General features: G+C 69.6%; 229 protein-coding genes (2 of these 229 only partly in view). 129 read left to right on the forward strand and 100 right to left on the reverse strand.

Features of this window, described 5'->3' with window-relative positions; genetic code table 11:
• Both AC07OY_RS11550 and AC07OY_RS11555 read left to right on the forward strand, forming a co-directional pair.
• A protein-coding gene (locus tag AC07OY_RS11550; protein ID WP_495042718.1) for a Dps family protein crosses the window boundary here: on the forward strand, window positions 1–169 show its 3' portion. It extends 326 nt beyond the left edge of the window; 169 of the gene's 495 nt are visible here — the last part of the coding sequence; its start codon lies off the left edge, out of view; the stop codon is at window positions 167–169.
• Window positions 169–774 carry a DJ-1/PfpI family protein gene (locus AC07OY_RS11555; RefSeq protein WP_495042719.1) on the forward strand — a complete coding sequence of 202 codons (606 nt, stop codon included), beginning with the start codon at window positions 169–171 and terminating at the stop codon, window positions 772–774. Before AC07OY_RS11550 ends, AC07OY_RS11555 begins: the two co-directional genes overlap by 1 nt.
• Here AC07OY_RS11555 and AC07OY_RS11560 read toward each other — a convergent pair.
• Window positions 749–1,777, reverse strand: a complete 1,029-nt coding sequence (locus AC07OY_RS11560) for a fatty acid desaturase family protein (protein ID WP_495042720.1) — start codon at window positions 1,775–1,777, stop codon at window positions 749–751. The two genes, AC07OY_RS11555 and AC07OY_RS11560, sit on opposite strands and share 26 nt — an antisense overlap.
• Before the next feature lie 190 nt (window positions 1,778–1,967).
• Here AC07OY_RS11560 and AC07OY_RS11565 point away from each other — a divergent pair, with 190 nt between their 5' ends.
• Both AC07OY_RS11565 and AC07OY_RS11570 read left to right on the forward strand, forming a co-directional pair.
• A complete protein-coding gene (locus tag AC07OY_RS11565; protein WP_495042721.1) occupies window positions 1,968–3,596 on the forward strand; it encodes a peptide chain release factor 3 in 1,629 nt (542 codons plus the stop codon).
• A gap of 116 nt (window positions 3,597–3,712) precedes the next feature.
• Window positions 3,713–4,627, forward strand: a complete 915-nt coding sequence (locus AC07OY_RS11570; protein WP_495042722.1) for a PEP-CTERM sorting domain-containing protein — start codon at window positions 3,713–3,715, stop codon at window positions 4,625–4,627.
• 13 nt (window positions 4,628–4,640) lie between these two features.
• Here the strand turns inward: AC07OY_RS11570 and AC07OY_RS11575 are convergent, their stop codons facing one another.
• Window positions 4,641–5,195, reverse strand: coding sequence for a DUF3617 domain-containing protein (locus AC07OY_RS11575; RefSeq protein ID WP_495042723.1), 555 nt, complete (start codon window positions 5,193–5,195; stop codon window positions 4,641–4,643).
• A 104-nt stretch (window positions 5,196–5,299) separates the two neighbouring features.
• Between AC07OY_RS11575 and AC07OY_RS11580 the strand changes: the two genes are divergently transcribed.
• Complete coding sequence (locus AC07OY_RS11580; protein ID WP_495042724.1) at window positions 5,300–6,025, forward strand: zf-TFIIB domain-containing protein; 726 nt, start codon at window positions 5,300–5,302, stop codon at window positions 6,023–6,025.
• Window positions 6,025–7,203, forward strand: coding sequence for a tetratricopeptide repeat protein (locus AC07OY_RS11585; protein WP_495042725.1), 1,179 nt, complete (start codon window positions 6,025–6,027; stop codon window positions 7,201–7,203). The genes AC07OY_RS11580 and AC07OY_RS11585 overlap by 1 nt, the downstream gene beginning before the upstream one ends.
• Here AC07OY_RS11585 and AC07OY_RS11590 read toward each other — a convergent pair.
• A complete protein-coding gene (locus tag AC07OY_RS11590) occupies window positions 7,200–7,427 on the reverse strand; it encodes a hypothetical protein (protein ID WP_495042726.1) in 228 nt (75 codons plus the stop codon). The genes AC07OY_RS11585 and AC07OY_RS11590 overlap by 4 nt on opposite strands.
• A gap of 83 nt (window positions 7,428–7,510) precedes the next feature.
• On the opposite strand from AC07OY_RS11590, the gene AC07OY_RS11595 reads away from it, so the two are divergent.
• Window positions 7,511–8,602 (forward strand): PQQ-dependent sugar dehydrogenase, encoded by a 1,092-nt coding sequence (locus AC07OY_RS11595; protein ID WP_495042727.1) that lies wholly within the window; start codon window positions 7,511–7,513, stop codon window positions 8,600–8,602.
• Between the two features lie 19 nt (window positions 8,603–8,621).
• Here AC07OY_RS11595 and AC07OY_RS11600 read toward each other — a convergent pair whose 3' ends face one another.
• From AC07OY_RS11600 to AC07OY_RS11655, 12 genes are all read right to left on the reverse strand, one after another.
• The gene (locus AC07OY_RS11600; RefSeq protein ID WP_495042728.1) at window positions 8,622–9,176 is read right to left on the reverse strand and encodes a hypothetical protein; all 555 of its coding nucleotides are present in this window, start codon (window positions 9,174–9,176) and stop codon (window positions 8,622–8,624) included.
• 4,039 nt (window positions 9,177–13,215) lie between these two features.
• On the reverse strand, window positions 13,216–13,605 hold the full coding sequence (locus AC07OY_RS11605) for a DUF971 domain-containing protein (protein WP_495042729.1): 390 nt from the start codon (window positions 13,603–13,605) through the stop codon (window positions 13,216–13,218).
• Entirely contained in the window at window positions 13,602–14,579 is a 978-nt protein-coding gene (locus AC07OY_RS11610) for a HEAT repeat domain-containing protein (protein WP_495042730.1), read from the reverse strand. The genes AC07OY_RS11605 and AC07OY_RS11610 overlap by 4 nt, the downstream gene beginning before the upstream one ends.
• Window positions 14,576–15,400, reverse strand: a complete 825-nt coding sequence (locus AC07OY_RS11615) for an ABC transporter ATP-binding protein (protein WP_495042731.1) — start codon at window positions 15,398–15,400, stop codon at window positions 14,576–14,578. Before AC07OY_RS11615 ends, AC07OY_RS11610 begins: the two co-directional genes overlap by 4 nt.
• Complete coding sequence (locus AC07OY_RS11620) at window positions 15,397–16,221, reverse strand: ABC transporter permease (RefSeq protein WP_495042732.1); 825 nt, start codon at window positions 16,219–16,221, stop codon at window positions 15,397–15,399. Before AC07OY_RS11620 ends, AC07OY_RS11615 begins: the two co-directional genes overlap by 4 nt.
• A gap of 4 nt (window positions 16,222–16,225) precedes the next feature.
• Window positions 16,226–17,620, reverse strand: a complete 1,395-nt coding sequence (locus AC07OY_RS11625) for an ABC transporter substrate-binding protein (protein ID WP_495042733.1) — start codon at window positions 17,618–17,620, stop codon at window positions 16,226–16,228.
• Between the two features lie 14 nt (window positions 17,621–17,634).
• Window positions 17,635–17,892 (reverse strand): 4Fe-4S dicluster domain-containing protein, encoded by a 258-nt coding sequence (locus tag AC07OY_RS11630; RefSeq protein ID WP_495042734.1) that lies wholly within the window; start codon window positions 17,890–17,892, stop codon window positions 17,635–17,637.
• Window positions 17,893–17,902: 10 nt separating this feature from the next.
• A complete protein-coding gene (locus AC07OY_RS11635; RefSeq protein ID WP_495042735.1) occupies window positions 17,903–19,630 on the reverse strand; it encodes a fumarate reductase/succinate dehydrogenase flavoprotein subunit in 1,728 nt (575 codons plus the stop codon).
• A complete protein-coding gene (locus AC07OY_RS11640) occupies window positions 19,627–20,400 on the reverse strand; it encodes a GntR family transcriptional regulator (RefSeq protein ID WP_495042736.1) in 774 nt (257 codons plus the stop codon). The genes AC07OY_RS11635 and AC07OY_RS11640 overlap by 4 nt, the downstream gene beginning before the upstream one ends.
• A gap of 197 nt (window positions 20,401–20,597) precedes the next feature.
• Window positions 20,598–21,368, reverse strand: a complete 771-nt coding sequence (locus AC07OY_RS11645) for a hypothetical protein (RefSeq protein WP_495042737.1) — start codon at window positions 21,366–21,368, stop codon at window positions 20,598–20,600.
• A 3-nt stretch (window positions 21,369–21,371) separates the two neighbouring features.
• Window positions 21,372–23,417 carry a hypothetical protein gene (locus AC07OY_RS11650; RefSeq protein WP_495042738.1) on the reverse strand — a complete coding sequence of 682 codons (2,046 nt, stop codon included), beginning with the start codon at window positions 23,415–23,417 and terminating at the stop codon, window positions 21,372–21,374.
• A 10-nt stretch (window positions 23,418–23,427) separates the two neighbouring features.
• Entirely contained in the window at window positions 23,428–24,066 is a 639-nt protein-coding gene (locus tag AC07OY_RS11655) for a PEP-CTERM sorting domain-containing protein (protein WP_495042739.1), read from the reverse strand.
• Between the two features lie 228 nt (window positions 24,067–24,294).
• Here AC07OY_RS11655 and AC07OY_RS11660 point away from each other — a divergent pair, with 228 nt between their 5' ends.
• Window positions 24,295–24,816 carry a YgjV family protein gene (locus AC07OY_RS11660; protein ID WP_495042740.1) on the forward strand — a complete coding sequence of 174 codons (522 nt, stop codon included), beginning with the start codon at window positions 24,295–24,297 and terminating at the stop codon, window positions 24,814–24,816.
• Here AC07OY_RS11660 and AC07OY_RS11665 read toward each other — a convergent pair.
• Entirely contained in the window at window positions 24,782–25,657 is an 876-nt protein-coding gene (locus AC07OY_RS11665; protein WP_495042741.1) for a YihY/virulence factor BrkB family protein, read from the reverse strand. The genes AC07OY_RS11660 and AC07OY_RS11665 overlap by 35 nt on opposite strands.
• A gap of 124 nt (window positions 25,658–25,781) precedes the next feature.
• Between AC07OY_RS11665 and AC07OY_RS11670 the strand changes: the two genes are divergently transcribed.
• Window positions 25,782–26,930, forward strand: coding sequence for an AI-2E family transporter (locus AC07OY_RS11670; protein WP_495042742.1), 1,149 nt, complete (start codon window positions 25,782–25,784; stop codon window positions 26,928–26,930).
• Window positions 26,931–27,148: 218 nt separating this feature from the next.
• On the opposite strand, the gene AC07OY_RS11675 is transcribed toward AC07OY_RS11670, so the two are convergent.
• The gene (locus AC07OY_RS11675) at window positions 27,149–28,078 is read right to left on the reverse strand and encodes an MBL fold metallo-hydrolase (protein WP_495042743.1); all 930 of its coding nucleotides are present in this window, start codon (window positions 28,076–28,078) and stop codon (window positions 27,149–27,151) included.
• 258 nt (window positions 28,079–28,336) lie between these two features.
• Between AC07OY_RS11675 and AC07OY_RS11680 the strand changes: the two genes are divergently transcribed.
• The 15 genes from AC07OY_RS11680 to AC07OY_RS11750 all read left to right on the forward strand — a co-directional run bounded on the left by AC07OY_RS11680 (window position 28,337) and on the right by AC07OY_RS11750 (window position 44,219).
• On the forward strand, window positions 28,337–30,529 hold the full coding sequence (locus AC07OY_RS11680) for a TonB-dependent receptor (RefSeq protein ID WP_495042744.1): 2,193 nt from the start codon (window positions 28,337–28,339) through the stop codon (window positions 30,527–30,529).
• A gap of 381 nt (window positions 30,530–30,910) precedes the next feature.
• On the forward strand, window positions 30,911–31,126 hold the full coding sequence (locus AC07OY_RS11685; protein WP_495042745.1) for a hypothetical protein: 216 nt from the start codon (window positions 30,911–30,913) through the stop codon (window positions 31,124–31,126).
• Window positions 31,127–31,239: 113 nt separating this feature from the next.
• Window positions 31,240–32,736 carry a sigma-54 interaction domain-containing protein gene (locus tag AC07OY_RS11690; protein ID WP_495043523.1) on the forward strand — a complete coding sequence of 499 codons (1,497 nt, stop codon included), beginning with the start codon at window positions 31,240–31,242 and terminating at the stop codon, window positions 32,734–32,736.
• Window positions 32,729–33,361 (forward strand): hypothetical protein, encoded by a 633-nt coding sequence (locus tag AC07OY_RS11695; protein WP_495042746.1) that lies wholly within the window; start codon window positions 32,729–32,731, stop codon window positions 33,359–33,361. Before AC07OY_RS11690 ends, AC07OY_RS11695 begins: the two co-directional genes overlap by 8 nt.
• Window positions 33,362–33,551: 190 nt before the next feature.
• The gene (locus tag AC07OY_RS11700; protein WP_495042747.1) at window positions 33,552–34,751 is read left to right on the forward strand and encodes a substrate-binding domain-containing protein; all 1,200 of its coding nucleotides are present in this window, start codon (window positions 33,552–33,554) and stop codon (window positions 34,749–34,751) included.
• A 109-nt stretch (window positions 34,752–34,860) separates the two neighbouring features.
• The gene (locus tag AC07OY_RS11705) at window positions 34,861–35,604 is read left to right on the forward strand and encodes an ABC transporter ATP-binding protein (RefSeq protein ID WP_495042748.1); all 744 of its coding nucleotides are present in this window, start codon (window positions 34,861–34,863) and stop codon (window positions 35,602–35,604) included.
• Window positions 35,601–36,335 (forward strand): ABC transporter ATP-binding protein, encoded by a 735-nt coding sequence (locus AC07OY_RS11710; RefSeq protein WP_495042749.1) that lies wholly within the window; start codon window positions 35,601–35,603, stop codon window positions 36,333–36,335. The genes AC07OY_RS11705 and AC07OY_RS11710 overlap by 4 nt, the downstream gene beginning before the upstream one ends.
• Window positions 36,336–36,656: 321 nt before the next feature.
• On the forward strand, window positions 36,657–37,631 hold the full coding sequence (locus tag AC07OY_RS11715; RefSeq protein ID WP_495042750.1) for a branched-chain amino acid ABC transporter permease: 975 nt from the start codon (window positions 36,657–36,659) through the stop codon (window positions 37,629–37,631).
• Window positions 37,628–38,713 (forward strand): branched-chain amino acid ABC transporter permease, encoded by a 1,086-nt coding sequence (locus AC07OY_RS11720; protein ID WP_495042751.1) that lies wholly within the window; start codon window positions 37,628–37,630, stop codon window positions 38,711–38,713. Before AC07OY_RS11715 ends, AC07OY_RS11720 begins: the two co-directional genes overlap by 4 nt.
• Window positions 38,710–39,552: an alpha/beta fold hydrolase gene (locus AC07OY_RS11725; protein WP_495042752.1), complete on the forward strand. Its 843-nt coding sequence runs from the start codon at window positions 38,710–38,712 to the stop codon at window positions 39,550–39,552. The genes AC07OY_RS11720 and AC07OY_RS11725 overlap by 4 nt, the downstream gene beginning before the upstream one ends.
• A 60-nt stretch (window positions 39,553–39,612) precedes the next feature.
• A complete protein-coding gene (locus AC07OY_RS11730; protein WP_495042753.1) occupies window positions 39,613–40,383 on the forward strand; it encodes an ABC transporter ATP-binding protein in 771 nt (256 codons plus the stop codon).
• Window positions 40,383–41,099: an ABC transporter ATP-binding protein gene (locus tag AC07OY_RS11735; RefSeq protein WP_495042754.1), complete on the forward strand. Its 717-nt coding sequence runs from the start codon at window positions 40,383–40,385 to the stop codon at window positions 41,097–41,099. Before AC07OY_RS11730 ends, AC07OY_RS11735 begins: the two co-directional genes overlap by 1 nt.
• Before the next feature lie 24 nt (window positions 41,100–41,123).
• Entirely contained in the window at window positions 41,124–42,332 is a 1,209-nt protein-coding gene (locus AC07OY_RS11740) for an ABC transporter substrate-binding protein (protein WP_495042755.1), read from the forward strand.
• 19 nt (window positions 42,333–42,351) lie between these two features.
• Window positions 42,352–43,239, forward strand: coding sequence for a branched-chain amino acid ABC transporter permease (locus tag AC07OY_RS11745; protein WP_495042756.1), 888 nt, complete (start codon window positions 42,352–42,354; stop codon window positions 43,237–43,239).
• Window positions 43,239–44,219: a branched-chain amino acid ABC transporter permease gene (locus tag AC07OY_RS11750; protein WP_495042757.1), complete on the forward strand. Its 981-nt coding sequence runs from the start codon at window positions 43,239–43,241 to the stop codon at window positions 44,217–44,219. Before AC07OY_RS11745 ends, AC07OY_RS11750 begins: the two co-directional genes overlap by 1 nt.
• On the opposite strand, the gene AC07OY_RS11755 is transcribed toward AC07OY_RS11750, so the two are convergent.
• Window positions 44,155–45,072 carry a DMT family transporter gene (locus AC07OY_RS11755; RefSeq protein WP_495042758.1) on the reverse strand — a complete coding sequence of 306 codons (918 nt, stop codon included), beginning with the start codon at window positions 45,070–45,072 and terminating at the stop codon, window positions 44,155–44,157. The genes AC07OY_RS11750 and AC07OY_RS11755 overlap by 65 nt on opposite strands.
• Window positions 45,073–45,173: 101 nt before the next feature.
• On the opposite strand from AC07OY_RS11755, the gene AC07OY_RS11760 reads away from it, so the two are divergent.
• The 3 genes from AC07OY_RS11760 to AC07OY_RS11770 all read left to right on the forward strand — a co-directional run bounded on the left by AC07OY_RS11760 (window position 45,174) and on the right by AC07OY_RS11770 (window position 47,623).
• The gene (locus tag AC07OY_RS11760) at window positions 45,174–46,085 is read left to right on the forward strand and encodes an AraC family transcriptional regulator (RefSeq protein WP_495042759.1); all 912 of its coding nucleotides are present in this window, start codon (window positions 45,174–45,176) and stop codon (window positions 46,083–46,085) included.
• Window positions 46,086–46,162: 77 nt separating this feature from the next.
• Entirely contained in the window at window positions 46,163–46,309 is a 147-nt protein-coding gene (locus AC07OY_RS11765; protein WP_495042760.1) for a hypothetical protein, read from the forward strand.
• Window positions 46,310–46,432: 123 nt separating this feature from the next.
• Window positions 46,433–47,623, forward strand: coding sequence for a response regulator (locus AC07OY_RS11770; protein WP_495042761.1), 1,191 nt, complete (start codon window positions 46,433–46,435; stop codon window positions 47,621–47,623).
• A gap of 7 nt (window positions 47,624–47,630) precedes the next feature.
• Here AC07OY_RS11770 and AC07OY_RS11775 read toward each other — a convergent pair whose 3' ends face one another.
• Both AC07OY_RS11775 and AC07OY_RS11780 read right to left on the reverse strand, forming a co-directional pair.
• Entirely contained in the window at window positions 47,631–48,455 is an 825-nt protein-coding gene (locus AC07OY_RS11775; protein ID WP_495042762.1) for a hypothetical protein, read from the reverse strand.
• The gene (locus tag AC07OY_RS11780) at window positions 48,445–48,819 is read right to left on the reverse strand and encodes a winged helix-turn-helix transcriptional regulator (protein ID WP_495042763.1); all 375 of its coding nucleotides are present in this window, start codon (window positions 48,817–48,819) and stop codon (window positions 48,445–48,447) included. Before AC07OY_RS11780 ends, AC07OY_RS11775 begins: the two co-directional genes overlap by 11 nt.
• Window positions 48,820–48,882: 63 nt before the next feature.
• Between AC07OY_RS11780 and AC07OY_RS11785 the strand changes: the two genes are divergently transcribed.
• The 3 genes from AC07OY_RS11785 to AC07OY_RS11795 are packed head-to-tail and all read left to right on the forward strand — an operon-like array spanning window position 48,883 to window position 50,389.
• On the forward strand, window positions 48,883–49,443 hold the full coding sequence (locus AC07OY_RS11785; protein WP_495042764.1) for a carboxymuconolactone decarboxylase family protein: 561 nt from the start codon (window positions 48,883–48,885) through the stop codon (window positions 49,441–49,443).
• Window positions 49,444–49,481: 38 nt separating this feature from the next.
• Complete coding sequence (locus AC07OY_RS11790) at window positions 49,482–50,006, forward strand: hypothetical protein (protein ID WP_495042765.1); 525 nt, start codon at window positions 49,482–49,484, stop codon at window positions 50,004–50,006.
• A complete protein-coding gene (locus AC07OY_RS11795; protein WP_495042766.1) occupies window positions 50,003–50,389 on the forward strand; it encodes a GFA family protein in 387 nt (128 codons plus the stop codon). Before AC07OY_RS11790 ends, AC07OY_RS11795 begins: the two co-directional genes overlap by 4 nt.
• 18 nt (window positions 50,390–50,407) lie before the next feature.
• Here the strand turns inward: AC07OY_RS11795 and AC07OY_RS11800 are convergent, their stop codons facing one another.
• Window positions 50,408–51,574 carry a serine hydrolase domain-containing protein gene (locus AC07OY_RS11800; RefSeq protein WP_495042767.1) on the reverse strand — a complete coding sequence of 389 codons (1,167 nt, stop codon included), beginning with the start codon at window positions 51,572–51,574 and terminating at the stop codon, window positions 50,408–50,410.
• A 121-nt stretch (window positions 51,575–51,695) separates the two neighbouring features.
• Here AC07OY_RS11800 and AC07OY_RS11805 point away from each other — a divergent pair, with 121 nt between their 5' ends.
• The 6 genes from AC07OY_RS11805 to AC07OY_RS11830 all read left to right on the forward strand — a co-directional run bounded on the left by AC07OY_RS11805 (window position 51,696) and on the right by AC07OY_RS11830 (window position 59,733).
• Window positions 51,696–53,222, forward strand: coding sequence for a peroxidase family protein (locus tag AC07OY_RS11805; protein WP_495042768.1), 1,527 nt, complete (start codon window positions 51,696–51,698; stop codon window positions 53,220–53,222).
• Complete coding sequence (locus AC07OY_RS11810; RefSeq protein ID WP_495042769.1) at window positions 53,219–53,728, forward strand: hypothetical protein; 510 nt, start codon at window positions 53,219–53,221, stop codon at window positions 53,726–53,728. Before AC07OY_RS11805 ends, AC07OY_RS11810 begins: the two co-directional genes overlap by 4 nt.
• Window positions 53,729–53,826: 98 nt before the next feature.
• The gene (gene pdxR / locus AC07OY_RS11815) at window positions 53,827–55,284 is read left to right on the forward strand and encodes a MocR-like pyridoxine biosynthesis transcription factor PdxR (protein WP_495042770.1); all 1,458 of its coding nucleotides are present in this window, start codon (window positions 53,827–53,829) and stop codon (window positions 55,282–55,284) included.
• A 168-nt stretch (window positions 55,285–55,452) separates the two neighbouring features.
• Window positions 55,453–58,233, forward strand: coding sequence for a TonB-dependent receptor (locus AC07OY_RS11820; RefSeq protein ID WP_495042771.1), 2,781 nt, complete (start codon window positions 55,453–55,455; stop codon window positions 58,231–58,233).
• On the forward strand, window positions 58,208–58,945 hold the full coding sequence (locus tag AC07OY_RS11825) for a DUF1223 domain-containing protein (RefSeq protein WP_495042772.1): 738 nt from the start codon (window positions 58,208–58,210) through the stop codon (window positions 58,943–58,945). The genes AC07OY_RS11820 and AC07OY_RS11825 overlap by 26 nt, the downstream gene beginning before the upstream one ends.
• Entirely contained in the window at window positions 58,945–59,733 is a 789-nt protein-coding gene (locus AC07OY_RS11830; protein WP_495042773.1) for a hypothetical protein, read from the forward strand. The genes AC07OY_RS11825 and AC07OY_RS11830 overlap by 1 nt, the downstream gene beginning before the upstream one ends.
• 1,008 nt (window positions 59,734–60,741) lie before the next feature.
• Here the strand turns inward: AC07OY_RS11830 and AC07OY_RS11835 are convergent.
• Window positions 60,742–61,401, reverse strand: a complete 660-nt coding sequence (locus tag AC07OY_RS11835) for a glutathione S-transferase family protein (protein WP_495042774.1) — start codon at window positions 61,399–61,401, stop codon at window positions 60,742–60,744.
• Window positions 61,398–61,811, reverse strand: coding sequence for a DoxX family protein (locus AC07OY_RS11840; protein ID WP_495042775.1), 414 nt, complete (start codon window positions 61,809–61,811; stop codon window positions 61,398–61,400). Before AC07OY_RS11840 ends, AC07OY_RS11835 begins: the two co-directional genes overlap by 4 nt.
• Window positions 61,812–61,904: 93 nt before the next feature.
• Between AC07OY_RS11840 and AC07OY_RS11845 the strand changes: the two genes are divergently transcribed.
• On the forward strand, window positions 61,905–62,777 hold the full coding sequence (locus tag AC07OY_RS11845) for a LysR family transcriptional regulator (RefSeq protein WP_495042776.1): 873 nt from the start codon (window positions 61,905–61,907) through the stop codon (window positions 62,775–62,777).
• On the opposite strand, the gene AC07OY_RS11850 is transcribed toward AC07OY_RS11845, so the two are convergent.
• Entirely contained in the window at window positions 62,770–63,678 is a 909-nt protein-coding gene (locus AC07OY_RS11850; RefSeq protein ID WP_495042777.1) for a LysR family transcriptional regulator, read from the reverse strand. The genes AC07OY_RS11845 and AC07OY_RS11850 overlap by 8 nt on opposite strands.
• Window positions 63,679–63,783: 105 nt before the next feature.
• Here AC07OY_RS11850 and AC07OY_RS11855 point away from each other — a divergent pair, with 105 nt between their 5' ends.
• The 5 genes from AC07OY_RS11855 (at window position 63,784) to AC07OY_RS11875 (ending at window position 68,721) form a co-directional block, all read left to right on the forward strand.
• Window positions 63,784–64,677 (forward strand): MBL fold metallo-hydrolase, encoded by an 894-nt coding sequence (locus AC07OY_RS11855; RefSeq protein ID WP_495042778.1) that lies wholly within the window; start codon window positions 63,784–63,786, stop codon window positions 64,675–64,677.
• A 102-nt stretch (window positions 64,678–64,779) separates the two neighbouring features.
• The gene (locus tag AC07OY_RS11860) at window positions 64,780–66,957 is read left to right on the forward strand and encodes a heavy metal translocating P-type ATPase (protein WP_495042779.1); all 2,178 of its coding nucleotides are present in this window, start codon (window positions 64,780–64,782) and stop codon (window positions 66,955–66,957) included.
• Window positions 66,954–67,349 (forward strand): Cu(I)-responsive transcriptional regulator, encoded by a 396-nt coding sequence (cueR, locus tag AC07OY_RS11865; protein WP_119039637.1) that lies wholly within the window; start codon window positions 66,954–66,956, stop codon window positions 67,347–67,349. The genes AC07OY_RS11860 and cueR overlap by 4 nt, the downstream gene beginning before the upstream one ends.
• 59 nt (window positions 67,350–67,408) lie before the next feature.
• The gene (locus tag AC07OY_RS11870; protein ID WP_495042780.1) at window positions 67,409–67,843 is read left to right on the forward strand and encodes a hypothetical protein; all 435 of its coding nucleotides are present in this window, start codon (window positions 67,409–67,411) and stop codon (window positions 67,841–67,843) included.
• Window positions 67,843–68,721, forward strand: coding sequence for a DUF2145 domain-containing protein (locus AC07OY_RS11875; protein ID WP_495042781.1), 879 nt, complete (start codon window positions 67,843–67,845; stop codon window positions 68,719–68,721). Before AC07OY_RS11870 ends, AC07OY_RS11875 begins: the two co-directional genes overlap by 1 nt.
• A 5-nt stretch (window positions 68,722–68,726) precedes the next feature.
• On the opposite strand, the gene AC07OY_RS11880 is transcribed toward AC07OY_RS11875, so the two are convergent.
• Complete coding sequence (locus AC07OY_RS11880) at window positions 68,727–70,004, reverse strand: hypothetical protein (RefSeq protein ID WP_495042782.1); 1,278 nt, start codon at window positions 70,002–70,004, stop codon at window positions 68,727–68,729.
• Window positions 70,005–70,234: 230 nt separating this feature from the next.
• Between AC07OY_RS11880 and AC07OY_RS11885 the strand changes: the two genes are divergently transcribed.
• Entirely contained in the window at window positions 70,235–70,876 is a 642-nt protein-coding gene (locus AC07OY_RS11885; RefSeq protein WP_495042783.1) for a helix-turn-helix transcriptional regulator, read from the forward strand.
• A 291-nt stretch (window positions 70,877–71,167) separates the two neighbouring features.
• Entirely contained in the window at window positions 71,168–72,535 is a 1,368-nt protein-coding gene (locus tag AC07OY_RS11890; RefSeq protein ID WP_495042784.1) for an aminotransferase class I/II-fold pyridoxal phosphate-dependent enzyme, read from the forward strand.
• A gap of 114 nt (window positions 72,536–72,649) precedes the next feature.
• Here AC07OY_RS11890 and AC07OY_RS11895 read toward each other — a convergent pair whose 3' ends face one another.
• From AC07OY_RS11895 to AC07OY_RS11905, 3 genes are all read right to left on the reverse strand, one after another.
• On the reverse strand, window positions 72,650–73,354 hold the full coding sequence (locus AC07OY_RS11895) for a glutathione S-transferase N-terminal domain-containing protein (RefSeq protein WP_495042785.1): 705 nt from the start codon (window positions 73,352–73,354) through the stop codon (window positions 72,650–72,652).
• Between the two features lie 96 nt (window positions 73,355–73,450).
• Entirely contained in the window at window positions 73,451–73,807 is a 357-nt protein-coding gene (locus AC07OY_RS11900; RefSeq protein ID WP_495042786.1) for a hypothetical protein, read from the reverse strand.
• A gap of 5 nt (window positions 73,808–73,812) precedes the next feature.
• Window positions 73,813–74,187, reverse strand: coding sequence for a nuclear transport factor 2 family protein (locus AC07OY_RS11905; protein WP_495042787.1), 375 nt, complete (start codon window positions 74,185–74,187; stop codon window positions 73,813–73,815).
• 74 nt (window positions 74,188–74,261) lie between these two features.
• Between AC07OY_RS11905 and ubiA the strand changes: the two genes are divergently transcribed.
• From ubiA to AC07OY_RS11920, 3 genes are all read left to right on the forward strand, one after another.
• Window positions 74,262–75,176 (forward strand): 4-hydroxybenzoate octaprenyltransferase, encoded by a 915-nt coding sequence (gene ubiA, locus AC07OY_RS11910; RefSeq protein ID WP_495042788.1) that lies wholly within the window; start codon window positions 74,262–74,264, stop codon window positions 75,174–75,176.
• A gap of 2 nt (window positions 75,177–75,178) precedes the next feature.
• Window positions 75,179–75,955, forward strand: a complete 777-nt coding sequence (locus tag AC07OY_RS11915; RefSeq protein WP_495042789.1) for a substrate-binding periplasmic protein — start codon at window positions 75,179–75,181, stop codon at window positions 75,953–75,955.
• A 69-nt stretch (window positions 75,956–76,024) separates the two neighbouring features.
• Complete coding sequence (locus tag AC07OY_RS11920) at window positions 76,025–77,638, forward strand: S41 family peptidase (RefSeq protein WP_495042790.1); 1,614 nt, start codon at window positions 76,025–76,027, stop codon at window positions 77,636–77,638.
• Here the strand turns inward: AC07OY_RS11920 and AC07OY_RS11925 are convergent.
• From AC07OY_RS11925 to proC, 6 genes are all read right to left on the reverse strand, one after another.
• Window positions 77,635–78,642, reverse strand: a complete 1,008-nt coding sequence (locus AC07OY_RS11925; RefSeq protein ID WP_495042791.1) for a Gfo/Idh/MocA family protein — start codon at window positions 78,640–78,642, stop codon at window positions 77,635–77,637. The genes AC07OY_RS11920 and AC07OY_RS11925 overlap by 4 nt on opposite strands.
• Window positions 78,643–78,658: 16 nt before the next feature.
• Window positions 78,659–79,690 (reverse strand): Gfo/Idh/MocA family protein, encoded by a 1,032-nt coding sequence (locus AC07OY_RS11930; RefSeq protein ID WP_495042792.1) that lies wholly within the window; start codon window positions 79,688–79,690, stop codon window positions 78,659–78,661.
• Entirely contained in the window at window positions 79,680–80,831 is a 1,152-nt protein-coding gene (locus tag AC07OY_RS11935; RefSeq protein ID WP_495042793.1) for an HPP family protein, read from the reverse strand. The genes AC07OY_RS11930 and AC07OY_RS11935 overlap by 11 nt, the downstream gene beginning before the upstream one ends.
• An 87-nt stretch (window positions 80,832–80,918) precedes the next feature.
• Window positions 80,919–81,467 carry a hypothetical protein gene (locus AC07OY_RS11940; protein ID WP_495042794.1) on the reverse strand — a complete coding sequence of 183 codons (549 nt, stop codon included), beginning with the start codon at window positions 81,465–81,467 and terminating at the stop codon, window positions 80,919–80,921.
• Window positions 81,468–81,648: 181 nt separating this feature from the next.
• The gene (locus AC07OY_RS11945) at window positions 81,649–82,179 is read right to left on the reverse strand and encodes a chorismate--pyruvate lyase family protein (RefSeq protein ID WP_495042795.1); all 531 of its coding nucleotides are present in this window, start codon (window positions 82,177–82,179) and stop codon (window positions 81,649–81,651) included.
• The gene (proC, locus tag AC07OY_RS11950; RefSeq protein WP_495042796.1) at window positions 82,180–82,995 is read right to left on the reverse strand and encodes a pyrroline-5-carboxylate reductase; all 816 of its coding nucleotides are present in this window, start codon (window positions 82,993–82,995) and stop codon (window positions 82,180–82,182) included.
• 67 nt (window positions 82,996–83,062) lie between these two features.
• Here proC and AC07OY_RS11955 point away from each other — a divergent pair, with 67 nt between their 5' ends.
• Window positions 83,063–84,091 carry a hypothetical protein gene (locus AC07OY_RS11955; protein WP_495042797.1) on the forward strand — a complete coding sequence of 343 codons (1,029 nt, stop codon included), beginning with the start codon at window positions 83,063–83,065 and terminating at the stop codon, window positions 84,089–84,091.
• A gap of 9 nt (window positions 84,092–84,100) precedes the next feature.
• Here AC07OY_RS11955 and AC07OY_RS11960 read toward each other — a convergent pair whose 3' ends face one another.
• The gene (locus AC07OY_RS11960) at window positions 84,101–84,973 is read right to left on the reverse strand and encodes an NmrA family NAD(P)-binding protein (protein ID WP_495042798.1); all 873 of its coding nucleotides are present in this window, start codon (window positions 84,971–84,973) and stop codon (window positions 84,101–84,103) included.
• 124 nt (window positions 84,974–85,097) lie between these two features.
• Here AC07OY_RS11960 and AC07OY_RS11965 point away from each other — a divergent pair, with 124 nt between their 5' ends.
• A complete protein-coding gene (locus tag AC07OY_RS11965; RefSeq protein ID WP_495043524.1) occupies window positions 85,098–85,976 on the forward strand; it encodes a LysR family transcriptional regulator in 879 nt (292 codons plus the stop codon).
• Between the two features lie 2 nt (window positions 85,977–85,978).
• Here AC07OY_RS11965 and AC07OY_RS11970 read toward each other — a convergent pair whose 3' ends face one another.
• The 4 genes from AC07OY_RS11970 to AC07OY_RS11985 form a co-directional block, all read right to left on the reverse strand.
• Window positions 85,979–87,823 (reverse strand): ABC transporter ATP-binding protein, encoded by a 1,845-nt coding sequence (locus AC07OY_RS11970; RefSeq protein ID WP_495043525.1) that lies wholly within the window; start codon window positions 87,821–87,823, stop codon window positions 85,979–85,981.
• Between the two features lie 78 nt (window positions 87,824–87,901).
• Entirely contained in the window at window positions 87,902–88,327 is a 426-nt protein-coding gene (locus AC07OY_RS11975) for a hypothetical protein (RefSeq protein WP_495042799.1), read from the reverse strand.
• A gap of 37 nt (window positions 88,328–88,364) precedes the next feature.
• Complete coding sequence (locus AC07OY_RS11980; RefSeq protein ID WP_495042800.1) at window positions 88,365–88,643, reverse strand: DUF2277 domain-containing protein; 279 nt, start codon at window positions 88,641–88,643, stop codon at window positions 88,365–88,367.
• A 10-nt stretch (window positions 88,644–88,653) separates the two neighbouring features.
• On the reverse strand, window positions 88,654–88,833 hold the full coding sequence (locus AC07OY_RS11985; protein ID WP_495042801.1) for an oxidoreductase-like domain-containing protein: 180 nt from the start codon (window positions 88,831–88,833) through the stop codon (window positions 88,654–88,656).
• Between the two features lie 322 nt (window positions 88,834–89,155).
• On the opposite strand from AC07OY_RS11985, the gene AC07OY_RS11990 reads away from it, so the two are divergent.
• Both AC07OY_RS11990 and AC07OY_RS11995 read left to right on the forward strand, forming a co-directional pair.
• Window positions 89,156–89,575: a YfbO family protein gene (locus tag AC07OY_RS11990; RefSeq protein ID WP_495042802.1), complete on the forward strand. Its 420-nt coding sequence runs from the start codon at window positions 89,156–89,158 to the stop codon at window positions 89,573–89,575.
• A 7-nt stretch (window positions 89,576–89,582) separates the two neighbouring features.
• Complete coding sequence (locus AC07OY_RS11995) at window positions 89,583–89,996, forward strand: hypothetical protein (protein ID WP_495042803.1); 414 nt, start codon at window positions 89,583–89,585, stop codon at window positions 89,994–89,996.
• On the opposite strand, the gene AC07OY_RS12000 is transcribed toward AC07OY_RS11995, so the two are convergent.
• Complete coding sequence (locus tag AC07OY_RS12000) at window positions 89,987–90,349, reverse strand: hypothetical protein (protein WP_495042804.1); 363 nt, start codon at window positions 90,347–90,349, stop codon at window positions 89,987–89,989. The genes AC07OY_RS11995 and AC07OY_RS12000 overlap by 10 nt on opposite strands.
• Before the next feature lie 102 nt (window positions 90,350–90,451).
• On the opposite strand from AC07OY_RS12000, the gene AC07OY_RS12005 reads away from it, so the two are divergent.
• Together AC07OY_RS12005 and AC07OY_RS12010 are read left to right on the forward strand one after the other, a co-directional pair.
• Window positions 90,452–90,844 (forward strand): hypothetical protein, encoded by a 393-nt coding sequence (locus AC07OY_RS12005; protein WP_495042805.1) that lies wholly within the window; start codon window positions 90,452–90,454, stop codon window positions 90,842–90,844.
• Window positions 90,845–90,859: 15 nt separating this feature from the next.
• Window positions 90,860–91,573, forward strand: coding sequence for a hypothetical protein (locus tag AC07OY_RS12010; protein ID WP_495042806.1), 714 nt, complete (start codon window positions 90,860–90,862; stop codon window positions 91,571–91,573).
• Window positions 91,574–91,579: 6 nt separating this feature from the next.
• On the opposite strand, the gene AC07OY_RS12015 is transcribed toward AC07OY_RS12010, so the two are convergent.
• Window positions 91,580–92,419, reverse strand: a complete 840-nt coding sequence (locus tag AC07OY_RS12015) for a hypothetical protein (RefSeq protein WP_495042807.1) — start codon at window positions 92,417–92,419, stop codon at window positions 91,580–91,582.
• Window positions 92,420–92,544: 125 nt separating this feature from the next.
• Entirely contained in the window at window positions 92,545–96,102 is a 3,558-nt protein-coding gene (locus tag AC07OY_RS12020; RefSeq protein ID WP_495042808.1) for an L-glutamate gamma-semialdehyde dehydrogenase, read from the reverse strand.
• A gap of 88 nt (window positions 96,103–96,190) precedes the next feature.
• On the opposite strand from AC07OY_RS12020, the gene AC07OY_RS12025 reads away from it, so the two are divergent.
• Window positions 96,191–96,664 (forward strand): Lrp/AsnC ligand binding domain-containing protein, encoded by a 474-nt coding sequence (locus AC07OY_RS12025; RefSeq protein WP_495042809.1) that lies wholly within the window; start codon window positions 96,191–96,193, stop codon window positions 96,662–96,664.
• Window positions 96,665–96,828: 164 nt separating this feature from the next.
• The gene (locus AC07OY_RS12030; RefSeq protein WP_495042810.1) at window positions 96,829–97,689 is read left to right on the forward strand and encodes a hypothetical protein; all 861 of its coding nucleotides are present in this window, start codon (window positions 96,829–96,831) and stop codon (window positions 97,687–97,689) included.
• 37 nt (window positions 97,690–97,726) lie between these two features.
• Here the strand turns inward: AC07OY_RS12030 and AC07OY_RS12035 are convergent, their stop codons facing one another.
• Window positions 97,727–98,503 (reverse strand): tRNA-uridine aminocarboxypropyltransferase, encoded by a 777-nt coding sequence (locus AC07OY_RS12035; protein WP_495042811.1) that lies wholly within the window; start codon window positions 98,501–98,503, stop codon window positions 97,727–97,729.
• 63 nt (window positions 98,504–98,566) lie between these two features.
• Between AC07OY_RS12035 and AC07OY_RS12040 the strand changes: the two genes are divergently transcribed.
• Window positions 98,567–101,671 carry a diguanylate cyclase gene (locus tag AC07OY_RS12040; protein ID WP_495042812.1) on the forward strand — a complete coding sequence of 1,035 codons (3,105 nt, stop codon included), beginning with the start codon at window positions 98,567–98,569 and terminating at the stop codon, window positions 101,669–101,671.
• A 15-nt stretch (window positions 101,672–101,686) separates the two neighbouring features.
• Window positions 101,687–102,277 (forward strand): PAS domain-containing protein, encoded by a 591-nt coding sequence (locus tag AC07OY_RS12045; protein WP_495042813.1) that lies wholly within the window; start codon window positions 101,687–101,689, stop codon window positions 102,275–102,277.
• A gap of 7 nt (window positions 102,278–102,284) precedes the next feature.
• Here the strand turns inward: AC07OY_RS12045 and AC07OY_RS12050 are convergent, their stop codons facing one another.
• Complete coding sequence (locus AC07OY_RS12050; protein ID WP_495042814.1) at window positions 102,285–102,980, reverse strand: dienelactone hydrolase family protein; 696 nt, start codon at window positions 102,978–102,980, stop codon at window positions 102,285–102,287.
• 82 nt (window positions 102,981–103,062) lie between these two features.
• On the opposite strand from AC07OY_RS12050, the gene ribA reads away from it, so the two are divergent.
• Complete coding sequence (gene ribA, locus AC07OY_RS12055) at window positions 103,063–103,668, forward strand: GTP cyclohydrolase II (RefSeq protein WP_495042815.1); 606 nt, start codon at window positions 103,063–103,065, stop codon at window positions 103,666–103,668.
• Between the two features lie 94 nt (window positions 103,669–103,762).
• Here the strand turns inward: ribA and AC07OY_RS12060 are convergent, their stop codons facing one another.
• The 3 genes from AC07OY_RS12060 to AC07OY_RS12070 form a co-directional block, all read right to left on the reverse strand.
• Window positions 103,763–103,972: a hypothetical protein gene (locus AC07OY_RS12060; RefSeq protein ID WP_495042816.1), complete on the reverse strand. Its 210-nt coding sequence runs from the start codon at window positions 103,970–103,972 to the stop codon at window positions 103,763–103,765.
• 203 nt (window positions 103,973–104,175) lie between these two features.
• Complete coding sequence (locus tag AC07OY_RS12065; RefSeq protein ID WP_495042817.1) at window positions 104,176–104,460, reverse strand: hypothetical protein; 285 nt, start codon at window positions 104,458–104,460, stop codon at window positions 104,176–104,178.
• Between the two features lie 110 nt (window positions 104,461–104,570).
• A complete protein-coding gene (locus AC07OY_RS12070) occupies window positions 104,571–105,092 on the reverse strand; it encodes a DUF1697 domain-containing protein (RefSeq protein WP_495042818.1) in 522 nt (173 codons plus the stop codon).
• A gap of 135 nt (window positions 105,093–105,227) precedes the next feature.
• Between AC07OY_RS12070 and AC07OY_RS12075 the strand changes: the two genes are divergently transcribed.
• The 4 genes from AC07OY_RS12075 to AC07OY_RS12090 all read left to right on the forward strand — a co-directional run bounded on the left by AC07OY_RS12075 (window position 105,228) and on the right by AC07OY_RS12090 (window position 108,955).
• Window positions 105,228–105,998: a DUF1521 domain-containing protein gene (locus AC07OY_RS12075; RefSeq protein WP_495042819.1), complete on the forward strand. Its 771-nt coding sequence runs from the start codon at window positions 105,228–105,230 to the stop codon at window positions 105,996–105,998.
• 154 nt (window positions 105,999–106,152) lie between these two features.
• On the forward strand, window positions 106,153–107,823 hold the full coding sequence (locus AC07OY_RS12080) for a LysM peptidoglycan-binding domain-containing protein (protein WP_495042820.1): 1,671 nt from the start codon (window positions 106,153–106,155) through the stop codon (window positions 107,821–107,823).
• Window positions 107,824–107,834: 11 nt separating this feature from the next.
• Entirely contained in the window at window positions 107,835–108,374 is a 540-nt protein-coding gene (locus tag AC07OY_RS12085; protein ID WP_495042821.1) for a hypothetical protein, read from the forward strand.
• 11 nt (window positions 108,375–108,385) lie between these two features.
• Complete coding sequence (locus AC07OY_RS12090) at window positions 108,386–108,955, forward strand: hypothetical protein (RefSeq protein WP_495042822.1); 570 nt, start codon at window positions 108,386–108,388, stop codon at window positions 108,953–108,955.
• On the opposite strand, the gene AC07OY_RS12095 is transcribed toward AC07OY_RS12090, so the two are convergent.
• The 11 genes from AC07OY_RS12095 to AC07OY_RS12145 form a co-directional block, all read right to left on the reverse strand.
• A complete protein-coding gene (locus tag AC07OY_RS12095; RefSeq protein ID WP_495042823.1) occupies window positions 108,952–109,677 on the reverse strand; it encodes a DUF6683 family protein in 726 nt (241 codons plus the stop codon). The two genes, AC07OY_RS12090 and AC07OY_RS12095, sit on opposite strands and share 4 nt — an antisense overlap.
• A gap of 26 nt (window positions 109,678–109,703) precedes the next feature.
• Window positions 109,704–111,341, reverse strand: a complete 1,638-nt coding sequence (locus tag AC07OY_RS12100) for a hypothetical protein (protein ID WP_495042824.1) — start codon at window positions 111,339–111,341, stop codon at window positions 109,704–109,706.
• 4 nt (window positions 111,342–111,345) lie between these two features.
• On the reverse strand, window positions 111,346–112,329 hold the full coding sequence (locus AC07OY_RS12105; RefSeq protein ID WP_495042825.1) for a TolB family protein: 984 nt from the start codon (window positions 112,327–112,329) through the stop codon (window positions 111,346–111,348).
• A gap of 122 nt (window positions 112,330–112,451) precedes the next feature.
• Entirely contained in the window at window positions 112,452–113,399 is a 948-nt protein-coding gene (locus tag AC07OY_RS12110) for a TolB family protein (RefSeq protein WP_495042826.1), read from the reverse strand.
• A gap of 13 nt (window positions 113,400–113,412) precedes the next feature.
• Window positions 113,413–114,378 (reverse strand): TolB family protein, encoded by a 966-nt coding sequence (locus AC07OY_RS12115; RefSeq protein WP_495042827.1) that lies wholly within the window; start codon window positions 114,376–114,378, stop codon window positions 113,413–113,415.
• A 97-nt stretch (window positions 114,379–114,475) separates the two neighbouring features.
• Complete coding sequence (locus AC07OY_RS12120) at window positions 114,476–115,513, reverse strand: TolB family protein (protein ID WP_495042828.1); 1,038 nt, start codon at window positions 115,511–115,513, stop codon at window positions 114,476–114,478.
• 88 nt (window positions 115,514–115,601) lie between these two features.
• The gene (locus AC07OY_RS12125) at window positions 115,602–116,309 is read right to left on the reverse strand and encodes a hypothetical protein (protein ID WP_495042829.1); all 708 of its coding nucleotides are present in this window, start codon (window positions 116,307–116,309) and stop codon (window positions 115,602–115,604) included.
• A 158-nt stretch (window positions 116,310–116,467) separates the two neighbouring features.
• Window positions 116,468–117,163 carry a DUF6683 family protein gene (locus tag AC07OY_RS12130; RefSeq protein WP_495042830.1) on the reverse strand — a complete coding sequence of 232 codons (696 nt, stop codon included), beginning with the start codon at window positions 117,161–117,163 and terminating at the stop codon, window positions 116,468–116,470.
• Window positions 117,160–117,798 (reverse strand): GNAT family N-acetyltransferase, encoded by a 639-nt coding sequence (locus AC07OY_RS12135; protein WP_495042831.1) that lies wholly within the window; start codon window positions 117,796–117,798, stop codon window positions 117,160–117,162. The genes AC07OY_RS12130 and AC07OY_RS12135 overlap by 4 nt, the downstream gene beginning before the upstream one ends.
• The gene (locus AC07OY_RS12140; RefSeq protein WP_495042832.1) at window positions 117,795–118,088 is read right to left on the reverse strand and encodes a FliO/MopB family protein; all 294 of its coding nucleotides are present in this window, start codon (window positions 118,086–118,088) and stop codon (window positions 117,795–117,797) included. Before AC07OY_RS12140 ends, AC07OY_RS12135 begins: the two co-directional genes overlap by 4 nt.
• Before the next feature lie 3 nt (window positions 118,089–118,091).
• A complete protein-coding gene (locus AC07OY_RS12145) occupies window positions 118,092–119,300 on the reverse strand; it encodes an EscU/YscU/HrcU family type III secretion system export apparatus switch protein (RefSeq protein ID WP_495042833.1) in 1,209 nt (402 codons plus the stop codon).
• 312 nt (window positions 119,301–119,612) lie between these two features.
• Here AC07OY_RS12145 and AC07OY_RS12150 point away from each other — a divergent pair, with 312 nt between their 5' ends.
• From AC07OY_RS12150 to AC07OY_RS12260, 23 genes are all read left to right on the forward strand, one after another.
• Window positions 119,613–120,365 (forward strand): lytic transglycosylase domain-containing protein, encoded by a 753-nt coding sequence (locus AC07OY_RS12150; RefSeq protein WP_495042834.1) that lies wholly within the window; start codon window positions 119,613–119,615, stop codon window positions 120,363–120,365.
• The gene (locus tag AC07OY_RS12155) at window positions 120,362–122,338 is read left to right on the forward strand and encodes an FHIPEP family type III secretion protein (protein ID WP_495042835.1); all 1,977 of its coding nucleotides are present in this window, start codon (window positions 120,362–120,364) and stop codon (window positions 122,336–122,338) included. Before AC07OY_RS12150 ends, AC07OY_RS12155 begins: the two co-directional genes overlap by 4 nt.
• On the forward strand, window positions 122,335–124,152 hold the full coding sequence (sctC, locus tag AC07OY_RS12160; RefSeq protein WP_495042836.1) for a type III secretion system outer membrane ring subunit SctC: 1,818 nt from the start codon (window positions 122,335–122,337) through the stop codon (window positions 124,150–124,152). The genes AC07OY_RS12155 and sctC overlap by 4 nt, the downstream gene beginning before the upstream one ends.
• Complete coding sequence (locus AC07OY_RS12165) at window positions 124,149–125,135, forward strand: SctD/MshK family protein (RefSeq protein WP_495042837.1); 987 nt, start codon at window positions 124,149–124,151, stop codon at window positions 125,133–125,135. Before sctC ends, AC07OY_RS12165 begins: the two co-directional genes overlap by 4 nt.
• A 35-nt stretch (window positions 125,136–125,170) precedes the next feature.
• The gene (locus AC07OY_RS12170) at window positions 125,171–125,473 is read left to right on the forward strand and encodes a hypothetical protein (protein WP_495042838.1); all 303 of its coding nucleotides are present in this window, start codon (window positions 125,171–125,173) and stop codon (window positions 125,471–125,473) included.
• Window positions 125,470–125,862: a hypothetical protein gene (locus AC07OY_RS12175; protein ID WP_495042839.1), complete on the forward strand. Its 393-nt coding sequence runs from the start codon at window positions 125,470–125,472 to the stop codon at window positions 125,860–125,862. The genes AC07OY_RS12170 and AC07OY_RS12175 overlap by 4 nt, the downstream gene beginning before the upstream one ends.
• 181 nt (window positions 125,863–126,043) lie before the next feature.
• Window positions 126,044–126,775 (forward strand): type III secretion system inner membrane ring lipoprotein SctJ, encoded by a 732-nt coding sequence (gene sctJ, locus AC07OY_RS12180; RefSeq protein ID WP_495042840.1) that lies wholly within the window; start codon window positions 126,044–126,046, stop codon window positions 126,773–126,775.
• Window positions 126,768–127,283 carry a hypothetical protein gene (locus AC07OY_RS12185; RefSeq protein WP_495042841.1) on the forward strand — a complete coding sequence of 172 codons (516 nt, stop codon included), beginning with the start codon at window positions 126,768–126,770 and terminating at the stop codon, window positions 127,281–127,283. Before sctJ ends, AC07OY_RS12185 begins: the two co-directional genes overlap by 8 nt.
• A 73-nt stretch (window positions 127,284–127,356) precedes the next feature.
• Window positions 127,357–127,995, forward strand: a complete 639-nt coding sequence (locus AC07OY_RS12190) for a FliH/SctL family protein (protein ID WP_495042842.1) — start codon at window positions 127,357–127,359, stop codon at window positions 127,993–127,995.
• A complete protein-coding gene (locus AC07OY_RS12195; RefSeq protein ID WP_495042843.1) occupies window positions 127,992–129,320 on the forward strand; it encodes a FliI/YscN family ATPase in 1,329 nt (442 codons plus the stop codon). Before AC07OY_RS12190 ends, AC07OY_RS12195 begins: the two co-directional genes overlap by 4 nt.
• 145 nt (window positions 129,321–129,465) lie before the next feature.
• Window positions 129,466–129,936, forward strand: coding sequence for a hypothetical protein (locus AC07OY_RS12200; protein ID WP_495042844.1), 471 nt, complete (start codon window positions 129,466–129,468; stop codon window positions 129,934–129,936).
• 7 nt (window positions 129,937–129,943) lie between these two features.
• The gene (locus tag AC07OY_RS12205) at window positions 129,944–130,528 is read left to right on the forward strand and encodes a hypothetical protein (RefSeq protein WP_495042845.1); all 585 of its coding nucleotides are present in this window, start codon (window positions 129,944–129,946) and stop codon (window positions 130,526–130,528) included.
• Complete coding sequence (locus AC07OY_RS12210; RefSeq protein WP_495042846.1) at window positions 130,525–131,412, forward strand: hypothetical protein; 888 nt, start codon at window positions 130,525–130,527, stop codon at window positions 131,410–131,412. The genes AC07OY_RS12205 and AC07OY_RS12210 overlap by 4 nt, the downstream gene beginning before the upstream one ends.
• A 71-nt stretch (window positions 131,413–131,483) precedes the next feature.
• The gene (locus tag AC07OY_RS12215; RefSeq protein WP_495042847.1) at window positions 131,484–132,548 is read left to right on the forward strand and encodes a sensor histidine kinase; all 1,065 of its coding nucleotides are present in this window, start codon (window positions 131,484–131,486) and stop codon (window positions 132,546–132,548) included.
• Window positions 132,545–133,186, forward strand: coding sequence for a response regulator transcription factor (locus AC07OY_RS12220; protein ID WP_495042848.1), 642 nt, complete (start codon window positions 132,545–132,547; stop codon window positions 133,184–133,186). Before AC07OY_RS12215 ends, AC07OY_RS12220 begins: the two co-directional genes overlap by 4 nt.
• Window positions 133,183–133,860: a hypothetical protein gene (locus AC07OY_RS12225; protein ID WP_495042849.1), complete on the forward strand. Its 678-nt coding sequence runs from the start codon at window positions 133,183–133,185 to the stop codon at window positions 133,858–133,860. The genes AC07OY_RS12220 and AC07OY_RS12225 overlap by 4 nt, the downstream gene beginning before the upstream one ends.
• Before the next feature lie 3 nt (window positions 133,861–133,863).
• Window positions 133,864–134,526 carry a type III secretion system export apparatus subunit SctR gene (gene sctR, locus AC07OY_RS12230; protein WP_495042850.1) on the forward strand — a complete coding sequence of 221 codons (663 nt, stop codon included), beginning with the start codon at window positions 133,864–133,866 and terminating at the stop codon, window positions 134,524–134,526.
• A gap of 154 nt (window positions 134,527–134,680) precedes the next feature.
• Window positions 134,681–134,956, forward strand: coding sequence for a type III secretion system export apparatus subunit SctS (gene sctS / locus AC07OY_RS12235; RefSeq protein ID WP_495042851.1), 276 nt, complete (start codon window positions 134,681–134,683; stop codon window positions 134,954–134,956).
• 155 nt (window positions 134,957–135,111) lie between these two features.
• Window positions 135,112–135,900 (forward strand): type III secretion system export apparatus subunit SctT, encoded by a 789-nt coding sequence (gene sctT, locus AC07OY_RS12240; protein WP_495042852.1) that lies wholly within the window; start codon window positions 135,112–135,114, stop codon window positions 135,898–135,900.
• A 151-nt stretch (window positions 135,901–136,051) separates the two neighbouring features.
• Window positions 136,052–137,770, forward strand: coding sequence for a TIGR02594 family protein (locus tag AC07OY_RS12245; RefSeq protein ID WP_495042853.1), 1,719 nt, complete (start codon window positions 136,052–136,054; stop codon window positions 137,768–137,770).
• 62 nt (window positions 137,771–137,832) lie between these two features.
• The gene (locus AC07OY_RS12250; RefSeq protein ID WP_495042854.1) at window positions 137,833–138,639 is read left to right on the forward strand and encodes a hypothetical protein; all 807 of its coding nucleotides are present in this window, start codon (window positions 137,833–137,835) and stop codon (window positions 138,637–138,639) included.
• A gap of 98 nt (window positions 138,640–138,737) precedes the next feature.
• Entirely contained in the window at window positions 138,738–138,959 is a 222-nt protein-coding gene (locus AC07OY_RS12255; protein WP_495042855.1) for a hypothetical protein, read from the forward strand.
• Window positions 138,952–139,554 carry a hypothetical protein gene (locus AC07OY_RS12260; protein WP_495042856.1) on the forward strand — a complete coding sequence of 201 codons (603 nt, stop codon included), beginning with the start codon at window positions 138,952–138,954 and terminating at the stop codon, window positions 139,552–139,554. The genes AC07OY_RS12255 and AC07OY_RS12260 overlap by 8 nt, the downstream gene beginning before the upstream one ends.
• Before the next feature lie 70 nt (window positions 139,555–139,624).
• Here AC07OY_RS12260 and AC07OY_RS12265 read toward each other — a convergent pair whose 3' ends face one another.
• A complete protein-coding gene (locus AC07OY_RS12265; protein ID WP_495042857.1) occupies window positions 139,625–140,188 on the reverse strand; it encodes a helix-turn-helix domain-containing protein in 564 nt (187 codons plus the stop codon).
• Window positions 140,189–140,199: 11 nt separating this feature from the next.
• On the opposite strand from AC07OY_RS12265, the gene AC07OY_RS12270 reads away from it, so the two are divergent.
• The 4 genes from AC07OY_RS12270 (at window position 140,200) to AC07OY_RS12285 (ending at window position 143,763) form a co-directional block, all read left to right on the forward strand.
• Window positions 140,200–141,378 carry an MFS transporter gene (locus tag AC07OY_RS12270; RefSeq protein ID WP_495042858.1) on the forward strand — a complete coding sequence of 393 codons (1,179 nt, stop codon included), beginning with the start codon at window positions 140,200–140,202 and terminating at the stop codon, window positions 141,376–141,378.
• Window positions 141,379–141,441: 63 nt separating this feature from the next.
• Window positions 141,442–142,332, forward strand: a complete 891-nt coding sequence (locus AC07OY_RS12275) for a hypothetical protein (protein ID WP_495042859.1) — start codon at window positions 141,442–141,444, stop codon at window positions 142,330–142,332.
• A 159-nt stretch (window positions 142,333–142,491) separates the two neighbouring features.
• A complete protein-coding gene (locus tag AC07OY_RS12280; protein WP_495042860.1) occupies window positions 142,492–143,025 on the forward strand; it encodes a hypothetical protein in 534 nt (177 codons plus the stop codon).
• Between the two features lie 375 nt (window positions 143,026–143,400).
• On the forward strand, window positions 143,401–143,763 hold the full coding sequence (locus AC07OY_RS12285; RefSeq protein WP_495042861.1) for a hypothetical protein: 363 nt from the start codon (window positions 143,401–143,403) through the stop codon (window positions 143,761–143,763).
• A gap of 43 nt (window positions 143,764–143,806) precedes the next feature.
• Here the strand turns inward: AC07OY_RS12285 and AC07OY_RS12290 are convergent, their stop codons facing one another.
• Window positions 143,807–144,889, reverse strand: coding sequence for a hypothetical protein (locus AC07OY_RS12290; protein ID WP_495042862.1), 1,083 nt, complete (start codon window positions 144,887–144,889; stop codon window positions 143,807–143,809).
• Between the two features lie 182 nt (window positions 144,890–145,071).
• Here AC07OY_RS12290 and AC07OY_RS12295 point away from each other — a divergent pair, with 182 nt between their 5' ends.
• The 3 genes from AC07OY_RS12295 to AC07OY_RS12305 all read left to right on the forward strand — a co-directional run bounded on the left by AC07OY_RS12295 (window position 145,072) and on the right by AC07OY_RS12305 (window position 147,009).
• The gene (locus tag AC07OY_RS12295; protein WP_495042863.1) at window positions 145,072–146,076 is read left to right on the forward strand and encodes an alpha/beta hydrolase; all 1,005 of its coding nucleotides are present in this window, start codon (window positions 145,072–145,074) and stop codon (window positions 146,074–146,076) included.
• 264 nt (window positions 146,077–146,340) lie between these two features.
• A complete protein-coding gene (locus tag AC07OY_RS12300; RefSeq protein WP_495042864.1) occupies window positions 146,341–146,496 on the forward strand; it encodes a hypothetical protein in 156 nt (51 codons plus the stop codon).
• Between the two features lie 120 nt (window positions 146,497–146,616).
• Entirely contained in the window at window positions 146,617–147,009 is a 393-nt protein-coding gene (locus AC07OY_RS12305) for a hypothetical protein (RefSeq protein ID WP_495042865.1), read from the forward strand.
• A gap of 16 nt (window positions 147,010–147,025) precedes the next feature.
• Here AC07OY_RS12305 and AC07OY_RS12310 read toward each other — a convergent pair whose 3' ends face one another.
• The 3 genes from AC07OY_RS12310 to AC07OY_RS12320 form a co-directional block, all read right to left on the reverse strand.
• On the reverse strand, window positions 147,026–147,889 hold the full coding sequence (locus AC07OY_RS12310; RefSeq protein WP_495042866.1) for a hypothetical protein: 864 nt from the start codon (window positions 147,887–147,889) through the stop codon (window positions 147,026–147,028).
• 107 nt (window positions 147,890–147,996) lie between these two features.
• On the reverse strand, window positions 147,997–148,467 hold the full coding sequence (locus tag AC07OY_RS12315; protein WP_495042867.1) for a hypothetical protein: 471 nt from the start codon (window positions 148,465–148,467) through the stop codon (window positions 147,997–147,999).
• 55 nt (window positions 148,468–148,522) lie between these two features.
• A complete protein-coding gene (locus AC07OY_RS12320) occupies window positions 148,523–149,665 on the reverse strand; it encodes an SRPBCC family protein (protein WP_495042868.1) in 1,143 nt (380 codons plus the stop codon).
• Window positions 149,666–149,742: 77 nt separating this feature from the next.
• On the opposite strand from AC07OY_RS12320, the gene AC07OY_RS12325 reads away from it, so the two are divergent.
• Window positions 149,743–150,672 carry a LysR substrate-binding domain-containing protein gene (locus AC07OY_RS12325; RefSeq protein WP_495042869.1) on the forward strand — a complete coding sequence of 310 codons (930 nt, stop codon included), beginning with the start codon at window positions 149,743–149,745 and terminating at the stop codon, window positions 150,670–150,672.
• 5 nt (window positions 150,673–150,677) lie between these two features.
• On the opposite strand, the gene AC07OY_RS12330 is transcribed toward AC07OY_RS12325, so the two are convergent.
• The 3 genes from AC07OY_RS12330 to AC07OY_RS12340 all read right to left on the reverse strand — a co-directional run bounded on the left by AC07OY_RS12330 (window position 150,678) and on the right by AC07OY_RS12340 (window position 153,425).
• Window positions 150,678–151,961, reverse strand: coding sequence for a hypothetical protein (locus tag AC07OY_RS12330; protein ID WP_495042870.1), 1,284 nt, complete (start codon window positions 151,959–151,961; stop codon window positions 150,678–150,680).
• Between the two features lie 107 nt (window positions 151,962–152,068).
• Window positions 152,069–152,860, reverse strand: a complete 792-nt coding sequence (locus tag AC07OY_RS12335) for a hypothetical protein (protein ID WP_495042871.1) — start codon at window positions 152,858–152,860, stop codon at window positions 152,069–152,071.
• A gap of 4 nt (window positions 152,861–152,864) precedes the next feature.
• Window positions 152,865–153,425, reverse strand: a complete 561-nt coding sequence (locus AC07OY_RS12340; protein ID WP_495042872.1) for a neutral zinc metallopeptidase — start codon at window positions 153,423–153,425, stop codon at window positions 152,865–152,867.
• A gap of 296 nt (window positions 153,426–153,721) precedes the next feature.
• Here AC07OY_RS12340 and AC07OY_RS12345 point away from each other — a divergent pair, with 296 nt between their 5' ends.
• A complete protein-coding gene (locus AC07OY_RS12345; RefSeq protein WP_495042873.1) occupies window positions 153,722–154,333 on the forward strand; it encodes an OmpA family protein in 612 nt (203 codons plus the stop codon).
• A gap of 13 nt (window positions 154,334–154,346) precedes the next feature.
• On the opposite strand, the gene AC07OY_RS12350 is transcribed toward AC07OY_RS12345, so the two are convergent.
• Both AC07OY_RS12350 and AC07OY_RS12355 read right to left on the reverse strand, forming a co-directional pair.
• On the reverse strand, window positions 154,347–155,117 hold the full coding sequence (locus AC07OY_RS12350; protein WP_495042874.1) for a helix-turn-helix domain-containing protein: 771 nt from the start codon (window positions 155,115–155,117) through the stop codon (window positions 154,347–154,349).
• Complete coding sequence (locus AC07OY_RS12355) at window positions 155,114–155,494, reverse strand: phosphopantetheine adenylyltransferase (RefSeq protein WP_495042875.1); 381 nt, start codon at window positions 155,492–155,494, stop codon at window positions 155,114–155,116. Before AC07OY_RS12355 ends, AC07OY_RS12350 begins: the two co-directional genes overlap by 4 nt.
• 122 nt (window positions 155,495–155,616) lie before the next feature.
• Between AC07OY_RS12355 and AC07OY_RS12360 the strand changes: the two genes are divergently transcribed.
• Window positions 155,617–155,919, forward strand: a complete 303-nt coding sequence (locus tag AC07OY_RS12360) for a DUF2834 domain-containing protein (RefSeq protein WP_495042876.1) — start codon at window positions 155,617–155,619, stop codon at window positions 155,917–155,919.
• Here AC07OY_RS12360 and AC07OY_RS12365 read toward each other — a convergent pair.
• Genes AC07OY_RS12365 through AC07OY_RS12375 form a run of 3 tightly spaced genes read right to left on the reverse strand, consistent with a single transcriptional unit; the run spans window position 155,868 to window position 157,785 of the window.
• Window positions 155,868–156,488 (reverse strand): HD domain-containing protein, encoded by a 621-nt coding sequence (locus tag AC07OY_RS12365; RefSeq protein ID WP_495042877.1) that lies wholly within the window; start codon window positions 156,486–156,488, stop codon window positions 155,868–155,870. The genes AC07OY_RS12360 and AC07OY_RS12365 overlap by 52 nt on opposite strands.
• Window positions 156,485–156,847: a VOC family protein gene (locus AC07OY_RS12370; protein WP_495042878.1), complete on the reverse strand. Its 363-nt coding sequence runs from the start codon at window positions 156,845–156,847 to the stop codon at window positions 156,485–156,487. Before AC07OY_RS12370 ends, AC07OY_RS12365 begins: the two co-directional genes overlap by 4 nt.
• A gap of 44 nt (window positions 156,848–156,891) precedes the next feature.
• Entirely contained in the window at window positions 156,892–157,785 is an 894-nt protein-coding gene (locus AC07OY_RS12375) for an AraC family transcriptional regulator (RefSeq protein ID WP_495042879.1), read from the reverse strand.
• 234 nt (window positions 157,786–158,019) lie between these two features.
• Between AC07OY_RS12375 and AC07OY_RS12380 the strand changes: the two genes are divergently transcribed.
• Both AC07OY_RS12380 and rsgA read left to right on the forward strand, forming a co-directional pair.
• Window positions 158,020–158,766: an SDR family NAD(P)-dependent oxidoreductase gene (locus AC07OY_RS12380; RefSeq protein WP_495042881.1), complete on the forward strand. Its 747-nt coding sequence runs from the start codon at window positions 158,020–158,022 to the stop codon at window positions 158,764–158,766.
• Window positions 158,767–159,052: 286 nt separating this feature from the next.
• Window positions 159,053–160,117 carry a ribosome small subunit-dependent GTPase A gene (rsgA, locus tag AC07OY_RS12385; RefSeq protein WP_495042882.1) on the forward strand — a complete coding sequence of 355 codons (1,065 nt, stop codon included), beginning with the start codon at window positions 159,053–159,055 and terminating at the stop codon, window positions 160,115–160,117.
• A gap of 14 nt (window positions 160,118–160,131) precedes the next feature.
• On the opposite strand, the gene AC07OY_RS12390 is transcribed toward rsgA, so the two are convergent.
• Genes AC07OY_RS12390 through AC07OY_RS12400 form a run of 3 tightly spaced genes read right to left on the reverse strand, consistent with a single transcriptional unit; the run spans window position 160,132 to window position 163,400 of the window.
• Complete coding sequence (locus AC07OY_RS12390; protein ID WP_495042883.1) at window positions 160,132–161,799, reverse strand: long-chain-fatty-acid--CoA ligase; 1,668 nt, start codon at window positions 161,797–161,799, stop codon at window positions 160,132–160,134.
• Window positions 161,796–162,671 carry a DMT family transporter gene (locus tag AC07OY_RS12395; protein WP_495042884.1) on the reverse strand — a complete coding sequence of 292 codons (876 nt, stop codon included), beginning with the start codon at window positions 162,669–162,671 and terminating at the stop codon, window positions 161,796–161,798. Before AC07OY_RS12395 ends, AC07OY_RS12390 begins: the two co-directional genes overlap by 4 nt.
• A gap of 15 nt (window positions 162,672–162,686) precedes the next feature.
• Window positions 162,687–163,400, reverse strand: a complete 714-nt coding sequence (locus AC07OY_RS12400) for a TetR/AcrR family transcriptional regulator (protein WP_495042885.1) — start codon at window positions 163,398–163,400, stop codon at window positions 162,687–162,689.
• A gap of 111 nt (window positions 163,401–163,511) precedes the next feature.
• Between AC07OY_RS12400 and AC07OY_RS12405 the strand changes: the two genes are divergently transcribed.
• Window positions 163,512–163,964, forward strand: coding sequence for a nuclear transport factor 2 family protein (locus AC07OY_RS12405; protein ID WP_495042886.1), 453 nt, complete (start codon window positions 163,512–163,514; stop codon window positions 163,962–163,964).
• Here the strand turns inward: AC07OY_RS12405 and AC07OY_RS12410 are convergent.
• The 4 genes from AC07OY_RS12410 to AC07OY_RS12425 all read right to left on the reverse strand — a co-directional run bounded on the left by AC07OY_RS12410 (window position 163,928) and on the right by AC07OY_RS12425 (window position 166,726).
• Window positions 163,928–164,155, reverse strand: coding sequence for a cysteine-rich CWC family protein (locus AC07OY_RS12410; protein ID WP_495042887.1), 228 nt, complete (start codon window positions 164,153–164,155; stop codon window positions 163,928–163,930). The two genes, AC07OY_RS12405 and AC07OY_RS12410, sit on opposite strands and share 37 nt — an antisense overlap.
• Window positions 164,152–164,565 (reverse strand): DUF1801 domain-containing protein, encoded by a 414-nt coding sequence (locus AC07OY_RS12415; protein ID WP_495042888.1) that lies wholly within the window; start codon window positions 164,563–164,565, stop codon window positions 164,152–164,154. Before AC07OY_RS12415 ends, AC07OY_RS12410 begins: the two co-directional genes overlap by 4 nt.
• Before the next feature lie 77 nt (window positions 164,566–164,642).
• A complete protein-coding gene (locus AC07OY_RS12420) occupies window positions 164,643–165,344 on the reverse strand; it encodes a hypothetical protein (protein WP_495042889.1) in 702 nt (233 codons plus the stop codon).
• 80 nt (window positions 165,345–165,424) lie between these two features.
• Window positions 165,425–166,726, reverse strand: coding sequence for a DUF4397 domain-containing protein (locus tag AC07OY_RS12425; RefSeq protein WP_495042890.1), 1,302 nt, complete (start codon window positions 166,724–166,726; stop codon window positions 165,425–165,427).
• Between the two features lie 202 nt (window positions 166,727–166,928).
• Here AC07OY_RS12425 and AC07OY_RS12430 point away from each other — a divergent pair, with 202 nt between their 5' ends.
• Window positions 166,929–168,989: an oxidoreductase gene (locus AC07OY_RS12430; RefSeq protein ID WP_495042891.1), complete on the forward strand. Its 2,061-nt coding sequence runs from the start codon at window positions 166,929–166,931 to the stop codon at window positions 168,987–168,989.
• Here the strand turns inward: AC07OY_RS12430 and AC07OY_RS12435 are convergent.
• The gene (locus AC07OY_RS12435; RefSeq protein ID WP_495042892.1) at window positions 168,986–169,189 is read right to left on the reverse strand and encodes a hypothetical protein; all 204 of its coding nucleotides are present in this window, start codon (window positions 169,187–169,189) and stop codon (window positions 168,986–168,988) included. The two genes, AC07OY_RS12430 and AC07OY_RS12435, sit on opposite strands and share 4 nt — an antisense overlap.
• 241 nt (window positions 169,190–169,430) lie before the next feature.
• Between AC07OY_RS12435 and AC07OY_RS12440 the strand changes: the two genes are divergently transcribed.
• On the forward strand, window positions 169,431–169,814 hold the full coding sequence (locus AC07OY_RS12440; protein ID WP_495042893.1) for a cupin domain-containing protein: 384 nt from the start codon (window positions 169,431–169,433) through the stop codon (window positions 169,812–169,814).
• On the opposite strand, the gene AC07OY_RS12445 is transcribed toward AC07OY_RS12440, so the two are convergent.
• Both AC07OY_RS12445 and AC07OY_RS12450 read right to left on the reverse strand, forming a co-directional pair.
• Entirely contained in the window at window positions 169,811–170,473 is a 663-nt protein-coding gene (locus tag AC07OY_RS12445) for a DNA alkylation repair protein (protein ID WP_495042894.1), read from the reverse strand. The genes AC07OY_RS12440 and AC07OY_RS12445 overlap by 4 nt on opposite strands.
• Window positions 170,474–170,480: 7 nt before the next feature.
• The gene (locus tag AC07OY_RS12450; protein ID WP_495042895.1) at window positions 170,481–171,833 is read right to left on the reverse strand and encodes a DUF2314 domain-containing protein; all 1,353 of its coding nucleotides are present in this window, start codon (window positions 171,831–171,833) and stop codon (window positions 170,481–170,483) included.
• A gap of 87 nt (window positions 171,834–171,920) precedes the next feature.
• Between AC07OY_RS12450 and AC07OY_RS12455 the strand changes: the two genes are divergently transcribed.
• The 3 genes from AC07OY_RS12455 to AC07OY_RS12465 all read left to right on the forward strand — a co-directional run bounded on the left by AC07OY_RS12455 (window position 171,921) and on the right by AC07OY_RS12465 (window position 174,417).
• Window positions 171,921–172,352, forward strand: coding sequence for a MerR family transcriptional regulator (locus tag AC07OY_RS12455; protein WP_495042896.1), 432 nt, complete (start codon window positions 171,921–171,923; stop codon window positions 172,350–172,352).
• The gene (locus tag AC07OY_RS12460; protein WP_495042897.1) at window positions 172,349–172,759 is read left to right on the forward strand and encodes a nuclear transport factor 2 family protein; all 411 of its coding nucleotides are present in this window, start codon (window positions 172,349–172,351) and stop codon (window positions 172,757–172,759) included. The genes AC07OY_RS12455 and AC07OY_RS12460 overlap by 4 nt, the downstream gene beginning before the upstream one ends.
• 101 nt (window positions 172,760–172,860) lie before the next feature.
• A complete protein-coding gene (locus AC07OY_RS12465; protein WP_495042898.1) occupies window positions 172,861–174,417 on the forward strand; it encodes a thioredoxin family protein in 1,557 nt (518 codons plus the stop codon).
• On the opposite strand, the gene gstA is transcribed toward AC07OY_RS12465, so the two are convergent.
• A complete protein-coding gene (gstA, locus tag AC07OY_RS12470; RefSeq protein ID WP_495042899.1) occupies window positions 174,418–175,032 on the reverse strand; it encodes a glutathione transferase GstA in 615 nt (204 codons plus the stop codon).
• Window positions 175,033–175,160: 128 nt separating this feature from the next.
• Here gstA and AC07OY_RS12475 point away from each other — a divergent pair, with 128 nt between their 5' ends.
• A complete protein-coding gene (locus AC07OY_RS12475; protein ID WP_495042900.1) occupies window positions 175,161–176,174 on the forward strand; it encodes a DUF3667 domain-containing protein in 1,014 nt (337 codons plus the stop codon).
• On the opposite strand, the gene AC07OY_RS12480 is transcribed toward AC07OY_RS12475, so the two are convergent.
• Window positions 176,171–176,371 carry a hypothetical protein gene (locus tag AC07OY_RS12480; RefSeq protein WP_495042901.1) on the reverse strand — a complete coding sequence of 67 codons (201 nt, stop codon included), beginning with the start codon at window positions 176,369–176,371 and terminating at the stop codon, window positions 176,171–176,173. The genes AC07OY_RS12475 and AC07OY_RS12480 overlap by 4 nt on opposite strands.
• A gap of 172 nt (window positions 176,372–176,543) precedes the next feature.
• On the opposite strand from AC07OY_RS12480, the gene AC07OY_RS12485 reads away from it, so the two are divergent.
• The 3 genes from AC07OY_RS12485 to AC07OY_RS12495 are packed head-to-tail and all read left to right on the forward strand — an operon-like array spanning window position 176,544 to window position 179,964.
• Entirely contained in the window at window positions 176,544–178,025 is a 1,482-nt protein-coding gene (locus tag AC07OY_RS12485; RefSeq protein WP_495042902.1) for an alpha/beta fold hydrolase, read from the forward strand.
• On the forward strand, window positions 178,022–178,804 hold the full coding sequence (locus tag AC07OY_RS12490; protein ID WP_495042903.1) for an ABC transporter ATP-binding protein: 783 nt from the start codon (window positions 178,022–178,024) through the stop codon (window positions 178,802–178,804). Before AC07OY_RS12485 ends, AC07OY_RS12490 begins: the two co-directional genes overlap by 4 nt.
• On the forward strand, window positions 178,801–179,964 hold the full coding sequence (locus AC07OY_RS12495) for an ABC transporter permease (protein WP_495042904.1): 1,164 nt from the start codon (window positions 178,801–178,803) through the stop codon (window positions 179,962–179,964). Before AC07OY_RS12490 ends, AC07OY_RS12495 begins: the two co-directional genes overlap by 4 nt.
• On the opposite strand, the gene AC07OY_RS12500 is transcribed toward AC07OY_RS12495, so the two are convergent.
• Window positions 179,925–180,659, reverse strand: a complete 735-nt coding sequence (locus AC07OY_RS12500; protein WP_495042906.1) for a PEP-CTERM sorting domain-containing protein — start codon at window positions 180,657–180,659, stop codon at window positions 179,925–179,927. The genes AC07OY_RS12495 and AC07OY_RS12500 overlap by 40 nt on opposite strands.
• Window positions 180,660–180,784: 125 nt before the next feature.
• On the opposite strand from AC07OY_RS12500, the gene AC07OY_RS12505 reads away from it, so the two are divergent.
• Window positions 180,785–181,294, forward strand: coding sequence for a hypothetical protein (locus AC07OY_RS12505; protein ID WP_495042907.1), 510 nt, complete (start codon window positions 180,785–180,787; stop codon window positions 181,292–181,294).
• Here AC07OY_RS12505 and AC07OY_RS12510 read toward each other — a convergent pair.
• Window positions 181,291–181,788, reverse strand: coding sequence for a hypothetical protein (locus AC07OY_RS12510; RefSeq protein WP_495042908.1), 498 nt, complete (start codon window positions 181,786–181,788; stop codon window positions 181,291–181,293). The two genes, AC07OY_RS12505 and AC07OY_RS12510, sit on opposite strands and share 4 nt — an antisense overlap.
• A gap of 106 nt (window positions 181,789–181,894) precedes the next feature.
• Here AC07OY_RS12510 and AC07OY_RS12515 point away from each other — a divergent pair, with 106 nt between their 5' ends.
• Window positions 181,895–182,134, forward strand: coding sequence for a DUF2061 domain-containing protein (locus AC07OY_RS12515; RefSeq protein ID WP_495042909.1), 240 nt, complete (start codon window positions 181,895–181,897; stop codon window positions 182,132–182,134).
• On the opposite strand, the gene AC07OY_RS12520 is transcribed toward AC07OY_RS12515, so the two are convergent.
• Entirely contained in the window at window positions 182,121–183,089 is a 969-nt protein-coding gene (locus AC07OY_RS12520; RefSeq protein WP_495042910.1) for a Bug family tripartite tricarboxylate transporter substrate binding protein, read from the reverse strand. The genes AC07OY_RS12515 and AC07OY_RS12520 overlap by 14 nt on opposite strands.
• 32 nt (window positions 183,090–183,121) lie before the next feature.
• Window positions 183,122–183,379 (reverse strand): YkgJ family cysteine cluster protein, encoded by a 258-nt coding sequence (locus AC07OY_RS12525; protein WP_495042911.1) that lies wholly within the window; start codon window positions 183,377–183,379, stop codon window positions 183,122–183,124.
• A gap of 231 nt (window positions 183,380–183,610) precedes the next feature.
• Here AC07OY_RS12525 and mnmG point away from each other — a divergent pair, with 231 nt between their 5' ends.
• From mnmG to AC07OY_RS12575, 10 genes are all read left to right on the forward strand, one after another.
• Complete coding sequence (gene mnmG, locus AC07OY_RS12530; protein WP_495042912.1) at window positions 183,611–185,560, forward strand: tRNA uridine-5-carboxymethylaminomethyl(34) synthesis enzyme MnmG; 1,950 nt, start codon at window positions 183,611–183,613, stop codon at window positions 185,558–185,560.
• The gene (gene rsmG / locus AC07OY_RS12535; protein ID WP_495042913.1) at window positions 185,557–186,183 is read left to right on the forward strand and encodes a 16S rRNA (guanine(527)-N(7))-methyltransferase RsmG; all 627 of its coding nucleotides are present in this window, start codon (window positions 185,557–185,559) and stop codon (window positions 186,181–186,183) included. The genes mnmG and rsmG overlap by 4 nt, the downstream gene beginning before the upstream one ends.
• Before the next feature lie 210 nt (window positions 186,184–186,393).
• Complete coding sequence (locus AC07OY_RS12540) at window positions 186,394–187,167, forward strand: ParA family protein (RefSeq protein WP_495042914.1); 774 nt, start codon at window positions 186,394–186,396, stop codon at window positions 187,165–187,167.
• A gap of 22 nt (window positions 187,168–187,189) precedes the next feature.
• Window positions 187,190–187,648 carry a hypothetical protein gene (locus AC07OY_RS12545; protein ID WP_495042915.1) on the forward strand — a complete coding sequence of 153 codons (459 nt, stop codon included), beginning with the start codon at window positions 187,190–187,192 and terminating at the stop codon, window positions 187,646–187,648.
• Window positions 187,645–188,199, forward strand: coding sequence for a GNAT family N-acetyltransferase (locus tag AC07OY_RS12550; RefSeq protein WP_495042916.1), 555 nt, complete (start codon window positions 187,645–187,647; stop codon window positions 188,197–188,199). The genes AC07OY_RS12545 and AC07OY_RS12550 overlap by 4 nt, the downstream gene beginning before the upstream one ends.
• Window positions 188,196–188,795, forward strand: coding sequence for a hypothetical protein (locus AC07OY_RS12555; RefSeq protein ID WP_495042917.1), 600 nt, complete (start codon window positions 188,196–188,198; stop codon window positions 188,793–188,795). Before AC07OY_RS12550 ends, AC07OY_RS12555 begins: the two co-directional genes overlap by 4 nt.
• Window positions 188,792–189,559, forward strand: coding sequence for a GNAT family N-acetyltransferase (locus tag AC07OY_RS12560; RefSeq protein ID WP_495042918.1), 768 nt, complete (start codon window positions 188,792–188,794; stop codon window positions 189,557–189,559). Before AC07OY_RS12555 ends, AC07OY_RS12560 begins: the two co-directional genes overlap by 4 nt.
• Window positions 189,556–190,050, forward strand: coding sequence for a GNAT family N-acetyltransferase (locus AC07OY_RS12565; RefSeq protein ID WP_495043526.1), 495 nt, complete (start codon window positions 189,556–189,558; stop codon window positions 190,048–190,050). Before AC07OY_RS12560 ends, AC07OY_RS12565 begins: the two co-directional genes overlap by 4 nt.
• 91 nt (window positions 190,051–190,141) lie before the next feature.
• Window positions 190,142–191,179, forward strand: coding sequence for a DUF4892 domain-containing protein (locus tag AC07OY_RS12570; RefSeq protein ID WP_495042919.1), 1,038 nt, complete (start codon window positions 190,142–190,144; stop codon window positions 191,177–191,179).
• 19 nt (window positions 191,180–191,198) lie between these two features.
• Window positions 191,199–192,227, forward strand: a complete 1,029-nt coding sequence (locus AC07OY_RS12575; RefSeq protein WP_495042920.1) for an OmpA family protein — start codon at window positions 191,199–191,201, stop codon at window positions 192,225–192,227.
• A 4-nt stretch (window positions 192,228–192,231) separates the two neighbouring features.
• Here the strand turns inward: AC07OY_RS12575 and AC07OY_RS12580 are convergent, their stop codons facing one another.
• Window positions 192,232–192,669 carry an Lrp/AsnC family transcriptional regulator gene (locus tag AC07OY_RS12580; RefSeq protein WP_495043527.1) on the reverse strand — a complete coding sequence of 146 codons (438 nt, stop codon included), beginning with the start codon at window positions 192,667–192,669 and terminating at the stop codon, window positions 192,232–192,234.
• A 97-nt stretch (window positions 192,670–192,766) separates the two neighbouring features.
• Between AC07OY_RS12580 and AC07OY_RS12585 the strand changes: the two genes are divergently transcribed.
• Together AC07OY_RS12585 and AC07OY_RS12590 are read left to right on the forward strand one after the other, a co-directional pair.
• The gene (locus AC07OY_RS12585) at window positions 192,767–193,390 is read left to right on the forward strand and encodes a LysE family translocator (protein WP_495042921.1); all 624 of its coding nucleotides are present in this window, start codon (window positions 192,767–192,769) and stop codon (window positions 193,388–193,390) included.
• Between the two features lie 42 nt (window positions 193,391–193,432).
• Window positions 193,433–195,223, forward strand: coding sequence for a hypothetical protein (locus AC07OY_RS12590; RefSeq protein ID WP_495042922.1), 1,791 nt, complete (start codon window positions 193,433–193,435; stop codon window positions 195,221–195,223).
• On the opposite strand, the gene AC07OY_RS12595 is transcribed toward AC07OY_RS12590, so the two are convergent.
• From AC07OY_RS12595 to argC, 3 genes are all read right to left on the reverse strand, one after another.
• Window positions 195,198–196,478: an esterase/lipase family protein gene (locus AC07OY_RS12595; protein ID WP_495042923.1), complete on the reverse strand. Its 1,281-nt coding sequence runs from the start codon at window positions 196,476–196,478 to the stop codon at window positions 195,198–195,200. The two genes, AC07OY_RS12590 and AC07OY_RS12595, sit on opposite strands and share 26 nt — an antisense overlap.
• Complete coding sequence (locus AC07OY_RS12600; RefSeq protein WP_495042924.1) at window positions 196,475–198,643, reverse strand: hypothetical protein; 2,169 nt, start codon at window positions 198,641–198,643, stop codon at window positions 196,475–196,477. Before AC07OY_RS12600 ends, AC07OY_RS12595 begins: the two co-directional genes overlap by 4 nt.
• Window positions 198,644–198,836: 193 nt before the next feature.
• On the reverse strand, window positions 198,837–199,784 hold the full coding sequence (argC, locus tag AC07OY_RS12605; protein ID WP_495042925.1) for an N-acetyl-gamma-glutamyl-phosphate reductase: 948 nt from the start codon (window positions 199,782–199,784) through the stop codon (window positions 198,837–198,839).
• Between the two features lie 51 nt (window positions 199,785–199,835).
• Here argC and AC07OY_RS12610 point away from each other — a divergent pair, with 51 nt between their 5' ends.
• From AC07OY_RS12610 to AC07OY_RS12635, 6 genes are all read left to right on the forward strand, one after another.
• Window positions 199,836–200,375 carry an RBBP9/YdeN family alpha/beta hydrolase gene (locus AC07OY_RS12610; RefSeq protein ID WP_495042926.1) on the forward strand — a complete coding sequence of 180 codons (540 nt, stop codon included), beginning with the start codon at window positions 199,836–199,838 and terminating at the stop codon, window positions 200,373–200,375.
• A 16-nt stretch (window positions 200,376–200,391) separates the two neighbouring features.
• Window positions 200,392–201,291 (forward strand): ParB/RepB/Spo0J family partition protein, encoded by a 900-nt coding sequence (locus AC07OY_RS12615; protein ID WP_495042927.1) that lies wholly within the window; start codon window positions 200,392–200,394, stop codon window positions 201,289–201,291.
• Window positions 201,292–201,741: 450 nt separating this feature from the next.
• Window positions 201,742–203,664, forward strand: a complete 1,923-nt coding sequence (locus tag AC07OY_RS12620; protein ID WP_495042928.1) for a PrkA family serine protein kinase — start codon at window positions 201,742–201,744, stop codon at window positions 203,662–203,664.
• Window positions 203,665–203,680: 16 nt separating this feature from the next.
• Window positions 203,681–204,961 carry a YeaH/YhbH family protein gene (locus tag AC07OY_RS12625; protein ID WP_495042929.1) on the forward strand — a complete coding sequence of 427 codons (1,281 nt, stop codon included), beginning with the start codon at window positions 203,681–203,683 and terminating at the stop codon, window positions 204,959–204,961.
• A 70-nt stretch (window positions 204,962–205,031) separates the two neighbouring features.
• Window positions 205,032–206,726 (forward strand): SpoVR family protein, encoded by a 1,695-nt coding sequence (locus AC07OY_RS12630; protein WP_495043528.1) that lies wholly within the window; start codon window positions 205,032–205,034, stop codon window positions 206,724–206,726.
• Between the two features lie 10 nt (window positions 206,727–206,736).
• Window positions 206,737–207,078: a hypothetical protein gene (locus AC07OY_RS12635; RefSeq protein ID WP_495042930.1), complete on the forward strand. Its 342-nt coding sequence runs from the start codon at window positions 206,737–206,739 to the stop codon at window positions 207,076–207,078.
• On the opposite strand, the gene AC07OY_RS12640 is transcribed toward AC07OY_RS12635, so the two are convergent.
• The 6 genes from AC07OY_RS12640 to AC07OY_RS12665 all read right to left on the reverse strand — a co-directional run bounded on the left by AC07OY_RS12640 (window position 207,075) and on the right by AC07OY_RS12665 (window position 210,073).
• Window positions 207,075–207,497: a hypothetical protein gene (locus AC07OY_RS12640; RefSeq protein WP_495042931.1), complete on the reverse strand. Its 423-nt coding sequence runs from the start codon at window positions 207,495–207,497 to the stop codon at window positions 207,075–207,077. The genes AC07OY_RS12635 and AC07OY_RS12640 overlap by 4 nt on opposite strands.
• Entirely contained in the window at window positions 207,494–208,006 is a 513-nt protein-coding gene (locus AC07OY_RS12645) for a YegJ family protein (protein WP_495042932.1), read from the reverse strand. Before AC07OY_RS12645 ends, AC07OY_RS12640 begins: the two co-directional genes overlap by 4 nt.
• 157 nt (window positions 208,007–208,163) lie before the next feature.
• Window positions 208,164–208,622 carry a GNAT family N-acetyltransferase gene (locus tag AC07OY_RS12650; RefSeq protein ID WP_495042933.1) on the reverse strand — a complete coding sequence of 153 codons (459 nt, stop codon included), beginning with the start codon at window positions 208,620–208,622 and terminating at the stop codon, window positions 208,164–208,166.
• Window positions 208,623–208,749: 127 nt separating this feature from the next.
• The gene (locus AC07OY_RS12655) at window positions 208,750–209,448 is read right to left on the reverse strand and encodes an ArsR/SmtB family transcription factor (protein WP_495042934.1); all 699 of its coding nucleotides are present in this window, start codon (window positions 209,446–209,448) and stop codon (window positions 208,750–208,752) included.
• Window positions 209,445–209,768 carry an antibiotic biosynthesis monooxygenase family protein gene (locus tag AC07OY_RS12660; RefSeq protein WP_495042935.1) on the reverse strand — a complete coding sequence of 108 codons (324 nt, stop codon included), beginning with the start codon at window positions 209,766–209,768 and terminating at the stop codon, window positions 209,445–209,447. The genes AC07OY_RS12655 and AC07OY_RS12660 overlap by 4 nt, the downstream gene beginning before the upstream one ends.
• Window positions 209,765–210,073, reverse strand: a complete 309-nt coding sequence (locus tag AC07OY_RS12665; protein WP_495042936.1) for an NIPSNAP family protein — start codon at window positions 210,071–210,073, stop codon at window positions 209,765–209,767. Before AC07OY_RS12665 ends, AC07OY_RS12660 begins: the two co-directional genes overlap by 4 nt.
• Window positions 210,074–210,218: 145 nt before the next feature.
• Here AC07OY_RS12665 and AC07OY_RS12670 point away from each other — a divergent pair, with 145 nt between their 5' ends.
• Window positions 210,219–211,361: a GGDEF domain-containing protein gene (locus AC07OY_RS12670; RefSeq protein WP_495042937.1), complete on the forward strand. Its 1,143-nt coding sequence runs from the start codon at window positions 210,219–210,221 to the stop codon at window positions 211,359–211,361.
• 220 nt (window positions 211,362–211,581) lie between these two features.
• On the opposite strand, the gene AC07OY_RS12675 is transcribed toward AC07OY_RS12670, so the two are convergent.
• Window positions 211,582–212,487 carry an AraC family transcriptional regulator gene (locus tag AC07OY_RS12675; protein WP_495042938.1) on the reverse strand — a complete coding sequence of 302 codons (906 nt, stop codon included), beginning with the start codon at window positions 212,485–212,487 and terminating at the stop codon, window positions 211,582–211,584.
• Window positions 212,484–213,353: a class A beta-lactamase gene (bla, locus tag AC07OY_RS12680; protein ID WP_495042939.1), complete on the reverse strand. Its 870-nt coding sequence runs from the start codon at window positions 213,351–213,353 to the stop codon at window positions 212,484–212,486. The genes AC07OY_RS12675 and bla overlap by 4 nt, the downstream gene beginning before the upstream one ends.
• A gap of 159 nt (window positions 213,354–213,512) precedes the next feature.
• Between bla and AC07OY_RS12685 the strand changes: the two genes are divergently transcribed.
• Window positions 213,513–214,100 carry an outer membrane beta-barrel protein gene (locus AC07OY_RS12685; protein ID WP_495042940.1) on the forward strand — a complete coding sequence of 196 codons (588 nt, stop codon included), beginning with the start codon at window positions 213,513–213,515 and terminating at the stop codon, window positions 214,098–214,100.
• Between the two features lie 204 nt (window positions 214,101–214,304).
• On the opposite strand, the gene AC07OY_RS12690 is transcribed toward AC07OY_RS12685, so the two are convergent.
• A protein-coding gene (locus tag AC07OY_RS12690; protein ID WP_495042941.1) for a cytochrome P450 crosses the window boundary here: on the reverse strand, window positions 214,305–214,605 show its end. The gene runs 1,160 nt beyond the window's last position; the window shows 301 of its 1,461 coding nt (coding positions 1,161–1,461); its start codon lies off the right edge, out of view — the gene reads right to left on this strand; it ends in the stop codon at window positions 214,305–214,307.

Raw genomic sequence — 214,605 nt, forward strand, 5'->3', positions numbered from 1 at the left:
GATGGTCGAGGTGCTGATGCAGGGCCACGAGGCCGTCGCGCGCACGGCACGCGCGCTGTTCCCGCTGGTCGACAAGGCCGGCGACGAGCCGAGTGCCGACCTGCTGACCCAGCGCCTGACGGTGCATGAGCAGACGGCATGGATGCTCAGGAGCCTGCTGGAAGAGTGATGAAGGTCGCCGTCCTCACCTTCGACGGCTTCAACGAGCTCGACAGCTTCATCGCGCTGGGGCTGATCAACCGGCTGTTCGCCCAGGGCTGGTCGGCAGCCATCACCAGCCCGAGCGCCCAGGTGACGTCGATGAACGGCGTCACCGTGATGGCCCAGCAGCCGCTGGAGTTCGCCAACGAGGCCGATGTCGTGCTGTTCGGCAGCGGCATCCACACCCGCGCCATCGCCAACGACCGCGTACTGCTGGACCGCCTGCAGCTCGACCCGGTGCGCCAGCTCATTGGCGGCCAGTGCTCGGGCACCCTGCTGATGGCACGCCTCGGCCTGCTGGCCGACATGCCGGCCTGTACCGACTCGACCACCAAGCCCTGGGTGGTGGAGGCCGGCGTGCGCGTCGTCGAGGAGCCCTTCTTCGCCCGCGGCCCCATCGCCACGGCCGGCGGCTGCCTGGCCTCGCAATACCTGGCCGCCTGGGTCATGGCCTCGCGGGCCGGCCTGGACGCCGCCCGCAGCGCGCTGACCTATGCGGCGCCGGTGGGCGAGAAAGAGGCCTACGTCGAGCGGGTGCTCGGCGTCATCAAGCCTTTCCTGCCGCCGGCCTGACCGCGCGGGTGGCCTGGCGCAGCCGGCTGATGCCCTCGGCCACCGAACCCACCGTCACCTGGTGGTATTCAGAGCCGGCCGGCAATTGCTCCATCAGCCGGCGGTGGGCCGTCGGCATGGCGTGATAGGGCAGATAGGGCGCCACATGGTGCAGCGCATGGAAGCGCAGGCCCACCGGGCAGAGCAGCACCGAGATCGGGCCGTTGGAGTCCACGTTCAGCGAGTCCAGCAGCTGGCCGCGTGCGTCGCGCCCCTCCAGCTCCTCGACATAGAGGTGCGTCCCACCCATGGCGCGGATGGTGTTCAGCGTGGCGATGGCGATGACGAGCAGGGCCCAGGCGCCCACCCAGACCCAGCCGGCGAAGACGCCGATGGCCACCAGCGTCCAGGCCCAGGCGCAGCACCACCATTCGATCTTCAGCGCCTCGGCGCGGGCGCTCTCCTTGATGGCCGGGGCCCGGAAGGGCATGCGCAGGGCCATGTGGACGAACTCCGGGATCATCTTTTCGCGGATGGGCGGCAGCACCATGGCCAGCGGCGTCAGGATGGCGAAGCGCACCCACAGGGCCAGCGGCAGCGCCAGGTTCAGCGCGAACAGCTTGGCGCTGGCCAGGCCGGCGCGGCCATGGAACTGGTCGTATTCGCCGTCTTCCTTGGTGCCGTAGGTGGCCTTGTTGTGGTGGCCCTGGTGGATGGGCAGGTAGAGCATGAAGGGAATCAGCAGCGGCACGCCCGACAACGCATGCCAGGTGTGGCGGAAGGCCTTCATACCCTGCTGGTGGAAGATCTCGTGGATGAAGGCCAGGCTGCGGTAGAGCAGCAGCACGGCGGCCACGAAGGCGAGCGCGCGCACCAGGCCCTGCCCGGGCAGCACGGCCACCGCGAAGCAGGCCCAGCCCAGGCCGGCGCTGAGCAGCAGATCCGTGTAGAAGATGTGCGGCTTGGGCTCGCGCAGGTCCGCCACCAGCTCCTGCACCCGCTTCATGTCGACCTGCTTGTCCATTGCCGTCCCGTCTTGCCAAACCCGACAACCATAATCCAGCGGCCCTCCGCGCTCCAGCGCTTTCGGCACCCGCCGCCGCCGGGGATGCCGACTTTTGCCCTTTTGCCGCGCCCGAGAGTCCCTTCCCGCCGCTTCAGGGCGGCGTGGGGCGGCCACGGATAATCGCGGGTTAGCCCGCCAGAAGAACTCCATGTCCGAACCCATCGCCAGCCGCATCGAGACGGAAGTCCGCCGCCGCCGCACCTTCGCCATCATCAGCCACCCCGACGCCGGCAAGACCACGCTGACGGAGAAGCTGCTGCTGTTCTCGGGCGCAATCCAGATCGCCGGCTCGGTCAAGGCGCGCAAGGCCAGCCGCCATGCGACCTCGGACTGGATGGAGATCGAAAAGCAGCGCGGCATCTCGGTGGCCTCGTCCGTCATGCAGATGGAGTACCGCGACTGCGTCATCAACCTGCTGGACACACCTGGACACCAGGACTTCTCGGAAGACACCTACCGCGTGCTGACCGCCGTCGACGCGGCGCTGATGGTCATCGACGCGGCCAACGGCGTCGAGCCGCAGACGCGCCGCCTGCTGCAGGTCTGCCGCGCCCGCAACACGCCCATCCTGACCTTCGTCAACAAAATGGACCGCGAGGTGCAGGAGCCGCTGGCGCTGATGGACGAGATCGAGCGCGAGCTGGGCATGACGGTCGTGCCCTTCACCTGGCCGGTCGGCATGGGCAAGCAGTTCCACGGCGTGATGGACCTGCGCCAGCAGCGCATGCGCGTCTTCGCTCCCGGCGAGGACCGCGCCGCCGGCACCGAGGAAGTTCTGGAAGGCCTGGACAACCCGGCCTATGCCGAGCGCTTCGGCATGCAGTACGAGAACGCCCAGGGCGAGATCGAGCTGGTGCGCGAGGCCGCGCCGGAGTTCAACCGCGAAGATTTCCTGACCGGCAAGCAGACGCCGATGTTCTTCGGCTCGGCCGTCAACAACTTCGGCGTGCAGGAAGTGCTGGACGCCCTCGTCGAGCTGGCCCCGCCGCCCGATTCGCGCCAGGCCATGCAGCGCACCGTGCAGCCGGAGGAGCCCAAGTTCACCGGCGTCGTCTTCAAGATCCAGGCCAACATGGACCCGGCCCACCGCGACCGCATCGCCTTCCTGCGCGTGGCCTCGGGCCGCTTCGAACGCGGCATGAACCTGAAGGTGGTGCGCTCGGGAAAAAGCCTGCGCCCCAACAGCGTCGTGACCTTCATGAGCCAGAAGCGCGAGCTGCTGGACGAGGCCTTTGCCGGCGACATCATCGGCATCCCCAACCACGGCGTGCTGCAGCTGGGCGACACCATCACCGAAGGCGAGGCCCTGCAGTACACCGGCCTGCCCTTCTTCGCGCCGGAAATGTTCCGCGCCGTCGAGGTGGCCGACCCGCTGAAGACCAAGCAGCTCAAGGCCGGCCTGCAGCAGCTCGGAGAAGAGGGCGCCATCCAGGTGTTCCGCCCCATCGCCGGCAGCGTGCTGCTGCTGGGCGCCGTCGGCCAGCTGCAGTTCGAGGTCGTCGCCCACCGCCTGGAGCACGAGTACGGCTGCAAGGCCCGCATCATGCCCAGCCGCTTCCAGGTGGCGCGCTGGGTGACCTGCGACGAGCCCGCCGAGCTGAAGCGCTTCATCGACGCCAACGACCACCGCATGGCCTATGACGCGGTGGACGCGCCGACCGTGCTGGTCGAGTACGCCCCCGAGCTGCGCGCCATCGAGGCCAACTGGCCCAAGATCAAGTTCCACGCGCTGCGCGAGCACGCGGGCCTGGTGTTCCAGCAGCGCCTGGACGGCTGAAGCCCCCTCGCTGGGGGGCGCAACTTCCTACGCCTTGAGGGAGCCCGGCAGGCGTCGGGATTGTGGGCCGGCAGCGGCTGTGGTTTGCTTGCGCGTCCTGAATCCAGGAGGCGCCCATGCCCGGCACTGCATTCCCCCTCGCCTGGACCGCCGTGGCGGCTGCCATGGCCCTCGCCAGCGCCGCCCAGGCCCAGCCCGCGCTGCCGGCTGCCCAGGCCTACGCGCAGGCCACCAGCACGGACTTTGCCGGCAATGCCTGTGACAGCGGCCTGCAGATCGGCACCAGCACTGCGTCGGCGGGTTGTGCCTCGGTATCGAACGGCGTGAACGCCGGGAGCATGGCCAGCGCCGGCTTTGGCAAGGCCAGCCTCACCTCCAACGCCGACACCCACAGCACCGGCACCGCCAGCCACACCGGCATTGGCTGGTCGAGCGCGAGCTTCGTGGACTGGGTCGCGATACAAGGCCCGGCCGGCAAAACCGGGATGTTGACCGGCACCCTCTTCTTCTCCGGCGGCATCGGCGCGTCGGCCAGCGGGTCGCCGAACAGCGCGACGAATGCGGGTGCCAGCTACAACTTCAGCGCCAGCTTCTTCGGCCAGAACGTGGGCCTCAGCGGCAGCGTGCTGGAGGCCAGCAACGGCATCTCGAACAGCAGCAACGCGGCGGGCGGCGCTTTCGCGGTCACGGCGGCCATCAGCTTCGGCAGCGACGGCTGGGCCCTGGGCTCGATGACGATGACGGCCATCACCCAGGCCGAGTCCTCGGCCCGGCCCTACCAAGCCACCTCGGTCTCACCCATCATCGGCGCCAATGCCAATGCCGCCGCTGCCTTCGGCCACACCCTGTACTGGGGCGGCATCACCAGCCTGACCGTCGAGGGCGTCGAACTCAGCGGCTATGCGCTGACCTCGGCTTCCGGCGCCGACTACCGCTTCTCGACCGCGCCGGTGCCCGAGCCCGGCACGCTCGCGATGCTCCTCGCCGGCCTGGCCGCCATCGGCTGGCGCCAGGGCCGCCGCAGCCGCTGAGGCGCCAGCGCCGTCAGCAGGACGATCCGAGCCAGCGGCCGGTGGACAGCATGCGCTGGTCCATCTCCTGGGCGCCGATGGCGTTGCCGGTGCGTCCGTCCACGGCATTGCCGCGTCCGTTGAGTTCGATGCGGTAGCTGCTGGGCCCGTAGGTGGCGTTGAACTTGCCCTGGGTCAGGCCGCCGCCGCCGGTGCGGCAGGCATAGCTGCCGACCGCCTCGCTGCTGGTGAGCTTGACGCCGGTCGTCTCGCACTTCCAGGGACCGGAGCCGCTGAGGGCCGACTCCAGATAGGCGGCCAGGTCGATCTTGGATTGCTGCGGCGTCAGGCAGGCCTGCTTCTCCGCGGCCTGCTGCTTGTCCATCTCGGCCTTCTGCTCATCGGTGAGGCGGCTGCGCAGCTTGGCTCGCAAGGCCGTGACTCCGGGCTTGATCGACTGGCCGTTGATCCAGATCTCACTGTCGGAGGTCCAGAGGCCGGGGTTGACCTCGAGGACGGGAGCGGCAGCGGCCGACAAGGCGGACAGGGACAGGGCCGTGACAAGGCAGAAGGAAGACAGGCGAGGCATGTTGAAGTGAAGAGCTCGGGACGGCGCGCATTGCAGCAGCCGCAGCGCGCAGGCGGCAATCCCTCGATCACTGGCCGCATGTAACGGCTCGCTACCATCACGCCATGCCCACGCCTGCGTCCCGCCCTTGCCCGTCCTGCAGCAACCCCATGGAAGTGCACGAGCTGCCCGGCCAGTACGACAGCCGGGTCGAGATCGACTTCTGCTTCGGCTGCCAAGGCATCTGGTTCGACAGCATGGAGAACCTCAAGCTGGCCCCTGCTGCGGTGGCGACGATGTTCAAGCAGATGCACAGGCACAACGACGAGCCGCATGCGCCGCTGGCCGGCCGGCTGCGCTGCGCGCAATGCCGTGGCGGCCTGGTGCAGGGCTTCGACATCGTGCGCAGCGGGCGCTACATCACCCATCGCTGCCCCGCCCAGCATGGCCGCTTCAGCAGCTTCTCGTCCTTCATGATCGAGAAGGGCTTCGTGCGCCAGCTCACCAAGCCCGAGATCGCCGACATCGCGAAGAAGGTCGGCGTCATCAATTGCAGCAACTGCGGCGCGCCGGTGGACCTGCGCAAGGAGGACGCCTGTTCGCATTGCCGCTCGGCCCTGTCGCTGCTGGACCCGGCCGCGGTGCAGAAGGCGCTGGAGCACTATGCCCGGCCCGCGGCCCCCGTCCCCGCGACGGCAGTCGCAGATGCCATGCTGGCGATGGCGCGCCAGCGTTCGCACGCCGGCCGCATGGAGGTCTGGCCCTCCGACGCCCGGCTCACCGGTGGCGGCCTGGCGGTGGACCTGTTCGCGGTCGGGCTCAGCCTGGTCAGCAGCCTGTGGGACGACTGATGCCGACGGACTTCGACAAGGGCCTGGCCCTGCACCAGCAGGGCCGTCTGGCCGAGGCCGAGCCGCTCTACCGCCGCGTGCTGCGCACGGCGCCCACGCACTTCGACGCCCTGCACCTGCTGGGCGTCCTCTGCGGCCAGACCGACCGCTTCGACGAGGCCCTGACCCTGCTGAACCGCGCCCTGGCCCAGCGCCCCGACAGCGCCCCGGCCCTGAACAACCTCGGCAACACCCTGGGCAGCCTGGGCCGCCACCAGGAGTCCGTGCAGGCCTTCGAGCGCGCCCTGGCCGTGCGGCCAGAGGACGCCAAGGCCCTGCGCAACCGCGGCACCAGCCTGCGCGCACTGGAGAGGCCCGACGAGGCCCTGGCCAGCTTCGATGCGGCCCTGGCCTTGCAGCCCGCCTACTCCGAGGCGCTGATCGGCCGCGCCGAATGCCTGCTGGCCCTGCACCGGCGCGGCCAGGCCATCGAAGCCTTCCAGCAGGCGCTGGCCCTGGGCAAGGACGTCGACCAGATCCAGTACGCGCTGGCGGCCCTGGGCGTGGGCAGCGCCCCGACGACGGCACCAGCCGGCTATGTCGAGGCCCTGTTCGACATGTATGCCCACAACTTCGACAGCCACCTCGTCAAGACCCTGGGCTATCGCACGCCCGAGCTGCTGGTGGCCGAGTTGCAGCGCGCCCAGCCGGCAGGGGGCGGGCAAGTCATCGACCTCGGCTGCGGCACCGGCCTGTGCGGGCCGCTGCTGCGGCCGCTGGCTGCACGGCTGACCGGCGTGGACCTGTCGGGCCTGATGCTGGCCAAGGCGCGCGAGCTGGACCTGTACGACGAGCTGGTGCAGGGCGACATCGCCGCGGCGCTGGAGGGCCAGCCGGGTCGTTTCGACATCGCTGTGGCCGCCGACGTCTTCGTCTACATCGGCGACCTGGAGGCCGTCTTCGCCGCCACCGCGGCCGCGCTGCGCACCGGCGGTTTGTTCGCCTTCTCCGTCGAGGCCTGCGAGGACGAGACCGATTTCCGCCTTGGCGCCAAGCGCCGCTATGCCCATTCTCAGCGCTATCTGCAGCGTCTGGCGGACACACACGGTCTCTGCCTCGAATCGTCGACGCGCTGCGCCATCCGCAAGGAAAGCGACGAGGCCGTCGACGGGCTGCTCGTCGTGATGCGCCGCGCCTAGCGCAGTTTCCTGGCGTAGTTCTGCTGCACGAAGCGGCTGATATAGCTGCTCAAGCCCCGCCCGGCCTGGGCGAGTCGTTTCATCTCGTCGACCGGCTCCGCACCCGGCCGCTCCGCGTCGTAGACATAGACCGAACCGTCGATGAAACGCACCGCGATGCTGGCCGGGCCCAGCTCATAGCCGACGACGCCGGATTCACCGCTGCGGTTGAGATAGCGCTGCATGGCGGCTCCGTGGGCAAACGGCGTGCCGGCTTCCTGCTGCGATGATGCGCGTCCCCCCGCGCCTCGCCCCCCACTCCACTCCGATGAGCAAGCGTCTCCTCCTCTCCGTTCTCGCCCTGGGCTGCAGCCTCGCCCAGGCCGCCCCCGAACTCGAAACCGTCGTCGACGGCCTGAAGACCCCCTGGGCGGTCGCCTTTCTGCCCGACGGCCAGTTCCTCATCACCGAACGTGACGGCACGATGCGCACGGCCAAGCCCGGCGGCAAGCCCAGCGCGCCCATCGCGGGCGTGCCGGCCGTCGATGCCGTGGGCCAGGGCGGCCTGCTGGACGTCATCACCGACAGCGATTTCGCCAGGAACCGCACCGTCTACTTCTGCTACGCCGAGCCCGGCGCGGACAAGACCAACGGCACGGCCCTGGCCCGCGCCAGGCTGAGCGCCGACAACAAGCGCCTGACCGACGTCAAGGTCCTCTTCAGCCAGCAGCCCAAGATGGAGAGCCGGCTGCACTTCGGCTGCCGCATCGTCGAGGCGCCGGACGGCAAGCTCTTCCTCAGCCTGGGCGAGCGCTACAAGGGCATGGACCGCGCCCAGACGCTGGACAACCACTTCGGCAAGATCATCCGCATCGACAAGGACGGCAGCGTGCCGGCCGACAACCCCTATGCCAAGACAGCCGGCGCCCTGCCCGAGATCTGGAGCTACGGCCACCGCAATTCGCAAGGCCTGGTGCTGGACGAGAAGGGGCGGCTGTGGGAGCACGAGCACGGGCCCCAGGGCGGCGACGAGCTCAACCTCATCAGCCCGAAGCTGAACTACGGCTGGCCCGTCATCACCTACGGCGAGAACTACGGCGGCGGCAGGATCGGCGAGGGCATCGCGGCCAAGGCCGGCATGGAGCAGCCCGTCGTCAAGTGGGTGCCCTCCATCGCGCCGGCAGGCATGGCCAAGCTCAGGAGCGCCAAATACGGTCCGGCCTGGCAGGGCAGCTTCTTCATCGGCTCGCTGAAGTTCGGCCACCTGGAGCGCGTCAAGCTCGGCGCTGACGATCGCCTGGCGGAACAGGAGCGCCTCTTCCCGGACGCCGGCCGCATGCGCGATGTGCGCGAAGGCCCGGATGGCCTGCTCTACCTGGTGCTGGAGGCCCACGGCCGCATCGTGCGCGTGAAGCCCTGAACGTGCGCTGGCCTGACCCTCAGGCCAGCAGCAGTACCAGGCTCATCACCGTCAGGTTGATCAGCAAATGCGGCACGGCTGCGACGGCGAAGGCACGCATCCAGCCCAGCGGCCGCCAGGCCAGGTAGCCGCAGCTGAAGACATAGAAGCTCCAGAAGGTGCCGAAGAACCAGAGCAGGCCCTGCGCGCCGTGCAAGCCGCCCCACAGCACGCCGGCGGCCATGGCGATTAACAGGGGCCGGCTCGACAGGCGACCCAGCAGCCACAGCAGGCCTCCAAGCAACAGCGTCTCGGCCAGCGGCGCAAAGACCACCACGCCGAAAAACTCCTTGAACGATGCCTCGCGATCGGGTGGCGCGACGGCGGTCACGTCCACGCCCAACATCAGAGCCAGGCCATAGGCCAGGCCGATGAAGGCCAGGCTGGGCAACATGGCCACCGGCCACGCCAGCAGGCAGTGCAGGGCCAGCGACGGCGCGCGCCTGGCGGTCAGCAGCGTCAGCACCAGCTCAGGCCATGACTCTCGCGGCTCTGCTTCGGAGGGGGCAGCGGACACGGGGGCGAGGGCGGTCATGAAAGCGTCGTGCAAGGCTGGGCTTCGGTCGCCGCACTATCGCATCCACCCGGCCGGAGTCGCATCTCGCGGCACCGCCAGCCGCATCCGGCGCACCCGCGACAAGCGCGGTTGAACGGCTGCTTCGCTGTGTTGGAATCCCGCGCACTGGGAGAGACAACATGAAGCGATTCGCGACGACGCTGCTGTGCCTGCTGGCTAGCCTGGCCGCCCAGGCTGCACCGCTGACACCCGCCGAACTGCCTGCCGCCACGCGCGACTGGCTGCCCTGGGCAGCCCAAGGCCAGCCACCGCTGGGCTGCCCCGCGGGCGCGGCCGAAGGGGAGACGCCGGTGTGCGTCTGGCCGGGCCGCCTGCAGCTGAATGCCGGGCCGCGCGACGCGAGCTTCAAGCTGGAGGTGCAGGTCTTCGGCGCACCGGGCCGCGTGGCCCTGCCCGGCGAGGCCGGCGCCTGGCCGCAGGACGTCAAGGCGGGTGGCAAGGCGCTGGCCGTCGTCGAGGTGGACGGCCACCCGGCCGTCTGGCTCGCGCCGGGTGCACACGTCATCGAAGGGCACATCGGCTGGGCCGGTGGCATGCCGCAGAACCTGGCCGTGCCGGCCCATCTCGCGGCCATCGTCGTCAGCAGCGACGGCGCCAGCCAGGCGCGCGCGCCCGATGGCGATGGCCGCATCTGGCTGCGTGCCGTCGCCAGCCCGGCCGAGGCCAGCGACAGCGTCAGCATCCAGACCGTGCGCCTCGTCGACGACGAGCTGCCGCTGACCGTGACGACGGCCTTCGACCTGCGCGTGGCCGGCCGCGCCCGCGCGGTGGAACTGCCGCTGGCGCTGCTGCCGGGCCTGCGCGCCATGCAGCTCGACAGCCCCTTGCCCACACGACTCGCCGAAGACGGCCGCCTCATCGTGCAGGCCCGCCCCGGCAACTGGCATATCGAGCTGCGGGCGCGTCTCAGTGCGCCGGTGCAGGCGCTCAAGCTGCCCGAGGGGGCGCCGGACGAAGAGGTCTGGGTCGTCAAGGCCGCGCCCGAGCTGCGCCTGATCCGCCCCGAAGGACCGGCCAGCGTCGACCCGCGCCAGGTGGAGATGCCCGAAGCCTGGCGCGCGCTGCCGGCCTTCCGGCTCAAGCCCGGCGAGACGCTGAAGCTGACCGAGCTGCAGCGCGGCAATGCCAAGCCCGCGCCCGACGCGCTGACCCTTGAGCGCCGGTTGTGGCTGGACTTCGACGGCCGCGGGTTGACGGCCAACGACAAGTTCATCGGTCAGCTGTCGGCCAGCTCGCGCCTGGCCATGCCCGCACCCGGCCAGCTCGGCCGCGCGGCGTTGAACACGCAGGACCAACCCATCACCCGCCTGGCCGCCGACGGCCTCGCCGGCTTCGAGGTGCGCGAGCGCAACACCGCCATCGAAGCCGACAGCCGCTGGCCCACCGACACCCTGCTGCCCGCCAGCGGCTGGAGCGTCAGCGTCGACAAGCTGCGCGCCCAGTTGCAGCTGCCACCCGGCTGGCGACTGCTGCATGCCCAAGGCCCCAGCAGCGCCAGCGGCGCCTGGGTCGGCATGTGGACGCTGTGGGACTTCTTCTTCGTGCTGCTGGCCGCCCTGGCCGCCTACCGGCTGCTCGGCTGGCGCGTCGGCGTGCTGCTCGGCCTGGCCCTGGTGCTGACCTGGCACACGCCCGGCAGCCCGCCGGCCTCGCTGTGGTTCGGCCTGCTGGCGCTGACGGCCCTGGCCCGCTTGCTGCCCGCGGGCCGCGCCCAGACGGCGTTTGCGCGCGGCCGCTTCGCGGTGGCCGGCATGCTGGCCCTGCTGCTGCTGCCCTTCGCGGTGCAGCAGGTTCGGGAGTCCCTCTATCCCAGCCTGGAACCGCAAGCGTGGGCCATGAATGCCGCAAGGGAAATCAGGGCGCCGGACGGGGTGCGCATCGTGGAAGAAAAGATGTTGCCGCCGCCCGAATTCCAGGTTTCCGCCTCACCGGCGCCACCGGCCAAGTACGAGCCGATGCAAAAGCGTGTGCCCATGGAACGCGTCGACCCCAATGCCCGCGTGCAGACCGGCCCCGGCCTGCCGACCTGGAGCTGGCGCGGCCACATGCTGAGCTGGAGCGGCCCGGTCACTCCCGAGCAGACGCTGAAACTGTGGCTGCTGCCACCCTGGGCCACCGCGCTGCTGAAGCTCGTCGGCCTGACCCTGCTGGCCCTGGCCCTCATCGTCGTCACCGGCCTGAGGCCGCCCCAGCTGCGCGCGCCCCGCATGGGTGCCGGCGCGGCAGCCGCCGCTCTGCTGTTGCTGCTGGGCCTGACGCCCCCACCGAGCGAAGCCCAGGCGGCCTGGCCGAGCGAGGAGCAGCTCAAGGCCATGCGCGACAAGCTCGCAGCGCCGCCCGACTGCCTGCCGCGCTGCGCCGAACTGTCGCGGCTGATCGTCAGCGCGGCGGGCTCGACGGTGCAGCTGCGCGCCGAGATCCATGCCCAGGCCCTGGTGGCGGTGCCGCTGCCCGGCCAGGGCACCGGCTGGCAGCCGGCCAGCATCACGCTGGACGGGCAACCCGCCGCGACGCGCCGCGATGACGAAGGCCGGCTGCTGATCGCCGTGCCGGCCGGCGTGCACCAGGTCGTGCTGAGTGCCGACGTGGGTGGCGCCAGTGGCCTGGACATCACGCTGCCGCTGCCGCCGCGCGCGCTGCAGAGCGAGCTGAAGGGCTGGGCCCTGGCCGGCCTGGACCCGCGCGGCCAGAGCACCGGCGCCATCACGCTGAGCCGCGAGGCCGGTGGCGGCACGAGCCGCAGCGAAGACGCGGGCACGCAGCGCGACGCCCTGCCGCCGCTGGTGCGCGTGGACCGGCTGCTGCAGCTCGGCCTGCGCTGGCAGGTGCAGACCCACATCCAGCGCCTGGCGCCCAGCCGCGCGCCGCTGCGCGTGCGCTGGGCCCTGCTGCCGGGCGAGGCCGTCAGCGATGCACGCGTGACGGTGGAGGGTGGCGTGGCCAGCCTGCAGCTCGGCGGCGAGGAGCAGGCCGAGATCGCCAGCACGCTCAAGCCCGGCGAGTCGCTGACGCTGGTGGCCGGCAAGGAGCCGCACCAGGTCGAACGCTGGACGCTGGACGCCTCCGCCCAATGGCATGTGGACGCCAGCGGCCTGGCCGCGACGGCGCTGCAGCAAAGCGGCCAGTGGCAGCCCGAATGGCGACCCTGGCCCGGCGAGACCTTGAAGCTGGCCATCACCAAGCCCGCCGGCATTCCCGGCCAGACGCTGACGCTGGACAGCGCCCGCACCACCCTCGATCCCGGCGAGCGCAGCACCGAAGTGCAGCTGAACCTGAAGCTGCGGGCCAGCCTTGGCGGACCGCACGCCATCAAGCTGCCCGCCGGCGCCGAGCTGCTGGAAGTGAAGCTGCGCGGCGACACCTTGCCGCTGCAGCTGCGCGAGGGCGCCGTGACCCTGCCGCTGACACCGGGCGCCCAGGAGGTGCAGATCCGCTGGCGCACCCCCGAGGGCATGGGGACCTGGTGGCGCCACGAGGGCCTGCGCCTGAGCCTGCCGGGCGTCAACGACGCGCTGACGCTGAACGTGCCGCAGGACCGCATCGTGCTCGCCGTCGGCGGGCCGCTGATGGGGCCGGCCGTGCTGATCTGGGGCGTGCTGGTCGTCGTGCTCGTGCTGGCCTGGTTCGCGCCGCGCGGCCTGCCCGGCATCATGACGCGGCCGGCCTGGCTGATCCTGGCCCTGGGCGTGGCGCCGGTGTCGCTGTGGGCTCTCGGCCTGCTGGCCGGCTGGTTCGCCCTGCTGGAGGCGCGCCGACGCTGGATGCTGGCGATGCCGGACGCGGCACGCTGGCAACGCATCCTCGTGCAGCTGCTGCTGGTGGGCTGGACGCTGTTCGCCATCGGCGCCCTGCTGGACGTGCTGCGCACCGGCCTGCTCGGCCATCCCGACCTGATGATCGCGGGCCCGGGCTCCAGCAGCCATGAGCTGAGCTGGCTGTCCGACCGCTTCACCGAGCACACGGCCGGCGCCTGGGTACTCAGCGCGCCGATGTGGCTCTACCGCGTGCTGATGCTGGCCTGGGCGCTGTGGCTGGCAACATCGCTGCTGCGCTGGGTGAGCTGGGCCTGGGCGGCCTTCAGCGCGGGAGGGGCCTGGCCGGCCAAGCCCTCCGTGGTCGAGGTGGCCGACGACAGCTCGCGCAACCAGACCCAGGGATAGATGCCGCGGTCGTGGCCGTCGCTGAAGATCAGCTGCAACGCGTAGCTGCCGACGGGCTGCGCATCGACGAGCAGGACCGGCACCGCCAGCTCGGGCGCCCGTGCCCGGCAGCCACCGCAGCGGCAGACGGCACGCAGCCGGGAAGCGGCCAGCTGAGAGATGCCGTCGGCCCACTGCAGGCGCAGCGCGTCGGGTGTCAGCTCGACGGCCTCGGGCAGCCCGCTCATCGGTCGACTCCCGCTCGCGCGCCCAGGCGCTGCAGTGACAGCCGCACGGCCTTGCGGACCTCGGGATCGGGATCGGCAGCGGCGGCTTGCAGCGCGGCAACGGCGCTGGCGTCGCCGATGTCGCCCAGGGCGATGGCCGCCTCCTTGCGCAGGTTGCCGGCCGGGTGGATGAGGGCGGCGCTCAGCACGGGCAGGGCCTGGGTGTCGGCAATGCGGCCGAGGGCCCGGGCGGCACGCAGGCGCACCTGCCAGTAACCGTCGTCCATTGCCGCCCGCAGCGCGGTGGCGGCAGCCGTGGCGCGCAGCTTGCCCAGCGTGGAGGCTGCTTCCTCGCGCACGGTCCAGGCGGCGTCCCGCAAGGATTCGCACAGTGCAGCCTGCACCGTGGCCACCTGCTCGGGCGCCGCCAGGCCCAGGGCGCCGGCGGCGGCGCGGCGCACTTCGGTGTCGGCATCGGCGATGACGACGCGGGTCAGCAGCGGCAAGGCGGCGGCGTGCTTGAGCCAGCCCAGCACGGCGACGGCCTCGCGGCGCACGCCGGCGTCGGCATGTTGCAAGGCGGCGAGCGCGGGCGCCGCGGCGGCAGGCACACGCAGCTCGCGCAGGGCGCGCAAGGCAGAGGCGCTGATGAAGGCGTCCGGCGAAGCGGCATGGGCCAGCAGGCGTTCGCCGGAGCGCGGGTCTTTCAGCTCGGTCAGGGCCTGGGCGGCGGCGCCTGAGACTTCGGCGGTGTCGCTCAGCGCGGCGGCGAGGGCGTCGACAACGGCGGGTTCGTCCCAGCCGGCCAGCGCGCGGGCAGCCTCGGCGCGCAGCGTGGCATCGGGGTCGTCCCGCAGCAGTTGCGCGAGGGCAGGCAGCACCGCGGCGTCCTCGATGTCGGTGAAGTCCAGCACGGCAACGCGGCGCACGCCGGGGTCGGCATCGGCCAGGCGCTCCAGCAGGGCCTGCACTTCGGGGTCCAGCAGATCGGTCATGTGGCAAAGCGCCATTGCGGCGCACCCAAGGGTGAAAGGCGTTCGAGCGGCGGCGCATGGCCGTCCTCGCGCAGCAGCGCCAGGCAGCGGCGCTTGAGCTGGACGAACTCGGGGTCGGTCAGCAGGGCGGCGCTGCGCGGACGGGTGAAGTCCAGCTTCAGCTCCTCGACGATGCGCCCCGGCCGCGGGCCGATGACGAGGACGCGGTCGGCCAGGAACAGGGCTTCGTCGATGTCGTGAGTGACGAAGACGACGGTGGTGCGCATGCGTGCCCACAGCTCCAGCAGCAGCTCCTGCATGCGGCTGCGCGTCAGTGCATCGAGCGCGCCAAACGGCTCGTCCATCAGCAGCACGCGGGGGTGGTTGATGAGGACGCGGGCGATCTCGACGCGCTGTTGCATGCCGCCCGACAGCTCGCGCGGATAGCGGCGCTCGAAGCCTTGCAGGCCGACGAGCTGCAGCAGCTCGGCCGCCCGCTGCTCGCGCTCGGCTCGCGGCACGCCCTTCATCTTCAGGCCATAGCCGACGTTGTCGAGCACGGTCTTCCACGGGAACAGCGTGTGCTGCTGGAACACGAGGCCGCGGTCGGGGTCGGGGCCGCTGATGGCCTCGCCATCCAGCGTCACACGGCCGTGCGACGGCGACAGATGGCCGGCCAGTGCGCCCAGCAGCGTGGACTTGCCGCAGCCCGAGGGACCGAGCAGGCAGACAAACTCGCCCGGTTCTATCGTGACCGACAGGTCGCGCAGCACTTCGAAGCGGGCCGGGCCTTCGCCCAGTGCAATGGACAGGTGCTCGACGTGGATGCGTCCTGCGCTCATCGCTTGCCTCTCTGCCAGGGCATGAGCCTGGCGCCTGCCCATTGGATGAGGGCGCTGCTGCCCATGCCCAGGGCGCCGATGACCAGCATGCCGACGACGATGTTGGGATAGGCCTGCACCGTGTAGCTCTCCCAGGTGTAGTAGCCGATGCCGTACTGGCCGGCGATCATTTCGGCGGTGACGAGGCAGAACCAGCAGGTGCCCATGCCGATGGACAGGCCCGTGACGATGCTTGGCGCCGCGCCGGGCGCGACCACCTCGGTGAAGAGCCGCCAGCCGCGCGTGCCCAGGCCTCGCGCCGAAGCGACGAGTCGGGCGTCCACGCCTTCGACGCCATGGATGGTGTTGAGCAGGATGGGGAAGAGGGCGCCGACGAAGGTGATGTAGATCATGCTGCCCTCGGACGAGGGAAACATCAGGATGGAAAGCGGGATCCACGCGACGGCGGGGATGGGGCGCAGCACCTCCAGCGGCGGCAGCAGCAGGCGGCGCGCGAGCTGCACGCGGCCGATCAGCAGGCCCAGGCCGACACCCAGCAGGGCCGCGAGTCCAAACCCCGCGCCGACGCGCATCAGGCTGCTGGACAGATGCGGCCACAGCTTGGGCGACTGCGCCAGCTGCCAGGCCGCCTCCAGCACCTCGGCCGGCCGCGGCGTGTTGGCGAAGGTGACGAAACCGAGGTTGATGCGGTAAGCACACGCCAGCTGCCAGGCCAGCAGGCAGCCGGCGATGGACAGCAATTGCAGCGCGAGCCGTGTCAACGACGGCTGCCAGACCGGGCGAGGAGCGACCTGGGCGGGCGCGGGGAGGACGGCACTCATGGCATCACCGCGCCTTGGCAGTCGCCTGCGCGCCGGCGAAGTCCAGCGCCTTGCCCTTCACCGCTGCCGCGTACGCGTTGGCTGCGTCCTTCTGCAGGAAGGCGCTCAGCTGGCCGTTGGCGTCGGCCACGAAGGAGGCGTTGGCCGCCAGCAGCTTGATGCGATGCACGAGGTCATGCACATAGACGCCCCGGGGCTTCTTGCCCTCGGCTTCCAGCTTGCGCAGGTCGGCCAGGGCGCCCTCGATGGTGGCGTAGTGGCGCACCCTGGGCTCGCCCACCAGCCAGATGCCGGCGACGCGCTGGAAGTCGGTGATGGGCTTGCCGGTGACGGCGTCATTGGCCTTCAGCGCCAGCTTGTCGTAGTTCTTCAGCTTGGCTTCGTAGTCTTGCCCCGACGCCTTGAAAGCGGCGCGGATGTACTGGTCGTCGACAAAGGTCTCGGCCTTCAGCGGCGACTCACGACCCATCAGCTTCAGCGTCTCGATGGACGTGGCCAGGGCCTTGCGGTATTCAGGCTTCCAGGTGTTGTCGCGGGTCTGCAGGCCCAAAGGCCCGTGATAGAGATAGTTCACCGCGGCCTCGATGCCGGTGACCTTCTCGATCAGCTCGCTGTACTTCTCGGGCTCGGCGGTGATCAGCTTGTCGGCCTCCAGCGCGGCGCGCAGGAAGGCGACGACGATCTCGGGGTACTTCTTCGCGTAGTCGGCGGCCACCAGCGAGCCGTGATACGTCGGCGCATTGGCCTGGGCACCGTCGTAGATCTTGCGCGCGATGCCGCGGTGCTCGAAGAGTTCGACGAAGGGCACGAAGTCGGCGTGCGCCTCGATCTTGTTGGCCTGCAGCGCGGGGCCTGCCACTTCGGGGGCCTGCGTGATGATGTTGACGTCCTTCTGCGGATCCCAGCCCTGCGACGCGACGGCGCGCAGCAGCATGCCGTGGGCGGTCGACGCGAAGGGGACGGAGATGGTGCGGCCCTTCAGCTCGGACAGCGACGTGATGGTGGACTGCTTGGGCACGACGACGCCGTTGCCGCTGCCCAGCGTGCTGCCCGACAGCACGGTCAGGAAGAGGCTGGCCTTGCCGGCCTTCAAAAAGGCGGCACCGTTGTTGGAGCCGGGGAAATCGGCCATGGAGCCGATGTCCAGCTTGTCGGCCACCATCTCGTTGGTCAGCGGCGCGCCGGAGGTGAAGTTCTTCCACTGGATGTCGTAGGTGACGCCCTTGTACTTGCCGTCCTTGGGCAGGTATTTCTCCAGCAGCTTGAGTTCGCGGATCAACAGGCCGCCGGTGGCGCAGTTGATCGTCGTGTCCTGGGTGCCGATGGCGACGCGGATGGTCTCGGCATTGACGATGCCGGTGAAGGCCAGGGACAGGGCAAGGAGGGTCAGTTTTTTCATGAGGGTGGTGGAGGTCAGCGCAGCAGATAGGGGATCTCGACGTGGACGGCGCCCGTGGGGCAGTCCTTCTCGCAGGGCATGCAGTACCAGCACTCGTCGAATTTCATGTAGGCCGCGCCCTTGCTGAGGTCGATGGCCAGCACGTCCAGCGGGCAGACATCCACGCAGACGGTGCAGCCCTTGTGGGCGATGCATTTGTCGGCGTCGACGGTGACCGGCACCTGGGTGGGCGTCAGCGCCTGAGGGCGGATGGGAATGGTCATGGTGGTCATGGAAGTCCTCTCAGGCCGCGACGGCTTCGGCCGGGATGCGCAGCCGGGCGTAGGCCGAGCTGTCGGCCTGGGCGATGGGCACGATGTAGGGCTCGATGGCGCGCTTGAAGCAGGCCATGCGACCGTCCGCGCCCTTGTGCAACTGCGCGTGGACCATCCAGTCGGCGTCGTTGCGCTCCGGGTAATCGACCCGTGCGTGGTACAGGCCCCAGCGGCTCTCGGTGCGGAAGAGGGAGGCGCGCGCCGCCATCTCGGCGCAGTCGCGGATGAAGTGCACTTCCATGGCCCGCATGAGCTCGTGCGGATCGCGCGCCTGCAGCAGGTTCAGGTCTTCGCGGATGCCCTCGAAGCGCTCCAGGCCCAGCTCCATCTTCTTGGTGACCTTGGGCGGCTGCAGGTAGTCGTTGACCATGCGGCGCAGCTTGAACTCGACCTGGTTGGGCGGCAGGCCGTTCTCACGCAGCAGCGGGGCCTGAACACGGGCACGCTCGGCCTCGACCTGGCCGGCATCCACCGGCGCGAAGTCGTGCTCGGCGCAGAACCTGGCGCTGCTCTCTCCCGCCAGCTTGCCGTAGACGAAGGCGCCCAGCATGTAGTTGTGCGGCACGCTGGCCATGTCGCCGGCGGCGTGCAGGCCGGCCACCGTCGTCTGCGCGTGCTCGTTGACCCACACGCCCGAGGCCGAGTGGCCGCTGCACAGGCCGATCTCGGAGATGTGCATCTCCACCATGCGCTCGCGGTAGTCCGTGCCGCGACCGGCATGGAAGCGCCCGCGGCTGGGCCTCTCGTTGGTGTGCAGGATGGTCTCGATCTGGCTGATCGTTTCCTCGGCCAGATGGTCCAGCTTCAGGAACACCGGGCCGTTGCCCCCCTGCAGCTCGCGGTAGAACTCCCACATCATCTGGCCCGACCAGTAGTCGCACTCGATGAAGCGCTGGCCCTGGGCGTTGGTGGTGTAGCCGCCGAAGGGGCCGGTCACATACGCACAGGCGGGGCCGTTGTAGTCCTTGATCAACGGATTGATCTGGAAGCACTCGATGCCCGACAGCTCGGCCCCTGCGTGATAGGCCATGGAGTAGCCATCGCCCGCATTGGTGGGGTTCTCGTAGGTGCCGAACAGATAGCCACTGGCCGGCAGACCCAGGCGCCCGGCGGCGCCGCAGCTCAGCACGACAGACTTGGCGCGGATGACATGGAAGTCGGCCGTGCGGCAGTCAAAGGCCATCGCACCGGCGATGCGACCTTCGTGCGTCAGCAGGCGCGTGGCGACAAGGCGGTTGGTGATCTCGACGCGCGTGCGCTTGAGCTGGCGGTAGAGCACCTTCTTGATGTCGTGGCCTTCCGGCATCGGCAGCACGTAGCTGCCCATGTGGTGGACCTTCTTGACGGCGTAGTCACCGGTCTCGTCCTTCTCGAACTTGACGCCCCAGCGGTCCAGCTCCTCCACCATGGCGTGGCTGTTGGCCGCATAGGCCATGACGGCCTTCTGGTTGACGATGCCGTCGTTGGCAACGGTGATCTCGCGGACGTACTGCTCGGGTGTGGCGTGGCCGGGCAGCACGGCGTTGTTGAGGCCGTCCATGCCCATGCTGATGGCGCCGCTGCGCTTGACGTTGGCCTTCTCCAGCAGCAGCACGCGCAGATGGGGGTTGGCCTGCTTGGCCTTGACGGCCGCCATCGGGCCGGCGGTGCCGCCGCCGATGACGAGGACGTCGACTTCGGTTTCTATGGTGTTCATTTGAGATGCGGGCTGCGTTGCAGGCGCAGCCGGTACTGGAAGTTGTCGGCGCGGCAGTACAGGTGCTCGTAGTCGAGCGGCCGGCCGTCGGCGCCATGGGTCAGGCGTTCGATATGCAGCAGCGGCGTGCCGCGCTCCACGCCCAGGAGCGCGGCCTGTTCGGCATCGGCCAGCAACGCATCGATGACGAGATCGGCATGGCCGAGTGGCGCGGCGCAGTCGGCTTCGAGGATGCCGAAGATGTCGCGCACAGCGAGGTCCTCGCGGGCGACGCGCTGGCCCAGGGCGAGGGGCAGCCAGGTCAGGTCCAGCGACACGGGCTGGGCCTCGACATGGCGCACACGGCGGATCTCGGTGACGAGCTCGCCGGCCGTGAGCAGGAGGCGCTGGGCGACTTCTTCAGTCGCGGGCACCGTGCTCACGGCCAGCACGCGGTTGTAGGTGTCGTGGCCCAGCGCGCCCATGGCCTCGGCGAAGCCCTGCAGGCGGCCCAGCTCCTGGAAGGGCTTGGTGGGCGACACGAAGCTGCCCTTGCCCGCCACCTTGAAGATGACGCGCTCCTTCTGCAGGTCGGAGAGCGCCTGGCGCACGGTGATGCGGCTGACGCCATACAGGCCCATCAGCTCGCTCTCGGACGGCAGGCGGTCGTGCGGCTGCCAGGCGCCGCTGACGATGCGGGCGCGGATGTCCTCGCGGATGCGGCTGTACAGCCGCACGGCGGCGGGGCCGTGGTGCAGCGGTACGTCGGCGCGGGTAGGAGAAACAAGCATGGGAGAGAGGGCCTGACCTGTCATGTCAGGTGCTCTCATCGCAAGCGCCGTGCCGGGCTCGTCCAAGGTCCCGGCGCGGGAGCATTTCTCCTATGAAGACGGCACCGATCCTGTCGCGTTTCTGGCGCCCGGGCGAGGTGTTGAGTTCTCAGCAGCCTGTTGCGCGGCCAACAGCACACTGTTGATTTGTCAACAGTTCAACCGCCGCGGCGCTGCAGCTCGTAGTCGCGCAGCGCCCGCTGCAGCGACTGCTGGCGGGCGCCAGGCTGCAACTGGGCAGCCACCTGCTCGAAGCGGGCCACATTGCCCGCATTCAGGAAAGGCCGGATGTGGTCGGCCACCGACTGCGCAGCCTGCCAGCCGCCGGTGTGCACCAGGCCGACGAACATGTCGTCAAAGCCGCTGCTCAGCCCCAGCTGCTGCCACTGCTGCAGCACCGGATAGGCCTTGCCCAGCAGCACCGCGTCATAGCTCTTGCCGAGGGCCGACACGGCGGCGGCGACGGTCTCGGCCGAGGGCGGCAGCCGGGCCGCGAGGGCCAGCGCCGCGGCCTGCACATGGCCGTCGGGGAAGGCCAGCAGCTCACGCGCCCAGGAGGCCTGCTCGGCCGGACTGCCATGGGCGGCCAGGCGCTCCAGCTGTTCGAGCAGCAGGCGCACCACCTCGAAATGCTCGTCCATGCCTTCGCCACGCGTCAGACGACAGCTGTCGGCGGCATGGCACTGCGTCAGCGTGCGCAGGGCCTGGGCAGGCGGCGCGATGTTCAGCGAAGCCACGGCGGCGGGTTGGACAGCGGTCACGGCCACAGGCGCGGCGGTGGGCGCGGCTGTGGCGGCGGCCACGGGCTGCAAGGACCGCGGTGCCACCGGGGTTGTGGCAGCGGCGGGCAAGGCTTCGCTGCCCTCCAACCACCACAGGCCTCCGCCAACGGCGGCCAGTGCAGCGATCAGCAAGACCCTGGGCTTCATGGCTCAGGGCTGCAAGGCGAGGAAGGCGCTGGCGGGCCAGCGGTTGGTGCGGCAGTAGGCCGCGTTGCCGGCGCGTGCCAGGCAGGCATTGACCAGGCCCGTGCCGAAAGGCCCGTAGACATCGGTCTCGGCCACGCCATTGCGCGCGACCGCCTCCGTGCAATGGAAGCGATGCGCCATCGAGCGCGCCGCGCCGCGTGGGCAGTCGCCGTTGCCGGTGGCGGCCGCCGCGAGGGCCTTGCTCCAGATCGGCAGGGCCAGGGCCACGCCGTCGACGACGGTCGCGCGGTTGGCCGTGCAGACGGCGCCACCGCCACCGTCCACGCAGGCCTGCGCCGAGGCCATCGTGAAGGGGCCATAGGCCTGGCTGTTGCTCATGCACTGGCGCGAGTGGTGGTCATAGCGCGTGCCATTGGGGCAGTGCGCGTGCCTTTGCGCTGAGGGTGCAACGGTGGGCACCGCCCAGCTCGCCAGCGTCGACGCGGGATAGAGGTTGCCGGCAAAGATCCAGCCCTCGCGCAGCACGTTGTCGTTGTGCAGGTACTCGACGCGGTAGTAGAGGTTGTTGGCCGAGGCCGTGCCAAACACCTCCTTGACCTGCACGGCGGTGTTGGCCGGGATGGCGATCAGCAGGGTGCCGCCCGGCGTGGCCCGCATGTTGAGGTTGGGCACGACCTTGACCCAGTCGCCCGCGTAGGCGATGGCCCCCGCGCCCGTGGGCGCCGCGCCGACGGCGATGCCGGCATGCGTGGCCGCGTCCCCGGCGTCGATCCAGCCGTCGGTCAGCACGCCGCCGATGTCGGCACGGATGCGGTACAGGCGCTTCTGCTGCTGCGCACCGCTGACCATGAAGTCCAGCACCTGGTAGCTGCCCGCTGCCGCCTGGCCCAGCACCATGCCGCCCGGCGCCGAGCGCAGCGCCAGCGGCTGCAGCGTCGCGATGGCGCTGGCCAGGGACTGCAGGCCGGGCACCTGGGCGCGGCAGAGCTGGTGGCGGTTGTGGTCGATGCGGGCGAAGCTCGCCGTCTGCGCCACATAGACCTGCACGATGCTGCTCTCGTCAAAGGCGGCGCGGCCGGCCAGGCAGGCGGCGTCGCGCACATCGTCCACGCATTCCAGCGTGCCGCCATTGAGCACGCAGGCCGCGTTGCCCACCTGCAGCAGCTTGCCGGCCTCGACGCTGCCGCCCACCGGCACGGGGCATTGCGGGCCATCGTCCATCAGGCAGGCCACGTCGATGCCGGCGGCCTTGCCGAGGTCGGCCACGTCGGACAGCCACAGCCGCGCGTCGTAGTTGTCGCGGTAGCCGTTGTCCTTGGCGACATTGACGTCGGCCGTGTTCTGCCAGCGGCAGACCTTGGTCGGGCCGCCGTTGTAGGCCGACCAGGCCGAGCGCGCGCGGCTGCGCCAGTACTCGTCGATCTGGGCCGGGGTGCCGGTCGGCGCCGTGACGCCGCCCAGGCAGGAGGCGGGCGCGCTCTCCCACGCCGCGTAATAGATGTCGATGGCGTAGGTGAAGTTCTGCATCATGTTCCAGCCCTTGCCCTGCTGGAGCTGCACGAAGTGATAGCGGTCGTCGACCTGCATCATGCCGTGGCCATGGCCGCTGTCGCCGCGCATCATCTTCAGCATCCAGGGCTGGCCGGCAGCGGTCTGCGCATCGCGGTAATGGGACCAGAAGGTCTCCTGGCGCAGCGTCGCGTAGGTGCCGCGCTGGAAGGCCTCCAGCTCGCGCGCCGAGACGCCCGGCTTGCGCGAGCGCAGGTAGCGGTCGCTGGCGTCGCGGATGACCGGGTACATGGCCTGCATATAGCGCTTGCGCTCGTCGACGAGGCTGGCCGAGGCGTCGCTGAAGATGACGCCGGCATAGTTGCCGCGCACGAAGCTGTCGGGGCCGAAGGCATTGGCGTCGCAGCCCGAGGGCGCACGGCCATGGGTCCAGGTACCGCCGACCTTGTTGGTGCAGGCCCAGTCGTTGGCCGTCGGCGTGTAGGCGGCCTGGGCGGCGCCGGCGAGAGCGAGGCAGACGGTGATGAGGAGTCGCTTCATATCCGTCTCCTCAGGCAGAGCGGCGGCGAACCGCGATGGCCAGCAGACCGGCCAGCATCAGCGCGACGCTGCCGGGTTCGGGCACGGCGGCCACGTCGCCCACGCGCACGGCCCAGGCCTGGGCCAGGGTGTCGGTGGCGAGCTGGTCCTGCAGCCCCATGCCCATGAAGAAGGCCAGGCCCCAGCCAGGCTCGCTGGCAGTGGCTGTCCAGAACACCGGACCGACGGCGTTGTTCGGGTCGGCCAGGCCGGTGAAGGGGCCGGTCTGCGCCAGGCCCGAGGCCGTGTTGCCCAGGCTGGCGTAGTAGAGGTGGCCGAGCTGGGAATTGAGGCCGGCGTTGTTGATGCCGACATCGGTGCTGCCGTCGTCGGCATAGTCCAGCTGCAGCGCCAGGCCGTTGACCGGCACGACGCGAGGCAGATGCCAGTCGTCGGCGCCGCCGAAGCTCAGGGACTCGGCCCAGGAGACCGCATCGGCCTGGGTGCGCAGGCCGCCCAGGCCGGCATCGGTGATCCAGGTCAGGTTGGTGACGGTGTCGTAGACCATCGTGCCGTTGGCGCGCGGCTGCAGCGCGGCGCCGGCCGGGGCTGCGATCAGACAGGCCGTCAGGGCCAAGGCGGCGGTCAGCTTGTTGTTTGGCAGTTTCATGGCGGTGGCGACACGGTCGCGGAGCTGGGGCGGGCGCATGGTCCGCAACACCGCTGTGCACGCGTCAGCGGGTTAGTCCTGGAGGCCGCTGCCAATTCGAGCGGGCCGCATAACCGGGCGGAATGCGCCTCGCCGCCGCGCGAAGGGCGGCTTCTCCAGCGTCGGCGGGACAATCGCGGGCCTCACGCCCAGCCCCCCTAGTTCTCGGGAGCGCCCGCCTCCACCCGCATGTTCGCCACCGACTGGTTCTCGCCCGCCCAATTGCTGGGCTATCTCGCCTTCGTGCTCGGCGTCGCCTGCTTCCTGCAGACCGACGACCGCCGCTTCAAGTGGTTCATGACGGGCGAGTGCGTGGCCTACATCGCCCATTTCGCGCTGCTCGGCAACCCGACGGCCGTGGCGAGCTCGTCGCTGTCCATGCTGCGCTCGCTGCTGTCGCTGGTCACGCGCTCCCGCTGGGTGGCGGTTGGCGTCATCGCCGCCAACATCGGCTTCGGCTGGGGCCTGGCCGAGAAGCCGAGCGACTGGCTGCCGCTGGGCGCCTCCTGCCTGGGCACCATCGCCCTGTTCACGCTGGAGGGCATCGCCATGCGGCTGCTGATGCTGTGCGGCACGGGGCTGTGGATCGCCAACAACCTCATCGTCGGCTCCATCGGCGGCACGGCGCTGGAGATCGTCATCGCGGTGATCAACCTGAGCACGATCGCCAGGATGATCAGGAGTCGTCCAGCCGCTCGAACTCCGCAATGACCTGGGCGCCCAGCAGCAGCAGCGTGGCGCCGATCTCCAGGCTCAGCAGCACGGCGATGGCCGTTGTCAGCGAGCCGTAGACCGTGCCGATCTGCGACAGCGTGCCGAAATACCAGACCAGCACGCGGCGCGACAGCTCCCACAGCAGCGCCGCGGCCAGCGCTCCCACCAGGGCCAGCGGCAGGGACAGCCGGCCCACGGGCATGACCATGTAGACCGAAGCCAGCACGAAGACCTCGCCGGCAAAGCCGAGCAGGTAGAGCATGACGCCCGACACGCCGTCCAGCGACCAGCTCAGGCCCAGGAACTCCACCTCGCGCTCACCCAGCGCCTGGAAGCGGCCGGCCACCAGGGTCACCAGCAGCAGGCCCAGACTCAGGCAGAGGATGTAGACATAGGGGATCAAGGCCGACATCAGCGCGTGGCGGCGCCGCAGCTTGTGGCGGTGGTGGAAGATCACCCGCATCGCGCTCTCCAGCACCGAGAAGGCGAGCGAGCTGAAGAACAGCATGCTGACCAGCAGAACCCAGCCCATCACCTCGCGATGTGCCAGGAAGCGCGCCAGCTCGGCCACCACGGCGGCCGACTGCCCCGGCACCAGCCACTCCAGGTAGCGGCCCACGGTCTGCAGCAGCTGGGCCTGCTCGACCCAGTGCGACAGCGCGATGACGCTCAGGATGAGCAGCGGCACGATGGAAAGCAGCGCGTAATAGGCCACCGCGCCGGCCAGCAGCAGGCCCTGGTTGGCGCGGAAGGCCTTCAGCGTCTGCCATGCAAAACCCCAGGGGCTGTGCAGCACACGGGCAGTCTGGCGCGCGAACTGGTGGGTGAAAAGGCGCATGCCCCAGCGTCGACCCGGGGCGACCGGGCGGCTTGTCGGCGGCCACAACCCTCCCCTGTCGGACGGCGCCGTGACGCGCTCAAGGCGCCGTGCCGCCGGGTGTAACAGCGCGTACGCTGCTGTCATGAGCGCCAATCCCCCCAGCCTCGACCCGGTTCTGCCCGTCAGCGAGCCGCTGCACCTGCACATGCCGGTGGACGTGCGCAGCCTGTCCCTGGCGGTGCTCTCGGTGGTGGCGGTGCTGTTCGCCCTGCATGCCGCCGGTGCCCTGGTCGTGCCAGTGCTGCTGGGCCTGATGCTGAGCTATGCGCTGGCCCCGCTGGTCGGCTGCCTGCAGCGCTTGCGCCTGCCGCGGGCCCTGGCCGCCGGCATGGTGCTGGCCGGCCTGGTGGGCAGCGTCGGCTGGACGGCCTATGCCCTCTCCGACGACGCCAGCAAGCTGCTGGAGTCGCTGCCGGCCGCCACGGAGAAGGTCAAGGCCGCCATCGCCGCCAACCGGCCTGGCGCCAGCGGCGCCCTGGCCCAGGTTCAGAAGGCCGCCCTGCAGCTGGAGCAGGCCGCGGAAGCAGGAGCGCCGACCGCAGCGCCGCGCGGCGTCACCCGCGTCATCGTCGAGAGGCCGCGCTTCAACCTGCACGACTATCTGTGGACGGGCACGGTGGGCCTGCTGGCCACGCTGGGCCAGGCCACGGTGGTGGTCTTCGTCGCCTTCTTCCTGCTGGCGGCGGGCGACACCTTCCGGCGCAAGCTGGTGCACCTGGCCGGTCCCAATTTCGCCAAGCGGCGCCTGACGGTCCAGACCCTGGACGAGATCGGCGACCAGATCCAGCGCTATCTGCTGGTGCAGGTCTTCACCAGCGCCGTGGTGGGCCTGACCATCTGGCTGGCCTTCCTGGCCGTGGGCATGGAACACGCGGCCGTCTGGGGCGTGGTGGCCTTCGTCGGCGACTTCATCCCCTATATCGGCGCGGCCGTGCTGACGGCCAGCGCCGGCCTGATGAGCTTCGTGCAGTTCGGCAGCGTCGACATGGCCGTGCTGGTGGCGGGCATCTCGCTGGGTGTGCACACCTTGTCCGGCAACCTGCTGATGCCCTACCTGAGCAGCCGCAGCAGCCGCATGAACCCGGTCGTCGTCTTCATCGGCGTGCTGGCCTTCGGCTGGCTGTGGGGGCTGTGGGGCCTGCTGCTGGGCGTGCCCATCCTGGCCAGCGTCAAGGCGGTGTGCGACCGGGTCGACGGCCTGCAGCCGATTGGCGAACTGCTGGGGGCCTGAACACGGTTTTCGGGCCGAGCGCCGGGCCTGCCATGAGCCAGAGGCTCATGGCCTTCCGTAGGCACAAACAGTCCGCAGGGTCTGTTTGTGTCCGACTTCAGTTCGCCAAGCCGGCCCGCTCTGGCGATGTGCATGCGGCTCAACGCCGCATGCATCGCCGCCCCCTCGGGGGACCGACCAAGCCCGCCGCGTTCAGCGTGCGGGATTGGGCGAGGGGCTCAACGATTCGCCGAATAGTTGACCGGCAGCCAGTCATAGCCCTTGCCGTCGGCGCGCAGCTTGCCAATGCCGGGGAAGCTCACATGCGTCACGGCGACGTAGTAGCCGTCCTTGGCGGCGGCGGCATAGGCCTTCTCGCGGGCGGGCGCGGCGGCCTTGGGGTCGCTGTCGAACTGGATGGTCACGCCGGGCTCGGCGAACTGCACGGCGGCAACGTGCATCAGGTCGCCCCAGAACATCATCTTCTGGCCCTTGCTTTCGGCGACGTAGTTGCTGTGGCCGGGGGTGTGGCCATAGGCCGGGAAGGCCTTGAAGCCCGGCACGATCTCGACACCGCCCGTGCTGCCCTCGAAGGGCTTGAAGCGCCCGCCGTCGGCGAAGCCCTTGACCAGGGCCGCGATGGCCTTGCCGCCCTCGCCCTTGTTGACCTGCTCGGGTGCCAGCCAGTGGTCGCTGTCGCGCTTGTCGATGCGCAGCGTCGCGTTCGGGAAGGTGGCGCTGGAGGCGCCGCCGATGTGGTCGCCGTGCATGTGGGTGATGACGATCTCGTCGACCTGCTCCGGCGTGTAGCCCGAGGCCTTCAGGCTGATCAGCAGGCGGCCCAGCGTCGGGCCGAACAGGCTGGCGGCACCCGTGTCCACCAGCACGATCTTGGAGCCGGTGTTGACGAGATAGGCATTGACCGAGGTCTCCAGCGGCACGCCGAGATAGGCGTGCTGCAGGGCGCGGGCGGTGTTCGGCGCCGGCTGCTGCAGCAGCTTGTCGACCGTCAGGTCCAGGGTGCCGTCGTTCAGCGCGGTGACCTCGAAGTCGCCGAGCTGCAGGCGGTACCAGCCGGGCGCCTGGCCCTTGAGCTGCGGGCCGGCGGCGAGGGCCGTGGTGGCACTGAAGGCGAGCGCGAGGGCGGCGGGAAGCAGGCGTTTGAACATCGGTCGTCTCCGGGGGAAGGGGGAAGCGGCGCAGCATATCGGCGGCTCGGCGGCCTTGCAGCCCCCAGGGGTGTTGTCTGTTTTCAAGACAGACACCGCAGCGCCGAATGACTGGCTTCCAGACAGCGTCGCACCAGCAGACGGCAAAACCGCGGGTTAGCTCGCAAGGGTTTGCCTGTGACTTGCCCCGAGTTGGCGCGGGCATGGCTTTTGCGCTTTGGCACCTGGCTCAAACACACGACAACCAGGAGACAAGCCATGCCCCGACGCCACCTCGCGCGTTCGCCTTTGCATTTCGCCATCCTCGCCGCCCTCGGTGGCGCCGTGCTTCCCGCCGGCGCGCAGACCGCGCCGGCCGCCGAACCCACGGTGACGACGCTGGACGTCGTCAAGGTCACGGCGCGCAAGCGCGAGGAGTCGCTGCAGGACGTGCCGGTGGCCGTCACGGCGCTGACGGCCGAGCAGCTGGACAAGCTGGCCATCAAGGATCTCGGCGACCTGCAGGGCCAGGTGCCCAACCTGACCATCTATGCCGCCCGCGGCAGCAACACCACTATCACCACCTTCATCCGCGGCGTCGGCCAGGCCGACCCGCTGTGGGGCGTGGACCCGGGCGTCGGCATCTACTTCGACGACGTCTACATCGCCCGGCCCCAGGGCGCCCTGCTCGATGTGTACGACGTGCAGCGCGTCGAAGTGCTGCGCGGCCCCCAGGGCACGCTCTACGGCAAGAACACCATCGGCGGCGCGGTGAAGTACGTCTCCAAGCCCCTGCCTCAAGCGACCGAGGGCTCGGTGACGCTGGCCGTCGGCAACTACGGCCAGGTGACGGCCAAGGGCGGCGTCGGCACGGCGGTGAACGATGGCCAGTTCCGCTTTCGCGTCGCTGGCGCCAGCCTGAACCGCGACGGCTACGGCAAGAACCTGACCGATGGCAGCCCCGTCAGCGACCAGTCGACGATCAGCGGCCGCGTGTCCATGGGCTGGTTCCCGACCGGCTCGAGCTTCAACGCCCAAGTCTCGGTGGACCGCACCCACGACGCCTCGCACATGCGCGGCTTCCAGCGCCTCATCGTCAACCCGTCCGACCCCGCCAAGACACCGCCCACCACGGGCCGCTACGACATCGCCTCGGGCATGCCCAATGCCAACGGCACCAAGAGCGAGGGCGAATCGCTGACGCTGAACTGGGGCGTCAGCGACGCCTGGAGCCTGAAGTACATCGGCGCCCATCGCGCGTCTGACACCAACACCTCCATCGACTTCGACGGCCTGCCCAACAAGATCGCCGACGTGCGGGCCGAATACCACGACAGCTCGACCAGCCACGAGCTGCAGGCCATCTACGAAGGCCAGAACCACTCCGGCGTTGTCGGTGTCTACTGGTTCGACGGCCGCGCCGGCGGCACGGTGCGCAACAACTTCTTCAACCTGAGCTTCGGCACCACCAACGGCCTGGTCTACACCGAAGGCAAGGCCGTCTTCGGCGACTGGAGCTGGCGCCTGAGCCCGGCCTTCAGCGTCAGCACCGGCCTGCGCTACACCCAGGAGACCAAGCGCGCCGTCGTGCTGAACCAGGCCTTCGCCAACGACCAGTTCAGCGGCACCCCCATCGCCGTGCCGGCCAATTTCGACAACAGCCTGAAGGTCAGCAACACCTCGCCGCGTCTGTCGCTGGAGTACAGGGCCAGCAAGGAAATCAAGCTCTACACGACGGCCTCGCGCGGCTTCAAGAGCGGCGGCTACAACATCCGCGCCAACACCGTGGCCTTCCCTTCCTCGGGCCGGCCCTTCGCCGACGAGAAGCTCGACTCGCTGGAGCTGGGCGCCAAGATGATCCTGGACGATGGCCGCCTGGAGCTGAACACCGCCCTCTTCCACAACAAGTACAAGAACGTGCAGCTGTCGGTGTTCACCAGCTACACCCAGGCCAATGGCCAGCCCGGCTTCTTCGGCGACTTCACCAACGCCGGCAAGGCGACAGTGCAGGGCGCCGAGCTCGAGGTCCTGTGGATGCCGACGACCGCCTGGCGCATCAGCGGCAACCTGGCCGCGCTGGACGCCAAGTACGACGAGTACATCGACCGCGGCGTCAACGTGGCCGACCAGAAGAAGTTCACCAACACGCCCAAGTTCCAGGCCGGCCTCAACATCGAGCACAACATGAAGCTGGCCGGCGGGACCCTGCGTTCGCGCCTGGGGCTGACCCACCGCAGCAAGGTCTATCCGACGACGGATCTGTCCGAGGCCCTGGCCCAGGACGCCTACACGCTGGTCAACGCCGGCCTGATCTGGGAGCGGGACGCCAAGCTGAGCTTCTTCCTGCAGGGCAGCAACCTGACCAACAAGGCCTACAAGACGGACGGCTACAACATCGCGGCCTTGGGTGTGCTGGATGCGTTCTATGGGCCGCCGAGGACGTTCACGATCGGGGGGACGTTGAAGTTCTGATGCTGGCTTCGCGGGTTGCTTTCGGGGAGAGCGCGGCTGCTCGATGCATTGCCGGGAGTCCGTCCCGGCGGCCGGGTAACTTTCTTCTGCGGCGCCAGAAGAAAGTCACCAAAGAAGAGGCGCTGAACCGCACACGAGTGCGGCGCCGCGATGAACGGCGCGGGAAAACGTTCGCCTGTGTTCCGGGAAGACGCGACCCGCTGCGCTCTCGCTGCTGTCCCTATGACGAGCACCATCCATCGCCCCTTCACGCCGCTTAACGCCGGCTGCACGCCGGGCTCATCAGGAAATACCGAACAGCAGCGTCGCCCGAGCGACGCTGCATTGGTCTTTGCTCGTGAGCACGGCGTGCAGCCGCGCGTTAACAGGTGAGATGCAGCAATGAGCGCTGCTGATGACAAGTCAGACGCGAGAGCGCAGCGGGTCGCTTCGGCCCAGCATGACGCTGAGTGTTTTCGCGCGCCGCTGTTGGCGTCATCTCGCCAGAGTGCAGTTCAGGGCCTCTTCTTTGGTGACTTTCTTCTGGCCCCGCAGAAGAAAGTTACCGCGCCGCCGGGCGCGCATCCCGGCACCACATTCGGCAAGACGCAGGAGTAGCGAGGCGTGTCTGCCTCACGCCGGCGACCTCCCGGCAACCACACTCACCACCAAGCAGCATCACCCGCATGACCGCCCAAATCCGCGCCCTGCCGCGCTACATTCCCGCCGTCATGCCCCTGTCCAAAAACCAGACACCCGCGGCCGTCGACATCCCCCAGGACGTCGACGGCCTGCTGCGCCTGGCCGCCCAGTCCATGTTCGACGTGCTGGCCCGGTCGACGGAAGGGATGATGGTCATCGACCGCAACCACCGCGTCGTCTGGATCAGCGAGGGCTACAAGCGCTTCCTGCCGGCCCTGGGCTTCAACGACGAACACGAGTTCGTCGGCAAGCGGGTGGAGGATGTCGTCCCCAACACCCAGATGCTGCAGGTGCTGGAGAACGGCAAGCCGGTCCTCGTCGACCTGCTGACCAACAAGGCCGGCACCTTCCTGGTCAGCCGGCTGCCCTTGCGCAACGACGACGGCGAAGTCATCGGAGCGCTCGGACTCGTGCTTCTCGACCACCCCGAGACCACGATGCAGCCGCTGATACAAAAGTTCGCGCGCCTGCAGCAGGAGCTGGAAGACACGCGCCGCCAGCTGGCCGCCCAGCGCCGGCCCAAGTACACGATCGCCAGCTTCATCGGCGCCAGCCCGGCCGCCCTGGAGGTGAAGCGCCAGGCCCGCCGCGTGGCGCAGACCGACTCCACCGTGCTGCTGCTCGGCGAGACTGGCACAGGCAAGGAGCTGATGGCCCATGCCATCCACTCCGCCTCGCGCCGCGCGCACCGGCCGCTGGTGGGCGTCAACATCGCCGCCGTGCCCGAGACCCTGCTGGAGGCGGAGTTCTTCGGCGTCGCGCCCGGCGCCTACACCGGCGCCGATCGCAAGGGCCGCGATGGCAAGTTCAAGCTGGCCGATGGCGGCACGCTGTTCCTCGACGAGATCGGCGACATGCCGCTGGCCCTCCAAAGCAAGCTGCTGCGCGTGCTGCAGGAGCAGGAGGTCGAGCCGCTGGGGTCCAACACGGTCATGCGCGTGGATGTGCGCGTGATTGCCGCCACCAGCCGCGACCTGGCCGCCATGGTTGCCGCCGGGCAGTTCCGCGCCGACCTCTACTACCGACTCAATGTCTTGCCCATCCGCGTGCCCGCCCTGCGCGAGCGCCTGGACGACATCGAGGCCCTGGCCGAGGCCCTGGGCGAAGACATCGCCCGCCGCAGCGGCATGCCGCAGAAGCTGCTGAGCCCCGACGCTATCGAATGGCTGATGCAGCAGCCCTGGCCCGGCAATATCCGCGAGCTGCGCAACACGCTCGAGCAGGTCAGCCTGATGAGCGACGACATGCAGCTGACGGCGGCGCATTTCCAGGGCGGGGCGGTGGCGCCGGCGGCCGCTGCGGTGGCGCCGGCTCCTCAGCCTGTGGCGCCAAGCGTCACGACATCGCAAGCCGTCGCGCCGCTGCCCGAACTGATCGAGGCGCTGGAGCGCGATGCGATTGCCCGTGCGCTGCAGGCCACGGGTGGCAACCGCATGGCCGCCGCCCGGCTGCTGCAGATCTCGCGGGCGTCGCTGTATGAGAGGCTGGCCAGGTGGCCTGAGCTTGAGAAGGCCAGCGATGCTTGAAAGCGTCCTGGTGCGGCTGGCGGCGAGCGCCAGTGCCTTGGCACTGGCCTTGCCGGCTCAAGCCGGCTGCCCGGACAAGGGGGGAGCGCTGGTCTTTGACACCAAGGACCGCAGCGGTTATCACCTGTATCAGTTGATCGGCGACCTGTCGTTCAGGCTCTTCATCCCGGGCAAATCCTTCCAGATGGACAAGCAGCGCATCCCGGGGCATGCGCTCTACATCGTCGACGGCAACGAGTTCCAGTTGCAAAGAGTCGACCGCAAGAATTTCGCTGCTTTCGTCCGCGGCCCGGGCGAAGAGCAGACGCTGGATGCGCAGGCGCGCTACGAGCAGGACTATGTGCGCACCCTGGTCACGAAGGCCCAGATCACCGACTTCGGATTCCGTGATCTCAAGGCCGACGACGATCGCCACCTTCGGACCGTCCGCCTGTGGAGATACACGGTGCCTGACGCGAACGCATCGATGTATCTGATGTCGGCACTGCTCGGCGCCGACACCGTCGGGATGGTGGTCGCGCGCTTCACCGGCCCCGAAGAAGAGGCGATGGAGGTGATGCGCCGGGTCGCCTTTTCGATCAAGCCGATCACGGCCGCCGAGTGCGCCAAACTCCCCATCGATTGAGCATCATCCGTCCAGCGTTCGGACAGCGCCTGAATTTCGGACACTCCCACGGTTCCTAACGGCCCGAAACCTCGGGACAACCCGGACGAAAAACCGCCCCGGCGCCCCTTCCCCGCCGGGCACGGCCCTTGCAAAAAGGGAAGACACCGTCTGCCGACAGAGCAGGCCCGAACTTCAGGAGACAAGCCCCATGCGCCTCACCACGCGCCGCTTCGCCCTCGCCGCCGCCACCTTTGCGGTCGCCCTGCCCGGCCTGACCCTGGCCGCCGGCAACGAAATCCGCATCGCCCACGTCTACAGCAAGACCGGCCCGCTGGAGGCCTATGGCAAGCAGACGCAGACCGGCTTCATGATGGGCCTGGACTACGCCACCGGCGGCACCATGACCGTCGCCGGCAAGAAGCTGGTCGTCATCGAGAAGGACGACCAGGGCAAGCCCGACGTGGGCAAGAGCCTGCTGGCCGCGGCCTATGGCGACGACAAGGCCGACATCGCCGTCGGCCCCTCGTCCAGCGGCGTGGCCCTGGCCATGCTGCCGGTGGCCGAGGAGTACAAGAAGATCCTGCTGGTGGAGCCCGCCGTGGCCGACTCCATCACCGGCGACAAGTGGAACAAATACATCTTCCGCACCGGCCGCAACTCTTCTCAAGACGCCATCGGCAACGCCGTCGCCTCCGACATCGCCGGCCTGAACATCGGCATCCTGGCCCAGGACTACGCCTTCGGCCGCGACGCCGTGAAGGCCTACAAGGAAGCGCTGAAGAAGGCCAAGATCGTCCACGAGGAATACCTGCCCACGGCGACGACCGACTTCACCGCCGGCATCCAGCGCCTGGTGGACGCGCTGAAGGACAAGCCAGGTCCCAAGGTCATCGCCGTCGTGTGGGCCGGCGCCACGCCGCCCTTCGGTGCGCTGGCCGCGCTGGACCTGCAAAAGCGCTACGGCATCGCCGTCGGCTCGGGCGGCAACATCCTGCCGGCCATGACGGCCTACAAGCAGTTCCCCGGCATGGAAGGCGCGACCTACTACTACTTCGGCATCCCGAAGAACCCGGTCAACGAGTGGCTGGTGGCCAACCACTACAAGCAGTTCAAGAACCCGCCCGACTTCTTCACGGCCGGCGGGATGAGCGCCGCCATCGCCCTCGTCGAGGCGCTGAAGAAGACCAATGGCGACACGGCCACCAACAAGCTCATCAAGACCATGGAAGGCATGAGCTTCGAGACGCCCAAGGGCAAGATGACCTTCCGCGCCGAAGACCACCAGGCCATGCAGTCCATGTACCACTTCCGCATCAAGGTCGACCCCGCCTTCCCCTGGGGCGTGCCTGAGTTGGTGCGCGAGATCAAGCCGGAAGAGATGCAGGTGCCGATCCGCAACAAGCGCTGAGGACGGCCCACCCCCTACCGACTTCGTCGGCCCCCTCAAGGGGGCGCCGCCAGTGGCCCGGCAAAGCCGGTTCCACGGCAGCCGCTGAGCAATTCACTACGGCCCCGCAGTGCTCGAAACCAAGAACCTCACCATCCGCTTCGGCGGCCATGTGGCCGTCGACAGCGTGTCCTGCGCCTTCCAGCCCGGCACGCTGACAGCCATCGTCGGCCCCAATGGCGCCGGCAAGACGACCTACTTCAACCTGATCTCGGGCCAGTTGCCCGCAAGCAGCGGCGAGGTCTGGCTGGATGGTGAGAACCTGACCGGCCAGCCCGCGCCCGTGCGTACGCGCCGCGGCCTGGGCCGGGCCTTCCAGCTGACCCAGCTCTTCGCCCATCTGACCGTGCTGGAGAACGTGCGCCTGGCCGTGCAGGCCCGGCATCGCAAGGGGCTCAAGCTGTTGTCGGTGTGGCTGTCGCACAAGGAGCTGATAGCCGAGGCGCGAGCCATCCTCGAACGCGTGCGCCTGGCCTCGCGCGCCGACGACCTCGCGGCCAGCCTGCCGCATGGCGATCAGCGCAAGCTCGAGGTCGCGATGCTGATCGCGCTGGATCCCAAGGTCTATCTCTTCGATGAGCCGACGGCCGGCATGAGCGTGGACGAGGTGCCCGTGGTGCTGGACCTGATCCGCGCGCTGAAGGCCGAGAAGAAGCACACCTTGCTGCTGGTCGAACACAAGATGGACGTCGTGCGCGAACTGGCCGACCGCATCATCGTGCTGCACCAGGGCAAGCTGGTGGCCGACGGCGACCCGGCAACGGTCATCGCCTCGCCCATCGTGCAAGAGGCTTACCTCGGAGTCGCAGCATGAACCTGCTCGAACTCAAGGGTGTCCACACCCACGTCGGGGCGTATCACATCCTGCACGGCGTCGACCTCGAGGTACCCGCCGGCCAGGTCACCATGCTGCTGGGCCGCAATGGCGCCGGCAAGACCAGCACGCTGCGCACGCTGATGGGGCTGTGGACGGCGAGTTCCGGCACGGTGAACTTCAAGGGCCAGGACATCACCAAGCTGGCCACACCCGATATCGCGTCGAAAGGCATCGCCTATGTGCCCGAGACCATGGGTATCTTCGGCGAGCTGAGCGTGGCGGAGAACCTGCTGCTCGCGGCGCGCTCGGCCAAGCGGCTGGCGGACCTGGATGCGGCGCGGCTCGATTGGCTGTTCAGGCTCTTCCCCGCGCTGAAGACGTTCTGGACGCATCCGGCGGGCAAGCTCTCGGGTGGCCAGAAGCAAATGCTGGCGATTGCCCGCGCCATGATCGAGCCGCGTGAGTTGCTGGTCATCGACGAGCCGAGCAAGGGGCTGGCGCCGGCCATCGTTCAGAACCTCATCACGGCGCTGCGCGAGCTGAAGAACACTTCACAGACGACGGTGCTGCTCGTCGAGCAGAACTTCCGCGTCGCCGCCGAGCTGGGCGACCAGGTGGCGGTGATGGATGACGGAAAGATCGTGCATCGCGGGGCGATGCGAGAGTTGATCGAGGACGCGGCGCTGCAGCAAAGCTTGCTGGGGTTGTCGTTGGGGGCGCATCAATGAAGCGCGCCATCGGCTCGACGAGTCGCCCGAGCGACTCTGCATTGGGCTGTTTTGATGAGCACGGCGTGCAGCCGCGCGTCGGACGGGCAGGTGATGCGATCGCGCGGTCTCGTGACAAGTCAGACGCGGGAGCGCAGCGGTTCGCTTCTGGTCGAAATGCCGGTGGACGCTTTCGCGCGCCGTTGATGGAGTCAACCCGCTCGTGTGCGGTTCAGGGCCTCTTCTTTGGTGACTTTCTTCTGGCCCCGCAGAAGAAATTACCCCGCCGCCGGGCGGGACTCCCGGCACCGCACTTGCCGCAAACGCAGAAGTAGCGAGCACATGAAACTCGATCCACGACCCCTGGCATTGCTGGCGGCAATCATGCTTCTAGCCCTGCCCCTCACCGGCAGCCTCAGCACCTGGCTCAACCTCACCCTGGCCGGCATCGCCATGGGCCTGATCATCTTTGTCATCGCCTCCGGCCTGACCCTGGTCTTCGGCCTGATGGACGTCCTCAACTTCGGCCACGGCGTCTTCATCGCTCTCGGCGCCTTCATGGCCACCACCGTGCTCGCCGCTATGGCCCCTTGGGCCAGCAGCCCCGATGTCCTCCCCAACCTGACGGCTCTCGCAGCCGCCTGCCTCGCCGGCATGGCCATCGCCGCTGCCGTCGGCGTCGTCTTCGAGCGCGTGCTCGTCAGGCCGGTCTACGGCCAGCACCTGAAGCAGATCCTCATCACCATGGGCGGCATGATCATTGGCGAGGAGCTGATCAAGGCCAGCTGGGGCGCGCAGCTGATCCCGCTGCCCCTGCCCGATGCGCTGCGCGGCATCTTCCTGTTCGGCGACGTCGCGGTCGAGAAGTTCCGCGTGCTGTCCATGCTCATCGGCCTGGTGGTCCTCGTCGGCCTGCTGCTGGTGCTGAACCGCACCAAGATCGGCCTGCTGATCCGCGCCGGCGTGCAGGACCGCGAGATGGTCGAAGCCCTGGGCTATCGCGTGCGCCGTCTCTTCGTCGGCGTCTTCGTCGCGGGTGCCGCGCTGGCGGGCCTGGGCGGCGTGCTCTGGGGCCTGGTGCAGCAGGGCGTCACGCCGCAGATCGGCGCCCAGGTCAACCTGCTGCTCTTCATCGTCATCATCATCGGCGGCCTGGGCTCGACGGTGGGCTGCCTCATCGGCGCGCTGCTCGTCGGCCTGGTCGCCAACTATGTCGGCTTCATCGCTCCGAAAGCGGCGCTGTTCTCCAACATCGGGCTGATGGTCGCCATTCTTCTCTGGCGCCCGCAGGGCCTGTATCCGGTGGGCGCGAAATGATCCGCACGCTGCTCTCCCACGACCTGCCGCGCAGCCGCATCCTCGGCGCGCTGCTGATTGCCTGCTTCCTCGGCCTGCTCGGCGCGCCCTTCATCTTCCCGGGCACGCAGGCGCTGAACGTCGCGGCCAAGATCCTGGTCTTCATCCTGCTGGTGGCCAGCTACGACCTGCTGCTGGGCTATACCGGCATCGTCAGCTTTGCGCACACGATGTTCGTTGGCATCGGCGCCTATGGCATCGCCATCGCATCAACAAGGCTGGGGTCGGACTGGACGTCGCTGGGCATCGGCTTCATCGCCGCCCTGGCGCTCAGCGCCGTGCTGGCCCTGGCCATGGGCCTGGCCAGCCTGCGCGTGAAGGCCATCTTCTTCGCCATGATCACGCTGGCCGTGGCCTCGGCCTTCATGACGCTGTGCTCGCAGATGAGCGACCTGACCGGCGGCGAGGACGGCCTGAACTTCCAGCTGCCTTCAGCGCTGCGGCCCTCGACGGAGTTCATGGAAGAGCCCGTCCTCGGCGTCATGCTGGACGGCCGGCTGCTGACCTATTACCTGCTCTTCGTCGCCGTCGCGCTTCTCATCGCCCTGCTGCTGCGCATCGTCAACTCGCCCTTCGGCCGCGTGCTGCAGGCCATCCGCGAGAACGAGTTCAGGGCCGAGGCCATCGGCTACCGCACCGTCGTCTACCGCACCGGCGCCAATGTCATCGCGGCCCTGCTGGCCTGCTGCGGCGGCGCCCTGCTGGCCCTGTGGCTGCGCTACACCGGACCCGAGACGGCCATGAGCATGGAGATCATGCTGGACCTGCTGCTCATCGTCGTCATCGGCGGCATGGGCTCCATCTACGGCGCCGTCATCGGCAGCGTCCTCTTCATCGTCGCGCAGAACTATCTGCAGGCCCTGCTCAAGGGCGCCGGCTCGCTGGTGGAAGGCGTGCCCGTGCTCAGCACCCTCGTGTCTCCCGACCGCTGGCTGCTGTGGCTGGGCCTGCTCTTCGTGCTGGCGGTCTACCACTTCCCCGGCGGCATCGTCGGGCGGCTGAGGCTGGCGGCATGGACACGCGCGAGGGGAGCAAAAAGATGAGATCGCGCTACCTGAACTGCCTGGGTCGCGAGATCCACATCACCGAATGGGGTGACCCGCGCACGCCCACTGTCGTCGCCTGGCATGGCCTGGCTCGCAGCGGCCGCGACTTCGACGACTTCGCCGCGGCCCTGAGCCCGCGCTGGCATGTGGTTTGCCCCGACACCCTGGGCCGCGGCCTGTCGCAATGGGCCGTCGACCCGGCGCGCGAGTACTGCCTGGCCTTCTATGTCGAGCAGGCCGAGGCGCTGATGGACCAGCTCGGCCTGACCAAGGTGCATTGGGTGGGCACCTCCATGGGCGGCGCCATCGGCACCCTGGGTGCGGCCACCCGCCTGCGCGGACGCATCAAGCGCCTGGTGCTGAACGACAACGGCCCCGAGCTGGCGGCGCCGGCCCTGGCACGCATCAAGAGCTATGCCGGCCAGCCGCCGAGCTTTGCCACCGTCAGCGAGCTGGAGACCTATTTCCGCGAGATCTATGCGAGCTTCGGCCACCTGGCCGATGCGCAGTGGCGCCACCTGACCGAGACCTCGCTGCGCCGCCTGCCCGACGGCCGCGTGACGACCCACTACGACCCCGCCATGGCCGACCAGTTCGACCACCATCCCGACGACTACGGGCTGTGGAGCGCCTGGGACCAGCTCGACCTGCCCGTGCTCTGCCTGCGCGGCGAAGACTCGACGCTGCTGACCGCCGAGACCGCCCAGGCCATGCGCGAGCGCGGCCCGCGTGCGGCCGTCGCACTCATCCCCGGCTGCGGCCATGCACCGGCGCTGAACACGCCCGAGCAGATCGGCCTCATCGAACGTTTTCTCTCAGCGGACCAGACCCCGTGAATGCCCGTAAGCATGCGTGCAGTCTCCCGGCCTAGAGTCGCGCATCCACTCCGAGACGCCATGAGCGATTTCATCCTCGAGACCCAGGACCTGACCAAGGAGTTCAAAGGCTTCACCGCCGTGGACTCGGTCAATCTGCAGGTGCAGCGCGGCCATATCCACGCCCTGCTCGGCCCCAATGGGGCCGGCAAGACCACCTGCTTCAACCTGCTGACCAAGTTCCTGACGCCGACGCGAGGCCGCATCGTGTTTGCCGGCCACGACATCACCGGCGAGACCTCGGCCCAGATCGCCCGCCGCGGTGTCATCCGCAGCTTCCAGATCTCGGCCGTCTTTCCGCACCTGACCGTGCTCGAGAACGTGCGCATCGGCCTGCAGCGCTTCACCGGCACGAGCTTTCATTTCTGGAAGGGCCTGTCCGGCCTGAAGAAGCTGGACGCCAAGGTGCTGGACCTGCTGGAGCTCGTCGACCTGCGCGACATGGCGAACGTGAAAGCCGCCGACCTGCCCTATGGCCGCAAGCGTGCGCTGGAGATCGCCACCACCATGGCCATGGAGCCCCAGCTGATGCTGCTGGACGAGCCCACGCAGGGTATGGGCCATGAAGACGTCGACCGCGTGACGGCATTGATCAAGCGCGTGGCCGAGGGCCGCACCGTGCTGATGGTGGAGCACAACATGAAGGTGGTGGCCAGCATCGCCGACCGCATCACCGTGCTGGCCCGCGGCGCCGTGCTGGCCGAGGGCGACTACGCGACGGTGTCCAAGCATCCGGCGGTGCTGGAGGCGTATATGGGCACCGAGGCGACTGAATTGGTGGGGGCGCATTGATGACGGCCACCCCCGCCCTCGAAATCCAGAACCTCCACGCCTGGTACGGCGAAAGCCACATCCTGCACGGCATCAACCTGAGCGTGCAGCCTGGCCAGGTCGTCACCCTGCTCGGCCGCAACGGCGCCGGCCGCACCACCACGCTGCGCGCCATCCTCGGCCTGACGGGCGCCAGAAAAGGCTCCATCAAGATCCACGGCGAAGAGGCCATCAACCTCCAGACCCACCGCATCGCCCAGCTCGGCATCGGCTACTGCCCCGAAGAGCGCGGCATCTTCGCGAGCCTCACCGCCGAAGAGAACCTGCGCCTGCCGCCACCGCTGAAATCCAAGCGCGGCAAGGTGATGTCCGAGCAAGACATCTACGCCATGTTCCCCAACCTCGCCGAGCGCAGGAACAGCCCCGGCACGCGCCTCTCCGGCGGCGAGCAGCAGATGCTGGCCGTGGCGCGCATCCTGCGCACGGGGGCCGACATCCTGCTGCTGGACGAGATCTCCGAAGGCCTGGCCCCCGTCATCGTCCAGGCCCTGGCGCGCATGATCCGCGCGCTGAAGGCCCAGGGCTTCACCATCGTCATGGTGGAGCAGAACTTCCGCTTCGCCGCGCCCCTGGCCGACCATTTCATCGTCATCGAGCACGGCGAGGTCGTGCTGTCCTTCCCTGCAGCCGACTTGGCCGTACACCAGGCCAGGATGGATGAGCTGCTCAGCGTCTAACCCGACCTTTCACTGGAGACAACCATGAAGAAGACCCTCACCGCCGTCGCCCTCGCCAGCTGCGGCCTGGCCACATCCATGCACGTTCAGGCCCAGATCTCGGGCGACACCATCAAGATCGGCATCATCACGGACATGTCCGGCCTGTATGCCGACATCGACGGCCAGGGCGGTGTCGAGGCCATCAAGATGGCCATCGCCGACCTCAAGGGCATGGCCGCCGGCAAAAAGGTCGAACTGCTGTTCGCCGACCACCAGAACAAGGCCGACGTCGCCTCCGCCAAGGCGCGCGAGTGGATGGACACCCAGGGCCTGGACCTGCTGATCGGCGGCACCAACTCCGGCGCCAACCTGGCCATGGCCAAGGTCGCGGCCGAGAAGAAGCGCCTCTTCATCTCCATCGGCGCGGCCTCGGCCCGCCTGACGAATGAAGACTGCACGCCCTACACCGTGCACTACGCCTACGACACCGTGGCCCTGGCCAACGGCACCGGCAATGCGGTGGTGAAGAGCGGCGGCAAGAACTGGTACTTCCTGACCGCCGACTACGCCTTCGGTGCCAGCCTGCAGGCCGACACGACGGCCGTCGTGCAGAAGGCCGGCGGCAAGGTCGTCGGCTCGGTCAAGCACCCGCTGTCGGCCAATGACTTCTCCAGCTTCCTGCTGCAGGCGCAAGGCTCGGGCGCCCAGATCCTGGGCCTGGCCAATGCCGGCGGCGACACCATCAACTCGATCAAGGCGGCCAACGAGTTCGGCATCACCAAGACGATGAAGCTGGCCGGCCTGCTGATGTTCATCAACGACGTGCACTCCCTAGGCCTGAAGGCCACCGAGGGCATGTACCTGACCGACGGCTGGTACTGGAACCAGAGCCCCGAGTCGCGCGCCTGGAGCCGCAAGTTCTTCGAGAAGATGAAGCGCATGCCGTCCATGCTGCAGGCCGCCGACTACTCGGCCGTGACCCACTACCTGAAGGCCGTCGACGCCGCCAAGACCGACGACTCCGACAAGGTCATCGCCAAGATGAAGGCGACCAAGGTCAATGACTTCTTCGCCAAGAACGGCGAGATCGGCCCCGACGGCCGCATGCGCTATGACATGTACCTGATGCAGGTCAAGAAGCAGTCCGAGTCCAAGGAACCCTGGGACTACTACAACGTGGTGCAGACCATCCCGGCCAACGATGCTTACACCAAGCTGGCCGACAGCAAGTGCCCCTTGGTGAAGAAGTAAACCGCCCGCTGGCCCAGACATGACGGAACTGTTCGGTATCCCGCTGCCCGCCCTGCTGGGGCAGCTGCTGCTCGGCCTGGTGAACGGCTCGTTCTACGCGATGCTGTCGCTGGGCCTGGCGGTCATCTTCGGCATGCTCAACATCATCAACTTCGCCCATGGGGCGCTGTACATGATGGGCGCCTTCCTGGCGTGGATGGGCATGGACCTGCTGGGGCTGAACTACTGGGTCATGCTGGGCCTGGCGCCGCTGCTCGTCGGCCTGCTGGGCATCGTCATCGAGCGCACCATGCTGCAGTGGCTCTACAAGCTGGACCACCTCTACGGCCTGCTGCTGACCTTCGGCATCACCCTGGTCATCGAGGGCGTGTTCCGCAGCTTCTACGGCGTGTCGGGCCAGCCCTATTCGGTGCCTGACCAGCTCACGGGCGCCACCAACCTCGGCTTCATGATCCTGCCCAACTACCGGGCCTGGGTCGTCGTCGCGTCGCTGGTGGTCTGCTTCGCCGTCTGGGCCCTGATCGAGAAGACCTCGCTGGGCGCCAAGCTGCGCGCCGGCACCGAGAACCCCAAGCTCGTGCAGGCCTTCGGCATCAACGTCCCCTCCATGGTGACGCTGACCTATGCCGGCGGCGTGGCGCTGGCGGCGTTCGCCGGCGTGCTGGCGGCGCCCATCCTGCAGGTGTCGGCCCTGATGGGGTCCAACCTCATCATCGTGGTGTTCGCCGTCGTCGTCATCGGCGGCATGGGCTCCATCCTCGGCTCCATCGTCACGGGTCTGGGCCTGGGGCTGATCGAAGGCCTGACCAAGGTCTTCTATCCCGAGGCCTCCAACACCGTCGTCTTCGTCGTCATGGCCATCGTGCTGCTTGTCCGCCCGGCCGGTTTGTTCGGGAAAGAGAAGTGATGGACAAGAAGCTCCTCGGCTACGTGGCCCTCTTCATCGGCATCGCGCTGCTGCCGGCGCTGGGCGTGTACCCCATCTTCGTCATGAAGGTGCTGTGCTACGCCATGTTCGCCTGTGCCTTCAACCTGCTGGTGGGCTTCACGGGCCTGCTGTCCTTCGGCCACGCGGCCTTCCTCGGCACGGCGGCCTATGTCTGCGGCCATGCGCTCAAGGTCTGGGGCCTGCCGACGCCGGTCGGCCTCATCGTCGGCGCCCTCGCGGCGGCCGGCGTGGGCCTGGTGTTCGGCCTGCTGGCCATCCGCCGCTCGGGCATCTATTTCTCGATGATCACGCTGGCCCTGGCCCAGATGCTGTACTTCTTCTTCCTGCAGGCGCCCTTCACCGGCGGGGAGGACGGGCTGCAGTCGGTGCCGCGCGGCAGCTTCCTGGGGCTGGACCTCACCAACGACCTGACGCTGTACTACGTCGTGCTCGGCATCTTCATCGCCGCCTTCTGGCTGATCTACCGCGTCGTCCACTCGCCCTTCGGCCAGGTGCTGACCTCCATCCGCGAGAACGAGGCCCGCGCCACGTCCCTGGGCTACGACACCGCCCACTTCAAGCTGCTGGCCTTCGTGCTGTCGGCCGGCCTGGCCGGCCTGGCCGGCGCCACCAAGACCCTGATGCTGGGCTTCGCGACGCTGACCGACGCGATCTGGACCACCTCCGGCCTCGTCATCCTGATGACCCTGGTGGGCGGCATGGGCACGCTGGTCGGGCCCATGGTCGGCGCCCTGGTCATCATCGCGCTGGAGAACAAGATCGGCGACTTCGGCAAGCTGCTGGCCGACACCACCGGCGTGGCCTGGTTCAACGGCCTGGGCGAATCCGTCAGCCTCGTCACCGGGCTGATCTTCATCGTCTGCGTGCTGGCATTCAGGCGCGGGCTGGTGGGCGAGGCGATGGCGCTGCTGGAGAAGCGGCGGCCGTCTTCTTCCTGAAGACCAGCACATTGCCGGCCATCACGAAGGCCAGGCCCGCCAGGGCCGGCGCCGTCCACTGGTAGCCCTCCACCCAGGCCGACACGTTCAACGCGACGACCGGGAACAGCACCGTGCTGTAGGCGGCCCGCTCCGGGCCAAGCCTGCCGACCAGGGTCAGATAGGCCGTGAAGCCGATGACCGAACCCGGGATGGCGAGATAGAGCAGGGCACCGACATAGCGGGCGCTGGTGTCGAAGGCGAATGGCACGCCGGCCAACAGCGCATAGCCCATCAGCAAGGACGTGCCGACGGCCATGCCCCAGGCATTGGTCTGCACCGGCTTCAACCCCTGGCCTTGCAGGGCCGCCGACAGCAGATTGCCGGTCGAGAAGCACAGGGTCCCGCCCAGGGCCCAGGCCAGGCCGGTCAGCGTGCCGGCGCTGGCCTGCTGGCTGGCGATCTCAGGCCAGAACAGCAGCACCAGCCCGGTCAGGCCCAGGGCCCCGCCGGCCAGCACCTGGGGCGCGATGGCGCGGCCATGCACCAGACGCGCCAGCAGCGCATTCCACAGCGCCGCACTGGAGAACACCACGGCCACCAGGCCGCTGGCCAGGGTCTGGCTGGCGTTCAGGAAGCAGACGAAGTTCAGGCAGAACAGGCACAGCCCTTGGGCCAGCACCCAGGTGAGCGCTCGCCCACGTGGCAGGACGAGCTGGCGCCGCCAGGCCAGCCAGGCGAACAGCAGCAGGGCCGCCATGCCGAAGCGGTAGGCGATGGACAGGGCGATGGGCACCGGGCCCAGTTGCCATTTCAGGGCGATCCAGGTCGTCCCCCAGATCAGCACGACGAGCACATACAGCAGGGCATTCATGCCGCCAGCATGGCCGAACCGACGGCGGCGCGATTGCAGATTCCTGCGCATCGTCAACCCCATCACGGCACGGAAAAGGGCTGCCGCACTAGCATCACCGCATGGTTTCCCTGACCGCCGGCGCCACCGCTGACCAGCCCGTCTTCGACGTGCTGGGCCGCTCCAATGCGCGCCGGGAACGCGAGGTCGCACTGACGGACGGCCTGCGCCTGGTGCAGTGGCACAACGACGGCGGCCGCATGGACTACCAGCGCCCGGGCCATCACACGCTGTCGGTCTATCTGCAGGGCGGCCATGCCACCCACCTCATCGAGACGCCGCGCGAGACCGGCTCGCCGGGCTGCCACTGCATCCTGCCAGCCGAGCACGAATCGCACTGGAACGTGGCCGGGCCGCTGCGCTTCGTCCACCTCTACCTGTCCGCCGATGCCTGGGCCGACCGCGCCGTGCGGCTGCTGGATGCCGAGCCCCGCGCCATCACGCTGGAGCAGCGCATCTTCGGCGCCGACACCACCCTGGCCGCCTGGGGCCAGCAGGTCGCGGCCCTGGACTGGCAGGACCCGGCCGAGCGCCTGCGCATCGATGCGCTCAGCCAGGCCGCCCTCGACCACCTCACGCTGCAGGCCGCCCAGCCCCGGCAGCGCCAACGGGCCGAGCGCGAGGGACGCTCCGTGGGCGGCCTGTCAGGCCCGGCACGGCGGCGCGTGCTGGGCTTCATCGACGCCCATCTCGACAGCGCGTCGCTGAGCCTGCCCCGGCTGGCCGCCCTGGCCCATCTGTCCGAGTTCCACTTCGCCCGCATGTTCCGCGCGTCCATGGGCTGCACCGTGCACGACTGGGTGGCCGCCCGCCGGCTGGACCGCGCCCGTGCGCAGCTGCGCGAGACGGCCCTGCCCCTGGCCGACATCGCCGCCGCCTGCGGCTATGCCGGGGCGAGTCATCTGAGCCAGCGCTTCAAGGCGGCCACCGGCACCACGCCGGGGCAGTACCGGCGCGCCTTCGGCCAGCGCTGACTGCTGCCAATACGTCGTCAGCATTTACCAGCGAGTTAGGGGGAGCGCGGCCGGGCGACATGGCCGACCATGCAGCCATGGCCACGTCACCCCGCTTCAAGTTCACCGTCACCCTCGTCGTGTCGGTACTGGCTTGCGTGCTGACGCTTTTCGTGCCCGGTGAGGACGATGCGGCCGACAGCGCGACCCGGACGGCCAGCGTCCTGCCGCCGCCACAGCGCTGAGAACTGCCGCCGCGGCGTGACAAACGACGCCGCCTGGCCCACCATCGAAAAGGCCCGTTCGCGAAGCGGACACTCACTGGCCCGATGATGTGAGACTTTGTAGTCCCGCACGCCCCCCGAAAGATGAATGAGCTGTTGACCTGGACCCTGGCCGCCGCGGCCGTTGCCGTCGTGCTGTTCCTGATCTGGCTCGGCTGGCGCCGCCAGCACAAGGCCCGCGCCGACGCCCAGCGCCGCGAAGCCGAGCACATGCTGGCGGAGCAGGCCGCCCACGCGGCCCGGGCCCAGCATGTCTCGGCCGAGATGGCCGCGCGCCAGGAAGCCGACGCCCAGGCCCTGCGCGAAGTGGAGGTGGCCGTGGCCCAGCGCCTGGGCCGGCAGCGCGCCGAGGAAGAGCAGCTGGAGGCCGAGCGGGCCCGCGTCGAGCGCGAGGAAGCGGCCCGCCGGGAAGCCCAGGCTCAGGCAGCGCGCGAGGCCGCCGAGGCGCGCCGCCTGGCCGAAGAACGCGCCGAGGCCGAGCGCCTTGAAGCCGAACGCCTGGCCCGCGAAGCCGAGGAGAGGGCCGCCCGGGAAGCGGCCGAGGCCGCCGAAGCCGAGCGCCTCGCCCAGGAACGCGCCGAAGCCCAGCGCCTGGCCGAGGAGGCCGCCGCTCGCGAGGCTGAAGTCCGCCGCCTGGCCGAGCTGGAAGCCCGGCGGAAAGCCGAGGCCGAGCGCCTGGCCCGCGAACAGGCCGCCGAGCTGGAACGCCAGGAAGCCGAGCGCGTCGCCCGCGAAGCCGAGGCCCAGCGCCTGGCCGCCGAGCAGGCCGAAGCCGAGCGCGCGGCTGTCGCCCGGCGCCAGGCCGAGGAGCTGGAGGCGCGCGAAGCAGCGCAGCGAGCCGCTGCCGAGGCGGCCGCCATCGCTGCCGCGGCCCAATCCACCCGCGAGCTGCGTGCCGACGAGACCCTGGTCCTGGTCGCCGACGACTCCAAGATCGTGCGCGTCAAGATCAGCCGGCTGCTGACCGGCCAGACCTACCGCGTCGCCCTGGCCGAGAGCGGCGAACAGGCCCTGGAGCTGATGGCCGCCGAGCGCCCCCATGTGCTCATCACCGACGTCGAGATGCCCGGCATCGACGGCTTCGAGCTGACCCGCCAGGTGCGCGCCGCCGCGGTCACGGCCGAACTGCCCGTGCTGATGATCACCTCGTCGGACGACAAGCAGGCCGAAGCCCAGGCCGCCGGCGTGACCCAGCTGCTGGGCAAGCCCTATTCGGAAGAGGCGCTGATCGCGGCCATCGAAAAGGCGCGACTGGCCGTGCGAGTGCCCGCCTGAAGCACGTTCAGCTCCGCAGCAGGTAGGCCAAGGGCTGACGCGACATGCCGAACACCGCTTCACCGCTGTTCAGTGTCAGCTCGAACTGGTCGATCACGTCCTGAACGGCCAGAACACCGCCCCAACTGCCCGGTGAGTAGCGCTCGGTTGCCAGATCCAGCCGACCGACAACGTTGAAGGGGTTGAGCTCCCTGAGCAACATGGCGTGATCCAGGCGGATCACCGCCGGGCCAGCTTGGTCCCCCACCTCGAACAACGGGACATGCTGCCCGAAATACTTGCCGAGTCGAAACGACGCCAGTGTCGAGTCGCACATGTCGGCCATCACGATCACGACGTATTCGCACCGCCCGCGGTATTGACTAATTTCGCCCACGATCGCGCGATAGGTTCGGGCCGCCGTCGGTAGCTCCAGGCAGTCGCCCAACTCGAACAGCCGTTTCCTGACAACCGGATACCGGCGACGTGACCGGGGCTTTGCCTTCGGTTTGCCAACCTGCCGCAGCAGGCGCCCAAGCACCCGATGTCGCTCGCCCGCCAGAGCGCCCGAAGGATCTTCCTCCAGCCATATCGCCCGGCTTTCCCCGCCCTCCACAACCGCCTCCAGCCGCTGGACGAGAGCATTGTCGAGATGCCCGATCTCCCAGAGCGCCTTGACGATCGCGGCCAGCATGCACTCCAGATCCAGCGCATCCACTGCGCCTTCTGCCCTCTCTGCCATCTCCCGCCGGATGAGGTCTACGGGCGTATTGGCGTCATACAGGTCCAGCACGCGGTGATAGAGGTCATGTGCCACATCACCATTCAGAAGGCCTGCGCCGTCAATGGCCATGCTGGCTCTCTTTGCTCGCATGCTGCACCTCGCGCGCCCAGCGCGGCGCCCATTGCAGCAGGGGCTCGATGGCCACCAACAGCGAGCGCCCCTGGGTCGCCAAGCGGTAGCCGCTGCCCGCGTCATGCTCGATGAGCAGGGCCTCGCGCAATTCCGCCAGGCGCTGGTTCAGCACCGAGGCCGACAGGTCGCCGCAGGCTGACTGCAGGGCGCGGAAGTTCAGGCTCGCGTCCGCGCCGCGCAGCTCCCACAGGATGCGCAGCGTCCAGCGGCGGTTGAAGAGCTCCAGCGCCGCATTGATCGCGTCCTTGCCCGAGGCCGGCTGCCCGGCCGCCACCAGCTTCTCGAGGCGTTTGGTCGTCATGCTTTGATTTTAGAAGCAACTGCGGCTAGAGTCCGTCCATCGCAACGCTTCTGATTTCGAAGCATGAACACTTCCACGGCTCCTCGCATCGCTCCACAAACCCTGCCACTGGCGCCCGATCTGGCCGAGCGCATGGGCCGCCTGCTGCCCGCCGGCATGCCGCCGCCGCAGATCTTCCTGACCGTGGCCCGCCATGGCGAGCTGTTCAAGGAGATGGTGGACAGCGGCCTGCTCGGCCCCACGGGCCTGGCCGATCGCCGGCGCCTGGCGCCTCTGCTGCGCGAGGCCGTCATCCTGCGCACCTGCGCCATGGCCCGCTGCGACTACGAGTTCCATCTGCACGAGCAGACGATCTCGCGGCGCATGGGCCTCAGCGACGCGCAGATCGCCGACCTGCGCGCAGCCGCGCCCGACGCGGCGCTGTGGACGCCCGAGCTGCTGGCCGTGCTGCAACTCGTCGACGGCCTCGTGCAGCGCCTGGACGTCGACGACGCGACCTGGGCCGGCCTGCGCCAGCACTTCGACGAGGCCGCACTGATCGAGATCACGCAGCTGGTCGGCCACTACACCGGCGTGGCCATGCTGGCCGCCCTGGCTCGCCCGGCTTTCGACAGTTACCGCTAACGGCTATCGTCGGGTCACAGGGACAAATCGATGCCGCCATGGAATTCCAAAGATTCACCGCGCCCGACGCCACGGCCCTCGAGGCTGGCATCGCCGAAAAGCAGGCCCGGCTGACGCAGGCCCTGCAGGCCGGCGGCGACGAGCTGGCCATCGTCGACCTCACCGGCGACCTGGCCGGCCTGTTGACGACGGCCCGCCGCGAGGCCGAGGCCCTGCCCCTGCTGCAGGCCCAGCTGGAGCGCGCCGAGCAGTTTTCCTCCTCGGAGGAATCAGGCTGGTTCTGGAATACCTATGCCACGGCCCTGCAGTACAACGGCCGGCGCTCCGAAGCCGAATCCGTTTTCGCCAAGGCCCTGGCGCTGTCGCGCGCGGGTGGCTGGGTCCGCCTGCAGTCCTTCGTGCTGCAGCACTGGGGCCGCAGCCTGGTGGAGCAGGGTGAGATGGATGAGGCCCAGCTGAAGTTCGAGGAAGCGCTCGTCATTCGCCGCCGGCTGAACGACCCGTTGACGGCATCGACGGAGCGCGCCCTGGCCGGCCTGGCCCAACTGCGGGAGCAGGCATGAGCGCCGCGGACGACCGTTCAGCCCTGCTGCAGGGCAGTTGCCACTGCGGCGCCGTGCGCCTCACCCTGCCCTTCGCGCCGGAGAAGGCGACCCAGTGCAACTGCTCCCTCTGCCGCCGCCTGGGCGGACGTTGGGCCTACTACGAGTTCGGCACCGTGAAGGTCGAGGGCCATCCCGAGCACACGGCCGAGTACATCTGGGGCGACAAGACGCTGCGCAATATCCGCTGCGCCCATTGCGGCTGCTCGACGCACTGGGAGCCCCTCGGCCCCGAGGCCGGCACCCGGCACGGCGTCAACCTGAACAACTTCGATCCCCGGCTGCTGGAGGGCGTGCAGGTGCGGCGCTTCGATGGGGCGGACACCTGGACCTTCCTGGATTGAGGTCCGCAGCCGCGCCGCCTAGCGCTTCACCGCCGCCAGCAGCTTCCCGATGAACTCGTTCAGCGCCGGCCCGTTGTCGATCCAGCGCACCACCACGACGACATCGTTCTCCCAGTCGATGTAGATGATGTTCTGGCCATTGCCGCGGAAGGTCACGCTGCTCTCGGGCGCGGCGGGCAGGGCCTTGCGGCCGGTGTTCAGGAACCAGTTGCAGTAGCCGTACTCGTCGTTGGCCGGCCCGGGCGCGCGGGCCTTGGCGATCCAGTCGCGCGAGACGATCTGGCGGCCGGCCCATTCGCCCTGGCGCAGATGCAGATAGCCGAAGCGCGCCATGTCCCAGGCGTCGATGAACATGCCGCCGCCCCAGTGGCCGCCGCCCGAGACCGACTGCATGCGCTGGCCATCCAGCTCCACCCACGAGTTGTCATAGCCATGCCAGCGCCAGCGGCTGGACGCGCCAATGGGGTCCATGACGCGCTCGCGCAGCACCTCGGGCAGCGGCCGGCGCCAGACCTGCAGGGCGGCCAGGGCCAGCACGTTGACGCGCACATCGTTGTACTTGTAGTGCGTGCCCGGCGCGTACTGCGGGCGGTTGGGCCAGTCCTCAGGCGTCTTGCCGACGGGGCGGTCGGCCCAGTCGGGCTTGCCCCAGAGCGTGCCCTGCCAGTCGCTGGTCTGGCGCAGCAGATGCTCCCAGGTGATGGGGGCGTTCTTGGCCGACGTGAACAGGTCGACGCCGGGCGGCATGGCCTCGGCCGCGCGCTCGTCCGTGCTCTTGATGAGCCCCTGCTGCCAGGCCAGGCCGACGACGGTCGACAGAAAGGTCTTGGTGATGCTGTGCGACATGTCCACGCGCCGCGTGTCGCCCCATTCGGCCACCACCTTGCCGCGCCGGATGACGAGGCCGTTGATGGCCGCGCGCTCGCGCGTCGGGCCGATCTGGCCACCGTAGAAGGGCTCGTTCCTGCCGAAGCTCTGCGCCAGCGCCAGGCCCTGGTCGCGCGGCGCCGGGTTGTCGTGAGCCTGCGCGTAGGCGATGGCCTCGGCGAGCTTGCCGGCGTCCAGGCCCGCGGCGGCCGGCTCGGCACGCGCCCAGTCGCCGCGCGGCGGGAAATAGGCGGGCTGGGCCGCGGCCAGCGTCGAAACGAGGGCGGCGGCAAGGAAGAGGCGGCGGGGGAGGCTCATGACGCCATTGTGGCCAGCGGCGCCGGCACCTCGCAAAGACTGCTGAGACCTCCACAGAATTGATGCAGCGCCCTGGCTGAAGCCGGCTTACCGTGACGCTTCAGTTCAGCGGAGGTGAGTCATGACGATGGAAAGACGCGGCCACGGCAATGTAGGCAACCCCAGGGCGGCTCGCCTGCGCAAGGGCATGGCCGAGGCGACCAAGCGCGACAAGGCGGCCGCCAAGGCCGATGCGACCAGCGAGCGCTTCGGCTATCTGTTCGCCTATGACGACGCCGAGCGGCTGCCGGTCGGCCCCGACACCCTCAGGCAGCTGACCGAGCTCGCCGAAACGATGCAAAGCGACACGGCTGGCGACAGCGGCATCCCCGCCGTCTACACCTACTTCGGCCAGTTCCTGGACCACGACATCACGCTGGACGAGGGCTCGGGCGCCGTCGCCCTGCTGGAGCGGGACGACTTTCCCGTCATCGACGCCGCCTCCCTGCCCAACAGCCGCACGGCCGCGACCGAGCTGGACAGCGTCTATTTCCTCGGCGTGCCCCGCGACCAGGACAACAAGGACCGCCTGCGCGTGGGCCCGGTGACGCCCACCGGCCAGAACGGACACCCCTTCCGGCGCCCCCCTGGCAAGGGCGACCTGAACGATCTGCCCCGGCAGGCGCGGGACGACGACCCGAACAACGCCAAGGAAGACCGGGCGGCCATCATCGGCGACCCTCGCAACGACGAGAACACCATCATTGCGCAGCTGCACACGGCCTTCCTGAAGGCCCACAACGCACTGGTGAAAAAGGGCAGCAACTTCGACCAGGCGCGCGACGAGATGATCCTGCGCTACCAGTCCGTCGTGCTGGACGACTTCGCCAGCCGCATCTGCGATCCCGCCATCCATCAGGATGTCATGACGAACGGCCCGAAGTGGCAGGTGGGCGCTGCCACCCAGCTCTTCATGCCGGCCGAGTTCGCTTTCGCGGCCTATCGCTTCGGCCACTCCATGGTCCGCACGAGCTATGACTTCAACCTCAACTTCAACACCCAGCCGGGCGGCATCCCGGCGAGCCTGGACCTGCTGTTCACCTTCACCGCCTTGAGCGGCGGGCTGGGCGGCAATTTCGACACCCTGCCCGACAACTGGATCGTGGAATGGGAGCGCATTGCTCCGATGGGCGGTGGTGCCGCACCGCAGAACGCCCACCCCATCGATCCCCGGCTGACCAGCTTCCTGTTCAAGCTCAGGCGCGAGGACGGCACCGTGCTGGAGGGCAATCTGGCGCCCAAGCTCGCGGCCCGCAACCTCAAGCGCGGCTACCGCGTCGGCCTGCCCACCGGCCAGGCGCTGGCCCGGCGGCTGGGCGAGGCGCCGCTGCAGGGCAACGCCCTGCTTGCGGCCCTGCCCGACGACAACATGCGCGCCAAGGCCCTGCCCTTTGCCGACAGCACGCCGCTGTGGTTCTACGTGCTGGTCGAAGCCTTGGCCCAGCACCAGGGCCGCCATCTCGGCCGCGTCGGCAGCCGGGTCGTCATGGACACGCTGTGGAACCTGGTGCGCTGGTCCAGCGTGTCGCTGCTGGAAGGCAACCGGCGCAATGCGTTCAGGACCACGCTGGCGGAGCTGCTGCAACTCGCCGGCACGCAGGACCAATGAGCACCATCCTCTATGCCCGCCTGACCGCGCTGCGGGTGGCTGCCCCCGCAAACCGGAGCACCACCACGGACCCACCGGGTCTCAGCGCCGTGCTGGACGCCCTGGCGGCTCTCGTTCCAGCCGAGATCCTTGCGGCACACGCCATCGTCATCGGCTACGCCACAAAGGTGGAGAACGGGCAGACCTCCATCACGGAACCCGGCGCGCTGAAGATTGCGTTCTGTGTCTTGATCCTCTTCAGCATGGCCCTCTACGCCTTGGCAAGAAACGCCAGCAGTCAGGCACCCTGGGTAAAGGCCGACTACTTGCGCATGTTCATCCCGCCGCTGGCCTTTTTTGTGTGGACCATGCTGCAGCGGGTCACCGCCTTCGATGCGGTGGCATCGGCCAGCATGACGGGGGGCGTTCGCGGCGTGCTCGGCACGCTGCTTGCGTTGATCGTGACATCCGCAGCCACTGCCTTGGCCGCCAAGGCGAACTCGGCACCTCCAGTGACAAAGCCCTAGGCCCCAAGGCCCGGTCTCGCACCACCCACCCTGCTACCCTCTCCCGACACGGCGATGCCCCTCGTGCGGCAGCGCCAGGCCGGCTGGAGTAAAGCAGGATGTTTCTCGCGTTGGACGGGGTGGGCGATCTGCAGGCGCAAGTGCTGCGGGCCCTGAAGCAGGGCATACAGGACGGCCGCCTGGCGGTCGGCTCCCGCCTGCCGTCGACGCGCGAACTGGCCGCCAAGCTGGGCGTCTCGCGCAACACCGTCATGGCGGCCTATGAGGCCTTGTGCGCCGAGCAGCTGGCCGTGGCGAGATCGGGGTCGGGCACCCAGGTCACGGCCCGCCCGGCCCGGCAGCAGATGCTGCCCGCGCCCCTGCCCGTGGAGGCCCAAAGCCGCTATGCCGGCCGCGTGAGGCAGCTGCCGCCCATCACGCTGGAGAAGCGCGAGGACGGGCTGCGCTGGAATCTGCAGTACGGCGAGCCCATGGTGGACGTCGCCATCTTCACCATCTGGAAGCGGGCGCTGATCTACGCCGCCCAGCGCACCGGCGTGCATGGCGCACCGGCCCAGGGCCTGCTGGAGCTGCGCACTCAGATCGCCGACCACCTGGGCAAGTACCGCGGCATCCGCTGCACGGCGGCCGACGTCGTCATCGTCAACGGCACCCAGCAGGCCATCTCCCTGGCCGCCCGCATCCTGCTCGACGAGGGCGACCGCGTGGTGCTGGAGGAGCCTCACTACCAGCTGGCGACCCAGGCCTTCACGGCCCATGGCGCCGTCGTGCAGCATGTGCCGGTCGACGATGAAGGCATGGCCGTGGACGCCATGCCGGCCGATGCCGTCAAGCTGGCCTATGTGACGCCCTCGCACCAGTTCCCGTCCGGGCGCGTGATGTCGCTGCAGCGCCGCGTCGCCCTGCTGGAGCGCGCCGCCGCCCAGGGCTTCTGGATCATGGAGGACGACTACGACGGCGAGTTCAAGTTCGACGGCCGCCCGCCGCCTGCGCTGCACTCGCTGGACAGCAACGCCCGGGTGCTCTACGTCGGCACGTTCACCAAGACGCTGCTGCCGTCGATCCGCCTGGGCTTTGTCATCGCCCCCGAGCCGCTGCGCCGCGACTTCATCAAGTCCAAGATGCTGGCGGACATGCGCTGCAGCGCCATCGAACAGGCGGCGGTGGCCCGGCTCATCGCCAGTGGCGCCTATGTGCGCCATCTCAAGCGCGCCAGCGTCGAGCTCAAGAAGCGCCGGCGCGCGCTGCTGGCCGGCCTGCAGGCCCATTGCGGCAGCCTCGTCCAGATCGACGACAGCGGCGGCGGCATGCATCTGATCTGCTGGTTCCCCCGCCTCGGCGACGGCCAGTTGGCCGCCCTCATCGACCTCGCCACGTCGCGCGGCCTGGGCCTGCATCCGGTCGAGCATCACTACACGCGCAAGCCCCGCCATCCGGGGCTGCTGATGGGCTTTGCCTCGCTGTCCGTGGCCCAGATCAATGCGGCCACCGCGATGCTGGGCGAGTGCCTGGCCGAGGTGGTGGGCGGCGCCACGCTGAAGCGCGCCCGCGCCTGAGGCAGGCCGCAGCGTCCCGCTGGCGCCTTAGGCGATGCGGGCGGTTGGCGTGAGGCTGCTATCGGCTTCAATTGGTTCCAAGTGAGTGCTTGGGAAGTGGCTCTGTCCGCTGTGCGGGTGGCGTCTGAGACTGGCTGCGTCATCACTGTTCGAGAAGACGCAACAGCCATGAAATACCAACTCCAACCCATCGCCCTGCTCGTGCGGGGCCTGTTCACCTTCACGGCCTGTGCCAGCGCGCTGGCGCAGACGGCGGAGCCGCCAGGGCAGCAGCTCGAGCGGGTGCTCATCACCGGCTCCTCCATCAAGCGCGTGGATTCCGAGACCGCCCTGCCCGTGCAGGTCATCACCAAGGCCGACATCTCGCGCACCGGCGCCACCAGCACGGAGCAGCTGCTGTCGGCCATCTCGGCCGCCTCCGGCATGGGCTCCACCACCAATGCCATGGGCGCCGGCTCGTCGACCGGCGGCCTGTCCTCAGTCTCGCTGCGCGGCCTCAGCGCCGACCGCACCCTGGTGCTGGTCAACGGCCGGCGCCTGGCGCCCTTCCCGGGCGGCGCCCAGGCCTCGGTCAACGTCAACACCATCCCGCTGGCCGCCATCGAGCGCGTCGAGATCCTGAAGGACGGCGCCTCGGGCGTCTATGGCAGCGACGCCGTCGCCGGTGTCGTCAACTTCATCCTGACCAAGTCCTTCGACGGCGTGCAGGTCGGTCTGTCGGCCGGCGCGCCGACGCGCGACGGCGGCGGCAAGAACAGGAAGGCCTCCGTCGTCGCCGGCATCGGCGACCTGGAGGCGGACCGCTACAGCATCGTCGTCTCGGCGGCCTACGAGAAGGAGGACGCGCTGTTCGGCCGCGACCGCGAGTTCTCGCGCAGCGGCAACGTGCCGCCCCTCTACGCCAACGGCGCCACGGGCCAGGGCAATATCGAAGGCGCCTGGATCCCGGGCAAGACGCTGCTGGAGGTCGAGGCCACGCCCGGCCCGCGCTTCTTCCGCTCGCCCAACAGCGGCTACGGCAGCCCGGTCGAATGCGCGAGCATCGGCATGATCAAGCGCAGCGCAGGCGGCTTCCAGGGCGCCCCGGTCTGCTCCTTCGACAGCGCCCCCTATGTAGGCCTCATCCCCACCCGCGAGCTGAAGAACCTCACCGCCAACCTGGCCTGGAAGGCGAGCGACAACCTCGAGGTGTTCGCCGATGTGCTGTGGGGCGAGAGCAAGGTCACGCAGAGCTTCCAGGCCAGCCCCATCCGCGCCTCCTTCCTGGAGACCGACAACCTGTTCGGCCAGCGCCACGTGGACCCGGCCCTGCTGATGCTGCCCGGCAACCCCAACTACCCGACCGCCTATCTGCAGGCCCGCGGCCTCACCGACCTGATCGGCAAGCCGCTGGCCGTCACGGTGCGCGAATCGGCCCTGGGCAACCGCATCAACAACGACACCAGCACCCAGACCCGCTTGACCGTCGGCGCCAACGGCCATGTCGGCGAGCACGACTACGAGCTGGCCGCCTCGCACAACGAGAGCAAGCTCAAGGGCCAGGCGGTCAACGGCTATTTCTCGCAGGTCGGCTATGCGGCGGTCATCAACGATCCCGCCAACAACAACCTGTGGAACCCCTGGGCGGCGGGAGGCCAGCAGTCGCAGCAGCTGGTCGACAAGCTCAAGGCCACCGCCTACACCGGCCAGACCCTGAACGGCCTGGCCAAGACCGATGTGGTGGACGGCAAGGTCACCGGCCCGGCCTTCAAGCTGCCCGCCGGCGCGGTGCAGTACGCCCTCGGCTTCCAGGTCCGCAAGGAGGCCTACAAGACCGACCCGTCCGAGGCCCTCTTCAGCGGCGACATCGCCGGCCTGGGCGGCTCGGTCGCCCCCATCGACCGCAAGCGCACCGTGAAGGCCCTGTTCGGCGAACTCAACGTGCCCGTGTTCAAGTCGCTGGAGGCGTCAATCGAGGCGCGCAGCGACCGCTACAACGATGTCGGCTCGTCCACCAACCACAAGGGCAGCCTGCGCTGGCGGGCGGCGGACGGCCTGATGCTGCGCGCCTCGGCCGGCACGGGCTTCCGGGCACCCACGCTGGTGGACCTGTGGACGCCGCAGACCCTGGGCTCCTCCGAGCAGTTCGACGACCCCGCCACGGGCCAGACCGACCTGCAGGTGAATGCGCTGTCGGGTGGCAATCCCGGCCTGAAGCCGGAGAAGTCGCGCCAGCGCCAGATCGGCTTCGTGCTGTCGCCCCTGCGCGAGTTCTCCGCCACGGTGGACTTCTTCCAGATCCGCCTCAAGGACATCATCAACATCCCCTCGGCGCAGGAGGTGGTGTCGGGCTTCCGGCGCGGCGACCCGGCCTATGCCGGCCTGGTCAAGGTGAGCCCGGCCAACGAGATCCAGCAGATCACCACGGCCCTGGCCAATGCCGGCGACGCGCGGCTGTCGGGCGTCGACGTCGACCTGCTGTGGCGCGACACCTATGCCTTCGGCCGCCTGGACGTGAACCTCGTCGGCACCTACATGAGCAAGTTCGACGAGGCCAGCGCCGGCGGCTTCCTGTCGCACAAGGTGGGCACGACGGTGGAGAGCGACGGCTCGCCCGTGCTCGGGGCCAACGGCGGCGGCGTGGTGCTGCGCTGGAAGCACACGCTGAGCGCGACCTGGACGCAGGGACCGTGGTCGGCCACGCTGGTGCAGAACTACTACCGCGGCTACCGCGACGGCGACGACCTGAATGGCAATGCCCACCGCGTGCCGAGCCGGGCCATCTACGACGCGCAAGTCAGCTGGAAGGGCTGGCGCGGCCTGCAGCTGGCGGTGGGCGTGAAGAACCTGCTCGACAGCGACCCGCCGCCCTATATCTTCGTCAGCAACCAGTTCCAGTACGGCTACGACGTGTCGCTGTACGACCCGCGCGGAAGGCTGGCCTATGTCAACGCGACCTACCGTTTCTGAAGGCCGGTTGGCGATCGCGCTGGTGCTCGCCCTGGCCGCCGTGCCGGCCGTGGCGGCGCCGGCGTCCTGCGCTGTCAAGGCCAGCGGCACGCCGCCCACGGTCGTCGAGACCTACACCTCGGAGAAGTGCAGCTCCTGCCCGCCCATCGAGGCCTGGCTGTCGACGCTGGCGGGCGATGCCTCCGTGCTGCCGCTCGCCTTCCACGTCGACTACTTCGACGACAAGCGCTGGAAGGACCGCTATTCCAGCGCGGCCTACACGCGGCGGCAGAGGGAGGTGCTGGCGCAAAGCGGGGCCTCCGCCATCTACACGCCCCAGGTGCTGGTCAACGGCCGCGACCGCACGCGGCCGCCCGTCCCGGCCACCGCGGATGCCGGCGTCGAGATGGAGCTGCAGGCGGAGGGCCCGCGGCTCTTCGCGCGCATCGCCTCGCAGGCCGCCGCGCCGCTGGAGCTGGCGGGCTACTGGGCGGCCAGCGAGAACGGCCTGAGCAGCTATGTGGGGGCCGGCGAGAACGCCGGCCTGACGCTCAAGCACGATTTCGTCGTGCGCGACTACCGCAAGCTCAAGCCCTTCAGGCTGCCGCCGGGCATGTCCCTGCGGCTGGACTATGAAGGCGAGCTGGAGGGCGCCCGCGAGGTCGCCCTGGTGCTGACGGAAGCTTCGAGCGGCAGGCCGGTCCAGGCCCTGCGCTGGAAGCCGCGCTGCTGATGAACGCCCCCGACCTCTTCCTGGCCGCCGTTTCGGGCGCCGCCCGCGCAGTCCTCAGCCACCGCCTGCCCTATCTGGTCGATGCCACCGGCGAGGACCTGCGGGCGAGCCGCGGCTCCCTGCCGCTGGAATTGCTGCGGGCCGGCTTTGTCGAATGGGCCGGCATGAAGCCGAGATCCGACGCCTATGCCCGCCAGGGCGCCGCGGCGCTGGACGGGCTCTACAACCACCTGCCCATCGTGCTGTGCCGGGAGCGCGAGTCGCTGCGCCGGGCCCTGGCCTGCGACATGCCCTCGGGGCTGCTGATCCTGGGCACGCCGGCCTGCGCCGCGGGTCCGCGGGTGCAGTGGCCCGTTGACGCGCCCGACAACATCGAGATGTCGGCCACGGCCTGGTTCGGCGCGCCCGAGCATGTGGCCGAGGGCCAGGACCTCTGGCAGCTGCCGCTGGCCTGCGACGGGCGCAGCCTGTCCGTGGACACCATCGCGAGCCGCCTGCGCGAGGTGGAGAACCTGTGGCTGCGACGTGGTGTCGGCCAGGGTTTCGTGCTGCTGAACCTGGAGGGCATGGCCTCCCTCACCGAGAGGCGCGACGGCGTCGCCGACGAGGTCTTCGCCGCGGCCCTGGCCTGGGCGCAAGGCGGCCTGCACGACGCGACGGTCATCCTCTACGGCGAGGGCATGGCCTGCGCCAAGGGCCAGCAGGCCATGGGGCAGGTGGCGCGGCATCTGGGAAGGGCCTTGTTCAGGCCCGCGCAGAGGTGGGGCGTTCGCGCTGCACGTCCGTAACCTCGTCAGCGAGTCAACGCATCTCGGGAGGCTGAGCAGAGGCACCGGACTGTGCGGCGTCCTCTATGCAGAGAAAGCGCCCACTGCGTCGCATTGAGCCGGCGCGCGCTGCGAACACCCGAGTCAGGGGGGTGCGTGGGATGCCCTGGCTCGACTGCCTCGTATCCTGCGTGCCTCAAAAAAAATCGCAGGGAGAAATGCAATGAACGGGTTTGCGGTCAAGAGCTGTGGTGCGCTGGCCTTGCTACTCAGTTTTGCCGGCGCCGCGAACGCGGTGTACGTCGTGGACACGGGTCAACCGGCTAACACGGGCGTTGGATCCACGTCTTCGCCCCTTGGATCCGTGTTAGGCGGAACCGTGAGTACTGGCGGGTCGTTCACGGTCAGTGCATCGACGACTATCTCGGCAATCGAAGGCTTCATGGTCGTGTTCGGAGGTGGCACTTTGGAGGTGTCGTTGCACGCGGGTTCGCCCACCGGTCAGGTCCTCTTCAGTGCGCAGAAAGCCGTTCCCTGGCCCACGGCCTTCCCCTTCGAGTGGGTAGGCATTGATGGCTTGAACTGGACAATCCCTGCGGGCACGTACGGTTTCACAATTGGCTCACCTGACTGGTTCTCGGCAAACATGCCATGGGGCGCCCCAATGCCACTCGGCGAAGAATGGCAAGGATCCAACGACACCTGGAATCGATTTGACGAGATGGACCTTGGCTTCAGGGTGAGCGCAGTTCCTGAGGTTGCGCCCCAAGCCCTGCTCTGCGCCGGCTTGGGTCTGATGTTTGCTATGAGGAATCGTCGGAGGAGCTGACGGGGCTGACGGGCAGCGATTCAGCCGAAACGGAAGTCTGCAACGGGTCGGTAGCTGGCGGCGGTCAGGCCCGCCGCGCATGGCAGCTCACAGCCTGAAGCACACATCTGCCGATGGCTGCACCTACGCAGCCACTTTGGTGCCGGCCTTGGCAGTCGGCTCGTCGTCTTCGGCCTGGCGTTGTGGCGCATGCGTCGCGCTCAGTCCAAGTCGACCAGGCGCCGCGTCAACGCGCTGCCGCGCTCGAGCAGAAAGCCCCGCAGCCTCTGCGCATAACCCGCCGCCACCGCCTCGCGCACCGAAGGCCGGCCGGCCAGGGCTTCACGCCAGGCCTGCACGCGCGGCAGGCCGTCGAACAGGCTTTCGGGCGGAATGACCTCGAAGTAGCGGAACACCGGGCCGAAGACGGCATCGACGAGGCCGAAGCGGCGGCCGGCAAACCAAGGCCCCTCGCCCAACACAGCTTCCAGCTGTTCGAAGCGCAAACGCAGTGCGCCATAGGCCTTGCCCAGCGCCTCGTCATCACCCGCGCTGTAGAGCACCGCGATGCCGCTCAGCACGGCCGAGCCGAACTCCATCCAGGCCCGCTCGCGGCCCCGCGCCAGCGGCTCGGCCGGGTGCAGGCGCGGCGCCTCGGTCTCGTCGAGGTACTCGCAAATGACGGCGGACTCGAACAAGGCCTCGCCGCCGACGCTCAGCACCGGCGTCTTGCCCAGCGGCGACAGGCGCTGGAACCAGGCGGGCTTGTTGGACAGGTCCACATCCAGGCGTTCAAAGGCCACGCCCTTCTCCTTCAGCACGATGGCAGCGCGTTGGACATAAGGGCAGAGGGCATGGCTGATCAGGGTCAGCGAGCTCATGCGGCGACTCCCGGCGTGAAGCGCTCGCTGCGCTTGAGGGTCGCGGCGCCATCGCCGGCGAGCCACAGCACGACCGACATCGCGGCCAGGAAGACCGGGTACTCCCAGCCGCCACCCGGTGCATTGAAGACCCAGCCATTGGGCAGATGCACCCAGGCCGCGCCGAGCAGGATGGGCACCCCGGCCAGCGCGATCTGGCGCGGGTAGATGCCGAGCAGCAGCAGCGCGCCGCCAATGGCTTCAGCCGCGACAACGGCATAGGCCAGCTCGCCCGGCAGACCCTGGCCGGCAAAGAACTGAGCCGTGCCGGGCAGGGTGAAGACGAACAGCTTGAGGCTGGCGTGCGCCAGGTACATCAGGCCCAGGGACAGGCGCAGCAGCAGCAGGCCGAGTGAGGTCGAGGAAGCCATGAGGGATCTCCAGAAAGGGTGTTGCGATGGAGCCAATGTAGGTAGGCAATCGACGCATGAAAATACGCAATCAAGCCAACTCAGATTGCAGCCATGCAATACGAACTCGCCCCCGCCGACCTCGCCCTGGTGCTGGCCCTGCACCGCGCTGGCACGCTGGCCGCGGCCGGCGAGCGTCTGGGCGTCAACGCGTCCACCGTCTTCCGCATGCTGCAGCGCCTGGAGCGGGGCCTGGGCCAGGCCCTGTTCGATCGCGGCCGCCAGGGCTACAAGGCCCTGGAGCTCGCACGAGCACTGGCGTCCCAGGCCGAGCAGGTCGAGGCCGCCCTTGAAGCCGCCCGCGCCGCGGCCCAGGCGCAACCTGGCCAGGCGGCGGGCACGGTGCGCATCACGACAACGGACACGCTGCTGCATGGCCTGCTCGCGCCGGCGCTGTCAGCGCTTCATCGCGAGCAGCCGCGGCTGCAGTTCGATCTGCACACCGGCAACGAGCTGGCCAGCCTGACGCGGCGCGACGCCGACATCGCCCTGCGCGCGACAGCGAAGCCGCCCTCGCACCTGATCGGCCGGCGTGTCGGCCCGATTCGCGTGGCCCTCTATGCTGCCAAGGCGAGCGCCATCAAGCACTGGGAGCAGGTCGAAGCCGGCGACGCGGCCTGGGTGGCGCCCGACGACGGCCTGCCCGAGCACCCCTCGGTGCGCTGGCGGCAGAAGCACTTCCCGACGCTGCAGCCGGCTTTTCGCACCGGCAGCGTGCAGAGCGTGGCCGAGCTGGTGGCCCTGGGCCTGGGCGTGGGCGTGCTGCCCCTCTTCCTGGCCGAACCGCGCCGCGAGCTGCGTCGGCTGACCGAACCGCTGGACGAGGCCGAGACCGATCTCTGGCTGCTGACCCATCCCGAGACCCGCCATCTGCAGCGCGTGCAGGCGGTGTGGAGCCATCTGGCCCAAACCCTGCAGCTCAGCTGACGCGATCCCATGGCGGTGTGTCGCCGCCAAAACGCTCGGCCAGAAAATCCACCAGCAGACGCAGGGCCAGCGGCTGGTGCTGGCGCGACAGGAAGACGGCGTGCACGCCCAGCGGCTGGGGCTCGTAGTCGGGCAGCAGGCCCACCAGCCGGCCGGCGCGCAGATCGTCGGCGACGAAGTAGGTCGGCAGGATGGCCAGGCCGCCGCCGGCCAGCACGGCACGGCGCAGCACCGCGGCGTCGTTGGTGGAGAGCACCTCGGCGATGGGCAGCTCGACGACCTGGCCCGCGTGGTGGAAGCGGTACTGGGCCGCGCTGACAAAGGCATGGGCCATGCAGCGGTGGGCGGCCAGAGCCTCCAGCGTCTCGGGCCGTCCATGCGCGGCCAGGTAGGCCGGCGACGCGCACAGCACCGAGCGGCACAGGGCGAGCGGCCGCGTGATCAGCGTGGGCTCCAGCGAGTTGGTGATGCGCACAGCCAGGTCCATGCCCTCGGCGGCCAGGTCCACGCTGCGGTCGGCGACGGTCAACGCAAAGCTCACCTGCGGATGCAGGCGCTGGAAGTCGACCAGGGCCGGCGTGAGCTGGGCCTCGGCGAACGAGGGCGAGGAGGTGATGCGCAGCCGGCCTGAAGGCTCGCGGCGCGCGGCACCGGCCTGGTGGGCGACGTCTTCGCTCAGGTCCAACAGTTGGCGGCAGGACGCGAGCGCCGCTTGCCCCGCCTCGGTCAGGCTGAGGCGCCTTGTCGTGCGGTGCAGCAGGCGGGCGCCCAGCCAGGCCTCCATGGCGGCCAGGTAGCGGCTGACCATGGCGGTGGACATGTCCAGCCGGTCGGCGGTCTGGGTCAGGCTGCCCTGCTCGACGACGGTGACAAAGACGCGGGTGGCGGTCAGGCGGTCCATTGCGTCGATCTGTGCAATAAATATTAGATTGAATCGGACTTTATCGACTGAACCGCGATAAATACAGTGAACCCGGTCGAATCAACCTTCCCCGGAAACACCGCCATGTCCTTCTTCCACCCCCGTCGTTTCGCCCGCCTGCTGCTGCCCACCCTGGCCGCCGTCGCCAGCTCCGCCGCTTTGGCCCAGGCGCCCGCCACCCCGCTGGCCATCAAGGTCTACAACGCCGATGCCGGCAGCTTCCACGTCAATGCCGTCGTCGTCAGCGGCAAGACCGAGGCCGTCGTCATCGACAGCGGCTTCACCCGCGCCGACGCCCTGCGCGTGGCCGCCCAGGTGCTGGACAGCGGCAAGGCGCTGAAGGCCATCTTCATCAGCCAGGCCGACCCCGATTACTACTTCGGCGCCGAGGTGCTGAAGAGCCTCTTCCCCGACGCCCAGCTGCTGACCACGCAGGCCGTGCGCGACAAGATCCAGGCCAAGCTGGCCGGCAAGGTCTCGTTCTGGGGCCCCAAGATGGGCGCCAATGCGCCGCGCCAGCCCCTCGTGCCCACGGCCATGACGGGCCAGACGCTGACCGTCGACGGCGAGGCCATCGAGGTGCGCGGCAGCACCGGCACGCTCGCCCACCGGCCCTGGCTGTGGATCCCGTCCAGCCGCGCCATCGTCGGCAATATCGCCGTCTTCGGCGGCCTGCATGTGTGGACGGCCGACACGCAAAAGCCCGCCGAGCGCGCCGCCTGGGGCGCCCAGCTCAATGAGATGCTGGCGCTCAAGCCCGCCCTCGTCGTGCCCGGCCACATGGCCGCCGGCACGGCCCTGGACGACAGCGCCATCCGCTACACGCAAACCTATCTGCAGCGCTTCGAGGCCGAGCTGCCCAAGGCCGCCAATGCCGCCGCCCTGATCGCGACGATGCAGCAGGCCTACCCGCAGGCCGGCCTCGGCATCGCGCTGGACATCGGCGCCAAGGTCAACAAGGGCGAGATGGCCTGGTAAGTCCCGGCCCATGCCGGGGTGGGGGCATTTGGCGGAGACTGTTGACCTTCCCATCATGGGAAGGCTGAGGATGGCGACATCCATCCCACCGACAGGTCCCCGATGAACACCCCCACCGCCCTGAACGACGTCACGCTGCAGGTCAGCGGCATGAGCTGCGCGTCCTGCGTGCGCCGCGTCGAGAAGGCCCTGCAGGCCGTGCCAGGCGTGCAGCAGGCCAGCGTCAACCTGGCCACCGAGAAGGCCTCGGTCCAGGCCCTGCCCAACGTGCCGGTGGCCGCGCTGACGGCCGCCCTGGACAAGGCCGGCTACCCGGCCACGGCCCTGGAGGCCGCCGCGCCGCCGGCGCCCGAAGCCAGCGGCGGCCTGCCCGCCTGGTGGCCGGTCGCGGCCGGCGCCGTGCTGACCCTGCCGCTGATGCTGCCCATGCTGCTGGGCGTGATGCTGCCCGGCTGGCTGCAGCTGCTGCTGGCCACGCCGGTGCAGTTCATCCTCGGCGCGCGCTTCTATCGCGCCGGCTGGAGCGCCCTGCGCGCCGGCAGCGGCAATATGGACCTGCTCGTCGCCCTCGGCACGTCGGCGGCCTATGGGCTGTCGGTCTATCTGCTGGCCCGCCATCCCGGCCATGGCCATCTCTATTTCGAAGCCTCCGCCGCCGTCATCACGCTGGTGCTGCTCGGCAAGTTCCTCGAGCAGCGCGCCAAGCGCCAGACGACCGACGCCATCCGCGCGCTGAATGCGCTGCGGCCGGCCACGGCGCGGGTGCTGCGCGCCAATGGGGACGTTCAGGTCGAGACGGAAGTGCCGGTGGCCGAGGTGCGCATGGGCGACCTCGTCGCCGTGCGGCCCGGCGACCGCATCCCCGTCGACGGCGAGATCGTCAGCGGCCGCAGCCATGTGGACGAGTCGCTGATCACCGGCGAGAGCCTGCCCGTCGCCAAGAGCGAAGGACAGCGCGTGACCGGCGGCGCCATCAATGCCGAGGGCGCGCTGACCGTGCGCACCGTGGCCATCGGCGCCGAGACGGCGCTGGCCCGCATCATCCGCATGGTCGAGTCGGCCCAGGCCGCCAAGGCCCCCATCCAGCGCATCGTCGACCGCGTCAGCGCCATCTTCGTGCCCGTCGTGCTCGTCATCGCCGCGCTGACCTTTGCCGGCTGGTGGCTGCATGCCGGCGACGCCGAACAGGCCCTCATCAATGCCGTGGCCGTCCTCGTCATCGCCTGCCCCTGCGCCCTCGGCCTGGCCACGCCGACGACGCTGATGGCCGGCACCGGCGTCGCGGCGCGGCAGGGCATCCTCATCAAGGACGCCGAGGCGCTGGAGCTGGCCCATGCGGTGACGGTCGTCGCCTTCGACAAGACCGGCACGCTGACCGTCGGCCAGCCCACGCTGAGCGCCGTGCTGCCCGCTGACGGCCTGGGCCGTGACGAGGTGCTGCAGCTCGCCGCCGCCCTGCAGCGCAGCAGCAGCCACCCGCTGGCCCTCGCCGTGCTGGCCGAGGCCCAGGGCCTGCCCATCCTGCCCGTCGAGCAGGCGCGCGCCCTGCCGGGCCGTGGCGTGGAGGGCCTCGTGCAAGGCCGCCAGCTGGCGCTGGGCAGCGCCCGCCTGGCGCAGGAGCGGGGCGTTGCAGTCCATGCCGAGGCGCAGCGCCTGGAGGCCGAGGGCCACACCGTCTCCTGGCTGATCGAAGGCAGCCGCCTGCTCGGCCTGCTGGCCTTTGGCGATCGCATCAAGGACACAGCCGCGTCGGCCGTCGCTGAACTCCAGTCGCGCGGCATCCGCACCGTCATGCTGACCGGCGACAGCCACGGCGCGGCGGCCGGCGTGGCGCGCCAGCTCGGCATCAGCGAGGTGCATGCCGAGGTGCTGCCCGGCGACAAGGCCGCCCAAGTGCAAGCCCTGCGCGACAGCGGTGCCGTCGTCGCCTTTGTCGGCGATGGCCTGAACGACGGGCCCGCGCTGGCCGCGGCCTCGGTGGGCTTTGCGATGGCCGGCGGCGCCGATGTGGCGACGGAAGCGGCCGGCGTCACGTTGATGCGCGGCGACACGCGGCTGGTGGCCGATGCCCTCGACATCTCGCATCGGACCTACGCCAAGATTCGCCAGGGCCTGTTCTGGGCCTTTGCCTACAACGTCGTCGGCATCCCGCTGGCGGCCTTCGGCCTGCTCAGCCCCGTCATCGCCGGCGCGGCCATGGCCTTCAGCAGCGTCAGCGTCGTTGCCAATGCGCTGACGCTGAAGCGCTGGCGCGGTACGGCCTCGGAGGCGGCGCGATGAACATCGGCGAAGCGGCCCGCGCCTCGGGCGTCTCGGCCAAGATGATCCGGCACTACGAAAGCATTGGCCTGCTGCCGCCGCCGGCCCGCAGCGAGGCCGACTACCGCGTCTATGGCGAGCGCGAGCTGCACCTGCTGCGCTTCATCCGCCACTCGCGCGACCTGGGCTTCTCGCTGGAGCAGATCCGCGCCCTGCTCGGCCTGTGGCAGGACCGCGAGCGCCCCAGCCGCGAGGTGCGGGCCCTGGCGCAAACCCATCTGGCCGAACTGGAGGCCAAGCTCGCCGAATTGCAGGCCATGAAGGCGACGCTGCAGCAGCTGGTGCACAGCTGCCACGGCGACGAGAGGCCCGACTGCCCCATCCTCGACTCGCTCGGCGACGACCGGCGGTAACCGGGCGCCGACGCATCCGCGCTATCGTTGGCGCTCTTCTCATCTTTCGCGAGCCCACGATGCGCCTCGTCCTTCTCGCCAGCCTGGCCCTGGCCGCCAACGCCGCCCTGGCCTCGTCCACCACCACCTCCTCCGCCGCCGAGGCCGGCTCGTCTGCCTCGGGCAGCGTGTCGGAATCCTTCAAGGGCTCGTCCAACAGCAGCAGCGGCGGCGAGCATCGCGCCGAAGGCCGCTACCGCGTCACCGAGGTCGCGAAGGCGCAGACGCCGGGCAAGCTGCGCCTGAAGCTGGAGCGCGAGGGCGCCGCCGCCGTCGAGCTGACCCTGCCCCAGCAGGCCCTGGCCGCACGCGCCGTCAACGTCGGCGACGAGGTCCAGGCCACGCCCCAGGCCTATGGCGTCGCCTTCGCCCATGCCGATACCGGCCAGGCCTTCTTCCTGGTGCTGGAAGACGCCTGGCATCGCGAGCTGGCCGCACGCGTCGTCAAGCCTTGATGCGCACCGCCTGCGCGGCCGCGCTGCTGCTGACGGCGGCCGCGGCCCAAGCGGGCGCCCTCCCCAGGGGCTGCGACCCCGGCCGTGAGGTCACGGCCGCGCAGCAGGACCGGCTGCTGCGCTTCACGGCCGTCATCCGCCAGGCCCTGGCCGAATCCGGCAGCCCGGCCGCACTGATTGCGCGCTCGGGCACCGATCTGTCGCGCTTCGGCCTGCGCTACTCGCACGCCGCCGTCGCGCTGGCCCAGGGCCTGGACACGCCCTGGGCCGTGCGCCAGCTCTACTACGCCTGCGCCGAGGGCCAGCCCCGCCTCTTCGACCAGGGCCTGGCCGGCTTTGTCGCCGGCAGCGACGCCGTCGACGTCGGCTATGTCAGCCTGCTGCTGCTGCCGCCCGAGGCCGCCGCGCCGCTGGCCGCCGCGGCCCTGGACAAGCCCGTCGCGCTGGGCCTGCTGAATGCCCGCTACAGCGCCAACGCCTACCCCTTCAGCACGCAGTACCAGAACTGCAACCAGTGGGTCGCCGAGCTGTTGGCGGGCGCCACTGGCGGCAGCCGCACGCGCGAGGACGCCCAGGGCTGGCTGCGGCGCGAGGGCTATGCGCCCGAGCCGGTGCAGGTGCCCGGCTGGCTGCTGCTGGCCGGCCACTTCATGCCCTGGCTGCATTTCGACGACCAGCCCCCCGAGCAACTGCGTGCCAGCGCCGTGCAGACCAGCCTGCCGGACAGCCTGGAGGCCTTTGCGCTGAAGCGCTGGCCGGCGGCACGGCGCATCGAGCTCTGCCACGGCCCTCGGGGTGTCGTGCAGCGCGAGAACGGAGAGCCGCTGGCGACGGGCTGCGTGCCGCGCGACGGCGACCGGGTGACGGCGCTGAACTGAGCGGCTCAGCGCACCAGCTGCCAGCCCGCTTCGGTCCAGCGCAGCAGCACATCGCTGAGCTGGCCGGGCGAGCGCCGCGACACATCGCGCGCCATCGCCCGCAGCGCTTCCAGACCGCCGGCCGAATCATCGGCGCCATAGAGCAGCGCATCCTTGGCCGGCAAGGCGACGATGAGCACGCCTCGCTGGGCTTTCGCCAGCGGCGCCCAGTCGGCATGCAGCAGCACGCGGCCCGATTCGTAGAAATCGCCCTGCATGCTGCCGATGGCGCCCGGCTTGACCGGCCTGGCCACGGCGGCCATCGGCTGCAGGGCCTGCCGCAGATTGGCCAGGCCCAGCTCCCAGGCCTGGTCTGGCGACAGGCCCAGGTCCTTGCAGTCCGCTTCATTGAGCAGGCGCGCGCTGCGCGGCGAATCGACGAAGGGCAAGGCGACCAGGCCGTCGACCAGGGGCCGGCGGATCACCACGGCCTTGCCGGCCACGGTACGGCCGACGCTGTCGGCAAACTCGCTCGTCCGGATGGCCAGGCGCACGGACTCCCGGGTCACCGGCGCCACGGCGTTCTTCTGCAGGTCGACGACGGCCTGCACATAGCGCTGCAGCTCGTCGTCGCAGCCCTGGGCGTTGGACCGGCAGAAGCCGTAGACCCGGTCCAGGTTGGCCTGCATCTCGCCCAGCTTCAGCGTCAGGGGCTCGGCGATGGTGACGGCCTCGGCGCCGAGCTGGGTGCGCAACAGCGCCGCGACACGATCGGTGAAGGCGGCCCGCTCCGCGGACGTGCCTTCGCCGGCCTCCCATCTCACGCTGTTGAACAGGCCCTTCAAGCCGGCATGCTCGGCCACGGCATCACCCTTGCCCTCGAAGGTGAGGAGGGCGATGGGGCCGCTGCGCGCCAGCAGTGCGTACTGCAGGAAATAGCCGCTCTTGAACATGCCGGATGACTCGCTGGCGATGGAGCGCAGCACCGTGCCGTCGGCGAGCGTCTCCGCCGCCAGGGGCACGACAACCTTGCCGGCCTTCTGGGCCTGGTCGGACAGCATGCGCTCGATCGTCGCGTTGAGCTTGGCCAGCGCCTCGGCGCTGCCCGCCGCCGACGGCCCCGGGCGCAGCACCGTCACGAGGACCTTGGCGCCCCGCGGGCCCGCCAGCTCGAAGGGCGGCTGCATGGACTTGACGGTGTAGCCGGCCGGCCAGTCCAGCGACAGGGAGCCGAGGCGGATCTCGGCGGCTTGGGCGAGGGAGGTCGTCAGGGCCAGGCCGGCCAGCAGCATTGCGATGCGCATGAGGGAATCCGCTCCGGGGCAGCACGGTGGGCCGCGAGTATGCCAAGCGTCCCTGGCCATGCTGCCCGGCAGCCGTGCTTCATCAGAACTGGGGTTCCGCATCGGCAGTGCGCTGCCTAGGATGCGGCCGCCCAGGGGGAGGGCGCCAGGGGGGCGCATGCCGGCGAACCGTTCTTGACGATCGGGCGACCGGCCTGTCCTGGCAAACCGCTCAAGAACGATCCACTTCGATGATCGATACCGGTTCGACCGGCCCGGCGCCGGCGAGCTTCGACGGCACGCCGGGCCTTCTGCAGCTGCTGGCCGGCAGCCTCGATGTGCTGGCCATGCCGACGCTGCTGTTCGATGCGTCCGGCCGCCTGGCCCACAGCAACCGCAGCGCCGGCGCCCTGCTGGCGGGCCGGCAGTCGCTGTGGGTCGAGCGCGAGCACCTGGTGACGCGGCATGCCGAGACCACGCGCAAGCTCCATCTCGAACTGGGCAAAGCCCTGCGGGCCAGCGAGGGCCAGGCGTCGACGCCGAACGCCGTCGTGTCGCTGCCGCGGCGCGGCCGCATGCCGCTCCTGCTGATGCTGGTGCCGATGCGGCTCCAGGGCGCGGCCCTGCTCTTCGTCTTCGACCCCGAGGCCACGCCCAGCATCACGGCGGACACGGCGCGCCAGCTGTTCGGCCTCAGCCTGCGCGAGGCCGAGGTGGCCGCGGCCCTGTGCTCGGGCCGCACGCTGGACGAACTGGCCGCCGAGCGCGGCACCTCCATCAACACCGTCAGGACGCAGCTGAAGAGCGTCTTCAACAAGACCGGCACCAGCCGCCAGGCCGATCTGGTCTCGCTGCTGCTGGCCAGTCCGGCCTGCTTCCTGGCGCAGGATTGAAGGCCGCGGGGCCAGGCCTTGCCAACTACCCCCTCTCCGGGGGGCATCGCGCGCGAATCATCCAAATGGATGAGGCCACGGGAAAACCTTCTCCCTAGAGTCGCGCGGCACTCGGGGAAGAAAAGAATGAAGACAACGTCCATGCCAACGACGACGGCCGGCGCGCGCGAGCCGCTTCCCACCTGAGCGGCGATCCGCGCGGCGGATTCGACAGAAGTGCGGATGGCAAACACAGCCACCGTGCGCACAGTCCGCCACACAACACAACCAAGCTTTTTTCTGGGGGCCGCAATGGACGAATTGATGGAAAGGGTCGTGGAAGACACGACCAAGGTGGAAGAACCGGGCACCGGCGCCGAGCTGCGCGGCTCGTCCTTCGACTACCTGACGCAGCCGGGGACCGACCTGACCGCCAAGGCCCACGCCTTCCACGCCTGGGCGCAGAAACGGGTGTCGCACGGCGTCTTCCCGTACGCCAAGCGCCTGGGCGGCCGGCCTGGCGCCACGGCCGAGCTGACCCTGCTGGACGGCCAGCGCCACGCGGGGCTGAACTTCTCGTCGCAGGAGTACCTGTCGCTGGCCCGCCATCCCAGGATCTGCGCGGCCGCGCAGGTGGCCATGGAGCGCTACGGCGTGCACAGCGCGGGCTCGACGGCCCTGGCCGGCAATGTCGAGGAGACCGTGGCCCTGGAGGCCGAACTCGGCGAGCTGCTGCGCATGCCCGAGGTGCTGCTGTTCCCGACGGGCTGGGCCGCGGGCTTCGGCGCCATCAAGGGCCTGGTGCGCGAGGCGGACCACATCATCATCGACCAGCTGGCCCACAACTGCCTGCACGAGGGCGCGCGTGCGGCGACGCCCAACATCCATCTGCACCGCCACCTGGATGTCGACCATGTCGAGCGCCTGCTCAAGCGCGTGCGCCAGCGCGACCCGCACAACGGCATCCTCGTCGTCACCGAGGGCTGCTTCTCGATGGATGCCGATTCGCCCGACATCCGCCGCCTGCAGTCGCTGGCGCGCGAGCACGGCGCCCTGCTGATGGTGGACGTGGCCCACGACCTGGGCTGCATGGGCCCGGGCGGCGGCGGCCAGCTGGAGCTGCAGGGCGTGCTGGGCGAGGTGGACCTGGTGATGGGCTCCTTCTCCAAGACCTTCGCGTCCAACGGCGGCTTCGTCGCCAGCCATGACCGCGCGATCAAGGAATACCTGCGCTTCTACGCGGCCCCCAACACCTTCTCCAATGCGCTGTCACCGGTGCAGGTGGCCATCATCCGTGCCTGCGTGGCCATCGTGCGCTCGGAGGAAGGCGTGGACCGGCGCGACCGGCTGATGCGGGCCATCCTCGGCCTGCGCGGCGCGCTGACCGAGCAGGGCATCACGGTGCTGGGCCATCCCTCGCCCATCGTGCCCGTCATGCTCGGCCACGACGCCCTGGCCCGCGTGGCCAGCCGCGAGATGAGCCATGCGGGCCTGCTCGCCAATCTCGTCGAGTACCCGGCCGTGTCGCTGAACAGCGCGAGGCTGCGCATGCAGGTCATGGCCGACCACACGCCGGCCCTGGCGCAGACAGCGGCGCGCATCGTGGCGGACTCTCTGCAGCGCGCGCGGGATCTGACGCCCCTCGTCCAGCCTTGCTCGGCTGAACGCGAGCAAGTCTGACCGGTCCCCCGAGGGGACGGCGATGCTCGCGGCATTGAGCCGCAAGCACATCGCCATACGCGGGCCGGCCAGGGAGCGGCCCGGCGCTCGGCCCACAAGCCTGGTTCCCAGGCTTCAGCCCCGGGTTGGGATGTGCATGCCCCGCTGCACGGCGGGGCGCTCGTAGAACGCGGCTCGCACGCGCTCGACCTCCTTGAAGTCGTCGTAGCCGACCAGGTCGCGCGCGCCGTAGAAGCCGATCAGGTTGTTGACCCAGGGGAAGGTGGCGATGTCGGCGATGCCGTAGTCGTCGCCCATGATCCAGGCCTTGCCCTGCAGATGGCCGTCCAGCACCTTGAGCAGGCGCCTGGCTTCGGCGAGGTAGCGGTCGCGCGGGCGCTTGTCCTCATAGTCCTTGCCGGCGAACTTGTGGAAGAACCCGACCTGGCCAAACATCGGCCCGATGCCGCCCATCTGGAACATCAGCCACTGGATGGCCTCGTAGCGGCGCGCCGGATCGGCGGGCAGCAGCTGGCCGGTCTTGTCGGCCAGGTAGATCAGGATGGCGCCGCTCTCGAACAGCGGCAGCGGCCGGCCGCCCGGGCCGTTCGGATCGATGATGGCCGGGATCTTGTTGTTCGGGTTCAGCGACAGGAACTCGGGGCTGAGCTGGTCGTTGGTGTCGAACTTCACCAGATGCGGCTCATAGGGCAGGCCGACCTCTTCCAGCGCAATCGCCACCTTGACGCCATTGGGCGTGGGCAGGGAATAGAGCTGCAGGCGCTCCGGATGAGCGGCGGGCCATTTCTGGGTGATGGGGAAGCGGCTGAGATCGGTCATGGGGCGTCGGGGCTGGCGAAGGCTGGCGACTGTAGGCGCGCCGGCCAAGACCTCGGGCGGGCGAGGATTTCGCCGCGGGCTTAGGAGGCGGCGCGGTCAGCGCACGCCGGCCGGCTTGCGCGTGGCCTGGCAGAACCTGGCCTGCGCGGCCTTGTCCGCGGGCTCGACACGCACCTCGTAGCCGGCCAGGGCTTCCGTCACGCGGGTGTTGCCCTTGTACTTCTGCTTCAGCCGGGCCAGCTCGGCATCGGTACCGGGGCAGCTCTGGCAGACCAGCCAGTCGATGTCCTTCTGGCGTTCCGCATCGGCGCCGCGCTGGTCGCGCCAGTGTTCGCAGGCATCGCGAAGGTCGACCAAGGTCTGGACTTCCTTGGGCAGCGGCGCCGGCGCCGCCCGCGCTACCAGCGAGACCAGCGAGACCAGGAGCAACAGTGCTGCGGCCAGGCGTGCCATGGGTGTCAATACCTCTCCACATGCCGGGACATGCGCGGCCCCGGCTCGTAGGGATCGGGCCAGTAGTCGGTCACCCGCGCGATGAGGCCGTCCTTCACGTCGAAGAGGCTCAGCCCCATCATCGGCGGTGCACTGCTGATGAAGCTGATCTGCGTCATCGCGCTGCTGTCGTCGGCGATGCAGCGCAGCACCTCGGCCCGCCAGGGCTGGGGCCAGGTGGCGAAGAAGTCCACATAGCCCAGGGCGCTGCGGATGCGCTCGCGGCTCTGCGGCGCCTCGTAGAGCAGATCGGGCTGCAGCAATTTGCCCAGGCCATCCCAGTCCTGGGCGTTGGCGAGCTGCCAGTGCAGCAGCACGAGTTCGCGGGTTGTCAGGCCCATGGCACAAGCCTCCGCATGCAATGCATGCACTATGCAGCAAACCGCCCGGCCCCGGGCGCGTGAAAATGCGGCCCATGTCCACCACCGCTCCCGCCGCCCCAGGCCCATCACAGCCCTCGCGGCTCGCGCTCTATCTGCAGCTGATCCGCTGGGACCGCCCCGCCGGCTGGCTGCTGCTGCTGTGGCCGACGCTGTCGGCGCTGTGGATCGCGGCCGACGGCTGGCCGGGCTGGCATCTGCTGGCCGTCTTCAGCTTCGGCACCATCCTCATGCGCTCGGCCGGCTGCTGCGTCAACGACGTGGCCGACCGCGATTTCGACCGCCATGTGCAGCGCACGGCCGGCAGGCCGGTGACGACGGGCGCCGTGTCGGTCAAGGAGGCCCTGGTGCTGGGCGCCGTGCTGTCCCTGGTGTCCTTCGGCCTGGTGCTGACGACCAACCCGCCGGCCATCCTGCTGAGCTTCGCGGCCCTGGCCGTGGCCATCGCCTACCCGTTCGCCAAGCGCGTGCTGGCCATGCCCCAGGCCGTGCTGGGCGTGGCCTTCTCCTTCGGCATCCCGATGGCCTTCGCCGCGGCCCTGGGCGGCATGGAATGGCATCTGCACGCCGTGCCGCTGTCGGCCTGGGCCCTGCTGGTGGCCAACCTTTTCTGGGTGCTGGCCTATGACACCGAGTACGCCATGGTGGACCGCGACGACGACCTGAAGATCGGCGTGCGCTCCTCGGCCATCGCCCTGGGCCGCTGGGACGTGCCCGGCATCATGATCTTCTACGCCACCTATCTGGCGATGTGGGCCGGCCTGGGCCTGCGCCTGGGCCTGGGCAACTGGTTCCTGGCCGGCATCGCGGTGGCCGCGGCCCAGGCCGCCTGGCACTGGACGCTGATCCGCCGGCGCAGCCGCGCGGGCTGCTTCACGGCCTTCCGCGCCAATCACTGGCTGGGCTTCGCCGTCTTTGTCGGCACCGCCGTCGACCTGGCGCTGCGCTGAGCATGGACACGCGCCGCCGCCTCCTCGCCCTCGGCGCCGCCGCGCTGGCACCGGGCTGGGCGCGCCCCGAAACCGCTGCTTCGGCAGCGACGGGCGGCACCCTGGTGCTGGCCAACACCCTCTACCCGCCGCTGGTGAATCCGCGCGGCCACGCCAGCGGCGAGGGCATAGACATCGAGATCGCCCGCGAGGCGCTGCGGCGCGGCGGCTATGGCGGCAGCGTCGAGCTGGAATGGGTGCCGTGGAAGCGCGTGCTCTTCATGCTGGAGCGCGGGCTGGCGGACTTCACGACGACGGTCAACTACAGCACCGAGCGCGACCGCTTCCTGCGCTGGAGCGTCAGCTACCGGGCCGGCAAGAACTACCACTTCTACACGCGCCAGGGCTCGGGGCTGAAGCTGGAGCGCCTGCAGGACCTGAAGGGCCTGCGGCTGGCGCTCGGCGCCGGTTACATCTATCCGAAGCCGGTGCTGGAGCAGGTGACCGGCAAGATCGAGTACGCCCGCGACGTCAGCGCCGCGGTGCAGCTGGTGGAGCGCCAGCGCGCGGACGCCGTCATCGTGACGGCCCTGGTCGGGCTGTGGGAGGTGCACAACCTCGGCCTGGCCGGCCGGCTGGAGCGCCAGCCCCTGCAGTATTTCAACCCCGAGCCGACCTTCATGGGCTTTTCCAAGAACAGCCCGCGCAGCGCGGCGGCCCTGGCCGCCATGGACATCGGTCTGGCCAGCATGCAGCGTGACGGAAGCATCACGCGCATCGAGAAGCGCTACGTCCGCTGAGGCTTCCTGGCCCTAGACTGCGCGCCCGAGGCGGCCGAGACCGCCTGCGCTCAATCAGGGAGTTCGTTCATGTCTTTTCCGTTCCGCGGCGCGGCCGCGCTCGCCGTTCTCTTGCCGCTGCTGCTCGCAGGCTGCGGCGGCGGTGGCGGCCCGGCAGGCACGCCGATCTTCCGCGCGGGCGACACGCCGACGTCTCCCGGCTCGTCGGGCGGGTCCACCAGCGGCGGCAGCGGCAGCAGCCACACCTCCCCTGATCCGGCCGGCCCTTCGTCCAGCTTCGCCCAGCAATGCGCGGCGAACAACTCGCTGGCCGCCGCGAACCAGCGCACGTCCACGCTGGACACCGAGAAGAAATGGCTGCGCGCCTATGTCGACGAGGCCTATCTCTGGCGCGACGAGGTGCCAAGCGTGGACCCCTCGGCCTATGTCGCCATGGATGCCTATTTCGAGGCGCTGAAGACGCCCCAGACCACCGACACCGGCCAGAAGCGCGACCGCTTCAGCTTCACCTACCCGACCGAGCAGTGGCGGGCACTGACCGAGAACGCCGTCGAGGCCGGCTACGGCATCGAATGGAAGCTGACCAGCCCGCTGCCGCCGCGGCAGATCCAGGTCGCCTATGTCGAGCCCGGCAGCCCCGCCGACCAGGCCGGCCTGAAACGCGGCGACCAGCTGGTCAGCGTGGACAGCGTCAGCGCCGACGTCGGCGACCGCTTCGGCGTCGACGCGCTGAACGCCGCCCTGTTTCCCGACTTCGCCAACGCGCGCCACCAGTTCACCTTCAGCCGCGCCGGGGCCACGCTCAGGCTGAACCTCACCAGCGCGAGCCTCACCAAGACGCCGGTGCCCATCGCCCGCGTCGTGACGACGCCGCAAGGCCAGCGCGCCGGCTATCTGCTGTTCAACGACCACATCGCGCCGGCCGAGGGCCAGCTGATCGCCGCGGTGCAGGGCTTCCAGGCCCAGGGCCTGCGCGAGCTGGTGCTGGACCTGCGCTACAACGGCGGCGGCTATCTCTACATCGCCAGCGAACTCGCGACCATGATCGCCGGCACCGCGCGCACCGGCAGCCAGGCCTTCGAGACGCTGAAGTACAGCGCGAAACGCAGCGCCGAGAACGAGGTCACGCCCTTCTTCGACACCTCCTGCCTGCTGGTCGGCAACCGCTGCACCCAGGAGCAGCCGCTGCCGGTGCTGAACCTGGCGCGCATCTATGTGCTGGCGCAGTCGGGCACCTGTTCGGCCAGCGAGGCCATCATCAACGGCTTGCGCGGCATCGGCGTGGAGGTGGTGCTGGTCGGCGGCAAGACCTGCGGCAAGCCCTATGGCTTCACGGCCCGGGACAACTGCGGCCTCAGCTATTTCCCCATCGAGTTCGCCGGCGTCAACGCGCAGGGCTTCGGCGACTATGCCGACGGCTTCGAGCCCACCGCCGCGGGCACGGCCGGCACCCGCTTCGTCAAGGGCTGCAGCGTGGCCGACGACACCACGCGTGCGCTGGGCGACCCCGCCGAAGCCATGCTGGCCACGGCCCTGGGCCATATCGACAAGGGCAGCTGCCCGGTGCTGGCGAGCGCCGCGGCCGGCGTGCGCGCGCAAGCCTCGGCCACGGGCGAAGGCGGCGTGGCCATGGCGCTGAAGCGCCACCCGGCGCGCAGCAACCGCGTGCTGGTGGGGCGCTAGGCCGCCCGCGGGAAGCGGGCACGGATGGCATCCATCCAGCCCAGCAGGGCCAGCGTCTCGGCGTGCGGCATGCGGGGGCTCTCGACGAGGCCGGCGCGGATGCAAGCCTGGGCCTCGGCGATCTCGCCTTCCAGGCCGTTGAGGACGAAGGGCGCGTCGACGCGCTGGTCGTCGAGTTCGACGACCTCGGCCAAGGAGAAGCCGCGCGGAAAGCGCAGCGTGCCCGCACTGCCCTGCACCTCGAAGGCATTCGCCGAGGCGGCGTCGAAGCCGCAGCGGAACTGCGACGTGACGCCGCCGGGGAAGTGCAGGCTCACGCTGACGGCCGCATCCACGCCGGTCGGCGCCATGCGGGCCTGCACGTCCATCGCGACGGGCTCGGGGCAGACGCCGCCATGCATCTGCTGCAGCACCCAGCGCGTCACGGCGAGGTTGTAGATGCCGATGTCCCACAGCGCACCGCCGGCCAGCGCCGGGTTCCACAGCCTGTGCCCCGGGTCGTAGGCGGCGGGGAAGCAGAAGCTGGACTGCATGGCGCGCAGCTCGCCGATGGCACCCTCGCGCAGCCAGCGGCCGGCGAGCTCATAGGCGGGCAGGAAGCGCGTGCACAGCGCCTCCATCAGGAAGACACCTCTCTCGTTCGCGAGATCCACCAGGGCCTGGCCTTGCGCGCGCGTCGTCACCAGCGGCTTCTCGCACAGCACGGCCTTGCCCGCCGACAACGCGGCGCGGACGTAGTCGCCGTGGTGGGAATGGGGTGTGGCGATGTAGAGGGCGTCGATGCCGGGATCGGCCAGCAGCTCCGCCAGCGCCGTCGTCACCCGCGCCGGCGCCTCGCCTTCGCGCCGCCATCGCTCGGCAAAGGCCGCACCCTTGGCCGCATCGCGCGCCAGCACGGCGTGCAGGCGGGCACCCGGCACGGCCGCGAGGGCGGCGGCAAAGTTGTTGGCGATGCCGCCGGGGCCGATCACGGCCCAGCGAAAAAGCTCGTCGTCTCGGGCCATGGCCAGCAGCGCGGACTCAGGCCGGGTCGGCGGCGCTGGGGAAGCGGGCCCGGATCGCGTCCATCCAGCCCAGCAGGGCCAGGGTCTCGGCATGCGGCATGCGCGGGCTCTCCACCAGGCCCTGGCGGATGCAGGCCTGGGCCTCGGCGATCTCGCCCTCGAAGCCGTTGATGGCGAAGGGCGTTTCGACGCGCTCGGCCGGCGCCTTGCGCGTGACCATCTCGACCGCTTCGGCCTGCCAGAAGTCCAGCGGGAAGCGCAGGCCGGCCTTGGAGCCGATGGCCTCGAAGGCATTGACCGAGGCGGCATCGAAACCGCAGCGGAACTGCGAGGTCACGCCGCCGGGGAAATGCAGGGTCACGTTGACGGCCGCGTCGACGCCGGTCGGCGCCATCTTGGCGTGCACGGCGATGGATTCCGGCTCGGGGCAGACACCGCCATTCGTCTGCTGCAGCACCCAGCGCGTCACGGCCAGGTTGTAGATGCCGATGTCCCACAGCGCGCCCCCGGCCAGCGCCGGGTTCCACTGGCGGTGCAGGGGGTCGTAGTTGGCGGCGAAGCAGAAGCTGGACTGCATGGCGCGCAACTCGCCGATGGCGCCGTCGCGCAGCCAGCGGCCGGCCAGGTCATACGCCGGCAGGAAGCGCGTCCACAGCGCCTCCATCAGGAAGACGCCCCTGGCGCGCGCCAGCTCGACCAGGGCCTGGCCCTCGGCGCGCGTCGTCACCAGCGGCTTCTCGCACAGCACCGGCTTGCCCGCCTCCAGCGCCGCGCGGATGTACTCCCCGTGGTTGGAATGGGGCGTGGCGATGTAGACGGCATCGATGGACGGATCGGCCAGCAGCTCTGTCAGCGTTGTCGTCACGCGCGCGGGCTCGCCGTCGCGCTTCCACTGCTCGGCATAGGCCTGGCCCTTGGCGGCATCGCGCGCGAACACGGCGGCCAGGCGGGCCCCCGGCACGGCCGCGAGGGCGCCGGCAAAGCGGTTGGCGATGCCGCCGGGGCCGATCACGCCCCAGCGGAAGTTTTCATCGTTGTCATGGGCCATGGCTGAGGGCTTTCACAAGGTCGGATTGGGTGAGGATGCCGACGAGCCGCGCCTGCTCGCCGACGATGGGAATGTGGTGGTGGCCGGTGGCCGAGAACAGCGGCACCAGCTCGGCAATGGCGCGCTCGGCGCTGGCCACGCGCACCTGGCGGCTCATGATCTGGCCGACGACTTCGGGCTTGGTCGAATGCGTGGCGGGCGAGGCTTTCAGCAGGCTCTGCAGCCGGCCGGCCAGGCCCTCGCGCTGCTGGCCTTCAGCCGCCCGCATGAAGTCGGCCCGCGTGACGATGCCAACGATGCGCTGCACGCGGTCGACCACCGGCAGGGCCTTGATGCGGTGCTGCTGCAGCAGGGCCCAGGCCTCGGCCAGCGGCGTGCCGAACTCGACCGTGATGACGGGCGTGGACATGATGTCGACGCAGCGCAGGCGCCCCAAGCGCTTGCGGTAGCTCAGCAGCTCGGCCTCGTGCAGCAGGCCGGCGAGGTCGTCGCGCGGCACGTCCAGCACCTGGTTGTAGCGGGCCAGCACGGCATCGAGTTCGGCGTCGCCGAAGCGCGGCGGAGCGACGGTGGCGCCCGCGGCCGGCGCAGGCGGCGCGGCATGCTGGGCATGCGGATAGCGGCGCCCGGTCAGCGTGTTGTAGGCCATGCCGGCCAGCACCAGCAGCAGGGAGTTCAGCGCCACCGGCTGAGCCGCGAAATGCCAGTCCTGCGTGGCCGTCAGCACCATCAGCAGGCTGGCCGCGCCGCCCGGCGGATGCAGGCAGCGCAGCAGGAACATGGCGCCTATGGCCAGGGCCACCGCGATCGCCGCGACAGCAACCGGCGGCAGCGGCAGCCAGGCCATGCAGGCGATGCCGACCAGGGCCGACAGCGTGTTGCCGCCGACGACGGCCCAGGGCTGGGCCAGCGGGCTGGCCGGCACGCCGAAGACGAGGACGGCGCTGGCCCCCAGCGGCGCGACCAGCCAGGGCAGGCCGGGTGCCATCGCCGCCTGGCTGAGCAGGCCGGCCAGCAGCAGGCCGAGGCCGGCCCCGAGCACGACGCGCAGGCGCTCGCGCGCATTGACGGCCTGCGGCGCGGGCCGCAGCGCGTTCAGCAGGGCGCGAAAACGATCGGGCAGGGAAGCGGCAGCGGACATCGGCGGCGGCAGGGCTCAGTAGCCAGGGCCGCCGATTGTGTCCGCCGGCGCCTCGGTCGCCGGTTCAATCGGGTTTCAGATGACCCGTCAGGCCTTGCCGAGCAGGCCGCTCATCGCGGTCTTCAACACCTGGGCCTGGGCACGGCGCTCCTTGGTCGCGGCGCGCTGGTAGGCGGCCTCGGCCTTCTCGCGCAGGGCGACGGCGCGCTCCAGCGCCTCCTGGTAGCGCTCGACGGTGTAGGTGTTCTCGGTGCCGATGTAGACGCTGCGGGCCAGCGGCGTCTCGCCGAAGCGCGGCAGGGTCACGGCGAAGCTGCAGTCACGCACGCGGCTGCCGGCACGCTGGCGCACGATGGGGCCGGAGATGCCGGAAGGCAGGTCGCTCTGCTTCTTGCGGCTGGGCGTGCGGCGCAGGCGGGACGGCGCCGGCAGCGTCGCGATGCGCTTGAGCAGTTCCTTGGTGGCCATGGCCAGGGCGCGGCGCGCGCCGCTGCCGTCCTGGCTGTGGTCGGAGAAGAGCTTGGTGCCGCCGTAGCGCAGCTGCCAGCCATGGGTCGACAGATGGTCGATTCTTTGAATGCATTGCGGCACGACAAAGTGTTCGCCGCTGAAGATCACCACATCACGCGTATTCATAACTGCCCCCAGTCATCCAGCCCGCCTGTTGCGTCGTTGCGCGGCGGGTCTACTAACGCCCCTCTGATACGGACTGAGTTTATGGGGGTTTATGGGCGCGACGCGAATTTATGACTTCATGGAAACAGTTTCATCATCAACACGTCAGCTCAGCGACAGCTAAATGCTTGGTCGTACGGGTTCACCCGGATCGCTGACGGGCCAAGGCCGGGTCGAACAGCTCCATGACCCGCAGCTGGGCCCCCCCGCGGCTGAACACGGAGTTGCGCGACCACAGCATCTGCGGCGAGGGCGGCTCGCCGGTGGCGGCCAGCCATTGCCGCCCGGCATGGCGGCGCGTGTGGCCGTGGCGAGAGAGGCGGCGCGGCTGCAGTTCGCTGCGATGGATGCGGTAGTCGTCGTAGAGCAGATGCGCCAGGGGCTTGGCGCCCAGGCCCTTCAACGCCCGCCAGGGCCCGGTGGTGGCGCGCTGGTGCACGGCCGAGCGGGCCCAGACCAGGGGCTGGCCGTCCACGCGCAGGATGACCTCGCGCACCACCGTCAGCCCGCGCGGCGGCAGGCCCAGGGCGGCGCGCTCCAGGGCGCGGAAGGGCGCCACGCCCTGGCGCAGCACCTGCACCTCGAAGCGCTCGCCCAGGCGGGCCAGGCGGCGGCTCAATGAGCCCGGCGCCCGCAGCCAGTCGCGCAGGCTGTCTCTGGTCGCAATACCCACTTAGGCGCCGAATTCCTTGCCGAGTTCGGCGGCGCGTTTCTGCGCGGCCAGCACGGCCCGCTGAATGGCCGCATCGACGCCATCGCCCTGCATGGACGTGATGGCCGCATGCGTGGTGCCGCCCTTGCTCGTCACGCGTTCGCGCAGCGTCGTCGGCGACTCGTCCGAAGCCAGGCCCAGTCCGGCCGCGCCGGCGCAGGTGGCCAGGGCCAGGCGCCGGCCCTGCTCGGGCGTCAGCCCCATGTCGACCGCCGCGGCCATCATGGCCTCGACGAAGAAGAAGAAATAGGCCGGGCCCGAGCCCGACAGCGCCGTCACGGCGTCGAGGTCGTCCTCGCGCTCGACCCACAGCGTCTGGCCCGTCGGCGCCAGCAGGCGCTCGATGGTGGCGCGCTCCCCGCCCGACACGGCGGGCCGCGCGTACAGGCCGGCGATGCCCTGGCCGATCAGGGCCGGCGTGTTGGGCATGGAGCGCACGACGCGCTCGCTGCCGGTGGCGGCGACGATGGATTCGGAGCGGATGCCGGCCATGACCGACAGATGCAGGGCCCCGCCCAGCCAGGCCTTGACGGGCTCGGCCGCGGCGCCGAAGAGCTGGGGCTTGACGGCCCAGACGATGGTGCCGGCCGCAGCCAGGCCGGCGTCGCCGGCGGCCAGGGCCGCGATGCCGAACTCGCCGACCAGCTTCTCGCGCTGCGGCGCATGGGGCTCGACGACGATGAACTGCGCGGGCGTCATGCCGGCGCGCAGCAGGCCGCCGATGATGGCGCTGGCCATGTTGCCGCCGCCGATGAAGGCGATCATTTCTGCACTCATGGGGCGGAAGTCTAGGGGAGAGGGTGAGAAACAAAGCGGCGACGTGGCGCGGCTATCGTTGCGGCCCATGAGCTCCCGCCGCCCCACCCGCCGCCTGCTGCTGTTGCTGTCCGCCCTCGGGCTCGCCGCCTGCGCCAGCGGGCCGCCGACGCCCAAGCCCTGGGCCGAGACGGCCGCGCGGGAGCTGAACCTGGCACTGGGCAGCTTCGAGCTGCAGGGCCGGCGCGTGACGCTGACGCGCAGCCAGGCGGCCGGCGGGCCGCTGCCGGTGGTGGTCTATCTGCCCGGCATCGGTCAGGGCAGCGAGGCCGGCCAGCGCTGGGCGGCCGCCTGGGCCCAGGCCGGCTACGCGGTGCTGGCCGTGCAGCCGCTGGAAGAAGACGGCGCCGCCTGGCGCTCGGCCCTGGCCCGCAGCGGCGAATTCCGCGAACTCGGCCAGCTCCACTATGGCGAGGCGATGCGGGCCGACCGCGTCGCCGCGCTGCGCCGCCTGCTCGCGGCACTGCGCGCCCAGCCGGTGGCCGGCGTGACGCTGGACTGGCAGCGCAGCGCCGTGGCCGGCTACGAGATCGGCGCCCAGGCCGCGCTGGACCTGGGCCGCGACGGCGGCGACTGGCTGCCCCGCGCCGTCATTGCCATCAGCCCGCCGCCCATGGAGGCGGCCGCCGCCACGCCGGCGGCCCTGCTGATCACCAGCGACAGCGACGGCGATGCCCTCGGCCTGGTCCTGCGGCCGGCCGAACGCCGCCGCGCCTTCGACACGCTGCGGCCCGGCGCCGGCTGGCTGCTCAACCCGCCCGGGCTGACGCATGCGGCCCTGTCCGGCACGCTGGCGCCCGAGGGCTGGCATGTGCAGGACCACCACCGCGGTGGCGGCGCTCCCGTGGGAGGCGCGCAACGCGGCATGGGCGACGGCCAGGGCCGGCCCGGCCCCCAGGGCCCGGCCGGTGGCGCGCCCCGCGGCCCGCGCAGCGGCAGCGCGACGGAAGCCGCCCAGGCCGACTTGAGCGAGGCGATGCGCCTGAGCACTGGCTTCCTGGACGCCCGGCTGCGCGGTCTGCCCATGCCCGCCAGCCCCTGGCTGTCGGCGCGTTAGGCGCGGTCTTCAGTTCGCCCGCACGCGCTCCGCGACGAAGGCCTGGTAGGTGCGCAGCGGGCGGCCGAGCAGTTGCTCCAGCCGCTGGGCGGCGCCAGGCGCGGCGAGCTGGCCGATCTGCTGGATGCCGCTCATCATCAGGCGCAGGTCGTAGGCCATCCAAGCGGGCGTTCCCTGCTGCAGCAGCTGCGCCTCGAAGGCCTGCACGTCGTCGCCGCCATAGTGGATCTCGCGGCCCAGCGCCCGGCTCCAGACGGCCGCTGCCGCGGGGCCGTTGATGACTTCGGGACCGACCACCTCCAGCATCAGCCGGGGCAGCGGCAGCGGCGCCCGGTCACGGCGCAGCAGCTCGGCGACGGCAAGGTCGGCGATGTCGCGTGCATCCACCATGGCGCAGCCCTTGGCCCCGATGGGCATGGGAAAGACGCCATAGCCTTCGACGACGGGCTGGATGGCGATGTCGTTCTGCATGAAATAGGCCGGGCGCAGGATGGTGGCGGGCAGGTCGAGTGTCTCGATCATGCGTTCGACGCTGTGCTTGCCAGTGAAGTGGGGCACTTGCGTGTAGAGGTCCGCGTTGATGACCGACAGGTAGACGATGCGCTGGATGCCGGCCTCGCGGGCGACATTGAGGGCCTGCAGCGATTGCGTCACTTCGTCGGGCGCCAGCGCATTCAGCAGGAACAGCGTGCGCGCACCGGCCATGGCCAGGCGCAGGGTGTCGACCTGGCCGAGGTCGCCGACGACTTCGCGCACGCCGGCCGGCATGGCGCGTCCGCCGGGCCGGCGGACCAGGGCCGTGACTTCGGCGCCTTGCTGGGCCAGGCCTTGGACGACGAGGGAACCGATGGTGCCGGTGGCACCGATGACGAGGATGCTCATGGGAATACTCTCTGGTGAAGTAGGGAGGAGGAAGGGATCCGCTTGCGGTGAACGAAAGATAGGTCGTTGCACGTCGTAAACACAGTCGCCAAAATCAAGACTCACCGTCTTGCATCTGGAACACATGGATCTGAACGCGCTGCTGGACTTCAACCTGGTCGCCACCCACGGCGGCTTCGGGCGCGCGAGCCGCGCCAGCCACCGCTCCAAGGCGACGCTGTCCCGGCGCGTGGCGGATCTGGAACAGCAGCTGGGCGTGCGCCTCATCGAGCGCGGTACCAAGGGGCTGGAGCTGACCGAGGCCGGCCAGCTGCTGCTGAGCCGCACCGAAGGCCCGCTGCAGGAGGTGGCCGACGCCGTGGCCGACGCCCGCGAAGGCACCGGCAAGGTCAGCGGACGGCTGCGCATCGCCGCCCCCCTGCTGTTTGCGCAGCTGGCGATGGGGCGGCTGTCGGCCGAGTTCCGGGCGCGCCATCCCGACGTCACCCTCGAGGTCGTCGCCGAGGACCGGCTGGTGGACCTCGTCGACGAACAGTTCGACATCGCCATCCGCCCCAACCCGCGCGCGGACACGGCCCTGGTCGGCCGCTGTTTCGCCCGGGATCGGCAGGTGGTGGTCGCCGCACCGTCGGTTGCGATGCCGCCGGCCGGCCCGGCGCCGGTGCGCGTGCCGGCCAGCGTCTACGCTTTCCGCGACGGGGACACCTGGGCGCTGGACGGCGGCCGCCTGACGATAGAGCCGGTGCCCGTGCTGCGGCTGTCGTCGCTGCTGATGCTGCGCGACGCGGTCCTCGCCGGCGCAGGCGTGGCCCTGCTGCCTCAGTCCATCGTGGGGAAGCAGCTCGCCAGCGGCGAACTCGTCCGCTGGGGCGCGCAGGACGGCAGGGAAGTGGCGCTGTGGGTGCTGCACACCTCGCGCCGCCTGGCCAGCCCCAAGGTCAGGGCCTTCGTGGACTTCATCTGCACCTGCTACCCCGACGGCGATCTGGTGCTGAGCGGCTGACCCTAGTCGTCCAACCCCAGGAAGCCGCCGCTCTGGTGGGCCCAGAGCCGTGCATAGATGCCGTTCTGGGCCAGCAGCTCGGCATGCGTGCCCTGCTCGACGATGCGGCCGGCGTCCATGACGACGAGCCGGTCCAGGGCCGCGATGGTGGACAGGCGGTGAGCGATGGCGACCACGGTCTTGCCTTCCATCAGCGAGTACAGCGACTGCTGGATGGCGGCCTCGACCTCGCTGTCCAGCGCGCTGGTGGCTTCGTCCAGCAGCAGGATGGGCGCATCTTTCAGCATCACGCGGGCGATGGCGATGCGCTGGCGCTGGCCGCCCGACAGCTTGACGCCGCGCTCGCCGACATGGGCCTCGAAGCCGGTGCGCCCCTTGGGGTCGGACAGCGTCGCGATGAACTCCTCGGCATGGGCCCGCACGGCGGCGCGCTGCATGTCGTCGGCGCCGGCGTCGGGCCGGCCGTAGAGGATGTTGTCGGCCACCGAGCGGTGCAGCAGCGAGGTGTCCTGCGTGACCATGCCGATGTGGCGGCGCAGCGAGTCCTGCGTGACGCCGGCGATGTCCTGGCCGTCGATGAGGATGCGGCCGCCGTTCTCGGGCAGGTCATACAGGCGCAGCAGCAGGTTCACCAGCGTGCTCTTGCCCGCACCGCTGCGGCCGACCAGGCCGATCTTCTCGCCCGGCTGGATGGTCAGATCCAGGCCGTCGACGACGACCTTGCCATTCGGATAGTGGAAGCGCAGCTGGTCGAAGCGCACCTCGCCGTGGCTGACGACCAGCTCCTTCGCGGCCGGCGCGTCCAGCACCGTCTGCGGCTTGGCCAGCGTGGCCAGGCCGTCCTGCACCGTGCCCACGTGCTCGAACAGCGAGGCCATCTCCCACATGATCCAGTGCGAGATGCCGTTCAGCCGCATGGCCATGGCGGTGGCCGCCGCGACGGCGCCGACGCCGATGGCCGACACGCCCCACAGCCACAGCGACAGCAGGGCCGTGCTGCCGACCAGCAGGGCCGACAGCACCGTGTTGACGACCTCGAAGCCCGTCACCAGCCGCATCTGGCCATAGGCCGTGACCATGAAGTCCTGCATGGCCGACTTGGCATACGAAGCCTCGCGGCGGCCGTGGGCGAACAGCTTGACGGTGGCGATATTGGTATAGGCGTCGGTGATGCGGCCCGTCATCAGGCTGCGCGCGTCGGCCTGGGCCTGGCCGATCTTGCCCAGGCGCGGCACGAAATAGCGCAGGGCCAGCAGGTACAGGGCCAGCCAGGCCGCGAAGGGCGCGATCAGCCAGGCGTCGAAGCTGGCGACGATGGCGACCAGGGTGCCGAAGTAGACGGCCACGTAGACGAGGATGTCGACAACGATGAGCCAGGTGTCGCGCACGGCCAGGGCCGTCTGCATGACCTTGGTGGCGATGCGGCCGGCGAACTCGTCGCCGAAGAAGGCCAGGCTCTGGGCCAGCATGCGGCGGTGGAAGACCCAGCGCAGCCGCATCGGGAAGTTGCCGAACACGCCCTGGTATTTGGTCAGGGCCTGCACGGCGGCCAGCACGATGGACACGGCCAGCACGCCCAGCAGCAGCATCACGACGGGCTGGGGCTGGTTCCACAACTCGGCGGGTTTCTGCGTGGCCAGCCAGTCGATGAGCTTGGCCATCAGGCTGAACAGCAGGGCCTCGGCCGCGGCGATGCCGGCCGTGAACAGCGTGACGACGAAGAGCTGGCGGCGCACGCCATCGGCACAGCGCCACAGGAAGGCGAAGAAGCGCGTCGGCAGCGCGTCGGCGCGGGCAACGGGCGCTTCGGGATAGGGGTCGACGAGGCGCTCGAAGCGGGAGATCAGCGGTTGGAACAGCGACATCCGGCTAGTTTCGCCTGACAACGCTGACAAGGCATGGCATCAGCCATGCCGGTCCATCGCTCAGCGGCTGGCGGCCGAGGTCGGAGAGGGCGGCGGTACAGGCACGACGACGCCGGGCGACAGCGAGATCTCGTCCACCAGCGTGACGCCGGTGACGAAGTAGCGCGTCTCGCCGAAGCAGGAGCCCGGCAGGCCGACCTTCTCCTCGTAATGCAGGTTGACGCGCCGGCCCATGACCTTGTTGATGGCCTGGGCCGTGGCTTCGTCGTGCACGGTGAACTGGAATTTCTCGACGGAGCTGGTGCCCGGCAGGGAGACCAGGGCCTGCTCGCCCTCCCAGGTCTTGCAGATCCAGCCCTTGCGCGAGAGCTTCTGCACCCAGCCGGCGCGCTCGCCATCGGAATAGCTCCAATGCCAGGCGAAGGCGAACCAGGCCGTGATGAGCAGCAGCAGGGCGACGACGGCGAGGGCGAGCTTCAGGCGCATGGCGATGGGAGGGAGCCGGGGGCGCGGCGATTGTGCTTCAGGCCGATGACCGTCCGAAGCGCTCGGCCGAGCGCTCGCGCGCCTTGGCCGCCTCGACCTCGCGGTTCTTGGGCTCGGCGCTCGTGACCAGCGAAGCGATCAGCGTGCGCGCCTCCGCCGCGATGGCGGCCACGGCGTGGTCAAAGGCTGCTTCATTGGCTTTCGACGGCACATTGAAGCCGCTCAGCTTGCGCACGAACTGCAGCGCCGCGTCGCGGATCTCGACCTCGGTGGCCGGGGGCTCGAAGTTGAAGAGGGTGCGGATGTTGCGGCACATGGCGGTGTCCTCAGGAGGCCTCGGGATGCCGCTCGCGCCAGGCGCGCAGCTTCTGGCGGTAGTCGTCCATCGCCAGGTCATGCAGGTCAAAGATGCAGGGCGAGCAGCCATTGCCGCAGCAGGCGTCGAAGTCGGGCTCGGGCGGCTTCTCTGGCATGGGGTCCACGCTGGGCACGGGGGGTGGTGTCATCGGCAGCATCGCCATGCATTGTGCGGGTGAGCAGATGCCTCCATGCAGTTCACCGCCCTGCCCGAGTCCAGCCATCCCCGCGTGATGCTGCGGCCCATTGAAGCCGCCGACCTGCCAGTCTGGTTCGGCTACCTGTCGCTGCGCGTCGTCCACGAGCACACGAGTTGGCGGCCAGGGCATTGCCAGCCAGACGGCGCGCAAGCCCCTGGTGCGGGGCCGGCCCGGCGACTTCTGGATGCATGCCCACGTCGTGGCCGCGAAAGCGGCAGCGGATGGCACGGACGCCGCAGAATGAAGCCCTCACCTTGGAAGGCACCCTCGCATGACCCCGCTGGAACGCATCACCGAAAGAGTCACGCGGCTCGGCCACCCGGAAGACGCCGACACGCCGCGCCCGCTCGTGACGATCGCGGAGTTCTTTGAAGGCAACACCGTGGCGGGCAGCATCGGCTGCAACCTGCCGGACATGCCGGAGCCGGAAGTGTTCCACCAGCTCTTCAAAGCGATCGCGCAACGCCCCGAAGTGAAGGATGTCCGGGTGCAGATCACCTGCTTCGATGTGCCGGAATGGCCGTTCTCGGACACCGTCTACGTGATGACGACCGCGTCGCCGGCACAGGTGGCGAGCTGGTTCCCCGACGCCCTGCGGCCGGACGACACCTGGGTGGGTTTTGCCGACCAGGACTGCGAGCCCTACACCGTGCCCGCGGGCACGCGCGCCGTTGCCTGCTGGTGGGACTGACACGGCCGTGGCTGTCTTCGCGATCAAGACCGAGATCGCCGACCCGGGGGCAAGTGCCTGGGCCTTTGCCGCGCAAAAGACCATGTACGACGGCAAGCGCATCGCCGTCGACGATGTGATCTATCTCTTCGCCAGCGAGAACGAGGGCGGGACGGGCCTGGTCGCCAGAGGCGTGGTCACATCGTCCGCAGCCACGCCGCGTTTGCCGGATGTGGAGCGACAGACCCCACGCGTCAGCATCACCGTCAAACGCACGGCCTCCGCCAAACGCCACCTCGGCCGCACCGAACTCAAGCCTTTCAAGGACTGGGACGACGGCCGACCGGAGACCGAACTGAACTTCAAGTTCTACCGCCAGGCGACGAACAAGATCGTCGGGCTCAGTGACGAGGCGGCTGACTTTCTGGATCGCTATTTCTGACGCTCTCGCAGGCGCTTCACCCGCGCCTCCAGCATCGCCAACTCGCGTTCGCATTCCTCATCCTTGATCGCCTCGATGCGTTCGTGGATGGCGCGCAGTTCCTCCAAAGGCTTTGAAGCTGCCTGCACCTCGGCCGATTGGCGCTCGGCCATTTCGATCAGCAGCTTGGTGATCACGCCGAGCTGGTCGCCATAGGTGGCGACGTCGAAGGCGCGGGCCTCGATGCGCGCGTTGCCGGCCTGGGGCTTGATGCCCGCAAAGAACCAGTCGAGGCGCGGCTCGATGTCCTGCGCCACGTCACCGCTGAAAGGCAGGCGCAACTGGGGCGCCCAGAGCCAGAACCAAGGAAACATCGGTCTTCTCCCTGCACGCCGGGACAGCGGGCGTGTGGGGCGATGGTGGCTCAGGGTTGTTGCAGCGGCAAGTGCGGACTGGCGAAGGCCCAGAATGCATCCGTGCCCCGTTTCATGCTCGACCGCCAAGTCCTTGTTCCCGACGGATATGCCGAGCGCGCATGCGTGGTGGTGAAGTACCGCTTGCCGGGCTTGCGGCATTGCTTCGTGCTTTGCCATCAGCAGGCAGGGCATCCGGCGTCTTCGACAGATTTGATGAACTTCTTCGTCAGTGAAGCAGAACGCTTGGCGCTGGCTGCGGTTGGCGACGATCAAGCCTTCATGCTGATCCACAGCGGCCGCTCCATCCGGAAAAGGCCGAACTGGCATCTGCATGTCTTCGTGGTTCAGCACCGCTGGCAGAAGGCCTGGGTCTATACCGTGTTGGGGGTCAAGAACTTCGCGCTTGCCGCGTACAACTGCGCCACGCGGCTGACAGCGAGACGCGGCCGGTAGCATCTCTGCGCAGCCATGCCAAACCACACGATTCAGCGCAGCGCGACAGCCGAGGAACAAGCCTTCCTGCAGACTCTCCTCAGCAAAGCGACCACCACGATGGGTCGCTGGCGCCAAGGGCTTGAGAGTGCGTTGGTCCTGTGGGCGGTCAGCCTGCTGGGATGCGTCATCGTGTGGTTGATCTGCGCTGGGTTGACTCGCTGGTTGTTCAGCGTTGACTACGGCTTCCGCAGCCCCATGGCCCCATGGATTCTGGGCATCGCAACGCCCCTTTGTGGCGCCTATGCGGCTTTCAGCAGCGTCCGATGGGTGAGGCGCTCGAAGGATATGCGGCCCTCATTGAACGCCGACCTTGTGGCGGCCCAGGTCGTCGAAGAGCACTACGTCTTCAATGCCACCAAGCGCTTCCAGGAACCGGAGCATGGCGGGCTCATCTACTTTTTGCGCACGCCTGATGATCGAGTGCTGACGCTGTATGACCCCGAAAGCCAGGACCTGGGTGTGCAGGACGAGGATCCCGTCACGAGCAGCTTCAAGCCGATGTCCAGGCTGGTCATGGTGCGTGCACCTGAGGCGGGTTTTGTGATCAGCATGACCTTCAGTGGCGATCCACTTGATGCGGGCGAGCCCATCGAGCTGTCGCTCCCTCCAGAGCAATGGCCCGAGACGGAGCAGTACTGCGACATTCCCTGGCCTGAACTGGAGACCGTGCTTGGCCCGCGGGCTTGACCAAGCCTAGAGCCTCGTCCACCCCGCCACCCTGGCATTGAAGAAACCGCTCTGCTCATAGGCCCGCTTCACCAGCCCCTGCTGGCGCAGCCGGGCCAGGCCGGCGTTGAGCTGCTCGAGCAGGCGCGGCCCGAGGGCGTGGGTGGCGGAGACGAGGAAATGGCGCGTACCGCGCATGCTGACCTTGAGCCCCGGGACGGGCACGAGGCGCACGCCTTCCACCACCAGGGCCAGGTCGGGCGTGGGTTGGAAGGGGGCCAGCAGCAGGTCGGCGCGGCCCTGCTGCAGCATGCGCGGCATCAGGTTCCAGCTGGCCACATGCTGCAGATTCGCCATGCCCAGCTGCTCCAGCGTCTGCCAGTCGACCCGCCAGGTGTTGTTGCTCAGGATGCGCAGCTGCTGCACATCGGCCAGCTGGCGCGCCGCCAGCGCGCGGGCGTTGCCGGGCGTCGTGTAGAGGCCAGCCTCAAACTCGCCGTCCTGCAGCAGGGCGTCGCTGAACAGCAGGCCGTCGGGCTTGGGGAAGTCCTCGCGCCAGTAGGTGGTGGCGCTGCAGGCGGCGTGGCCGATGCGCAGCTCGGCCTGCAGGCGCTGGCTGGTGGGCATGGGCGCCATGCTCAGGCGCAGGCTGCGGTCCTGGCGGGCCAGGGCCTGGTGGATGAGCACCACCTCCACCACATCGCGCCGCGACAGCGGGCCGCCGTAGTCGGTGATGGCGGCCGGGTCGCGGCCGGCCAGGAAGCGCTGGTAGTCCAGCAGCACATCGTCGGGGATCAGGGCCGGCAGCAGGGGCTCGGCGGCCGCCCAGTCCGGCAGCAACAGACCACCGGCAGCCAGACCCAGCAAGCCGCGGCGCCCAAGGCGGGCCGCGTCAGACGGGGAAATCGCGGGGGCGGACGGGACGCTCAAGGGCGGGCCTCTCTCGGGGCAGGTTTGCCGCCGAGGATAAGCCCGCCGACGTTAGCGCTGCCTCAATGAACACCCGCGAGCAGGGCAGCATTGCCCCCCGCCGCTGCGGTATTGACGGTCAGCGTCTGCTCGGCCGTGAACCGGTAGAGCTGGCGCACATGGCCGGCCGCCGTCACCAGCGGCAGGATGGCACCGCTGCGGGCGGCCAGGGCCTGGGCCAGCACATGGGCGGCCGCCGTGTCCGACGAGGCCAGGGCGACGCCGGCGAGCTGGGTCGCGGCCAGCAGGCCGGGCAGGGTGGCGTCGGGCAGCAGCGTCAGGGCGCTGGTGGGCAGGCCGGCGCGCAGCAGGGCCTGGCGGGCGCGCTCGTCGCCACCCAGCCAGATGGCGCTGTTGCCGGCCAGCAGGGCGCTGACGACGGCGGCCAGGCCGGCCTCGCCACGGCCCAGCACGGCGAAGACGCCGCGCGCATGGTGGCGCAGCGTGTTGCTCTCGCCCGTGGGGCCGGGCAGCGCGACGTCGGCGAACTGGGTCTGGGCGGCGGCGAACAGGCCGCGCAGGGCCAGGGCAGCGGGGGCGTCCAGCGTGTCGGCGGCGCGGCGCAGCGTGGCGATGCGCTCGGCCAGCGGCGTGTCGCGCCAGCCGGCGTCGGCGCCGACGGCCAGGGCTTCGGCGCGGCCGTCCATGGCCAGCGTGGGCAGCGGCGCCTCGAGAAGGGGCTCGGCGCAGAAGCGGCGCAGATAGTCGGGGCCGCCGGCCTTGGGACCGGTGCCGGACAGGCCTTCGCCGCCAAAGGGCTGCACGCCCACCACCGCGCCGATGATGTTGCGGTTGACGTAGACGTTGCCGATGCGCGCCTCGTCGGCCAGGCGCTGGGCGCGGCTGTCGATGCGGGTCTGGATGCCCAGCGTCAGGCCATAGCCCAGGGCGTTGATCTCCTGGATGACGTCGTCCACTGAATCCTCGAAGCGCACCACGTGCAGCACCGGGCCGAAGATCTCCTCGCCGAGGTGGGCGATGCGCGGCAGCTCGAAGGCGACCGGGCGGATCTGGCGCGGCATGGCCTCGGCCACCGGCGCCTCGGCCAGCAGCTTGGCTTCGCGCTTCAGGCGCTCGACATGCTGGCTGATGTTGGCGTGGGCCTCGTCGTCGATGACGGGGCCGACATCGGTGGCGAGGTGGGCCGGCTGTCCGACGTGCAACTGCGACAGCGCGCCCTTCAGCATCTCGATGACGCCCTCGGCGATGCTGGACTGCACGCAGAGCAGGCGCAGCGCCGAGCAGCGCTGGCCGGCGGAACGGAAGGCCGACTGCACGACGGCGTCGATGACCTGCTCGGGCAGGGCCGTCGAGTCCACCACCATGGCGTTCAGGCCGCCCGTTTCAGCAATGAGGGGAATCGGCGAATTGGGCTTCCTGGCCAGGGCCTTGTTGATGATCTGGGCGACCATCGTCGAGCCGGTGAAGCAGACACCCGCCGTGTGGGCATGGGCCACCAGGCCGGCGCCGACGGTTTCGCCCGGGCCATGCAGCAGGGCCAGCGCATCGGCCGGCACGCCGGCAGCGTGCAGCAGCTCGACCATCTTCAATGCGACGTACGGCGTCTGCTCGGCGGGCTTGGCGGCAACGCTGTTGCCGGCGACCAGGGCCGCGACGACCTGGCCGGCAAAGATGGCCAGCGGGAAGTTCCAGGGGCTGATGCAGACGAAGACGCCGCGGCCCTGCATCAGCGCGGGTTCGGCTTCGGCCTGGTCGGCGTAGTAGCGCAGGAAGTCGACGGCCTCGCGCACTTCGGCCACGCAGTCGGCCTGCGTCTTGAAGGCTTCCTTGACGAGCAGGGCGCAGAACTCGGCCAGGCGGGCGTCGAGGTCGTCGGCGGCGCGGCGCAGGATGGCGGCGCGCTGGCCGACCGGCGTGGCATTCCAGGCCGGGAAGCCGGCGTGCAGGCGCTGCATGGCGGCGTCGACTTCCGATCCCGAAGCCTCGGGCACGGCGTGGACCGGTGTCGTTTCGAGCGCGGCCTGCAGAGGCGCGCGCTGGGCCGGGGCGGTCAGGTCGGCGCCGGTGGAATTGGCGCGGCCACGGCCTTCGGCATCGCGGTAGAGGTCGGGCGGCAGCGGCAGGGCGCTGCGGGCGCGCACCTCGGCCAGCGGCGAGCCCAGCAGCTCGGGCACCTGCACGGCCGGGTCGGCCAGCTGGTGCACGAAGGAGGAGTTGGCGCCGTTCTCGAGCAGGCGGCGCACGAGGTAGGCCAGCAAGTCGCGGTGTTCGCCGACCGGCGCGTAGACGCGGCAGGGGATGGAGCCGTCCTTCAGCACCTCACGGTAGACGCCCTCGCCCATGCCGTGCAGGCGCTGCATCTCGAAGGGAGCGCCGGTGGCGCGGGCCATCTGCACGATGGCGGCAATGGTGCCGGCGTTGTGGCTGGCGAACTGCGGGTAGATGACGTCGGCATGCTGGATCAGCGCGCGGGCGCAGGCCAGGTAGCTCACATCGGTGTGCTGCTTGTGCGTGAACACCGGGTAGGCGCACAGGCCCAGCTCCTGGGCACGCTTGATCTCGCCGTCCCAGTAGGCACCCTTCACGAGACGCACCATGAAGCGCAGCCCATGCTTGCGGGCGATGGCGGCCACTTCATCGACGACGGCCAGCGCGCGGGTCTGGTAGGCCTGCACGGCCAGGCCGAAGCCGCGCCACTGCGGGTAGTGGGCGGCGATGCGGGCGGCCAGCACGTCCAGAACGTCCAGCGACAGCTCCAGGCGATCGACTTCTTCCGCATCGATGGTCAGGTTGATATTGGCCGCGGCGGCCAGCTCGATGAGCTCCCAGACGCGCGGCAGCAGCTCGGCAAAGACGCGCTCGCGCTGCAGCACCTCGTAGCGGCTGAACAGGGCGCTGAGCTTGATGGAGATGCCGTCCGAGGCCTCGGGCGAGGACGCCCGCTGGCCGGCGGCGATGGCCTTGATGGCGCCCACATAGGCGGCCTGGTAGCGGCGTGCGTCGTCCTCGGTGCGGGCGCCTTCGCCCAGCATGTCGTAGCTGAAGCGCAGCTGCTTTTGCTGCTTGCGGGCGGCGTCGGCCTCCTTCATCGCCTCGCCGATATTGCGGCCCAGCACGAACTGGCGGCCCAGCAGCTGGATGGCACGCACCGTGGCCGCCACGACCGTCTGCGAACCCAGGCGCTTGAACAGGCCGTTGTCGTCTTCAGCGCCCGGCAGGAAGCGCTTGGACATGGAGATGGCCGAGGCCGACAGCGCGGCCAGCATCTTGTGCGGGCTGCCTTCGCTGGCACCGTCGAAGTCGGCGCGGCCCAGCTGGTCGGCCGTCAGCGCTATTGCCGTGGGCGCATCCGGCACGCGCAGCAGGGCCTCGGCCAGGCGCATCAGGGCCAGGCCCTCGGCGCTGGTGATGGGGTATTCGCGCAGCAGCGATTCCATGGCCCAGAAGGGCGCCGGGTTCCTGCGCACCTGCTCCACCCAGGGGCCGGCCGTGCGGATGACGCCGGGCCAGTCCAGCGCAGCGCCCACGCGGTCGGCCAGGGCCTGCACGACGCCATGCTCGGCCCGGTAGGGGTCGGGCAGACGGGGCTGTTCGGTCGGGGCGACGAAGGGCGTGGGCATGCGGGTCTCCTGGTGAGGTTTCGCACTTTATCGGCGTGTCACTTGGATTAAATTCCAAGGATTGACGCTGACGCAGAGAAAAATCCAGATGAACGATGAGACAGCCAAACTCGACAAGATCGACGAGCGCATCTTGCGCGTCCTGCAGGCCGATGGGCGGATTTCCAACCTGAAGCTGGCGGAAACGGTGCATCTCTCGCCCACGGCCGTGCTCGAGCGCGTCAAGCGCCTGACCCGCGAGGGCTACATCCTCGGCTACGAGGCGCGGCTGAACCCGGCCAAGCTGGGCGCGGCCATGCTGGTCTTCATCGAGGTGCACCTGGACCGCACGGTGATGGACGTGATGGACAACTTCAAGGCCGCCGTCCAGGCCCGCGCCGAGATCCTGGAATGCCATCTGGTGGCCGGCGGCTTCGACTACCTGCTCAAGACCCGGGTGCGCGACATGGGCGCCTACCGCGAGTTCATCGGCAGCGTCATCTGGACCCTGCCGGGCGTGCGGGAGACGCGCACCTATGCGGTCATGGAGGAGGTCAAGTCGACGAATGCGTTGCCGATTTGAGGGCGGCCTCGGCTAAGTTACAGCACTGCAGCTGGTAAGGACGCGCTGGACTCGATCTGCAAAGGAGTGGCGCCGGGTCCGCGCAGCGAATCTCCCAACTGCCTTCATAGACCTTGATGCCGCTCCCGTTTGACAGGGGCAGAGACTGCACGGAGAGTTTGAAGATGCGATCCAAGACGCTCAGCCCATGGGTACGTGGGAATTTTCCTTCTATGGCCTTCGCGAAAGGAATCCTTTTGTCTGGTGTTCTCGCCAGTGCAGTCGGATGCGCCGGTGGAGCGAGTTCAACGGGAAGTCTTCGTCAGCAGCAAGAGGCTTCCAAAGCCTTGTTTAAAGAACGATGCAAGACAGCTGGCATCTCAATCAAGCGAACTGTCCTGGATGTTGAAGGAATAGAGCTGACAAAGATCAGGAACCCTTTTCCCATGGGCGGAAAAGAGTACTCTGATCCGATGTTTCCAGATGCGGCGCTAGCCGCCGAGCATCAGGGTGAAAACTATATAAAGCAATTCTTAATGTACGAGCGGAAGTACGCACCATGGCCAGATCGACGAGGGGGACTTGGACCGCTGACATCAGAAGTGCCACAGAAAGATATAACTCTTTTTGCTGGCTACAAATTTGTTGAGGTTATCAATGATGCCGGCCAACGGTTGCGGTGCACGCCGAACTGGTCTCGCAATCACCCCAATTGGGTAGATGGTCAGCATCGGTGCACTCCGGTGGAAACTTCGAATACACGATACGCGCTCGATTTTGAAAATATCGTTGATCCTCAAGATCGTGCGCTGTGGATTGCTGGCACCAAGCTGAAGGTTGTTGACAAACAAACCGGTGAAGTAATCGCAACGCTGACGCGATTTGTCTGGGAGCCTGGATTTGGGGCCAACAGTTCCGGCCGATCGCCATGGGTGCACGCGAACATGGTCGGCTCCGATAGAGAGTGCCCAAGCCCCGCCGAGCCGACAAGCGGAACCAGCCGCTATTTTGTTGATACCGTTCTAATTCCAAAATCGGTAGAATAATTATGCCAAATGCGCAATTAAACTTTCGCCTCAGGCGCTACAGACTATGTTCTATTGCAAATAGCCGACTCCCCACCTGCTGCTCCACCGCCTCCCGCAGCCGCCGATGCGCCGCCCCCTCCCAGACCACCGGCAACTGGTTCCTGGCCTGCAGATAGTGATGCGTGAAGACGCCCAGATAGGCCTGCAGCGTCCTCTCGGCCGCCGCGTCGCCCGCCAGGCTCAGGCAGCGCGCGGCCACCTCGCTGGTGCAGAAATGGTGGCTGCAGCGTGAGCGGCGCAGCTGGTACTGCGAGGCCCCGGCGGGTTCCAGGCTGAGCACGGGCATGCGGTCCAGATAGGGGCTGCGGCTGAACATCTTGCGCGCCTCGGACCAGGTGCCGTCCAGCAGGATGAAGAGCGGGCGTTTCACCGCAGCGCCCTGGCCCGGCGCGTGCGGCTGGACGGCGTGCACCACACGTTCCGGTGCGGCGTACTGGCCCGGGAACACGACATAGCAGTCCCAGGCCGGATCGCTCAACAGCGCCAGCATGGCGGGATCGGGTTGGGTGCGGGACCAGCCGAAGGCGAAGGTGTCGGGGACCGTGTCCGCGATCAGCCAGCCGGTATTGGTCGGCTTGAGCGGTTCGATGTCGGCCATCAGCAGGCACACCGCCGCCCGCGTGGGCAGCGAGGTGCGCAGGGCGCACATGCAATGCGTCGGCACCAGCCGGCAACCCTCGCAGCGCTCGCGCTTGAAGCCCCCGCGTGCCATGAAGGGCTTGGTGGCATTCGCCAAACGGGCGGCGCGCAGCAGGGAGACGGCATGAGACATGGGCCGATTGTCCGGGCGCCCGAAGCGGCCGGCAGCGCCCTGGCCTTGTGTTCTGATTCGCGCATGACAGCACGCCTGCCCCCGCCCAGGCGCGGCATGGCCGCGCTGCTGCCGGCCATGCTGGCCATGCTGGCCGGTGTGGCCGGGGCTCAGGCGACGCCGCCGTCAGCCACGGCGGCGAGTGCGCTGGAGCCCCAGTTCGCCACCGTCGCCGTGCCGCGCGACGTGGTCGGCAGCCTGGCCCAGGACCGCCAGGGCCTGATCTGGATCGGCACCAGCGACGGCCTGGCGCGCTTCGACGGCTACCGCCTGCGCCCCATCGAGCGCGAGGGCGCCACGCCGGTGCAGCGCAACCTCGGCTGGGTGCGCTCGCTGGCACCCGCCGCCGATGGCGGCATGTGGATTGGCACCGAGGTCAACGGCCTGGCCCGCTACGAGCCCGCCTTCGACCGCGTGCAGATGCTGGGCAGCGGCAGCGAGCGCGCCACGCCCATCCGCGCCCTCGCCGAGGACGGCCAGGGCCAGGTCTGGGTGGGCACGCTGGGCCAGGGCCTGCTGCGCTATGACCCGCGCGCCCAGCGCTTCGACGCCGAACCCCTGAAGATCGACGGCGAGACCGAGAGGCGCGTGCTGGCCCTGGCGGTGGGTGGCAACGGCTCGCTGTGGGCCGGCCACTGGCGCGGCCTCGCGCGGCGCGCGGCCGACGGCCAATGGACATCGCTGACCTTGCCTGGCACTGAGAGCGAGGGACCCATCGGCATCAGCACGCTGCTGGAAGACCGCGAGGGCCGGCTCTGGTTCGGCAGCGTGGACGGACGCATCGGCCGCCTCGAGGCCGGCGGCGAGCCGCGCTGGCTGGCCCCCCGCTTCAAGGGCGGCGTGCAGGCCCTGGCCCAGGGCATGGACGGCAGCGTCTGGGCCGGCCTGACCGATGGCATCGCCTGGCTGGACGGCGCCAGCGGCAGCCTGCTGCGCCAGCTGCGCCACAACCCCCACCTGCCCGGCGGCCTGGCCGGCAATGACGTCAATGTGCTGCTGCGCGACCAGACCGGCGCGATGTGGGTGGGCGGCTATGGCGTGGGCCTGCAGCGACACCAGCAGCACCCGGCCCTGGCCGTGCGCGGGCCCGATGCCGATCCCGACAGCCCGCTGGCCAGCAGCGACCTGCGCGGCCTGCTGCCCCGCCGCGACGGCCTGCTGATGGTGGCCACCCACAGCGGGCCGGTGGCCCTGCTGGACGCGCAGCTGCACACCGTCGGCCGCTGGCCGCGCGAGGCCGACACGCCGGTCGACAACCTCGCCGAGGGCCCGGACGGCAGCGTCTGGCTGGTGGCCAATGGCCGCCTGGAGCGGCGCGAGCCGCGCAGCGCCCGACTGCTCGCCAGCTGGGCGCTGGAGGGCGGCCGCGCCCATCGCGTGCTGGCCTTGCCGAATGGCGAGGTCTGGGTCGGCATGCAGGATGGTCTCTACCGCCTGGCCTCGCCCAAGGCCCCGCGCGCCGAGCGCGTGCGCCGCGCCGACGGCGAGCCGCTGCGCGGCGGCGTGCATGCGCTGCGCATGGATCCCGCCAAGGGCCAGCTCTGGGTGGGTGCCCTGGCCGGCCTGTTCCGCTGGGACGGCCAGCGCCTGGCCGAGGTGCAGGGCGCCCCCGGCGAGACCCTGGGCTTCCCGGCCGTGCTCGGCCTGCTGCACACGCGCGACGGCAGCCTCTATGTGGACACCGCCGTCAGCGGCCTGCACCGCCTCAAGGGCTATGACGAGCAGGGCCGCGCGCGCTTCGAGCGCATCAGCGAACGCATGGGCGCGCCCGGCCGGCCCTTCGGCGTCAACCTGCACGAGGACGGCCGGGGCCGGGTGTGGAGCCAGCAGTCGGTCTACGACCCCATTGCCAAGCGCCTGGACGAACTCAGCGGCGCCGAAGGGCCGCCCATGGGCACGCCGCGCTTCTTCGCCGACGCCGCCCTGCCGGACGGCCGCCTGCTGTTCAGCGGCAGCCGCGGCCTGCTCGTCGTCGAGCCGCTGGCCTTCATGCCCTCGCGCTATGCGCCGCCGGTCGTCATCAGCAGCCTGCGCCGCAACGGCCAGCCCTTCCAGCCGGAACAGGACCTGACGCAGGGGCTCAGGCTGCCGGCAGGCACGCGCAGCTTCGCCGTCGAGTTCGCCGCCCTGGACTACATCGACCCGGCCAAGCTGCGCTACATGATGCGGCTGGAGGGCGTCGATGCCGAATGGACCTTCCTCGACGCCAGCGCCCGCTTCGCCTCCTACGGCGGCCTGCAGCCGGGCCGCTACCGGCTGGAGGTCTATGCCACCAACCACCATGGCATGTGGGGCGACCGGCCGCTGCTGCTGAACATCGAGCTGCTGCCGGCCTGGTGGCAGACGCGCTGGGCCCAGGCCGCTGCCCTGCTCGCCTTGCTGGCCCTGGCCTGGGCGCTGCTGCGCTGGGCGGTGGCGCGGCGCACCGTGCAGCTGGCCCGCCGCGAGACGGCGCTGCAGGCCCTGGTGGAGCAGCGCACTGCCGAGCTGCGCGAGGCCAGCACCACCGACCCGCTGACCGGCCTGCGCAACCGCCGCTACCTGGACTCGCGGGTCACCTCGGACCTGCAACTCTGCCTGCGCCACTACACCGAGCCGCGCCACAACAGCCGCGACGACGAGGCCGACCTGCTCGTCATGCTGATGGACCTCGACCATTTCAAGCGCATCAACGACCGCCACGGCCATGCCGCCGGCGACCAGGTGCTGGTCGAGTTCGCCCGCCGCCTGCGCACCATCTTCCGCGAGAGCGATGTGCTGGTGCGCTGGGGCGGCGAGGAGTTCCTGGCCCTGGCCCGGGGCGGCGCGCGCGATGGCGCGGCCGATCTGGCGGCGCGCTTCTGCGCGACCGTGCGCGACCAGCCCTTCACGCTGCCGGACGGCAGCGGCCTGAACGTCACCGTATCCATCGGCTTTGCCGTCTTCCCGCTGGACCCCGAGGCGCCCCGCGCCTGGGACTGGGACGCCACGCTGAGCCTGGCCGACGCCGCCCTCTACGCCGCCAAGGCCCAGGGCCGCGACGGCTATGTGGGCGCCCTGCGCGCCGACGGCCTGCGTCCCGGCGCCCTGGGCCCCGACAGCGAGACCTGGATGGCCGAACCCCGCCTGCAGGTCAGGCGCAGCGCCTGACCCACAATCGCCGGCATGGAATTGCGGCATCAACCGGCCTGGATGCGTTGGCGGCAGGCGATCGAGGCGGGTGAACTCGGCGTCTGGGACCTGCGCTTCGAGCTCGAGACCGTCCACTACTCACCGCAGTGGAAGCTGAGGCTGGGCTTCCCCGAGCCGCATCGCGCCGACAGCACGCATTTCTGGCGCTGCCGCGTCCACCCGCAGGACCTCGAACCCATGCTGGCCGCGATGCGCGAACATGCGCGCGGCGCGCAAGCCTTCTACGAGGCGAGCTTTCGCCTGCGCAGCAACGGGTCGGGCTATCGCCTGATGCATTCCCGCGGCCGCATCATCGAACGCAGCCCCGAGGGACGCGCGCTGCGCATGGTCGGCACCATGCTCGACCTGACCGAACGCGCCTCCAGCCCCCAGGGCGGCCTGCCGGAGGGGCCGCGCGGCCCGATGGCGGGGGCGGCGCTGGCGCGGCCCTTCCACCAGCTGCTCGCCGACACCGACACGGCGCAGATCGCTGCCGAGCGGGACCGGGTGCTCGGCCTGGTGGACGACTTGTTGCAAGCCTCGCTGGCGCAACTGCAGGGCCTGCAGGGCGCATCCCAGGCCTGAAGGCCGATCAGCCGAGGTTCTGCCCCAGGAAGCGCATCGCCCGATCCCAGGCCTGCTGGGCCCAGGCGGCGTCGTACTGGGTCTTGGCGATGCGCCCCGGCCCTTGCGCCTCTTCATTGGCAAAGCCGTGGTGGGCCAGGTAGCGGTGGCCCTCGTAGCGCACGCCGGCTTCGGACAGCCTGGCTTCCAGCGCGTCCACGCCGGCAATCGGGAAGAACTCGTCCTGGGTGGCCCAGTGGGCCTGGACCGGCATCTTGATCTTGCCGGCGTCCACATACTCGACCGGCGGCATGCCGTACCAGACGACGGCAGCGTCCGCCTCGGGCACCAGGGTGGAGGACAGCACGGTCAGCGCACCACCCATGCAATAGCCGGTGATGCCGACCTTGCCGCCGCCGATCTGCAGGCCCTTGAGGTAGGCCACGGCGCCGCGCACGTCCTGGGAAGCCGCATCGCCGAAATCCAGGCCCGTCATCAGGTGATGGGCCTCTTCCTCCTCGACGGTGCTCTTGCCGCGGTAGAGGTCGGGCACCAGGGCCGTGAAGCCGGCGCTGGCCCAGCGCCGGGCCACGCCGCGGATCTGCTCGTTCAGTCCCCACCACTCCTGGATGACGACGACGGCACCGAGCGGGCGCTCGGCCTCGGCAAGATAGCCGGACACGCGAGCGCCGTCGGGGCGCTGGAACTGAAGGGTCTGGGCCATGGCGTATTCCCGGGAAGTTAGAGGCCGCAGTCTGCCCTGTTCGCCACGGGTTTTCCCGTGCGGGGGGAGAATGGCGCTTCCCATGAAGATCGAACGCATCGTTTCCACCCGCCTGCCCACGCCCTATGGCGAGTTCGCCATCCACGGCTTCCGTGAGAGTGATACCGGGCAGGAGCACGTCGTGCTGAGCCTCGGCGAACTGGGCGGCGGCGAGCCGCCACTGGTGCGCGTGCACTCCGAATGCATGACGGGCGAGGTCTTCGGGTCGCTGCGCTGCGACTGCCGGCCCCAGCTCGAAGCTGCCATGCAGCGCATCGCCGCCCAGGGCCGCGGCGCCATCGTCTACATGCGAGGCCACGAGGGCCGCGGCATCGGCCTGGTGCAGAAGCTGCGGGCCTATGCCCAGCAGGACGGCGGCGCCGACACCATCGAAGCCAATGCCCAGCTCGGCCTGCCCATCGACGCACGCCGCTACGACGCCGCCGCCTGCATGCTGCGCGCCCTCGGCGTGCAGCGCATCCGGCTGCTGACCAACAACCCGCTGAAGATGGCCGCCCTGGCCGAGTTCGGCATCGAGGTGGTCGAGCGCGAGGCCTCGCTGACGGCGCCTGGGCCGGAGAACGAGAAGTACCTGCGCACCAAGGCCGAGTCCATGGGCCACCACGACCTGGGCCATCTCTTCGAATAGAAAACAGGCCAGGACTGTTGCAAGGCCCTGGCCTGATGCTCGGTTAATTCAGGGTCGGCGCCTCACGGCGCTTGACCCGCAACCCCTTGCGCAGTCAGCGGTTCCTGGAACCCTGCTGGCCGGACTTGCTGCCCTGCTGCTGATCGCGACCGGCCTGGCCGCCACCCTGCTGGGGCGTCTGGCTGCCTGAACCCTGCTGGCTTTGCTGGCCGGGGCTCTGGTCGCGCTGCTGACCGCCCTGCTGGATGTTCTGGCCGCTGTCGGGCTGTTGCTGCTTGCCGGATTGACGTTGCTGGTTGGACATGATGGCTGTTCCTTCACGGTGAATCCCGGACGGCACCCGATTGCGCCGCCACGACCACAACCTTAGGCCGATGGTGGGCGATGCCTGTAGGAGAAGGCGCCGCATGCACGCCCGAATCGCAAGCCCGGGCGACGATTTGTGCCCTCAGGCGACGAGGTCGCCGCAAGCCACAAGAGCTGCAACCAATCGTGCGCTTGGAGCCCTCAGTGCTGGGTCAGCAGGTGGCTGACGCCCGCCCGGGCGTAGACGGCCAGCACGGCATCGCTGACCCGACGGGCGCCGCCGGGCGCGCTGCCGAGCACTCGCCCGCCCCGCTCGACGATCTCGCGCAGCTCATGGGCACGGGCGATCTGCTCGGCGCGCGCGTGCGCGGGGTCGGCGAAGGCATCCAGCAGCGGGAATGCTTCGGCCCACCACGGCGCCGGATACCAGCTCTCATCGCCGGCCTGCAGCCAGAACCTGGGCTTGAAACGGATGGCGCTCGTCATGGTCCTGCTCCCTTCGACTTCTCTGGCAGCCATTCTGGCCAGCCGGCCGCATCCCGCCAGGTGAAGAAGACCATTGCGGCCCCCGCGAATGGGGAGTCAAGCTGGGCGCTTCAGGCCGCGGCGCACTTCGTCACCGTCTCCCAGGTGCGCGTCGTGATGGCCTTGCCGTAGGTCTTCTCCAGCAGATGCATGAAGACCGGCCCCTTGGCCTCGGGCAAATAGCTGCAGAAGACCTCGCCGCCGTCCAGGCCGTGGATGCAGGCCTCGCCATGGGTCACCGGCAGCTTGACGGGACTCTCGGCCAGCGGTTCGGGCAGGAAGGTCACGACGCGCTTGGCGCCGGGCTTGAGCTTGAAGGCCGCAAACGGGTCGGCCTCTATCAGCGCCTGCAGATGCGCCTGGGGCCGCACCAGCGTCATGAAGCTGTGGCCCTGGCCGTCCTGCATGGCCTTCTCGACGCGCTTTTGCAGCGCCGCGATGGACGCGGAGCGGGCCGTGGAGAAGGCGACGTTGCCGCTGCTGAGCAGCGTCTTCACGTCGGTGAAGCCGGCCTCCTCGAAGCAGCGCTTGAGTTCCGGCATCTTGGCGTTCATCGGGCTGACGCCGCGCAGCAAAGCGACATAACGGGGCATGGGTGCGGAGTATGGCGCCCTTGCGGCCGACCCTAGCTGCGGCTGCCCCGAATTGCGGGCGGCCGCAGCTAGCGGCCCGAGGCGAGTCCGCATGCAATGGCCCCGCGACTGAAAACACCCTCAGAGGAGAAACCCATGACCACCATCCAGTCGGCCAGCAGCACCTCGCTGACCGCCACTTCCTGCGTGCCCAACACCAACCCCACCCACGCCAGCACCTCGATGCAGGGCGGCAAGGCGGTGTTCGAGAACGACAACTACCGCATCACCGCGGGCGACAACAACGAAGTCCTCATCTTCAACAAGAAGACCGGCGAGCAGTACCAGATCTGGGGCGACCCCCACGTCAACATCGACGGCAAGCATGCCTTCGACTTCTGGGGCACCACGACCTTCAAGCTCGAGGACGGCACCAAGGTCACCATCGAGACCACGCCGTGGAACGCCGGCAACGGCATGACGGTCGCCAGCACGGTCAACATCACCAACGGCGACTACGGCGTGCAGATCAGCGGCGTGGACACCAACAAGGTCGGCGACCTGAAGATCAACGAGGCCGCCGGCTGGGGCCAGGTGCTGGACTGGACGCATGACGACGGCAATGTGCTTCAGGAAAACCCGGCCGGCGCCGGCTTCCTGGGCGTCGATGCCCAAGGCAATATCCAGAAGGTCGACCAGGCCTATATCAACAAGACCGACCTGAAGCTGAACGCCAGCGTCGAACCCGCCACGCAGCAGCGCGCCACCGACTTCCTGCGCAACGCGCTGGAGCTGTTCAGCGGCCTGCTGTCGGCCTCGCTCAGCGGCGCCTTCCTGGGTGCGCTGGGCGACGGCGGCGAGGGCCGCTCGACCTCGACGCGCGACGCCAACCGCTTCTCGCTGACGGTGATGCGCCTGGACTTCTGACCGTCCCTGCGTCCCGAAGGCGGCCCTCGTGGCCGCCTTTTTCTTGCGGCCGACCCTAGCTGCGGCTGCCCCGAATTGCGGCCAGCCGCAGCTAGCGCGCCAGGGCCGGCCCGCGTGCAATGGCCTCACGACCCATCACCTCTGAGGACAGCCCGTGCTTCCAGCCCTCGATGCCGCCTCGCGGCGCCCCGCCGCGGCTCCCGCTCCCGCGCCAGCCACCGACACCACCGTCTACGCCCAGCGCGGCGATCGCCTCAGCGACGTCGCGCAGCGCCATGGCGTCGACGAGACCACGCTGCGCGAGGCCAACCCCGGCCTGGCTCAGGCCCAGTCCCTGCCGCTCGGACAGCCCGTCAGGCTGCCGGCGCCGCGCGACACCGAGCTGTCGCCGGCCGTCGCCGGCATCTCGGCCGCCGGTGGCCGCGAAGGCCTGGTGCAGGCGCTGCAGTCCCGCGCCTACGAGGCCGGCCGCGTGGCGCCGCAGCAGGGCTTCGACGGCACGCTGTACCGCGCCGTGCCGACGCGCTTCGAGGCCGGCATGCTGGACCACAACTTCGGCTCGCCGGGCCGCTACAACGCCGGCGGCCAGGGCATGCTCTACACCTCGCCCGATGCGGCGAGCATGCTGCATGAGAACGCCGCCTATGCCTCGGGCGGCAGCCACCCGCTGGCCAGCAAGACCGTGCTGGAGGTGGACCTGAAGGCGGCGCCGGATGCGAATGGCCGCGGCGGCGTGAGCGATCTCGCCGCAGGTGCGCGCCAGGTCGGCCTGCCGACCGAGGCCTTCACCGAAGCCAAGGGCGGCAAGTCGCCCAGCCTGCTGCACCAGCTGACGGGCGAGCATCCCTACAGCCTGCCGCAGCAGGCGTCCAAGGGCGCCTCGGACGCCGGCGCCGCCGCGCTGCGCGCGCCCTCCGCGACGGGGGGCGAACAGATCGACATCGTGCCGCGCAATGCCCAGCCGGGCCAGATCACGCCGCAGCGCATCACGCGCTACGACGCCGCCGGCAACGCGTCGCCGACCCAGAGCGCGGCCGGCGTCATCAAGCCCATGCCGGCTGATGCCCGCCCCTATGTGGACGGCGCACTCAACAAGGCGGCGGGCGTGCGGCCGGCCATGCAGCCGGGCACGCCGGCCAGGCTGGCCACGGCCGACGCGCCGGGCCGGCCGCTGGGCGCCGTCAGCCAAGGGCCCGAGGCCGCCGCGACCACGCGCACCGGCCAGCTGCGCCAGGGCCTGACCGGCGCTCAGGAAGGCTACCCACGCGCCGCATCGACCCGCTACGGCGCGGCCGGCGGCGCCGCGGCGACCCTCATCGACGCGGGCGTGCGCGCGGCGCGCGGCGAGCAGGTCTCGGCCGGCCAGGTCGCCACGGCGACGGCCACCAACGCCGTCGTTGGTGGCGGGGCCGCCAAGGCCGTCGACCTGCTGGCACCGCGCATCGGCCTGGTGAAGGCCGGCGGCGCGGTCGGCGCCCTGGTGCAGGCCGGCGTCAGCGGCTACAGCAATGTGCAGGCCTATCGCGCCGGCGAGATCAACGGCTCACGCGCCGTGGCCAACACCGTGGTGGACACCGGCACGGCCCTGGCGGCCGGCGCGGCCGGTGCCTGGGTCGGCGGCGCCGTCGGCTCGGTCGTGCCGGTGGCCGGCACGGCTGTCGGTGCCGTGGTCGGCTTCGGCGTCGGCGTCGGCGTGCACTACGCCATCGGCGCCCTCGACAAGGCCACCGGCTTCACCAGCGCCGCCAAGGACGCCCTCGCTTCCGGCCTCGAGTCGGTCAGCAGCAGCGCCTCCAAGGCCTGGGACGCCATCACGCCCTGGTAAGGTCGGGGCCCATGCCCGACCTCGACCTGCAAGCCCTGCCGCCGGAGCTGCAAGCCGCCCTGGAGCAGGCCTGGCCCGGCTGCCCCGAGGCCCAGCGCCGCGCGCTGCTGGGCCCGCGCAGCCGCCACGGCTGGAGCGCCATCTGGCCCGACGGCCTGTGGGCCTGGCAGCCCACCAGCCGCTGGTGGCGGCCCGGCCTCGCCCGCCGTGAGCGGGAGAGCGCCGCCGCCTTCCTCGGCGCGCGCGTCAGCGACGTGCTCGGCGCCAAGGAGGCGCGGCTGTTCGACCCCGAGCAGCCCTTCTTCGAGACGCGCTGGACCCAGGCGCGCGTGCTGCTGCGCAGCCCCGTGCCGGCGGTGTTCAGCGATGCGGCCTTCTGGGCCATCACCCAGCAGCTCTTCGGCGGCGACGTCGATGCCGCCCGTGACGAGACCCTGGCCTGGGCCCGCGGCATGCAGAGCGACAACGCCCTGCACGGCGCGCGGCGCTCGCAGTGGCTCGTCGACGCGGTCTACCGCCTGGAGATGTCCGCCACCGGCACCTTCCTCTAGGCAGGCATCAGGTGCCGGCCCTGCCCGAACTCGACCTGCAAGCCCTGCCGCTTGAGCTGCAGGCCGCCCTGGAGCGGGTCTGGCCCGGCTGCCCCGAGGCGCAGCGGCGGGCGCTGCTGGCGCCCGCCCGGCTCGGCGGCGCGCCGATCTGGCCCCGCCACCTGTGGCCCTGGCAACCCGCCCGCCGCTGGTGGCGCGCAGCCTGGGCGCGCGACTGCCGCGAGGGCGGCGAGATCTTCTTCGCCGCGCATCTGTGCGATGCGCGCGGCGAGCCGAACTGCGACGTCCCTCCGGCCTATGACGAGAAGCTGTTCGATCCCGAGCAGCCTTTTTTTGCGACCCCCTGGACCCACGCCAAGCGGCTGCTGCGCAGCCCCGTGCCCGAGGTCTTCAGTGATGCGGACTTCTGGTTCTACACGCAGCGCCTGGCCGGCGGCGATGCCGACGAAGCCAGCCGCGAGCTGCAGGACTGGGCCCGCCGCATGCAGGCAGAAGGCGCAGTGCACGGCGCACGCCGCGAGCGCTGGCTCGCCGATGCGCTTTGGCGGCAGGAGAAGTCGGCCAACGGCGTCTACCTCTAGCGCGCCACCAGCCCCTGCTTGCCGATCTGGATGCGTTCCACGCCCAGGCCGAGCGCGGCCTCCAGATTGGCCTTGGCGGCGTTGCGGAAGTTGGCTTCCTCGTTGGGGTTGGGCTTCTGGTTCAGGTGCTCGCGGTAGACCACCATGAAGGTGCCCACCATGGCCAGTTGCTCGAACATCGCGCGCTTGGCGGCCGGGGGGCTCTGCGTGAAGCCGGCGTTCTGCTTCAGCATGCCCTGCATCTGCAGCACCAGGGACTTGAAGTCCTCGTCCGGCACGGGCTGTTGCATGAAGGCCGTGTAGTTGCCGGCGATGAAGGCGGCGACGCCAGCGGCGACGTCGTTGGGCGTCAGGCCGAGCTGGGTCTCGAGCTTCTGCCAGAAGATGAAGGCCTCCTCGTAGGCCTTGGTCATCGCGCCGCGATGCGCGGCCGGGAAGCGTTGCGCGAGCTCGGTCGCGGACTGGCGCACCTGAGACGGGCCATTGACGAGGATGGGCGAGTTCAGCGCGGCCAAAGCGCTGGCCGAGGTGACCGCCGGCGCGGGGCTGAACACCGGCGCGGCGGGCGCCGCCGCACCGCCGGCCGCCGCCGGCTTGGCCAGCATGCCGCGCATCTGCTCGGCCAGGCTGACCGAGGGTGCGACCTGGGCGCTCGCCAGGCCGGCCGCGCAGCACAGTGCCGTCACGACAAGACGGAAGGAGAGGTTGAGCGGTCGGGACATGGGAACTCCGTGAAGATGAAAAAAGATTACTTGTCGAGGCTGTAGCTGGCGCTGCCGACGTAGACGGTCTTGCTGTCGTCATGGACCGGGAAGCTCAGCAGGCGCTCCTGGCGTCCGTCGTCGTAGTCCAGCGTCAGCACGAAGCCGCTGAGCTGGTAGCGGCCGCGGCGGCTGGCGCCGTCGTCCTGCTTGCGCGAACTGACGGCGCCCACGTTGCCGAAGGCCGTGCCCACGTTGCCGCCGCCGGTGCTGCTGCTGCCCTTGCCATCGCCATGCGACGAGCCGGCGATGACGGTGTTGTTCAGCGTGGCGGCCAGGGTGCCCGTGCTGGACAGCGAGCTGTAGCTGCGCTCGAAGCGGCCATCGCGCGTGAAGCTGATGCCGCGCCTGGACGAGGTGCCGCCCAAGACCAGGCTGCCGCTGAAGCTGCCCTGGCTGTAGCTGCCCTGCAGCCGCGTGTCCTTGGGCCAGGGCTTCACGGCGCGGTGCTTCTCGGCCTTCCAGTCGCCATCGGGGCGGCCATCGTCGCCCTGGCCCTGCATCTGATAGCTGCTGCCGCTGGCGCGCCAGCGGCCCCATTGCTGCGGCTCCAGCTGTCGCGATGCCGTGACGTTGAGCTGGTCGGGCGGCATCTCGGTGCGGCGGTAGGCGCTGCCATCGCGCAGCAGGAAGCGCACGTCTTCCTCCCAGCGTGTGCCGTTGTTGTAGTTGGCCTCGCCGTGGATAACGATGGCGGCCAGGTCCTTGTCCGCCAGGCCGCGGCCTGGCGCGCTGGTCACGCGCTTCAGGATCACGGGCTTGCGCGCCAGCGGCGCCTGCGGCAGCGGCGACGGCACCAGGCCCGCGGGGTTGGCGACGAAGGCAGCGTCGGCCAGGTCCAGCGAGTCGCCATTCAGGGAGGTGGCCACGCCGCGCAGCACGACCTCGCGGCCCATCCAGGCTTCGGCATCGAACTTCAGGTAGATGCGCTGCTCGGCCTGCCGGTCGCCCTGGTCCTGCACCAGGAAGAAGTTCAGCGGGCGGCTGAGCTCGCGCGCCACGCGGCCCTTGACGTGGATCGCACCCAGGCGGCGCTGCGCGGCTTCCTCGGAGATCACCAGCCAGCGGCCGCGCTGCGCCGACAGCGCCGGGATCTGGCTGGGCAGCAGCAGCTGCCCGCGCGCGGCCTCCGGCAGCGTGGCCGGCATCGTGGGCGGCGACACCAGCTTGTCCTTCAGCAGCGCCAGTGCCACGCCGCGGGCCTGCGGATACAGCGTGCTCACATCCATGCCGGGTCCCTGCCAATCGCGGATCAGGGCGGCGCAGGCCTGCTCGGGCGCTGGGTCGTCCAGCACCCGCTGGCGCATGGGCTCGGTCAGTCGCTCGAACGACGGGATGCTGCTCGTGCGCTGCTGCATGCGCGCCACCACCATGCGCAGCGGCGCGATCTGGTGGCGCTCGCGCCAGGCCACCCAGGCTTCGCGCATGGGTGCGGCCGACGTCGCGCCCATGTCCTCGCAGGCGCCCAGCGTCGCCTCCGACATCACGTCCAGGCTGACGGCCTCGACAAGCTGGCCGACGGCGACGGGGTCGGCGGCAGGTGAACCCGGCGCGGCGTGAGCGCCGCTGCCGATCAGTGCGGCGGCGACAGCGGCCAGCGCGAGTCTCGAGATCATCCGGGGCATGCCGTCAGCGCGTCCAGCTGAGGGCCGGGCAGCCCACCGTGGTCATGGAGCCATTGGGCCGCCTGAGCGGGAAGCGCTGGGCGTCGCCCGAGGCCTTCACCGCCACCACGTTGGACGCGCTGGCCTCGGCGACCCACAGCGTGCAGCTGCCCCGGCAGGTGGCGTCGCTACAGGACACGCCGGTGTCCTTGACGAAGGCCACATGCCGGCTGTCGGGCGACCAGAAGGCCTGGGCGATCAGCTCGTTCTTCGTGAAGCGGCGCAGCTGGGAACCGTCGACATTCATCATCCACAGGTCCACGCCCTGGACCGAACCGGTGTCGCGCAGGCTTGCCAGCTGCACCAGCGCCATGCTGCCGTCGGGGCTGACATGCAGGGCCTGGGGAATGCGGTTCTCGGGCCAGCGCAGGACCGCAAGGGCTTGCTCGGCCCCGCCCAGCACCACCCGGCTGACCTGGCCGGATGGCTGCACCCGCAGCAGGGAGCCGTCGGGCATCCAGGCCAGCGCATCGGGCGTCCTGCTTGGCCGCGTGACGTAGACCAGGCGGCGCGATTCCAGGTCGTAGACGACCGGAGCGCGCGGCTCGAAGATGGTCTCGCCCCACATGACGAGGATCTGGTTGCCGCCGCGCGGCGAAGGCCGCACGCCATCGCCGACATAGCCGTCGACGATCTGGTCCATCAGCACGGCCTGGTCGCTGATGCGGCGCACGACCAGACGGGTCTCGTCGCCGACTGAGCCCTGCGAGCTGTAGTCGCGCGTCAGGTAGCGGCTGCCATCGGGCCAGGGCGTGCCCGACTTGTCCGCCGCGATGCGGCGCGACTGGCCGGTGTTGGGATCGCTGGCGAACGTGCCCTCCGGGTTGTCGAGGTCGCTGTAGCCATGCCAGAGCGTGCCGGACAGTGCGCCATCGGCATGCCCCGTGCCCAGGGCGGCCAGGCAGAGGACAGCGGCGGCAAGGCGGGCGAAGTTCAGGTGGGCTGGCAATCTCAGGCGTTCCGATGAAGAGGCGATTCCTGGAATGGCCTGTCCGCGTGGTTCGTGCGCCGGATTGGAGCGCGGGGCTCAGCGATTCCAAATCCCTAACGAAGCATCGACAGGGAGATGCCTCACGGCGTCCACGCCAGCAGCTGGCAGCCCAGCGGCATGGCGCTGCCGCGCGTGTCCCTGACGATGAAGGACGAGGCATCGTGCGACGCGTCGACGGCCACGATGTTTCTCGATGTGACCGGCGCATGCCAGATCCTGCAGCTGCCGCGGCAGGCGGCCTCGCTGCAGCTCGCGCCGGTGTCCTTGTTGAAGGCCAGGCGCCTGCCGTCGGGAGACCACACCGCATAGGTCGACATCAGCGTGGCCGTGAAGCGCGCCAGGCCCTGGCCGTCGAGCTTCATCAGCCAGAGGTCGTGGTCCTTGCCGGCCGGGCGGTCCAGGCGCAGTGCCAGGTGCTGGCCGTCGGGGCTGGCGAACACCGCGCCCAGTTCCCAGCCCTGCGGCCACTGCACCGCGCCGAGAGCGGTTTCGCGGCCGTCCAGGCCCAGGGTGCCGATGCCGCCGTTGGCGCGCACGCGCAACAGCCGGCCATCCGGCAGCCAGGCGAAGCCGTCGTTGGCATCGGCGGCCGAGGTCGCGAACAGCAGCTTGCCGACGCCATAGTCGTAGAGGACGGTGTGGCGCTTGCCGAGGTAGTTCTCGCTCCAGCGGCCCAGCAGCAGGGCACCCGCCCCGGGCGACAGCTGGATGCCGCTCAGGTGGCCATCGACGACAAACCTGGCCAGCAGGGACTTGCCGTCGGGACCGGTGATGCGCACCTCGGTCTTCTCCGTGCCGGCGTCGTAGTCGCTGCGCAGCAGGCGGGTGCCCTGGCGGTCGACGACGCTGAACTTGTAGTCGGTCACGAAGGCCGAGTTGCCGCCGTCCAGCGGCGACACATAGGTGCCGCTGTCGTAGGAGCCGACGCGGGCGGAGGAATGCCACAGCCGCCCCGAGGGCGCGTCTGCGGCCTGCGCGCCGCCGAGGAGGCACAGGCAGGTCCATGCGGCAGCGACGCTCAGGCGCATGACGCCGCCCTCCTCAGCGCGTCCAGGCCGCCATCGGGCAGCCCACCGTCGTCATCGAGCCGTCGGGGCGCTTCAGCGGGAACTGCCGGGCATCGCCGGAAGGGCCCACGGCCACCACGTTGGAGGCGCTGGCTTCCGCGTACCAGACCGTGCAGCTGCCCTGGCAGGTGGCCGCGGTGCAGGACACGCCGGTGTCCTTGGTGAACGCGACGTAGCGGCTGTCCGGCGACCAGAACGCGGCGGAGATCAGGTCGTTCCGGGTGAAGCGGCGCAGCTTGGAGCCGTCGACATTCATCATCCACAGGTCCACGCCGGCGACCGAGCCCGTGTCACGCATCGCCGCGAGCTGCAGCAGCACCTTGCTGCCGTCGGGGCTCACATGGACCGCCTCGGGCACGCGCGACTCGGGCCAGCGCAGCGTCGCGACGGGCTGTTCGCCTTGGCCCGGCGAGATCCGGCTGATCGCGCCCGAAGGCTGCACGCGCAGCAGCGAGCCATCGGGCATCCAGGACAGCACATCCGGCGTCTTGCTCGGCTGCAGCGCGTAGAGCAGCTTGCGCGTGTTGAGGTCGTAGACGATGGCGCCGCGCGGCGCAAACACCTTCGGCCCCCAGGACGCCAGGATCTGGTGGGACGCCACCGGCGAGGCCCGCACGTCGCCCGCCAGATAGCCATCGACGACCTGGTCGACCAGCACGCTGCGGTCGCGGGTGCTGCGCACGGTCAGGCGGGTTTCATCGCCGCCCTGCGAGGTGTGCTCGCGCTGCAGGAAGCGGCTGCCATCCGGCCAGGGCGAGCGCCACTTCTCGTCGTCGACCCGGACGGCGGCTCCGGAATTGGGGTTCAGCGCAAACGTGCCCTGCGGATTGCCGAGGTCGCTGAAGGAATGCCAGATGGTGCCCGGAAGCGCCGCCTGCGCCGCCAGGGCAAAGCCCATGCAGGCCAGCGCGGCGGCGAAGCGACGGAAGTTCTGCGGCATCGGGTCGGGCTCTCCAAATGAAACAGGCGACTCCAAGAATCGCCTGTTGCCGTGATCGAGGCCGCATTGGAGCCGCAGGCCCCTGCGCCACCAATCCCTAACGCGTCCAGGCCAGGACGGGGCAGCTCAGATCGGTCGTCGAGCCATCGGGCCGCTTCACGGGGAACTGCCGGGCATCGCCCGACGCCGCCACGGCGACCACATCGGTGGCCGACGCTGCCGCATACCAGACCGTGCAGCTGCCCTGGCAGGTGGTCTCGGTGCAACTCACGCCGGTGTCCTTGGTGAAGGCCACGAACTTGCTGTCGGGGGACCAGTAGGCGTCGGCGATGAGGCCATTGTTCGTGAAGCGCTTCAGGTTGGCGCCGTTGGCATCCATCATCCACAGGTCGACGCCGCTGACCGAGCCCGTGCTGCGCAGCGCCGCGAGCTGCACCAGCACCTTGCTGCCGTCGGGGCTGACATAGACCGCCTGCGGCAGGCGCGACTCCGGCCAGCTGACGCTGGCGAGCGGCTGCTCGGCGCCGCCCACGACGATCTTGGTCAAGATGCCCGCCGGCTGGGCGCGCAGCAGGCTGCCGTCCGGCATCCAGCCGACAGCGTCCGGCGTGCGGCTGGGCGGCGTCGCGTACAGCACCTTCTTCGTGCCGAAGTCCCACACCACCGCCGAGCGGGGCGCCGTCGTCGTCTCGCCCCAGTAGGCCAGCATCTGGTTGCCCGACTGCGGCGACGGCGCGATGCCGGTGACGAAGCCCTCAACGACCTGGTCGAACACCACGGCCTTGTCGTCGGTCTTGCGCACCGTCAGGCGGCTCTCGCCGCTGGAGCCCTGCGACTCGTAGGCATTGCTGACGAAGCGGCTGCCATCGGGCCAGGGCCGACCCCATTTCTCTGACTGCACCGACGTCGAGGCGCCGGTGTTGGGGTTCATGACAAAGGTTCCCGCCGGATTGCCGAGGTCGCTGAAGGAGTGCCAGATGCTGCCCGCCAGCGTGCTCGGCGGCTCGGGCTGGGGGGTGACGGGGGGCGTCGTCGGCGTGGTGTCGCTGCCGCCGCCGCCACCTCCACCGCCGCATCCGCTGAGCGCGCCGATGCAGGCCAGAACCGTCAGGGCAAGGCGACCGAGGTTTTTCATCTTGGGCAGGAACTGAAAGTTGAAATGCAAAAGGGAGGGGCGAACGCCCCTCCTTTCGTAGCCGCGAGTTGTGGTCGCGACGATGGGCTTACTGCTTGCGGGCCATCGTGCCCAGCGCTTCGCCCAGACCCTTCAGCGCCGTCGTGAAGACGCTGTTCAGGTAGTTGTATTCCTGGCTCGTGGCCTGGAATTGCGTCATCAGCTTGTTGAACTCGTCGGCCTGCTTGGCCTGCTCTTCGGAGCCGTTCTTGGCCTTGGCCTTGGCGGCGGAGGCGTCATTGATCTGTTGCGACAGATTGACCATCTCCTTGGCCTTGTTGCCCAGGGCTTGGCCCATCACCGAGGCGATGGCCTGCAGCCAGCCGCCGCCGCTGGGCTTGCTGCCCTTGGTGCTGCCGCCGCCTTGCGAGCGCAGCTGGTCCAGCACGCCTTGCACGATCTGGTTGGCGAAGTCGTTTTCCCACTGCTTGATGGCGCCGCCGAAGTTCTGCTGGGCTGCGCCCTGCGCTTCGTGCGAGACGCCTTGCTGGCTTTGCTGCAGCAGGCCGGCGATGGCCTTGCTGATGGTGCCCTTGACTTCCTCGCCCAGGAACTTGGGCATGCCGTGTTCCTTGACCAGGGTGTCGACGGCGCTGTTGGCGCCGTTGCCGATGGCTTGCTGCAGCATGCCGCCGATGGCCTGGCCGATCATGGCGCCCAGCGGGCCGCCGAAGATGCCGCCGACGATGCCACCGATGGCGCCCAGGATGCCACCCGAGCCACCGCCGCCGAAAACGCTGCTAACTGCTGATCCCATGTCGATCTCCAAAAGTTTGGGTTTCGCGGCAGACCCTGCCGCGTTGATGTGTGAATTTCGGAGCATCTGAATCCGGTGGCGACTGAAGAAACACCGGCTTCGCTGCGTGTCTTGTCGACAAGGTTTGGGACCAAACTCTGCGGCGCTGACGGATGTGATTAAACGGGGCCGGGCCCTGGCTGCCTATATGCGGCTGCTCCTATTTCGGCGCCAACCACGCTAGGGTTGGCCGCAGTCGAGGCATCCAGGTTGCGCAGCACGGCGCACAGCGCCGCCAGGTCCAGGCCCAGCTGCGCACGCAGGCTGTTGCGGGCCATCCAGGTGGCCGATTCCTGCTGCGCCTTGCCCTGGCGGCTGGCCTGCACCGTCCATTCGCCCAGGGCCACCGTCAGCACGGCGAAGCGCTCGAAGGCATCCTGGCGCTGCGCCAGCGGCACGTCGTCCCAGGGCAGCTCGTCGATGACCCAGGCCTTGACCCATTGCGTGATGGCCTGCCAGCGCTGCGGCGTCAGGGCCTCGTGGTCGAAGGCCTGGCGGCATGCGCCCAGATAGGCCGCCAGGGCCGCGCCCAGGTCGTCCTCGGCGCGCCCCGAAGCCAGCTGGTTGCGGTAGTGCTGCAGGCAGTGCGTCACCAGGCCGGACTGCGCCGCGCTGCCCAGCATCTCGCGCAGTGCCGCGCCCGCCGCGGCGGGTTCGGCGACACGCGAGGGCAGGCGCCAGCGCGTGGCGCCGGCCTCGCGCGCCGAGTCCGTATCGGCCAGCGGGGCGTGCGCGAGCCGGGACTGCTCCAGCGCTTGCGCCAGGCGCTGGCCGAGGGCGGTTTGCCAGGAGTTGGAAGTTGCGGTGTGGGTCATGGCGGGGCGGGGGTTGAAGGCCGCGTGGCGCGCCGCGTCTGGCGCAGGCGTTCACGGCGGCCGAGGGTCCGGACGGCCGACCAGGTCGGCGCGTCCAGGGCGTGGTAGTCGGAGGGCTGTCCCTCGTAGAGCGCGCGGGCCCGGCGCGTGAAGCCGAGGGCCTCCAGGCAGACGCGGGCGCCGCGGTTGTCGGGGTGGCAGATGCCCCAGACGGTCGGCAGGGCCAGCGTCTCGAAGGCATGGCGCAGCAGCACCTCGCCGCCGCTGAGGCTCAGGCCGCTGCCCCAGTGCTCGGGCTTCAGGCGGCTGCCGAGCTCGGCGTCGCCCGCCCGCATGCCGAAGGCCGCGGTGTCGGGACCTGGCTGCACCGGCATCAGGCTGAACCAGCCGGCAAACGCCGCGCCACCTTGCAGCGGCACGTCGCAGCGCCAGATGCCCAGGCCGGGATGAAGCCGATAGAAGCTCTCCAGGCAGCGCGCGAAGTCCCAGGCCCAGACGGCCTCGTGCAGGGGCTGCTCGTCGGGCAGCAGGGCGCGCACGCGCGCATCGGCATGCAGGCCCTGGATGTCGGCCGCATCGGCGGCGACGAACTCGCGCAGCAGCAGCCGCTCGCAGCGGTGGGCGAAGACCGTCATGGCGCGTTCTCCGGCGGGTGGCCGTCGCGCGGCCAGCGCGCCAGCACGCTGATGCCGCCCGCCGTGACGCCCAGCATCCAGCGCTCGCCGGCATGGTCCAGCAGCACGACGCGCTCGCGCGCGCCGACCGGCAGGGCGCGCACGAAGCGCAGGGCGTCGGCATCGGCCACCGGGCCTCGGCCGCCGAGGTTCTGCAGGCGGTGCCAGCCGCGGATCAGCACCCAGGCCAGCAGCAGCACGAAGGCCAGGGCGACGACGGTGCTGGCGAGGTTGAGCAACAGGTCTTGCATGCGTCAGGCGGACACCACGCGGGGGTCCAGGTCAGGATGTCGGGTCAGGTCTTCACCGGGCGCCGGCCGCGCGCGCGGCGGCTCGGCGGGCACCTCGTCGCGGCGATGCGGGTCGGCGCGGGCGGCCTCCCACTTCAGCTGCTCGCGCACGCCCTCGGCCCAGACGATGACCTCGGCCAGCACGTCGAAGAGGTCGGGCGGGATGACCTCGCCCTCCTCGCAGCGCGCCAGCAGCTCGCGGGCCAGCGGCACATTGCGCACGATGGGCACGCCGGCTTCCTCGGCGGCCTCGCGCATGGCGCGGGCGACATGGTCCTCGCCCTTGGCGCTGACGGTGGGCACCGGGCAGCGGCCGGGCTCGAAATCGATGGCGATGGCGACGTGCGTCGGGTTGACCACCAGGGCATTGGCACCGCGCGCCGCGGCCTGCTGGTTGCGCTGGCTCCACTCGGCATGGGCCTGCTTGCGCTGCTGCTTGAGCAGCGGGTCGCCCTCGCTCTCCTTCATCTCCTGCTTGATGTCGCGCATGCTCATGCGCAGCTTCTTGCTGAAGCGGTGCTTGGTCCACACCGTGTCGAGGAAGGCCACGCCGAAGAACACCCCCGCCGTCCAGGCCAGCACCTTGACCGTGCCCTCCCAGACCAGGCCGCCGAGGTGCTGGGCCGGCCTGTCGACATCCAGGGCCAGCCGCATCGCATCCGGCAGCAGCGTGCGCGCGACGGCCCAGCCAATGGCGAGCAGCAGGGCCGTCTTCAGGATGCCCTTGATCAGCTCGACCAGGTTGTCCAGCGAGAACATGCGCTTGAGGCCGTCCGCCGGGTTGAGGTGCTCCAGCTTGGGCGCGACCTTCTCGAAGGCCAGCACCGGGCCGGCCTGCAGGAACTCCACCAGCGTGCCCAGCACCGCCACCGGGATGACGAGCAGGGCCACCAGCAGCAGGGCCAGCTCGACGCTCTGCCAGCCCAGCAGGGCCGCCACATGGCCGAAGCCCTCCGCACGCCAGCCGGCTGACACGCGCGCGAACAGCGCCTCGCACAGGGCCGCGACGCGCTCGCAACCCAGGCGCAGGCACAGGGCGCCCATGACCAGCCAGACCAGCAGCGTCGCCGTGCTGGTCAGCTCCTTGCCCTTGGCGATGTCGCCCTTCTTGCGGGCGTCCTGCAGGCGCTTCTGCGTGGGTTGTTCGGTCTTGTCGCCGCTGTCGTCGGCCATGGGTCCCTAACACCTATTTCTAGGGGGTGCAAACGGGGTTTGTGAAAACTTGTTTTCAGGCCAGACCTACTTTTAGGGGGCCCCCTAACCCTGTTGTCCACAGGGGGACTGTCAGGGCGGGACCGAACGATGCCCGGTCTCAGATTGCGGCGGTGCACCAGATGTTTCCACGCGTAAACGTGGGGGGCACCCAACTCCATACAAAGGAGCAATGTCTACGGGTCAGTCAGTTACGTCTGCTTGCAAGGGTCAACAAGGCGCCAGGCCTTGCCCCCATAGTCCGCCCGGTCCGAAAACCAGGGAAGACAAAACGTGTCCGCAATCCGAGGGCTATGTCAGGTCATTGCGACGGCGTCGTTAGGCGCCGGCGTGGTGGTCGCGCAGGCCGCGCCCGGCTGCCGGACCCAGGGCGCCGAAACCCTGCTGGACGCCGCGCCGGCCGCCAGTGCCAGCGGCTTCGCCCTCACCGAGAAGCTCTGCCTGGCCACGCTGGTCAGGAGCCGCCAGGCGCCGGCGAACCTGCCCGAGCCGGTGCGGATCGAGACCCCGCCCGTCCTGGCGCCGCCACGGCCGGAACCGGCGCCGCTGCCGCGGACCGCGCCCGCCGCCTCGCCATCGCGCGCCGACGGTGCCGGCCAGGCGCGCATCCGGGCGCTGGCGCCGCTGATGGCCGAGGTGGCCCAGCGCCATGACATCGACCCGCTGCTGCTGCATGCCCTGGCCCATATCGAGTCGCGCCACCAGGCCCAGGCCATCTCGCCGGCCGGCGCGCGTGGCCTGATGCAGGTCATGCCCGCCACGGGCCGCGGTCTCGGCGTGGCCGATGCGGAGCGCCAGCTGCTGACGCCGCAGGCCAATCTCGAGGCCTCGGCCAGGTATCTGAAGCAGCTGCAGGCCCGCTTCGGCAACGACTTGGCGCTGGTGCTGGCGGCCTACAACGCCGGCGAGGGCGCCGTCGAGCGGCATGGCCGGCGCGTGCCGCCCTTCGCCGAGACCCAGGCCTATGTGCGCAATGTGATGGCCGTCTATGCCGAACTGCGCCGCCGCTTTGGAGTGATTGCATGAGCACCCGCGACGGCCTCTCCGGCTACTTCGCCGCCAGCGACCGGCCGCGCGAAGGCCTGATCGCCCGCTTCAGCGACCTCTTCCTGGTCGCCGGCATCGTCGCCATCGTGGCCCTGATGGTGCTGCCGCTGCCGCTGTGGCTGATCGACCTGCTGGTGGCCGTCAACATCGCCTCCGGCCTGGTGCTGATTCTGATCGCCATCTACGTGACCGGGCCGCTGGAGTTCTCGGTCTTCCCCAGCGTGCTGCTGATGACGACGCTGTTCCGCCTGGCCCTGTCCATCGCGACGACGCGCATGATCCTGCTGCATGCCGACGGCGGCCACATCATCGCCACCTTCGGCAAGATGGTGGCGGGCGGCAACCTGGTGGTGGGCCTGGTGGTCTTCCTCATCATCACGGTGGTGCAGTTCATCGTCATCGCCAAGGGCGCCGAGCGCGTGGCCGAGGTGGCGGCGCGCTTCTCGCTGGACGCGATGCCGGGCAAGCAGCTCTCCATCGATTCCGACCTGCGCTCCGGCCTCATCGACAAGGACGAGGCCAAGCGCCGCCGCCGCACGCTGGAGCTGGAAAGCAAGCTGCACGGCAGCCTCGACGGCGCGATGAAGTTCGTCAAGGGCGACGCCATCGCCGGCATCGTCATCATCCTCATCAACCTGCTCGGCGGCCTGGCCATCGGCGTGCTGCAGCAGGACCTGAGCATGGGCGACGCGGTGCACCGCTACTCCATCCTGACCATCGGCGAGGGCATGGTGGCGCAGATCCCGGCCCTGCTCGGCGCGATGGCCGCCGGCCTGCTGGTGACGCGCACCAACGACGACGAGAACGACCGCCACCTCGGCGACGCCATCCGCAAGCAGCTCGGCGCCAAGCCGCGCGTGCACCTGATGGCCGCCGGCATCTGCCTGCTGCTGGCCACGGTGCCGGGCTTTCCGCCGCTGGTGTTCGGCCTGCTGGCCCTCGTCTTCGGCGCGGCCGGCGTGCTGCTGCTGCCCAAGGGCCGCGACTGGCTGACCCAGCACATGCCGCAGTTCGGTGCCAGGCGCAGCAAGCCCGAGCCCGCGGCGTTCAAGACCGCCCAGCCGCGCGTGCGGCCCTCGGTGCCGCTGCTGCTGGAGCTGCCCCAGCCCCTGCTGGCCGACGGCGGCCTGGCCGTCACGCGGGCCGTCGAGTCCATGCTGGACGAGCTGCAGCTCGACCAGGGCCTGCCGCTGCCGCGCGTGGCCCTGCATGGCCGGCTGGGCCGCAACGGCTGGCGCCTGCTGGCCCACGAGGTGCCGCTGGCCGAGGGCGATCAGGCCGTTGATGCGCAGGCGCTCGCCGCGCAGGTGCACCAGGCCCTGCGCCGCAATGCCAGCCTCTTCATCGGCATCCAGGAGACCAGCGAACTGCTGACCCGCGCCCAGGCCGAGCTGGCCGACGTGGTGAAGGAAGTGCTGCGCGCCCTGCCGGTGCAGAAGGTCACCGAGGTGCTGCGCCGCCTCGCCGCCGAGGAGGTCTCCATCCGCAATCTGCGCGACATCCTCGAAGCCCTGGCCGATGCCAGCCAGCGCGAGAAGGATGTGCAGGCCCTGACGGAGATGACGCGCATCGCGCTGCGCCGCCAGACCCACCACCGCATCTGCCCCAGCGGCGAACTGCAGGCCCTGCTGCTGTCGCCCGAGCTCGAGGCGCTGCTGCGCCAGAACCTGCATGTCAGCGGCGGCGTGACCCAGCTCGCCATCGCGCCCGACGCGGCCCGCCAGTTCGCCGCCGAGGTGCAGGCCCAGGTCGAGGCGCTGCGCCCGCAGGCCCTGGTCTGCGCCGTCGACCTGCGCTGGCATCTGCGCAAGCTCATCGAGAACGAGTGCTTCGACACGCCGGTGCTGTCCTTCCACGAACTGCTGCCCACGCTGCGGCTGACGCCGCTGCACCACCTGCCTCCCCCACGAATCGACGCACCTGCTCCGCAGGCCGCCCTGCTCGCCGCATGACCTCCCACCTCAAGATCGCGGCAGCCACCACGCTGCTGCTGGCCCAAGCTCTGCCTCTTTCGGCCGCACCGCTGCCGGAAGGCCTGCGCGCCGTGAAGCTGGAAGCCCGCGACCAGCCCATCGAGCAGTTCCTGCAGGGCCTGTTCTCGGGCAGCGACATCCCCGTCGTCACCAGCGGCGTGCAGGGCCAGGTCAACGGCCGCTTCGAGGGCACGCCCCCGAAGCTGCTGCGCGACCTGAGCCGCGCCTACAACCTGCTGAGCTATTACGACGGCGGCGTGCTCTACATCGCGCCGGCCGGCGAGACGCAGACGCGCAGCTATCTGCTGACGCCCGCCGTGGCCTCGCAGGTGCAGCGCGCCGCCCAGGCCCTGCAGCTGCCCGATGCGCGCAACACGCTGAAGTTCAGCGACGACGGCGCCCTGCTGGCCGTAGGCGCCAAGCGCTTCGTGCAGCAGGTGGACGAGCTGGTGCGCCAGGTGCGGCCCGGCACGGCCGCCGCGGCCATGCGCGCCTGGGCGCCCCAGCAGCAGCAGCCCCTGCCCGACTACCGCATCTTCTACCTGCGCTATGCCTGGGCCCAGGACGTGCCGATGAGCTTCGGCGGCCAGCAGACAACGCTGCCCGGCGTGGCCAGCATCCTGCGCTCGCTGGTGGGCCAGCCGAACAAGGCCCGCGCCGTGGTCGCCAGCGACCCCGCGCGCGCCCAGGGCAGCCAGCGCGTGCGAGGCAGCGCCGCCGCGCGCAACACCACCACGCTGGGCCTGGTCGACGAAGCGGCGCCGCGCGGCACCGACACCCTGGTCGCCGCGCTCACGCAGGTCGGCTACGGCCAGGCCGGCGTTGAAGCTATGGAACCGCCGGCACCGCCCGACTTCGCGCCGCGCATCGAGGCCGACCCGCGCCTGAACGCCATCATCGTGCGCGACCTGCCCGAGCGGCTGGACCGCTATGCCGCGCTGATCAAGTCGCTGGACGTCGAGCCCCAGTCGCTGGAGATCGAGGCCACCATCATCGACATCAACACCGACCGCATGCGCGAGCTCGGCATCAACTGGCGCTACAACCACGGCCTCAACAGCCTGATGTTCGGCAACGGCACGGCCAGCGACAACCGCCTCAACGGCAAGGTCGACCCGACGCCCGTCAACAAGGGCGGCGTCATCTCCGCCGTCATCGGCGACCGCTTCCCCTTCGTGGCTCGCATCACCGCTCTGCAGAGCGACGGCGCGGCCAAGGTCGTCAGCAGCCCGCAGGTCGTGACGCTGTCCAACGTCGAGGCGGTGTTCGACAACAGCTCGACCTATTACGTGCGCGTCGCCGGACGCGAGGACGTCGACCTCTTCAACGTCACCGCCGGCACGCGGCTGCGCGTCACGCCCCATGTGTTCAAGGAAGGCAACGACGCTGACGGCGCGGCGCGCATCAAGCTGCTGGTGCAGATCGAGGACGGCGGCCTGACCGGCCAGACGGTGGACCAGCTGCCCATCGTCGAGCGCTCGGGCATCAACACCCAGGCCCTGATCTCCGAGGGCGAGAGCCTGCTGATCGGCGGCATGGTGCGCGACAGCTCGACGGCCGGCGTCGACAAGGTGCCGGTGCTGGGCGACATCCCGCTGCTGGGCAATCTCTTCAAGACCCAGCGCAAGGGCGGCCAGCGCATCGAACGCATGTTCCTCATCACGCCGCGCCTGGCCAGCAGCCGGGCCGCCGCCGACGTGATGGAGAAGGCCCGCCAACCTCTCGTGAATCCCGCCAATCCCGCTGCTCCGGCCGGCTCGGCGGGCGGCGACAGCGCAGGAGCCGCCCCATGAAGTCCCATCTTCCCGCCGTCCTGCTGGAGCTGCGCGTGCTGTCGGGCCGCCAGGCCGGCGCGCGCGCCCGGCTGGACCCGCAGCACGACCTGCTGGTCTGCGGCGTGAATGCCGCCAACCAGGCCGACACCCAGTTCGCCGACATCCTGCTGGCCAGCGATGTGGACTTCCAGCTGCGCATCGTCCCCCTCGACGCGGGCCGCGTCGGCCTGCAGCTGGTGGCGGGCGTGGCGGTGCTGGCGGAGCAGCCGCTGATGCCGGGCACCACCGTGCACGCCTGGGCACCGGGCCAGTCCCTGCAGCTGGGCGACACCCTGGTGGCCTATGGCCCGGCCGACCAGGACTACTGGCCCGAGCCCGTGATGCATGACGATCCCGAGGTGGCCACGGCCCCGCGCCCCACGATGGCTGCGCCCACGCCGCGTCCCGTGCTCGAAGGCGTGCTGACGGCCCTGGGCCTGGTCATGGTCATCGGCGGCGCGGCCGTCGCCTGGAACGGCGGCACGCTGCGCGAAGCCGGCCAGGTGGTGGCCAAGGTCGTGCCGCCCGCCCAGGCGGCAGCACCCACGGCGGCGCCCGATCCGCTGGCCAGCGCCGTCGAGGTCTTCCGCCTCTACGGCATCGCCGCCCAGGCCAGCTGGTCGCCCGAGGGCGAGCTGGTGATGCGCACCCAGGAACGCGACGCCGCCAAGGTGCAGGCCGCCGCCGCCGCGGCCAAGCGCGACATCGCCCGGCTGCCAGCCCTGCGCCTGGACAACCGGCCACCCGTGGCCACGGCGGCGGCGCCCGCCCCGGCGCCGGACGACCCGGCCAAGCGCCTGGTCGCCGTCGTCGACAACGCCGACAGCCCCTACTTCATCACCGCCGATGGCAGCCGCTACTTCAGCGGCGCCCTGCTGCCCAGCGGACACCGCGTCGTGCAGATCGCCGAGCGCGCCGTCATCGTCGAACGCGACGGCGAGCGCACGCGGCTGACGCTCTGAACCCTCTTCACCAACCCTCCACCAAGGAGACTCCCATGTCCAACACCCTTCTCAACACCCTGGCCGCAGCCCCCGTCACCGGCAGCACGGGTGGCAAGACCAATGGCAGCGGTGGTTCCTGGTTCGAAGCCATGGCCGACGCCTGGGGCAAGGCCCTGGACAAGCAGGCCGGCGACATCGAGACCGCCTCCAACGCGATGAACAACGGCGGCGACACGCCCAGCGCCGTGACCGAGCTGACCGCCATGTCGCTGAAGATGAGCTTCCTGGCCAGCAGCTCGCACACCGCCGTGTCGACGGTGGGTTCCGCCCTCGAAACCATGGCGCGCAAGCAGTGACACCCGGCCTCGCCAGTGCCGCCCCGGTGGCGGACATCCAGCTCGGCGCCGGCGCCTCGCTGTCCAGCCTCGGCACGCTCGCGCCGACGGCCGACGTGGCGGGCTTCGAGCGCGCCATGGCCGGCGCGGTGCAGCGCCTGGGCGCCACCGAGTCGCCCGCCCAGGCCATGCAGCGCCTCGTCCAGCCGCTGGAGCACATCAACGCCGAGGCCGCCTCGCTGGGCCGCGACGCCCGCACGGCGGCCGCCTCGGGCCAGGAACTGACGCCGGGCGAACTCGTCAACCTGACGGTGCGCTGCCAGGAGTTCATGTTCCATTGCCAGCTGACGTCCAACATCGCCAACCGGACGTCGGACGGCCTGCAACAGCTCTTCAGGCAACAGTCATGACGAGCCCCTCGCCCGGTCCCGCACTGCTGAACGCAGGCGCGCCCCGTCGGTCCCCCGAGGGGACGGCGATGCACGCGGCATCAAGCCGCGCGCACATCGCCATGACGGGCCGGCTTGGGAGCGGCCCGGCGCTCGGCCCGCGAAGGCACCACGGCAGCCACGAAAGCTGAATGGACAACCCATGAGAGTCACCCAGCGCCTTATGCCTCTCGCCCTGGCCGCCTTGCTCGCCGCCTGCGGCGAACAGACCCTCTATGCCAAGCTCGACGAGCGCCAGGCCAACGACATGGTCTCGGCGCTGCGCCTGGCCGGCGTGCCGGCACAGAAGCATGCGAAGGAGGACGGCTTCGAGGTGCTGACCGCCGAGGCCGACTTCGCCCGCGCCGTGCAGATCCTCAAGGCCCAGGGCCTGCCACGCGAGGACTACGACAGCCTGGGCAAGGTCTTCAAGCGCGAGGGCTTCGTGTCCACGCCCGTCGAGGAGCGCGCCCGCCTCATGCATGCACTGTCGCAGGAGCTGTCGCACACGCTGACCAGCATCGACGGCGTGCTGCAGGCCCGCGTGACTCTGGTCGTGCCCGAGCGCCATCCGCTGTCCGACAAGGTCCAGCCCTCGTCGGCCTCGGTCATGATCAAGCACCGCCCGGGCTTCGACGTCGAGGCCGTGCTGCCCAAGGTGCGCGCCCTGGTCGTCAACAGCGTCGAGGGCCTGCCCTACGAGAGCGTCTCGGTCGTCGCCTTCGCGGCCGAACCCACGCCGGCCGTCACACCACCGCCGGTGGCCCAGGCCAGCGTGCCGCTGGTACTGGCCATCACGCTGGGCTCAGCCAGCCTCGGCGCCGCGGGCCTGCTCGCCTGGCGCCGGCGCCGCGCCACCGCCCAGCTCGCGCTGGAAGGAGGCGGCCATGGCTGAGCGCGCCCTGCGCGCCCATGTGGCGCGGCGCCTGCTCGAGGACGCGCCGGCCGAGGCCCGCTCGCTGAGCTGGACCCAGCTCGACGCCGCCCCGGCCTGGCTGGCCCTGGAGCGGGATGAACTGCTGGCCCTGGCCCGGCGCTGCGGCTCCGTGCTGGCCGCGCCGGCGCTGCGGCTGTGGATTGCCGGGCCGATGCGCGAGCTGGCGCGTGCCGCCCTGGGCGTGTCCTGGTGGCGGGCCCTGCGCAGCGCCCCCGACTGGCCCAGCCTGCCCGCGGGCCTGCCGGCGTCCTTGAGCGACTGGCCCGAGGTCACGACGCCCGAGGCCCTGAGCCAGCGCTTCACCGAGGCCGGCGCCGCCGTGCTGCTGGCCGGCCTGCCGCATGGCTCGCTGCGCCATGCCGCCAGCCGCCGCCTCGGCCCCGTCGCCGCCTGGGTCATGCCGCAGGCCACCGCCCTGGCCGTGCTGCGCGAGACCCTGGCCCTGCAGGACAAGGTGGCCGCATGAGCGCAGCGCCGGGCCGTCCCAAACAAGCTCGCTCCCCCTTGGGGGGACAGGCCGCAGGCCGAAGGGGGCTGACATGACCAACGGCTTCATGCTCTGGCATCGCGATCCCGCTGCACAGCTGGGCATCGCCTCGGACCGCCGCGTGCTGCGCGCCTCCGAGGTGCCGGCCCTGAAGGAGGCCGACCAGCTGCTGGCCGATCTGCGCGCGCTGTTCGAGCAGGAACAGGTGCGCGTCGACGCCGCCTGCGCCCGGGCGCGTGAGGAGGGCCTGCGGCAAGGCCTGGCCGATGCCGTGGACCAGTCGCGCGAGCAGCTGGCCCAGGGCCTGGCCCGGCTGACCCAGGCGCATGAGACGCAATGCCAGCGCCAGCAGCGCGACGTGGCGCGGCTGGCGCTGGAGGTGTTCCAGAAGCTGCTGGGTGCCGTACCGGCGGACGAAGGCCTGGCCCGCCTGGCCACGCAGGCGGCGCGCGAGCTGCTGCCGGCCCGCACCTGGCGGCTGCATGTGCATCCCGAGCGCATGGCCGCGCTGCGCGCCGCCCTGCTGGCCGTCGACCCCGAGGACAAGGCCGGCTTGGGGCAAGCCGAGATCGTGGCCGATGCCGAGCTGGCCGAGGGCGACTGCCGCCTGGTGACGGAGTTCGGCAGCGCCGATGCCAGCCTGGCCACGCAGGTCGATCGCCTCGCCCGGACCTGGGGGCTCAAGCCATGACCCTGAGCCTGGACGCCGAGACCGACACGCTGCGCCGCAGCCTGCAGCGCGCCCGCACGGTGGCCACGCTGGGCCGCATCGTGCAGGCGGGTGGCACGCTGATGCGCGCCACCGGCGTGCAGGCCCGCGTCGGCCAGAGCTGCCGCGTCTTCGATGCGTCGCGGCCCCAGGACGCCGGCCTGCTGGCCGAGGTCATCGGCTTCCAGGGCCATGAGGCGGTGCTGGCGCCGCTGGGCTCGCTGCAGGGCCTGCCCGTCGGCGCCGCCGTCGAGGTGCTGAACGAAGCCGCCAACCTGCCGAGCGGCAACGGCCTGCTGGGCCGCGTCATCGACGCCTTCGGCCAGCCGCTGGACGGCGGCCCACCGCTGGACCACCTGCCCCGCGTGCCCCTCTACCGCGACGCGCCGCCGCCCCTGCAGCGCCGCCCGGTGCATGAGCCACTCGTCTGCGGCGTGCGCGCCATCGACAGCCTGCTGACCGTCGGCGAGGGCCAGCGCGTCGGCATCTTCGCGATGGCCGGCGGCGGCAAGTCGACGCTGCTGGGCATGCTGGCGCGCAGCACGCGGGCGGAGGTCAATGTCATCGGCCTGATCGGCGAACGCGGCCGCGAGGTGCGCGAGTTCCTGGAGGACAGCCTCGGCCCCGAGGGCCTGGCGCGCTCCGTCGTCGTCGTCTCCACCTCGGACCGGCCGGCCCTGGAGCGCGTGCGCGCCGCCTATGCCGCCACGGCCATCGCCGAGGGCTTCCGGGCCCAGGGTGCGCGCGTCGTGCTGATGATGGACTCGGTGACCCGCTTCGCGCGCGGCCTGCGCGAAATCGGCCTGGCCGCCAACGAGCCGGCCGTGCGGCGCGGCTATCCGCCGTCGGTGTTTGCCGAGCTGCCGCGCCTGTTCGAGCGCGCCGGCAACGACGCCCATGGCTCCATCACCGGCTTCTACACGGTGCTGGCCGAGGACGAGGAGGGCAGCGATCCGGTCGCCGAGGAGGTGCGCTCCATCCTCGACGGCCATTTCGTGCTGTCGCGCGCCCTGGCCCAGGCCCAGCACTACCCGGCCATCGACGTGCTGGCCAGCGCCAGCCGCGTCTTCACGCGCGTCACGAGCCCCGAGCAGCAGCGCGATGCCGCCCATGTGCGCGCGCTGATGGCCCGGCACAAGGAGGTCGAGTTCCTGCTGCGCGTCGGCGAATACCAGGCCGGCAGCGACCCGCTGGCCGACCAGGCCATCGAACGCATGCCGCAGATCAAGGCCCTGCTGCAGCAGGCCACGCACGAGCCCAGCGACTGGGACGGCTGCCTCCAGCATCTGCGGGAGATCGTGGCATGAGCGCCGCGCCGGGCCGCCCCAAGCAAGCTCGCTCCCGCGCGGCGGGAGTGAGCCCGGACACGGGATGCCCAGTGGGCATCCCGTGCCTGGCGAACGCCTGGCCGCACTGTCGGCCAGGCAAGGCCGAAGGCCGAGGGGTGCACCCATGAACCTCAACCCCTCGGAAGGCCGCCAGTGGCTGCGGCTGCGACAGCTGCGCGTGCAGCGCGCGCGCCAGGCCCTGGCACTGGCCCAGGCCGCCGAGCACCAGGCCGCCGCCGCCGTCCAGGCCCGCGAGGCCTCTATCGCCGCCCACCGCGGCGCCATCGTCGAGCTGGCCCTGCATTGGGGCGGCCCCGGCAGCGTCCACATGCCACGCTGGTCCCACCAGGTGCGGGCCCATGGCGAAGCCCTGGCCGAGAAGCTGGAGCGCGACGAGTACGCCCTGCTCGACGAGCGCGAAACCCTGGAACAGGCCCGCGCCCAGCTCAGCCAGCGCCGTGCCGAACTCGGCCGCGCCCAGGCTCGCGAGGACGCCGTCGAAGCGACGCTCAAGGACGAGCGGGGGCGCCTGCTGCAGGCGCGCGAGCAGCAGGCCGAACTGGAAACCGAAGACGCCTGCCGTGCCCTGCATTGAGACCGCGATGAAGCTGCCGCCCCTCCTCCTGCCCCTGCTCGCGTCGCCACTGCGCGCACGCGCCCTCGCCGCGGCGTCGCTCGAGAACGAGCTGCCCGTGCCGACCCATCGCGATGCGGGCGAGCCCGACTGGCGCAGCGCCTACCAGCGCCTGCGCGAGCAGGACCTCGCCGAGCCCGAAGGCCTGCCGCCCGTCATCCCCGTGCTGGCGCGGGCCGCGCGCGAGCCGGCCCCCGAGACCGCCGAGGTTCGCGGCGTGTCCGCCACGCCCACCGTGGAGCGCCTCGAGGCGCTGCGCCAGCTCGCCGAGCCCAGCCCCTTGGCCGTTGAATCGCCGCGCGCCTGGCAGGTCGAGCTGCCGGCCAGCACCGGAGCCGCCTGGCAGCTGCGGGTCGAACAGGCCCAGCCGCAGGCGCCGCTGCATCTCGAGCTGCGTGCACCGGCCGTGCTGCAGACCCAGGCCCGCCAGCAGCTGGCCGACCTGGACAAGCGCCTGCGTGATGCCGGCCACGACGTGCTGCGCTCGCGGCTGCGGGATTCGCCGGCGCGCGCGGACAGGCGGCAGCGTCCCATCGACGAGGTGCAGCCATGAGCGGCATCAGCGCCATCCAGGCCGTGAACCCGACCGAGACCTGGCAGGCCTGGCTGCAGGCCACGAGCGAGGCCGAGGCCCAGGCCCCGGCGGAGACCCAGGCCGCACCCGAGCAGGCGCCCGTCGCCGCCCCGTCGGCCATGCCGGCGATGTCACCGCTGCGCACCGCTGCCGACACGCCGGTCGCCGTCTCGCATCAGGTGGACGCGACGTCGGCCCTGCTGCCGATGGCGCCGGTGCTGATGCAGCCGCTGCAACTGCAGCATGGGCCAGAGCTGCGCTGGCGCGTGCAGGACGCCAAGCCTTGGCGGCTGCTGTTCGACGACGCCGGCGATGAGGCGCCGACCGAGCAGGAGGCCCCACCCGATGCAGCCGCCGCCGTGTCGCCCGAGCCCATGCCGCCCTGGGCCCAGGCGCTGCTGGACCGCCTGCGCGAGGCGGCTGCCGCACCGGTCTCGGCCGCTGCCATGCGCCCCGCGCTGCAGGCCTGGCGCCTGGGCCTGCCGGTGCTGCTGGCCAGCCCCATCGGCCTGGCCAGCCTGCAGGCCAGCTCAGATGCCACGACCTGGCAATGGCGGCGCTGGACGGCGCGCTGGCGCGCCTCCCGCCCCGCGAGCACCGAGCGCTGGTGGGCCGTGCGCGTGGGCCTGGGCTCGCAAGGCCGCCCACGCACGCTGCGCGAGTTGACCGGTGCCGCCGCGCTGCCGCCCGGCCAGGTCAGCTGCGAGCTGCGCCTGGATGGCGTGGCACCGGGCATCGCGCATTGGGTCGACGTGCTGGTGCAGGCGCCGGCCAGCCCCAGCCTGCGCGCCCTGCTGGCCGCGCGACCCTCCATGACCTGGCTGTCGTGCAACCAGCCGCTGTGGCCGCGGGAGGAGACATGAGCGCCGCCCGGCCGCCCGTAGGCGCTCAGCTCCCGCTCGGCGGGACAGCGCGTAGCGCGAAGGGTGCATCAATGCGCCGCGTCGACGCCGACCTGCTGCACGCCCTGGGTGAGCTGGGCGAGGCCCTGGCCATCCTCGACGGCGACTTCCTCGTCGCGCTGAACGCGCCCATGCAGGCCCTGCTGCCCGGCGACGTCGGCGGCCTGGCCGAGGACTGGGCCCAGCCCCTGCACGGCCTGGCCAGCGCGCTGGTGGCGCCGCTGGGCGTGCGCACGCGCTGCGGTGTCAGCGGCGAATACACGGCCCAGCGCGTGGCCCTGGATGCCCGTCATGTGCTGCTGCGCCTGGATGACGACCGCGAGCGCCTGCACCATCTGCAGCGCCAGCTCGACGACCGCGAGGGCCTGCTGTTCACGTCGCGCTCGCTGACCGTCAGCGAGATGGGCAGCGTGCTGGCGCACGAGCTCAACCAGCCCATAGGCGCGACGGCCAATCTGCTGCGCGGCCTGAAGCTGCGCCTGGCGCGCCGCCATCCGGACGACACCGACGAGCTCGCCGCGCTGGACAAGGCGGTGCAGCAGGTGACCTATGCCAGCCAGATCATCGGCCGGGTGCGCGAGTACACGCAGTCGCGCCAGCCCAAGACCGAGGCCCTGGACCTCGTCGCCCTGGTGCACCAGAGCCTGGGCCTGCTGGACTGGGACCTGCAGCGCGAGGCCGTGCACCTCGCGCTGCGCCTGCCGCAGCGGGCCGTGCCGGTGCAGGGCGACGCCGTCATGCTGCAGCAGGTGCTGATCAACCTGCTGCGCAATGCGCTGGACGCGCTGCGCCTGGACCGGCCGGCCGAGCCCCTGATCGACATCGAGCTCATCGTCGACGGCAACCGCGCCGAACTGCGCGTCGGCGACAACGGCCCGGGCATCACGCCGCAGACCGAGGCCCGCCTCTTCCTGCCCTTCAGCTCCACCAAGCCCAATGGCATGGGCCTGGGGCTGTCCATCTGCCGCTCGCTGATCGAGATGCACCAGGGCCGGCTCTGGTTCACGCGCCGCGACGCCGGCGGCTGCTGCTTCCACTTCGCGCTGCCCGTGATGACGGCGGCGACACAAGCACCCACTCTGGAGAGGACGACATGACCCCTCGGCAAATCTACGTGGTGGACGACAACCACGAGTTCCGCGACTCGCTGCGCTTCTGGCTCGAAGGCTTCGGCTGCCAGGTGCGCGACTGGGGCGACCCGCGCGACGCCCTGCAGTCCCTGGCCCGCGTGGCCGTGGGCACGACCTGGCCCGAGTCCACCTGCCTGATGCTGGACGTGCGCATGCCCGAGCTGTCCGGCCTGGACCTGCACGACGCGCTGCGCGAGCGCGGCATCCACCTGCCCGTCATCTACATGAGCGGCCATGCCGACGTGCCGCTGGCCGTGGCCGCCATGCAAAAGCGCGGCGCCGTCTCGCTGCTGGAGAAACCGCTGGACGATGCGGCGCTGAGCGCCGCCCTGGACCGCGCCTTCGCGCCGACCGACGTCGACACCGGCATCGATGCCGAGGTGGAAGGCTCGCGCGAGGAGTTCGAGCGCCGCTCGCAGACCCTGTCGCCGCGCGAACGCCAAGTGCTGTCCCTGGTCGTCAAGGGCCTGATGAACAAGAACATCGCCGACGAGATCAAGCTGTCGCTGAAGAGCGTGGAGCTCTACCGCTCGCGCGGCATGCGCAAGATGAAGGCGAGGTCCGTGACCGAGCTGACTCGCATCATGGTGAGCCGCAGAGCATGAGCTTCATTCCCCAGCCTCTCACGCAGGCGCTGAGCTGGCACTATCTGTGCGGCCAGGCCCGGCTGAGCCTCAGCGCCGACGACTTCGAGCTCGGCGAGCTGACGCCCTGCGCGGCCGAGGCCGCCGTCGTGCTGGACCTGGCCGGCGAGCTGCTGGACAGCCTCGCCGCGGCGGGCCTGGTGGCCACGGCCGACTGGCAATGGGCCGCCCCCTCCGGCGGCATCAGCGCCGGCGGCGCCCAGGCCCTCTGGCGCGGCGCCGACGTGCAGGCGCGGCTGTCCCTGCCCTGGCCCGCCCTGCGCGCCCTGGCCGAGGCCCCCGATGTGCCGGGGCTGCAATGGCTGCCCACCGCGGCCGAATGCCTGCTGGCGCAATGGCGCCTGGACGAGGCGGAGCTGGCGGCCCTGGAGCCGGGCGGCCTGCTGCTGCTGGAAGGGCCCGCCACCCGCCACATCCGCGCCCGGGCCGAGAACGCGGCCGAGCATCCCTGGCAGCTGGTCGCTCGCTGGGAGCCTGCGCTCGCCGTCGAAGCCGTGATGGGCTGGAGCGCCCTGCCACCCGTGGTGCCGGTTCGATGCCAGCTCATCGACGTCTCCCGGCCCGACGTGGCGCGCGCCCACGGCCGCCTCATCCCCTGGGGCACGGGCCAGGCCTTTCGCATCGACACCGTCTAGCCGATGGATCTCAGCAGCTTCACGCCGGCCTCGGCCCTCATCACCGTCATCCTGCTGGCCCTGGCCCCCTTCGTGGCGGTCATGGTCACGTCCTTCACCAAGCTCGTCGTCGTGCTCAGCCTGCTGCGCAATGCCATGGGCCTGCAGCAGGTGCCGCCCAATGTCGTCATGAACGGCCTGGCCCTGGTGCTGAGCATCTACGTCATGTACCCCGTCGGCGTGGAGATGCAGGAGCGGCTGAGCGCCGCGCCCACCGTGACGGCGAAGGCATCGACCAGCCAGATGCTGGCCGCGGCCGACACCGCCAAGGAGCCGCTGCGCGACTTCCTGATCAAGCACAGCCGGCCGATGGAACGCGCCTTCTTCCTGAAGACGGCCCAGCGCAGCCTCAAGCCCGAACAGGCCAAGGAGCTGAACGAGCGCGACTTCCTCGTCATCGTGCCGGCCTTCACCGTCAGCGAGCTCACCGTCGCCTTCGAGATCGGCTTCCTGATCTTCCTGCCCTTCCTCGTCATCGACCTCGTCATCTCCAACATCCTGATGGCCATGGGCATGCAGATGCTGTCACCGACCACGGTGTCCCTGCCCTTCAAGCTGCTGCTCTTCGTGCTCATCGACGGCTGGGTCAAGCTCACCCACGGCCTCGTGCTGACCTATCAGACATGACGCCCCTCGTCCAAGGCAAGCCTTGGCCGGCCCCCCGAGGGGACGGCGATGTGCGCGGCATCGAGCCCCGCACACGTCACCAACGCGGGCCGGCTAGGGAGCGGCCCGGCGCTCGGCCCGCCACCCCCACCCGCAATATGGATAGGCCACTGACGTGAACAGCGAAGTCATCCAACTCACCCAGCAGGCGCTGTGGCTGGTGCTGCTGCTGTCGGCACCGCCCATCATCGTGGCGGCCGTGGTCGGCCTGCTGATCGCCTTCATCCAGGCCGCCACCCAGCTGCAGGAGCAGACGGTGCAGTACGTGGCCAAGTTCTTCGCCATCGTCGTCACCATCTTCATCACCGCCTCGCTGCTGGGCGGCAGCCTGTACCGGCTCGGCGACAAGGTCTTCAGCGAGTTCCCCGGCCTCGTGAAGATCCAGCGCTGAAATGATGGAGCCCCTCGTCCAAGGCTTACCTTGGCCGGTCCCTCGAGGGGACGGCGATGCTTGCCGGCGCGACCGGCAAGCACATCGCCAGAGCGGGCCGGCCAGGGAGCGGCCCGTCGCTCGGCCCGCAGGCAGTCACGAGCCAGGCGGTGCGCATGATGTATGACAGCTGGGTCGGCCAGCCGACCGACGCGGTCCTGCTGCTCGGCCTGTCCATGATGCGGGTGGCGGTGGCCTTCCTGCTGGTGCCGCTGTTCACCCAGGACCTGATCCCCGCCCTGATCCGCAACGCCCTCTTCCTGGCCCTGGCCCTGCTCGGCCTTCTGGTGCAGGAGGTCCAGCCCATGCAGCGCAGCGGCTGGGAATGGGCCATGCTCTACGGCCGCGAGGCCATGCTGGGCGCGGCGATGGGCTTCCTGTTTGCCGGGCTGATGTGGTCCTTCGAGATGGCGGGCCAGCTCATCGACACCAAGGTCGGCTCCTCCCAGGCCCAGGTGCTGGACCCGCTGTCGGGCCACCAGACCTCGCTGACCGGCGCCTTCCTGGCGCGGCTGGCGAGCTGGGTCTTCATGGCCTCGGGCGGCTTCATGCTGTTCGCCGCCCTGCTGCTGGACAGCTTCGCGCTGTGGCCCATCCACGGCAGCTGGCAGCTGCTGCCGGCGGGCGCGCTGGCCTTCGAAGCCGAGTTCGGCCGCATGCTGCGCCTGGCCCTGATGGTGGCGGCGCCTTCGCTGGTGCTGCTGTACCTGGTGGACGGCGTGCTCGGGCTGGTCAACCGCTACGCCCAGCAGCTCAACGTCTTCAGCCTGTCCATGTCCATCAAGGCCGTGGTGGGCCATCTGGTGCTGCTGCTGCAGCTGGGCAGCCTGGTGGCGCTGATGAACCAGGAGATGCTGGTGCGGGCCAGCGTGGTCAAGGACGTCATGAAGCGCTTGTTCGGCTGATTGCGGCCAACCCTAGCGCGGCCCGCTGCGGCTTACGTTCTGAAATAGCGACGCCCGCAATTGCCCGCAAGGCGCTGCTGCCCTGAAATGGTCTGACCGACGCGATGCGCGATTCGCTTATCGCCCGCCAGGACAACGCCAAGGGCACCCCATGAGCACCGTTACCCGAACCACGTCGACCTCCCTGGCCTTGAACGACACGCCGCCGCCCGCCGGCCGCAGCTACGAGGTGCAGCACGGCGACAGCCTGAGCCTCATCGCCAAGGCCAACGGCGTGTCGGTGCAGGCGCTGCTGGCAGCCAACCCGCAGGTGCACAACCCGGACGTCATCTACCCGGGCAGCCAGCTGACGATCCCGGCGACGCGCTACACCGTGCAGCGCGGTGACACGATGCGGCACGTCGCGGCCGACCACGGCCTGACGCTGCAGGCGCTGGTGGCCGCGAATCCGCAGGTGCGCAACGCCGACCTGATCCACGTCGGCGACACGCTGAACCTGCCGTCGGTGGGCCATCTGGTGGACGGCCTGCCCGTCGTCGGCTCCATCGGCCTGGTACACGACACGCTGCTGCCGGTCTACATGACGGACCGGGGCTACCGCAGCGACATCGGCAAGGCCGCCATCGCCAGCGGCTCGGCGCAGTCCACCGTGGAACTGGGCATGAACCGGGCGCTCAACGCCGACCCCACCGAGAAGCGCGAGGTGACGCAGCGTCAGATCGCCGAGCCCGCACTGACGCGCACCGACGGCACGCGCAACGCGCCGACGCTGGACCTGCAGCGCTTCACCAACCCGGCCCTGGGCTCGAACGCTCTCGCCGCCATCGTCATCGGCAATGCCGAAGGCACGCGCCGCCCCGACGGCGGCTTCACCGCGGCCTATGGCGGCCACACCGACCCGGGCAATGCGGCCCACAACCGCGGCTCCTTCTCCTACCAGCACGCCGCCTCCAGCCCCGCCGATGCAGACCGCCGCCAGCTGCAGACCCTGCAGGGCCGCCTGCCCGCCTACGAGGCCGCCGCACGGCAGGCCGGCCTGAACCCCAATGATGCGCGCCTGGCCTCGGCCTATCTCGACCTCTACAACCAGTCGCCCAGCGCTGCCCAGCGCTTCCTCAACCAGCTCGGCACGCTGCGCGGCCAGCCCCTGGACGCGGCCCACATCACCCAGCTGCGCGTGAACAGCTTTGTGGACGCCAGCACCGGCGAGCGCTTCCGCCTCGCCAGCGGCGGCCAGGCCGGCAGTGGCTTTGCCAACATCGCCCGCCAGCAGCACGGCCGCACACCCACCGAGGCCGAGGTGCAGGCCGTCATCCGCGCCGACCAGCAGCGCCGCACCAATGCCGTCGAGACCGCGCTGAGCCGCCAGGGCCTGCTGGCGCCGGCCGCCGCCGCGGCTCCGGCGGCACCCGCTGCCGGCGCTGCGCCGCGAGCGCTGCAGATCGCCCGCGGCGAGCTCGGCACCAACGAGATCCGCGGCGGCCGCGACAGTGCCCGCGTCCTCGAGTACCACCAGGCCACGTCGCTGCGGGCCGGCAATGACGAGACGGCCTGGTGCTCGTCCTTCGTGAACTGGACCATGCAGCAGGCCGGCGTGCGCGGCACCAACAGCGCGGCGGCCCGCAGCTGGCTGAACTGGGGCCAGGCCGTGCCGCGCGACAGCGCCCATGTGCGGCCCGGCGACGTCATCGTCTTCCCGCGCGGCAACAACCCGGCGCAAGGCCATGTGGCCATCGTCGACGAGGTGCTGGCCAACGGCCGCGTCCGCGTCATCGGCGGCAACCAGTCCAACGGCCCCGGCCAGCCGGACGGCGTCACCGAATCCATCCGCACGCTGTCCAGCGCCATCGGCGTGCGGCGCGCGCCGTGAGCGGGCGACCGCCGACACAACAAGTCACGTCGACGGGCGGACACGGCATCCAGAATGCCGCGATGACTTTCAATCCGATACCGCGGGCCCGGCTGCTGATGCTGGGCCTGCTGGCGATTGCGGGCAGCGCCGGGGCCCAGGTCTCCAAGGAGGCGCCGCCCACCCAGCTGGTCTGCCAGCCGAGCGAGAACCTGACGGTCAGCGTCAGCCGCGACAGCAGCGGCGCGCCGCTGGGCGCTGGCCTCTACGCCACCTCAGGCACGCATGAATGCGATGTGCACACCCAGGGCCCGGCACGCGCTCAAGCCGATGGCAGCTGGCAATTCGAGTGGCTGGACAAGGTCGAGGGCAACACCAGCTACCGCGCCACCGTGCGCCGCGCCGGCGACGCCTATGCGCTGGGCGTCGAGCCGGCGCGCTGCGGCACCCTGGTGCTGCCGGCCACGGCGAAGCTGTCGCCCAGCGACCCGGCCTGCAAGTCGCGCGTCGACCGCGACGCCGCCTTCGTGCTGTTCTGGCGCCAGCTGCGCGACGCCGTGGCGCGCCGCGATGGCGAGCTGCTGCAGCGCCTGTCCCTGCCCCAGCTGCTGTTCTCCGAAGGGCCCGACATGCCCAAGGCCCCCGCCGCCATCCTGCGCAAGGCCGCCACCTGCCTGCCCACCGTGACGACGACGGACGGCCGCAGCGACATCGGCCGCCTGCTGCAGGCCACCGACACGCCGCGCCTGGACATGCCGCCGCTGTCGCGCCGCGGCGATGCCCGGGTCAGCGCCGGCGACGCCATGACCGCGCTGTGGACGCCCCAGGGCTGGCGCCTCGAGTGGGTCAACGCCGACCGCGCGAGCTTCGCCAGCTGCAAGGGCGGCTGAGTGGCTCACGAGGCCCACGAATTAGGGGCAGCCGCAGTCGCCTCGGCCCGGCGTCCTCGCTAAGCTGAAGGCCAGTCTCCAACCTTGGGTCCACGGCCATGATCGGCTCTCCCCTGTCACCGTCCGCTTCGCTGTTCCCGGCCGCCTCGCTGCGCCCGCTGGACGCGCCGTCGGCCCAGCGCCCCGCCGGCGGCCCGGCCTGGCTGGACGGCCTGGGCACGGGCGGCGCGGCCAGCCTGCGGGCCGACGTGGCCGCCGACCAGCGCGGCCTGTCCGTGCAGCAGCACGCCGAGCGCGTGCTGTCCGCCCTGATTGGCTGAACTGCTCGCCCAGCCGCGCTGGGTCGATGCGGCCCAGGCGCTGATTGGCGGCTGCGTCGATCTCGGCCCGCGCCAGGACGGCGCCATCGCGCTGATGGAGACCGTCTGCACGGGTCTCGGCGACCAGCTCTATCCGGCCTTTCTGCGCGTGCTGGCCGAGGTCAATCTGCGCGGCGAATATGCGGCCCGCGCCGCCGTCGCCCAGACCCTGGCCCAGGCCCTCAGCCAGGGCCGCCTGCCCAGCGGCTCGCGCGCCGCCTGGGGCGCGCAGCAGCCCCGCGCGCAGCGGCGCAGCCTGGGCCCCATCGAATACCTCTGCCTGGCGGCCTGGCCGCAACAGCGGCCCGCCGAGCTGTCGCCCGAACAGTTCCAGACCCTGGCCAGCGCGGTCATGGAGCTGCTGGACTGCGACGCCGAGGCCCGCCTGCTCTATGCGGACCATTTGTCCGCCGTGGCCGATGACCCCCTGGACGGCACCATGCCGCGCGAGATGCGCGCGGCCCTGCGCGGCCTGGCCCAGAGCTGGCGCAGCCAGCCTGACGCCAGCCGGGCCTGCGCGGCCTTCGTGGCCAGCCTGGGCCGGGCGGCGCGTTGAGTCCCGCTGAATAAATCATTCCTTGTGAGGCCGGCGGCGGCTGGCTAGATTCGCCGCCGTGAATGCAACCTCAACCGGCCACGGTCTCCGTCAGCCGCACAAAGCTGCCATCCGACAGCTGCATGCGTATCCAGCGCATGCGGCTGCGCTCGATGGGCATGACCGGATCGCTGGAGCCTTCGGTGTCGAACTCGACCGCCTCAGGCCCCGGCTCGTACCAGCCCAGCTCATCCAGGCGCGCCTCCTGCGCGACGATCTGCGGCGTCGCATAACGCCACAGCGCGCTGCCCATCAGCTCGCTGCCCGGCACGCGGCAATGCAGCTCGCGCGGCCGCGACAGGGCCAGCAGGCGATGGCTGAAGTCGCAGACCAGGTGCATGGGCGTGTGGGCCGTGCGCACCAGGCGGCCCAGCGCAAAGTCGGCGGCGCTGTCCAGCCGCGCCGCCATCAGCGTCCTGAGTTGCTGCTGCTCCAGCAGCGTGGGCGCGGCTTGGCCGCTTTCCCAGCGCGACACCGTGGTCTGCGACACGCCCATCATCTCGGCCACCGCCGCCTGCTTCAGGCGCCGCAGCGAACGCCACAGGCGCAGGCTGCGGCCGATCTGGCGGGTGTCGGGGATCAGGGCTTGGTTCATGGGAGCGACGCATGAGGGCGCGGACGCGGATTTTCGTCTACTACCTGTGCGGCGTCTTCGCGGCCGCCCAGCTCGGCAAGCTGGCCGCTCTGGCCCCGCTGATCTCGCGCGACCTGCACCTGGGCCTGGCCACGATGGCGGCTCTGACCTCGCTGCTGGAGGTCAGCGGTGCCTTGCTCGGCGGTGCGGCCGGCCATCACCTGCCACGCTTCGGCCTGCAGCGCAGCTTGGTGGTCGCCATGCTCTGCCTGGCCCTGGGTTCGGCAGGCGCAGCACTGGCGCAGGACCTGCCCCTTGCTGCTGTGGCGCGCCTGGTCGAGAGCCTGGGCTATCTGATCACCGTGGTGGCCGCGCCGGTGCTGATCGCGCTGGCCGCGCCTGCCCATCGACAGGCCGCGGCCATGACGCTATGGGGCACCTTCGTGCCCGTGGGCATGGCCGTCGGCGCTTCGGCCTATGCCCATGCGGCCGGCCTCAGCGACTGGCGCTGGGCCCAGGGCCTGAGCCTGCTGGCCGGCCTGGCACTGGCCGCCAGCCTGCTCCGCATGCACATCCGCGACGACCACGCTGTCGCCTCGCACGATCACGCCACGCGGCAGCGCACCGGGGCCACGCTGTGGGCCCTGGTCGCGGCCTTCGGCGCCTATGTCATCTCCGAGGTGGGCCAGCTGGCCCTGATGCCCAGCCTGCTGAAGGAGGCGGGCCTGTCGTTGTCGCAAGCGGGCAGCTGGACGGCGCTGGCGGCCCTGGCCAATGTGCCGGCGGGCGTCATCGCGGCCCGGCTGATGCGCCATCCCGCCGTCGTCGGCCGCGTGCTGGTGATCTGCCTGCTGGCCACCGGTGCGCTGTTCCCGCTGGTCTACCAGCTGGGCGCAGCGCCGCTGCAGCTGGTGGTGGCGGCCATCGCCGTCAACCTCGTGTCCGGCATCTTCGCCAGCCTGGTCTTCGCGCTGCTGCCGCGCGTGGCGGGCAGCCCCGAGCGGCTCAGCCTGGCCAGCGGGCGCCTGACGCAGTTCGGCGCCTCGGGCGCTCTGATCGGGCCGCCGCTGATGGGCAGCATCGTCGAGCAGTGGGGCTGGCAGGCGGCGGGGTGGGCGAGCCTGGGGCTGTCGCTTGTCGCAGCGGGTTTGGCGTGGCGGGCGGTGGCGAGCGGGGCTGCGCGTGCAACAGCGGCGACGGGGCCAGGCTAGGGCTGGCTTGCAGCGACAGCAGTCATCTGCCAGCGTGCCGGTCTGACGAGCTAGAGTCGTTCCATGCAGAGATCGATGCTCACGATGGTGTGGTTAGTTGCGTCCATCGCATTGGCTGCCTGCAGCCAGTCAGTCCCCACTGACGCAAGGCTGTTCGAAGCTGCTGACTTTGTGCCTGTCGCCAGTGAAGCGAGCCTGCTTTCCAGTCAGGAGAGGGAGTCGATCCGCCTTCGTCGAGAAGACCGATTCATCAAGCGGGTGATGGTCGTCGGCTTCAACTCGGAAGCTCTCAAGTCATCAATGATCTCTGTCGAGATGCCCGACCATGGTGTCTACAGCTTCCATGGCGTTCTTGCACCCGCCATGGGTGTGCCAGGCTATACCTGGAGAGCATCGTCGCCATTGATTGCTTTCGCTGAAGCCGCAGCATCAATAGCAGCAGCATCGGACAGCAACCGTTCGCAGGCGAAGTCGCTGGAACTCTACTTTGATGGCGGCCGAAAGCACGTCGTCGGCCAGCTGGTTGTCGCGAATCGAAGCTTCCAACTGACGTCGCTGAACGGACGGTACCTGGCTTTGGCGGAGAACGGCTTGAACCCATCATCGCTTCCAGTTGACGCCGAGCCGTCCGCTCCCATGCCAGGTCGTCAGCCGAACGTCGACTGGCCTCGAGGTCTCCTTACTGAAAAGCTCAGGGAGTCGTTGACCAGCTCATCGATCGGCACATGGCTTCCTCCGGACTACTGCAACCGGGTTGCCCACTGCGATGAGGTGACGATGATCAGTTGCCATTCCACGACGGACGGTCCGGTGATGTACTTCAATAACATTTCGGGCAAATTGATCATGGCTTGTGGCGGCGCATGCATGAGAGGCCCTGGACTGCCAAACTCCAAGCTTTGCACCGCTTGTCCTCCGCCCGAATGGAGCGCTTGCCGCGGCGCTGGCCGTTAGCACGCGGGTCCGCCATCAGCCTGTAGGCGGCGGACGCTCGAAAGGCAGCTCGCTGACTACAGCCGAACGTGCACAAATGCATGTAGGTCAGATGCGTTCAGCCTGCGTCCAGCCCGAACGCAAGTACCGTCATGCCATTTCAAGCGCTCCTCTCCGCCCATGATCTGCACGCGGCTGCAACGCCTTTTCCTTGCCTTCGCGGCGGTCTCGCTCACGTCCTGCGCGGTGACCCAGGCCGAGCGCCTGGAGCAGCACGCCCGGAACATGGATGGCGTCAAGCCGACGCACTTCTATGAGGGCCCCAGGCGCAATAACGCGGAGCTCGCCGAAATCGTCTGCGCCGGTGAGCAAGGGAGGGTCTACGTCGACTACATCGATGGGCGCAACCGCGCGTCAGCCGGCTGGTTCGACGGCTTTCTTTATGTGCTTCCAGGCAAGCACACCATGAAGGTTCGCTGGGTCTCGCATGGGGCGGTTTGGGTCAATGTCGCGGGAGACCAGGTCGAGATCGACGTCAAGCCGGGGCACACCTATGCCCCGCGCTTCACGCACACCGACAAGGGCGTCCACTTCTATTTCGTTGAATTTGGCCCCGACGTCCCGCGACGCTGCGTCTTTTTCGGCGTGAACGGTCTCGGCAAGGACGGCCCGGAGTTCGCAAACTGCATGCAGCAGTCGAAGCGCCCTCAGTGACAAAGCTGTTCTCTGTGATCGGGTGATCTCAGATACCCTGAACAACCATGCACTACAGCAGAGTCGAAACTTTCCTATCGGCCAGTCGGATCACCGGCCCCAAGCACAACATACTGCAGCTCGAGCTCGGCGCGGAGGGAGCCAGACTTCGTGCGGTTGAATTACTTGGCGAGTCAGACGCAGGGTCCCTCTCAGAACATGCTGTCGTATCCGCCGTAATGGAAGGTTTGGTTGCTGCGAACCAGCGCTTTGCGCGGAACTGGACGATCTCGCGCTTGCGCTATGCACCCGCTGACAGTGGGCCGGAGGCAATCTATACCCACCTCACAAACTCAATCTTCGCTACGTTGGTGGCTGGAGGCTACGGAAACCTCCGTGAGCGCTGATCAGCTCGACATTGAAGCCTACGCAAGGGCAGGCGTATGCGAGGTCGTTGCGGCGCTATCCAAGGTCATTGGTCCATTAACGTCAGCAGACTCCACCGACGAGGAGCCGATAGTCTTTCAACTCGGCGGCACGTCCGTCGTCTTGTGGTCGAGCGAGGACGAATTCCTAAGCGTCTGGGTGCGCGGAGTTGCTGCTTGGACGTCATGCGCCTCGCTGGGTCGGTTTCTCGCGAAGGAACTGCACTGCACTGTTCGATGTGATCCAGGGCGCGAGTTCTCAGAGGTCGGTCCTCATTCGAATCTATTCCTCGAGATCGAAGGTGACCGCGAGCGCCTGATTGCGTGGGGCTGATTCGCAGCGTCCGCTTTCAGCCCGAAGCTGACGCCCTCGAGCGTCAGGCAGCAGGCGCCCTCTGCACAGTTGCGGATCGCGTACCCGAAGACAAGGCATCGATCTGGTCGTGCGGATAGGGCGCGCGTCTGTCCTCACTGTGCAGCTTGACGTAGAAGTCGTTGACGAGCGTGGCGATGGGCGCGTGCCGGTGGACGATCTCGGCCACGTTGGGAGGAAAGCCGGGTAGCAGTTGATCCAGTGCCCGGCCCCGCGCGGCGGCACGGACCAGCTCGAAACGATCGGGCGGGCTGTCTACCGCTGGCGCGAACGCCTTGACCAACCAGTTCACCCATTTGGCCCGTGCGTAGCTGCGGTCCAGGCTCGCGTTGTGGCGCAGGTAGCTCAGTTCATCCGCAGCAAGCGCGAAGCGCTCAGACATCGCCAGGCCGAGATCGGCAAAGTACAGCCGCTGCCCATCGGTCAGGATGTTCCCAAAGTGGGCATCGCCATGAAGCAGGCCCAATGAGTTCATCAAGGCAATGTCGACCGACAGGGCGCGCTCGACCATCGCCAGGGCCGACTCCATGGCCCCATGCTGAGCAGCCAACTGGCGCGCCAGCCAGGCATCCAGCGTCCAGGGCACATGCTCCATGAAGATCAGGAGACTGGACTTGGCCTCGGCGAGCGCACCGAGTCGCGCACGCATGGCGTCGGAGCCTCCCCAATAGCTCGTCATGCGCTCCACGTCGGTCCATTCGACCGGGGGCGGTGCGGCCCCTGGAGAAGCCGCGCCGTCCAGCACGCGCCAGTGATACATCAGCGGAAAGCTCTCCGCCTGCTGCGACAGCACCCAGCCCGTCGTCATCACATGGGCGGCCAGTTCGCGCCAGGCACCGAAACCGGCAGAGCCCACGTTGCGCTGGCAATACGTCGGAAGCCCGAAGAGGTTGGCCGTCGACATCTGGTGTGCAGGTTGCAGCTCCAGGTCGGTCAACCGCAGGCGTTTTGCGAACACCCGGTGTCCGGCGAGCTCAAAGGTCAGTGTGCTTCCACCGATGCCCGAAGCCAATTGCTCGGCGCCGTCCACCAGTTGAGCCAGCTGCTGGTTGCTTTGCAGGGCCAGCGCAGTCGAGAGTTGCGCCAAACGTGCGATGCGCTCACGGTGGGTCGTCGAAGCGGTGATGGCAGTCTCGAGGTGATGCGAACGGCGCGCAGCCTAGCAGGGCGACCCGGTACGCAGGCTGAGCGCGACTGCCGTCCGCTCTGAGTTAGGCTGGCCGCCAACGCGCGACCGTCCCCGGTTGCCAACAGGCAGGAAGCATTGACATGCGCACAAGCTTGAACATGAGCGCCGGCACGGTCCATCGCCTGGCCATCGACAGCCAGGTGCTCGCCGGCAACCTGCTCGGCGATCCCACGCGGCGCGTGATCGATGTCTACGTCCCCGCGGGGCACGATGGCCGTGGCCTGCCGCTGCTGGTCGATATCGTGGGCTTCACCGCCGGTGGACCGGCGCACACCAACTGGAAGAACTTTGGCGAGAACGTGCCCGAGCGGCTGGATCGCCTGATCGCGACCGGCGCGATGCCGCCCGTCGTCGTGGCCTTCCCCGACTGCTTTACCCGCCTCGGCGGCAACCAGTATGTGAACTCGGCCGCCGTCGGGCGCTGGGACGACTTCCTGCGCAGCGAGGCGGTGCCGCTCGTCGAAGCCCGCTTTGGCTGCGGCGGCCCGGGCCGGCGGGGTATCTTCGGCAAGTCCAGCGGCGGCTACGGCGCGATGGTGCATGCGCTGCTGCATCCGGACTTCTGGAGTGCCGCGGCCGTGCATTCCGGCGACATGGGTTTCGAGCTGCTGTACCGGCACGAGTTCGTCCCCGTGTTGCGGGCTCTTGCCAAGGAGCCCGACATCGGCCGCTGGGTCGATGCCTTCTGGCAAGCCAGGAAGCCCAAGGACAGCGATTGGCACATCATCATGATGCTGGCGCAGGCCGCGAGCTTCGACCCCGACCCCTCCGCGCCCTATGGTGTGCGGCTGCCGGTGACGCTGGACACCTGCGAGCTCATCCCCGAGCGCTGGGCCCACTGGATGGCCTGGGACCCGTTGACCCTGGTCGAAGCCCATGGGCGCGGCCTGGCGGCGCTGAAGGCCCTGTACATCGACTGCGGCAATGTCGACCAATACAACCTCGTCTATGGCGCCAGGCGAATGCACAAACGGCTGCTCGCCATGGACGTGGCTCACGTCTACGAGGAATTCGACGACGACCACACCGCGGTGGACTACCGCATGGATGTGAGCCTGCCCATTCTGGCCAAGGCGCTGGGCTGAGACTCACGTCCAGCCGCAGAAGCGCCGCATGGGGACTGGTCATCCGTTCCGCAGCGAAAGCGGGCACCCTGGCTCTCTAAATGCGAGACTTGTAGCGTGGAGAAGCAAGAAATAGTTCGGCGATTGGTTGCCGCGGGGCGTGCGCTCGAGCTCTGCGACTTGTTGCGTGGCTTGTCTCCGCACTGCGACCCCGAATCAGACGATGGGATTTCCACGCCACCAACTACAGCCGAGATACGGTTAGTCTCAATGGCGAAGGGGCATTTGGCCTTCGTTGCCAAATATGGTTTCGAGATATCCCATGTCATTGACAGCGATGGAATGCATCACTCCGCCTTCCCAAAAAGGTATGAGGACTGGCTGCAAGCCGGGGCACCGGGCGTGGCGCTGAAAGAGTTGATGGCGCTTGAACGTAGCTAGCGCGAGAACGTCAGCTTCCAGCCTGAAGCAGCCATCGGCCCTGGAGCGGCGGCGGCCCTCAGACCGCTATCCTCCGCGCTCAATTCACCGCGACGCCGCATGCCTGCCGACAAGAACCCCATGCAACTGCCTCGCCTCGACGTGAGGGCCATCGCGGTCGGGCTTGTCACCACGCTGGCCTTGGACCTGGTGTCGGGCCTCGTCGTGCTGATGCTCTGGCCTGGCACCTACAGTACGGCGGCGGATATCGAAGCGATGGCCGCGCAGCCTGCCTATCTGGCGATCGCCTTTGCGTTGGGCACCCTGACCACGGTGGTGGGCGGCGGGGTCTGTGCTCGCCTGGCCCCGGTGCTGCCCTACTGGAACGCGGCCGCCTACGGTGTGCTGGGCATCGTCGTGGGCCTGCTGCTGTCTGGTTCGATGCAGCCCGGGTGGCTCACGGCGATGGGGATCCTGGCCACGATGCCGGCGGCCCTCTATGGCGCTCACATGGGCTTGAAACGAAGCCGGTAGCCCACGGGCAACACGCCTACCTGTCCGCTTCCTTTGACACCGGCCTGGCCGGTCCGACTTCCACCGCGCCGCGCACCGAGCGGTAGGCGGCCTGTTCCACGAGCTGGTTGAGCTGGGCCACGATCTCGGCCGGCGAGACCTGCTCGATGACGTCGATGGACCTGGACTTGGGGTCGCTGAACTTGGTGTGCGTGAACTGCGGCTTGCGCGCGACGACGGCCAGGGTCTTGGCGTCCAGGGTCACCCGCTCGAAGGAGATGAAGGGCGCCACATAGGCCTTGTCCTTGTGCTGCTCGCCGGTGCGCGGGTTGATGGTGGTCTGGTCCCGGTCCGCGTGCTCCTGCTTGCGATCGATGCCATCCTCGTCGAGCAGCTCCCACTGGTTGCCGGTGGGCTTGACGTAGATGCCGATGCCGCCGAGACGGTTGGGCATGCCCTCGCGCGACTCCCAGGCGTAGCGCGGCAGGATGGCCTCGATGCGGTCCCACTCGGCGCGCTGCGGTATCTGGGCCAGGCGTTCGCGCAGCGCCTCAAGCACCAGCGCATCGCGGGCCTCGAAGGAAGCGTCCTTGAGCTGCTCCGCGAGGCCGGGGTTGGCACTCCAGCGCAGCATGACGCGGCGCGAGCCGGGCTCCTCGGCGGCCAGGGCGCTGTCCAGGCCGCGCAGCACGGCCATGTTGAGCAGCTGCGGGTCCACCTGCAGCGTGCGCCGCGAGAAGTCGTCCACGCTGCTGGCGCGCCGGCCGCGCTGCTTGACGATGCTGAGCTGGTCGCCGAGCGTGGAAATCAGCGCGATGGTCTGCGCAGGCTGGGCGGCCTCCTGGGCCGGCGCGGCCAGGGGCAGCGCGATCATGGCCGCGGCCAGCAGTCTCTTGAGCATCGGCTCACCTCCCTGTTATCCGGGGCGGATGCTAACGCCAGGACCCAGGTGGCTGGGCGAGGCTAGCGCTTGCCGACGGCCTCTCGTGCCACGGCTTCGCCGGGAAGCTACTGCTGGTAGGTGTCGAGGAACTTGCCGACGAAATTGCCCTCCTCGGAGCCGTCCGGCTTGGTGATGAGCCAGTCCAGCAGGCGATCCTCGGGGAAGGCATAGGGCTCCTTGAACTTGTAGCCCTTGACGACGTGCAGCTGGCTCCAGATCCGGCCCGTGACCTGGCCGTCGCGGATGGATCGCACCGCGATGAAGACCTGCTCGAAGCTGCCGTCGGGATCATGCAGCCGCGTCGTGATGAAGAAGGACTCGCCCTTGGGGAGGCCCTGGAGGAAGCGCTCCTTCGCCTGCGGGTAGCTCGCCTTGGCGCGCGCGACATGCGGCGCGATGGCACGCTCGAACTTCTCCCTGGACTCGATGGCCGTGGGCTTGTCCTGGGGCGCATGGGGCGACAGCACCGGTTCCTGCGCCTGCGCGCCGGCGCACAGCAGCGCGAGGATGGCAAGCTTGGCGAGGCTTCGCCGCATGGTGGTCTCCCTGTTGATGTCGTTGGCGACAGTGTCCACCAAGCGCCGCGAAGCTTCAGCCGGCCGCGCGCGCCTCGAAGGCCCGCTTCAGCCGCGCCATCGACTGCACCGATTCCTGCTCCACGCGGCGCCGCCCGATCAGCAGGTTGTAGAGGCCCCAGACCGGCCCTGGCAGCGTGTAGACCAGCCGGCGCTCGAAGCGCGTGCCGGCGGCGCAGGCCTCGACCCGGTAGTCCACCCGCAGCCACAGCCGGTGCGGGCCCTGGGCCTCGGCCTGCCAATGCACGCCGGGCTGGTAGGCCGTGACCTGCCAGCGCAGATGGCCGGGCCGGCCGCCGGCGTGGATGTCTTCCTCGAAGCGCACGCCGGGGGCCTGCGGGCCGGCCGCCACCTGCACGCCGCGCGAGGAGGGGTGCCAGTCGGGCCAGTGGCTGGGCGCGGCGGCATAGGCCAGCACGGCCTCGGGGCTGCCGCTGATCTCGACCGCATGGATCTGCACGGTCTGCCCCTCACCCTGGGCATGCGGTTCCCAATGCAGCGTCCCGCACAGCCAGTCCATCAGCGGCATGACGATGTTGAGATTGCGCTCAGCCATCAGGCTGCGGCGGTGGTGCAGCTGGTGCAGGCGGCGCATCTGGCGTATCCAGGGCAGGGCGGCCAGCGGATGGCCGTCGGGCAGGTGCTCGCAGGCATGCATCACCTCGTAGAGCAGATAGCCCGCGATGACGGTGCCGCCGAACAGCGCGGCGGCGTTGGGGCTCCAGTGCCCGAGCAGCCACCAGGCCGGCAAGGCCAGCGCCAGCGTGAACACGACGATGAGCCAGGGTGGGAACAGGATGACGCGCCAGTCCCGCGCGCCCTCCCAATGCATATTCCCCTCGGCGAAGAAGCTGTGGTGGTCGCCCGTGTGGCGCTGGTAGAAGAGCTTGCCCAGGCGCGTCTTGGTGTGGCCCAGGCCCTGGTGGATGCGGTACTCGCCCCAGTTGCAGAAGAGCAGGGCCGCCGGCACGGCCAGCCACTCCAGTGCGCTGGGGTCGGCCACCTGGCGCCAGAAGAACCACAGCGTGGCCAGGCCCCAGGCCGCCACGAAGCCGCCATGCAGCCAGGCGTTGTAGCGCGGCGAGATGGCGGCGCGGTAGCGGGCGCGGAAAGGGGCGACGTCGTGGACGGGGGCCGCTGGCTGGCTGGTCGAAATCATGGGGATGTCTCCTGATGGCGCCAGCTTAGGAAGAGCACCATCATCTTTCCAATGGATATTGATGGGGCTCATCATTCATGAATCCGATATGGCACCGGCTGGACCTCAACCTGCTGCGCGTGTTCGACGCGCTGATGCAGGAGGGCCACCTGACCCGCGCCGCCGAGCGCCTGCACCTGAGCCAGCCGGCGGTCAGCAACGCGCTGGCGCGGCTGCGCGAGCAGCTCGGCGCACCGCTGTTCGTGCGCAACGCCCGCGGCATGACGCCCACCGCCCAGGCCCAGGCCCTGCACGGCCCCGTGCGCGCCGCGCTGCGCCTGCTGCAGGACGGCCTGGCCCCCGAAGCGGCCTTCGACCCCGGGCAGGCCGAGCAGCGCTTTCATCTGTCCATGAACGACTACGCGCAGTTCGCGCTGCTGCCCGCGCTGCTGGCGCGGGTGCGCGAGCAGGCGCCGCGGCTGCTGCTGCAGGTCGAACCCGATGCCGCCGACACACTGCCCACACGCCTGGCCGCCGGCACCCTGGACCTGGCGCTGGACTATCTGCACTTCGAAGCGCCCGAGCTCTGCTACCAGCCCCTGCACCAGGAGGAGCTCGTCGTCATTGCCCGCCGGGGACATCCCGCCCTGTCGCGCAACGGGCGCAGCATCGGCCTGGCCCGCTATGAGGCCGCCCAGCACGTCACCATCCCGCCGCGCGCCGGCCGCGGCTCGCCGCTGGAGATCGTGCTCGGCTCCGCCAAGCTGCGCCGCCACATCGGCCTCTTCGTGCCCGGCTATATGGCCATCCCCGGTGTCGTCGCCGCGTCCGACTTGCTGGGCACGGTCCCGCGCCGCCTGGCCGATGCCTGCGCCGCGTCCCTGCCCTTGGCGCGGCTGCCCTTGCCCTTCGACATGCCACCGGTGCAGGTCAGCCTGATCTGGCACCGCCAGCAGGAGGGCAATCGCGGCCTGCAGTGGCTGCGCCAGCAGATCGTGGAGGCGGTCGCTGGCCTGACGGGCGGATAGGCGCGTCAGCCGCGCGCGGCCAGCGCCTGCATGGCGGCCTCGGCGTGCTCGCGCTCCACCTCCAGCCGCGCCGCCAGCGCCTGGGTGCGTGCATCGGCCTGCGACTTCAGCAGGGCCTCGCGGATCTCCGTGCAGCGCTTGTGGCTGTCCAGGGCGGCGCGCCAATGCTGCTGGGCCTCCTGCAGCAGGCTGTTCTCCAGATGCACGCGCGCCAGCTGTTCGGGCGAATGGCCATCGCCCAGCAGCTCCAGCGCCAGCGCGACATGGCCGGCCGCGGAGCGGTACTGGCCCGCCAGCCTCTCCACGCAGGCCAGCCGCCGCTCCAGCATGCCGAGGTCGGGACCGGCGCCAGTGATGCGCGCCGACTTCACGCCACGCCACAGCCACTCGCGCGCCTCTTCCATGCGACCGAGGGCGATCAGCGCATCCGCGGCGCTGTTCACGCCCTCCGGCACGAAGTGGTGGCGCTCATCCGCGATCAGCGCGTCGATGTGCAGCTGGATGCCGTCCAGCGCTTCCCGCAGTTCGCGGTTGTGCGCAGAGGCATCCCGCGCCAGCGCGTGGTCCAACCGGTAGATCAGCAGGTTGCCATGGCACACCGCGCGCAGGTTCGGTTCGTCGAAGCCATGCAGCAGGCCCATGGCCCGCGTGGCGGCGTCCACCGCTTCGGGCACGCGGCCGAGTGCGTGATAGGCGGCACCGGCGTTGTTCCACCAGATGCACTGCTCGCCCGGCAGGTCGTTCACCTCGGGCAGCAGGCGCAGCGCGCGGCTCAGCAGGCCGAGAGCCTCGGCCGCGTCGCCCATGCGCGCCATGCCGATGGCCTGCAGGCCCAGCACGCGCAGCAGCCGGCCCGGCGCATGCGCACGGTCCAGCAGGTCGATGGCGCGATAGCCGGCCAGCGTGGATTCCTTCATGCGGCCGGCGTACTGCTGGCTGAGCGACACCATGTGTTCGCAGATCCCTTGCGACAGCAGGTCGCCGGCCGCCACCAGCCGCGGCTTGAGCGCCTGGCACAGGGCCAGGGCCTCGTCGATGCGGCCGCCGCGGGCGCTGCGCTCGGCGCGCGCCAGCATGTCGTGGATAGGCTCCTCGATGTCGGCAACGGCCGGCGCCGGAGCGGCCTTGCGACGCTTGCGGCCCGCGTCGGCCGGCACCGTGATGGGCTCCGGCGCCTGCAGCGCGCTCACCAGCTGCGCAAAGCCGATCTCGCCAGCCGACGACAAGGACGCCCGGCCCGGCTCATCGCCTGGGGGCGATGCGGAAGAAGGGGTTGCCGGGTGGGGCATGGTCGCGGGCCTGGAGAACGGGCTCGCCATGCTACGGGCAGGCCCCGCTGCGGTGCCCCGAGAGATTCCCGCCCTTCGCATCACACCCCTTGTCGGCAGCGCCAGGGTCATGTGCCGGCGGGCTTCCTGGCCTGCAGTGCCGCCCAGAGCCGGTTGGCTGCCACGGCGGCCTGGTGGCGCTGGGCCTCGGTGAGGCGCCGGTAGTCCTCCGTGGCGAGGAACCAGTCCGCGCTCAGCTTGTCACCGGAGCGCTGGGCCACCAGGTTCCAGGCCGCGGCATCCACCGTCTGGCCCTCCATCAGATAGCTTTCGGACAGCATGGCCGCCGCGTGGCGGTTGCCCTGCGCATAGGCCGACTGCAGCGCCTCGCGGGCGGCCTGCAGATAGGGGAAGCCGGGCTCGTAGCCCTGTGCCTGGGGATGGCCGTTGAACTCGAACAGATAGCGCTCGGCCAGGTGGGTCAGGGCCTGCACGTCCTGGGCCGCGGCGGCCTTGCGCAGCGCGTCCAGGCCCATCTTGTAGTAGCGCTCGTCGATGAAATAGCCCAGCTGGCGCAAGGCGTCGTTGGCCGCCGCGTCGGCCGCCGACAAGGGCGGTGGCGCGGCATCGTCCGCTGCGGAGGCGGCCAGCGCCGGGTGGGCGGCCGAAGCCAGGCCTGCAGCCGCGATCGCGGAGGAGGCCGCCGACGCGGGCGGCATGGACGCGCCGCCGCCAAAGGACAGCACCGAGGGGACGAGCGAGGTCTTGGGGATCTCGCTTGCCCCCGTGCCGGCGACGCTGGCCGCGGCCGCCGCACTCGTCGCCTGCGGCCCCGCCGACGGTGCATCGTCACGCAGCCACACGGCGTATGCGCCCCAGGCAGCAATGCAGGCGACGCCCGTCAGAAGCGCGGAACGCACGGGCTTACAGGCTGTTGAGGCAGGTGTTGGTGCTCGTGGCGTAGCCGCGCCGCGCGTAGTAGTCGCGCTGCGACGGCGTGCCGTGCGTGCCGTAGTCGGCCGCGGCGCGCGCGGACCGCACCGATGCCTCGATGAAGGACGGATAGCGCAGGCTGGTCTCGGCGTACTTGGCGAAGCTGCCGGCCACGCAATCGGCCTGCAGCTCCTGGTAGGGCGAACGCAGGCGGATGCCGTAGTTGAACTGGATGGCGTGGCCCCATTCATGGGCCAGCACGAACTTGGCCGCGTAGTTGCCATAGCCTTCCTGCTGCTGCAGGAAGCTGGTGCCCACGCTGATGACGTAGGGGCTGCACGCGAAGGCGCTGAGCTGCTGCTCGCCGCAGGCATAGCTGTTCACATAGACACGGGGCTGGGCATAGCCGCCGAGCAGGCGGGAGATTTCGGAGGCGCTGCTCTGGATGTAGCTGCTGGTGACGGTGACGGCGTTGGCGGATGCACAGGCCGCCAGGGCAAGCGCGGCCGCGACGCGCAGGCGGCGCCGCGCGATGGATGAAGGCTGGCTCATGAGGACGGGTTCGCTGTTGATGCCGCGCAGAGGGCGCGGCGCCTGGCGCGTCGCGGAGGGACACGCCTTTTTCAGTGTGTTGAACCCGCACCCTGCACGGTCAAGGGTTTCGCCGAGGCTCGCAACTACCGACTGACGCCCCGGCGCTTCTGCGCTTGCCCGTCACACCCAGGCGCCGAACGGTAAGGCTTTGTTTGGCCCGGTTAACGGCGCAAGGATTGCTCACAGCTCGGTACGTTTGTCCGTGAAGGACTGCCTAGAGTCGCGCCTCTTTCTCCTCCACGAGCCCACCACCGATGTCGAGACTCTCGCCCCTGATCATCGCCAGCAGCGTCCTGTTGCTGAGCGCTTGCGCCACCAAGGAATTCGTCAAGGAGACCGTCGCGCCGGTGCAGACCAGCGTGGACGGCCTCGGTACCCGCGTGCAGGCGCATGACGACGGCCTCAAGTCCCTGGACGGCCGGCTGCAGGGCAGCGAGACGCGCATCCAGGCCCTGGAAAAGGACGCCGTGGCGCGTGCCCAGGCCATTGCCAATCTGCCCAAGCCGCCGGGCTTGCTGATGAGCACCCTGCTGACCGATGACAAGATCAAGTTCAGCTCGGGCCGCGCCCAGCTCACCGAGCAGGCCGGCCAGGAACTCGATCAACTCGTCGCCAAGCTCAAGGCCGACAACCAGCCCGTGTTCGTCGAGATCCAGGGCCACACCGACGCCACGGGCAGCGACGCGGTCAACCGGCAGCTGGGCCTGCAGCGCGCCGAAGCCGTGCGCCTGCACCTGTCCCGCGCCGGCCTGCCGCTGGCACGCATGTCCACCATCAGCTATGGCGAGACCGCGCCCCTGGCCGACAACAACAGCCGCGAAGGCCGCAGCACGAACCGGCGGGTCCAGCTGATCGTGATGCGCTGAGTCTCAGGCAGCATCAGCGTTGGGCCTGGGCGTCCGCCAGGGCCTGACGCGTCACCTCGTCCGTCGGGAAGAGGTGCTCCACCTTCAGCGACGCCAGCGTGATGTCCAGCGGCGTGCCGAAGCTCGTGATGGTGGAGAAGAAGCTCAGCACGCGGCCGTCGGCCGCGCGCAGCCGGAAGGCCAGCACGGGCAGGTTGCCGGTCTCGACCGCGGTCCAGGGCGACAGCGTCGGCCGCAATTCGTCCAGCAGGGCGCGCAGCCTGGGCAGATGCTCGGCTTCGCGGCAGGCGCGGGCCCACATCTCGCCGCACAGCCAGGCCTCGTCCTCGCACATCGAGCGCAGGCCGCCGGGCGCAAAGACGGCGCGCAGCAGGTTCAGCGGCTGGCCGAGCATGGCCTCGGCCGGCAGGCCCAGCAGGCCTATCAGCCGTGCCAGTCCGGCATTGGCCATGACGACGTTGTACTCGCCGTCCAGCACCAGGGCCGGCGCCGCGCCGTTGGCGTGGATCAGCTGTTCCAGCGCGGCGCGCACCGGCGCCATCTCGGGCGCGTCCAGTGCGCGTTCCGCGTGGGCGGGCGCATAGCCGGCAGCGAGCAGGGCCTGGTTGCGCTCCTGCAGCGTGGCGCCGAGGGCGTCGAGCAGGGCGATCAGCGTCTCGCGGCCGGCACGCGAGCGGCCCGTCTCGATGCAGCTGAGATGGCGTTGCGAGACGCCGGTGCGCAGCGACAGCTCGAGCTGGCTGACGCGGCGGGACTTGCGCAGGATGGCGAGGGTGGCGGTCATGGCTTGGCTGTGGGCAGCAGGTGGACGATGCCGGCGGCGAGCAGCAGTATCAGCGCCGCCACGTCCAGCTTGACGACGGTGGCCAGCGGCGCTGGCAGCGTGCCGGTCGGGATGGCGAACAGCAGGAAGGACGCGACGCTGACGAGCCCCGCGACCAGTGCCGGGCCCCGCAAAGCGGGCTGCCACGCGGCCCAGGCGAGGAAGGCGGCGAGCAGGCCGAAGAGCACGGCGCGGTGGCGCAGCAGCAGTTCGAGGCCGGGTTCGCGGGCATCGACGCCGTAGAGGGCGGACAGCTTGGTGGCGCCCAGCACGCCGGCCAGCGGCAGGGCATGCAGCAGGGCGACGAGGGCGAGGGTGGCGGGGACGAGCAGCTTCATGGGGCGGACCTTAGGCCACGCGCCGCCGCTCGGCGATGACCTCCGAGGTCATTGCGGCGATGCACCCGGCGGCCGAGCATGAGGCCATCAACCACCGTCAACCGTCCCTCAAGGAGATCGTCATGAGAGCCGTCCTGATCCTCGTCCTCGCCGCCTTCGGCGCCTACTCGACCTATGTGATGTGGCAGGTCGGCTACCTCGGCATCTGGCAGGCCGGCATGAGCAGCCTCGGCGCCTGGCAGGTGCTGCTGGACCTCATCATCATGTCCTGGATCGCGCTGGGCTTCATCTGGCGCGATGCGCGGCAGACGGACCGCACGGTCTGGCCCTTCGCGCTGATCACGCTGGCCGCCGGCTCCTTCGGCCCGCTGCTCTATCTGCTGCTCAAGCCGTCGGGCCGCGGCAGCGCGCTGAGCGCCGCCTGAAGATTGGCGCGCGCGGCCGCCTCGAAGCGCGCGCGCAGGGCCTGAGTGCCGTACAGCGCCGGCCGGGCCAGAAAGCCTGCCAGGATGGCACCGCGCTTCTCGTTGAAGAGCGCCTGCGGCACGTGGGCGTACTCGCGGCGGATCTGCGTCTCGTACTCGGCAAAGCGCGCCGGCGCGGCGCCGAGGATGGCGAGGTCGATGTCGACGAGGAGCTGCTCGTCGGGCGTGGCCGCTGCCACGCTGTGACGCGTGGCCAGCACCAGGGCCGCGACGCGCCCGGCCACGTCGGCAGGCGCGCCGGCATCCAGCAGCGCGGCGCGCGCCCAGTCGGCGCTCAAGGCCTCGTTGTCATGCCGGTGCACGTCGTAGATCGCGTCATGGAACCACAGCGCGATCTCGATCTCGGCGGGCCGCTGGGCCAGATGGGCGAACTCGCCGCACAGGGCCACGCATTCGTCCAGATGCTGGCGCGTGTGATAGCCGCGGTGCGGCTCCGCATAACGGGCCAGCAGCTCGGCTTGCAGGGCCTCGCCGCCGCGCGCGCCCAGGGCTGCCCAGGCCTGCTTCATGGCAGCGGCTGGCCGAACATCAGGCGATGCCCATCGACGCTGCGCACACCGAACTCGCGCATGCCCCAGGGCTCGTCACGCAGCGGCTTGATGAGCTCGGCACCCCTGCCTTTGATCTCGGCGTACAACGTGTCGATATCGCTGACCTGCACATAGGCGAAATAGCTGTGGTCGCCGAGCTGGGCCGGCGGGATGGCGTCGGGACACTCGCCGGCCATGATGACGCAGGCATCGCGCTCCAACCAGCACCAGCCGGGGTCGCCCATGTCGTGGACGGCGAAGCCGAGCACGTCGCGATACCAGGCGGCGGAGCGCGCCAGATCGGGCACGGCGACGACGTAGCGAGGTTGGGCCAGCATCTGGCCATGTTAGGCCGGCACCGCGGCGGGATGGCCGCGGGCCCTCAGACGGCCGCCGCAACCCCGGCTGCCCGCGCCCCCAGCCGCACTTTGTCCCGCCCCGGCGGCGCGCCGAACAGGCGGCTGTACTCGCGGCTGAACTGCGAGGGGCTGTCGTAGCCGACGCTGTAGCCGATGGCCGCCACGTCGCCGGCGTCGGCCAGGATGCGCGCCCGCGCCTCCTGCAGCCGGATCAGCTTCTGGTACTGCAGCGGGCTCATGGTCGTCGCGCCGCGGAAGTGGCGGTGGAAGGACGACTCGCTCATGGCCACCATGTCGGCCAGCATGGGAATGGAGATGGCCTCGGCATGATGGGCGCGGATGAAGCGGATGGCCCGGCCGATCTGCGACAGCCGGCTGTCCGCCAGGCCGATCTGTCTCATCATGGCGCCTTGCGGGCCGTGCAGCAGACGCCACACCAGCTCACGCTCCACCAGCGGCCCCAGCACGGCGGCGTCGCGCGGCGAGTCCTTCAGCCTCAGCATGCGCACCACGGTGTCGATGAGGTCTTCCGAAGCATTGCTGACGGCATAGCCCGCGGGTTCCGATGCCGCCGCCGCGGGGCCCATCTCCAGCAGCAGGGAGGAGATGGTGGAGGCGCGCAGCGTCATGCCGGCGCCGAGATAGGGCTTGTCGGGGCTGGCCTCGATGACGCAGCCGGCAATCGGCAGCTCCACGCCCACGACGAGGAACTGGCCCTGGCCGTACTCGAACACCTCATCGCCCAGCATGGCGCGCTTGGCGCCCTGGGCGACGATGACGAAGGTCGGCTCCATCACATGGTGGACCATCTCGGTAGGAGCCTCCACCGAGCCCGCGAAAACGTCCCCCGGGCGGCGCTCGCCCATGGGGGCGGCGTGGCGCTGGATGAGCTGCCGCAATGCTTCGAGTGAACCCATGCCGACACCGTAACCGCTGCTCCCGGCGCGCTCAAGGGGCGGCTGGACGATAGGGCCTGGATTGAGCGAATCGTGCAAGAGCTTGGTGGTTTTGGGCTACCGCCCCTGGGCCGATCGGCGCGCCCAGCGGGCGCCCCGCGCACGATGGGCGAATCGTGCAATCACATGACCGGATTTGGCTGCTCCAAACGGCGGTCAGCCGATTCAATGCGGGCCTTCATCCAGGAGGTCGCAATGATGATGCAAGGCAACACCATCCTCGTCGCCGGCGGCGCCCGCGGCATCGGGCGCGGCGTGGCGGAGCTGCTGTGCCGGCTGGGCAACGAGGTCATCGTCTTCGATGCCGAGCCGGGCGCGGCGCAGGCGGTGGCGCGCAGCGTTCCCGGCATGCGGGCCGTCGACCTGGACCTGGCCGATCCCTGGAGCGTCGCCGGCTTCACCGAGCAGGTCACGGCGGCCTGTCCGGGCCTGAACATGCTGGTCAACATCGCCATCGCCTTCCCGGTGAGATCCCTGCCCGGCATGCAAGCCCTGCTCGAAGACGACGGCAGCCTCGAGAGGCTGGAGGCGCAGCGGCTGGGCATGCAGCACCTGACCGGCGCGCTGCTGCCGCACTTCCGCAAGCGCAGCCACAGCGCGGTGCTGAATGTGTCCGCCGGGCCGATGCCGGCTTCGCTGCGGCCGGCCATGGACGGCGGCATGCCGGGCTGCAGCCTGTCGGTCAGGAAGCGCTGGGTCAGGGCCTGCATCGACGTGATCGACGTCGCCCTGCCATCCCGTGCGCAGCGCATGAGCCCGGCGCCGGCTGCCCGGCCGCCCGGCGTCGCGCGGGCCGAGTTCATCTCCAGCGTGGCCCATCTGCTCGCCGAGGGCCTGCACGAAGCGACTGCGCTGACGCGGCTGCGGGCGCTGTGGCCCGCGGCACCCGCGGCGGCGACGCGACAGACCCGGGACGACGATCTGGTCTCCGAGGTCCATTGAGAGGCCGCGCCATTGACCTGCACCGCATAACGCTGCAGACTCGCGGCCTTCATCCATCCAGCCGAACAGGAGAAAGCCATGGAACAAGCAGATCGTGTCGCCCTCCTCGAGTCGGCTGCGCTGAGCGCCCCAGGCCACTGAACCTGCGCTCGACCCTGCGTTCATCGCGGGTCCATTGATCGCCGCGCAATCCGCGGCCGGCTTCCCATCCCTTCACCTTCGTGCGCCGACGCGTACGAAGCGGGTCCGCGCCAGCGCGCGGACGAAGCCCAATCAATGGACTCCCATGATCGAATTCGATTTCGAAACCCTGCACGCTTTCGGGCTGACACCCGCCCTCGCGAGCCGTGCCACTCAACTCACCGCTCCCGAACCCGGCCTGCGCCTGGCGCGCGTCACCGAGGTGCAGCGCAACTGCTTCACCCTGCATGACGGCCGCTGCGAGCTGCTGGCCCGCGAGCTGCCGCGGCTGGTGCAGCAGCTGCAGACCACGGCCCAGCTGCTGACCATCGGCGACTGGGTCGCCGCCCACATCGACGCCCATGGCGAGGCCTGGATCGTCGAGCGGGTCGAGCCCGTCACGCAGATCGCGCGCCGCGCCAACGACGGGCGCCGCCAGCCGCTCGCCAGCAATGTCGATGCGGCCCTGCTGGTGATGGGACTGGACACCGACTTCAACGCCCGCCGCATGGAGCGCTATATCGCGATGGTGCGGGCCTGCGGCGTGGTGCCGGTCGTCGTGCTGACCAAGCTGGACATCGCGCCGGACGCGCAGGCGCGCATCGCCGAGATGTACGCCCGCCTGCCGGCGACCGTGCCGGTGCTGCCGGTCAATGCCTTGACGCGCCAGGCCGCCAACGAGATCGCCCCCTGGCTGCATGCCGGCCAGACCCTGGTGCTGCTCGGGTCCTCGGGCGCCGGCAAGTCGACGCTGATCAACACCCTGGCCCATGCCGACCAGGCGACGGGCGGCGTGCGCAAGGGCGACGGCTGCGGCCGCCACACGACGACGGCTCGCACCCTGCACCTGTGCCCGCTGGGCGGCTGCATCATCGACACGCCGGGCCTGCGCACCTTCCGGCCGGATGCGGACGCGAAGACGCTGGCGGCGACCTTCGAGGACGTGCAGTCGCTCGCGCAGCAATGCCGCTTCCGCGACTGCCGACACGAGGGCGAGCCCGGCTGCGCGGTCCAGGCCCATGTCGACGCGGACCGCCTCGAGAACTACCAGAAGCTGCTGCGCGACGCCCAGCGCGGCGAGATGACGCCGCTGCAGCGCATCGAGCAGCGCGGCAAGTGGAAGGCCATCGGCAAGGCCGGCAGCCAGCGCGCGCGGGACAAGCGGGTGTGAGCCCGCCAGTCCGCTCAGCCCGCCCGTGCCTTCTCCCTCTCCTGCAGCGCCCGCCACATGACCTTGCCGGCACCGCTCTTGGGCAGGCTGTCGACGAACTCGATGAGGGCGGGCACCTTGTAGGCGGCCATGTTGGCGCGACACCAGTCGCGCAGCTGCTCTTCGGTCAGCGCCTCATGGCCGGCGCGCCGCACGACGACGGCCTTGACGGTCTCGCCGCGGTAGGCGTCGGGCGCCGAGATGATGCAGGCCTCGGCAATGCCGGGGTGGGCATGCATCAGGTTCTCGACCTCGCTGGGCCAGACCTTGAAGCCGCTGGCGTTGATCATGCGCTTCAAGCGGTCGGTCATGAAGAAGTAGCCGTCGGCGTCGACGAAGCCGATGTCGCCGGTGCGGAAAAAGCGCTTGCCGTCGAACTCGATGAAGGCAGCGGCCGTCGCATCCAGGCGCCGCCAGTAACCGTCAAACACCATGGGGCCGTGCACGATGATCTCGCCGGCCTCGCCGACGGGCAGTTCCTGCAGCGTGTCGGGGTCGACGACGCGCGAGTCGCAGCTCATATAGGGCACGCCCAGGCATTGCTGCTTGGGAGCGTCGTAGGGGTTGCTGTGGCTGGGCGCGGCCGTCTCGGTCAGGCCATAGCCTTCCATGTAGCGCAGACGCCAGCGCTGCCACAGCCGCTCGGCAATGGCCTGCGGCATGGAGGCGCCGCCGCCGCCGATGGTGACCATGCTGCTCATGTCGAAGCTGTCCACCTGCGGGCTGGCCAGCATGTCGATGACCATGGTCGGGATGTTGGTCCAGCGCGTGACGCGGTGTTCCTTGATCAGATGGGCGGCGTATTCGCGCTGCCAGCGCGGCATCAGCACCAGGCAGGCGCCGGCCGCCAGCGTGCCGTGCATGATGACGACCATGCCGGTGATGTGGAACATCGGCACGACGCCGAGCACGACGTCTTCATGGCTGACATTGGCCCACAGGCCGCCGGCAAAGATGTTGTGCTGCAGGCTGCGGTGCTTGTGCATGCAGCCCTTGGGGTGGCCCGTGGTGCCACTGGTGTAGGGCAGCAGGGCAAGGTCGTCGGCGCCGACGTCCAGCGTGGGCGGAGTGGCGGTGCAGGCCAGGGCATCGGCCCAGGCGGTGGTGCCGGCGGGCAGGGCGATGTCGGCGTTGAGCCAGTCGGCCCAACCCGGCGGAAGGCCATGGCCCTGGGTGCGGCCACCGGGCAGCACCTCGGCCAGGCGGGTCACCACCAGATCCTTGGCGGCCATGCCTGCCGACAGCCACTCGGCGCTGAGGTCGGCACTCGTGATGGCCAGCACGGCACCGCTGTCCTCGATCAGGTGCCTGATCTCCGCCGCCTTGTTCATCGGGTTGACGGGCACGACGACGGCATTCGCGCTGAGGACGGCGTAATGGGCGATGACGAGCTGGGGGCAGTTCTGCAGGCCCACCAGCACGCGGTCGCCTCGTCGGATGCCCCGCTGGGCCAGCCAGGCGGCCAGGCGCGCCACTTGGGCGGCCAACTCGGCGTAGGTCGTCGTCTGGCCGAGGAAGACCAGGGCGGGCCGCTGCGGGAAGCGGCGTGCGTTGATGGCGAGGTTGTCCGGCAGGGCCGTGGCCGGTGGCTCGATGGCGTGGGGCACGCGGACGGGCCAGAACTGGTGATGTGCTCGGCTCATGATGCTGTCTCCGTTTTCCTCTGCGCGACGACGAGATAGACACCGAGCAGCGTCACACCCATGCCGGCGATGGCTTGTGCGCCGAGTGTCTCGCCGAACAGCAACCACGCCATCACCGAGGTGACAGAGGGCACCAGATACATGGTGCTGGTCACGGCCGTCACCCGGCCATGGCGCAGCATGTAGAACATCAGGCTGATGCCGCCGGCCGTCAGCACCAGGATGCTCCAGGCCATGGCCACCAGCACCGAGGCATTCCATTCGATGCGCATGGGCTCCAAGGCCCAGGCCAGGGGCAGGGTCACGGCCAGCGAGGCCGCGAACTGCACGACCTGGCCGGTGCGCAGGTCGAAATGCGGCACGAAGCGCTTCTGGTAGAGCGTGCCGCCGGTGATGGCAAGCAGGGCCATCAGGCAGAGCAGCAGCGGCGGCCCGTAGCTGGTGCCGAGGTTGAGCTTGTGCCAGATGACGAGGATGACGCCGGCCAGGCCCAGCGCCACGCCCGCCCATTGCCGCGGCGCGACACGCTCGCCGATCAGCGGCGCCGCGGCGGCGACCAGCACCGGCTGCAGGTTGACGATCAGCGCCGCCGTGCCTGCCGGCAGGCCCTGGCGGATCGAGACCCAGACGCCGGCGAGGTAGAGGGCCTGGATGCCCAGGCCCGAGACGGCCAGGTGGGCCATGTCGCGCCGCGACGGCCACGCCGCCCGCGCCGCCAGTGCCAGGCCCAGCATCAGCGCGACGACGCCGGCATAGCGCCAGGCCAGAAAGGTCAGCGGGTCGGCGTAGGGCGCGGCCAGCTTGGCGACGATATAGCCGGTGGCCCAGATGAAGATGAACAGCGGGGGAGCAATGCGGTCGAGGGCGGTCATCGCCGCCCATCATGCCTAACCGGCCAAGACCCTCGCACTCATGAGGCGCACCAGCTCCGCGGGCTCCGGCAGCGGGCCGGGCAGGGGCAGGCCGGTGAAGGCTGCGTCCAGGCTCAGATGCGACAGGCCATGGGCCAGGCTCCAGCCAGTCAGCGCGATCAGCGGCCCCGAGGTGGCGTCGAAGCGCGTGGCCGCGTCGAGCAGCACGCGAAAGCTCGCTTCGGCGGCGCGGTCCAGGCCCGGGTGCTGCTGGCGCGAAGCCAGCACGGGGCCGAACATCAGGCGAAAGCGCGCCGGCCGGCGCCGCGCGAAGTCGACATAGGCGGCGGCGATGGCCAGCAGCTGCTCGCGCGCATCGCCCGGGTGGGCGTCGACGCCGGTCTGCATGGCGGCGCCGAGCTGCTCGAAGCTGCGCGCCGCCAGCGCCGCCAGCAGCTCGGGCAGGCCGGCAAAGTGGTGATAGGGCGCCGCATGCGACACGCCGGCGATGCGGGCCACGTCGCGCAGGCTCAAGCCCGCCGCGCCACGCTGGGCCAGCAGGGCCTCGGCGGCGTCCAGCAGGGCTTCGCGCAGCTCGCCATGGTGGTAGGCGCCGGCCGCCTTGGCGCGCGGCCGCGGCGGCTTCTCGCCGGCGGTGGGGCTGGCCGGCTTCGCGGGACGCGGCGCCCGCGCCGATCGGGCAGGGGTGGTCTTCGCGGCGGGCGTTCGGGCCGAAGCAGGCTTGCTCATGCGCCGCATCTTGCCATCGTCAAGATCGAGGCGGATACTGCCCTCATCTTTACACCGTCAAGATCATGCTTCCCTTCGCATGGCAGGGCGGACAGCAAGGAGAGTGCGGCCATGTATCACGCCATCGTCAAGCGCAAGCTGCTGAACGCCTTTGCCGAGCTGAACGCGGGGCGCTATGAGGGCATCCCGGCGCAGTTCGGCGCCGCGCACCGGCACTGCATGGTGGGCGACCACGCCCTCGGCGGCGAGCGCCGCGACCTGGCCGCGACGACGCGCTGGTATGGCCGGCTGCAGCGCCTGCTGCCGGGCCTGCGCTTCGAGGTGGACGGCATCTGGGTCAGCGGCTGGCCCTGGCGCACGCGCGCCGTCGTCGCCTGGCGCGACCGCTTCCAGCTGCCGGGCGGCCGCGAGGGCAGCAACCGCGGCATGCACGAGTTCGAGCTGCGCTGGGGCCGGGTCAGCGCCTTGACGGTGCATTGCGATACGGCCCGGCTGGCGGGCTATCTGGCCGAAGTGGCGGCGGCCGGTCAGCCCGAGGGGCTGGCGGCACCGATCACCGACTGACGGCGCAGGTCGGCCTCGATCAGCTCGTGCAAGCAGGGCAGGCACAGGCAGCCGCTGTACTGCTCGGCGAGCTGCACGCGCAGCCTCTCGGTGAGGCGGATGCCGAAGCAGGCGCAGTGGCCGGCATTGACGCCACATTCGAAGCCGCCGCCACAGCGCGGGCACTGGATGTCGAGCAGGGGGCCGTTCATTTGCGGCATTCGCGCAGCGCCGCCTCGCAGAGTTCGGCGAGCGCGCCCATGTCGATGTCGGACAGGCGCTTGATGTAGATACAGCCCTTGCCGGCGCGGTGCTTGCCCATCCGGGACAGCAGCTCGGCATGCTGGCTCGCGTCGCAGGTCAGGTAGAGGCTGATGTCGCCCTTGCCGCCGGCGCCGCTGGCAAAGCCGATCTCGAAGACGTCACCCTCGCGGCCGCTTTCATAGACATAGTGGTAGTCGCCGAAGCCGACCATGCGGCCCCACATCCTGGGCGGGTGGCCGCTGACGCGCTGCATCAGGGCCGCCAGCGCCCGGCAGTCGGCCGCGCGAGCTTCGGGCTGGGCGTCGAAATGGGCCTCGACATCGGCATCGGTCTTGACGGTCTTGTTGGCTGCGGCCATGGCAGTGCTCAGACGGGTGATGAGCGGGGATTGTGGATCGGCTGCCGCCGGTGTGCAGGCGGCGGTGAGGGGCAGGCTCAGGCCAGCGGGAACTGCGGGTCTTCCGGCGGCGCCAGCGGCGTCGCGCGCGCCAGGGCCATCCAGGTCGCGAAGTCGGGCTTGTGGGCGCGCTTGGGTGCCGGGCGGGCCAGTTCGAGGTGGGTCGCGTGGCCGATCAGCACGCCGTACTCGGGCGGGATCTCCTCGGGCTGGGCGATGCCCGCCTTGATGACGAACCAGCACTGGCCGCACAGGGCGCGGTAGGCGGCCGACTTGGCCGGGCGGCGCAACTCGCCCAGCAGGTCGGCGCGGCTGACCTTGATCTCGTGGATGGCGGGCTCGAGATAGTCCTCCACCGTGCTGTGGCGGATGGAATAGACGTCGGGCATGGCGTTGACCCAGAGCGTCTTGCCGCCCTCCTCGCCATCCGGGGCGGGCAGGCCGGCGCGCAAGCTGAGGCCCCGCCAAGCGATGCGGCCGGCGCGCTGCATCTCGGTGGCGACGCGCTCGACCAGGCCCTCGTGGGCGTCGCGGGCGGCGCGGTTGCGCGTCAGCGAGGCGGCGATATGGGCCACGCCCGCATCCGTCACGCGCAGGCGTTCACGGCCGTCGGCCTCCTGCAGGCGCTCGACCCAGCCGGCCGCGAGCAGTTCGACCTCGACGAAGTCCTGGCTGGGCCAGCCGGCGCTGCGCCACAGCAGGCGCAGGCGCTGCAGATGGAGGCGGGTGGGGGCGGACATGGCCCCATCTTCTCCCGAACCGGAATTGAAAAAGCCCCCGGCCGGCAGGCACGGGGGCTTTGCGAGGCGTCAGCCTGAGCTTACGGGCGCTCGCGCTTGGGCAGGGCGGTCATGCCCTGGCCGGCGGTGGCGCTGGGCACGGCGAAGAAGGTCCAGACGCTGTTGGCCGGGAAGGCCAGCGTGGCGTTGGTGTAGATGGCGGTGGCCGAGGTCGGCACCGTCACGTCCACCTGCGACGAGGTCGTCGACGAGATGCTGTTGGGCACGGACACGGTGCCCGGGGCGACGTTGGACGCGATGGCGCTGAAGTCGACGTTCAGCGACGTGCTCACGGTCGGCAGGGCGTTGACGAGGCGGACCTTGACGTTGCCGGTGACGGTGGGCAGGCGGTTGTCGTCGTCGAGCACGGACAACTTGGGCGCGGCGGCATCGCCCCAGACCAGCAGGGTGTAGTCCTTGCCGGCCGCGAGCGTCGGGGCGTTGAAGCTGACCGCGGCGCCGTTGACGTTGGCGCTCAGCGTGCTGGCGCCCGAGGCGGTGGTCACATACTCGCTGATCAGCGGGCTGATGGCGGGGGCGGCGAACATGGCCTGGCCGTTGATGGCCGAGCTCACGTTGCCACCGGCGGTCAGCGCGGCGACGGTGCGCACGCGCGACTGCGTGTTGGCGAAGTTCTTGACGGCGCCCTTCTGGACCAGGCTGATGCCGTTGACCAGCACGCCGCCGTCCGAGGCGGTCAGGATCAGCGTGTTGACGCTGGCCGAGTCCAGGGTGACGGCCGGGATGTCCAGGCGCAGGTCGGTGCGCTTGTTGTAGCCGGTCACGCGCACGCGGAAGGTGCCCGAGTTGATCTGGATGTAGCCGCTGCCGGCGCCGCCCTGCAGATTGGTCGTCAGCGCGGTGGCGGAGTCCAGGGGATCGGTGGCCGTGGTGACATAGATGTCCAGGGCGCCGGCATCGGGTGCCAGGTTCAGCACCAGCAGCTTGGCCTTGTTGGCCTCGGGCACCGTCTCGGCTTCCTGCAGCAGCGTCGTGCGCACGGCACCGGCGAAGCCGTAGGTGATGAAGGTGTAGTTGCTGCCCTGGGCCAGCGTGGGCGTCGTGGCCGACACGCTGGTGCCGACGTCGCTGGTCAGCACCTTGGTGGCGGTGGCGTTGGTGTCGACCGTGCCGTACTCGCCGACGGCCGCGTAGGCGACCTTGCTGTTGATGGTCTTGTCGTTGACCGACAGATCCAGCTGGGCGTAAGAGCGCGTGGCATTCAGCAGGCGCACTTGGGTATTGCTGTCGCCGCCGCCGCCGCCGCCGCAGGCGGTCAGGAATGCAGTGGCTGACAGGCTCAGCGTCAGGACCAGACGGGTGGCCCAGGGGGTGAATCGCATCGAAAACTCTCCGAAAAAACCAAACCGCCGGGCCTGATTGCCAAGGTGCGGCCAAATACGCGGACTCGCGATTAGAACTCAAGCCGAGGATGTCACGGTTTCCCGCATCTAGCGGCCGGTGAAGAACTGTTGCTGCGCCAGCACCACTGGGGTGAGGAGAACACTCCAATTCCGGCGCCAGAGCCTCGCTAGCATCGCCGGGATGAACTATCCCCACCTCCTCGCCCCCCTGGATCTCGGCTTCACGACGCTGAAGAACCGCGTGCTGATGGGCAGCATGCACACCGGCCTGGAGGACGGGCGCAAGCACTTCGAGCGCATGGCCGTGTTCTTCGCCGAGCGCGCCAAGGGCGAGGTCGGGCTGATCGTGACGGGCGGCTTCGCGCCCAATATCGAGGGCTGGGCCAAGCCCTTTGCCGGCACGCTCGCCACCTCGGGCGCCGCGCGCCGCCACAAGATCATCACGGACGCCGTGCACGCCGAGGGCGGCAAGATCGCGCTGCAGATCCTGCACACCGGCCGCTACGGCTATTCGCCGCTGTGCGTGGCGCCGTCGCGCATCCAGAGCCCGATCTCGCCCTTCACGCCGCGCGAGCTCAGCAGCCGCGGCATCGAGCGCCAGATCAAGGCCTTCATCCGCTGCGCCAAGCTGGCCCGCGAGGCCGGCTACGACGGCGTCGAGGTCATGGGCAGCGAGGGTTATTTCATCAACCAGTTCCTGGTGGAACACACCAACCAGCGCACGGACGCCTGGGGCGGCTCGTATGAGAACCGCATGCGCCTGCCGCTGGAGATCCTGGCCCGCATGCGCGAGGCCGTGGGGCCGGACTTCATCATCATCTACCGCCTGTCCATGCTGGACCTGGTGCCCAATGGCAGCAGCTGGGACGAAGTGATGGAACTGGCCCGGCGCGTGGCCAAGGGCGGCGCGAACATCATCAACACCGGCATCGGCTGGCACGAGGCGCGCATCCCGACCATCGCGACCAGCGTGCCCCGCGCGGGCTTCGCCTGGGTGACGGCCAAGGTCCGCGCCCAGCTGCGTGCCGAGGGCATCACGACGCCGCTGATCACCAGCAACCGCATCAACACGCCCGAGGTGGCCGAGGGCGTGCTGGCCGACGGCTCGGCCGACATGGTGTCCATGGCGCGGCCCTTCCTGGCCGACTCGCATTTCGTGCAGAAGGCCCGCCAGGGCAGGGCGGACGAGATCAACACCTGCATCGCCTGCAACCAGGCCTGCCTGGACCACACCTTCGCGCAGAAGATCTCGACCTGCCTGGTCAACCCGCGGGCGGCCTATGAGCAGGAGATCGTGATCCGGCCCATCGCTTCAACCGGTGGCGCGAAGAAGCGCATCGCCGTCGTCGGCGCCGGCCCAGCGGGCCTCGCCGCCGCGACGACGCTGGCAGAGCGCGGCCATGCGGTGACGCTGTTCGACGGCGCTCACGAGATCGGCGGCCAATTCAACATGGCCAAGCGGGTGCCGGGCAAGGAGGAGTTCCAGGAAACGCTGCGCTACTTCGGCCGCCGCATCGAGATCACCGGCGTCGAGCTGAAACTGAACTGTCGGGTCTCGGCCGAGGAGCTGAAGGGCTTCGACGAGGTGCTGCTGGCCACCGGCGTCAGCGCCCGCAACCCGAAGATCAAGGGCCAGGATGAGGGCATGGCCCGCGGCCAGGTGCTGAGCTATATCGACGTGCTGCGCCACGACAAGCCGGTGGGGGGCCGCGTGGCCATCGTCGGTGCCGGCGGCATCGGCTTCGACATGGCCGAATACCTGCTGGAGGCCGGCCATTCGCTGACGCTGGACCCGGCCGCCTGGCGCCGCCACTGGGGCGTGGGTGATCCGGAACAGGTGCGTGCCGGCCTGCTGCGCCCGGCCCCCGACGCGCCGACGCGGAGAATCACGCTGCTGCAGCGCAAGGCCGGCAAGCCCGGCGCGGGCCTGGGCAAGACGACGGGCTGGATCCACCGCGCCGCGCTGAAGATGAAGAACGTCGACATGCTGGCCAGCGTCAACTACGAGCAGATCACGCCCGAGGGCCTGTGGGTCAGCTATGGCGAGGGTCGCAAGGACACCCAGCTCATCGAGGCCGACACCATCGTGCTGTGCGCCGGCCAGGAGCCGCTGCGCGAGCTGGAAGCGCCTCTGAAGGCCGCCGGCGTCAATGTCCACCTGATCGGCGGCGCGCTGGAAGCTGGCGAGCTGGACGCCAAGCGGGCCATCCTGCAAGGGACCAAGCTCGCCTGCTCGCTTTAGTTCTGAGAAAGGTCCCAGAGCTGGTAGAGGGTGTCGCAGTCCTGCTCGACGATCTCCAGGCCCTGGGCCAGGTCGAAGCTGGAGTCGTACCAGCCGCAGTCCAGCTTGCGGGCAGCGCCGGTGCTGTTGACGCAACGCAGCGCCGCGCCCTGGGGCAGCTTGGAGTTGGACCAGGACGACTGCGAGTTGAAGAATTGCATGGTGTCGGCTCCGTGTTTCTGAAGGGGCGGCGTCGTGTTCAACGCCATGCCGTCAGCATCGCGGCCAAGCCTTTTTCGGGACATCACCCGGAGGGTGGACCGAGGGGGGATGGCGGTGGGGGGCATCCCCCGCCTCTCCCCCCCAAAGAGGGATATAAATTGGGGTCAGAGTCAATTAATGACCCTCCAGCGGCCGGTCGGCGCGGCCTGAGCTAGGCTGGCGCGCCTGCCAGGAGCCCCCATGCCCGACACCCCCATCACCGCGATCAGCCCCATCGATGTGGCCGCCGGCCTGACCGAGCTGTGGTCGCCGCGCGTTGTCGGCGCCTTCGACGACAACTACGTCAAGGTCGCCAAGGTGCAGGGGACCTTCGGCTGGCATCGCCACCCCGAAGAGGACGAGCTTTTCCACATCCTGCGCGGCCAGCTGCGCATCGAGATGCGCGACGGTGCCGTCACGCTGCAGGCGGGCCAGATGTATGTCGTGCCGCGCGGCGTCGAGCATTGCCCCGTGGCCGAGCAGGAGTGCCTGCTGATGCTGGTGGAGCGCAAGACGACGCTGCACAGCGGCGACTCGCCCAACGAGAAGACGCGCTCCATCGAGGAGCAGCTCGGCCAGCGCTAGGCCCGGCTCAGTTCCCGGCGCGCGTCGCTGCCTATCCAGCGCGCCGCCTTCTCTTGGCGCGTACACAGCCGCTCCGCCACAGTGAGCGCAGGCTCACGTAGCGCCAGGCTGCGCTTGCCGATCTGGCGCAGGGCCCAGTTGACGGCCTTCTTGACGAAGTTGCGCTCGTCGTCCGCCGCGGCCTCGATGAGGGGCAGGCGGGCGATGAAGTCGGCATCCGGCCGCGTCTTCTGGTGCACGGCGGCGATGGCCAGCAGCGCGAAGCCGGCGCGTTTTTCGAACTCCGGCCCCCGCGCGGCCCAGCGGGGGATGAGGCCCCAAGCCAACGGGCTCTTCACGAAGGCATTGGTGCAGGCCTGGTCGCAGACGTCCCAGGCGCGCATGCCGGCCACCCAGTGGTCCATCTGCGCCACCGTCAGCCTGGCTGGCTCGGCCACCATGCCGGCCAGGATCTGGGCGTCGGGGATGCCCGTGTCCCACAGCGCCAGGGCCAGTTCGTGGTCGCGCCTGAACTCGCGGGCCAGGGCGCGCAGCGTCGGCACGGCCAGGCCAAGGCGGGCGTCGCCGGTCAGGCCGAAGCGGGCCATGGCCTCCAGGGCTTCGGGGCGGGCCCGTTCACGCAGCGCGGCGAGGGCGAGAGGCAGGCGTTCGCTGCTCATGCGGCTCTCAGCGCCCGCCGCCCGACTGGGCCTGGATGAGCTTGCCCGTCGTGTTGCCCTCCTCGCGGCCGTCGGCGTCACGATGCAGGTAGTCGAACACCTCGGCCTGCCTGACCTGGACCTTCTGCCCGACCTGCAGGCCGGGGATGTCGCGGGGCTGGTTCTGCAGCAGGCCGGTGATGGCGTCGCCGGCCCAGCCCGTCACCTCCACCCACATCCATTCGCGGCCGCCGCCGGGAATGGGGAAGGGCGCCTTGACCAGCAGGTACTCGCCGGGCTTGAGCCCGCGCGCGAAGGTCTTCTGCAGCGCCGGCAGCCTGGCGCGGGCCAGGCGGCTGGCTTCGCGGATGGCGTCGTCGTGGCGGATATCGCGCGCCGTGTCCTCGCCCGATCCATACAGCGCGTGCAGCAGCGCCTGCTGCCTTGCCGGGCCGTCCGCGCCGGCATAGGCGTCGAAGCCGATCTCGACCAGCGGGTTGTCCGGGTCGCCGTCTTCCCGCTGCGCCTGGGCCAGGCGCAGCCGCGCCCGGCTGGTCGCGCCGGCCTTGAGCCTGGACGTCTGATGCTGGCGCACGCCGTCATGCCGGATCGCGGCCAGGTCGAGGTCGAACTGCCCCGCAACGGCCGGCCGCCCGCCTTCCACCAAGGTTTGCGCCAGCCCGTTGATGAGATTGCCGGCGGGGTCGTTGGTCGACCAGCCGAAGCCGTGGACGACCAGGTCGGGCAGGCCGAACTTGGCCATGCCCAGCGTGACGGCGCGCACCAGGCCCCGATCTGCATAGGCGTGGATGACGGTGTGCCGGGTGACGTCCGGGAGCTGGGCCTGCCAGGTGGCCAGGCGGCGCTCGCGCCAGGCTTCGGGCGTGAAGACCTCGCGGGTCTCCTCGTCCCACAGCAGGCCGCCGGTGTCGCGGGCCACCTGCTCGCCGAGCGCCATCGACGCGCGATAAGCCGGCAGACCGGTCGGATGGGCGAAGGCCAGGATCAGCACCTGGCGCGCGCCCTGCAGCCCCTTGGCCTGCGCCTCACTCAGGCCGTGGCCGAACAACTTCACCATCTCGGGTGAAGGCGGCGTGTAGTTCCGCGCCGCATCGGTCTCCCAGATCGCCTGCACCACCGGCTCGGCGGGCGGCTTGGGCAGAACGGTCACGGCCCGGGGCAGGCCGGGGCCGGCGGCCAGGCGGGCCTTCAGCGCCGCGCGGGGATCCTTGGTTGGCGGTGTCGGGTAGTAGATCGCCAGCACATAGGTCGCGATGGGCGCCGTCAAGCCGCCGGCCGCCACCGGATCGCCCGGCGCTGCCCGCGCCAGCAGCGCCAGCGGCAGCAGGCAAAGCATCAGCAATCGACTCAGCAAGCTCATGAAGATCCCGGGGATGGAGGCGGCCGCATTCTGCAATCGCCACGCGGCCCTTGACTTCGAGTGCACTCGAGCTCGTCCAATGGCGGTATGAAGAACGCCGTCGACGACCCTCCCCTGCTGCTGATCGGCGCCCTGGCCGTGCGCTGCGGCAAGTCCGTCCACGCCATCCGCTGGTACGAGGCCCAGGGCCTGGTGCCCGGCGTGGCCCGTGACGCGGGCGGGCGGCGGCGCTACCGCGAGCAGCACGTCGCCTGGCTGGAACTGATGGAGAGGCTGCGCACCACCGGCATGTCCATCGCCGAAATGCGGCGCTACACGGAACTGGTCACCCAGGGCCGCAAGAGCCTGGGCGCGCGCCGCGACATGCTGGCCGCCCACCGTGCCGGCGTGCTGGCCACCATCGCGCGCTGGCAGGAAGCCCTGGCGGCCCTGGACCAGAAGCTGGATTTCTACGACGACTGGATCGCCACCGGCCAGCGCCCGGCCCGCGATCCGCTGAACCCCAGGAGCAAGCCATGAACACCCCCGCCGCCAACAAGGCCCTGCTGCAATCCATCTACGCCGCCCTGGCCGACGGCGACGGCCGCCCGCTGCGCGACGCCATGGCCGAGGACTTCAGCTGGACCATCGCCGGCCACTCGGCCTGGTCGCGCTGCTGGAGCGGCCGCGAGGCCGTGCTGCAGGAGTTGCTGGCGCCGCTGATGAAGCGCTTCTCGACGCGCTACCGCAGCCATGCCGAGCACTTCATCGCCGACGACGACACGGTGGTCGTGCAATACCGCGGCGAGGTGAGGACCACGGCGGGCGAGGCCTATGACAACCACTACTGCATGGTCTACCGCGTCCAGGACGGCCGGCTGCGCTCGGTGACCGAGTACATGGACACCGACCTGGCCTGCCGTGTCCTCGGCACGCCCTCGCCATGAGGCGCGGCCTTATGCGCTTCGCTCATGAGCAGCTTCACCAATCCTGACAAGGGGCTTCGCAAAGCCAAGGACAATGCGGCACCGCCCTTTCGTCGCCTGCCATGAAGCTGCTACCCCTCTTCTCGTCGCTTGCGCTGGCCCTGACCCTGAGCTGCGCCGCCCCTGTTGCCCACGCCGCCACCGGCCCGGGCGTGTCCTGGCAGGCCGCCGCGGCCGATGCCGACATCGACCGCTACTTCGTCCAGGCCAAGGCCGAGAAGAAGCCGGTGCTGCTGTACTGGGGCGCCAAGTGGTGCCCGCCCTGCAACCAGCTCAAGGCGACGCTGTTCAACCGCGCCGACTTCATCGAGCAGAGCAAGGCCTTCGTGGCCGTCGGCATCGACGGCGACGGTCCCGGCGCGCAGAAGCTGGGCACGCGCTTCAAGGTGCGCGGCTACCCGACGATGATCCTGTTCAACCCGGCCGGCACCGAGATCACCCGCCTGCCCGGCGAGGCCGATGCGGCCCAGGTCATGAAGGTGCTGCAGCTGGGTCTGTCCAGCGGCCGCCCGGTCAAGGCCGTGCTGGCCGATGCCAAGGCCGGCAAGAAGCTCAACGCCAACGAATGGCGGCTGCTGGGCTTCTACGGCTGGGAAACCGATGAGCAGCAACTGCTGCCTATTGAACAGCGCCCGGCCACGTTGACCCAGCTGGCCAAGGCCAGCGAAGGCGTCGACACCGAGACGACGACGCGGCTGTGGCTGAAGTCCATCGGAGCGCTGGGCGAAGGCAAGACGGCCGACCCGGCCCAGCTGCCGCGGCTGCGCGCCGTGCTGGCCGACGGGCCCCAAGCCCGCGCCCAGATGGACGTGCTGACCAACGAGGCCCCCGACCTCGTCAAGGCGCTGGCCCCGCAACCCGGCGAGGCGCGCAACGCCCTCATCGCCGAGTTCGACGCCACCCTGAAGCGCCTCAACGAAGACGGCACGCTGTCACGCACCGACCGCCTGAATGCGCTGCAGGCCCGCATCGACCTGGCCCGCATCGACACCGCCAAGGACGACCATTTCCCCAAGAATCTGCCCGCCGCCCTGCTGACCGAGGCCCGCGAGCAGACCAGCCGCGCCAACCGCGAGGTGACCGATGGCTACGAGCGCCAAGCCGTCATCACCGAAGCCGCCCATCTGCTGGGCCGCGCCGGCCTGTGGAAGGAGAGCGACGACCTGCTGAAGTCGGCGCTGGCGCGCAGCCACTCGCCCTACTACCTGATGAGCCAGCTCGGCGGCAATGCGCGCAAGCAGGGCCGCAAGGCCGACGCGCTGCGCTGGTACGAGGAGGCCTTCAACAAGAGCGAGGGCCCGGCCACCCGCCTGCAGTGGGGCGCCAACTACCTGGGCGCCCTGGTCGCCCTGGCGCCTGAGGACACCGCCCGCATCGAGAAGACCGCGGCCCAGCTGTTCGCCGAGGCCGAGAAGGATCCCGGCGCCTTCTACGAGCGCAGCGAGCGCGACCTGAAGAAGATCAGCAGCCTGCTGGGCGGCTGGAACCAGACGCCCGCCCAGGCCGCCGCGGTCGGCCGCCTGCGGACCCAGCTGGACGGCGTCTGCGGCAAGCTGGACGCGAGCGATGCCAAGGCCCGCGCCGCCTGCTCGGGCCTGCTGAAGCAGGCCAAGGCCTGATCAGGCGGCCGCCGCCGCCTCTTCCATCTTCAGCGCCGCCTGCACCGCCGGGCGCTGCTTCATGCGCGCCTGGTGGGCCGTCAGCTTCTCCAGGCCCGCGACGTCCACGCCGGTGCGCCCGGCCCAGCCGGTCATGACGAAGAGGTAGGCGTCGGCCACCGAGAAGCTCTCGCCCATCAGCCAGGACTTGCCGGCCAACTGGCCGTCCACCCAGGTGAAGCGCTCCACCAGCTTCTTCCTGAAGATGGGCTTGGCCTCCTCCGGCAGGGCCGGATTGAACAGCGGCGAAAAACCCTTGTGCAGTTCGCTGCCGATGAAGGCCAGCCAGGACTGCACCCGCGTGCGTTCCAGCGTGCCGGCCGGCGGCAGCAGCGCGCTGCCGGGCGCCAGGTCGGCGATGTACTGCACCAGCGCGGCGTTCTCGGTCAGGCGCTCGCCGCTGTCCAGCTCCAGCAGCGGCACATAGCCGCGCGGATTGATGGCGTAGTAGTCGCTGCCATCGGCCAGCTGGTGGGTTTTCAGGTTGACCTTCACGGCCTCGTGATCCAGGCCCGCCTCGTGCAACACGATGTGCGGGCACAGCGAACAGGCACCGGGGCTGAAATAGAGCTTCATGGCGGGAGTCTCCGGGTGAGGGGTGGAAGTTGCGGCAATCGGCGTGCCGGCATGCGGCAGCTGCGGCACACTGCGCGCCGGCGGCCTGCGAGGCTGCCGTTCACCCACAAGCCGCGGAGGAAGGGCATATGGATGACGCAGGCTTGAGCGGCCTGGCCGGCGGGACCGCCGCGGTGGTGGCCTCGGCCGACCTTGCCAGCCTGGCGGCCGGCGGCGATGGCACCCGCCATGGCCACGGCACCGCGGAGGATTGCCTGAACTGCGGCAGCAAGCTGATGGCGGGCGCGCGCTTCTGCAGCCAGTGCGGCCAGGACACGGCCAACCATCCGCCCTCGCTGTTCGAGTTCGTGCACGAGTTCGTCAGCCACTACATCGCCGTCGAGGGCACGCTGTGGAAGAGCCTGTGGGGCCTGATGGCCAGGCCCGGCTTCCTGACGCGCGAATACCTGGCCGGCCGCAAGCAGCGCTATGTGCTGCCGCTGCGCCTCATCCTCACGCTGGGCCTGCTGTTCTTCCTGGCATTGAAGCTGATGCCCGGCAGCACCCAGTCCTTCCTGGACGATGACGACGAGGTGGCGCAGGTGGTGTCCCCGGCCGCCTCGGCCGCATCCAGCGCCTCCGACAAGATCGCCAAGGCCAGGAAGAGGGTGGTCGAGCGCAGCGGGGAGGTGAACATGCTCGACCCGCAGCTCGCCTCGCAGCTGCCCCAGGGCATGCAGGACCGCATGCACCGCGCCGAGGACCGCTGGCGCGCCGATCCCCAGGGATCCATGAGCGCCATGGGCGCCACCATGATGGGCCTGGCGCCCTATGCGGTGCTGTGCTCCCTGCCCTTCTTCGCCGGCCTGCTCAAGCTGCTGTTCTGGCGCCAGCCCTATGGCGCCCACTTCGTCTTCGCCATGCATCTGCACGCCGCCTGGTACGGCATGCTGCTGCTGGCGGTGCTGCTGCCCTGGGGGCCGGTGTGGTTCGCCGTCTGGGTCTGGTCCAACGTCTACCCGGTGCTGGCCCTGAAGCGGGTGCATGAGGCCGGCTGGGGGACCACGGTGCTGCGTGCCGGCCTGCTGTCGGTCATGCACTGGGTGGTCATCACCGTGGGCCTGCTCGGGCTGTCGATGGCCGGCGCGCTGGCGGCTGGCTAGAAGGCCATCAAGGGCGGCCGGCGCAGGTCGGCGTCCACATCCATCAGCACGCTGGCCAGTTCCAGCGTGCGCCACAGGGACTCGGGCATGGCCAGGATGGCCTCGGGCGTGCGCGCCTTGCCGACCCAGGCGCCGATCTCGGCATGCTGGGCGCAGGTCAACAGGCCACGGTCACGCATCTCGTCGAGTGTCTGCACGGGAACCGCCTTTCTACGCCACCGTCCGGTGAGGTAGGCGCAGCATAGCCGCCATCCACCCCGCCGGTTCGCCATTCATGCGGCCGGCCTTGCCACTCATCCCGGCGGCCCAGGGGGCGGCCAGGGGCGGGCCGGATACTGCTCGCCATCCCAACGACAAGAAGAGATTGGCATGCGTGATTGGAGAGGACGCCTGACGAGAGTCGCCGCGGCCGCGACCCTGGCCGGCCTGTGCGGCGCGGCGGGCGCGGCAACGCCGCTCAAGCCCTGCCGCATCGACGGCATCGCCACCGAGCTGCAATGCGGCAGCCTGCAGCGCCCGCTGGACCCGGCGCGGCCGGACGGCGCCAAGATCGACATCCACTACCTCGTCGTGCCGGCGCTGGCGCGCAACAAGCAGCCGGACGCCGTGCTGCTGCTGGCCGGCGGCCCCGGCCAGAGCGCCATCAAGGTGGCTTCGCGCGTGCTGCCGCGACTGTCCCGCCTGAACAACCGCCGCGACCTCGTCTTCATCGACCAGCGCGGCACCGGCCGCTCGGCGCCGCTGGACTGCCCGGACGACAGCAAGCTCTCCGTCGCCGAGCAGCTCGAGCCCGCCGCGCAGATGCGCCGCATCGACGAATGCCGCGTCGGGCTTGAGAAGCTGCCTTACGGCCAGGACGGCGGCCTGCGCTTCTTCACGACCACCATCGCCATGCAGGACATGGAGGCCATCCGCGAGCGCTTGAGCGTGCCGCAGTGGAACCTCATCGGCGCCAGCTATGGCACGCGCGCCGCGGTGGAATACCTGCGCCAGTTCCCGACCAAGGTGCGCCGCACCGTCATCGACGGCGTCGCGCCGCCGGACATGATCCTGCCGGCCAGCTTCTCCACCGACGGCCAGGCCGCGCTGGACAAGCTCTTCGAGGCCCATGCCAAGACCCACCCCGGCCTGCGCGCCGACTGGCAGAAGCTGCTGGCCTCCCTGCCCCGCCCCGTGGCCGTGCAGCAGCCGCTGACCGGCGTGCTGGAGCGCTTCACGGTGGACCGCGACCTCGTCATGCGCTCCGTGCGCGGGCCGCTCTACCAGCCGTCCCTGGCCGCCGCCCTGCCCGCGGCCATCCACGCCGCGGCCAGCGAGGGCAACTTCGCGCCGCTGTTCGGCCTGACCACGGCCTTCGGCTCCAGCCCGTCCCTGCGCCTGGCCATGGGCATGCACTTCTCGGTGATGTGCGCCGAGGACGCGCACCGCATCGCCGAGGCCAAGGATGCGCCCGGCAGCGACTTCGGCCGCGTGGACGCGGAGATGTACGGCCGTGTCTGCAAGACCTGGCCCCGTGGCGCGGTCACACCGGACTTCTACAAGATCGCGCCCGCCCCCAGCCCCGTCCTCATCATGAGCGGCGGCGCCGACCCGGCCACGCCGCCACGCCATGGCGAGCATGCCGCCCAGGCCCTGGGCGCCGGCCATCCCGAGCGCGTGCAGCACCTGGTGGTGAACGAAGCCGGCCACGGCGTCATGGCCGTCGGCTGCGTGCGCGACCTGATGTTCCGCTTCATCGATGCCAAGACCGACGCCGCGGCCCTGCCCCAGGACGCCGCCTGCGCCACGCGCATCCCGCGCCCCGTCGCCTTCCAACCCGTGCAGGCTTCGCAAGCAGGGAGCGCCAAATGATCAACATCCAGGACGTTCACAAACACTTCGTCGCCCAGAGCGGCGGCAGCCTCTTCAAACGCGGCGCCAAACGCGTCGTGCATGCGGTGCAGGGCGTCAGCGTGCAGGCCGCCAACGGCCGCATCACCGGCCTGCTGGGCGCCAACGGCGCCGGCAAGACGACGACGCTGCGCATGCTGGCCGGCCTCTTCCCGCCGGACCAGGGGCAGATCACGGTCGACGGCATCGCCGTGAAGAGCGATTCGCTGAAGGCGCTTTCGCGCATGGGCATCCTCGGCGACGCCCACGGCCTCTATCCGCGGCTGTCGGCGCGCGAGAACATCGTCTATTACGGCCGCCTGCAGGGCATGGCGCCCGACGCCGCCAACGCACGCGCCGAGGAGCTGGCCAAGCTGCTCGACATGGGCGGCATCCTGGACCGCCGCGCCGACGGCTTCAGCCAGGGTGAGCGCATGAAGACGGCCCTGGCTCGCGCCCTCGTGCACGACCCCGCCAACATCGTGCTCGACGAGCCCACCAACGGCCTGGACGTGCTGGCCACGCGCGCCCTGCGCGAGGCCCTGCGCTGGCTGCGCAGCCCCGAGGGCGGGGCCAAGTGCATCGTCTTCTCGACCCACATCATGCAGGAGGTGGAGCAGCTATGCGACGAGGTCATCATCGTCTCCAAGGGCCGCAGCGTCGCCCACGGCAGCGTGCCCAGCCTGCTCGAACAGGCGGGTGAATCCCGCTTCGAGGATGCCTTCGTGAAACTCGCCTTCCCCGAAGAGGTGGCCGCGTGAAACAAGCTTTGATCGTCTTTGCCAAGGAGCTGTCCGACGCCCTGCGCGACCGCCGCACCCTGCTGCGCCTGCTCATTCCCGCCTTGCTGATGGGCCCGCTGCTGCTGATGGCCCTCTCCGGCCTGATCGCCTCGCTGGAGGAGCGCGCCGAGAGGCGCGAGATCCTGGCCGTCAACATCGAGGCCGCGCCGACGCTGAAGAACTACATCGAGCGCCAGACCTTCACCGTCAAGGCCGCGCCGGCCGACTACGAGAAAGCCTTGCGCGGCACCAAGCTGCTGGAGCCGGTGCTGGTCGTGCCCAAGGACTTCGAGGCCAGGCTGCTGGCCGGCGAGGCGCCGACGGTGGAGATCGTCAGCGACAGCGCCAACCAGCGCGCCAGCGCCGGCGTCGGCCAGATGGCACGCCTGCTGAATGGCTTCAGCCGCGAGCGCGCCGTGCTCAACCTGGCCATGCGCGGCGTATCCACCGAGCTGCTCGAGCCCATCGACGTGCAGGAGCGCGACCTCGCCAGCGCCCAGGCCCGCGCCTCGCGCTTCACCGGCATCGTCCCGATGTTCATCATCATGGCCGTGCTCTACGGCGCGCTGACCGCTGCCCTGGACAGCACGGCCGGCGAACGCGAGCGCGGCTCGCTGGAGCCGCTGTTGATGAACCCCGCGCCGCACGGCGCCATCGTGGCCGGCAAATGGGGCGCCGTCGCGCTGATGGGCATGGCCGTGGCCCTGCTGTCCTCCTTGAGCTTCGTGCCGGCGCAGTGGCTGTTGAAGAGCGACGTGCTGCAGGCCCAGTTCAGCTTCGGCGGCGCCGAAGTGCTGGCCTTCTGGCTGCTGCAGATCCCGCTGGCCGCCGGCCTGTCGGCCCTGCTGATGGCCCTGGCCATCCGCTCCAAGACCTTCAAGGAAGCCCAGGCCGGCAGCACCCTCGTCATCACCGCCGTCACGCTGGCGCCGATGGTGAGCCTGCTGAATCCGGGCGGCGAAGCGCCCTGGTATTTCTGGGTGCCAGGTCTTGCCCAGAACACGCTGATGATGAGCGTGCTCAAGGGCGAGGCCCTGCGCATGGACCAGGTCATGCCGGGCGTCATCGTCGGCTTCGCGCTGGCGGCCGTGGCCCTGGCCTATGTGGCGCGGTCGATGCGCGCCGCGGTGGCGCGGTAGACGCGGCCGCCGATCAAGCCCAATCCGGCCAGCAGCAGACCCAGGCTGGCCGGCTCCGGCACGGCCTGGACGGTGCTGAAGCTGTCCAGCGCAAAGCCCGAGCCCCCCGGGCCGGAGACGATGAAGGTGATGGCGTCGATGTCGCCCCAGTCGACCGGGCTGGGGTTGCCGGCGTCGTTGACGAAGGCGCTGAAAGGAATGAGCAGGGTCTGGGCGGACGATGCATTCAGACCCGTGGCGAAGTCGGCCACACTGCTGAAGCTGCCGGCGCCGTGCGCCGTGATGACTGTCGCCGTCAGCGACATCGGGGCCGACACATAGCGGAAGTCCAGCCTGAAGCCGGACTCGCTGCGCAGGTCCAGCGACAGGTCCTGGCCCAGCAGGTTGGCCACGCCATAGGTCAGGTTGGTGTAGAGCGGAATCGCCGCGTCGGCCAGTGTGAAATAGGCGCCAGCCTGGATGGCCGCGAACATGAACTTGCCGTTCTGGGCCGCCGACGCGGCTATGGTGTTGGCCAGGTAGCGGCCGCCGCCCGGGGCTTCGCTGGAGGCCAGCCAGGCCTCGGCATAGGGCGCGCTGTCGGTCTGGATGAGGCCGGTGCCATCGCTGAAGGTGTCGACGAAGGACGCGGCCTGCACGCCGGTGGCGCCCAGGCTCAGGACGGCAGCCAGGCCGGCGAGTTTGAAACGGTTCATGGGGAGCTCCTGCGGAAGTGGACGGCCGGGGATCGGCCTGCTTCTACCAACGCGGCCCCCGGCGAAAGCCGGCCAGCGGCGGCGTCCCTGGAACAGGGGTCGCGGCGCGATAAGCTGGCCGTCTGATGAAACACCTCTTCCGCATCGCCCCGCTCAGCGCCGCCCTGCTGGCCGGCTGCGCCAATTTCAGCGGCCTCCAGCCCGCCACGCCGCCGGACTACACCGGCCCGACCGTCAACGTGGCCGACCAGACCGTGCAGGTCAGCGGCCAGCAGCTGCATGTCTTCGAGATGACGCAGGTGGACGGCCGGCGCTTGGCGACGACCAGCATGGCCACGGTGCGTGCCAACCAGGGACGGGGCTTCTCCGTGGCGCCCGTGGCGCTGAGCAACGAGCTGCCGCTGCGCCCGGCGCGCGTGCACCTGCTGGCGACGACGCAATACGCCGCGCCCATCCTGGCGATGACGAACCCGACCTGCCGGGCCGAGGGCGACGTGGCCTTCACGCCCGAGGCGGGCAAGGCCTATCGGGTCGCCGGCCGCGTCGCGGCCGAGGCCTGCGAGGCGTGGATCGAGGACCTGGCGACGAAGCAGCCGGTGACGGCCAAGGTCAGCGGCAAGGGCACCAAGTCCTAGGCCTGCAGGCGGCGCGCCGCCGCGCTGAGCAGGGCGCGCGAATACCAGCGGTGAAAGGCCAGCAGGGCATGGAAGCCCCAGCCCATGCGCGGCTCACCGCCCGGCCCCTTGCGGCGCGGCACGACGGCGGAGCCGAACCACAGCGTCGTGCCGCCAGCGCCGGCCTCGGCCTTGAACCAGGAGCGCGTGGCGCCGCTGTCCTCGTGCATCAGCAGCTCGTCGCCTTCGCGGGCCTCGATGGTCCAGACCGCCAGGCGCTCGCCCTCGCCACGCGCGACGGCGCGGGCCATGGCGTCGCTGGACGGCTTGCCCAGCAGCGAGATCAGCGCGCGTTCGACCTTGAAGAGGCGGGTCGTGTAGAAGGCCTCGACGAACTCGGCCAGGGTCACGGCGCGCGGGAAGCTCAGCGTGTAGGCGTCGGCAAAGGCGCCGCGCTTTTCGGCGAGGCGGCCCAGCAGGCTGGCGGGCGGCGGTGGGGTGTCGGTCGGCGTCATGGTCGTCAAGCGTAAACGCCGATCGTGGCGATTGAATCAAGCGATTGGCCGGCGGCGATGAGAATCATTAGCATTTGACTATTCGATCTCATCAGGCGATAGCACCATGGCCAAGACCGTCAGCTTCGGCATCCTGCACCTCGGCACCTCCTTCACGGTCACCTATGCGCTGACCGGCAGCATCGCCGTGGCCGGCGCGGTGACCTTCATCGAGCCACTCGCGAACACGGTGCTGCACTATTTCTTCGACAAATACTGGGACCATCCGCGCGCCGTAGCTTGGCGGGCCGGGCGCTGGGCCGCTCCCGAGCCGGCCCGCGTTGGGGCGCCAGTCAATCCGGCCTGACCTTGGCGCGCTGAATGACGGGCTTCCAGCGCTGCTGCTCCTGGGCGATGAAGGCGGCGAACTGGGCAGGCGTGTTGCCGACGGCCTCGGCGGAGTCGGCACCCAGCCTCTCCTTGGCGCCCACCGAACGGATGGCCTTGCCCGCTTCGGCAGCCAGCTTGTCGACCGAGGCCGCCGCCATGCTGGACGGCGCCAGCAGCCCGTACCACTGCGTCATCTCGAAGCCCGGGAAGCCCTGTTCGGCCACGGTCGGCACATCGGGCAGCTGGGGCAGGCGCTCGCGCGAGCCGGTCGCCAGGCAGCGCAGCTTGCCGGCCTTGATGAACTGCAGCACGGCCGGCGCACCGACGGCGGCGGCCTCCAGGCGCCCGCCCAGCAGGTCGGTCAGCTGGGGGCCGGTGCCGCGGTAGGGCACATGCAGGATGAAGAGGTTGGCGGCCATCTTCAGATATTCCATCGCCAGATGGCCGGCGCTGCCGTTGCCGGCGGAGCCGTAGTTCAGCTGGCCCGGGCGCTTGCGGGCGTAGGCAACAAACTCCTGCAGCGTCTTGGCCGGCACGTCGGGATGGACGACATAGAGGCTGGGCACCTTGGCCAGCAAGGTGACGGGGCGGAAGTCCTTGACCGGGTCGTAGGGCAGCTTGTCGAAGATATACGGGTTCACGGCCAGGGTGCCGATATGGCCGAGCACCAGGGTGTGCTGGTCTTCGGCGCGTGCCACCTCGGCCATGGCGACATTGCCGGCGCCGCCGGGCTTGTTCTCGACATACATGGTCTGGCCGAGCGTCTTGGTCAGCTCGGCCGCGACCGTGCGGGCGACGATCTCGCTGCTGCCGCCCGGCGCAAAGGGCACGACCAGACGGATGGTGCGGCTGGGCCAGGCGGTCTCGGCCCAGCTCGGCAGGGCCAGGCCGGCGGAGGACAGCAGCAGCAGGCGGCGTTGCAGATCGGTCATGGCGCGGCGAAAAAGTCGGCGGTGGGCCGACTCTAGCCCGGCGCCGTTTCCTTCTCCATCCAGCCCAGCCAGCGCATGGCCTGCTCGCGGTTCTCGCCGCACATCTCCTCGTGCGGCGGCAGCGAGCCGCAGACCGCCGGGCGCTCCGGCTGGCCAAAGATGCGGCAGCGCAACTCGTCGTCCAGCTGCACGCAGCGCACGCCCGCCGGCTTGCCATTCGGGTGGCCGGGGATGGGCGAGCTGATCGACGGTGCGATGCAGCAGGCGGCGCAGCGGGGGCGGCATTCCATAAGAGCGGAATTGTCCCTTCCCCGCCCCGGCGGACGGGGTGACTTATCCACAGCCACTTCGTAAAATTCGCGGTTCGCCTGGCAAGTGGTGCCCCTCGTCCAAGGACTACCTTGGCCGGTCCCCCGAGGGGACGGCGATGCTTGCCGGATCGACCGGCAAGCACATCGCCAACGCGGGCCGGCTAGGGAGCGGCCCGGCGCTCGGCCCGAAATGCGGAACGGATAACTGAAATGCTCTACCCCAAGGAATTCGATGTCATCGTCGTCGGCGGCGGCCATGCCGGCACCGAGGCTGCCCTCGCTGCTGCCCGCATGGGCGCGCAGACGCTGCTGCTGACCCACAACATCGAGACCCTGGGCCAGATGAGCTGCAACCCCAGCATTGGCGGCATCGGCAAGGGCCACCTGGTCAAGGAGGTCGACGCCCTGGGCGGCGCGATGGCCCTGGCCACCGACGAAGGCGGCATCCAGTTCCGCATCCTGAACGGCAGCAAGGGCCCGGCCGTGCGCGCCACCCGCGCCCAGGCCGACCGCATCCTCTACAAGGCCGCCATCCGCCGCCGCCTGGAGAACCAGGTCAACCTGACGCTGTTCCAGCAGGCGGTCGACGACCTGATGGTGGAAGGCGACCGCGTCGTCGGCGCCATCACGCAGGCCGGCATCCGCTTCCGCGGCCGCGCCGTCGTGCTGACGGCCGGCACCTTCCTCGACGGCCGCATTCACGTCGGCCTGGAAAACTACAGCGCCGGCCGCGCCGGGGACCCGCCGGCGGTGTCGCTGTCGGCTCGCCTGAAGGAGCTGAAGCTGCCGCAGGGGCGCCTGAAGACCGGCACGCCGCCGCGTCTCGATGGCCGCACCATCGACTTCTCGAAGTGTGAGGCGCAACCGGGTGACCTCGATCCCGTGCCGGTGTTCAGCTTCATCGGCAACCGAGAGATGCACCCGCAGCAGCTGCCCTGCTGGATCACGCACACGAACCTGAAGACCCACGACATCATCCGCAGCGGCTTCGACCGCAGCCCGATGTTCACCGGCGTCATCGAGGGCGTGGGCCCGCGCTACTGCCCCAGCATCGAGGACAAGGTGAATCGCTTCGCCGACAAGGACTCGCACCAGATCTTCCTGGAGCCCGAGGGCCTGACGACGCACGAGTTCTATCCCAACGGCATCTCCACCTCCCTGCCCTTCGACATCCAGCTCGCCGCCGTGCGCAGCATCCCGGGCCTGGAGAACGCCGACATCCTGCGCCCCGGCTATGCCATCGAGTACGACTACTTCGACCCGCGCGGCCTGAAGGCGTCCTTCGAGACCAAGGTCATCGCTGGCCTGTTCTTCGCCGGCCAGATCAATGGCACGACGGGCTACGAGGAGGCCGCGGCCCAGGGCCTGTTCGCCGGCCTGAACGCGGCGCTGCAGGTGCGTGGCGACGGCCCCTGGACGCCCGCGCGCGACCAGGCCTATCTGGGCGTGCTGGTGGACGACCTCATCACCAAGGGCGTGACCGAGCCCTACCGCATGTTCACCAGCCGTGCCGAGTTCCGTCTGCAGCTGCGCGAGGACAACGCCGATGCCCGCCTCACCGAAACCGGCCGCCAACTCGGCCTGGTGGACGACGAGCGCTGGGCCGCCTTCAACCGCAAGCGCGACGCTGTTTCACGTGAAACCGAGAAGCTGAAGAGCACCTGGGTGCACCCCGGCATCCTGCCAGCGGCGGACGCCGAGCGGCTTGTTGGCAAGGCGCTGGAGCGGGAATACACACTGGTCGAGTTGCTGCGCCGACCGGGCGTCGTGTTCGACACCGTCGCCGAAGTCGCGGCTATTGCCCGCCCGGAGTCGGGTGTTTCACGTGAAACCTTGAACGCCGAACTGGGCCCTGAGTTGGCCGCTCTGGTCACCGAGCAGGTCGAGATCAGCACCAAGTACGCCGGCTACATCAACAAGCAGGTCGACGATGTCGCCCGCGCGGCCAACTTCGAGCACCTGAAGCTACCGGAAGAACTGGACTACGGCCTCGTCCACGCCCTCTCCTTCGAGGCGCGGCAGAAGCTGAACACACATCGCCCCGAGACGCTGGGCCAGGCCTCGCGCATCTCCGGCATCACGCCGGCCGCCATCTCGCTGCTGCTGGTGCACCTGAAGAAGGGCAAGTTCAAGGGCTTCACGGAAGCTGAGGCGGCATGAGGGAGCAGCTCCAAACGGCAGCCACCGAACTCGGCCTCGAACTCAGCGACACCCAGCTCGACCAGCTGCTGGCCTACCTGGCCCTGCTGCAGAAGTGGAACAAGGTCTACAACCTGACCGCCGTCCGTGATCCCGAGCAGATGCTGACCCACCACCTGGTGGACAGCCTGTCGGTTATCGCACCGCTGCTGAAGCACGGTGCGCCGGCCAGGCTGATGGACGTGGGTGCCGGCGGCGGACTGCCGGGCGTCGTCATCGCCATCTGCTGCTCCGGTACCGACGTGAGCTGCGTGGACGCCGTCGCCAAGAAGGCCACCTTCATCCAGCAGGTCGCGGCGGAGTTGAAGCTGCCGAATCTGCATGGCGTGCACAGCCGGGTCGAGCAGCTGAAGACTGAACCCTTCGGCGTCATCACCTCCCGCGCCTTCGCCTCGCTGGTCGACTTCACCAGCTTGACCCGCCAGCACCTGACGGAAGGTGCGGTCTGGATGGCCATGAAGGGCCAGCACCCAGCCGACGAGATCGCCGCCCTGCCCGCCGACGTGGACGTGTTTCACGTGGAACAACTGGCCGTCCCGGGCCTGGACGCCCAGCGCTGCATCATCTGGATGAAGCCCCGCTGAAGTGAAGCCCCTCGTCCAAGGAGTACCTTGACCGGTCTCCCGAGGGGGGCGGCGATGCTCGCGGCGTCGAGCCACGAGCACATCGCCAACGCGGGCCGGCTACGGAGCGGCCCGGCGCTCGACCCGCAAACACTGCAGCGCAAGGGTCAGGCACTAGCCTCACCGTCACCCTGCGCCGGTACGATGCCGGCAGTCCTAGAACTGGAACCCATGGCCAAGATTTTCTGCATCGCCAACCAGAAAGGCGGCGTCGGCAAGACCACCACCACCGTCAACCTCGCCGCCGGCCTCGCGCAGATCGGCCAGCGGGTGCTGGTCGTCGACCTGGATCCCCAGGGCAACGCGACCATGGGCTCGGGCATCGACAAGCGCAAGCTGGAGCTGACCGTCTACGACGTGCTGCTGGAGTCCGCCTCCCTGGCCGAGGCCAAGACCCGCGCTGAAAAGGCGGGCTATGACGTGCTGGGTGCCAACCGCGAACTGGCTGGTGCCGAGGTGGATCTGGTGGCGCTGGAGCGCCGCGAGGCCCGGCTGAAGGCTGCCCTGCACGATGCCGGCAAGGACTACGACTTCATCCTCATCGACTGCCCGCCGTCGCTGTCCATGCTGACCTTGAACGGCCTGTGCAGCGCCCATGGCGTCATCGTGCCGATGCAGTGCGAGTACTTCGCACTGGAAGGGCTGACTGACCTGGTCAACACCATCAAGCAGATCCACGCCAACCTGAACAACGACCTGCAGATCATCGGCCTGCTGCGCGTCATGTTCGACCCGCGCATCACGCTTCAGCAGCAGGTCAGCGACCAGCTCAAGGCCCACTTCGGCAACAAGGTCTTCGACACCGTCATCCCGCGCAATGTGCGGCTGGCGGAGGCGCCGAGCTATGGGCTGCCGGGCGTGGTGTTCGACCCCAGCTCCAAGGGGGCCCAGGCCTTTGTGGACTTCGCCAAGGAGATGGTGAGGCGCATCGAGACGATGCGGTGAGCGCATCACTTTGAAGTGGTTCGTGCCCGCGCTGTTGGTCTCGGTCGCTCCTGCGGTTTTGAGTGCGAACCTGTGCAGCGTCCAGCGCGTGGAAGTCCAGGAGCCCCAGGATCCGCATGGCATCTGGGAGCTGGTCATCACCAGCGAGATGCCGCCGCCAACGATCGTGCGCAAGGATGGTTCGACGGACCATGCCGCGGATCAGGAACACCAGTACAACCTGGCGTTGAGGCGTTCCCTGAACGACGTTGCCAAATCGAGAGAACAGCAGAGAGGACTCGCTGTTCCAACTTGGCCTCCTCGCCTCACGCTCAGAGAGGGCGACGTCGCCCATCAATTCCTACACGCCCATTCGAGCTGCAAACTTGCTGCCAAGGTGGTGGACAGCCTACTGATGCTGGAGGTAACGGCATCTGGCTGCGACTTCGGCAAATGTTCATCCTCGACCCAACTCATCGTGCCCGCGCCATCGACGCCATGACCCCCGGATCCCGCACAGAGATCAAGCTGCGTGACATGCAGCCGGCTGACGCCGACGCCGTCGCCCTTCTCCACGCCACCAGCTGGCGCAGCGCCTACCGCGGCATCGTGCCGGACAGCTTCCTCGACCACGAGGTCTTTGCCGAGCGCCAGGCCGTCTGGCGCGAGCGCCTGCAGGTGTCGCCGGCTGCCGCGGCCTTCGGCATCGTGGCTGAAGACGACACCGGCCGGATGATCGGCTTCGCCTATGTGCTGCCCGGCCATGAGCCGGAGTGCGGCACCCTGGTCGACAACCTGCACGTCCACCCCGATCTCAAGGGTGGCGGCATCGGCCGTCAGCTGCTGCAGGCCGTCGTCCGCGAACTGGGGCCGGCCCACACCCAACCCCTGCACCTCTGGGTGCTGGACCAGAACGAGCCCGCCAAGCGCTTCTACGCCCGCCTGGGCGCGGAGTTCATCGACCCCGGCACGACACCGCCCTTCGGTGGCGTCTGCCTGCCCGAGTGGCGATGCCTGTGGCGTCAGCCCGCCATGCTGCTGCAGAACCCATGAACAACCTGCTCCAGCGGCTCGTCGCCACGACGTTGGCCCTTGCCGCCGGCATGGCTCAAGCCGCCGATGCCGACCTCATCGCCTTTGTGGGCCAGAAGCTCAAGGTCGAACAGTTCAAGCCCCCGGTTTGCAAAAACTGCGTGATGCTGGATTCAGCCTTCCACGCTGAATACCGTGTGCTGAGGGTCGTTCATGGGCGCCATGAGGCCGGCACGATTCGCTTCGACGCCTTCGATCACTATGGCTGGCCGGCATTTGCGAATCACGAGCATGCATTGCTCTTTGTCATCCGCGCGAAGGATGGGCAGCTCTACCACCAAAAATATCAGTACGTGCCAGTCTACGAGACTGCGGATGGCGGCTGGGCAGGCTGCGGCTCGGCGCAGCAGGACTCACTGCCGCCCGGATCCGCCACCCCTGCGTCAGTCTTGTTCAAGCAACCGGTCGTCGTGCCGGTGAGGCAGCTCAACGCCATGGAGCTCGAGAGCTGGCGGCGATCGCCGGATTGGGAACTCAGCGGCCAGCAGTTCGTCTGCCGCATGGGCGTCGCCGTCGAGGACCTGGCCGCGGTCAAGAAACTGCGAGCGGGCGAATGAATCCAGCCATCGATGCCTCGTCGTCGCCCCTTGCCCTGCGCGCCGAACTCGCCGGCCTCGACGCCTCCGCGCCACCCCAGCAGGCCGACATCGACGGCTGGTTGATCCGCCTGTCGCCGGGCAAGGCCAAGCGCTCGCGCTGCATCAATGCGCTGCGCGCTGGCAGCCTCCCGCTGGATGATCTGCTGGCCCGCTGCCAGCAGGCCTATGACGCCGCCGGCCTGCCGCTGGCCGTGCGCGTGACGCCGTGGAGCCAGCCGGCCGACCTCGACGAACGGCTGGCCGCCAAGGGTTGGGCCAGCTTCGATGCGGCCGACGTCATGGTGCTGAACCGCCTGCTGCCCATCCCGCCGCTGGTGGCGCTGCAGACGCTGGACGCCCCCACCTATGCCGCCACCGTCGGCGCCCTGCGCGGCTCATCCGATACGGCCATCGCCGCCCATGCCGAGCGCATTGCTAACGCCCCGGTCACCTACCAGGGCTTTGCGCTGCACGATGCCTCGGGCGCCCTGCTGGCCTGTGGCCAGATGGTGGTCGACGGCGACATCGTCGGCCTCTATGACATCTTCTCGGCCGTGCCGCGCCAGGGCCATGCCGAGCGCCTGTGCCGGGCCCTGCTGGCCCTGGCCCACGACCAGGGCGCGCGCCAGGCCTATCTGCAGGTGGGCAGCGACAACGAGGTCGCCAAGCGGCTCTACGCGCGCATGGGCTTTGTCTTCGCCTACCGCTATCACTACCGCAGCCCGGAGCAGGAGCTGGTCTGAAGCTCCGCCGCCTCCACGCCGCGGACCTCGCCGCCTTCCAGGCCTACCGAGGCGACCCCGAGGTCGGCCGTTGGCAGGGTTGGACGCCTCAACCCGATGCCGAGGCACTGGCCTTTCTGAACGAGATGGCCGCCGTGCCGCTCTTCATGCCGGGCCAGTGGACGCAGCTCGGCATTGCGGATGAGGCGAGCGACGCGCTGCTCGGCGACGTCGGCGTCTTCATCAGCGCCGACGGCCGCGAGGCCGAGCTGGGCTTCAGCCTGGCCCGCGCGGCGCAGGGCCGCGGCATCGCCAGCGCAGCGGTGAAAACCACCATCGCCATGGTGCTGGAGCAGACAGCCATCGAGCGCATCCATGCGCAGACCGACGCACGCAACACCGCCTGCATCCGCCTGCTCGAGCGTTTGGGCGCGTCCCGGGTCCAGCGAATCGACACGGAGTTCCGCGGCGGGCCCTGCGTTGAATTTCGTTACGAACTGGCCCACCGCTGAGGGCGGCACGTCCCACGTTTGCAGGTCACCGGGGCGAGGGCCTCGCGCGTTGGCTGCGTCAACATCGCGCCACCCCCAACCGACGCCGCCCATGACGACGCTCCACCGAGCCGCCCTCGCCCTCCTCGCCTCCATCACCCTGGCCACCACGGCCCTGGCCGATGCCCCCAAGGCCGACGTCTCCGGCAGTGCCGACCACCCGGTGCTGAAGCGCTTCACCGGCAGTGTCCTCGCCGGCTATGCCCAGCAGGACTGGGAGCAGCGCAGCTTCCCCGATGCGAGCGGCGTGTCCAAGACCGAGAACGACAAGTTCGCCAAGCCGGTGAACTTCGAGGGCAAGGCCACGCGGCTGTTCTATCTGGGCCCGCTGGGCAAGAGCCCGCTGGAGGTCTTCCGCAACTACCAGCAGGCGCTGAACGCGGCCGGCTTCAAGCTGACCTGGCAGTGCGAGAACGAGGCCCAGGGCTGCACCAAGGCCTATTTCGCACTGGACGGCTATGAGCGCGCCAAGGGCATGCGCTGGGCCGAGGGCGATGTGCCCGGTGCCGGCGCCGAGTACCGCGGCAGCAGCTGGCCGTTGGCGATGTCCATCAGCTACGACCAGGCCCGCATGGCGGTAGGCACGCTGACGAGTGGCGGCCGCACGCTGAACCTGCTGCTGTTCACCTCCATGGCCGCCAACGAGCACACCAACCGCTCGGCCACCTATATCGAGATCGTCGAGCCCAAGGCCATGCCAACGGGCCAGGTCACGGTGGACGCCAAGGCGATTGGCGCCGGTCTGCAAGCCGAGGGCCGCATCGCCCTCTACGGCCTGTTCTTCGACACCGGCAAGACCGACATCAAGCCCGACAGCAATGCCCAGCTCGACCAGATGGCCGCCGTGCTGAAGGCCCAGCCGAGCGTGAAGGTCCTCATCGTCGGCCACACCGACAACGTCGGCAGCATCGACGCCAACCTCGCCCTCAGCGAGGGCCGCGCCAAGGCCGTGGTGGCGGCGCTGGCCCAGCGCGGCGTTGCGGCCAACCGTCTGCAGGCACGCGGCGTCGCCAACTTCGCGCCGGTGGCCTCCAACGCCAGCGACGACGGCCGCGCCAAGAACCGCCGTGTCGAGATGGTGCTGCAATAACTTCACAAGCCTACTGACCATGAAGACTTCCACTCGCTTCGCCGCCGCCCTGCTGGCCCTGGCCGTCCAGGGCGCCGCCCTCGCCGCCGACGCCCCCTACACCGACGTGCCCGGTGCGGCAGACCATGCCCTCATCAAGCGCTTCTCCGGCTCCTGGCTGGCCGGCCAGCGCGTCTCCAACTGGGACGCCGCGGCCCTGCCCGCCAGCCCCGAGCTGTCCAAGGCGGACAAGCGCAAATTCAAGGACACGCCGCTCAACCTCGAAGGCAAGGTCACGCAGACGATCTACATCGCGCCGCGCGGCAAGGCCAATCTGGAGGTGTGGCGCAACTACGAGCAGGCGCTGAACGCGGCCGGCTTCAAGAAGCGCTTCGCCTGCGAGCGCGACTGCTTCGACCTCTACTTCGCCTGGCTCCAGCTGAGCGATCCGATGAAGGGCATGGTCTGGGCCAAGGGCTATGTCGAGACGCCCAACAGCGGCCGCTACAGCCTGACCTCGGCCCTGTCCGGCGACGAAGGCCGCATGCTGGTCGGCACCCTGGGCAAGCCCGGCCAGGAAGCCACCGTGCTGATCTACAACTCCCTGGCCGCCAATGCGACCACCGGCCTGGTCGCCACCTATGTGCAGGTCGTCGAGCCCAAGGCCATGGAGACCGGCCAGGTCACGGTCGATCCCAATGCGCTGCAGGCCGGCTTGGCCGCCGAAGGCAAGGTCACGCTGACCGGCCTCTTCTTCGACACCGGCAAGACCGAGCTCAAGCCGGAGTCCAAGGCCCAGCTCGAGGCCATGGCCGAGCTGATGAAGAACCAGCCCGGGCTGAAGGCCTACATCGTCGGCCACACCGACAACGTCGGCACGCTGGAGGCCAACCAGGCCCTGAGCATGGAGCGCGCCCGCGCCGTCGTGCTGGCCCTGACCGCGGCGCCCTACAAGGTCGACGCCAAGCGCCTCAGCGCCAAAGGCCTGGCCAGCCTGGCGCCCGTGGCCAGCAACACCGACGACGCCGGGCGCTCGAAGAACCGGCGCGTCGAGCTGGTCGCGCAGTGATGCGCTAGAACCTCTGCACGCCGCGCCGCGGGATCTGCGAGGACATCACGATCGATGTCCTGGTCTCGCCGTACTGGTTGATGCCGGCGAGAAACTGCTCCAGCTCCTGCATGTCTCTTGCAACCACGGTGAACAGGCAGGAATCCGCCCCCGTCACATGCAGGCATTCCAGCACCTGGGGCTTGGCACGCAGCATGTCGATGAACTTGTGCTTGTAGGGATGCTGGGTGGTGATGGCCACCACGGCCTTGATGATGTAGCCGAGGGCTTCCGGTGCGATGTCAGCGTGATAGCCGCGGATGACGCCGGCTGCCTCCATCTTCTTGATGCGCTCGGCGGTGGCCGGCAGCGACAGGCCGGCCACCTCGGCCAGCGTCTTCAGGGAGGCGCGGGCGTCTTCCTGCAGCGCAGACAGGATGCGCCAAGCCTTGTCATCCACCATGCTCATGGCTGATTCACCTCAAACTTTCAGGCAACCCAGCCAGTCTGCCTGAAATAAAGCATTCATGGCCGCAGCCAGCCTGAATAGACTTTTGGGCATGGACACCTCGCCCCTGCCCCTGCTGCTGAAGTCGGCCCTGATCGGCCTGTCGATCGCCGCGCCTGTCGGCCCCATCGGCCTGCTGTGCATCCAGCGCACCCTGGACCACGGCCCCCGCGTCGGCATTGCGACCGGCATGGGCGCGGCGGTGGCGGATGCCCTCTACGGCGCCATCGGCGCCTTCGGCGTGACGGCGGTCATCACGCTGCTGACCGACGCCCGCGTCGGCCTCGCCGTGGGCGGCGCTCTCTTCCTGCTGTGGCTGGCCTGGAAGTCCTGGCAGGACGGCGAGGCCCGCCAGGCGGCCGCCGTGCAGGGCGGCATCAAGGGCTGGCATGCCTTTGGCGGCACCTTCCTGCTGACGATGTCCAACCCCGCCACCATCCTGTCCTTCATCGCGGTGTTCTCGTCGCTGGCCGGCGGCATGACGACGTCCTCGCCGGGCTGGATGATCGCCGGCGTTTTTGTCGGCTCGGCGGCCTGGTGGCTGGTGCTGGTCGGCCTGGTGGGCCGGCTGCGCGAGCGGCTGCGGGCCAGACACCTGCGCTGGATCCGTCGCGGGTCCGCCGTCCTGCTGGCGGGGTTTGCGGCCTGGCAGCTGGGGTCGCTCATCGGCGCCTGAGGGCGCTGACCGCAGAATGGCCGGGCCTCACACACCCGAGCCATGAGCTACGTCATCCATCTGTTCGAGCATCCCGGCACGGCCACGCTGGCGCAAGCTGTCCAGCTGCACGAGCAGCTGAGCGCAACACCCTCAGGCCGCAACGAGCGCATGCTGCGCTGGGCCCAAGCCATGCAGGCCCGCTTTCCGACCGGTTGGCTGGAGGGGCCGCCCGATGGCGACACCGGCGGCTCGTCCGTGCTCAGCGTGGGCCTGACCCTGCAGGCGCTGGACCAGCTGCTGCCCGCGGCCGTCAGCGTGGCCCTGCCGCTGGGCCTGTGCGTGCTGGACCCGCAGGCTGGCCGCTGCTATGCGCCCGGCGGCTGGGCGCTGACGCAGCATGGGCGCATCGCATTGAAGCCCGCGGCACCGGCAACCGCTCCAGCCGCCGAGCCGCAGGAGCACAGCCGGCGCGGCGTCATTCGCGTGCTGCTGCAGCGCATCGCGCCGGTCCTGGCCGTGCACGGCTTCCAGGCCAGCGCTGGCCCCGATGGCCTGCGCTTCGCGCGCGTCGTGCCGCTGGGCATCCAGGCGTTGCGCCTGCAGGTGACAGACGATCTGCGCGTACTGCCGTCGGCCCACGTCGAGCCCATGCTGCCGCACGCCCTGTACCGCGCCGTGCGGCCGGGCCGCGACCTGCCCTGCCACACGCATCGGCTGGGCGGGCTGGCGCGCTTCGGCGCCAAGGCCGAGACGCGGCCCGGCGCCAACCCCTGGTATGACCTGCGCTGCGAGGCCAGCGACATCGATGCGCTGGGCGACGCCCTCGCCCACTGGATGGTCGCCAACTTCGTGCCGCTGTTCGACGCCTGCCGCGACCTGCGCGACCTGCTGCGCCTGGACGATCTGCGCCAGCAGAACGCGCTGCCGGCCTATGTGGCCGCCAACCGAACCACGCTGGCGCTGCGGCATTGGGTTCAGGGTCAGGACCTGGAAGCGCATGCCCGCAAGGTGGCGGCGGAGTGCAACGTCCATGTCAGCATCCCGATGAAGTCCGTCCTCGCCCTGCAGGGATTGCCGACCTGGGCGGGGGCCTGGCGACCGCTGCCCGCGCCCTGCCGGGTGTATGGCCTGCACGAGGCCGTGAGCCCTTCAGCGCTGGGCCAGGCCGTGCTGCCGCGGCTGCGCCGTGCTGCCGAGGATCACGGCTTCAGGCTGTTGATGGAAGGCCCGCTGGTGCTGGAGTTGCGCCGCGAATCGGCCGAGGTCGTGCAGACCCTCAACGCCGAGGTGGAGCCCGGGTTCACAGGTGCGCGGCTGTCGATCTCGGTGGGCTGGGAGGCCCCCGCCCTCACGGCCCACTGGCGCTCGATCTGGCCTGGCGCCGCGCAGGCGGGTGGGCTCGGCAGCTGGCAGGCCGGCGGCCCGCCAAGCCATGCCTGGATGCGCGAACCGCTGGAAGCCGCCGGCATCGACCCCTATGACCTCGGTGTCGCCGTCGAATGGCCGGACGAGTTGGCCGACCACGTGCAAGCTGCCGAGCAGGCGCTGCGCGACTGGCTGGCGCGGCTGCTCGACCCGGCCATGAGCTGGCAGGGCTTGGCCCTGCAGCTGCCCACGGCGGCCGACTTCGCTGCCTGGTTCCTGACGCCTTGGACAGTGAGCCCTGTCGCGCAGCTCGGGCCGAGCGGCTGGGCCGCGCTGCTGATGCTCACCAGCCTTTACCGCACGGATGCGCCGGCCTATGCGCAGGTTCTTCGTGCCTCGGGCAAGTACGTGGCTGAGGTCGAGCCGCTGCTGCAGCTCGTGGAGGCCGGCGCAACGCGCCCTACAACTGATCACCCAGGAAGGTGATGACCCGCTCGTCGCGGAAGTAGTTGGTGTGGTGCGTCGTCGGGCTCACACCCAGGGCCTCGAAAGTGATGTTGCCGCCCTCACCGAGCCGGAACATCGAGTCCACGTCCACCACCAGGTCGTTGGGACCGGGGAAGACCATGTCGGCGGCGCCGTACTTGATCTGGTCGCCGATGTGGCTGAAGCGCCGCCAGAACTTCCAGATCGGCTGCGCACTCTCGTCGGGCTGGAAGGAAGCGCCGATGCCGAACATCTTGGGCGTGCAGAGCCAGGGGTCGGCGAACAGCTGGCGCACATCGCCGTTGTTACTGACGAGCTGCTGCGTCGCCAGCCCCGGCACCAGGCCCACGGCCGCGTCGACGATGGGCGTGGTGCTGCCCAGATGCAGCACCTTGCCGAAGATCTTGGCCAGCAGCGACACACCCTCGGCAAAAGGCACGATGCCCGTCGCCTGCCTGCTGACGGCCGACACGGCGTCGGCATAGCTGGCGATCATGTCGAGGGCGGCGCGCAGCTTGTCCGGCGCCGCCAGGCTGGTGCCCACCAGCGGCGAGGCCACGAAGACCACGCGCTCCACCGGCACGGCGCGCAACCGCATCAGCCAGCCCACCACCAGGCCGCCGCGGCTGTGGCAGACCACGTCGATGGGCGCGCTGACGTTCAACAGGGCGCGATGCAGATCGAGGGCGTTGGACCAGGCCGCCACTGACAGCGTGGCGTGGCCGAAAGCCAGGATGGCGCTGTACTTCTGCTGCCAGCCAGCCAGCAGCTTTCGGCCAGCCTCGGTGGCCTGCAATTCGTCGAACCACATCTGCGATTTGCTGAAGGTGCCATGCACCAGCAGCAGCACGCGGCCCTTGTCGATCCGGGGCTGGGCATCGGCCACCAGATGGCCGTCCTGCCAACGCTGCATGCCCTGGTCGGGCGTCAGCCAGTTGTCGGCCTCGATCAGCTTGGCGGTGACCGCATTGCTGCCGAAGTCGTTGAAGCGAAAGCTCTGCACCACGTCCTCGGGCGGCACGCGCATCGACCGGTAGGAGCGCCGCCCCGTGCCGCCCGGCGTGGTCGGCGGCGAATAGACCCAGCGCAGCAGGCCGTCCTCGTCCCGCACCAGCTCCACCTTGGCGCGGCCGTCGGCGTCGCGCGTGGCGGCACGCCGGCGGCGCTGCCCGATGGGCAGGGTGCTGAGCTGGGTCGGCGCTTCCTCGAGCGCCAGCCTGTCGCTCACATCCGTCCAGAGATCGCCGCTGCTCATGACCGTTCCTCCACGATGGGCAAGGGCGTGATGCCGTTCATGCGCGCCGTCACGACGTCCAGCACCGAATGGAAATCCTCCGCTTCGGCCAGCGCATCGATGCCCGCCTCCACTGCCTCGACGAAACCGCAGTGCTCGGTCAGCCGCACCGTCTCGATCGGCACCAGGCGCCGCGCGCGGATCAGCTGCCTCACCTCGCGGTAGGGCGCGTTGCCTATCGCCTGCCAGGCATAGCGCTGCAGGCTGGCGGAGGAGTTGCGATCCGCCGCCCCGGCCATCGCGCCGTGGGCGCCGTCGCCGCTGACGGCCAGATAGTCCGCCTGGAAGCTGTTGTGCCGCCAATAGCCCGGCAGCGCATGGCCGTTGAGCAGGAAGATGACCGGGTAGACGTCGATCAGCTCCAGGCAGGCGGCGAACAGCAGGGCCAGGTCGATGCAGGTACCAGCCCGCCCACCCTGGATGGCGCTGGGCGTGCGCAGGCGCTGCGAATCGAGCTTGCTGCTGTAGGAAGGCGGCGGGTTGATGTAGCCCAGCTGCCATTCATGCAGCAGGGCGGCCCAGATCGCCTGCACCTGCAGGTCGACCTCGCGCAGCTGTTCTTCCTCGGTGCTGGGCGCGGCCTGGTAGCCCTCGAAACCGGCGGCCGGGTTGTCGCGCAGGACCCGCACATAGCGCTGCGCCAGCTCCACCGCGCGGACGACGGCCGGGTCGCGCGGCAGCACGAAGGAGGGCAGCCACTGGCCGTCCTTGTCGTTGTCGCGCCATTGGTCCACCGGCAGCAGGCGCAGGCGATGGCTGTCGCGCGTCAGCACCTTGTCGTTGTGGCTCAACTGGACCATCAGGGTGCTGTTGACGGCCTCCTGCAGCGAACGCATCAGCGCCGCGGTCAGCGGCACATGCACCTCGCTGCTGAGGTCGAAACGGGTCTCGCCGGCCGCGAAGCGCTTGCGCCAGCGGGCCTGTTCGGGGCCGAGCTGCAGCTCGACATCGACGCTCAGCCAGTCGTCGGGCTGGGCGCTGCCCCGCTCCACGACGATCTGGCGGAACAGCCGCCCGTTGTTGTGCAGCACCGCGTAGTTGAGCTCTTCCTCGGGCACGGCCTGTAGCCGCGGCGGCGTACCGGCATCGCGCAACTCGGCAGCGGCGGGGTCACCCTGGTTGAAGGCCGCCTCGTTCAGCGGCGCGCCCATCCACAAGGTGACGCCGGTGGCTCGCGTGGCCCGGGGCTCCTTGCGCGCGCGCATCCAGGCACTCTCGAAGGCCAGCGGCAGATTCCACACGGCCTGGTCGAGCTGGCTGTAGACCAGCTCGAAGAAGAAGTCCACCAGCTGGTCCTCGATCGCGTCCTGGAAGCCGACGGCCGCCAGTGCCGCGCGCTCCGCCACGATCAGCGCCGCCGTGCGAGCCGCCGAGTTCTCGAGGCTCACCGAGACGAAGTAGGCACAGTGATCTCCGCCCGCCCGGAGCGCTTCGGCCAGCCGCTGCGCACCGATCACCGCCGTGCCGGCGGTCTCACCGGCCAGCAGCATGCCGTCGGGCACGCTGGACTCCTTGGCCAGCACTTCGTCCAGGCGCATCGGGCCGAACTCGGCCTCCACCGCCTCGCCTTCGGGCACGAGGTCGCGCAGGGCCTTCAGGCCGGCCAGATTGTCGAAGCCGCTCAGGTGGACGAGGTCGGGCTTGAGCTGCTTCACCACATCGTGCAGCTGCTGCCAGCTCGGGTCCTTCAGCTCGATCAGGCGGATGCCGCCCAGGGCGCGCTTGAGCCGCTTGGTTTCGGCACTGAAGTCCCAGCTCTGCCGCAGGCCGCCGGGCGCGCTCTGCACATAGAGCAGACTGGGTTCGCGGGACTTTTGCCAGGTGGCCGGCGCCGGGGTCACCACCTCGCGCATCACGGTGACGCGGTGGTTGTCCACATTGCGATAGCGCCGCGTGGCCTTGGCCAGCAGGTACTCCCAGGGAAAGATGCGGGCCTGCCAACCCTCGTGCTCGGACGCGTAAGGCATGCGCACGACGACGCGCGGCGCGCCGGCCAAAGCCTCCAGGTCGGCGTCCTTCAGGCCGAAGCCCTTCAGCGTGCGGTAGGCCTGCTCTTCACGGCTGTTGCTGGCCTCGCTCGAACTGAGCCAGCGTTCGCGTGCCCTGAGCACATAGGTCCAGCGCATGGCTTCGCTGTCGAGCCGGCACGGGGGCACGCCCTCCTCGGGCTGGCCACCCAAGGCGATAGCCCGGCCCGGAATGACCAAAGAAATCCGGGCCAGAACAGGATCAGTGCCTGTAGTCTTCGACATCGCGCCTCCCCTCTGAGAGGCGTCATCCTATGTCGCCAGGCTGCGGCCCAGCGTCCCCATTTCCGGGTCAGACCAGGCCGAGACTCTCTTCCACGCCCAGGTGCACATTCATGCTCTGCACGGCGGCGCCGCTGGCACCCTTGCCCAGGTTGTCCAGGCGGCTCATCAGCAGCACTTGCGTGTCGGATGCGAAGACGAAGAGGTCCACGCGATTCGTGTCGTTGCAGGCCTGCACGTCGAAGAAGCCAGCTTCCAGCGCGGCCGCGTCGCGCAGCGGCTTCACGTTGATGAAGCGTTCGCCCTGGTAATGCGCGGCGATCGCGGCATGGACTGCTTCCGGCGTCGTGCCGGCCTTGAGCTGGCTCAGGTGCAGGGGCACGCTGACGGCCAGGCCCTTGTAGAAGGTGCTGACGATGGGCTGGAAGACCGGCGGCGTCGCGAGGCCTGTGTGGGCCGCCATCTCCGGCAGATGCTTGTGCTTCAGGCCCAGGCCATAGGGCCGCGGCGCCTGCAGGTGGGCCGGCAGCGGCTGCTGCTCGTACTCGGCGATCATGGTCTTGCCGCCGCCCGAGTAACCGGTGATGGAGGTGGCGCTGACGGCCGCGTCCTTGGGCAGCAGGCCGGCGTCCACCAGCGGGCGCACCGCCAGGATGAAGGCGCTGGAATGGCAGCCGGGGTTGGAGATGCGCTTGCTGGCCTGGATGGCGCCGCGCTGGCCGCGGGCGAGTTCCGGCAGGCCGAAGGCCCAGCCCGGCGCCGTGCGGTGGGCCGTGCTGGCGTCGATGAGGCAGGTGCGGTCGTTGTTGACCATGAAGGCCGCCTCGCGCGAGGCGGCGTCCGGCAGGCACAGGAAGGCCACGTCGGCGGCGTTGAGCAGGCGCGAACGCTCGGCCGGATCCTTGCGCTTGTCGGCGTCGATTTTCAGCACCTCGATGTCGGTGCGGGCCGCGAGGTACTCGTGGATGCGCAAACCCGTGGTGCCTTCCTGGCCATCCACAAACACCTTGAACGTCATTGCCATCGCTCCAACCGCTGAGAATCGAACTGTGCAGGATAAGGGCAAACCATGAAATCTGAGCGTGTACTGCTTCTCCCCGGCTGGCAAAACTCGGGCCCGGACCACTGGCAAAGCCGCTGGGAGCGCCTGCATGGCGACGAGCGCGTCGAGCAGCACGATTGGGACTGGCCGCGCCGTGGCGACTGGATGGCGCGGCTGGACGAGGTGCTGCTGCAGGGCGACGCCCCGGCCATCCTGGTGGCCCACTCCCTGGGCTGCCAGCTGGTGGCCGCCTGGGCCGAGCATTCCCAGCACACCGGCCGCGTCAAGGGCGCTCTGCTGGTGGCGCCGCCCGACACCGAGCGCCAGGACATGCCGCCCCAGCTGCACAACTGGCGCCCCATCCGCCGCCCGCGCCTGCCCTTCCCCAGCATCACCGTCATCAGCAGCGACGACCCCTTCGGCGCCGCCGAACGCAGCACGCAGATGGCGGCCGACTGGGGCAGCAGCGTCGTCATCGCCGGGCCGCGGGGTCATCTGAACGCCGAATCGGGCCTGGGGGACTGGCCGGAGGGGCGGGAACTGCTGGAAAGCCTCTCCAGACGGTGAAGGACAATCCGCGCCCATGGTCACGAAGAAACCCAAAGGCCTCGGCCTCGGCCTTGAAGCCCTGCTCGGCCCCAAAGTCAGCGACACCCCGGCGCCGGAACGCGACGGCACGCCCAGCACGCTGAAGCTGGAAGCCCTGCAGGCCGGCAAATACCAGCCGCGCACGCGCATGGACGAGGGCTCGCTGTACGAGCTGGCCGAGAGCATCAAGGCCCAGGGCATCATGCAGCCCATCCTCGTGCGGCCGATCTCTCCCAACGGCAGCGTGGCCTACGAGATCATTGCCGGCGAGCGCCGCTTCCGTGCCGCAAAACTTGCCGGGCTGCGCGAGGTGCCGGTGCTGGTCAAGGCGGTGCCGGACGAGTCGGCCGCCGCGATGGCGCTGATCGAGAACATCCAGCGCGAAGACCTCAATCCGCTGGAAGAAGCCCAGGGCCTGAAGCGGCTGACCGACGAGTTCGGCCTGACCCACGAACAGGCCGCCCAGGCCGTCGGCCGCTCCCGCAGCGCGGCCAGCAATCTGCTGCGTCTGTTGAACCTTTCGGCGCCGGTGCAGAACATGCTGATGGCCGGCGACCTGGACATGGGCCATGCCCGTGCCCTGCTGCCGCTGGACGGCGCCGTGCAGATCACGACAGCGAGCGAGATCGCGGCCAAGAAGCTCAGCGTGCGCGAGGCCGAGAAGCTGGTCGCCAAGCACCAGGGCGCCGCCCGCCAGGCGCCGCTGCTGCGCGTGAAGAGCGACAAGAGCCGCGACGTGCTGCGCCTGGAGGAAGAACTGGCCGATGCGCTGGGCGCCACCGTCGAGGTGCGTGTGAAGAAGCGCAGCAAGCGCGGCCAGAGCGGCGAGCTCGCCATCCATTTCGACTCGCTGGACGCCCTGTCCGGCATCCTCGACAAGCTGCGCGGCGGCTGACCCGCGGCGGTCCAACGGAATGAGGCGGCGTCCGACATGACGCCGCGGGCCTGCGTTCAACACTAGGACGGCGCCCCGTGATCAGGCGGGGATGTTGAGGCGTTCGTGACACCCGTCATGCTCGCAACAGTTCTTCACCGGCGGCCGCTGTCTGCCCCCAGCCACAAGGCCCCCATGTTTGTGTGGTCTGACCGAAAAGTGCCAGGTCTTGCCCAAACTGCGGGCGTATGCTGGACCGGCACCCTGTCAACGAAAGAGCGAGCTTTATTGTTGGTGGGCGTGTAGCGGCTTATTCTTCAGATTGACGAGTGAGCCGCAGCGAGAAGCTGCTGATCAGCGAAGTGGAGAGTTCTGATGACGCCTTGCAGTTGAGGCGCGATCAGAACCCCCCAGTCCCCTCGGGCACGGATCGTGCCTGTGACTGCGTGGTTCAAACCGCAGGAGGTGGGCATGGACGTCATCAGCCATTTCGCAGCGCGCTACGAGCGCAGCAAGGTCGAGGAGCTCTCGCTGGAGGACTACCTCGCGGAGTGCAAGAAAAACCCGCTGGCTTATGCGACGGCCGCAGAACGGATGCTGCAGGCCATCGGTGAGCCGCAGATGCTGGACACGCGCAACGACCCACGCCTGTCGCGCCTGTTCGCCAACAAGACCATCAAGATCTATCCGGCCTTCGCCGAGTTCTATGGCCTGGAAGAAGCCATCGAGCAGGTGGTGTCCTATTTCAGGCACGCTGCACAGGGCCTGGAGGAAAAGAAACAGATCCTCTACCTGCTCGGGCCCGTCGGCGGCGGCAAGAGCTCCATCGCCGAGCGCCTCAAGCAGCTGATGGAGCATGTGCCTTTCTATGCGCTGGCCGGTTCACCGGTCAACGAGAGCCCGCTGGGCCTGTTCGACATCACCGAGGACGGCCCGCTGCTGGAGCGTGATTACGGCATCCCGCGCCGCTACCTGAACCGCATCCTGTCGCCCTGGGCCGTCAAGCGCCTCGACGAGTTCGGCGGCGACATCCGCAAGTTCAAGGTCGTCAAGCGCTACCCCAGCGTGCTCAAGCAATTGGGCGTGGCCAAGACCGAGCCGGGTGACGAGAACAACCAGGACATCTCCAGCCTGGTCGGCAAGGTCGACATCCGCAAGCTCGAGACCTATGCCCAGGACGACCCCGACGCCTACAGCTATTCCGGTGGCCTGTGCCTGGCCAACCAGGGCCTGCTGGAGTTCGTCGAGATGTTCAAGGCGCCCATCAAGGTGCTGCACCCGCTGCTGACCGCCACGCAGGAAAGCAACTACAAGGGCACCGAAGGCTTCGGCGCCATCCCCTTCGACGGCATTGTTCTCGCGCACAGCAACGAGAGCGAGTGGAAGACCTTCCGCAACAACAAGAACAACGAGGCCTTCCTCGACCGCGTCTACATCGTCAAGGTGCCCTACTGCCTGCGCGTCAGCGAGGAAGTGAAGATCTACGAGAAGCTGATCCGCGGCTCGTCGCTGGCCGAGGCCAAGTGCGCTCCCGGCACGCTGAAGATGATGAGCCAGTTCGCGGTCCTCACACGCCTGAAGGAGCCCGAGAACTCGTCGCTGTATTCCAAGATGCAGATCTACGACGGCGAGAACCTCAAGGACACCGACCCGCGCGCCAAGAGCTACCAGGAGTACCGCGACTACGCCGGTGTCGACGAAGGCATGAGCGGCATCAGCACGCGCTTCGCCTACAAGATCCTGTCCAAGGTCTTCAACTTCGATTCGGCGGAGGTGGCCGCCAACCCGGTGCACCTGATGTATGTGCTGGAGCAGCAGATCGAGCGCGAGCAGTTCCCCAAGGAGCAGGAAGAGAAGTTCGTCAGCTACATCAAGGAGCAGCTGTCGCCGCGCTACGCCGAGTTCATCGGCAAGGAGATCCAGACCGCCTACCTGGAAAGCTACAGCGAGTACGGCCAGAACATCTTCGACCGCTATGTGACCTATGCCGACTACTGGATCCAGGACCAGGAGTACCGCGACACCGACACCGGCGAGGTCTTCGACCGCGCGTCGCTGAACGCCGAGCTCGAGAAGATCGAGAAGCCGGCCGGCATCTCCAACCCCAAGGACTTCCGCAACGAGATCGTCAACTTCGTGCTGCGGGCGCGCGCCAACAACGCGGGCAAGAACCCGCTGTGGACCAGCTACGAGAAGCTGCGCACCGTCATCGAGAAGAAGATGTTCTCCAACACCGAGGAGCTGCTGCCCGTCATCAGCTTCAACGCCAAGGCCAGCGCCGAGGACGCCAAGAAGCACGAGAACTTCGTGCAGCGCATGGTGGACAAGGGCTACACGGCCAAGCAGGTGAGGCTGTTGTGCGAGTGGTACTTGAGGGTGCGCAAGTCCAGCTAAGAAAGCAGGTCGTTCGATGTCCCTGCAACAAATCATCGACAGACGCCTTTCAGGCAAGAACAAGTCGATTGGCAACCGTGAGCGCTTCCTGCGCCGACACAAGGAGCAGATCCGCGAAGCGGTGAAACGCGCGGTGGACGGCCGCGGCATCCGCGACATGGAGCGCGGCGAGGATGTGCACATCCCCAAGAAGGACCTCAGCGAGCCCGTCTTCGGCCATGGCGACGGCGGCGTGCGCGAGGTTGTGCGGCCAGGCAACCAGGAATATGTGAAGGGCGACCGCATCGCCAAGCCCAAGGGCGGGCAGGGCGGTGGTGGTGGAGGCGGCGAAGCCAGCGACCAGGGCGAGGGTGAGGACGACTTCGTCTTCCACCTCAGCAAGGAAGAGTTCATGCAGGTCTTCTTCGAGGACCTGGCCCTGCCCAATCTCGCCCGCACCACGCTGGCCGACACGCCCGAATGGCGCAGCCAGCGCGCCGGCTTCGTCTCCGACGGCACGCCCACCAATCTGCACGTGGTGCGCTCGATGCGCGGGGCCCTGGGGCGCCGCATTGCCCTGGGCATGGACAAGCGCCGCGAGCTGCACGAACTCGAGGCCCGCGAGCAGGAGCTGTTGAAGGAAGACCGGCCCGAGACGCCCCGCCTGCTGCTCGAGACCCGCGAGCGCATCGCCCACCTGAAGGGCCGCATCGCGGCCATCCCCTTCCTCGACCCCATCGACCTGCGCTTCCGCTCGCGCGTGCGCATTCCGGTGCCGACGACACGCGCCGTCATGTTCTGCCTGATGGACGTGTCGGGCTCGATGGACGAGGGCCGCAAGGATCTGGCCAAGCGCTTCTTCATCCTGCTCTACCTCTTCCTGACGCGGCACTACGAGAAGATCGACGTCGTCTTCATCCGCCACCACACGCAAGCCCAGGAGGTGGACGAGCAGAACTTTTTCCACGCGACCGAAACCGGCGGCACCGTCGTGTCATCGGCCCTGGTGCTGATGGAGCAGATCATCAAGGAGCGCTACTCGCCGACCGAGTGGAATATCTACGGCGCCCAGGCCAGCGATGGCGACAACTGGCACCACGACAGCGGGCGCTGCCGCGAACTGCTGGCCGACAAGATCCTGCCGCTGTGCCGCTACTTCGCCTATGTGCAGGTGGCCGAGCCCGAGCAGAACCTCTGGGAGGAATACCTGAAGCTCAGCGAGGACGCGCGCCACTTCGCGATGCGCAAGGCCATCGAGGCCTCGCAGATCTATCCGGTCTTCCGTGAGCTGTTCAAGAAGGAAGGGGCGGCGGCATGAAGTCCGAGCGCCGGGCCGCTCCCAAGGCGGACTGCATCCCCTCGGGGGCTGAGGCCGGACACGGTGAGTCCTGTGGACTCGCCGTGCCTACCGAAGAGCCGCAGCACAAGCTGCGGCGCGGCCTGCAAGGCCGGCCGACGTACTCGTTGGACGAGGGGCTCATATGAGTAGCAAAGAGGACCGCCGGCACCACGACAGGCCGGCCAACCCGCCGCCCGGCATGCGGGACCGGCGCCAGCACCTGCCCCTGCAGCGCATGAGGCCCCTCGCCCAGCGCCCGAGCCAGACCCTGCCCTCGCCGAACGACTGGAGCTTCGAGCTCATCGACGAGTACCACACCGTCATCAAGACCACCGCCGAGCGCTTCGGCCTGGACACCTATCCCAACCAGCTCGAGGTCATCACCGCCGAGCAGATGATGGACGCCTATGCCTCCGTGGGCATGCCGGTCAACTACCGCCACTGGAGCTATGGCAAGGAGTTCATCAGCACCGAGCGCAACTACAAGCGCGGCCAGATGGGCCTGGCCTACGAGATCGTCATCAACTCCGACCCCTGCATCGCCTACCTGATGGAGGAGAACACGCTGGCCATGCAGGCCCTGGTCATCGCACACGCCTGCTACGGGCATAACAGCTTCTTCAAGGGGAACTACCTGTTCCGCATGTGGACGGATGCCTCGTCCATCATCGACTACCTCGTCTACGCCAAGAACTACGTCGCCGACTGCGAGGAGCGCTACGGCGTTGACGCCGTCGAGACCCTGCTGGACAGCTGCCACGCGCTGATGAACCACGGCGTGGACCGCTACCGCCGCCCGGCCAAGCTGTCGCTCGCCGAGGAGCGTGCGCGGCTCAAGGACCGCGAGCAGCATGCGCAGTCGCAGATCAACGACCTCTGGCGCACCCTGCCCAAGAAGGCCGACCGCCCCGACGAGGCCGCCGAGAGCCGCCGCTTCCCCGACGAGCCGCAGGAGAACCTGCTGTACTTCATCGAGAAGAACGCGCCGCTGCTGGACCCCTGGCAGCGCGAGATCGTGCGCATCGTGCGCAAGATCGCACAGTACTTCTACCCGCAGCGCCAGACACAGGTGATGAACGAGGGCTGGGCCACCTTCTGGCACCACCGCCTGCTCAACCAGATGTACGACGACGGCTACCTGAGCGACGGCATGATGATCGAGTGGCTCAAGTCCCACACCAACGTCGTCTACCAGCACCCGGGCGCCAACCTGAATCCGTATGCGCTGGGCTTCGCGATGTACACGGACATCCGCCGCATCTGCGAGAACCCCACCGACGAAGACCGCGACTGGTTCCCCGACATCGCCGGCAGCGACTGGCTGCCCACGCTCGACCACGCGATGCGCAACTTCAAGGACGAGAGCTTCATCGGCCAGTACCTGAGCCCGAAGATCATGCGCGACTTCCGCCTCTTCTCCATCATCGACGACGAGGCCAAGAGCGAGTACGAGATCTCCGCCATCCACGACGAAGGCGGCTACCGCCATGTGCGCCAGGCGCTGTCGCGGCAGTACGACCTGTCCACCCGCGAGCCCAATATCCAGGTCTGGAACGTCAACCTGCGCGGCGACCGGTCGCTCACGCTGCGCCATGTGCAACACCTGAACCGCCCCCTGCACGACAGCGCCCAGGAAGTGCTCAGGCATGTGGGCCGGCTGTGGGGCTTCGGCGTGCAGCTGGAAAGCGTCAACCAGCGCGGCGACGTGACCAAGCGCTGGAGCGTGCCGCCCCAGGCGGGTTGATACTGCCGGCATGTTCCGGCTGCTTCTCCCCGCCCTCCTTGCCGCCGCCGCGGCCGGGCCCGCCCATGCCGCTGGCATCACGGAGAGGCAGGCCTGCCTCAAGCTCATCGGCACCGCGCGTGCGCTGCAGTTGGCCGGCCCCAACAAGCGCGGCGACTACCGCTGCAAGCGCTTTTCCCTAGACACCGACTTCGTCTTCACGTTGCGCTTCGACGGCCCCAAGGAGCCCAAGGACGCCAGCCACCTGGTCGGCTACTACGCCGTCGACAAGACGACGCGCGAGGTCTTCGAATGGGATCTCACCACCAAGCAGCGCGGCGCGCCCCTGGTGCCGCCCAAGCGCAAGCGCTAGGCTGCGGCCCGCTGCTTGCGCCTGCCCAGCCGCCGCGCGAACAGCACGGCCGACACCAGCAACAGCATCAGCCCCGTCGCCGCCTCGGCCCAGATGGTCAGGTTGGCCATCAGCGTGTGCTGGGAGCACAGACCCAGGCGGTAATGCAGCAGGCCATCCAGGCCCAGGGCGCCATAGACGCCAAGGGCCAGCAGCCCGAGTGCGGGCAGACCGAGCCGGATCAACGCGAATGCCAACAGGCCGACGCCACAGACCGCAAACCAGAACAGCCAGACCTTGCCAGGCGTCAACCAGGCCGGCATGCCGGGATAGAAGGTGATGTACTGGGCGTTGTGGCTGAAGTGGGCGAGGCTGGCGGCGAAGTAGGTGGCGACCAGCGCTTTGACCGTCGAGGGCAGCAGGGCGACGCCTTGTTTCACGGCTTCAGCCAATCGCAATCCAGCTTGAATTTCTTCTTCATCGCGTCCGCCTCGGCCTTGGGCTCCTTGGTCAAGAGCGCGCACAGCGTGAAGTTCCCGAGCATGCGCCGCTCGGTCCTGTCGATATAGGTCCAATCGACGATCCTGGCCCTGGGGAAGGCATAGCGCTGGCCGAGCTTGACCGTCTTCACCATCCGCGGCTCGTTGTCGATCTTGCCTTCGAAGCTGCCGTCGGCCTTCTCTGCGAAGTCGCCCACCCAGAAGTACTCGGTATTGCCTCCCTGGCTGATGGCGACCTTCAGCGCAAAGTTCGTGTGCTGAGGCGATGCCGCATTCGCCGTCGCCAGAAACTCATTCAAGGTCGCACCGGCCTTGTCGAAAGCCTGGCGCATCGCCGGTTCCTGGTCCCGCATGAAGACGAGTTCGTCCTTGTCGGCCTTGGTCACCAAGCCTTGTGCGAAGGCCGTCGAGCAGACCAGCAAGGATGCCGCGAAGCAGGCGGGTTTCATGGATTCGGCCTTGAAGAAGCTGAAGGCTGACCACTATGCCAACAAACCGCCCGCCCTTGCCCTGCGGCGCCTGTCGGCATCCAGGACTGGCATGTCAAAGACCTCCAGCAGCGTCACCATGGCTTGCCTTGCAATGCCATGTTCACCTGGGCGACGCTCAAGCCTCCACGCGCTTGGCGTACGCGTAGTAGACCTCGTCCCGCTGCCAGCCCAGCGACTCATAGGCGGCCTGCGCGGTCTTGTTGATCCTGGCCGTCGTCAGTTCCAGCCGGACCCGGCCGGTGTTCTTCGCATGCCTCTCGGCCGCCAGCAGCAGCGCCCGCCCGGCGCCCGTGCGCCTGGCCTCGGGCCGAACGAACAGGTCGGACAGCTGATAGATGGGCTTGGCCTCGATGGAGCAGAAGAGGGGATAGAGCTGGCAGAAGCCGACGGCGCGCTGCGCCTCGTCCAGGGCCAGCAGGATGATGGATTCGTCGCGCTGCAGGCGATCGCGGACGAAGTGGCGAGCGGCCGTCGCGTCGGGTGCCTGCTCGTAGAACTGGCGGTAGGCGTCGAAGAGGGGCGCGACGGTGTCGAGGTCGGCCAGGGTCGCGATACGGGTTCGGGCGGAATTCATCGGGCGGCGTTGTACCAGCCGAAACGGTGGCGCATCACGCTGCGTTGTCCTCTATAGACGCGTCAGGCGACGGCATTCTTCCCAGCAAGGAGCAGAAGAGCGGCATCAGCGCCCCCCACGACGGCATTCAATGGCGCTCCCCCATCAGCCCCTCCACCAGGGCAGGCCGGCCCGGTGGCGTGAGCCTGAGCTCGCGCGTGTCTGCCACCCGCCTCAACCAGCCTTTGCTCACCATGGCCTCCAGCCACGCCACCGCCAGCGGCCCCGCGAAATGGTCGCGGCGCTCCGACCAGTCGACGCAGTCGTAGAGCACGCGGCCTTGGGGCAGCTCGCCTTCCGGCATCAACTCGGCCAGCGCCTCCCGGCCCGCATCGCTGATGTCATAGCGCCCATCCGGCGCCGCCTTGACCCAGCCCTTGGCCAGCAGCGCCTCGCGCCATTGCACGCCCAGCTCGCCGGCCAGATGGCCATAGCAGCTGCGCGCATGCCGCAGGCCGCGCATCTCGGGCTTCTGCCAGCGCTTCAGGTCGGCGGCCGGCCCCGCATCGCGGCCATCGGCGACGCGCAGCAGGGCCTCCAGCGCATGGGCCACATCGCCATCGGCCAGGCCGAAGTAGCGATGCCGCCCCTGCGGCCGCACGCGGGCCAGGCCTTCGTCGACGAGCAGCTTCAAGTGGGCCGACATGGTCGCCGCGCCGACGCCCGCGTGCGTGGCAAGCTCGCCCGCCGTGTGCAGGCGGCCGTCGAGCAAGCGCGCGAGCACACGCGCCCGGGTCGGGTCGGCAATGGCCGCCGCGATGCGGGCAAGGCGCGGTTCTGCACTCACCGGGGCACCTGCTCGCGCTCGTTCAGGCCGTAGTCGCGCACGACATGGGCCACCCGCAAGCGGTAGTCCTGGAACAACCCGCCCCGCCCAGCCGACTGGGCCTGGCGGTGCCTCTCCATCTCGCGCCAGCCACGCACGGCTTCTTCATCGCGCCAGAAGGACAGCGACAGCAGCTTGTCCGGGTTCGTGAGGCTCTGGAAGCGCTCCACCGAGATGAAGCCGTCCATCTGCTCCAGCAGCGGCTTCAGCGCCGCGGCATGGTCGAGATAGGCGGGCCGGCCCTCGGCCGTGGGCTCGACTTCGAAGATGACGGCAATCATGGGCGCACATCCTCACAGAAAGTCCTCTCCTCGCGCAGGATGAAGCGCTGCTTCTGCGCGAACTCGAAGTTGGCCCTCGCCTCGGGATCGGCCTTGAGCCGCGTGCGGTAGTCCTCGTAGGCCGCCAGCGAGTCGAAGCCGACCAGGCCCCAGGCCTCGTAGTTCGTGCCTTCGTGGGGCAGCCAGTAGCCCAGCAGCCGGCCGCCGAGGCGGGGAATGATGCGGCCCCAGGCCTGGGCGTACTCGCGGAAGGCCTCGCGCTGGAAGGGGTCGAGTTCGTAGCGGATGAAGCAGGTGATGGGCATGGTGGGCTCGTGGGTGTTGAAGGAATGCGGCCAGTGTGGGCGCCCTCACCCCCGCGAAGCTTCGCCGTGCAACGAACTGTGACCCACCCCCTGGCCGGCGCAACGCCCCGCTATCCTCGCCGGCGCCTCATCTCAAGCTCGCACCGTGCCCACGTCTTCGCCCCCTGCCGCGCCCGCCCACTGGACCGACTGGCTGCTCGGCCCCGAAGGCCAGGGCCGCGGCGCGGTGACGCTGACGCTGCTGGCGCTGACGGTCTATGGCCTGTTCGCGCTGAACGCGGCCGTGCAGGTGAGGCTGGGCCTGATGGAGGCCGGCGCCGGTGCCTGGATCAGCATCGTCAGCCTGACCGGCATCACGGCCTTCTATCTGCTGGTGCGCACCGGCCTGAGCCGGCATCTGGGCAGCGACCCGTCGCTGACGCTGCCGCAGTCCGTCTTTGGCGTGCTGATCACGGCCTGGGGCTATGCCATCGACCCGCCGCTGCGCGGCGCCATCATTGCCATCATGCTGCTCAACCTGGTCTGGGGCATGTTCGTGCTGACCCAGCGCCAGGCCTTCGGCCTCTATCTGTTCGGCCTGGCCTCGCTGGGTGCGGCGATGGCTTATGGCGCGAGCACCGACCCGGCTCACTTCCCAGCCGCCGTCGAGGTGCTGCACTTCAGCTTCGCGGCCATCCTGATGACGGCCGTGTCCGTGCTGTCGGTCAACATGGCCAGGCTGCGCGCCAAGCTGGGCGCGCGCACGACGGAGCTGCGCGCGGCGCTGGAACGCATCCAGTACCTGGCCCATCACGACGAGCTGACGCGCATCAGCAACCGCCGCCACCTCAGCGAGCGCCTGGCCGCCGAGCAGCTCAACCAGCGCCAGAGCGGCCAGACCATGAGCCTGGTGCTGATCGACATCGACCACTTCAAGGCGGTCAACGACCGCCACGGCCATGCGGCCGGCGACACCGTGCTGCGCCATTTCGCGGCCACGCTGCAGGGCGCGCTGCGCAGCACCGACTTCGCCGGGCGCTGGGGCGGCGAGGAGTTCCTCGTCGTCACGCCCCAGGCCAGCGCCGAGACGGCCGCGAGCCTGATCGAGCGCCTGCGCGAGGCCCTGGCCGCGACCTCCTTCGACAGCCTGGTGCCGGGCCTGCACATCACCTTCTCGGCCGGTGTGGCCGAATGCGCGCCGGGCGAGGACCTGCACCTGGCCATCGAACGCGCCGATCGCGCCCTCTACCAAGCCAAGCAAGGTGGCCGCGATCGCACCACCGTCAGCGAGTTCGCCCCTCTGCTCTGAATTGCGGGCCGAGCGCCGGGCCGCTCCCTGGCCGGCCCGCCTTGGGCGATGTGCTTGCGGCTCGACGCCGCAAGCATCGCCGCCTCTCGGGGGCTGAGGCCGGACACATGGCGCCCGGTGGGCGGCATGTGCCTGCCGAAGAGCTGCGGCTTGCCGCGGCGCGGTCTGCAAGACCGACCAGGGTCGCCCGCGTTCAGCGGGGCAGGCCTGGGCGAGGGGCTCACAAAGGCGCCACTGGGATGCAGAGCTCGCAGTCGAACACCCCGGTCTTGAAGTCGAAGGTCGACTGCGGCCCATAGTGCTCGAAGCAGGGCCGCGCATCCAGCTGCAGGCCGCTGCTCGGCAGCCACTGGCCCATCATGGCCGCCCAGGCCGCGCCGATCTCGGCGGCCGTGCCTTCGAAGCTCAGGGCGGCATAGCGGCCGCCGGGCAGCTCGGTGACCAGGGCGCCGCCATTGGGCAGCCAGTCGTCCGGCACGGCGACGCCGGCGTCGTAGCGGCATTGCTCGGGCGGCACCAGGCTGGGGTCGTCATGGCCGATACCGAAGCGCGCCACGGCACCGAGGTTCTGCGTCGCCAGCCAGGGGTTGAAGGTCTCGGCCCAGAAGCGGCCGAGTTCGGGGCCATAGGCCCCCTGGTAGCGCAGGTAGCCCATGCGCACGGGAGGGCGGTCGATGAGGCGGACATTCACGGTGACTTCTCCTGGATCGTCGTTGCGGGAGAAGCCATGCTCGTCGGCCCGCCAGGCACCGCCCTGATCCAGATTGCTGTCGGCCTGATCGAGATTGCGCCACTGCGTCGGCGAATGGCCGAAGCGCGTCTTGAAGGCCCGCGCGAAGGCCTCGGCCGAGCCATAGCCCACGCCCAGCGCGATGCTCAGCACGGTGGACTCCGGCTGGCCGCGCAGTCGCTGTGCGGCCTTCTCGAGGCGGCGGCGGGCCAGATAGTCGCCCAGGGTCTGGCCCGTCCAGGCCAGGAAGAGGCGGTGGAAGTGATAGGGCGAGAAGTGGGCGACGGCGGCCAGGGCCTCCAGATCCAGGGGCCGGTCTAGATGGCGGTCGATGTGGGCCTGCACACGGTGCATGCGCGCCTCGTACTGGCGCCGGCTGGCATTGGGCGGGCTCATGTCCAGACCCTGACCAGCAGGTGCATCGCCTGCGCATGCACGGCGTTGAGCTCGTCGGCCGAGGCCTTGGAATCGGACTGGAAGACGACGACGACCCAGGGCGCGCGGCCGCCGGGCGGAAAGACCAGGGCCACGTCGTTGAGCGCACCGCGCGCGCCGCTGCCCGTCTTGTCGAGCACGCGCCAGCCCGCGTCCGGCACACCGGCGCGCAGCCGCTTCAGCCCGGTGCGCGAGGCCTGCAGATCGGCCCACAGCCGCGCCTGGCTGGCGCGCTTCAGGCCCGGGCCCAGCAGCAGATGCTGCAAGGTCTTGGCGAAGGCGCGCGGCGTGCTGGTGTCGCGCTCGTCGCCGGGGGCGTTCTCGTTGAGCTCGGTCTCCCAGCGGTCCAGGCGGGTGACCGTGTCGCCCTGCTCGCGCAGCCAGGCGGTCAGGCCGGCGGGTGAGTCGCAGCAATGGCGCAGCAGCACGTTCGCACAAGGGTTGTCGCTCTCGACGACGATGCCCTGCACCAGCTCGGCCAGCGTGGCATGCCCGCGCGGCAGATAGCGGTCAAAGGCCGGCGAATGCGGCACGCGCTGGCTCTCGTGCAGCGCCACCTTGTCGTTCCAATCCCAGCGTCCCGCCTCCACGCCGTGGGCCACGCGGGCGCCGAGCACGATCTTGAAGGTGGACGCGATGGCGAAGCGCTCGTCGGCGCGGTGGGCCAGCGTGCGGCCGCTGGCGGTGTCGATGGCGAAGAAGCCGAGGCGGCCCTGCACGCGGTTCTCCAGCGCGGCGAAGTCGGGCCGCGGCGCGGCGGCGAGTGCGGGGCTCAGGGGCGTCAGGGCCAGGCCGGCAAGCAGGGCGAGGTGAGGGCGGCGTTGCATGCGGCCATTGTTGCCGCCCCCGACTCGGGGGTGAACGCCGCCAAATATTCACCGCGCCGTTGTCATCGCGCGTCATGGCGTCGGAACGACCCGAATCTCCCCCTAAATTGCCGGCCGCGCCGCTGAGGAGCGGCCTCGAACCTCCAAAAGAAAGACTCCATGAAGAAGCAATTCGCCATCGTCGCCACGGCCTGCGCCCTGGTTCTGCCCTGCGCTGCACAAGCCCAGACCGCCCCGTCCGCCGGCCAGGGCCTGCGCCCCGTGCTCGGCGCCAGCGTGACCGGCGGCGGCGAGACCCTCGCCACCGTGCAATACACCAACGGCAGCACGCAGAAGATCCGCAGCGGCGGCCTGGTGCACCTGTTCGGCGGCGCCGAATATGACGCGGAGGCCTTCGCCCTGCAGGCCAACATCGGCTTTCACGTCGACGACACCAATGCCAAGGATGGCTCGATCAAGTTCTCTCGCTGGCCCGTGGAGCTGATCGGCTTCTGGAAGGCCAGCCCGCAGGTCCGCCTCGGCCTGGGCGTGCGCAAGGCCACCAACGTCAAGGTGACCAGCTCCGGCAAGGCCTCCAGCTTCGGCTCGCAGGACTTCGACAGCAAGGCCGGCGTGCTGCTGCAGGGCGAATACCTGTTCATGTCGAACTTCAGCGGCCTGCTGCGCCTGGTGAGCGAGGAGTACCGCGTCGGCAACACCAAGGTCGACGGCAATCACATCGGCCTGGGCGTCAGCTACAGGTTCTGAAGCACCCCTCGCCCAAGGAATACCTTGGTCGGGACCGCTCTGCAGCCAGCGGCCGCAGAGCTTCGGCAGGCACGCCAAGTCCACAGGACTTGCCCTGTCCGGCCTCAGCCCCCGAGGGGACGGCGATGCTTGCCGGATCGACCGGCAAGCACATCGCCCAACGCGGGCCGGCTAGGGAGCGGCCCGGCGCTCGGCCCGCAAGCCTCATGCTTGGCTTGTGTCGCGTGCAGGCGCAGCCCGGCTGCGTAAGCGCATCGTCAAGCCCACCGGCCCCATCGCGAGCTGCAGATGCTCGCGCGGGGCATTGCCATCGGGCGTGTCGACGCTGGCGATGTCGAAGTGGCGCAGCAGCAGGGCGCTGGCCAGCTTGATCTCCATCAGCGCCAGATAGCGCCCCGGGCAGATGCGCGGCCCGGCGCCGAAGGGCATGGACAGGCGCTTGGCGGCACCGGCCTGCTTGGCGTCCTGCAGCCAGCGGCCCGGGTCGAAGGCCAACGCATTGGCG

It is taken from the genome of Roseateles sp. GW821-FHT09H10, from assembly GCF_059415865.1.

What these genes read in the sequence shown, in the direction of transcription:
- AC07OY_RS12245 (WP_495042853.1), top strand. Translation starts at nt 136,052, where the DNA reads ATGAGCACCGTTACCCGAACCACGTCGACCTCCCTGGCCTTGAACGAC.
- AC07OY_RS11720 (WP_495042751.1), top strand. Translation starts at nt 37,628, where the DNA reads ATGATCCGCACGCTGCTCTCCCACGACCTGCCGCGCAGCCGCATCCTC.
- bla (WP_495042939.1), bottom strand. Translation starts at nt 213,353, where the DNA reads ATGCAACGCCGCCCTCACCTCGCCCTGCTTGCCGGCCTGGCCCTGACG.
- AC07OY_RS12035 (WP_495042811.1), bottom strand. Translation starts at nt 98,503, where the DNA reads ATGTCTCATGCCGTCTCCCTGCTGCGCGCCGCCCGTTTGGCGAATGCC.
- AC07OY_RS11990 (WP_495042802.1), top strand. Translation starts at nt 89,156, where the DNA reads ATGACCCCGCTGGAACGCATCACCGAAAGAGTCACGCGGCTCGGCCAC.
- AC07OY_RS11700 (WP_495042747.1), top strand. Translation starts at nt 33,552, where the DNA reads ATGCGCCTCACCACGCGCCGCTTCGCCCTCGCCGCCGCCACCTTTGCG.
- AC07OY_RS12415 (WP_495042888.1), bottom strand. Translation starts at nt 164,565, where the DNA reads ATGGCCGCAGCCAACAAGACCGTCAAGACCGATGCCGATGTCGAGGCC.
- AC07OY_RS12065 (WP_495042817.1), bottom strand. Translation starts at nt 104,460, where the DNA reads ATGACGAGCGCCATCCGTTTCAAGCCCAGGTTCTGGCTGCAGGCCGGC.
- AC07OY_RS12370 (WP_495042878.1), bottom strand. Translation starts at nt 156,847, where the DNA reads ATGCTGGCCCAACCTCGCTACGTCGTCGCCGTGCCCGATCTGGCGCGC.
- AC07OY_RS12155 (WP_495042835.1), top strand. Translation starts at nt 120,362, where the DNA reads ATGAGCACCCGCGACGGCCTCTCCGGCTACTTCGCCGCCAGCGACCGG.
- AC07OY_RS12520 (WP_495042910.1), bottom strand. Translation starts at nt 183,089, where the DNA reads ATGACCGATCTGCAACGCCGCCTGCTGCTGCTGTCCTCCGCCGGCCTG.
- AC07OY_RS12540 (WP_495042914.1), top strand. Translation starts at nt 186,394, where the DNA reads ATGGCCAAGATTTTCTGCATCGCCAACCAGAAAGGCGGCGTCGGCAAG.
- AC07OY_RS11875 (WP_495042781.1), top strand. Translation starts at nt 67,843, where the DNA reads ATGCGCACCGCCTGCGCGGCCGCGCTGCTGCTGACGGCGGCCGCGGCC.
- AC07OY_RS11605 (WP_495042729.1), bottom strand. Translation starts at nt 13,605, where the DNA reads ATGAGCGGGCTGCCCGAGGCCGTCGAGCTGACACCCGACGCGCTGCGC.
- AC07OY_RS11585 (WP_495042725.1), top strand. Translation starts at nt 6,025, where the DNA reads ATGCCGACGGACTTCGACAAGGGCCTGGCCCTGCACCAGCAGGGCCGT.
- AC07OY_RS11600 (WP_495042728.1), bottom strand. Translation starts at nt 9,176, where the DNA reads ATGACCGCCCTCGCCCCCGTGTCCGCTGCCCCCTCCGAAGCAGAGCCG.
- AC07OY_RS12635 (WP_495042930.1), top strand. Translation starts at nt 206,737, where the DNA reads ATGTTCCGGCTGCTTCTCCCCGCCCTCCTTGCCGCCGCCGCGGCCGGG.
- AC07OY_RS12615 (WP_495042927.1), top strand. Translation starts at nt 200,392, where the DNA reads ATGGTCACGAAGAAACCCAAAGGCCTCGGCCTCGGCCTTGAAGCCCTG.
- AC07OY_RS11850 (WP_495042777.1), bottom strand. Translation starts at nt 63,678, where the DNA reads ATGGACCGCCTGACCGCCACCCGCGTCTTTGTCACCGTCGTCGAGCAG.
- AC07OY_RS11635 (WP_495042735.1), bottom strand. Translation starts at nt 19,630, where the DNA reads ATGAACACCATAGAAACCGAAGTCGACGTCCTCGTCATCGGCGGCGGC.
- AC07OY_RS12060 (WP_495042816.1), bottom strand. Translation starts at nt 103,972, where the DNA reads ATGTCCAACCAGCAACGTCAATCCGGCAAGCAGCAACAGCCCGACAGC.
- AC07OY_RS11655 (WP_495042739.1), bottom strand. Translation starts at nt 24,066, where the DNA reads ATGAAACTGCCAAACAACAAGCTGACCGCCGCCTTGGCCCTGACGGCC.
- AC07OY_RS12315 (WP_495042867.1), bottom strand. Translation starts at nt 148,467, where the DNA reads ATGCGGCGAAGCCTCGCCAAGCTTGCCATCCTCGCGCTGCTGTGCGCC.
- AC07OY_RS11895 (WP_495042785.1), bottom strand. Translation starts at nt 73,354, where the DNA reads ATGACCGATCTCAGCCGCTTCCCCATCACCCAGAAATGGCCCGCCGCT.
- AC07OY_RS12550 (WP_495042916.1), top strand. Translation starts at nt 187,645, where the DNA reads ATGACCCCCGGATCCCGCACAGAGATCAAGCTGCGTGACATGCAGCCG.
- AC07OY_RS12440 (WP_495042893.1), top strand. Translation starts at nt 169,431, where the DNA reads ATGCCCGACACCCCCATCACCGCGATCAGCCCCATCGATGTGGCCGCC.
- AC07OY_RS12200 (WP_495042844.1), top strand. Translation starts at nt 129,466, where the DNA reads ATGAACCTCAACCCCTCGGAAGGCCGCCAGTGGCTGCGGCTGCGACAG.
- AC07OY_RS12120 (WP_495042828.1), bottom strand. Translation starts at nt 115,513, where the DNA reads ATGAAAAACCTCGGTCGCCTTGCCCTGACGGTTCTGGCCTGCATCGGC.
- AC07OY_RS12685 (WP_495042940.1), top strand. Translation starts at nt 213,513, where the DNA reads ATGAAGAAGCAATTCGCCATCGTCGCCACGGCCTGCGCCCTGGTTCTG.
- AC07OY_RS11625 (WP_495042733.1), bottom strand. Translation starts at nt 17,620, where the DNA reads ATGAAAAAACTGACCCTCCTTGCCCTGTCCCTGGCCTTCACCGGCATC.
- AC07OY_RS12570 (WP_495042919.1), top strand. Translation starts at nt 190,142, where the DNA reads ATGACGACGCTCCACCGAGCCGCCCTCGCCCTCCTCGCCTCCATCACC.
- AC07OY_RS12170 (WP_495042838.1), top strand. Translation starts at nt 125,171, where the DNA reads ATGTCCAACACCCTTCTCAACACCCTGGCCGCAGCCCCCGTCACCGGC.
- AC07OY_RS11930 (WP_495042792.1), bottom strand. Translation starts at nt 79,690, where the DNA reads ATGGCCCATGACAACGATGAAAACTTCCGCTGGGGCGTGATCGGCCCC.
- AC07OY_RS12430 (WP_495042891.1), top strand. Translation starts at nt 166,929, where the DNA reads ATGAACTATCCCCACCTCCTCGCCCCCCTGGATCTCGGCTTCACGACG.
- AC07OY_RS12435 (WP_495042892.1), bottom strand. Translation starts at nt 169,189, where the DNA reads ATGCAATTCTTCAACTCGCAGTCGTCCTGGTCCAACTCCAAGCTGCCC.
- AC07OY_RS12585 (WP_495042921.1), top strand. Translation starts at nt 192,767, where the DNA reads ATGGACACCTCGCCCCTGCCCCTGCTGCTGAAGTCGGCCCTGATCGGC.
- AC07OY_RS12050 (WP_495042814.1), bottom strand. Translation starts at nt 102,980, where the DNA reads ATGGCCCAGACCCTTCAGTTCCAGCGCCCCGACGGCGCTCGCGTGTCC.
- AC07OY_RS12205 (WP_495042845.1), top strand. Translation starts at nt 129,944, where the DNA reads ATGAAGCTGCCGCCCCTCCTCCTGCCCCTGCTCGCGTCGCCACTGCGC.
- AC07OY_RS12220 (WP_495042848.1), top strand. Translation starts at nt 132,545, where the DNA reads ATGACCCCTCGGCAAATCTACGTGGTGGACGACAACCACGAGTTCCGC.
- AC07OY_RS12130 (WP_495042830.1), bottom strand. Translation starts at nt 117,163, where the DNA reads ATGACCCACACCGCAACTTCCAACTCCTGGCAAACCGCCCTCGGCCAG.
- AC07OY_RS11915 (WP_495042789.1), top strand. Translation starts at nt 75,179, where the DNA reads ATGGACACGCGCCGCCGCCTCCTCGCCCTCGGCGCCGCCGCGCTGGCA.
- AC07OY_RS12500 (WP_495042906.1), bottom strand. Translation starts at nt 180,659, where the DNA reads ATGAACCGTTTCAAACTCGCCGGCCTGGCTGCCGTCCTGAGCCTGGGC.
- AC07OY_RS12390 (WP_495042883.1), bottom strand. Translation starts at nt 161,799, where the DNA reads ATGAGCCGAGCACATCACCAGTTCTGGCCCGTCCGCGTGCCCCACGCC.
- sctC (WP_495042836.1), top strand. Translation starts at nt 122,335, where the DNA reads ATGACCTCCCACCTCAAGATCGCGGCAGCCACCACGCTGCTGCTGGCC.
- AC07OY_RS12280 (WP_495042860.1), top strand. Translation starts at nt 142,492, where the DNA reads ATGATCTGCACGCGGCTGCAACGCCTTTTCCTTGCCTTCGCGGCGGTC.
- AC07OY_RS12450 (WP_495042895.1), bottom strand. Translation starts at nt 171,833, where the DNA reads ATGAGCTTGCTGAGTCGATTGCTGATGCTTTGCCTGCTGCCGCTGGCG.
- AC07OY_RS12110 (WP_495042826.1), bottom strand. Translation starts at nt 113,399, where the DNA reads ATGCGCCTGAGCGTCGCTGCCGCATGGACCTGCCTGTGCCTCCTCGGC.
- AC07OY_RS12340 (WP_495042872.1), bottom strand. Translation starts at nt 153,425, where the DNA reads ATGAGCCAGCCTTCATCCATCGCGCGGCGCCGCCTGCGCGTCGCGGCC.
- AC07OY_RS11675 (WP_495042743.1), bottom strand. Translation starts at nt 28,078, where the DNA reads ATGTTCAAACGCCTGCTTCCCGCCGCCCTCGCGCTCGCCTTCAGTGCC.
- AC07OY_RS11735 (WP_495042754.1), top strand. Translation starts at nt 40,383, where the DNA reads ATGACGGCCACCCCCGCCCTCGAAATCCAGAACCTCCACGCCTGGTAC.
- AC07OY_RS11770 (WP_495042761.1), top strand. Translation starts at nt 46,433, where the DNA reads ATGAATGAGCTGTTGACCTGGACCCTGGCCGCCGCGGCCGTTGCCGTC.
- AC07OY_RS12355 (WP_495042875.1), bottom strand. Translation starts at nt 155,494, where the DNA reads ATGAAGCTGCTCGTCCCCGCCACCCTCGCCCTCGTCGCCCTGCTGCAT.
- AC07OY_RS11780 (WP_495042763.1), bottom strand. Translation starts at nt 48,819, where the DNA reads ATGACGACCAAACGCCTCGAGAAGCTGGTGGCGGCCGGGCAGCCGGCC.
- AC07OY_RS11855 (WP_495042778.1), top strand. Translation starts at nt 63,784, where the DNA reads ATGTCCTTCTTCCACCCCCGTCGTTTCGCCCGCCTGCTGCTGCCCACC.
- AC07OY_RS11960 (WP_495042798.1), bottom strand. Translation starts at nt 84,973, where the DNA reads ATGAGCATCCTCGTCATCGGTGCCACCGGCACCATCGGTTCCCTCGTC.
- AC07OY_RS12460 (WP_495042897.1), top strand. Translation starts at nt 172,349, where the DNA reads ATGAACACCCCCGCCGCCAACAAGGCCCTGCTGCAATCCATCTACGCC.
- AC07OY_RS12310 (WP_495042866.1), bottom strand. Translation starts at nt 147,889, where the DNA reads ATGCTCAAGAGACTGCTGGCCGCGGCCATGATCGCGCTGCCCCTGGCC.
- AC07OY_RS12255 (WP_495042855.1), top strand. Translation starts at nt 138,738, where the DNA reads ATGATCGGCTCTCCCCTGTCACCGTCCGCTTCGCTGTTCCCGGCCGCC.
- argC (WP_495042925.1), bottom strand. Translation starts at nt 199,784, where the DNA reads ATGACGTTCAAGGTGTTTGTGGATGGCCAGGAAGGCACCACGGGTTTG.
- AC07OY_RS12345 (WP_495042873.1), top strand. Translation starts at nt 153,722, where the DNA reads ATGTCGAGACTCTCGCCCCTGATCATCGCCAGCAGCGTCCTGTTGCTG.
- AC07OY_RS12505 (WP_495042907.1), top strand. Translation starts at nt 180,785, where the DNA reads ATGAAACACCTCTTCCGCATCGCCCCGCTCAGCGCCGCCCTGCTGGCC.
- AC07OY_RS12115 (WP_495042827.1), bottom strand. Translation starts at nt 114,378, where the DNA reads ATGCCGCAGAACTTCCGTCGCTTCGCCGCCGCGCTGGCCTGCATGGGC.
- AC07OY_RS12400 (WP_495042885.1), bottom strand. Translation starts at nt 163,400, where the DNA reads ATGAGCAAGCCTGCTTCGGCCCGAACGCCCGCCGCGAAGACCACCCCT.
- AC07OY_RS12305 (WP_495042865.1), top strand. Translation starts at nt 146,617, where the DNA reads ATGCAACTGCCTCGCCTCGACGTGAGGGCCATCGCGGTCGGGCTTGTC.
- AC07OY_RS11840 (WP_495042775.1), bottom strand. Translation starts at nt 61,811, where the DNA reads ATGGCTTCCTCGACCTCACTCGGCCTGCTGCTGCTGCGCCTGTCCCTG.
- cueR (WP_119039637.1), top strand. Translation starts at nt 66,954, where the DNA reads ATGAACATCGGCGAAGCGGCCCGCGCCTCGGGCGTCTCGGCCAAGATG.
- AC07OY_RS12265 (WP_495042857.1), bottom strand. Translation starts at nt 140,188, where the DNA reads ATGAACCAAGCCCTGATCCCCGACACCCGCCAGATCGGCCGCAGCCTG.
- ribA (WP_495042815.1), top strand. Translation starts at nt 103,063, where the DNA reads ATGAAGATCGAACGCATCGTTTCCACCCGCCTGCCCACGCCCTATGGC.
- AC07OY_RS12325 (WP_495042869.1), top strand. Translation starts at nt 149,743, where the DNA reads ATGAATCCGATATGGCACCGGCTGGACCTCAACCTGCTGCGCGTGTTC.
- AC07OY_RS11590 (WP_495042726.1), bottom strand. Translation starts at nt 7,427, where the DNA reads ATGCAGCGCTATCTCAACCGCAGCGGTGAATCCGGCGTCGTCGGCTAT.
- pdxR (WP_495042770.1), top strand. Translation starts at nt 53,827, where the DNA reads ATGTTTCTCGCGTTGGACGGGGTGGGCGATCTGCAGGCGCAAGTGCTG.
- sctT (WP_495042852.1), top strand. Translation starts at nt 135,112, where the DNA reads ATGATGTATGACAGCTGGGTCGGCCAGCCGACCGACGCGGTCCTGCTG.
- AC07OY_RS11710 (WP_495042749.1), top strand. Translation starts at nt 35,601, where the DNA reads ATGAACCTGCTCGAACTCAAGGGTGTCCACACCCACGTCGGGGCGTAT.
- AC07OY_RS11800 (WP_495042767.1), bottom strand. Translation starts at nt 51,574, where the DNA reads ATGAGCCTCCCCCGCCGCCTCTTCCTTGCCGCCGCCCTCGTTTCGACG.
- AC07OY_RS11670 (WP_495042742.1), top strand. Translation starts at nt 25,782, where the DNA reads ATGAGCGCCAATCCCCCCAGCCTCGACCCGGTTCTGCCCGTCAGCGAG.
- AC07OY_RS12215 (WP_495042847.1), top strand. Translation starts at nt 131,484, where the DNA reads ATGCGCCGCGTCGACGCCGACCTGCTGCACGCCCTGGGTGAGCTGGGC.
- AC07OY_RS11685 (WP_495042745.1), top strand. Translation starts at nt 30,911, where the DNA reads ATGAGCGCTGCTGATGACAAGTCAGACGCGAGAGCGCAGCGGGTCGCT.
- AC07OY_RS12350 (WP_495042874.1), bottom strand. Translation starts at nt 155,117, where the DNA reads ATGACCGCCACCCTCGCCATCCTGCGCAAGTCCCGCCGCGTCAGCCAG.
- AC07OY_RS12555 (WP_495042917.1), top strand. Translation starts at nt 188,196, where the DNA reads ATGAACAACCTGCTCCAGCGGCTCGTCGCCACGACGTTGGCCCTTGCC.
- AC07OY_RS12660 (WP_495042935.1), bottom strand. Translation starts at nt 209,768, where the DNA reads ATGATTGCCGTCATCTTCGAAGTCGAGCCCACGGCCGAGGGCCGGCCC.
- AC07OY_RS11890 (WP_495042784.1), top strand. Translation starts at nt 71,168, where the DNA reads ATGGACGAATTGATGGAAAGGGTCGTGGAAGACACGACCAAGGTGGAA.
- AC07OY_RS12425 (WP_495042890.1), bottom strand. Translation starts at nt 166,726, where the DNA reads ATGCGATTCACCCCCTGGGCCACCCGTCTGGTCCTGACGCTGAGCCTG.
- AC07OY_RS12365 (WP_495042877.1), bottom strand. Translation starts at nt 156,488, where the DNA reads ATGAAGCAGGCCTGGGCAGCCCTGGGCGCGCGCGGCGGCGAGGCCCTG.
- AC07OY_RS12025 (WP_495042809.1), top strand. Translation starts at nt 96,191, where the DNA reads ATGAACGATGAGACAGCCAAACTCGACAAGATCGACGAGCGCATCTTG.
- AC07OY_RS11775 (WP_495042762.1), bottom strand. Translation starts at nt 48,455, where the DNA reads ATGGCCATTGACGGCGCAGGCCTTCTGAATGGTGATGTGGCACATGAC.
- AC07OY_RS11985 (WP_495042801.1), bottom strand. Translation starts at nt 88,833, where the DNA reads ATGACACCACCCCCCGTGCCCAGCGTGGACCCCATGCCAGAGAAGCCG.
- AC07OY_RS11925 (WP_495042791.1), bottom strand. Translation starts at nt 78,642, where the DNA reads ATGGCCCGAGACGACGAGCTTTTTCGCTGGGCCGTGATCGGCCCCGGC.
- AC07OY_RS11860 (WP_495042779.1), top strand. Translation starts at nt 64,780, where the DNA reads ATGAACACCCCCACCGCCCTGAACGACGTCACGCTGCAGGTCAGCGGC.
- AC07OY_RS12485 (WP_495042902.1), top strand. Translation starts at nt 176,544, where the DNA reads ATGCGTGATTGGAGAGGACGCCTGACGAGAGTCGCCGCGGCCGCGACC.
- AC07OY_RS12040 (WP_495042812.1), top strand. Translation starts at nt 98,567, where the DNA reads ATGACAGCACGCCTGCCCCCGCCCAGGCGCGGCATGGCCGCGCTGCTG.
- AC07OY_RS12380 (WP_495042881.1), top strand. Translation starts at nt 158,020, where the DNA reads ATGATGATGCAAGGCAACACCATCCTCGTCGCCGGCGGCGCCCGCGGC.
- AC07OY_RS12295 (WP_495042863.1), top strand. Translation starts at nt 145,072, where the DNA reads ATGCGCACAAGCTTGAACATGAGCGCCGGCACGGTCCATCGCCTGGCC.
- AC07OY_RS12395 (WP_495042884.1), bottom strand. Translation starts at nt 162,671, where the DNA reads ATGACCGCCCTCGACCGCATTGCTCCCCCGCTGTTCATCTTCATCTGG.
- AC07OY_RS11740 (WP_495042755.1), top strand. Translation starts at nt 41,124, where the DNA reads ATGAAGAAGACCCTCACCGCCGTCGCCCTCGCCAGCTGCGGCCTGGCC.
- AC07OY_RS11760 (WP_495042759.1), top strand. Translation starts at nt 45,174, where the DNA reads ATGGTTTCCCTGACCGCCGGCGCCACCGCTGACCAGCCCGTCTTCGAC.
- AC07OY_RS12275 (WP_495042859.1), top strand. Translation starts at nt 141,442, where the DNA reads ATGCAGAGATCGATGCTCACGATGGTGTGGTTAGTTGCGTCCATCGCA.
- AC07OY_RS11870 (WP_495042780.1), top strand. Translation starts at nt 67,409, where the DNA reads ATGCGCCTCGTCCTTCTCGCCAGCCTGGCCCTGGCCGCCAACGCCGCC.
- AC07OY_RS11965 (WP_495043524.1), top strand. Translation starts at nt 85,098, where the DNA reads ATGGATCTGAACGCGCTGCTGGACTTCAACCTGGTCGCCACCCACGGC.
- AC07OY_RS12020 (WP_495042808.1), bottom strand. Translation starts at nt 96,102, where the DNA reads ATGCCCACGCCCTTCGTCGCCCCGACCGAACAGCCCCGTCTGCCCGAC.
- AC07OY_RS11680 (WP_495042744.1), top strand. Translation starts at nt 28,337, where the DNA reads ATGCCCCGACGCCACCTCGCGCGTTCGCCTTTGCATTTCGCCATCCTC.
- AC07OY_RS11955 (WP_495042797.1), top strand. Translation starts at nt 83,063, where the DNA reads ATGAGCTCCCGCCGCCCCACCCGCCGCCTGCTGCTGTTGCTGTCCGCC.
- AC07OY_RS11810 (WP_495042769.1), top strand. Translation starts at nt 53,219, where the DNA reads ATGAGCACCATCCTCTATGCCCGCCTGACCGCGCTGCGGGTGGCTGCC.
- AC07OY_RS12190 (WP_495042842.1), top strand. Translation starts at nt 127,357, where the DNA reads ATGACCAACGGCTTCATGCTCTGGCATCGCGATCCCGCTGCACAGCTG.
- AC07OY_RS11880 (WP_495042782.1), bottom strand. Translation starts at nt 70,004, where the DNA reads ATGCGCATCGCAATGCTGCTGGCCGGCCTGGCCCTGACGACCTCCCTC.
- AC07OY_RS11560 (WP_495042720.1), bottom strand. Translation starts at nt 1,777, where the DNA reads ATGGACAAGCAGGTCGACATGAAGCGGGTGCAGGAGCTGGTGGCGGAC.
- rsmG (WP_495042913.1), top strand. Translation starts at nt 185,557, where the DNA reads ATGAGGGAGCAGCTCCAAACGGCAGCCACCGAACTCGGCCTCGAACTC.
- AC07OY_RS11610 (WP_495042730.1), bottom strand. Translation starts at nt 14,579, where the DNA reads ATGACCGATCTGCTGGACCCCGAAGTGCAGGCCCTGCTGGAGCGCCTG.
- AC07OY_RS12000 (WP_495042804.1), bottom strand. Translation starts at nt 90,349, where the DNA reads ATGTTTCCTTGGTTCTGGCTCTGGGCGCCCCAGTTGCGCCTGCCTTTC.
- AC07OY_RS12575 (WP_495042920.1), top strand. Translation starts at nt 191,199, where the DNA reads ATGAAGACTTCCACTCGCTTCGCCGCCGCCCTGCTGGCCCTGGCCGTC.
- AC07OY_RS12125 (WP_495042829.1), bottom strand. Translation starts at nt 116,309, where the DNA reads ATGGGATCAGCAGTTAGCAGCGTTTTCGGCGGCGGTGGCTCGGGTGGC.
- AC07OY_RS12490 (WP_495042903.1), top strand. Translation starts at nt 178,022, where the DNA reads ATGATCAACATCCAGGACGTTCACAAACACTTCGTCGCCCAGAGCGGC.
- AC07OY_RS12375 (WP_495042879.1), bottom strand. Translation starts at nt 157,785, where the DNA reads ATGGGTTCACTCGAAGCATTGCGGCAGCTCATCCAGCGCCACGCCGCC.
- AC07OY_RS12595 (WP_495042923.1), bottom strand. Translation starts at nt 196,478, where the DNA reads ATGAGCAGCGGCGATCTCTGGACGGATGTGAGCGACAGGCTGGCGCTC.
- AC07OY_RS12100 (WP_495042824.1), bottom strand. Translation starts at nt 111,341, where the DNA reads ATGCCCCGGATGATCTCGAGACTCGCGCTGGCCGCTGTCGCCGCCGCA.
- AC07OY_RS12270 (WP_495042858.1), top strand. Translation starts at nt 140,200, where the DNA reads ATGAGGGCGCGGACGCGGATTTTCGTCTACTACCTGTGCGGCGTCTTC.
- AC07OY_RS11725 (WP_495042752.1), top strand. Translation starts at nt 38,710, where the DNA reads ATGAGATCGCGCTACCTGAACTGCCTGGGTCGCGAGATCCACATCACC.
- AC07OY_RS12185 (WP_495042841.1), top strand. Translation starts at nt 126,768, where the DNA reads ATGGCTGAGCGCGCCCTGCGCGCCCATGTGGCGCGGCGCCTGCTCGAG.
- AC07OY_RS11665 (WP_495042741.1), bottom strand. Translation starts at nt 25,657, where the DNA reads ATGCGCCTTTTCACCCACCAGTTCGCGCGCCAGACTGCCCGTGTGCTG.
- AC07OY_RS12620 (WP_495042928.1), top strand. Translation starts at nt 201,742, where the DNA reads ATGGACGTCATCAGCCATTTCGCAGCGCGCTACGAGCGCAGCAAGGTC.
- AC07OY_RS11640 (WP_495042736.1), bottom strand. Translation starts at nt 20,400, where the DNA reads ATGCTTGTTTCTCCTACCCGCGCCGACGTACCGCTGCACCACGGCCCC.
- AC07OY_RS11575 (WP_495042723.1), bottom strand. Translation starts at nt 5,195, where the DNA reads ATGCCTCGCCTGTCTTCCTTCTGCCTTGTCACGGCCCTGTCCCTGTCC.
- AC07OY_RS12510 (WP_495042908.1), bottom strand. Translation starts at nt 181,788, where the DNA reads ATGACGCCGACCGACACCCCACCGCCGCCCGCCAGCCTGCTGGGCCGC.
- AC07OY_RS11920 (WP_495042790.1), top strand. Translation starts at nt 76,025, where the DNA reads ATGTCTTTTCCGTTCCGCGGCGCGGCCGCGCTCGCCGTTCTCTTGCCG.
- AC07OY_RS11845 (WP_495042776.1), top strand. Translation starts at nt 61,905, where the DNA reads ATGCAATACGAACTCGCCCCCGCCGACCTCGCCCTGGTGCTGGCCCTG.
- AC07OY_RS12610 (WP_495042926.1), top strand. Translation starts at nt 199,836, where the DNA reads ATGAAATCTGAGCGTGTACTGCTTCTCCCCGGCTGGCAAAACTCGGGC.
- AC07OY_RS12515 (WP_495042909.1), top strand. Translation starts at nt 181,895, where the DNA reads ATGGCCAAGACCGTCAGCTTCGGCATCCTGCACCTCGGCACCTCCTTC.
- AC07OY_RS12665 (WP_495042936.1), bottom strand. Translation starts at nt 210,073, where the DNA reads ATGCCCATCACCTGCTTCATCCGCTACGAACTCGACCCCTTCCAGCGC.
- AC07OY_RS11645 (WP_495042737.1), bottom strand. Translation starts at nt 21,368, where the DNA reads ATGAAGCCCAGGGTCTTGCTGATCGCTGCACTGGCCGCCGTTGGCGGA.
- AC07OY_RS11555 (WP_495042719.1), top strand. Translation starts at nt 169, where the DNA reads ATGAAGGTCGCCGTCCTCACCTTCGACGGCTTCAACGAGCTCGACAGC.
- sctJ (WP_495042840.1), top strand. Translation starts at nt 126,044, where the DNA reads ATGAGAGTCACCCAGCGCCTTATGCCTCTCGCCCTGGCCGCCTTGCTC.
- AC07OY_RS11755 (WP_495042758.1), bottom strand. Translation starts at nt 45,072, where the DNA reads ATGAATGCCCTGCTGTATGTGCTCGTCGTGCTGATCTGGGGGACGACC.
- AC07OY_RS12010 (WP_495042806.1), top strand. Translation starts at nt 90,860, where the DNA reads ATGCCAAACCACACGATTCAGCGCAGCGCGACAGCCGAGGAACAAGCC.
- AC07OY_RS11795 (WP_495042766.1), top strand. Translation starts at nt 50,003, where the DNA reads ATGAGCGCCGCGGACGACCGTTCAGCCCTGCTGCAGGGCAGTTGCCAC.
- AC07OY_RS11750 (WP_495042757.1), top strand. Translation starts at nt 43,239, where the DNA reads ATGGACAAGAAGCTCCTCGGCTACGTGGCCCTCTTCATCGGCATCGCG.
- AC07OY_RS12225 (WP_495042849.1), top strand. Translation starts at nt 133,183, where the DNA reads ATGAGCTTCATTCCCCAGCCTCTCACGCAGGCGCTGAGCTGGCACTAT.
- AC07OY_RS11765 (WP_495042760.1), top strand. Translation starts at nt 46,163, where the DNA reads ATGGCCACGTCACCCCGCTTCAAGTTCACCGTCACCCTCGTCGTGTCG.
- AC07OY_RS11980 (WP_495042800.1), bottom strand. Translation starts at nt 88,643, where the DNA reads ATGTGCCGCAACATCCGCACCCTCTTCAACTTCGAGCCCCCGGCCACC.
- gstA (WP_495042899.1), bottom strand. Translation starts at nt 175,032, where the DNA reads ATGAAGCTCTATTTCAGCCCCGGTGCCTGTTCGCTGTGCCCGCACATC.
- AC07OY_RS12580 (WP_495043527.1), bottom strand. Translation starts at nt 192,669, where the DNA reads ATGGTGGATGACAAGGCTTGGCGCATCCTGTCTGCGCTGCAGGAAGAC.
- AC07OY_RS12560 (WP_495042918.1), top strand. Translation starts at nt 188,792, where the DNA reads ATGAATCCAGCCATCGATGCCTCGTCGTCGCCCCTTGCCCTGCGCGCC.
- AC07OY_RS12330 (WP_495042870.1), bottom strand. Translation starts at nt 151,961, where the DNA reads ATGCCCCACCCGGCAACCCCTTCTTCCGCATCGCCCCCAGGCGATGAG.
- mnmG (WP_495042912.1), top strand. Translation starts at nt 183,611, where the DNA reads ATGCTCTACCCCAAGGAATTCGATGTCATCGTCGTCGGCGGCGGCCAT.
- AC07OY_RS12250 (WP_495042854.1), top strand. Translation starts at nt 137,833, where the DNA reads ATGACTTTCAATCCGATACCGCGGGCCCGGCTGCTGATGCTGGGCCTG.
- AC07OY_RS11595 (WP_495042727.1), top strand. Translation starts at nt 7,511, where the DNA reads ATGAGCAAGCGTCTCCTCCTCTCCGTTCTCGCCCTGGGCTGCAGCCTC.
- AC07OY_RS11695 (WP_495042746.1), top strand. Translation starts at nt 32,729, where the DNA reads ATGCTTGAAAGCGTCCTGGTGCGGCTGGCGGCGAGCGCCAGTGCCTTG.
- AC07OY_RS12165 (WP_495042837.1), top strand. Translation starts at nt 124,149, where the DNA reads ATGAAGTCCCATCTTCCCGCCGTCCTGCTGGAGCTGCGCGTGCTGTCG.
- AC07OY_RS12465 (WP_495042898.1), top strand. Translation starts at nt 172,861, where the DNA reads ATGAAGCTGCTACCCCTCTTCTCGTCGCTTGCGCTGGCCCTGACCCTG.
- proC (WP_495042796.1), bottom strand. Translation starts at nt 82,995, where the DNA reads ATGAGTGCAGAAATGATCGCCTTCATCGGCGGCGGCAACATGGCCAGC.
- AC07OY_RS12030 (WP_495042810.1), top strand. Translation starts at nt 96,829, where the DNA reads ATGCGATCCAAGACGCTCAGCCCATGGGTACGTGGGAATTTTCCTTCT.
- AC07OY_RS11820 (WP_495042771.1), top strand. Translation starts at nt 55,453, where the DNA reads ATGAAATACCAACTCCAACCCATCGCCCTGCTCGTGCGGGGCCTGTTC.
- AC07OY_RS11835 (WP_495042774.1), bottom strand. Translation starts at nt 61,401, where the DNA reads ATGAGCTCGCTGACCCTGATCAGCCATGCCCTCTGCCCTTATGTCCAA.
- AC07OY_RS12650 (WP_495042933.1), bottom strand. Translation starts at nt 208,622, where the DNA reads ATGAATTCCGCCCGAACCCGTATCGCGACCCTGGCCGACCTCGACACC.
- AC07OY_RS11885 (WP_495042783.1), top strand. Translation starts at nt 70,235, where the DNA reads ATGATCGATACCGGTTCGACCGGCCCGGCGCCGGCGAGCTTCGACGGC.
- AC07OY_RS11785 (WP_495042764.1), top strand. Translation starts at nt 48,883, where the DNA reads ATGAACACTTCCACGGCTCCTCGCATCGCTCCACAAACCCTGCCACTG.
- AC07OY_RS11650 (WP_495042738.1), bottom strand. Translation starts at nt 23,417, where the DNA reads ATGAAGCGACTCCTCATCACCGTCTGCCTCGCTCTCGCCGGCGCCGCC.
- AC07OY_RS11660 (WP_495042740.1), top strand. Translation starts at nt 24,295, where the DNA reads ATGTTCGCCACCGACTGGTTCTCGCCCGCCCAATTGCTGGGCTATCTC.
- AC07OY_RS12145 (WP_495042833.1), bottom strand. Translation starts at nt 119,300, where the DNA reads ATGGCCGACGACAGCGGCGACAAGACCGAACAACCCACGCAGAAGCGC.
- AC07OY_RS11825 (WP_495042772.1), top strand. Translation starts at nt 58,208, where the DNA reads ATGTCAACGCGACCTACCGTTTCTGAAGGCCGGTTGGCGATCGCGCTG.
- AC07OY_RS12320 (WP_495042868.1), bottom strand. Translation starts at nt 149,665, where the DNA reads ATGATTTCGACCAGCCAGCCAGCGGCCCCCGTCCACGACGTCGCCCCT.
- AC07OY_RS12360 (WP_495042876.1), top strand. Translation starts at nt 155,617, where the DNA reads ATGAGAGCCGTCCTGATCCTCGTCCTCGCCGCCTTCGGCGCCTACTCG.
- AC07OY_RS12085 (WP_495042821.1), top strand. Translation starts at nt 107,835, where the DNA reads ATGCCCGACCTCGACCTGCAAGCCCTGCCGCCGGAGCTGCAAGCCGCC.
- sctR (WP_495042850.1), top strand. Translation starts at nt 133,864, where the DNA reads ATGGATCTCAGCAGCTTCACGCCGGCCTCGGCCCTCATCACCGTCATC.
- AC07OY_RS12140 (WP_495042832.1), bottom strand. Translation starts at nt 118,088, where the DNA reads ATGCAAGACCTGTTGCTCAACCTCGCCAGCACCGTCGTCGCCCTGGCC.
- AC07OY_RS12045 (WP_495042813.1), top strand. Translation starts at nt 101,687, where the DNA reads ATGGAATTGCGGCATCAACCGGCCTGGATGCGTTGGCGGCAGGCGATC.
- AC07OY_RS12075 (WP_495042819.1), top strand. Translation starts at nt 105,228, where the DNA reads ATGACCACCATCCAGTCGGCCAGCAGCACCTCGCTGACCGCCACTTCC.
- AC07OY_RS12410 (WP_495042887.1), bottom strand. Translation starts at nt 164,155, where the DNA reads ATGAACGGCCCCCTGCTCGACATCCAGTGCCCGCGCTGTGGCGGCGGC.
- AC07OY_RS12590 (WP_495042922.1), top strand. Translation starts at nt 193,433, where the DNA reads ATGAGCTACGTCATCCATCTGTTCGAGCATCCCGGCACGGCCACGCTG.
- AC07OY_RS11565 (WP_495042721.1), top strand. Translation starts at nt 1,968, where the DNA reads ATGTCCGAACCCATCGCCAGCCGCATCGAGACGGAAGTCCGCCGCCGC.
- AC07OY_RS12475 (WP_495042900.1), top strand. Translation starts at nt 175,161, where the DNA reads ATGGATGACGCAGGCTTGAGCGGCCTGGCCGGCGGGACCGCCGCGGTG.
- AC07OY_RS11790 (WP_495042765.1), top strand. Translation starts at nt 49,482, where the DNA reads ATGGAATTCCAAAGATTCACCGCGCCCGACGCCACGGCCCTCGAGGCT.
- AC07OY_RS11615 (WP_495042731.1), bottom strand. Translation starts at nt 15,400, where the DNA reads ATGAGCGCAGGACGCATCCACGTCGAGCACCTGTCCATTGCACTGGGC.
- AC07OY_RS12675 (WP_495042938.1), bottom strand. Translation starts at nt 212,487, where the DNA reads ATGAGCCCGCCCAATGCCAGCCGGCGCCAGTACGAGGCGCGCATGCAC.
- AC07OY_RS11805 (WP_495042768.1), top strand. Translation starts at nt 51,696, where the DNA reads ATGACGATGGAAAGACGCGGCCACGGCAATGTAGGCAACCCCAGGGCG.
- AC07OY_RS12195 (WP_495042843.1), top strand. Translation starts at nt 127,992, where the DNA reads ATGACCCTGAGCCTGGACGCCGAGACCGACACGCTGCGCCGCAGCCTG.
- AC07OY_RS11830 (WP_495042773.1), top strand. Translation starts at nt 58,945, where the DNA reads ATGAACGCCCCCGACCTCTTCCTGGCCGCCGTTTCGGGCGCCGCCCGC.
- AC07OY_RS12135 (WP_495042831.1), bottom strand. Translation starts at nt 117,798, where the DNA reads ATGACGGTCTTCGCCCACCGCTGCGAGCGGCTGCTGCTGCGCGAGTTC.
- AC07OY_RS12525 (WP_495042911.1), bottom strand. Translation starts at nt 183,379, where the DNA reads ATGGAATGCCGCCCCCGCTGCGCCGCCTGCTGCATCGCACCGTCGATC.
- AC07OY_RS11715 (WP_495042750.1), top strand. Translation starts at nt 36,657, where the DNA reads ATGAAACTCGATCCACGACCCCTGGCATTGCTGGCGGCAATCATGCTT.
- AC07OY_RS12445 (WP_495042894.1), bottom strand. Translation starts at nt 170,473, where the DNA reads ATGAGCAGCGAACGCCTGCCTCTCGCCCTCGCCGCGCTGCGTGAACGG.
- AC07OY_RS11620 (WP_495042732.1), bottom strand. Translation starts at nt 16,221, where the DNA reads ATGAGTGCCGTCCTCCCCGCGCCCGCCCAGGTCGCTCCTCGCCCGGTC.
- AC07OY_RS12210 (WP_495042846.1), top strand. Translation starts at nt 130,525, where the DNA reads ATGAGCGGCATCAGCGCCATCCAGGCCGTGAACCCGACCGAGACCTGG.
- AC07OY_RS12405 (WP_495042886.1), top strand. Translation starts at nt 163,512, where the DNA reads ATGTATCACGCCATCGTCAAGCGCAAGCTGCTGAACGCCTTTGCCGAG.
- AC07OY_RS11580 (WP_495042724.1), top strand. Translation starts at nt 5,300, where the DNA reads ATGCCCACGCCTGCGTCCCGCCCTTGCCCGTCCTGCAGCAACCCCATG.
- AC07OY_RS11630 (WP_495042734.1), bottom strand. Translation starts at nt 17,892, where the DNA reads ATGACCACCATGACCATTCCCATCCGCCCTCAGGCGCTGACGCCCACC.
- AC07OY_RS11940 (WP_495042794.1), bottom strand. Translation starts at nt 81,467, where the DNA reads ATGAATACGCGTGATGTGGTGATCTTCAGCGGCGAACACTTTGTCGTG.
- AC07OY_RS11745 (WP_495042756.1), top strand. Translation starts at nt 42,352, where the DNA reads ATGACGGAACTGTTCGGTATCCCGCTGCCCGCCCTGCTGGGGCAGCTG.
- AC07OY_RS11975 (WP_495042799.1), bottom strand. Translation starts at nt 88,327, where the DNA reads ATGCGCCTGAAGCTCGCCCTCGCCGTCGTCGCCCTGCTGCTGCTCATC.
- rsgA (WP_495042882.1), top strand. Translation starts at nt 159,053, where the DNA reads ATGATCGAATTCGATTTCGAAACCCTGCACGCTTTCGGGCTGACACCC.
- AC07OY_RS11690 (WP_495043523.1), top strand. Translation starts at nt 31,240, where the DNA reads ATGCCCCTGTCCAAAAACCAGACACCCGCGGCCGTCGACATCCCCCAG.
- AC07OY_RS12625 (WP_495042929.1), top strand. Translation starts at nt 203,681, where the DNA reads ATGTCCCTGCAACAAATCATCGACAGACGCCTTTCAGGCAAGAACAAG.
- AC07OY_RS12600 (WP_495042924.1), bottom strand. Translation starts at nt 198,643, where the DNA reads ATGCGCTGGACCTATGTGCTCAGGGCACGCGAACGCTGGCTCAGTTCG.
- AC07OY_RS12095 (WP_495042823.1), bottom strand. Translation starts at nt 109,677, where the DNA reads ATGTCCCGACCGCTCAACCTCTCCTTCCGTCTTGTCGTGACGGCACTG.
- AC07OY_RS12645 (WP_495042932.1), bottom strand. Translation starts at nt 208,006, where the DNA reads ATGAAACCCGCCTGCTTCGCGGCATCCTTGCTGGTCTGCTCGACGGCC.
- AC07OY_RS12420 (WP_495042889.1), bottom strand. Translation starts at nt 165,344, where the DNA reads ATGTCCGCCCCCACCCGCCTCCATCTGCAGCGCCTGCGCCTGCTGTGG.
- AC07OY_RS12455 (WP_495042896.1), top strand. Translation starts at nt 171,921, where the DNA reads ATGAAGAACGCCGTCGACGACCCTCCCCTGCTGCTGATCGGCGCCCTG.
- ubiA (WP_495042788.1), top strand. Translation starts at nt 74,262, where the DNA reads ATGTCCACCACCGCTCCCGCCGCCCCAGGCCCATCACAGCCCTCGCGG.
- AC07OY_RS11905 (WP_495042787.1), bottom strand. Translation starts at nt 74,187, where the DNA reads ATGGGCCTGACAACCCGCGAACTCGTGCTGCTGCACTGGCAGCTCGCC.
- AC07OY_RS11730 (WP_495042753.1), top strand. Translation starts at nt 39,613, where the DNA reads ATGAGCGATTTCATCCTCGAGACCCAGGACCTGACCAAGGAGTTCAAA.
- AC07OY_RS12070 (WP_495042818.1), bottom strand. Translation starts at nt 105,092, where the DNA reads ATGCCCCGTTATGTCGCTTTGCTGCGCGGCGTCAGCCCGATGAACGCC.
- AC07OY_RS11935 (WP_495042793.1), bottom strand. Translation starts at nt 80,831, where the DNA reads ATGTCCGCTGCCGCTTCCCTGCCCGATCGTTTTCGCGCCCTGCTGAAC.
- AC07OY_RS11570 (WP_495042722.1), top strand. Translation starts at nt 3,713, where the DNA reads ATGCCCGGCACTGCATTCCCCCTCGCCTGGACCGCCGTGGCGGCTGCC.
- AC07OY_RS11900 (WP_495042786.1), bottom strand. Translation starts at nt 73,807, where the DNA reads ATGGCACGCCTGGCCGCAGCACTGTTGCTCCTGGTCTCGCTGGTCTCG.